Origin of the sequence: Mesorhizobium sp. C120A (assembly GCF_030323105.1) — a bacterium.
In the GTDB taxonomy this organism is placed as follows: Bacteria; Pseudomonadota; Alphaproteobacteria; order Rhizobiales; family Rhizobiaceae; genus Mesorhizobium.
Window position 1 is genome coordinate 1,537,501 of the sequence record NZ_CP100476.1, and the last position, 225,814, is coordinate 1,763,314.

A 225,814-nucleotide genomic window follows, 5' to 3' on the forward strand; every position below is an offset into this window, starting at 1 on the left:
CAGACCAGGGGGTAGCGACTGTTTATCAAAAACACAGGGCTCTGCGAAGTCGCAAGACGACGTATAGGGTCTGACGCCTGCCCGGTGCTGGAAGGTTAAGAGGAGGGGTGCAAGCTCTGAATCGAAGCCCCAGTAAACGGCGGCCGTAACTATAACGGTCCTAAGGTAGCGAAATTCCTTGTCGGGTAAGTTCCGACCTGCACGAATGGCGTAACGACTTCCCCGCTGTCTCCAGCATAGACTCAGTGAAATTGAATTCCCCGTGAAGATGCGGGGTTCCTGCGGTTAGACGGAAAGACCCCGTGCACCTTTACTATAGCTTTACATTGGCATTCGTAGTGGCATGTGTAGGATAGGTGGTAGGCTTTGAAACCTGGGCGCCAGCTCAGGTGGAGCCACCCTTGAAATACCACCCTTATTACTATGGATGTCTAACCGCGGCCCGTTATCCGGGTCCGGGACAATGTATGGTGGGTAGTTTGACTGGGGCGGTCGCCTCCTAAAGAGTAACGGAGGCGCGCGATGGTGGGCTCAGAACGGTCGGAAATCGTTCGCTGAGTGCAATGGCATAAGCCTGCCTGACTGCGAGACTGACAAGTCGAGCAGAGACGAAAGTCGGTCATAGTGATCCGGTGGTCCCGCGTGGAAGGGCCATCGCTCAACGGATAAAAGGTACGCCGGGGATAACAGGCTGATGACCCCCAAGAGTCCATATCGACGGGGTTGTTTGGCACCTCGATGTCGACTCATCGCATCCTGGGGCTGGAGCAGGTCCCAAGGGTATGGCTGTTCGCCATTTAAAGCGGTACGTGAGTTGGGTTCAGAACGTCGTGAGACAGTTCGGTCCCTATCTGCCGTGGGTGTAGGAATATTGAAAGGATCTGTCCCTAGTACGAGAGGACCGGGATGGACGGATCTCTGGTGGACCTGTTGTGGCGCCAGCCGCATAGCAGGGTAGCTATATCCGGACGGGATAACCGCTGAAGGCATCTAAGCGGGAAACCCACCTTAAAACGAGTATTCCCTGAGAACCGTGGAAGACGACCACGTTGATAGGCCGGGTGTGGAAGAGCGGCAACGCTTGAAGCTTACCGGTACTAATAGTTCGATCGGCTTGATCGTTCTCATTCCTTATGCTCATCGTGAAACACGATGATCTGACCAGCGCTCACGCATGAGCGGCCCTTACAGGGCCTATGCTCCGCGAGGGCGCCGGAAAACCGGCGACGCGCAGTCGCGCTTGCGGGCTTACGCCCGAAAGCAAAACACAAACGTCGCCTTGGCACGAAAAAACAGCTTCTCGATATAACGTGCGTTTTGCCGACCTGGTGGTTATGGCGGAGCGGCTGCACCCGATCCCATTCCGAACTCGGCCGTGAAACGCTCCAGCGCTGATGGTACTTCGTCTCAAGACGCGGGAGAGTAGGTCGCTGCCAGGTCTGCAAAACGCACGTTGAACTCTCATCCGCAAACCGGATGAAACTGAAATCTTCTCTCTACGAAAAGGCCCGCCAAGGGATCACGGGCCGCGCAAGCGGCCCTTTCATTTGGTCAGCCATATACCTATCTGTAAGCCATCCTGTTCATAGGCCCAGGCTTACGTCCAGATAAGCAAGCAAACGCTTGCTTCAGATCCGGAGCAGGCAAGAGCTTGCCCTGGAGAGTCCGGAGCAAGCAAGAGCTTGCCCTGGAGAGTCCGGAGCAAGCAAGAGCTTGCCCTGGAGAGTCCGGAGCAAGCAAGAGCTTGCCCTGGAGAGTCCGGAGCAAGCAAGAGCTTGCCCTGGAGGTGACGCGGGGTGGAGCAGCCCGGTAGCTCGTCAGGCTCATAACCTGAAGGTCACAGGTTCAAATCCTGTCCCCGCAACCAACATCAAAAACAGCCCGCTTCACGCGGGCTTTTTGCGTTCGGACCGTGATCGATGGCCGCGACCGGATATTCAACGATCGAGGAGGGCAGCAAGGCTGGCGTGCTCGACTTTATTGACAGGTCCGCGAACCGGGGGGTGATGCCGCCTCGGCGCATTTCGGCGAGAGCTACACGTCGAGCATTGGGAGTTCGCCAGCCCGTCATGGCAAGCGATCTGCACGACAACAGCATGATTCAAGCGGCGGAGAGATCGTCGTACGAAGGCGCGAACCGTTGATTTAAACAACCCGCGCCTTGCCGAAGCTTTTCGTCGCGGGCCGCGTCAGCCAGCTCGCCGCAATGACGCCTGGAAGACCAGCGAGGTCCAGCTGTTGCTCGAGGCGAGATGGCAATAGAGCAGCGCAAGCGCGCCGGATTTCCTGAGATCGAGAAACGCCTCGTCGCTCAATTTGTTGAAGGCCGGCTCGTCGATCACCTGAAAGTCGGTGAGGTTGAGGGTCTCGCCGCCCTCCAGCGTCACCTTGCTCTGCCGCGGCGCGAGCAGGCCGTGCGCGTCGATCTTGTCGATCATGGCGCGAGTCGCATTGAAGTCGGTCTGGAACTGGCTGCAGAAGGCGAGCGCCTGCTTCGAGGCCTCGGCCGGCTTGTTGCCGTCGAAGAAGGGCGCGATCTCGTCGCTGTCCTTGGACGAAGGCATCTGCTCGACGACGCGTTCGCTGGCACGGTCGATGCACAACGTCAGGCGGCCGGTCGTTTTCGATTCATCGGCGAGGATGAAGGGGTAACGGCGGACATAGGCGGGAATGTAATGCGGCTCCGCCCATTTGCCGTCGGCGCCTACGAACAGGTTCTGGTCCTGGCGCAGACCGGTGATGATGACAGGCGCCTTGGCGTCGCCAATGAAAACGATCGGATAGGAGCGCATCGCCGCCGGCATTTCCGATGCGACGACGGGGATGGCGTGCGCGGTGCGGGCAAAGGAGAAATCGGCCCGCGCCGTAAGGCCGAGTGAGCCGTGCCGCAGCGGATTGAGCGCCTCGGGTTTTTTGTAGAACAGCGGCAGCGTGTTGGTCGCGGTGCTTCCGGCCGGGGCCGTGTCTGTTTTCGCGTCAGTCATCCCTAGTGTTCTCCTCTTATACCATTCCGGTTTAGGCCAGTGGCTGCCGGTGCGCAACGCGTTGACGGCTGCTTCACCCTACGTGGCCAAGATAAATCTATCTGTTTGTTTGATCGTGCTCTTTTGTACTTCTGGAGATCGAGCTCTATAGACAGCACGCCATGAAGCCGCGAGATTGGCTGACGGGATAGACATCTCAAGAGAGCCGTCTGAAAGACAGACGAACCAGGGCAGGCGCATGGCATCGCTTTCGGATTTCGAGCAGGGGCAGAGCTTTTCCGTCGAAGCCGGCGGTCAGACGCTCACGATGGAACTGAGCGCGGTGCAGCCCATTGCCAACAGCCCGCGCGACGGCGGTGGCTTCACGCTGCTGTTCAGGGGGCCGCGCGACGCGGCGCTGCCGCAGGCTATCTATCGGTTCAACGGCAAAAGCGGCGCCCATGAGATCTTCATCGTGCCGATCGCTGCCGATGAGGCAGGGCGGCTTTACGAGGCGGTATTCAACTGATTTTTTTCGACCGGATCGGCCACGGGGACGCTCCGGCCATCAGGGCGATTTGGCAGCGCGGCGGCTCGACATATGATCGACTATATCGAGAGTGCGGACGTATTTGACGGAGCGGCGTGTAGCGCACTGTGCGCGGAAATTCGGGCGGCCTTGGGCCGTCCGGCCGGCCTGCTGGGGCGTGCCGACCAGAAGATGGCATGGCCGGAGATCCGCAAGACCGTGCGCGCCGAGGTTTCGCAGGCCACTGAAGAGCGGGTGAGTGCCCTGTTGGCGCAGCAGAAGGCGGCTCTGGAGCGGCATTTCGGGCTGCTGCTCGGCCAGGTCGAGAAACCTCAGTTCCTTCACCATCGGCAAGGCGATTTCTTTGTGCCGCACCAGGATGGCAAGCCGCTCATTCACGACGAGTCGCGGTTCCGAAAGATCTCGGTGGTGATCTTTCTCAACCGCCAATCGGACAACCCTTCGCCAGAAACCTATGCAGGCGGCTCGCTGGTCCTGCATGGGCCTTACAGCGGCCCGGACCTGCGCATTGCCATGCCGGCATTGCCGGGCTCTCTCGTCGCCTTTCGCTCGGAAACGACGCATGAAGTCACCCCGGTCACGTGCAACGAACGTTTCACCATCGTCTCCTGGTATCGCGGCACGTGACGACCGGCACGGCCCTTACGGCGAACGGATCATCAGGTCGTAGACGCCCTTGTCCTCGGCAACGGTGAAGCCGAGGCGCTTGTAGAGCCGCCGCGCTGGATTGTTCTTCTCGACATGGATCGAGACCGACTTGCCGACGGCGGCGGCCTCATCGATGAGATCGGCGAGCAACGCACCGCCAGACCCCTTGCCGCGATGCGCCGGCAGGAAGGCGATATCTATGATGCAATGCTCGCTCGCCGAGCGCTCGATATACAGGCGACCGATATCTTGCCTTGCCTGCTCGATCACCAGCCAGTCGGCGTTGGGATAGTATTTCTGGTAATGCGCGTGCTGCGCTTGAAACTGCATGTCGAGGAACGCCGTTTTCTGCGCGTCGCTCCACGGCGTGACGGCAAGTTCTTCGGCGCGGGTCGAGGCGTAGAGCGCCGACAGGAACGGCAGATCGGTGTCCGCCATCGGGCGGAACGTCAGATCAATCCGCGCCGCGCGCACCCAGCAAAATATAACAGGCCCGTTGTCCACAATCGGAAGCTGGATCATGGAGTGGCGCTTACGGACGCGCCGGATAAACGCCTTGCATGGCAATGATGAACGTCATCGCCAGATAGGGAGGCAGGTTGTTGTGAGGCAACGTACTGCCCGTCATGCTCAGTGCCTGGGGGTCCATCTGGACCAGATTTTGCGAAGTGTTGTTCTGATACAGCGTTCCGCCCCCCGATTTCCCCAGAACAACCGCATCGGTAAGAGTTCCCTGGGCGCCACTCTCGGTGGATATCGCGACAAAATGATTATGTTGCGGCATTTCCGTTTGCAGAAGGGTGATGGACGTTTCGCCACCCGTCTCGCCGAGAAACCGCTCCGACAAGCCATTGCCCTGTCCTTGCCCCATGGGCGCGGAGCCAGCCATATTCGGCAACGCGAAGGTCGACTTGCCGTCGCCGCCGTAAACTGTGCCCAGCAGCGAAAACAGCGCCGTATTCTGCGAGATTGGCAGGAGCTGGCCATCGCAGGTCGCCCACCCCGTCGGGGCGAAATCTCCGGCAAAAATTCGAATTTCGGCGACGAACGGATTGGTCATGGCAAGTCTCTAGCTTTGCTGGGGGAAGATGCCAAATAGCGAGATGATGAAACTGACGGCGAGGAACGGCACCATATTGTCGTGAGGCTGGCTGCCGCCGGCCGGCGAAATGGCTCCGGCGGCCATGTTGCCATCAGGTGCGATACCCACATAGGGCGTCAGCAGGCTCGATGTCGCCAGGACACCGCCGGACGGACCCGGATTCTTGGCGATATTCGACGAACCGGTCCAGGTATGGGAATGGTTCGGCATTTGTTGGGTTGAAACAGTGACGGATTCGACCCCGCCCAGTTCTCCGATGATATAGGTCTGGCTGACCAGCGGGCCCTTGCCAGCATGGACGGGGATGCGGGATGCGAGGTTGGGCAGGGCGAATGTTTCCTCCCCGTCGCCGCCATAGGTCGTACCGATCAGATTGAACAAGGTTTCGTTCTCGGAGATCGGCATCAACTGGCCTTGGCAGAACGCCCAGCCATTCGGAGGGAAATTGCCACCGAACATCCTGATCTCGCCGACAAAAGGTTGGCTCATCGAAGCGTCCTCTTAATTTCGCGACGGGAATATGCCTTGCAGGGCAATGATGAAATTCAAGACGAGATAGGGCGATCTGTTCTCATGCGGCTGGCCGCCACCGACGAAAGTGATGTTTTCCTTCGCCATAGCCACCGCGCTGCCAGGCGGCTGATAGATCGGGCTGGCGTTCGCCCCCAACAGCGCGCCGGATGGATTGTTGACGTTGCCGGCAGTGTTCGATGCGTTGACGAAATGGTTGTGTGTCGGCATTTCGCCGAGCGTGAGCGTGTGAAACTCTTCGCCGCCCTGGCCGCCGACAATTGCACCAATAGGGCCGCCCGTATGAACCGGCGCACGTCCCCTCATATCCGGAAGGGCAAAATTTGTCTTGCCGTTGCCGCCGTACCTGGTGCCAAGAAGTGAGAACAATGGCTGGTTCTGGTTAAGCGGCAACAACTGGCCGTTACAAAATGCCCAGCCGCGCGGTGCATAGTTCCAGGAAATGATCTTGACTTCACCTAAATAAGGCTCACTCATCCCCGTTCCCTCCGTTGGCCGCTTACTGTCTGAATTCTTGTATTATGCCTAAGTAAGACAACAAGTCGATATCAAATTCATAAAATATATTTCCTAGGACGAAATCCAAGGTTGCTGACTACGGTGTCGCGGCAGGCAGCAGTGGCAGCGGCTGGTTGAAGAACGTCCGGGTGTCCGTCAGTGCCGTTGCCCCGCCATTGACGGTTTCGATACCGGCCTCGCTCGCCTGCGGTACGTTGATCGTGCCGTCGGCGCCGCCGAGGCCGTCCGCGAGGAAGCGGATGGCATTGGCGTTGTTGACGTTGGTGATGGTGTTGGCATGAACGTCGGCATTGATGATAGCGCCGGCAAATGTGGCGGTGACCGTGATGCCGCGGCTGTCGGCATTGTCGCGAATGGTGTTGTTGGTGACCGCCGCGTGCACGGTGCCCGGCTGCACGAGCTGCGTGATCGAGACGCTGTCGCCACCGCTTATGCCGTTGACGCCGATGCTCTGGATAATGTTGTTGTCGATCAGCACCTTGGCGACGCCGAGGCTTTCATGCCCAACCCTGATGCCGTTGCCGGTTCGCGATCCCGAGGTTGCTACGCCTTGCGTACCGATGACGTTGTTGGCGATTGTGCCGTCAAGCGTCCGTGCGAGGTCGCCGCTGCTGAACACGTTGATGGCCGTCGAGTCGCTGTTGGTGACGGTGTTGTTCCGGACGGTGAAATTCAGATTGCCGCCCGTGCCGGCGCCGGAATTGCTGCTCTGGGTGAGGTTGATGCCGTTGTTCAGATTGTTGAATAGATTTCCCGTGGTCTCGCCGATGTGAGCGTTGACGGTGCCGTCATTGGCAATGACGAACAGACCGGTTCCAGGGATGACTCCCGGTCCGGGATAGGCGTTGTTGCCGGTGAAGGTTGCGCCGTCGACGGTCAGCGTCATCGTCGGCGCGCCGGCGACACCGGCGCCGTCCGCCTCGAAGATGAAGTCGCTGCCGGCATTGTTCGAGGCGCCGTTGTTCGAGAACGTGCCGCCGCTCACCACCAGGTTCGCCAACGTGCCGCCGGAATTGATGACCTGCACGTTATGGGTGAATGAGTTGGAGACCGTGAGGTTGGTGAACGTGGTGACGTGCGAGGCGTTGCCGGTAAGTTCGTTGAACAGGATTCCGGACTCGGTGTTGGCATCGGCATTGCTGTTCAGGGTCAGACCGTTGAGCACCACGCCGTTGACCCGCAGGCCCTTTATGCCGTTGCCCGCATTGTCGCTGATAATCATGTTGCTCAGGCTGACATCCTGAGTGTCGGTCAGGCTGACGCCATCGCCGGTCGAGTTCTGGATCGTGCCGCCGCTGCCCCCCGTCGCGCCGGTGCCGGTCACCACCAGATTGCCGCTGGTGCCGGTGTTGTTGAGCACGATGCCGTTGGCTGCACCATTGGACGCAATGCTCCTGAACGTCACGTCGCCGGCGCCGATCGTCGTGTTGGCGACATTAAGGGCCGTGCCCGTGCCGGACACGATGGTGTTGCCGGTGCCCTGCACCGTCATCGTGCCGCCGGTGGTGGCTGCCGGACCGGGGCCGGTGGCGCTGAAACCGGCGCCGCTGGTCGTGGCGATGACCAGCCCGCCATTGGTGAAGTTGATCGTCGCGCCGGCATTGTCGCTCAGGCTGACGCCAGCCGCCGTGGTCGAGGTGATCGATTTCGACGCGCCGGAGAAGGTGATGATGCCGGCGACATTGTCGTCCAGCAGGATGCCGATCTGGCCCGCCGCATTATGCGTGATGTTGCCCGACAGGGTGATGTTGCCGGCGGTCAGGGCGCGATCCTGGATGTTGACCGCCTGGCCGGTGCTGCCGCTGGTGATCGCGCCGGCATAGGTGAACGCCGCCGTGCCGCCGCTGTTGGCGGTGCCTAGGCCATCGCCGATACGGATCACGGCGCTTGTTCCGCCCACCAGCGCGCCGGTGCCGAGGTCGATCGCTCCCGAACCGGTGACGGAATCGAGGATGACGGCGCTGGTGCCGCCGGCGCCTTTGTTTGTGGAAGCGAAGGTCACGCCGCCCGCCGCGATAGCAACGCTGTCAAGGTTGACCGCGACGCCGCTGCCGGTCGAAATCGTGTTGCCCGAGCCGATAACGGTCACGGTGCCAGTACCGTTGCTCGTGGCGTTGAAGCCGGTGCCGGAGGTGGTGGTGATGGCTAGGCCGCCGCCGGTGAAGTTGACCGCGGTGTTGGTGTTCGCCGTCAGGTCGACGGCATTGTTGGCTCCGGTGGTCAGTATCTTGCTGGCGCCGGAGAAGTTGATCGTGCCGCCGGTGTTGGCGTTGACGAGGATCCCGTTGGCCACGCCGCCGGTGGCGCTGAGAGTGCCCGACAATGTCGTGGTGCCGGCGGTGCGGGTGGAGATGCTGACGACGTTTCCGGCCGTGGTCTTGGTGACCGAGCCGGCATAGCTGACATTGGCCGAGCCGCCGGTGACCAGGAAGGCCGCGCCGGTCGCGCCGCCGAGCGCACCGGAGCCGAGGCTGACAGTGCCGGCGCCGGTGACATTGGTCAGCGACACGTTGTTGGTGCCGCCGGTCGAATTGGTCGAGGTGAAATTGATGCCGGTGGTGGCGATGCCGTTGAGGTTGACCGCCTGCGCGGAAGTGGAGCTCACCGTGCCGGTCGTCACATTGACCGTGCCGCCATTGATGGCGCTGAATCCGGTGGTGCCGTTTGTGACGATGTCGAGGTTTGCGAAGCTGACGGTCGAGGCCGTGGCGCCGTTGTTGATTGCGACTGCGGTGCCGGTCATCGGCGTCGTGGTGCCGAGATCGACCGTACCGGTGAAGCTCACCGTATTGGCCGCCGTCGCGCCGGAAATGCTGATGCCGCTCGCAGCGCCGTTGGCGATCACCGAGCCGGCGAAGGTGAAGCTGCCGCCAGCGCGGGTCGAGATCGTGGCCGCCGCGCCCGACGTGCTGATGATGGAGCTGGCGCCGTCGAAGCTGATCACCGCGTTGCCGCCGGTCACCGAAAGGCCGCTGCCGCCCGATATATCGACATTGGTACCGGCAATCGTGCCGCCAGCGCCCGACGCGCCGCCGAAGGCGATGCCGGTGCCGGTCGCTGCGGTGGTGATGTTGACGTTGGTCAGCGTCGTCGTGCCGGCGGTGTTGTCGAGTTTGAAAGCAATGCCGGTGGCGCCGGTGCTGGTGACGTTGGTGATGGTGCTGTTGGACGCGTTCAGCCACACATCGCTGGCGTTGCCGGAGAAAGCAACGTTGTTGATCTTCGTGCTGTTCGACGGCGTGATCTCGATACCCTGCGTGGCAAAATTGCGGATAGTCATGTTGCTGATGACGGTATTCGCAGCACCCGCGCCATTGTCCTTGACGCCACGCGCGGCACCCGCCGGGCTGCCATCGAGGATGAAGCCGTCGATGATGTTGCCGCTGGCGCCGAGCGTAATGACATTGTTGCCGGCGCTCGTCGTCAGCGTCGCGGCGCCATTGGGCGTCTGGTCGATGATCGAGATGCTGTTGCTGGCCAGCTGGATGGGGGAGGGCACCGTCAGCGCCAGGTTGATGTTGCCGTTGCCGAAGCCGCGCACCTGCTCGCCGATGGCGAGCGCCAGCGTATCGTTGCCATTGCTGCCTGCCGCGGTGATGACGCCGCCATCGTTGACGAGGACGAGAATGTCCGTCGACACTGCTGCCGCTTCGGCGGTGGTCAGCGTCGCGAGATTGTTCTGGTCGCGGCCGCTGCCGTCGCCGGTCGCGGAAGCGCCGACGAAATAGACCTTGCCGACACCGAAGCCCAAGCCCGGGGTCGACTGGAAGTTCACGTCCTGGAAGTTGTAGGTGCCGGCAACCGGCGCACTGGAGGCGTCGATGCCTACATTGGCGCCGATGGTCGAGAGCTGGTCGGTCGCCGATTCGCCGTCGCCATAGGTGAAAGCGAGGTTGGTGGCGCTGTTGAGGAACACGCCGGTGTTAACCCCGGCTATGCTCGAACTGGCGCCGCCGACCACGGCATCACCGAGGCGCACCGTCTGGCCGCCGATGGCGCCGCGCAGGTCGACGGCGATCGAGGTGCCGGCGGCGGCGGCATTGGTGACATCGAAGTCATTGGCCGTCACCGCCGCATTGATGGTGGCACCGTTGAGGTCGAAGGCCACGCCCGTGGTGCTGTTCAGGCCGATGTCGAGATCGTTGAAGGACAGCGCCGCGCCAAGCGTGCCGGAAACATCGACACCACGCGTGGTCATGCCTTGCAGGTTGACCGTGCCGAGAATGATGGCCCCGCCGCCCGACGAGGCGATATTGGTCAGCGAGATGCCGGTTGCGGCGGCAGTGGCCGAAACACTGTCGAAATTCATGCCCGCAGCGCCAATCGTAACGCCATTGAGGTTCAACGCGGTGCCGCCGGCCGTCGTGGTGATGCTGTTGTCGCTGAGGAGCGCGCCGACGCTGACCGTGCCACCGCCGCTGGCGTTGAAGCCCGTGCCGGAGGTGGTGGTAATCACCAGGCCACCCGTATCGAAGTTGATCGTCGCGCCGGTGTTGGTCGTCAAGTCGACCGCCGTATTGGCGCCAGTGGTCAGCGTCTTCGTGCCACCGCTGAGAGTGATGGTCCCGCCGGAGTTGCCGTGGACATAGATACCATTGTCGAAACCGCCGGTGGCGCTGAGCGCGCCGGACAGTGTGACCGAACCGCCGGTGACGCCGGAGATGTCGACGATCTTGCCGGCGGTGGTCTTGGTGACGGAGCCGCCATAGCTGACGGTCGCAGCGCCGCCATTGACCAGGAATGCGACGCCCGAAGCGCCGCTCAATGCGCCGGATCCGAGGCTGACTGTTCCGGTGACATTGGCCAGGCCAACATTGTTGGTGCCGCCGCCCGACGAGGTCGAGTCGAGCGCAATGCTGGCGGCGACGTTGATGAGGTTGATCGCCTGGCCGCTGGTCGAATTTACCGTCTGGGCTGCAGCGGAAGCGGTGATGCCCATAACGCCACCGGTCCCGACAATGCCGGTGCCGCTGGTGGTATCGATGGTCAGGCCGTTGAGGAAGTTCACCGTGCCGGCGCTTTGCGAGAAGCCGACGCCGCTGCTCGTGTCGATGTTGGCGAGGCCGGCGATGTTGAGGTTGCCGCTGACCCAGTTGATGCCGCCGCCGGTCGTCGCGACGTTGTTCACCGTCACCGTGTTGAAGGTGAACGTGCCGGTGTTGGCGCCGGTGACGTCGATGCCGAAGCTGCCGGTGCCGGTGATGCTGGTTGCGCCGGAGACATTCACCGCCCCGGTGACGCCGTTGAGGATGATGCCGCTGGTGGCGCCGCTCGAGGTGATGCTGTCGAAATTGACGCCGCCGGCGCCAAGTGTGCCTTGCAGCGACAGCGCGGTCTGGCCCGTGGCGTTGATCGTCGTCGAACCGGCATTGGCGACGGTGAGGCCATTCAGTCCCGAAAGGCTGAGGCCGGTGGCCAACGATGTCGTGATGTCGAGGCCGCCATTGAAGTTGACCGCAGCTGCCGCGCTGCCGCCCGAAATCGAAACGCCGTTGCCGCCGGTGATCGTTACCTGGTCGGTGAAGGTCACCGCGCCGCCGGTGCGGTTGGCGATATTGATGCCGCCACCGGTCAGCGTTCCCGGAGTGGCGCTGTTGGGCAGGATGCCGCGCGACACCGAAATGGTGCCGGTGCCGCCGTTGACGTCGAGCAGCGTGCCGGCAACGTTGATGTTGTTGTTGATGATCGACAGATTGCCGTTGAGGCCGGCGACCTGGATGGCCGTCTGACCAGCGGCGACGTTGCTGATCGTCACGCCTTCGATGGTGATGCCGCTGGCATTGCTGAAGCCGACCGCGCTCTGATCGATGAGGAAGGCGGCACCGGTCGCGCTGCTGAAGTCGAAAGCGGTGTGGCGCACGGCGTTGTCGCCGAGCAATTGCATCAGGTTGGCCGTCCCGCTGACCACGGCCTCATCGCCGGTGATGTTGCCGCCGGTGGCGCCGAGATTGCCCTGGACGTTGGCCGGCTGGATCGTGCCGGTCGAAACCACATTGCTGTTGCCGAAGCCGGTGATCGTCTGGCCGGAATCGAGCGTGAAGGCGGTGGCGCCGAGATTGATCGTGCCGACGAAGGCGAAGTTCTGCGTGCCGGTCAGCGCATCGGCGGCGGCGAGCGAAATGGTGTTGACGCCCATGCTGAGATTGCCGGTCGTGCCGGCGGCGATGAAGCCGCCCGACTGCGAGACCAGCGTGATCGAACCGGGCGCGGTGGCGAGGTTGGCGCTGCCGGTGAAGAACACGTCGTCGAAATCGTAGTTGCCGAGCGTCGGATCGAGACCGACCGTGTTGACGGTGAAGCCGCCGGCGGCGGCGATGATGAAGGATTCCAGCCCGTCGGTCGAATCGCCGTCGCCGAAGGTGAAGTTGGCATTGGCGGAGGTCGCCGTGGTCTGGCCGGACGACAATTCGACGCCGATGCCGACATTGTCGATCTTCGAGCCCTGCAGGAAGGTGATGACCTTGTTGCCGGTGGTCGACGACAGGTCGATGCCGCGCGAGGTCAGGTCGCCCAGGCCGGTGATCGTCGTCAGGCCGAAATCGGCCGTCGTCGAGGAGCCGCTGAAGTCGATGCCGGTCTGGTTGGCGCCGACATCGTCGATGGTGGTCGTGCCGAAGCTGACATCGTTGTTGGTGCCGGCGAAGTTGATGCCGGCAGTGCCGCTCGTGGTGCCCAGCGTGACCTGGGTCGTGCCGAAGGTCACCGGGCCGGCATTGCCGACAATGTTGATGCCGACGCCGCCGGCGCCCGTCACGGTCACCGCCCCGAAGGTTGCCGATGCGGTGCTCGCGACACCGGAGACGGACAGGCCGGTGCCCAAGGCATTGGTGATCGATAGCGGGGTGGTAACATTCAACGTTGCGGTGCCGATCAGGCCACCGACCACCGCGCCGCCGCCACCGCTCGCCGACAGGGTCGGGCCGGTGAAGCTGAATGCACCGCCTGCCGGGGGCAATGTCGAGCCGATGGCGAACAGATTTCCGGTGCCGGTCGACGTGACGCTGCCGCTGAACTGGGCCGAGCCGCCGATGGTGCCGTCGATCTTGACCGCCGTGCCTGGTGCTGTTGCCGAGCTGGAGATGTTGGCCGAGACCGTGATCGCGGCGCTGCCGCCAAAAACCACGACGCCGTTGCCGGTGCCGGAACCGGAGATGGTGCCGCCGATGTTGATCGTGCCGGTGTTGTTGGTCAGGCTGACGTCGTCGCCCGAAACCAGCGTCGTCACCAGATTGTTGACATTGACCGTCGCGGCGCTGCCTTGCACCACGAAGCCGGGGCCACCGCCAACAACCGTGTCGATCGTCGTCGTGCCATTGAAGGTAACGGCGTTGGCCACGTTGGTGAGGCGGATGGCATCGCCATTGACGCGATTGATGTCGACAGCGCCGAAGGTGACGCTGCCGCCGCTGGTGTTTTCGATGAGGATGCCGGTCTGCACGGCGCCGCCTGAGCCGTCGACGGTGACGCTGTCGAAAATGACGCCGCCTGCGCCGATGGTCAAACCGCCGGCGCCACCGAGATGGATGCCGTTTTCGACAGGGCCGAGCCCAGATGCGGTCGTGTTGGTGCCGGTGACGGTGAGCGTGCCGCCATTGATGGCGCTGAAGGCAAGGCCGCCATCGGTGGTGAGGTCGAGCCCGCCGGTGAAATTGATCGTGCCGCCGGCATTGCCGGTCAGGTCGATGGCGTTGGCCGTGCCGGTGCTGGCGGTGATTTGGCCGGCGAAGGTGGCCGAGCCGCCGGTCATGCCGCTGATCATGACCGCGCTCGCGGCACTCGTCTGATTGATGGTGCCGTTGTAGGTGAGGTTAGGCGTTGCTCCAAGAATGCTGAGCGCCGTGCCCGTCGTGCCGGCGATCGAACTCGCATTGTCGAAGGTCAGCGTGCCCGTGGAACCGCCCGTGACGCTGACGCCGATACCGGCGCCGGTGATGTCCAAATTGTTGAAGGTGCCGGTGCCGCCGAAGTTGCTGGCCAGCAGGCCGGTGCCGCTGACGCCGCCCATCGTCGTGTTGCTGATGTTGATCGCACCCGTTGCGCCGGTCAGGTCGATGCCGGTTACGGCGCTGCTGATCGTCACCCCGGTGATGGTGGCCGCGTTTACATTCGATCCGTTGATCGCCGAGCCCGAACCCGCATTGCTGACGCTGAGGTCGGCGACGCGGTTGCCGTTGGCGAGATCGATGGTGCTGCCGGCCGAGTTGTTGAGAGTGGCGGCGCCATTGCCGAACGGATCGACCTGGGTGCCCGAAGTAACCACCTCGGCGCCGGTGACGTTGGCCGGCGGCCCGCCGAGAGCGACGGTGTTGCCGTTGGCGAAGGAGACGATCTGCTGGCCGTCGGCAAGCGTGAAGCCGTCGGCATCGGTGTTGATGGTTCCAGCGCCGCTGTTGACAAGGACGAAGATGGTGTTGGCGTCGGTTGTCAGACCGTCGGCGGCGTCGGCGTTGATAAGGTCGCCAACGCTCGCGCCGGAGCCGGTCCCGGTGTTTGCTGCGCCGACGAAGATGACGTTGGCGGTGTTGAACAGCTGCGGGCCGACCAGATGGGTGGCGTTGAAGGCATAGGTGCCGTCGCCCGCCAGCAGGCCGCGCATGTCGAGCGAGGCGGTCGTGCCGGTGATCGTGCCGCCGCTGACGGCGCCGAAGGAGAAGGTCGTGTTGGCGCTGGTGCCTGCCGCGCCATGCGTGCCCATCTGGACGCCGGTGCCCGCGGAGATGACGCCGGTGCCGATCGTCACCGAGCCGCCGGTGGTGCCGGAAAGGTCGATGCCGGTCGAACTGCCGACGCCGGTGATGTCGAGCGAGGTGGCAGTGAAGGTCGACTGGCTGCCCGACAGGTCCAGCCCGGTCTTGCCGGTCGGCAGGCCGGTGATGTCGATGTTGGCGAAGGCGATCGTGCCGTTGGCACCCTGGACGTCGATGCCGCTCTGGGTCGGCTGGCCGATGCTGGCGTCGCCGAACGTTATCGCGCCGGAATTGCCATTGAGGAGGATGCCGTTCCGGCCGGCCTGGTTGATCGTCACCGTGCCGAACGTGGTGGCGCCGGAACTGTTGCTGATCGAGATGCCGTCGCGCGATGGCTGGGTGATGGTGACCGCGCCGCCGAAATCAACCGTGGCGGAGCTGCTTGTGATGAAAATGCCGTCGAAAAGGGTGTTGGAGGTCGTCGTCGTGCCCGTAACGGAGAAATTTCCGCCGACGTTGAACAGGCCGATTCCAGTCTGTCCGCCGGCTTGGCTCACCGTGTCCAGCGTGACATCGAGCCCGATAGGGTTGATAAGCCCGAAAGTCCCGACAGAGACAGCCATGAGGCCGTTGCCCGAAACCGTGCCGCCAGTTATGGTCAGGCTTCCGCCGCCCGTCGACGTGACATCGACGCCTACGCCGCCATTGTCCTTGGCATCGAGCGTCTCGAATCCGTAGGTTCCGCCGCCGATGACGAACAGGCCGTAGCCGGCATTGTTCGAGAGTATCGTCGTGCCGGTGAAATTGTAGCTTCCGTTGCCATTGTCGACCAGCAGGCCGTGGCCGGTGTTGTCGCTTGAGTTCAGATTGTTGCCGGTGACGCTGTTGCTGCTATCGAACAGCACGCCATTCAGGCTGGCGCCTGAAACATTCAGCCCCGACATCGTGATATTGCTGACGCCGCTGCCATGCACGCCATTGCCGTTCGCCACACCGGCGATGTTGAAGTCCAGCAGCGACGTGTTGTTGGCCAGCGTCACGGCGTCACCGGTGCCGGTATCGGTCAGCGTGGCTGCGCCGCCAGGATCCGAGACGACCTGGTCATGCTGGACGTTGTCACCGGTGACGTTGACGGGAATGCCGCCGAGCGAGAAAGTACGCCCGTTGCCGAACGAAGCCAGTGTCTGTCCGGCACTCAGCGAGAAGCCGCCAGAGGCGTCGATGGGCGTCCCGTCATTGACCAGCACGAAGATCGCGGTGCCGTTGGTGATAAGGTCAGCCTGGTTAATCGCAAGCAGACTAGACGTGGAAGAGCCGTCACCCAATGATCCGATGCCGCCGACGAAAATCACATTCTGCTGGTCGAACAGCTGCGGGCCGCTGAAGGTCGTCGAGCCGAAAGCATAGAGCCCGAGCGTCTGGTTGAGCCCCCGCGCGTCGAGGGAGGCGGTGATGCCGGCAATCGAGCCGTCGCCGAAACTGAATTGGGCATTGGCCGAATTGGCCGGCGAGCCGGAAATGCCGAAGCGCACGCCGGTGTCGACATTGGCGATCGCGCCGCCATCGGTGATGACGATCGTTGCCCCGCCCGCGCTCGGGGAAGACAGATCGATGCCGATCGAGCCGGCGGCGCCTGTGCCAGTGATGTTGAGCGACTGCGCGGTGAAATTCGTCTGGCTGCCGGAGAAATCGAGGCCGACGCCGGAGCCGAGGCCAGCAATGACGATGTTGCCGGCAATTATCGATGTGTTGACGCCCGCAAACACCATGCCGTCGGTGCCGGGATCGGTGATGTTGATGTCGCCGAAGCGGATCGCGGCCGGCGAATCCGTGATCGCGATGGCCGGTCCGGTCGTGTTCGAGATCGTCGTCGCGCCGTTGACGGTGAAGCTGCCCGAAAGATTCTCGAGCACGACGCCCGATGCGCCGCCGGTCTGGGTGATCGAATCCAGCACGATATGGGCGGTGATCGGATCGATGAAGACACCGACGCCGTCGTCGCCGAGTGCCTTGTTGCCCGACACCTGGCCACCGGTGATGGTGATCGAGCCGGCGACCCCGGTGCCCTTCACGGTAATGCCGGCATCGTTGTTGTCGAGCGAGTTGAGGGTGGCGAAAGTGTAGGTGCCGTGGCCGGTTATATCCAGGCCGTCGTCGCCATTGCCCTGCAGCAGCGTCGTGCCGGTGAAGTTATAGGTGCCGTCGCCTTCGATGTGCAGTCCGTCGAGGCCGTTGCCGGTCGCGGTGAAGTTCGAGCCATTGACGCCGGTCGATGTACCGGTGAAGTCGGCGCCGTGGCCGCCGGTGCCGGTGACCGTGACGTTGGTCAGCGTGGCGCCGGCGATGTTGTTGCCGAAGATGCCGTCCTTGCCGCCGGTGATGGTGATACCGCTCAGCGTGTTGCCATTGGCGAGCGTCAGGACGTTGTTGGCGGGGTTAGTGCCCTGGATGGTGCCGTTGGAGCCGCCGAAATTGTAGGTGCCGATGCTGCCGTCGGCGAGCCGCGCCTGGACACCGCCGCCACCGCCGATAACGGTCTGTCCGTTGGCGAGCGTCACGCCGGCTGTCGTAATGTTGCCCTTGCCGCCCAGCGCGACGACGACGCCGTTAGCGCCGGCGCCGGCGACTGCATTGTCGAGCGTTGTCGGGTCGCCGATCGTGCCGAGGCCGAGCGCGTCGTTGTCACCATCGGCAAAGAAGAACTGGCCGAATGCCGTGTTGGTGGCGGCATTGATCGCCACCCGCGTCGACGTGCCGGTAACTTTGTCCTGGCTCTCGATGCGAACGCCGATGTCGCCGCGTACGCGCTCGTTGACGCGTTTGCGCAGGCCGGGGCTGACCGGATAGACCGGCTCGGCGCCGTCATCGGCCGAAGACGAGCCCTTGTCGAAAGCGTTGAGCGGCACCGTCAGCCGGATGCTGCCGGCGAACTGGGTGTCATCGCGGTTGTCGTTGCGCACCTCGCCGGTGAAGGTCAGCGACGTGCCTTTGCCGATGACGTCGCCGATCGAATATTCCAGGCCGGCCTTGGCGCCGGTGATGCTGCCGTCGTCGCCGTCGGGATCGCCGAAATGGTAGGCGCCGACATCGAAACGCAGTGAATGGTTCTCGGGCAGGTTGAGCGGCACCTGAACGCCGACCTCGCCCTCGATGCCCCAGGCCGCGTAATCGCGGTGGGCGATGGCCGATATCTGCTCGATCAGCTGATGACCGACCAGCGACAGGCTCGACTCTTGCCCGGCCGTGCTGCGGTCGCCGCTGATCGGCAGATAGACGTTTACGTGCGCATCGTATTTTGAGGTGATGGCCTCGAGGCCGAGCGTCGAGGCGACGAACTGGTGACTGTCGTGGTTCTGGATGTTGAGATAGGCGTAGCCGCCGATCATCAGATCCGGATTCACGATGCGGCGAACGCCGAGGCCGACGTCCTGGCCGAAGCCGTCGTCGAAATCGTATTTCGAGCGCACATCGAGAAAGAGAACGGATTCGAGGTTCTGCTTCAGCGGCAGGAAACCCTCGATCGCCGTGTTGCCGCCATTGTTGTTGGCGCCGATGATGGCGCGGATCTGCGGCTGCCACAGTCCGGTGTCGCCGGCATGGGCGGCTATGCCGGAAAGGGCAAGTGCCAGAGTGGACAACGCAGTCGTCTTCCAGAGATGCCTGGAAAAACCTGACCGGCGATACTTGCTATTCGCCCGGAAGCTTCTTCCGCGCGTCGCCATGTCATTGATCTGCCGAGTTTTCTCGGTCGTCTCCATCCCTTGCGAACCCCGACGAGTACACGCTCCGTCGCTAATACTATCCGAATCCCAGTGTATAGCGAGCATGATTGTTTGCTTTACACGTACAAGATTTCAAAGTTGTTTATTGTGACAATTCAGCAACAGTAATTTAGCCCGAGCTCATGTACCGTATTGGCTTCCCCGCCAGGCTCGGCTGTTGTATCAACGCGCTCGGCGAAACCCTGACACGACGAGGATCGGATGGCTTCATTGCTGAGAACCGTTTGTGGCCGGGCCGCCTGGGTCGGCGCGCTATGGCTGGTCGTGACGGCAGGGTCGGCGCTTGCCGAAGAGCCGAAGTCAACCACATCTGCCGAGACCAAGCCTGCAGAAGGCAATCCGTGGGCGCTAAACTGCGCCAGCGGATCGGCCGGCATCGAGCTTCAATGCCAGGTCTCCCAAAACCTTACCGAGGCCAAGACGGGGCAGCGCGTTCTTACCGTTACGGTTCGCCGCGACAACGGCAATGGCAGCCTCGCCATGCTGCTGGCCTTGCCGCACGGGCTGTTCCTGCCTTCCGGCGCCTCGTACCAGATCGACCAGGGGCAGAAGACGACCATTGCCATCCAGACCAGCGACCAGAACGGCGCCTATGCCGCGACCCCTTTGTCGGCGGACCTCGTCAAGGCGATGAAATCGGGAACCAACCTGAACATCGGCATGGAGTCGGTGACGCGCAAGCCGGTGACCATTCCGGTCTCGCTTGCCGGATTCACTGCCGCGATCGACAAGCTTCAAGCGTTGAAATAGCCGGCCTATCTCGGCAGATGCGTAAGCATCAGCTTACGTTTTGGACTGGCCGGACTCACACGTGCTTGCGGCCGCCTGTCTCGCGGAACCAGCTGTCGGGGTAAGGATACCACCAGTCCTGGATCGCCGGTCTGTGGTCGATGATGACCATCTTGGAGCGTCGGAAGGCGTCGAGTCCCTGGCGTCCCAGCTCGCGGCCAAGGCCTGATGCCTTCCAGCCGCCGAAGGGCAAGGCGTCATTGTCGATCAGCGGGTTGTTGACCCAGACCATGCCGGCCTCGAGCCGCTCGGCCGCCTCATGCGCCTCGGCGAGGTCGGTGGTGAACACCGAGGCGCCGAGGCCGAACGGGCTGTCATTGGCAAGCCGGATCGCCTCGTCGAAATCCTTGACGCGGCAGATGGCGGCGACCGGTCCGAAACACTCTTCGCGCACGATCGCCATATCGGGGGTGACGCCGGTCAGGATCGTTGGCTCGTAGAACCAGCCAGTGTTGTGCGCCGGCGGAATGCGCCCGCCGGCAACGGCTATAGCGCCGTTGCTGACAGCATCATCGACCAGCCGCATCACTTTCGCCCGGGCGGCTTCGCTGACCAGCGGGCCGATCTCGGTCTTGTCCATGCCATTGCCGATGCGCAGCGCCCGCGTCTTCTCGGCGAACAGCTCGACGAAGCGATCGTGAACCGAGTCGACGACAAAGAAGCGTTCGGCCGAGGTGCAGACCTGGCCGGTCAGGTGGAAGGCGGCGGTGACGCTGCCGGCTGCCGCCACGTCGAGCGGCGCGTGCTCGCTGATGATCAGCGGATCGCTGCCGCCGGCTTCGATGACGCAAGGCTTCATGCGCTCGGCGCAGGCGACTGCCACGGCTTTGCCGGCGGCGACCGAGCCGGTGAAGGCGACAGCGTGGGTGCGCTCGGAGGCGATCAGCGCCTGCGCGGTGGCGGCCGTGCCGGGCAGGCAGGAGACCAGCCCTTCGGGCAGCGAGCGGAACACGGTCATGTAATCGAGTGTCGACAGCGTCGTGGCTTCGGCCGGCTTGATGATGCAGCCATTGCCGGCGGCAAGCGAGGCCGCAACGGTCCAGCACATCAGCAGGATCGGGAAGTTGTAAGGCATGATGTGCACGGAGACGCCATACGGCTCGTAGCGCGCATACTGGAACGACCCGGCCTGCGTCGTACCGGCGATCTTGCCGGCGTCGTCGCGCGCCATCTCGGCATAGTAGCGGAAGATCGGCGCGCAATTGGCGATCTCGCCGATCGCTTCGGGATAAGGCTTGCCCATCTCGCGCACCATCAGCTCGGCGCAGCGCGTGAAGTCCGCCGCCTCGATGGCGTTGGCGACCGCATGCAGATGCTTTGCCCGGCTCTTGGCATCGAGCTGCTTCCAGGCGGCTTGTGCCGTGGTTGCGGCGGTGAGCACGGCGTCGATCTCGCCGTCGCTGGCCGCGGCGATCGAGCCGACGGTCTCCAGCGTCGCCGGATCGATCACCGGTTTTGCCGTGCCGGTCATCGGCCGGTAGTCCGGATTGACGAAGAAAGCCGGCCGGTCAGCGGAGAATTGCATGGTCGTCCTTTCAGGTCCGCTCAGCGGATCATGTAGACCTTCTTGATGGTCTCATGGACGGTGCAGACGCCTTTCCAATTCTGAGGAAAGAACGCCGCCGTGTCCGGCTCGATCTGGATGACCTCGCCCGATTCGTGCACATAGGTGCAGCGGCCCTCGAGGAAGTGGCAGAACTCGTCGCGGGTGACATGGCAGTGCCATTTGCCGGGGGTGCAGACCCACAGGCCGCATTCCGAACGGCCCTCCGGCCCCTTGTAGAGCAGCTTGCCCGAGGTGTGGGACACGCCCTCGATCATGGTCGGGATGACGCCCCAGTCGACGAGGTCGGTGATGGCAAGCGGGGATTGCATGATGGGCGTGGTCATGGCGATTTCCTTTAAAAAAGTGCTCAGCGGCACATGAAGGCCTTGGTCAGTGTTTGCGTGATGGTGGAGGTGCCGGCCCAGCCGGCGGGGAAGAACACCAGCATGCCGGCCTCGACCGGGATCTCTTCGCCATTCTCGCGGACATAGGTCCCGCGGCCCGACAGGAAATGGCAGAACTCGTCGGCGGCAAAGGTAACCTTGCGGCTGCCTGGCGTGCACGACCACAGGCCGCATTCGCTTGAGCCGTCCGGGTTCTGCGAGAGGATCCTGCCGAGGCGCGCGGCGAGCCGGCAAGCGTGTTGCTGCCCCCGCCCCAGTCCTCCAGTTTCACGGTCGAGGCCTTTGGCCAGTGCGGTGTCGGCATATTGGGAAGCTCCGTTGCTGTTCAAGCCAGCATGTAGACGTTGCGCATGGTCTCATGCACGGTGCATTCGCCTGTCCAGCCGGCAGGGAACATGACCACGGTCCCGGCTGCGACTTCTACCACCTCCCCGGCATCTGACCGGTACGTCGCGCGGCCGGCGACGAAATGGCACAATTCGTCGCGCGGAATCGAGAGCCGCCAGCGGCCGGGCGTGCACACCCAGATGCCGGATTCCGGCTGGTTGTTGGGCCCCTTGTGCACCAGCCTGCCGGTCGAGTGTGAAGCGCCATCTAACGCATCCGGCTGGGCACCCCAGTCGACGAGATCGGTGCGGGTGGAGGCCTGGTGGAGGTGCGGCGCGGAGGAGGTCATGGGCGCGCTCCACGGTCATGATGCTCAGCCGCGGTGCGTTGCCGCTCTACAAGGCCCCCCTCTGTCCTGCCGGACATCTCCCCTCCAGGGGGGAGATCGGCAGCTTCGATGACGGCGCATTTCTTGTGAGCTCTGCGATTGGGGAAAGCATTGGTGACAGCCGATCTCCCCCCTTGAGGGGGAGATGGCCGGCAGGCCAGAGGGGGGTGCCAGGGCTCGGCATCTTAAACATCGCACTCACAGCAGCGCCTCCAGCAGCCCGGCTGCCTTCTCAGGCCCGTTCTGGGCCTGCATCTGCGCCGAGGTCTTCGCCAGCCTGATCTTCATCTTGGGGTCAGTCAGGCAGGCTTCGATCCTGCTGATCAGCTGGGCGTCGCTCCAGTCGTAGCGCGGCATGCCGAAGCCGTGGCCGGTTTCCTGGACGCGGGTGGCGTTGTCGTGGCCGTCCCAGACATAGGGCATGATGATGGCCGGCTTGCCGAAATAGAGGCACTCTGTGAACGAGTTGTTGCCGCCATGGTGGATTACGGCATCGACCTGCGGGATGACTGAAGGCTGCGGAAACCAGCTCTCGACGATGACGTTGTCCGGCACATCCGTGTACAGGTCCTTGTAGCCGCCGACATTGACCAGCGCGCGGTAACGGGTCTTTCCCAGTGTTGCGATTATGCGCTTCAACAAATCGACATCGCCGGCGCCGAGGCTGCCGAAGGAGACATAGAGCAGCGGCCCGTCATTGTTCTCGGCGAAGGTCGGCACGGCGTATGGCTTTTCCTGCCGCACGCAGCCTTCGAGATACTGGAATTTCGTCGTATCAAGCGGATGGCGGCGTTTAAACTTTGCCGCTTCGGGATAGAGCAGCAGATTGAGATAGGGCGAGGTCTCGAAGAACTGACCGACCGGGTATGGCGCTTCATTGTTTGCGGTGAGGAAGGCGTTGAAGTCGTCGTGGATGGGCTTGATCACCGCATTGAAATGATCGCGATAGCGCTGGTGGCCGACATGGTCGTTCTCGCCGCAACCGGAGAGATGCGGCGGGATGCCCTCATCCTCGATCTCGTTTTCCGAGCAGGAGATGACGCGCACCCAAGGCTTGCCGAACTGTTTGATGGCCGGAAACAGGATGACATTGTCGACGCAAATGACATCAGGCTTGATGGCGGCTAGGACTCGCGGCAAATCCTTCTGCGCCCATTTGGCGCTGTCGACGATCGCGGTCCAGCAATCCTTCACGTAATTGTCGACCTGATCGTAGGGCGATTTGCGGAAGTTCGGGATGTGGCCGTTGATGAAGTCTTCCCAGAATTTCGCCATCTGCTCGGGCGGCATCGGCTCCGACAGGTTCACCGGATGCGCTTCGAAGCCGTAACCCTTGTAGACATCGACAAAGCCGGGGTCGGACAGGAACACTGCCTTATGGCCGCGCGCCTCGACGGCTTGCGCGATGCCGACCGAATTGAGCGCCGGGCCGTAGGCCGCTTCGGGAAAAAACGCGATCGTCTTCTGCGCCATCAAGCTCTCCTATTCCTGAAAAATTCTGACATCGGCGGCGTCCCAGCCGAGTTCGACCTGATCGCCCGACGAGACCGGCCGGCGGTCGGCGGCATCGGCGGTGACGCGCACCAGAAATGGTTTTGGCGACAGAGGCGTGCGGACATGCAGCTGCAGGTCGAGCCCGTGATAGGCCAGCGCCTCAACCGTGCCGGCGATGCGGTTGGCGGTCTCGGCTGACGGGAACAGCCGGATGCGCTCGGGTCGCACCGAAGCGACAGCGGAAGCGCCGGGTGTGAACTTGGCGGGAACCTTGCCGGTGATGCGCGCGCCGTTCGCGGCGATCACGCCATCCGCAGACATCTTGCCCGGTACGAAATTCATCACGCCGATGAAGTCGGCGACGAAACGGTCGGTGGGATGCTCGTAGATCACGTGCGGCGTGTCGCATTGCAGCAGCTGGCCGTCCTTGAGCACCGCCATGCGGTCGGCCATGACGAGTGACTCTTCCTGGTCGTGGGTGACGATGACGAAGGTGATGCCGACTTCGTGCTGCAGGCGCTTCAGCTCCATCTGCATGGCGCCGCGCAGTTTCTTGTCCAGCGCGCCCAGCGGTTCGTCGAGCAGCAGCAACCGAGGCCGTTTGACCAGCGCGCGGGCAAGCGCGACGCGCTGCTTCTGGCCACCCGACAATTGCTCAGGCTTACGGTCGGCGAAGGGGACAAGCTCGGTGGTGGCCAGAATGGCGTCGACGCGGGAACGGATTTCAGCTTTCGGCAAGCGCTCCATCTCCAGCCCGTAGGAGACATTGGCGCGCACGCTCATATGCGGGAACAGCGCGTAGGACTGGAACATCAGATTGACCGGCCGCTTGTTGGGCGGGGTCCGGGCGATGTCTTTGCCATCGAGCAGTATGCGGCCGCCCGTAGGTGTCTCGAAGCCCGCCAGCATGCGCAGCAGCGTGGTCTTGCCGCAGCCGGAGGGTCCAAGCAGCGCGAAGAACTCGTTCTCGCGGATATCGAGCGAGATGCCGTCGACGGCGGTGACCCGGCCGAACGTCTTCGACACGTTATCAATGGCCAGCAGCGTGCGCGGTTCGCTCATTGGCCGATGATCCCACGGTTGAGCCGCTGCGACAGGGTCAGCGCGGTGATGGATACCGCCATGACGATGGTCGCCAGCGCGTTGATCTCCGGCGTGATGCCGAAGCGGATCATGGCGTAGATCTGCATAGGCAGCGTCGTCGAGGCGCGGCCGGCACCGGCGGTGAAGAAGGCGATGATGAACTCGTCGACCGAGAGCGTGAAGGCAAGCAGAGCGCCGGCAATCACTGCCGGCGCGATGACCGGCAATGTCACACGCCGGAAGGTGGTCAGAGCCGAGGCGCCGAGGTCGGCGGAGGCCTCGACGATCGACCAGTCGAAACTCTTTAGCCTTGCGCGCACCACCGAGCAGACGAAGGCGAGGTTGAAGACGACATGGGCGAGGATGATGGTGTGCAGGCCCATGGTGAGGTTGAGCATCGAAAAGAACGAGAGAAGCGCAATCGCCAGCACGATGTCGGGGATGATCATCGGCGCGAAGATCAGGGCTTCGAGGCCTTTGCCATATTGCCGGCGCATCTCGACGCCGATCGCCAGCAGCGTGCCGAGCAATGTGGCGATTGCGGTCGAGACCAGCGCCACGATCAGCGTGTTGAGCGCTGCAGACAGGATGGCGCTGTTCGAAGTTAGCGAAATGTACCATTTCAGCGAGAAGCCCGACCATGCCGTCGGCAATCCGCCTTCGTTGAAGGACAGCGCCACCAGCACGGCGATCGGGATGTAGAGGAAGGCGAAGACGAGGGTGAGGATCGTCCGCATGCCGATCGTACGGGTGAAGGAATGGGTCATCGCCGGCCTCCGACAATTGGAAGGCAAGCGAACGACCAGAGTCCTTCTTCCCGTTCACGGGGAGAAGATGCCGGCGGGCAGACGGGGGGCAGCGTTGAGCGTCGCAAAGGTTGACGCCGCCCCTCATCCGCCCCTTCGGGGCACCTTCTCCCCGTGGACGGGGAGAAGGCAAGAATTGCGCGGCGCTCAGCCATAGGCGTCACCCCTTGCCTCAGCCGCACGCCCCGCGGCGCGGTCGGCGGCGAGTGCCTGCGCCATCAGTACCAGAAGCATGATGGCGATCAGCGCCATCGCCAATGCCGCGCCAAACGGCCAGTCATTGGCGGTCAGGAACTGGTCGTAGACGAGGTTGCCGATCATCTGGAAGCGGCCGCCGCCAAGCAGCGCCGGGGTGACGAAATTGCCAATCGACAGCACGAAGACGAAGACGGCGCCCGCAGTGATGCCGGGCAGGGTCAGCGGCAGGATGACACGTCGGAAGGTGGTGGCGGCCGAAGCGCCGAGATCGCGCGATGCTTCGGCCAGTTCCGGGTTGAGGCGCGACAGCGGCGCGTAGCAGGCGAGGATAACAAAGGGCAGATAGTTGTAGACGAGGCCGGCGATGACCGCGCCTTCGGTATAGAGCATCGAGGGCGGTTCGCCGGTGTAGCCGAACCAGCGCAAGAGCTGGGTGATCAGCCCTTCGCGGTTCAGCAGCACGATCCAGGCATAGGTGCGGATCAGATAGTTGGACCAGAACGGCAGCACGGCGAAGAACAGGAAAATTGGCTGCCACCGGCGCGGTGCGGCGGCAATTGCATAGGCCGCGGCATAGCCGATCACGACTGCGATGAGCGTCGCGGTACCGGCGATACGTGCTGAGTTGAGGAAGATGCCGGCATAGAGCGGGTCGAAGACCAGCCCGAAATTCCCCAGCGTGAAGGTGTAGTCGATGCCGCCATAGACGCCGCGCCGGAAGAAGGCGAGCGCCAGCACCAGGGCGCATGGGATAACCATCAGCGCGGTCAGCCAGACCAGCGCCGGGGCCATCAGCAGAGAGGAACGAAGTCGGGTCTGGGACAATTTCTCGGGTACCGCTCAGGGCCGGCGGCAGAAGTGCTGCCGGCCGTGAAGTCTGCGCCGCTTACTGCGCGGCCTTGATCTCGCTGACGATCTTGGAATAGTCGCGCTGGGCTTCGCCGACGTCACGCAACTGCTCGAACTTGACGAGATCGGCCACCGGCATCGCCATGTTGGGGAATTTGGCCAGGAAGTCGGCCGGCAGGCTTTCCATCGCCGGCTTGTTCGGCACCTTGTAGTCGATGTTCTGCGCCGCCCAGGCGTGGTTCTTGGCGTCGAGCATGAAGTTGATGAACTTGAAGGCGTCGTCCTTGTGCTCGGACGCCTTCATCACCACCATCGTGTCGACCCACAGGTCCGAACCTTCTTTAGGGATGACGTATTTGATCTCCGGCTTGTCGGCGATGCCGTAATTGCACCAGCCGTCCCAGGCCTGCACCATCAGCGCCTCGCCGGAAACCAGCTTGGAATAGAAGGTGGTGTCGTCATAGGCGAGCAGGGTCTTCTTGGCGGAGATCAGGAGGTCCTTGACCTCGGCCATCTTGGCCGGGTCGGTCTCGTTGACCGAATAGCCCTTGTCGAGCTGCCCGGCGGCCAGCAGCCAGCGATCGGTCGCCAGCATGGTGGTCTTGCCCTTCATCTCGTCGGAAGGGGCGAGCAGGTCGCTCCAGCTCGTGGGCGCCGTCTTGACAAGGTCAGAGCGGTAGCAGAGGCCCGTCGTGCCCCAGGTGTAAGGCACGGAGAAAGCGTTGCCGACATCGTGCGGCAGCTTGGTCGCTTCGGGATAGAGGTTGGCGAGGTTGGGGATCTTGGCATGGTCGATCGGCTCGGTCAGGCCAAGCTTGTTTAATACTTCGGCGAAGGGCGAGGAGACGAAGACCACGTCATAGCCCTTGCCGCCGGCGGCAATCAGCTTGCCCATGATCTCTTCATTGGTGGCGTGCACCACCACTTCGCCGGCAACGCCGGTGGCGGTCTTGAAAGCGGCCATGGCGTCGGGTGCCATGTACCCATCCCAGTTCGAAATAACGAGGTCGGCTGCGGCAGCCGGCACCGAGAGCGTCAGGGCGAGACCGAGAGCGATTGAGGATGTATTGAGCGCACGGCGCCGCAGGCTGGTAGCGGTCATGGCAGTCTCCCATTCGGTTTGATCGTCGAAATCATTTGCCGGACCAAGGCCGGCGACGCGCGCGCCTGCCTCGATCCTGTTCCCTCGGTCTTTTCTCGCCGATTGTACCGACAGTACTATTGCAGAAAAAAGTACGTCAATCCATAATCTGTCAACCGACGGAGGAATTTGGCCGATTGTCCCTGTTCCGGCGATCAGCCAGACCAATGCGCCACATTCGCATTCGAGAAAAGTCATGCAAGCCGTAGCCAGACGACCTCGCACCAACCATCTCGATCTGGCGCAACGCATCCTGGATGTGGCGCGGCAGCGTGGCTTCGAGCCTGGCGCCCGCCTGCCCGAACAGCAGATCGCCTCGCTGTGCAATGTCTCGCGCACGCCCGTACGCGCGGCACTCGGCCTGCTCGCGGAACGGGGCGTGGTGCGCTGGGAGGCCGACAGCGGTTATCATCTGACGGTCGACCTCGCCGCCCAGCCCGCCATTGCCGCCGAACTACCCAGTGCGGAGGAAGACGAGCTCGCCGAAGCCATCCTGCGCGACCGCTCGGCGCGACGGTTGGACCAGACGGTGACCATCGCGGGGCTGATGCGACGCTACGACGCTGATCGCAAGACGGTACTAAAAGCACTTAACAAACTGACCGACGAGAATCTTCTGGATCGTGCGCCTGGGCAATCCTGGTTGTTTCGCCGCGCGCCGGACGATCCGGAGGCGCAAGGCGAAAGCTACGAGTTCCGCCTGGTGCTGGAGCCGGCGGCCATCCTGACGCCAGGCTTTCGGCTGGACGGGGCGCGGGCAGCAATGTTGCGGCAAGGCATGGAAGCGCTTGCAGCGCTGCCGGACGAGACATTCGACACGCGCGAGTTCCAGCGGCTGGACATGGATTTTCATGGCATGATCGCCGAGGGCTGCGCCAACCGTTTTGTGTCGGATGCATTGGCCGATCATCTCCGCCTGCGCCGGCTGCCGGGCATCTATTCCGGCGTCAACGTGTTTCGGCTGCGGCAATCGTTGCGCGAACACTCGGGCATACTCGACTATCTTGAAAGCCGGCAGTATGAGGTGGCTGCCGATCTGCTTCGCATCCACCTGCGGCTCTCCCGCAGCCAGCGACCGCAAGCAGCCAGCCGCGGAGCTCCCGCACTGTTCGGCATGATCAGCCGGCCGGATTGAAGAGGAATAATTGACGCGTAAAGCCAGCCCGACCATCGCGCTGTTTCCCGAAGCCAGTTTCGGCGCCGCGTTGAATTGCGTCGGTATCGCACAGGCATTGCGCGCACGGGGCGCTCGCCCCGTCTTCATCTGCCATGCCGGCTTCTCCGGCGTCTTTACCGACTATGGCTTCCAGGAATACCATCTGCCGACGGATGAGCCGCTGAGCGACAGCGACCGCCAGAGCTATTGGCAGGCCTTCGTGCGCCGGCACCTGCCGCATTTCCGGCTGAGCCCGATCGACCAGCTCGAGACCTATGTCGCGCCGACCTGGCAAGCGATCGTCGACACCGCCGTCAACGCCGAGGCGCCGCTGCGCCAATTGCTGGCGCGGCTGAAGCCGGACGCGGTGGTGCTCGACAACGTCATCATGTTCCCGGCGATCGCCGCCGCCGGCTGCCCGTGGGTGCGCGTCGTCTCCTGTGCCGAGACGGAACTGCCGGATGCCGAGGTGCCGCCCTATCTCTCGGGGATGGGTGCCGACGACCCGCAACGTACGGCGTTCGAAGCGCGCTATCTCGCGGCCTCCGCACCCGCGCATGAGCGCTTCAACCGTTTTCGTGCGGATGCCGGCTTGGCGCCGTTGCCCAAGGGCCTGTTCCTCGAGACATCACCCGACCTCAATCTGCTGCTGACGCCAGCGATCGTACGGCGTGAGCGGGCCGAGCCGCTCGACCCCAAACGCTTTGTCTATCTCGAAGGCTGCGTGCGTTCGGAAGGGCCATTCGAGGTGCCGGTGTTTCCGCGCAATGGCGGCCCGCTGGTCTATGTCAGCTTCGGCAGCCTCGGCGCGATGGATGTCGGGCTGATCGAGCGCATGCTCGCCGTCTTCGACAGGCTGCCGGCGCGCTTCATCGTCAATGCCGGCGGCCTGCGCGACGCCTATCGCGCGGTGCCGGACAATGTCTATCTCGACGCCTGGTTTCCGCAGCCTTCGGTGGTGGCGAAGTCGGACCTGTTCATCCACCATGGCGGCAACAACAGCTTTTGCGAGGCGCTGCGCTTCGGCGTGCCGTCGCTGATCATGCCCTATTGCTGGGACGGTCACGACAATGCGCAACGCGCGGGAGAGACGGGCGTGGGCGACCATATCGGCCGCGACGCCTGGACCGAAGGGGGATTGGAGAGAGCCATTCTCGGCCTGCTGGCCGACGATGCGATGCGCGCCCGCCTCAGGGACAATGCTGCCAAGATGGCGCTGACCCCTGGAACGGATGTGGCCGCGCAAGCCATACTCTCTCTCATAGGTACGTGAACCAAAATGCAGGACAAAAATACCAACACCGCTCTCTTCACCGGCAACGATCCCAAGGCCTGGCTCGCCCAGCACGGCATCACGGAGGTCGAGTGCCTGGTGCCCGACATGAATGGCGTGCTGCGCGGCAAGGCGCTGCCGACAGCAAAATTCCTCAAGGCGCTGGAAGACCGCGCACTTTACCTGCCGAGCAGCGCTTTCCTGGTCAGCATCGATGGCCGCTACTCCGGTTCGATCGACGAAGGCTTTGCCTATCAAGACCCGGATATGCGCATGGTGCCTGATATGTCGACGCTGTGCCTGGCGCCGGGCGGTGGCGCTGGCAAAGCCTATGTCTTCGCCGACGCCTTCCACATGGAAGGCAAGCCCTGGATGGCCTCGCCACGACATGTGCTGCGCGCCGTGCTCGATCTCTACCGGAAGCGCGGTTGGCGCGCGGTGGTGGCGCCGGAAGTCGAATTCTATCTGACCGCGCCCAATCCGAATCCCGACCAGCCGCTGACGGCACCGGTTGGCGCCAATGGCCGCGCCGAGGGCTCGCAGCATCCCTATGACATGGTGGCGCTGGAAGAATTCGAGCCGGTGATAAGGCGCGTCTATGATTATGCCGCAGCCGCCGGCCTGCCGGTCGACACGCTGATCCATGAATCGGGCACCGCGCAGCTGGAGATCAATCTGCTGCACGGCGACGCGGTGCCACTCGCCGACCAGGTGCTGCTGTTCAAGCGGCTGACTCGCCAAGCAGCGCAGCAGAGCGGCATGCACGCCACCTTCATGGCCAAGCCGATCGCCGCGCAGGCTGGCAGCTCGATGCATCTGCACATGTCTGTCGTCGATGAAACGACAGGCGCCGCGCTGTTTGCCGACAGAGATGATGCAGACACCGAAATGTTCGGCCATTTCATCGGCGGCCTGCAGAGATATGTGCCCGAGATCATGCCGCTGTTCGCACCCAACGTGAACTCGTTCCGCCGCATCCGGCCGAACCACAGCGCACCGGCCAACATCGAATGGTCGCATGACAACCGCTCTTGCGGCCTGCGCGTGCCGGCAGGTGGCCGCGCCGCCCGGCGGGTAGAGAACCGCTTGCCGGGAGCGGATTGCAATCCCTATCTGGCGATCGCCGGTTCGCTGCTTGCCGGCTATCTCGGCGTCGAGCAGAAGCTGGCGCGCTCGGCTGAGGCCTCGGGCAATGCCTACAAGATCAAAAGCACGCTGCCGAAAACGATGGAGGAGGCGCTTGATCGTTTCATTGCTTGCGAGCCGGTGCGGGCATTGCTCGGCGAGGATTTTTTCCAGACCTATCTGCGCGTCAAGAGCGTCGAACTCGACCTGTTCCAGAGCGTGGTGACGAGCTGGGAACGCGACCATTTGCTGCTGAAGGTGTGATCATGGCCTCCGGCTCAACGGGTTTCAATTCGAGCCTCGATATCGGCAATTCCTATTATGTCGCCACCGCCAATCCGGCGCCGGACCATCCGGCGCTGGTGGGAGATGTCGGCGCCGATCTGGTGGTGGTCGGTGGCGGCTGCACCGGCCTGTCGGCCGCCCTTCATGCCGCCGAGCGCGGCCTGAAGGTGGTGCTGCTCGAAGGCGGCAAGATCGGCTGGGGCGCGTCGGGCCGCAATGGCGGCCAGATGATCCCCGGCCTGCGCAAAGGCGCCAAGGGGCTGGTCAAGCTCTACGGCCCCGAGCGGGCGAAGGCGCTGTTCGACCTCGCCTTCGAGGCGCGGGGCCTGGTGCTCGACATCATCGAGCGCCACGCCATCGACTGCGATCTGCGGCTGACCGGCCATCTCGTCGGTGCCGTTAATGGCTCCGACCTCAGGGATCTCGAAGACGAGGCCAAATGCCTCGAGAGCGTGATGAAGTTCCGCGACGTCGAGATCCTGTCGGCGGCGCAGGCACGCGGCAAGGTGGACACGCCCTATCATGGCGCGATGTATGAGCCGCTCGGCGGCCATATGCATCCGCTGAACTACACGCTTGGCCTTGCCCATGCCGCCGTGGCGGCCGGTGTCGTCATCCACGAAAATTCCGTCGCGGTGAAGCTGGAGCGCGAGCCTTCGATCCGGGTCTCGACGGCGCAGGGGTCGGTAAGGGCCAAACATGTCGTGCTGGCCGGCGACGCGTTGCTGCATGGGCTGGAGCCGCGCGTCAACAGCCGCATCATGCCGGTCGGCAACTACATCGTCGCCACCGAACCGCTGGAGGGCAAACACAATGTCATCCCGGCCAATGTCGCGGTGTCCGACACGCGCTTCGTCGTCAACTACTACCGCATGTCGGCGGACGGTCGGCTGCTGCTCGGCGGCGGCGAGCGCTACACGCCATCGCCGCCGGCCGACATTGCCGGCTTCGTGCGGCCGCATATGGAGGCCACCTTCCCGCAACTGAAGGGCTGCCGCATCGATCATGCCTGGGGCGGCCTGGTGTCGGTGACCACGTCGCGGCTGCCGCATGTCGGGCACTATGGCGAGGTCTATTTCGCGCATGGCTATTCCGGCAAGGGCGTCATCCTGTCAACGCTGTCGGGCAAGCTCTTGGCCGAAGCGATTACGGGCGACGCCTCGCGGCTGGACCTGTTCTCGACGCTGACGCCGATGCCGTTCCCGGGCGGTACGGCGCTGCGGGGCCCGCTCTATGTGCTGGGGATGTTGTGGTACGCGATGCGCGACCGTATCAAGCATTGAGGTTAGTACCGGCGGGTGGATCATCGGAGGATTGCATGCGTGATTTTCAGTTCCCCGGCAGCTCGCCAGTTCGCGCGACAGAAGCGATGGCGGCGACATCGCATCCGCTGGCGACGCTGGCCGCCATCGACATGCTGCGCTCCGGCGGCAATGCCATGGATGCCGCTGTCTGCGCTGCGGCGGTGCAAGGCGTCGTCGAGCCGCAATCGACCGGCATCGGCGGCGACTGTTTTGTGCTCTACAGTCCCAAAGGCGAGGGCGATGTTCTCGCTTTCAACGGCTCGGGGCGTTCGCCCGCTGCGGCAAATGCCGAATGGTATCTGGAGCGGGGGCATAGCGAACTGCCTGCGGCCGGACCGCATGCCGTCACCATACCAGGCGCCATCGATGCATGGTGCCGGCTACTCGAGGACCACGGAAAAAAGGGCATCGACGCCGCGCTGGCGCCAGCCATTCGCTATGCCGAACAAGGCTATGTCGTTTATGATCGCGTCGCCTTCGACTGGGCCGACGAGGTCGCCCTGCTCTCAGCCGATGAACATGCCGCGCGCATCTTCCTGCCGGAGGGCAGGGCGCCGCAGGCGGGCGATCTGCACCGCCAACCGCAACTGGCGGAAACCTTGCGCGTCGTCTCGAGCCAAGGTCGCGCCGGCTTCTATGAAGGCGCGGTCGCCGAGGACCTGGTAGCGCGTCTTCGCGCGCTGGGCGGGCTGCATGCATTGGAGGATTTCGCCGAGACCCAAGGCGACTACGTCAAGTCAGTGAAGACATCCTATCGCGGCCACGACATCCACCAGATGCCGCCGAACAATCAGGGCATGACGGCGCTGATCATGCTCAATGTGCTTTCCGGCTTTGCGCTTAACTCGCTGGAGCCGAACAGCGCCGAGCGGCTGCATCTCGAGATCGAAGCCGGCCGGCTTGCCTATCAGGACCGCGACACTTTCATCGGCGACCAGGATTTCGTTGATGTCCCCGTCGAGAAACTGTTGTCGGCAGCGTATGCGGAGCGGCTGCGCGCCGCCATCGATCCGGCCCTCGCCATGACGCATCTGCCGCGGCTTGAGCTGTCGCGCAGCGACACCGTCTATATCTCCGTGGTCGACCGCGACCGCAATTCGGTCAGCTTCATCAACTCGACCTTCGGTTCCTTCGGCAGCGGCGTCGTCGGTCCCAAGACAGGCGTCGTGCTGCAGAATCGCGGCAGCAGTTTTCGCCTCACGGAAGGCCATCCAAACAGTATCGCGCCGCGAAAGCGACCGATGCACACCATCATGCCTGGCATGGCGACGCGAGGGGGTAAGGTGGTGATGCCGTTCGGGGTGATGGGCGGCGGCTACCAGCCGTTCGGCCATGTCCATCTGCTGACCAACATGATCGATTTCGGGATGGACCCGCAGCAGGCACTGGATGCGCCACGGGTGTTCTACAAGGACAATGCCGTGCTGGCCGAGCGCGGGATTCCGGCTGAGGCGATCGCCGGCCTGCGTCAGCGCGGCCATCAGGTTTCGATCGCCGAGGAGCCGCATGGCGGCGGCCAGTTGGTGCTGATCGATTGGGAAAAGGGCACGCTCACCGGTGCCTCCGATCCGCGCAAGGACGGTTGTGCGCTGGGCTACTGATCTGCGTTGCTGGAATGCGCATTCAGAACCAGATCAGCCAGACAAGCTGCAGGATTACCAGTGCAATGGCGTCCCAGAAGATGAGTTCCCCCATCGAGAACCAGCGCCGCGACAGGTTGAAGCTGTAGAACAGCCGCCAGACAAGTGCCGCGGCGGCCAGCGGCACCAAAGCGAGTAGCGAGCTCACGGCAGCCGCGCTCCCGAAACCGCATCGAACGTGTGCAGCGCTGCCGGCGGAAAGCGTAGATAAAGCGGCTGGCCGGGATCGAAAGCGCGATCGACATTCACTGTCCTGACGATCAGCGCGTTCGCCTCGCTCTTGGCGAAGATCAGCACGTCCGGCTCGACCGGTTCGACGACGTCGACGGCAAACTGGATGGCATCGCTTGCGGAGGCGTCGACCAGTTGGATCTGCTCGGGGCGAATGCCGAGCACGATGGGACCATCAGGCTTTCCCGGAAGCGGGCAAGTGAAACCGCTGGCGTGGAAGACGCCGGCGCGGACGTCACCATCGAACGTGTTCATCGCTGGACGGCCGATGAATTCGGCGATGAAGCGATTGGCCGGGCGCCGGTAGATCTCGCGCGGGTCGTCGTACTGGATCAGCGCGCCTTCGCGCAGCACCGCGACCCTGGTCGCCAGCGTCATCGCCTCTTCCTGGTCGTGGGTGACGAAGACGAAGGTCTTTTTCAGCTCGCGATGCAGCCGCTTCAGCTCGGTGCGCATGTGGAGCCGCAACAAGGCGTCGAGATTGGACAGCGGCTCATCCATCAGACAGAGGCTAGGCTGCCAGACCAGGGCGCGGGCCACAGCGACGCGCTGCGCCTGGCCGCCCGACAATTGCGAAGGGCGGCGGTCGAGGTAACGGGTGATTTCGAGCAGCTCGGCCATGGCGCGGACGCAGCGGTCGAGCACGGCGGCCGGCATTTTTCGGATGCGCAAGGGATAGGCGATGTTCTCGTAGACGCTCTTATGGCTGTAGAGCGCATAGTTCTGGAACACCATGCCCATGCCGCGCAGGCGCGGCGGCAGGTCGGTGACATCGCGACCCTCGACCATGATGCGCCCGGCGGTCGGCCGCTCCAGCCCGGCGAGCAGCCGGCAGGCTGTCGTCTTGCCCGAGCCGGAGGGCCCGAGCAGCACGAGGAATTCACCGGGCTCGAAAGCAAGGTCGAGCGCCTGCAGCGCCACCGTCCCATCGGGGAAAGCCTTGGTGACGCCGTCGAAAACAATTGCCATGCGAGATCCCTTCAACCCTTGACCGCGCCGAAGGTGAGGCCGCGGACGAGCTGTTTCTGGACAAGGAAAGTGAAAAGCACGATCGGCAGCGTCGCCACGATGGCGACCGCCGCGACTTGGCCCCATAGCGTGCCATGCGGCGTCACCAGCCCCGGTATGCCGACGGTCAGCGGCCGCCCGTCGAAGGCGACGAGGATGAAGGCGTAGAGGAACTCGTTCCATGACAGGATGAAGCAGAGCACGGCCGTCGCGCCGATGCCGGGCGCGGCCAGCGGTGCAACGACGAAGAAGAAGGCGCCGAGCCGCGAGCGGCCGTCCATCATCGCGGCCTCGTCGATCTCCCTGGGGATTTCGGCGAAGAAGCCGCGCATCATCCAGACGACGAGCGACAGGTTGAAGGAGGTGTGGGCGATCACAACGGCGTAGATGGTGTCGATCAGGCCCAGCGAGGTGAAGAACAGGAACAGCGGCACGGCGATTGAGATCGGCGGCGCCATGCGCGTGGTCAGGAAGAAGAAGAACAGGTCTTCCTTGCCGGGAAAATCCGAGCGGGCAAAGCCATAGGCCGCTGGCGCGCCGATGACGATGCAAAGTATGGTCGACGACACCGAGATCAGCACCGAATTGATCGCCAGCGGCCAGTATTCCTTGTCGATGAAGACCGCCGGATAGTTGGAGAACGTCGGCGTAAAAGCCCATTTTGGCACCGAGGACAACAGGTCGACGCGGTTCTTGAACGAGGCCAGCACCATCCAGACGTAGGGCGTCAAGGCCACCACGACAGCGACCAGCAGCACGGCCCAGGCAAAACTGCTCCAGGCGCGGTTGGTGGATTGATCGATCATCGCAGCGCCCTCAAAACGACGCCGCCTGCTTGCGGCTCGACCAGTAGACGGCCTTGTAAAAGACGGAGCACAGGATCAGCACGACGAGATAGATCATGAAGGCGACCGCGGCGCCGTAGCCGAGGTCCCAGTTGCGGAAGTTGACGCGGTAGGCGTAGATCGACACCAGTTCGGTCAGCGTTCCCGGACCGCCGCCGGTCATCAGGAAAACCTTGTCGAACTCCTTGAACGCGTCGATGCCGCGCAGCAATAGCACCAGCGCGATGACGGGCCGCAGCAGCGGCAGCATGACATCGCAAAAGATCTGAAACGGTTTTGCGCCATCCATCATCGCCGCCTCGAACGGCGCGCGCGGCAGGCTCATCATCCCGGCGAGCATGATCAGGGTGACGAAAGGCGTCCACTGCCAGACATCGATGGCGACGATGGTCGGAAACACCAGGTCGGGTGCCGAAAGCACCGCCGAATTCTGCGCAAGCAGGCCGACCTTGCGCATGTAGAAGGTGAGCATGCCGAAATCGCCCTGCAACAGCAGCCGCCAGATCAGCCCGACGGCGACCGGCGCGATCATCATCGGGATGAGCAGGAGTGTGGTGAGAAGCCGCTGGCTGGCGACGAAGCGGAAGATCAGGAAGGCCAGCGCAAAGCCGAGCAGGAATTCCAGGCCGACGGCGATGATGACGAATTTCAGCGTCAGCAGGAACGATGCCCAGAAGAATGGGTCGTTGCGCATCAGCTTGCGGAAATTGTCGAAACCGACGAAGGCGCCCGCATGGCTGGCGTCGGCGAAGCTGAGGTCGGTCAGCGCGGTGTAGACCATGTAGTAGAACGGGCCGACCAGGAAGACGACGACGAGCAGCGTCGCCGGCAGCATCAAGAGCGGCCCCACCCCACGGTCGAGAAGCGGCATTCCGCGCGGCGATGGAGTGCGGTTCGTCACGGGCGTTTCCTGCGGACAAGAACGGCTACCCGCTTGTGCGGGTAGCCTCTGCGCGACATCTCAAGGCCTATCGTGCCGGATAGGTCATGGGTGCGCAAGAACCGAGCAGTGTCGAGATGTCGGTGGCGGCGGTGTCGAGGGCGGCCTGCGCCTCCTTTTCGCCGGCGAGGTAGGATGACAGTTCGCGCACTAGTATGTCGGTCATCTCGGCCGATTGCGGCAGCGTCGCCTTCGGCACCGCATGCTCGTTGGCCTCCATCGAGGCCTTGGCGTAGGGCAGTTTCTGCACCTCCGCCGAGGCATAGACATCGGGCCGGCCCGAGGCGCCGCCATTGAGATGCTGCTCGAGCTGGCGGTCATAGCCCATCATCCACTGGACGAAGAGGAAGGCGGCCTGTGGGTTCTTCGAATAGATAGGGATGAGATAGGTCCAGCCTTCGACCTGGCCGATCTTGCCGCCTTCGCCTTGCGGCACGAGATCGAAGCCGACCTTGCCGACGACGGTGGAGGCGGTTGTGTCGACCGACACGGCATAGGTGGCGTCGTTCCACATGATCAGCTCGGCGACCTTGGCTTGCTGCATCAGCGCCATGACATCGTCCCAGAAATAGTTGAGGCTGTCCGGCGGGGAGAATTGCAACAGGCTCTTGTAATATTCGAGCGAGGCGACGGCCTTGGGGCTGTTGACGATGACCGGGCCGCAGGCCGAGCCGCTCTTCACGTCGAGCACGTCGCCGCCGAAGGAATAAAGGAAATTGAGCCACTCATACCACAGTGCCTCATGGCGCTTGCCCTGCAGGGCGGTGCCGTAAAAACCCTGGTCGGGGCGATAGAACCATTCGGCGATATCGCGGTATTGCTTCCAGTCCTTGGCGGGAGCGAGGTCGTAGCCATACTTGGCCTTGAAGCCTGCCTGCTCCTTGGGATCGGCGAGCAGGTCCGAGCGATACCACATGAACATGTTGAGCACTGTGAAGGGGAAGCCGTACTCCTTGCCGTCATACCAGGAGATTTCGTGCCAGGCGGTCTGGTAGAGCTGCTTCTCCGGCTCGAAGCTCGGATCGCGCAAAGCCGGGTCGGCCATCATCTTGGCGATTTCGACCAGATGGTTGTTGGTGGCGAACTTGCCGAGTTCGCGATGCGGCTGGATGATGACGTCGTAGCGGCCGCGGTGCGAGTTGAGATCGAGCTGCACCTTGTTGACGGCTTCCGAGTGCTCGTACATCTCGACTTCGACATGGATGCCGGTCTGTTTTTCAAACTCCGGCGCCATCTTCTTCAGCGCTTCGAGCGGCGGCAGCGCCTCGCCGACCATGCGGATGGTCTGGCCGCTATAGGGTTTCGACGCCTCTTTCAGATCCCACGCGGCCGCTTGTGTCACTTGCCACGTCAGGGGCCACACAAATACGGCTGCGACGAGCAGTCTGGACGCGGTACGTCTCAGCGGCTTGAGCATTCTTCCCTCTCCCTAGACGTCGTGCCTGGCGGGCCGGCGCCCGTTCTGTCATAAAATGTGTGGTACTGCAAATCAAAATGTGGCACCTTGCAACAAATGGTTGGGAGGTGTTAACAGACCGGCAGCAAACCGGCTTTCCCGACCAGGCGAGGGACCTCTCGGATGGACTTCATCTTCATGCTGACGCGCCACGATCGCACGGTCGAGGACTGTCTCGACCTGGTCGATTTGATTGAGCCGGTCGGCCTGAAGCATGTCGGCTTCAAGGATATTGGCGTCGCGCCGGATGTGCTGCGCAAGCTCGCTGTCGCCATTGGCCGGACAGGCGCCACCACTTACATGGAAGTTGTCTCGACGACGGCTGAGGCCTGCCTTAATTCCGCGCGCATCGCCAGGGATCTCGGCATCCAGCGCCTGCTCGGTGGTACCCAGGTCGACGAGATCATGGCGTTGCTGGAGGGGAGCGGCACCGAATACTACCCTTTTCCCGGGCGGCCGGTCGGCCATCCGACCAAGCTCGGCGGTTCGGCCGAGGATGTCGAGGCCGACTGCCGCGCCTTCGCCGAGAAGGGTTGTGCGGGATGCGACATCCTCGCCTATCGCGCCACCGAGGCCGACCCGGCCGAACTGGTGCGCGCAGCCCGGCGCGGGCTTGGTCCGTCGCGGCATCTGATCGTCGCCGGCGCTGTGGCATCAGCCGATCGGATCAAGGCAATCAAGCTGGCCGGTGCCAACGCTTTTACCATTGGCACAGCGGTTTTCGATGGCTCCTATTCGCCGACGAAAGGTTCTATCCTCTCGCAACTGCGGGATGTCCTCGCGGATTGCGAGCGCGTCTAATGCCAGTCATCGGCATCGATCTCGGCACACAAAGCCTGAAGGCGATCGTTGTCGATGACGAATTGCGGCTGCGTGGCGAGGCAGCTGCGCTGTACCAGCCGGCCTTCCCGGCGCCCGGCTGGGCCGAACAGAACCCGGCGCTGTGGCTCGCAGCGCTGAAGCCGGCTATTGCCGGCGCGCTCGACAAGGCTGGGCTTGCGCCGTCCGACATCAAGGGTATTGCCATTGCCGGCCAGCTCGACGGCTGCGTCGCGGTCGATGGCAATGGTGAGGCGCTGGCTCCGTGCATCATCTGGATGGACCGGCGGGCGGCAGGAGAGATCGCCGGCATCGATCCGGACTTCATCCGCGAGCGCACCGGTCTTGTCCTCGATGCCACGCATATGGCGGCGAAAATCCGCTGGGCAGCGCGCAACCTGCCCGAAGCGCGCCGGGTGGCGCTCTGGCATCAACCGGTATCGTTCGTGGTCGCGGCGCTGTGCGGTCGTGCCGTCATCGATCACGCGCTGGCCTCGACAACCATGCTCTATGGACTGAAGGAGCACAACTATGCCGGCGATCTGCTGGCGGCCTTCGACATCGATGCAGATAAATTGCCCGGCATCGACGATGCATCTGAGATCGCCGGCGCCTTGACGCACGCCGGCGCCGAGCTCACCGGTTTGCCTGTGGGCACGCCGCTGGCGGTCGGCACCGGCGATGATTTTTCGGCCGCCATAGGCGCCGGGGTCGTCGTGCCCGGTGTCGTCGCCTGCAATCTCGGCACGGCCGAAGTGGTCGGCGCGGTGTCCGGCACGCTTCGCCTCGACCCCGGCGGCCTGGTCGAGACCCATGGCTTTCTCGGCGACGGCTATTTCATCTCCAACCCCGGATGGCTCTCGGGCGGCGCGGTGACGTGGTTTCTAACAACCTTCGGCGTCGATTCGCCGGCGGCGATGTCCGAACTGGCGGCGACGGTGGTTGCCGGCAGCGACGATTTGCTGTTCTTGCCCGCGTTGTCCGGTGCCATGGCGCCGCGCTGGATCGCCGAAGCGCGTGCCGCTTTCTACGGCCTGACATCCTTCCACGGCAAAGCGGCCTGCGCTCGCGCAGTGCTGGAAGGCTGCGCCTTCGCCATGCGCGACGTTGTCGACCGGCTGGACGAGCTCGGCATAACAACCGGGCGCATCCGGCTCTCAGGCGGTGGCGCGCGCAGCCGGGTGTGGGGGCAAATCCGGGCCGATGTCAGCGGCAGGCCGGTCGAGATCGCGGGTGCGGCCGATGCCTCGCCGATCGGTGCGGCAATCCTTGCCGCCGCAGCCATCGGCCTTACCTCCTCAGTGCGGCAGGCGGCTGAAAGGCTGGCCGGCCACATCGAGACGATCGACCCTGATCCTTCCGCCAAGGCCGCCTACGACAGAAGTTACCGCCGGTATCGCACCTTGTTCGATGCCCTGACCCCGCTTCATGCTGACTGACCGGACTGCATCCTATGTCCAGACAAATGCTCGATCGCCTTATTGCCGGCACGCTGCCTGACCCGGACAGCCAGGGAATGCTGTCGGTGCCGCTGAAGACCATCGTCATAGGGCGCGGTCTCGGCGACGAAGCCGATGCGCTGGTCAAGCCGCTGCCGCTCGGCCGCAGGCTCGCCGTTGTCATGGATCCCGACACAAGGCTGGCTCTCGGCGAGAGAGTGTCCATTGCGCTGCGCGGCTCGATCGATGTCGACAAGATCATCCTGCCGCGCCATCCGCATCCCGACATGGACGCCGTGCGATCGGTGATCGCCCGCACGAAAGACGCCAGCGGTCTGGTCGCGGTCGGATCCGGCTCGATCAATGACATCACCAAATATGCCGCCCATCTGACCCAAAAGCCCTATGCGGTGTTCGGCACCGCGCCGTCGATGAACGGCTACACCTCGGTGTCTGCGGCAATCACAGAGGACGGCCTGAAGAAATCGCTGACGGCGAGCCTGCCGGTCGGTGTCTTCCTCGATCTCGATGTCATGGCGCGAGCGCCGCACCGGCTGATCGCTGCCGGCTTCGGCGATTCAATGGCGCGGCCGACCGCGCAGACCGATTGGCTGATGGCGCATCTTTTGCTCGGCACGCCCTACCGGGAGGCGCCGTTCATGCTTCTGGCGGAGGACGAGGAGGCGCTTATCGCCAAAGCCGGCGAACTCGGGACCGGCGACATTGAGGCGATGGAAGTGCTGGTGCGCACGCTGGTCATGTCGGGCCTTGGCATGACTTTGTGCGGCGGCTCCTATCCGGCCAGTCAGGGCGAACATCTCATCGCCCACTATATCGACATGCGGGGCCAGGGATTGCCCGAAGCGCATCACGGCGAGCACATAGCGGTGACGACGTTGACGATGGCGCGGCTGCAGGAACGCGTGCTGGCGCTGCGGGAATTGCAGCTCGCGCCCTCCGCCGATACGCCAGACCGCTTCATCGAAATCTTCGGCGAAACGCTCGGACGTTCCTGCTGGGCGGCATTCAAGCCCAAGCTGCTGGACCGCGAACGGGCAGACGTCATCAACACCATGCTGGCCAGGCAATGGCGCTCGCATCGTGAAAGGCTGGTGCGGGTGGCACGCCCGGCGCGCGAGATCGCGGCAGCACTGCGCGCCGCCGGCGCGCCGACCACGCCGCAGGAGGTTGCCATACCGGCTGGCTTCTACGACGAGGCGGTCGCCAATGCCCGGCTGATCCGCGACAGGTTCACCATGCTCGACGTCGCGGCTGCCTCGCTCGAAACGGTTGCGGCGGGAGCCTGAGCGGGTGCTGCGTCCGCTTGCCGACTTCACCGCGCTGGACCGGCGCAACATCGCCGTCGTGCTGACCGATATAGACGACACCTTGACCGACAAGGGACGGCTGCCGGCAAAGGCCTATGTGGCGCTGGAGCGGCTGAAGCAGGCCGGCTTCATTGTCGCGCCGGTTACCGGCCGCCCTGCCGGCTGGTGCGACCTGATCGCCCGGCAATGGCCGGTGGACGGCGTGATCGGCGAGAACGGCGCCTTCTATTTCCGCTACGACGACGCCAAAAAGCGGATTGTTCGCCACTACGCCAAGAGCGCTGCCGAACGGCAGGCCGATGCCGCGCGCCTCAAGGAGATCGAGCAAACCGTTCTGCGCGAAGTTCCGGGTGCGGCGGTCGCGGCCGACCAGGCCTATCGCGAGGCCGATCTGGCGATCGATTTTTGCGAGGACGTGGCGCCGCTGCCCAAAACCGAGGTTCTGAAGATCGTCGGCATCTTCCAGCGCTATGGCGCGACGGCGAAAATCTCGTCCATCCACGTCAATGGCTGGTTCGGCAAATACGACAAACTGTCGACAAGCCGGCTATTCTTGCGGGACTGTTTCGGTATAGATATCGACCACGACAAGGACAGCATTGTCTTCGTCGGCGATAGTCCAAACGATGCACCAATGTTCGGCTTCTTCCCCAACAGCGTCGGCGTCGCTAATGTGCTGGACTTCGCCGGCGAGCTTCCTGCGTCTCCCGCCTTCGTCACAAGAGGGCGCGGCGCGGAGGGATTTGCCGAGCTTGGCGACGCGCTGATTGCTGCAAAGGGAATGGAATAGTCATGGACCAAGGCCGACTGACGAAGAAGGAGCGGCACGCGCTTATCCTTTCGGAAGTGCGCCGGTCGGCGTCGATACGCATCTCCAAGCTCGCACGGCGCATCGGCGTCGCCGGCGAGACCATCCGCCGCGATCTCATCGAACTCGGCGATGCCGGGCTGATCAACCGCACCTATGGCGGTGCGACGATCTCGCTGGTGACATCAGAACCGGTGATTTCGGAGCGTGGCCTGACCCTGATCGAGGAGCGCGCCCGAATCGGCCGCGGCGCGGCAAGCCTTGTCGAGAAGGGCCAGATCGTGATGATCGATGGCGGTTCGACCACCTATGAGGTGGCGCGCAACCTTTCGCAGCTGAAGCGCGACCTGACCATCATCACCAATTCCACCGGCGTGGCCTCGGTGGCGGGCGCCAATCCGACCTTTCGGGTGCTGCTCTGCCCCGGGACCTATGATAGCCGGGAAGGCAGCGTGTTGGGCGAAGACACCGTCGAGTTCCTGCGCCGCTACAATGCCGACGTCGCCATTATCGGCGCATCGGGGATAAGCGCCGATGGTCCGAGCGACATGATCTCGGGCGCCGCGGCCGTTAAACGCGCAATGATATCGCGTTCACTGTCGACGGTGCTGGTGGTGACCCACGACAAGTTTGGCCGCAGCAGTCTGGAACGCATCTGCGGGCTCGATGACATTGCCGATATCGTCACCGACAGCGAACCGAAGGCCGACCTGCGCACTGCTGCCGAACAGGCGGGCACGGAGATGCATGTGTTTGCCGCCGACTGATCAGCATTGGCTATCCGGCGGCATCCCGGTTGGTCAGCGCGATGTGGCAGCAGCCGGAGCCGTGGCCCGGCGTCCAAGTGACATTGTCGAAGCGCACGCCCGTTGCCTCGAACAGACCACGGTCGAAAGCGCCGGCGATGCGGCAGAGCGTGGCGAGTTTTTCATCACCGACACCGGCCTCGACCCAGGCGTCCTTCAGCGGACAACGCTTCACCTTGAAGGCGATGTGGTCCGGCCCGCGCTCGACATCGGTCGGATACATCAGGCCGCCATCCGGGCTGACGGCCAAAAATGCCTCGCCGATGGCCGGCGCGTCGTTAGGTCCGAAACGGGCGAAGGCGGCCGCCGCCACCTCCTTGCCGCGCTGCTCGATGGTGCGGATCATGATCGCCTCGGCCTTTTCCGCGCCGAGTTCGCCGGTCAGCTCGTCGAGAAACAGACGGTAGAGATCGGCGCGGTTGCGGAAGGCGGAATCGAGTTCGCGCGAGAGTTTTTCGGCTCTGGCTTCTGGTTCGGTCATGGTACTTGCCTGCTGCTTCTGTCCAATCTTGGCGCCGCCGCAACCAGCGCCTTGCCGATTGCCGATTGCGGCGCGTCGACTACGTTGCGGGCGTCGCCGCTCTCGGCGATCCGCCCGGCGTTGAGAAGAACGACGCGGTGGGCGATGGCCCGTACGACGCCGAGATCATGCGAAATGAAGAGATAGGCGATCCGTTCCCTGGCTTGCAGGTCGAGCAGCAACTCAAGGATCTGTCCGCGGACCGAAACGTCGAGCGCCGACACCGCCTCGTCGAGCACGATCAGCGACGGTTTGGTCGCGATGGCTCGGGCGATGGCGACGCGCTGGCGCTGGCCGCCGGAGATTTCGTGAATGGCGCGCGGGGCGAGATCGGCTGCCAGCCCGACGCGATCCAGCAAGGCAGCAATGCGGGCCGGCCTCTCGGCGCGGGAAGCGATGGCATGGATGCGCAAGGGATCGTCAAGCACGCGAGCCACCGTGGCGCGCGGGTTGAACGCGGCGAGCGGATCCTGGAACACCATTTGCAGGCGCGCGCGCTTGGTGCGCAGGGCCGCACCCTTCAAGAGCAGAAAGTCATCGCCTTCGAACTGGACGGTGCCGGCGTCGGGCTCGATCAACCTAAGCACCAGCCGCGCGATCGTCGACTTGCCGCTGCCGGAGGGCCCGGCCAGCGCCAGCGTCTCGCCGGGTTCGATGGCGAAGGAGACACCGTCGACGGCCGCGATGGCCTTGCCGCCACGACGGTATCGCTTGGTAAGACCGGAGACGGTGAGCAAGTTCATGCCGGCGCCCGTCGTAGCAGCGGATCGGCGTCGAGGCCGAGATGGGCGTCGAGCAGCGTTCGCGTATAGGCATGGCGCGGGGCGTTTATGATTTGCTCCGTCGGGCCGAGTTCGATCAGTTCGGCGTTCCGGAATACAGCGATACGCTCTGCGAGTTCGGCGGCCAGCGCGATGTCGTGGCTGATGAACAGCAGCGTCATGCCGTCCTCCGCCACCAGTTGCCGAATGAGGCTGACGATTTCGGCTTGCACAATGGTGTCCAGCGCGCTGGTCGCCTCATCGGCGATCAGCAGTTTCGGACCGGCTGCAATGGCCGCGGCAATTGCAACGCGCTGCTTCTGGCCGCCGGAGAGCTGGTGCGGGAAAGCACGCATGGCGGTTTGTGGGTCGGGCAGCCGGACACGTTGGAGCAGGGTTTTGGCTTTGGCGTAAGCTTGTGGCCAGTCGAGGCCGAGGTGGGTGCAGGCGACTTCGGCGATCTGTTTGCCGACGGTCATGACGGGGTCGAGGCTGGCGGAGGGGTCCTGGAAGACGAAACCAATGTCGCGGCCGGGAAGGGGGAGCGTACTGGGCTCGGTTAATTTGAGAGGTCGGCGTTCCGTCACACCCCCCTCTGTCCTGCCGGACATCTCCCCCGCAAGGGGGAGATTGCTCTCTCATCTCCGCCTTCGCCAACCACGAACGTTGCAGAAGGGAAGCCGTCGGCAAAGCTGCTGATCTCCCCCCTTGCGGGGGAGATGTCCGGCAGGACAGAGGGGGGTGGGAAGGATCGCGGCGCCTGAAATCGCCACTTGACATGCCCTTCAATCTTGGCTGACCCCGGCAGCAGTCTAGCCACCGCCAGCGCCAGCGTGCTCTTGCCCGAACCGCTTTCGCCAATGATCGCCAGCCGCTCGCCGGCAATAACATCCAGGCTGACCCCCTTCAGCGCCGTTACCTCGCTGCCATCGCTGAAATAGCGCACAGACAGATCGCGTATCTCAGCCAGTGCGGTCACGACAGGCTCCTCCGCACCGCCGTCGTTTCGACCACGCCTTCGCCGGTGAGATAGACGCCAAGCACGGTCAGCACCAAGGCGATGCCCGGAACGATCGACAGAAAGGGCGCGGTGCGCAGCACAGTGCGGCCCTCGGCGATCATGCCGCCCCAGGTGACGCGATTGGGGTCGCCGAGACCGAGGAAGGACAGCGCTGCCTCGGTGAGGATCGCGGCCGCCACGATCACCGAGGACAAGGCCAGCACCGGCGGCAACGCGTTGGGCAACACCTCGCGAAAAGCGATCTCAAGCGGATGCATGCCGATGACGCGAGCGCCGGCGACGTAATCGCGCTCGCGGATCGACAGCACTTCGGCGCGCGCTACACGCGCCGGTCCGGTCCAGGCGCCAAGCGCTATTGCCGTGACGACGACACCGACCGACGGCCCGACGACGCTGACGAAGGCCAACGCCAGGAGAAAACTCGGCACGGTCTGGAAGGCATCGGTGATGCGCATCAGCCCCTCGTCCACAAGGCCGCCGGCAAAGCCGGCCAGCGTGCCGACGATCGCGCCGACGAAGAGTGCCGCCGCCGCCGCCGCCAGGCCGACCGCCAGCGAGGTGCGGGCGCCGTGGAACAGTTCGGCCAGCACGTCACGGCCGAGCCGGTCGGTGCCGAGCGGCAGCGACCAGTCCTGGAACGGCGGCAGCAGTGCTGGTCCGGCAATGGCCTGCGGGTCGCCGGGGAAGAGCAGCGACGCATACAGCGCCATGGCGAACAGAAGCGCCAGGATGATCGCGCCGGCGACCGCTTCCGGCCGGCGCAGGAACCGCGGCAGCGCGCTCACGCGCTGGCCTCGCTGGCACCGACGCGCGGGTCGAGGAAGGCGTAGGCGATGTCGACTGCAAGGTTGATGGCAATGACGAGGACGGCGCTGGTGAGGATGATGCCGAGCAGCAGCGGCGTGTCGCGCGAGGCGACCGCTTCCTGCGCCAGCCGGCCGAGGCCGGGCACGGCAAAGACGCTTTCGATGACGACGCTGCCGCCCAGCATCTGCGCCGATTGCAGGCCGAGCATGGTGACCAGCGGCAAGAGCGCGTTGCGGGCGACATGGGCGAGCACGATGCGGCGGCGCGACAACCCCCTGGCGCGGGCGGCGAGCACAAAATCCTGCCGCCACGCCTCGGCCATGCCGGCGCGCATCATGCGCAGATAGAGGGCGAGATAGATGAAGCCGAGCGCGGAAACCGGCAGGATGAGATGGACGGCGATGTCGGTGGCGCGGTCAAAACCGGTCTTGTCCGAGGCCAGGCTCTCGATGCCGCCGATCGGCAGCCAGCGCAGGTCGACGGCAAAGACGACGATCAGCACCAGGCCAAGCCAGAAACCCGGCACGGCATAAAGCGCCAGCGAGCCGATCGACAGGAAGCGGTCGCGAAAGCTGCCGGGTCTGGCGCCGGCGTAGATGCCGAGCGCCGAGCCCAAACCGAAGGAGAGCGCGGTGGCGGTCACCATCAGGAGCAGTGTCGTCGGCAGGCGTTCCAGGATAACATCGCGAATTGGCCGCGAGAAGGTAACGGACTGGCCGAGGTCGAAATGCAGCAGCGCCCAGAGATAGTTCGCGAGCCGTGTTAGCTCGGACTGGTCGAGGCCCCAGCGATGACGCAGCAATTCGATCATGCCGGCGTCGCCGCCGGTCGAGACGATGTAGGCGTCGACCGCGTCACCGGGGGCAGCTTCCAGGAGGAGGAATGTGCCGATGATGACGATCAGCAGCACGAAGATGCTGCCGACGAGGCGACGGCGGATGAGGGTGAGGGCGCGGGTCATGGGAAAGGCATAGCACTGCGCCAGTCGGGAGAGGTGCGGTGTCTAGGCACCGCCCTCTGTCCTGCCGGACATCTCCCCCGCAAGGGGGAGATTGGATGTCGCCTCTGCCTTCGCCAATCTTCGATGCCGAATGTACGCGACAGCGAAGCTGCTGATCTCCCCCCTTGCGGGGGAGATGTCCGGCAGGACAGAGGGGGGTGTGACGAACGGCCCTACGCCATGCCTTCACACCAATTTCTTTGCGAACTTTCATCCGCGCAAATGTGTCACGATTCCAGATACGTGTCCGCCCAGTTCGAAACCGCCCAGCGCGGGTTGTTGGCGATGTTCCCCACCGTCTCGCGCGCGACGCTGATGAAGCTCCATTCGGCGACGTTGATCAGCGGCAGGTCCGCCGCGACCTGTTTCTGGAATTCCTTGTAGAGGTCGGTGCGCGCTGACGTATCCAGCGTCTCCGAAGCCTTGGCGATCAGCGCGTCGAGCGCGGCGTTCTTGTAGCCGCCCTGGTTGGAGAACGGCACGCCGTCGGGAATGCCGCTCTGCACCAGGATGGTGGTCGAGATCGCCGGGTCGCCGCGGAACACCGGCGGGCCGACGGCGAGGTCGAAGGCGTGGTCGGTGTAGACGGCCTTGATGTGCGCGGCCGAGTCGTTGTTGACGATCACGGCGTCGATGCCGATTGCCGCCAGCGCCTGGCGCAGATAGTCGCCGAACTGCTTGGTCTCGTTGAAATAGGGTGCCGGCAGGAGTTTCAGCGCAAAACGCTTGCCGTCATCGGCGCGCTTGTACCCCGCGTCGTCGAGCAAGGCGTTGGCCTTGGCGACGTCGAATGGATAGATCGGCACGTCGGCAGTGTAGAATTGCGGATCGTTCTTCGGCACCGGGCCGGTGGCGGCAGCGGCATAGCCGAGGAACACCGTCTTGACGACGAAGTCCTTGTCGATGGCATGCGCGATCGCCTGGCGGACCTTCACGTCGGCCAGTTCCTTGCGGCGATGGTTGATCTCGACGACGAGCTGATAGGTCAGCCCCTCATAGCCCTTGGAGATCACCTTCAGGCCCGGCACCTTGGAGATGCGGTCGAGGTCGGCCAGGGGCACGGCGGAGAAGGCGGCGAGCTGGATCTCTTCAGCCTCGAGCGCCGCTGCAGCCGACGTGCGGTCGGGTAGCACCTGGTAGATGATCTCGTCGAGATACGGCTCGTCCTTGGCCCAGTAATCCGCATTCCTGGTCAGCTTGTAGTACTGGCCGGCCTTGTATTCGCCGAACTTGAACGGCCCGGTGCCGATGGGTGCATTGTTGGCCGGGTTGTCCTCGATCTTGCCGACTTCGTAGATATGTTTCGGCACCACGCTCGACAGCGCCGGCAAGGCGTTGCGGATCAGCTGGAACGGCGTCGGCTTGGCGAATTTGAACACGGCGGTTAGATCGTCAGGGGTGTCGACGCCGGCCAGATCCTTGAACACGGTGCGGCCGAGATTTTGCAGCGGCTTCCAGATCTGCAGCGCCGAGAAGGCGACGTCGGCCGAGGTGAACGGCTTGCCGTCATGCCACTTGACGCCGTCGCGCAGTTTGAAGGTCACCGACAGCCCGTCGGCAGCACCTTCCCAGGAGAGCGCAAGGCGCGGTTCCAGTCCGTCCTTGCCTTCGAACGAGGCTTCGGCCAGCGTTTCGACGATCTTGCTGGAGATGAAGAAGACGCCGTTGGAGGCGACGATGGCCGGATTGAGGTTGCGCGGCTCGGAATCGGCGGCAAGCACGAGGCGGCCGCCCTTCTTCGGCGTCTGCGCCCAGCTGAATGTGGGCATGGCGGTGGAGGCCAGCAGTAAAACTGAGCCGCCAAGCAGCGTGCGTCTGGAAATATCCGACATGATTAACCTCCGTCCTCTCCGCGACCAGATGGGCGCACCCCTCGAAGCTGGCGGCACCCGCCAGCATCCTCGCGGCGATTATGGCCCTTGCCAAGGGTTTCGCCAGAGACGGAATTGGCGCATCTTTGCTTGGCTTTGAAATTTTCGTCCGCTGGACCAGTTTAGAGGTGGCCCTTTCATTCTGGTATTCTGGTAGGACCAGATTGCCTTGATGTGCAGCAATGACGACTTGGTGACTGCCTGCTGAAGCTATTTTCCTTGTTTCTGGCTGGACCAGAGTGAGCAAAATGGTGCAGATTTGATCGAAAGCCAAGGGATCGGCCGCTGCACGACGGGCGATCCCACGGAAATCAGGGAGAGAACAATGAACATTGCCCCGGGCAAGAGCGCCGTCAGCAATATCCCGTTCGACCAGGCGAGGGTCGACCGGCTGATGGAAGAGGCCGGCATCGATGTTCTGCTCGCGACGTCCAAGCACAACACGCAGTATCTGCTCGGCGGCTACAAGTTCATCTTCTTTGCCGCCATGGATGCGATCGGCCATAGCCGTTACCTGCCTGTCGTCGTCTATGAAAAGGGTGGGCCCGATCATGCCGCCTATATCGGCAACCGCATGGAAGGCGCCGAGCACCAGAACAACCCGTTCTGGACGCCGACGCTGCATGCCGCCTGCTGGGGCACGCTCGATGCTGCCAATCTTGCGGTCGAGCACGTGACGAAAATCGGCAAGGTAGGCGCCCGCATCGGCATCGAGCCGGCCTTCCTGCCGTCCGATGCTTATGCACTGATCCGCAAGGCGCTGCCGGACGCGAAGCTGATCGACGCGACCGATATGCTGGAGCGCATGCGCGCCATCAAGACGGACGCCGAGCTGGAAAAGCTGCGTATCGCCTCCGAGCTGATCACCGATTCCATGTTGGCGACCATCCGGTGGGCGCATGAAGGCACGACCAAGGCGGAGATCATCGAGCAGCTGCGGTGTGAGGAAACCAATCGCGGCGCGCATTTCGAATATTGCCTGCTGACGTTGGGCGCCAGCCACAACCGTGCGGCGTCACCGCAGGCGTGGAAAAAGGGCGAAGTGCTGTCGATCGATTCCGGCGGCAATTATCACGGCTATATTGGCGATCTCTGCCGCATGGGCATTCTGGGCGAACCGGATGCCGAGCTTGAGGATCTATTGGCCGAGGTCGAGACGGTGCAGCAGGCGGCGTTCTCGAAGGTGAGGGCGGGCACCATCGGCGGCGACATGATTTCGCATGCCGAGGGTGTGCTGAAGGCCTCCAAGGTCGCGCACTACACGGATTTCTTCGCCCACGGCATGGGCCTGATCACGCATGAGGCTCCGTTCCTGATGACCAACCATCCGGTGACCTATGAAGGCACCTATGCCGCCAAGCCGCTGGAGACAAACATGGTGCTGTCGGTGGAGACGACCATGCTTCACCCGACGCGGGGGTTCATCAAGTTGGAGGACACGTTGGCGGTGACGGATGCGGGATATGTGATGTTTGGGGATCGGGCGCGGGGCTGGAATAGAGGTGGGGCTTTATAGAACGAAGGCCGGCGCCGCCCCTCATCCGCCTGCCGGCACCTTCTCCCCGTAGAACGGGAGAAGAAGGCAGCTCGGGCGATTGGCGAAATCGCCGATGAAAGCATCTTTCTCCCTGTCACTATACGGGGAGAAATGTCCGGCAAGACAATGAGGGGCGGCGCTACCCCTGGAGGAAATCATCATTTCCCCGCCGGGATCAACCTGAAATCCGGCAACTCCCGCAGCACCAGTTCGGGTCCAGCCGGCGAATAGACAACGAAGAGCTGCATCGGCCCATCGCCCGTGTTCAGCGTCGAATGGAAACGGCTTTCCGGCACATAGATGGTGCAGCCGGGGCCGACCTTGGCGACGACCGGATTGCCCTCCTCGTCCTCGACCATCTGCTCGCCATTGCCCGAAATAACGAAGATGATCTCTTCCGCGCCGGGATGGTTGTGGCGCGTGTGTCCCTTGCCTGAGGGCAGGTCGACGACACCGCCGGAAAAGCGCTCAGCGCCATTCACTTCAGGCGCCACCGTCAGCGACAGCTTGCCCCAGTCAAAGCCGAAGGCGCTCACGTCCTTCGGGTATACGAATACCTTGCTCTTGTCGGTCATGATCTCATCCCCTTCTTTTCTTATGGTCGTGCAGCATGACGGCCTTGAAATCCGCCGTCTGCCTGGCGATCGCGGCTTCAGCCGGCAGCCGTTCCATCGAACTCGCGCCATAAAAGCCGTGCAGGCCCTTGCAGCGGTCGAGGATGTAGCGGGCATCATCCGGCATCGAGATCGGCCCGCCATGGCAAAGCAGGATGACATCCTTGCGCACCGAGCGCGCCGCGTTGGCGATGACGTCGATCTCGACCACGCAGTCGTCGAGCGACTTGGCCGACGTGGCTCCGATCGAGCCGCCGGTCGTCACCCCCATATGGGCAACGACGATGTCGGCGCCGGCTTTTGTCATGGCGCGCGCCTCGTCGGGGTTGAAGACATAGGGCGTGGTCAGAAGATCGAGCTTGTGCGCCTCGGCGATCATGTCGACCTCCAGCCCGAAGCCCATGCCGGTTTCCTCAAAACTCTGGCGCATGCTGCCATCGAACAGGCCGATGGTCGGGAAATTCTGCACGCCTGAAAAGCCCATCGTCTTCAGCTCGGCAAGCAGCAGCGGCATGATGACGAAGGGATCGGTGCCGTTGACACCGGCCAGCACCGGCGTCTTTTTGACCACCGGCAGCACCTCATAGGCCATTTCCTTGACGATCTCGTTGGCGTTGCCATAGGCGAGCAGGCCCGCAGCCGAGCCGCGCCCGGCCATGCGATAGCGGCCGGAATTGTAGATGATGATGAGGTCGATGCCGCCGGCTTCCTCGGCCTTGGCCGACAGGCCAGTGCCGGCGCCGCCCCCAACGATGGGCACGCCGTCGGCGATCATCGCCTTGAACTTCTTCAATATGTCCTTGCGCGGTATTGCGGGCATTTGTTGGCTCTCACTGTCTGGCGATGTCGAGGAAGGCCGCGGTTGCGGCTTTGGCAAATTCCGGATCGTTGATGTGCAACGGCAGGCGTGTGACCCGGCGTGTGGCGCTCGGCCTGATGGTGCGCTCGATGGCACCGAACAGCACGGCGTCGGCTTCGGGGTCGAAGAAGGCGCCGCCCTCGATATCGAGTGCCGAGACACCTTTTTCGGGGATCAGGAAATGCACAGGGCCCTCGCAGCGAGCGAGCCTGGTGCCGATCCACTCGCCTATACCGCGGCATTCGTCCACCGTGGTGCGCATCAGTGTGACGTTGGGATTGTGCTCGTAGAACAGCCGGCCCCTAAACTTCTCGGGAATGGTCGGCGGCGCCCAGAAATTGACCATGTCCAGCGCGCCGACCGAGCCTACATAGGGCAGCTTGGTGCGGGCGATGGCGCCGAAGCGGTCCTCCGTCGCAGGCAGCACGCCGCCGAGCAGCAGGTCGCAGACTTCCGTCGTGGTGATGTCGATAACACCGGCGAGCAGGCCCGAGTCCGCGAGCTTCTCCATCGAGCGGCCGCCGGTGCCGGTGGCGTGGAAAACCATGCAGTCATAGTTGGCGCGCAACTGATCCGCGATGGCGGTCACGCAAGGCGTGGTAACGCCGAACATGGTGAGCCCGAGTGCCGGCTTGCCGGTGGCAGTCGGCGCCGGCTTTGCGGCCATGCCGGCGATCGCTTGCGCCGCGTTGTGCAGCACGACGCGTGACAGCCGGTTCAGTCCCGCCATATCGGTGACCGATGGCATCATGATGATGTCGGAGACGTCGACATAGGGCGCGGTGTCGCCGGAGGCGAGCGTCGAGACCATGATCTTGGGCAGCCCAAGCGGCAGCGCGCGCATGCCAGCAGTGATGATCGACGTGCCGCCGCCGCCCCCAATGCCGATCACGCCTGATATGTCGTCGCGCGACTGAATGAAACCGGTGAAGGCGGCGCCCATGCCGGCCACTGCCGTGCCGCGATCATCGATGCCGAGCACGCCACTGGCTCCATCCGGATGATGCGCCGCGACCTCGCTGGCCGGGATATCGACCGGCACCGTGGCACCGCGCGTTCCGATGTCGACGCGGGCAACCGAACTGCCGGTGGCGGCAATAGCATCGGCCAGGAAGGCAAGTTCCTCGCCCTTGGTGTCGGCTGTGCCCACCACGTAGATGCGCTTCATCGCGTTTCTCCCGTCACCGGCCGACCGGCGCCGGACCGCCTGTCGCCCTTTGCCGGCCTTTCGGTGGGCAAAGGTCATTGCAATTTTTTGAGACGCGCGTATCGTATTGACATGGATGTCTCACGTCAACAAGCCGCTGGGAGCGACGACGCCAACGAGGCTGCCGAACGCGGCCCACGGGCCCGCACAAAACGGCTGATGCTGAAGACGGCGACGCGGCTGATGCAGGCGGGCGTCACCCCGTCGGTCAGCGAAGTCGCGGAGGCGGCGCAAGTGTCGCGCGCCACCGCCTATCGCTATTTCCCCAGCCAGGCAGCCCTGGTGCAGGCGGTGGTTGACGAGGGGCTTGGGCCGATCCTGACCTGGCAATCGACGTCCACCGATGCCGGGCGGCGCGTTGCCGAATTGTTCGATACCGCCATGCCGCGCATCGAAGCTTTCGAGGCAACTTTCAAGGCAGCGCTGAAACTGTCGCTCGACCAATGGGCGCAGCGGCAGGCGGGCACGCTGGGCGGCGAGCCGCAATTCACGCGCGGACATCGCGTCCAGCTGCTGAAGGATGCCATCGCACCGCTCAAGGGCCGGCTGCCGCCGCGCGAGTTCAAGCGCCTGGCGCAGGCGCTGTCGATGATGTTCGGCGTCGAAGTGCTGATCGTGCTGAAGGATATATGGGGGCTCGATAGCCGCGGCATGCGGTCGGTCGCGCAATGGGCGGCGGGCGCCCTTGTGCGCGCCGCGGTGGCGGAATCAACGGCTGAAATCGATGCGGCCCCGACGGCGGCATTGGCGAAATAGCGCCAATCTGGTTCGACCAGATTTGGATGCCCACTATTGATGTTAACCGGGATGGCAGTGCCGAAACAAGGCTTTCCTATATCAACGAGTAGGAAAATTCAGGGAAAACAGTCGGATACATGAAAAATCCGGTTATACAAGGTCCGGTGGTGATCCAAGAAAGAGCTTGACGGCTATCCAAAATTGGTAATACCAGATCAGGAAAGAAAAGGCGGATCGAGAATGACAGCCGCAGTCCATTTCGGCAGGACGAGGAGAATCATACGGATGGCGCGTGTTCCGTCCGCACGAGGTGGCGCATCGTGACGCAGACGTCGCCTCGCGCCAGTGACGGCAAGGGGATTGCGCTGCGCCTCGATGGGCTCAGCAAGGCCTATGGATCCGTGCGCGCCATCAACGACCTGAGCTTCGCCGTCGACGAAGGCCGCTTCTTCGTACTCTTCGGGCCGAGCTCCGTTGGCAAGACGACGACGCTGCGCACTATCGCCGGCCTCGTCAAGGCCGACTCCGGCACGCTTGAGATCGGCGGCCGCGACATGGCCCATGCGCCGATCGCCGGCCGAGGCATCTCGATGGTCTTCCAGTCTTTCGCGCTTTACCCCCACCTCACGGTCTATGACAATCTCGCCTACCCGCTGCGCGAGGAGAAAGCCGCGCGCGCCGAGATTGACAAGCGGGTGAAAGAGACCGCCGAGATCCTGAAGCTGACACACCGCCTGAAGGCCAAGCCGGCAACCCTGTCCGGCGGAGAGCAGCAGCGCGTCGCGCTCGGCCGCTCCCTGATCCGCCGGCCAAAGATTCTTCTGCTCGATGAGCCGCTCACCAATCTCGACGCCAAGCTTCGGCACGAGACGCGCGCCGAGCTGAAGCGGCTGCACCGCCAGTTCGGCATGACCGTGATCTATGCCACGCCCGACGAGATCGAGGCTCTCTCGATGGGCGAGACGATCGCCGTCATGCGCGATGGGGGCATCGTCCAGATCGGCACGCCAGACGAGCTTTACGAGCAGCCGATCGATACCTATGTCGCCAGCAAGATCGGCTCGCCGCACATGAATCTGTTCACGGCCTCGGTGCGCGCCGACACCAGATCTTTCGACACGCCGCTCGGGACTCTGGTTCCGGCGACGGCGCCAAAGACTGCCGATGCCAACGAGGCCGCGCTGATCGGCATTCGCCCGAGCGACATTCGGCTCGCCGCCAAGGGCGAAGCCGGGGTTGCCTCGAAGGTGCATCTGGTCGAACCGCTCGGCGACATAACGATCGTCTCGGTCGAGGCCGGCGGCGAGATGTTGCGCATGGTGCTGCCGGAAGCGATCGCCGCCAGCATCAGGACCGGCGATTCGGCATCGATCGCCATCGATAACAGGAAAATCCACGTCTTCCGCGCCGCGAGCGGCCAGGCAATGACCTGACTCGAAAGGCGAGAAGCAATCCGGTTAACCAAGGGAGGAAACGCGAATGACGGCGATGACCAAACTGAAAGGGCTAGCGACAGCCGCAAGCTTCGCTGCCACACTACTGGTGGGAGGCGTGACCTATGCCTCTGCCGAAGAAGTGACGTTGACGATGGCGGTGCCGGATTGGCCCCCGACCCGCATTATGAAGAAGTTCTTCGACGAGCAGTACAAGCCGAAGTCTGGCAATACTGTGAAGCTCGATGTGGACTTCATTCCGTGGCCGGATTTCTACACCCGCGTCAACGCCTCGTTGACCTCGGGCGAAAAGAAGTACAACTTCATCGTGTCGGACTCGCAGTGGCTGGGCGCCTTCGTCGAAGGCGGCTACTTCCGCAAGATCAACGATCTCATCGATGCCGACCCGGAACTCAAGGCGACGATGGAGTCGATGCATCCCGCCGTGCTCAACGCCTACTCGACCTATCCCAACAGCACGCCGAACTACTACGGCTTCCCGCAGTTCCCGGACGTGCTGGTCACCTACGGCCGCAAGGACGTGCTCTGCAACAACGACGAGCAGGCCGCCTACAAGGCGAAGTACAATGAGAAGCTGCCCTGCACCGGCGAAGAAATCGACGCCATGGACTGGAACACGTTCGAGCATGTTGGCGAATTCTTCCAGCGCAAGAAGGGCGACAAGCTCGCCGGCCAGGTGCTGGATGACGATTTCTATGGCATCGCCTATCAGGCAGGCAAAGGCTACGACTTCTCGACGAGCTCGGTCCACACGTTCGTCTGGGAGCATGGCGGCGGCATCTGGGATGAAACCAAGGCCCCGACCGGACATGCCGAAGGCGTCGTAAACTCCCCGAAGTCCATCGAGGGCATGGAGCATTTCCTCAAATTGCTGAAGTTCATGCCGCCGGTGGTCAAGACCGGCACCATGGACATCTTCGTCTCGGACCAGTTGTTCCGTGAAGGCAAGGTGGCCATGAACATCGACTGGATCGGTCTCGCCGAAGCCTCGCTCGATCCCAAGACGTCGAAGGTTGCCGACAAGCTGGTGTTCGGATTGGCGCCAGGCCTGCGCGGTGCCGACGGCAAGGTGAATCGTACGTCACAGATCGGCGGACAGCCTTTCGTTCTCACCACCTGGACGACGCCTGAGCAAATCAAGGAAGCGGTTGGCTTCGTGAAGTGGTGGCTCTCGCCTGATATCCAGCACCAGTTCGCCGCCGGCGGCGGCCAGTCCGCGATCAAGTCGGTCTACAGCGATCCGAAGTATGTGACCTATCGTCCGTGGGACCGCGCCTGGGCGAACTCGCTCGACTGGCAGAAGGACATGTGGCACGTGCCGCAGTTCTTCGAACTGCTCACCCAGCAGCAGGACCAGTACGACCTAGCCATCACTGGCAAGCAGGACGCCAAGACCACCTTGGATAACATCGCCAAGTTCCAGGAGGACCTCCTGAAGAACGATGGTCTTATCCAGTAACCTTCCGACATAGCTGCGGGGAGCGGGCAAAAGCCGCTCCCCGTCATTGCCACTTCAGGCGCTCCATATTTCGGACTCCCATGACCGCTGTTTCAAGCACGCTGCTGACACCACGCCTTACCGCGGTTGTTGCCCACAACTGGAAACTCGCCATCGCTGTCGCTGTCGTCGTGTCGGCCATATCAATGGCGGGCTTGCCTGCGGCTGTCTCCTTCTGGGTGGTGGGCGCCGCGGTGGCGTTGGTCGCGGCCGCATTTACCGTCAACGCGTATCGCCGCCACTACTTCGGCGCCTTGCTGGTCGCTCCGGCAATCGCCGTTCTGTTTGTGATGAATATCTTCCCCTGCTGTGGTCGCTGGGCCTTTCGTTCTTCGCCTACCAGGCAAACCAGCAGACGATCCGCTTCGTCGGACTCGGGAACTACATCCGGATCCTTACCAACGATCTCGCTGCTCACGCGACTTGGGGCGCGCTGATCAACACCGCCATGTTCGTCGTGTTCACCGTCTCCGCGCAGATGATCGTCGGCTTTCTGCTGGCCATCCTGTTCGCCAAGCAATTTCCGCTGCGCAAGTATTTGTTGATCCTGGTGCTGACACCGATGATGCTTTCGGTTGTCGCCTCTGGCGTGTTCTTCACCTACTACTATGACCCGACATTCGGGATTCTCAGCTACGTCATCAATTCCATCTCCGGCAACCAGTTCATCCTGATGAGCAACAAAGTCGGTGCCGTGGCGGGAATCGTTTTCGCCGACGCATGGATGTGGTCGCCCTTCGTCATGCTCCTTGTGCTGGCGGGCCTCGTCTCGGTGCCGAAATACCTTTACGAGGCCGCTGCCATCGACCGTATTTCCAGCTGGCGGCAATTCTGGATGATCACCTTCCCCTACATCCGCGGCCTTCTGATGTTGGCCCTTCTCTTCCGCACCATCGAGGCATTCAAGCTGGCGGATCTCGTCATCCTCCTCACCAAGGGCGGCAACGACACGCTGACGATCTCCTATCACTTGATCCGCATCGCCAACGAGCAGAACAAGACGAGTGAGGGCGCGTCGATCTCCTATCTGATGCTGTTCATGGTGATCGTTCTCACCAACCTCTACCTGTACCTCGCAAACCGCCGTACGCAGGGAGCCTAACCCGTGACCGAATCGATATTGGGAAAGCTCGGCTTCCGCAGGGCCAGCGGAGTAGACGAGGCCGGCTGGGGGCGGACGCTCGCCGTGGCCGTCGTCGCCTTTATCTATTTTCTGCCGGTGCTGTTCATCATATTCACCGCCTTCAAACCGCAGGGCGACGCGCTTCTGGTGCCTCCGACGCTGTCGCCCACGTCGCTGTTCGGCTTGATTCCGGATCATTTTGTGTTCAAGCCCACGCTCGAAAATTTTGGGTCCGTCTTTTCTCGCTCGATGACGTCGGGCGGTGCCCCGGAAGCGACAGGATTCGACCGTTATTTCTTCAACTCGATCTTCATCGCCTCGGCTTCGGTGCTGCTGGCGCTGGTCATCGGCACCCTGGCGGCCTTCGGCTTCTCGCGCTATCCGCTGAAAGGCAATGACACCTACCTGTTCATCATCCTGACCACGCGCATGCTGCCGGCGATTGTGGTGATCATTCCGGTGATCCTGATGTTCCGCGTAGTGGGCCTGTCGGGCTCGTATCTCGGCATCATCATGCTCTACACCGCCTTCAACTTGGCCTTCACCATCTGGATGATGAAGAGCTTCTTCGATGAATTGTCGCCAGACGTCGAGGATGCCGCCCGCCTCGACGGATCGTCCGGAATGCGGGTGTTCTTCAAGATTTGCCTGCCCCAGGTCATTGCCGGGCTCGCCGCCACGTTCGTGTTCGGCCTGATCCTCACCTGGAACGAGTTCCTCTTCGCCCTCTTGCTCTCGGGGCCTGACACGAGGACGGTCCCGGTCGCCATGAACCAGGCCGTGTCGTCGGGTGGACGCGGCACCGACTGGACTTTGCTTGCCGCCATCGAAACCCTGTTCCTCGTCCCAGTCTTCCTGGTCACCTTCTTCTTGCAAAACCATCTGTTGCGCGGTGTTACCTTCGGCACGGTGAAGCGCTGAGATGTCAACCATCGAACTCCGCAAAGTCACCAAGCGCTTCGGCTCCTTCACCGCGGTCAAGGACGTTGACCTGTCGGTGGCCGCCGGTGAGGTCGTCTGCCTTCTCGGCCCGTCCGGCTGTGGCAAGACGACGACCTTACGCGTCATCGCCGGGCTGGAAAGCGTCACTGACGGCGAGGTCGTCGTCGCCGGCAAGGTGATGAACAAACTGCCGCCCGAAAAGCGCGACATCGCCATGGTGTTCCAGTTCTACGCGCTCTACCCGTCGGCATCGATCGCCGAGAACATCGCCTTCCCGCTCTATCATGACGGCATTTCCGGGGCTGAGCGGACTGCCCGCGTCAACCGCGTCGCCGCGATCCTTCACTTGGAGCACGTTCTCGACCGGCTGCCGAACCAGATATCCGAGGGCGAAAAGCAGCGCGCCGCCATGGCCCGCGCCATCGTCCGCGACCCCAATTGCTTCCTCTTCGACGAGCCCTTGTCGCGTCTCGATGTCGAACTGCGCCAAACCATGCGTGGCCAGATCAAGGAAGTGCTGCAGGGCCTCTCCAAAGCGACCGTGATCGTGACCCATGACCAGCTCGAAGCGCTCACCATGGCCAACCGCATCGCCATCATGAAGGACGGCCTGATCGAGCAAGTCGGCTCACCGCACGAGGTATTTGCCAAGCCCGCCAATGCTTTCGTGGCGAGCTTCATCGGCACGCCGCAGATGAATCTTCTCGAGGCCGACCTCAAGGCCTTCGCCGATGGCACGGCGGACATGACCGTTGCCGGCATTAGTCTGGCGATCCGCACGGACGCGGCGGTCGCGCGCCTGCAGCCCGGCAAGGTGACGATCGGTGTCCGCCCCCGTGCTTTCACCGTGACCGATACGGGGGACCGTGGCACCATCTCCGCCAGAGCCGAGCTCATCGAGCCCATGGGCGCCGAAACCCTTATTCATGCCCGCACGGCGGCAGGCGCCGACATCCGCGTCGTGGTGACGAGAAGCCAGTGGGTCAAGGTCGGCGAGGCGCTGAATCTACGCCCCGATCCCAGGCAAACCCATGTCTTCGATGGCGCCGGAAAGGCGGTGCGGTCATGAGCGACAGTTCTTCCGGCATGAGCCGCGCCGGCGCGTTCCGCCTCGAGCTCTTCATCATTGGCCTCGGCGTCTTGGCGCTGGTGCTGATCTTTCAACCCTTTTCCATCGGCCTGTACGCGGTCGGCAGCGGTCTCGTGGTGCTTGCCGGGCTCATCAACAACCTGCTGCCGTTGGCCCAGCCGGGCGTCAAGGTGCGCAGTGTGGTGACCGTAGCGCTGGTCGTGGCGCTGGTCTTCTGCATTGCGCTGCTGGTATCGATCACGGCGGCGCATCTCTACGGCGTCTTCTTCCTCAATCCACCGGACCCCAACACTCTCGCCGGCAAGGCGCAGCTCGCCACGCCGCCTTTCTACAAGCAGGCTTTCGTGTGGGAAATCGCCGCCGCGGCGGTGATTCTCGCGCTGATCGTCACCGCTCTCAACAAGACAGCGCGATGATCAGCAGCTGACGCTATCCGGCAGGTCGCGCTCGCGCCCGTCCGCGACGGTCGGTGTGCGTCGCCCTCTCAACTCTCACGCTGTCATCCTCCGGCTTGACCGGAGGACCCGACGCCGAGATCAAGGATCGTGTCGACCGCGCCGCCAAAACACTCAGGATCGAACATCTGCTCGACCGCAAGACCGATCGTCTGTCCGGCGGCGAGATGCAGCGCGTTTCGATCGGCCGCGCCATCGTGCGCAAGCCGCGCGTGTTCCTGATGGACGAACCGCTGTCGGCGCTCGACGCCAAACTGCGCGAGGCGCTGCGCACGGAACTGAAGAACCTGCAGATCCAGCTTGGCGCCACCTTCCTGTTCGTCACCCACGACCAGATCAAGGCGATGTCGATGGGCGACAAGGTGGGCGTGCTCAACCATGGCCGCATCATCCAGACCGGCACGCCGCACGAGATCTATAACAATCCGCGCGATACCTATGTGGCCAGCTTCGTCGGCTCGCCGCCGATGAACCTGATCGATGGCAAGCTGGTCAACGGCCGCGCGGTGATGGCGCCGCTAAATTTCGAACTGCCTTTCTCTGGGGGTGCCAAGGCGGGCGGTGCGACCGACGGTCGCCCGCTCGTCTTCGGTATTCGACCTGAGGATGTGTATCTTGAAAGCGGTGCGCCGGTCGAGGCACGCGTCCACGATGTCGAGAACCATGGCGTGGAAAAGATCCTGACTCTGCGGGTCGGCGACACGACGCTGCGCGCCACGGTGCCGGCCAGAACCGATGTCCAGATCGAGCAGCCGGTGCGCTTTGCCTGGAATCAGGACAAGGTGGTGCTGTTCGACAAGGGCAGCGGCGTGAGCTTGCGGCACGCCAGCTAGTTGCGGTCGAACGACGGCGCCGCCTGACTATTTCTGGAAGTAGGTCTCGTAAGGCGTATCGTTGATCAGCAGGATCACGCACTCCGTCTCTGAGAGGCAGGCGTCGTCGTGCATCTCGTTGGCCTTCTGGGTCCAGTAGGATCCCGGCGGCAATTCGACCTTCGTCGCTTCGCCGCCGTCCATTTGCCAATGCGCCCACAGTCCCTTGATGACCACCGCGCGATAGTCGGCGGTGTGCGCATGAACCGGCGCGCGCCAGTTGCCGGGAACTTTCAGCAAGGTGCCCGCCGGGCCTTTGGCCCGGTCACCCCACAACGGGCCAAGGCGATGCGGCTGGTCTGGCACTTCGGCGACATAGGGGATCTTGTCGGCCGGGAGATAGCTGTCCTCGAGGGCAAAGGCGCGAGCGGGAAAGACGCAAGAAACGGCGAGCGCCAGAAACGCGCTGTCTTCGGCGGCCTGGTGGTCGACAATGCCGGTGTGGCCAGCGCCTTCGCCTATTGTGGCGCTGCGACCTTGCTGGCGGCGATCGTTGTGTTCGCGCGCGGCCCTAAGCGCGTCGAATAGCCGATAGCCATCCTTGGCTGAAGCAGCGGGCCCGAGAACTATCAAGGTTTTCGGGGCGTTGCTTTTGTGGTGAGAGGCCACCGTAGGGTCAGACCGCGCGGCCGTCGAAGTCGAAGACCGGCAGGCCGGTGGGATCGAAATCGGCGACGCAGTTGAGGTTGATGTAGGCGCTGCGTTCGCTGCCCTGACTGACATCCTCGGCAAAGGGATGGATGCCGCAGGTGCGGCAGAAGCGATGCGCCATTGCATGATTGCCGAATGTGTAGGTGCCGAGATCGTCGCCCCACGCCAGCACCGTCAGGCTGTCATGCGGGATGGCGGCCAACAGCGCGCCCTTGCGCGAGCAGATCGAACAATTGCACCGCACGGCGCCGGTCAGCTGCGCCTTGAATTCGAACGCAACCTTGCCGCAGTGGCAGCTGCCTTTGTACAGCATCAGTCCCTTCCTATCGCTGGCAGGTGCAAAGGCACGCTGTCCGGGCTATTCCTTCCGCTGACCTAGCGGCCCATATGCCTTAAAGACGCTCCACCTTGACGGAATCCGACATCGACATGCAATCAATCCGCGATCGTCTCGAGATCATCCTGTCACGTCTTGCCAGTTGCGCGGCAGGCGAGAAGGTGTTCACCAAACTCTATGCCGAGGCGGCGCGCGCAGCGGCCGAGGCCACCGATGCGCGCAAGAAGGCCGGCGTATCGCTCGGGCCGCTTGACGGCACCATCGTGTCGATCAAGGATCTGTTCGATGTCGCCGGCGAGCCGACCACGGCCGGGTCGCTGATGCTGAGGGACACCGCGCCCCGTCGGCACGACGCTGCGGTCGTCAGCCGTCTGCGCCAGGCCGGCGCCGTCATCATCGGCAAGACCAACATGACCGAATTCGCCTTCACCGCTATCGGCGACAACATGCACTACGGCACACCGGGCAATGCCGCCGACACCAGCCGCATTCCAGGCGGTTCGTCGTCGGGCGCCGCCGTGTCCGTTGGCGAGGGGACGAGCGACATTTCCATCGGCTCCGACACCGGCGGTTCGGTGCGCATCCCGGCATCGCTGAACGGCGTCGTCGGTTTCAAGCCGACGGCGCGGCGCGTGCCGCTGACTGGTGCCTATCCCCTTTCCGCGACGCTGGATTCGATCGGGCCGCTGGCGCTGAGTGTTGCTGCGTGTGCCCTGGCTGACGCCGCGATGACGGGCGAGCAGATGCCGCAACTGCACCTGCCGTTAGCGCTTGCCGGGCTTCGTGTCGGCATTCCGCGCGGCCTGCTTTTCGAAGACACGGAAACGGAGATTGCCGCCGCGTTCGATCGCAGCCTTGCCGGGATCGAGCAGGCAGGCGCGTGGCTCACGGACATTTCGATCGACGACCTCATTGCCGATCTGCGCCTGGCCACCAAACGCGGCTCGATCGCGGCCATGGAAGGTTCTGAAATCCATGCCGACTGGCTGGCGACGGGCGCATCGGTGCCGGTCGATCCCCATGTCAGCGGGCTGCTGTCGCGGGCGGCGGCCATACCGACGCCGGTTTATATCAGGGCAATGCGTCGTCGCGCGGCACTGTGCATAGCCATGGACGAGCGGTTGGGTTCGGTCGATGTGCTAGCTCTGCCGACCACGCCGGTGACAGCGCCGACTATCGTTTCGATGGCCGAGGATACGGCTCTGCGTGAACGCACCGAAGGTCTGCTGCTGCGCAATACCCAGGTCGCCAACCAGTTCGACCTCTGCGCGATCTCGCTGCCGATGCCCGGCATGACGCTGCCGGCCGGACTGATGCTGGTGGCGCGCAATGGCCACGACCACCATCTGCTGCGCATCGCGGCTGAAGTCGAGCGGCTGCTCCGATAGGCAGCGAGCCGTAGGTCGGCAGTCAACGTGCCGCGCAGCGCTTGCGCTCGCTTTTCTTGGAGGAGCGTTCGATTTTGTCTTGGAGGAGCGTTCGATTTTGGTAACGACCAGCATCGGCGGATCGTTCGGCTGGCCGCGATGCTGGATCGATCCTCGGACGACGAGTTTTCCAGCATAAAGCTTGTCGGAGAGGTCAGGTGCCGATCTGTCCAGCGGCGGCAATTCCGTAGTGTTGAGCTCCACGCCTTTAACGACATTGCCGGTGGTCAGATCCAGCGCATTGCCTGACGGGCAGGGCGCCATCATGCAGACGATCCCATTGCTGCAATAGACATAATCGCTGCTTTGTGCCGCCGCGAGCGAAGGTAAGGCCACGATCGACGACACTGCGAGAACCAGAGATGCGAAGCGAAAACCGGACATGGTTCACGCGTCCGCCGGGAACCGTCTGCGGTAATGCTCGACCACGTCGGGATTGCGCAGATTGACAGGCAGCCGGTTGGCCAGCACCAGCAAGGTCTCGCCGGCCGCGCCCACGCCCATGCGCATCATCGATTGCTCGGTAATCCCCGCCATATGCGGGGTGACGATAACATTGTCGAAACCGAAATAGGGATGGTTTGCCGGCAGCGGCTGCGTGGCAAAGACGTCGAGTGCGGCGCCGCCGATCCGGTCTTGGCGCAAGGCCTCGATCAGCGCCTCGTCATCGATCACCGGCCCGCGCGAAATGTTGATCAAAAGCGCGTCCGGCTTCATGCGGGCGATGCGTTCGCGGCTGATCAGGCCGCGCGTTTCCGGCGTCAGCGGGCAGCAGAGCACGATGATGTCGCTCTGTTCGATCAGCGCATCGATCGACAGGAAGCCGATCCTGTCGGGTGCCGGCTGCATGCTGCGGGTCGTCGCCACGACGTCGAGGCCAAAGCCGTGCGCGGCGATATGGGCGACTGCCTGACCGATGGCGCCGAAGCCGATGATGCCGATGGTCTTGCCGGCAAGCTCGCTGGCATGGCTGGCGTGGTCGCGGCCGGCATTCCAGCCCTTGGCGCGCAAGTCGCGGTCGACCGAACGGAAGCGCCGAAGCAGGGCAAGGGCCGCGAACATCACATATTCAGCGACCGAACGCGCATTGACCGCCGGCACGTTGGCGACCAGCACGCCGGCCGCGGCCGCGGCCTCCATCGGCACCATGTCGAGCCCGGCGCCGTGGCGGACCGCGGCTCTGAGTTTCGTGGCGTTTTCGAACAGCGACGGCGGCAGCGGTGCGCGAACGATGATGACGTCGGCATGCTTCGCCTCGGCGGTCAGCGTTGCCGCATCGAGCGCTGAGGCGACGACGAGTTCACCGGCGCCCGCCAGCATTGCGGAGGCACGCGGATGCAGCGTGTGCGTCGACAGGATTCTGGGCATGGGGGCTCTCGTGTTTGTCGCAAGCGAAAGCGCTGCGCGCTTTCCCGGGAAAACCGTTTCACACTTTTCCTGGAATTGCTCTAGGCTTTCTCAAATGCCAGGCTTTGCGCTTGCGCCTCGCGGCCCTCGATGATCCCCTTCCAGTAGCTTTCCGCGCCTTGCAGGTGGGCGCTCATCAGCGCCTGGGCGAGATTGCCGTCGCGACGCAGCAGCGCCTCGTAGATCTGGATATGCTCGGCATGCGAGCGCACTGAGCGCTCGGGATCGTTGAAGTAGATCGGCAGCCGCTGCTCGCCCATCAGGTAATAGACGCTGCAGATATTGTGGAAGACGCCGTTCTTGGTCGCCCGCACGATTTCGAGGTGGAATTCGCGGTCTTCCTTGGCGAGGCCTTCGCCGGCGGCGATGCACTCCTCCGAGGCTTTCAGGATCTCCCGCAGGCGTTCGAAATTCTCTTCGGTGGCACGCGAACAGGCAAGTTCGGCGGCCTTGATCTCGTGGATCTTGCGCAGTTCGACGGTCTCGTAGATCTGCACCGGATCGAGCGGCAGGCCCGCGCGGGCGAAAAGAGCCAAGGCTTCTACACTGGCCTGCCTGGTGTCGACATAGATGCCGGATTTGGCGCGGCGCTCGACGATGCGCATGGCCTCCAGAATGGCCAGCGCCTCGCGGATCTGGCCGCGGCTGACACCGAAATGCTCCGCCAGCTCGCGCTCCGAGGGCGTGCGGCCGCTCTCCTTGTCCGAATGGGCGAACAGATAGGCGGCGAGTTCGGCGAGAAGGTTCTTTTCTTTCATCGTCAACCGCGTTGCGCGTGCGCCTCCAGGAACCGCTCCGAAATGGTGAATCCCAGACCCGGCTTTTCAGGGATCGCTATCATACCGTCCCTTGCTTCGACAGTCTCTTCGATAAGATCGTGGATCATGGGGTTGGCGCCGAGCGAATATTCGACGGTAAAACTGGCAGGCGAGGCCGCACAAACATGCAGGCCGGCGAAAAAGCATGGCGCGCCGGCCCACAGATGCGGGGCAAAGCGCAGATTGAAGGCACTGGCGATGGTGCCGATCTTCATCGCCTCGCTGATACCGCCGCAAAAGGCCGGATCCGGCTGGAAGATGTCGGCGGATTTCAGCACCGCGAGATCGCGGAAAGCGTAGCGCGTCGCTTCGCTTTCGCCGGTGGCGATCGGGATCGAGCCCGAGGCGCGCACCTCGGCCATACCAGCCTTGTCGTCGGCGATAACAGGCTCCTCGAACCAGGCGAGGTCGAGATCGCTGGCCAGGCTGATGAAGCGCTTGGCCTCGGCCACCGTATAGGTGCCGTGCGCGTCGACCATCAACTCGACGTCAGGACCGAGCGCCTGCCGTGCGGCGCGGACGCGGGCGGCGGAAATGTGCGGGGCGCCGTCCATGGCGCCGACGCGCATCTTCAGCGCCCTGAAGCCGCCTTTGGCGATGTAGGATTTGAGCTGCTCGCCGATAGCCTCGGCGGCAGCCCAGCCGCCGGAGGCGTAGGCCGGCATGCGGTCGAGCTTGCGGCCGCCGATGAGCCGCCACACCGGCTGTCCCAACGACTTCCCCAGAATATCCCAGAGCGCGATATCGACGGCGCTGATTGCCGCAATGCTCATGCCGCGCCGCGCCAGCTGCGGCATGGCATGGCCGGCGCGCGCGGCACTGTCATGGCGCACGCCGTTGTAGAGCATCTCCCAGATCATGCCGATGTCGGCGGGGTCGCGGCCGATCAGCTGCGGCCCGACCTCGTGATTCAGCATGTAGACCAGCGCACCATAGCTGCCGGCGCTGCCGGCGGCGTTCTTGCCCTCGCCCCAGCCGATCAGCCCGTCGTCAGTCTCAATGCGCAGGATGGCGGCGTCGAACGTCGTCACCTGGCCAAAGTCGCTGCGATGCTGCTTCGCGGCCTCAATCGGCACGCGGACCCACCACGCCTGGACCGTTTTGATGCGCATCCCGATCGGCTACTTGATCAGCGGCAGCAGCGTTTCGGCCGTGATGCGCATCTGGTCGGTGTAGAATTTCTCCGTCAGCACGCTGGAGCCGTGATCCTGGATGAACTTCAGCTGTTCGGGAGAAATGTCGACCGGATTCCGGTCGACCATGTCGGGATAGGGCGCGGCGGGTGTGCGGTCGACGGGCGCGACGAATTCGTTGGTCAGCGCGCCGTCATAGCCGACTTCCTTCAGCGTCTGCACGATCCGTGGCCAATCGATCTGGCCAAGGCCGGCGGCAAAGCGGTTGTTGTCGGCGACGTGGAAGTCGAACAGCCGTTTGCCGACCTGACGGATCGCGTCATGGACGTTAAATTCTTCCATATGGATGTGATAGGCGTCGAGGCAGACGCCGCATTCGGGGCTGACCGCATCGGCCAGGGCCAACGCCTGCGCGCCGCGGTTGAACAGATAGGTCTCGAAGCGGTTGAGCGGCTCGACCGCGATCTTGACGCCGACCTTCTTGGCATGGGTGAAGCATTCGCGGGTGGCGTCGACCACCCACTTCCATTCCTCTTCCTCGGTGCCGTCCGGCACCACTTTGCCGACGGTCGCGGGCACCAGCGTTATGATCTCGCCATCAAGTTCGCTGACCATGGTCAGCACGTCCTTGACGTACTGCACCGAGCGTTCGCGCTGGCCCTGGTCCCTGGCGGCAAGGTTGCGTTCGCCCAGCATCAGCGTCACCGACCCCCAGCAGCGGATGCCGTATTCTTTCAGCAGCGCGCGGGTCTCCTTGGTCTTGTATTGCTCGGGCTCGCCGGAAATCTCGATCGACTCGTAGCCGAATTTCTTGATGCGCTTCAGCGTCACCTCCAACGGTTCCGCGCGCATCCAGTTGTGCGTCGAAAGATGCATGGTCTATCCTTCCCAGAATTCGTCTGTGCCAGTTCGCCTGCGACGCGCCCCACAAGGCGCGTCGCGTGTTTCCTCCCCAAGGCGCTCCAGCGTTTTTGCGCAACTGGTTCGACCAATTGGGCCCTAATGGAGGTCTACAGCAATTTTTGTCGCGCGGCAAGAACCGCCGCCATGCGATATCGACATCTGTGTACCGTATTGATTATGCTGGTATATATCGCCAAAAATGGAATGCCCTGGCAGCTTTGCGCGTGAGTCAAATGGCTTGACCCATTTTCGGTATTTGGTAATACCAGAATGCCGATACGAGAATGCACATCACGAGAGACCAAAGAGGCTGGCCCTGCTTTCATCAGACGCTATGCTTGGTCCTTGGAAAAATGAATTGGGAGGATGCCGATGCCGTCGACAATGAAGGGTCCGGGGCTGTTTCTGGCGCAGTTCGCGGGGGATACCGCGCCGTTCAATTCGCTGGCCTCGATCACCAAATGGGCGGCCGGTCTCGGTTACAAGGGCGTGCAGATCCCGACCTGGGATGCACGCCTGTTCGACCTCAAAAAGGCGGCATCTTCCAAGACCTATTGCGACGAGGTGAAAGGCATCTGCGCGGATGCCGGCGTCGAGATCACCGAACTGTCGACGCATCTTCAAGGGCAGCTGGTGGCGGTGCACCCGGCCTATGATGCCCAGTTCGACGGCTTTGCACCGCCTGCGGTGCACAACAACCCCAAGGCCAGGCAGAAATGGGCGGTCGAACAGATGGAGTTCGGCGCCAAGGCCTCGAAGAATCTTGGCCTGAAAGCCTCGGTGACGTTTTCCGGCGCCCTAGCTTTCCCGTACCTCTATCCCTGGCCACAGCGGCCGGCCGGGCTGATCGAGGAGGCCTTCGCCGAGCTCGGCACACGCTGGAAGCCGATCCTGGACGTCTATGACGAAAACGGCGTCGATGTCGGCTACGAGATCCATCCTGGCGAGGACATCTTCGACGGCGCAACCTTCGAGATGTTCCTAGATGCGGTTGGCGGTCACAAGCGCTGCAACATCAACTACGACCCGTCGCATTTCCTTTTGCAGCAGCTCGACTATCTCGAATTCATCGACATCTATCACGAGCGGATCAAGGCCTTCCATGCCAAGGATGCCGAGTTCAATCCGACGGGGCGGCAAGGCGTCTATTCCGGCTATCAGAGCTGGACCAATCGCGCGGGGCGATTCCGCTCGCTTGGCGACGGGCAGGTCGATTTCGGCGGCATCTTCTCCAAGCTTACCCAGTATGGCTACGATTCCTGGGCGGTGCTGGAGTGGGAGTGTTGCCTCAAGCATCCGGAGGACGGCGCGGCCGAAGGCGCGCCCTTCATCCAGCACCACATTATCCGGGTGACGGAAAAGGCCTTTGATGATTTCGCCGGCGGCACCACCGACAAGAAGATGCTGCGCGCCATGATGGGTATTTGACACAAGCAGGAGAAAGACATGGTCGGCGCATCGAAGTCGGAAGCGGGGGGCGGCCCGATCCGCTATGGTATGGTCGGCGGCGGCCAAGGCGCCTTCATCGGCGCGGTGCACCGGATCGCGGCGCGCATGGACAATGACTTCGTGCTGGTGGCCGGCGCCCTGTCGGCCAATCCCGAGCGCGCCAAGGCTTCCGCCGCCGAACTCGGTCTCGACCCGGCGCGCAGCTACGCCTCCTATGCCGAGATGGCCAAGGCCGAGGCCAAGCGCCCGGACGGCATCGAGGCGGTGGCGATCGTCACCCCCAACAATGTGCACGTGCCGGCGGCCAAGGTCTTCCTCGAGGCGGGCATCCACGTCATCTGCGACAAGCCGCTGGCGACGACTTTGGCCGAGGCCAAGAAGCTCGCGGCCGTGGTTGAAAAGACCGGCAAGGTGTTCGTGCTGACGCACAATTACACTGCCTATCCGATGATCCGGCAGGCGCGCGAGATGGTGGCCAAGGGGCAGCTTGGCGACATCCGCATCGTTCAGTCCGAGTACCCGCAGGACTGGCTGACCGAGGATCTTGCCGCCACCGGCCAGAAGCAGGCGGCGTGGCGCTCCGACCCCAAGCAGGCGGGCGCGGGCGGCGCGCTCGGCGACATCGGCACGCATGCCTACAATCTGGCGCGCTTCGTCTCGGGTCTGGAGCTCGATTCCCTGTCGGCCGATCTCGACGCTTTCGTGCCGGGGCGACTGCTCGACGACAATGTCAATGTCATGCTGCGCTTCAAGCCGGTCGGCAAGGTGCATCCGGCCAAGGGCATGATCTGGGCAAGCCAGGTGGCGCCCGGCCACGAGAACGGGCTGAAGCTGCGCATCTATGGCTCGAAAGGCGGGCTGGAATGGGTTCAGGCCGATCCGAACTATCTCTGGTACACGCCGTTCGGCCAGCCCAAGCAGCTGCTCACCCGCAACGGCGCCGGCGCGCTGCCAGTTGCGGGACGCGTCAGCCGCGTTCCGGCTGGCCATCCGGAAGGCTATCTCGAAGGCTTCGCCAACATCTACCAGGAGGCGGCGCGGGCGATCCGCGCGGCACGCAAGAAGGGCGGCAAGCCGGGCAAGGACGTGGTGTTCCCGACCATCCAGGACGGCGTCGAAGGTATGGCGTTCATCGAGGCCTGCGTGAAGTCATCGAAGAAGAACGGGGCGTGGACGAAACTTTAGGGAGCGCCGGCGCGAAGTCTCTTCTCCCTTCGGGGAGAAGGTGGCCGCGAAGCGGCCGAATGAGGGCGCATGGTGCGAGGTGCGAAAGAAACCAGCGCGCGGTCAAATGGGGAGGGGCTGTCGATGAAAATCGGCATGTGCATGTTTTTGTGGACGACTTCCGTGTCTAAGAAACACGAGCCGTTGCTGCGCGACATCAAGGCGACCGGCTTCGACGGCGTCGAGATACCGATCTTCTCAGGCACGCCAGAGGACTACAAGAAGCTTGGCGATTTGCTCGACCGCATCGGGTTGGAGCGCACGGCTGTTACGGCGATGGGCGACCCGGCGATGAATCTGATTTCGCCGGATGCCGCGACCCGCAAGGCCGGCATCGGCTACATGAAATGGGCGATCGATTGCGCCCAGGCGCTCGGCGCGAGTACGCTGAGCGGGCCGCTGCATTCGACGCTCGGCGCCTTCTCCGGCAGCGGGCCGACCGCTGCCGAGAAGAAGCGCTCGATCGCCTCGCAGCGCGCCATTGGCGATCATGCCGGCAAGCGGAACGTTACCATCGGGTTGGAGGCGCTCAACCGTTTCGAGTGCTATCTGCTGAACACGATGGCCGATCTGTCCGAGCACGTCGATGCCATCGACCGGCCGCACATCAAGGCGATGTACGACACCTTCCACGCCAATATCGAGGAAGCCGACCCGATCGGCGCCTATACGAAGCACCGCAGGAATGTCGTGCACATCCACATTTCGGAGAACGATCGCGGCGTGCCGGGACGCGGGAACATTCCGTGGAAAGAGACTTTCGCGGCCATCCGCAAGAGCGGCTATGACGACTGGCTGACGATCGAGGCGTTTGGCAGGTCGCTGAAGGATCTGGCGGCGGCGACCAAGGTGTGGCGGGATTTTTCCGAGACGCCGGAGGCAGTTTATCGCGAGGGATACAGGCATATCAGGGATGGGTGGAAGCGGGCGGCTTAGCCGCGCCGCCCAAGGAGTGCTGCGTTCCTTCACACCCCCTCTGTCCGGCAGGACAGAGGGGGGTGCTGTCCCTCGCACGTCACCCCTCCTCGGCCTGCATCCTGTTGTAATCATGGATGGTCCGGCTGAGCCGGCGCCTCAGGAAATTCGAGATGTTGTCGAACACAAACACGACGAGCAGGATCAGCAGCACCATGTAGAAGACGTTGGCCCAGTTGGAATTGGTGCGCATGGCTTCCCAGAGTTTCAGGCCGATGCCGCCAGCGCCGACGGCGCCGATGATGGTGGCGCCTCTTGTGTTGGATTCCCACTGGTAGAGCGTCTGGCTGATGAAGACCGGGATCACTTCCGGCATGACCCCATAGCGCTGCACCAGCAGGCCGTTGGCGCCGGTCGACTTGATGCCCTCGCGCGGTTTGTCGTCGATGTTTTCCAGGCTTTCCGAATAGATTTTGCCGAGCGTGCCTATTTCGGTGAAGAAGATCGCGGCGCTGCCGGCGAGCGGTCCCGGGCCGAAGGCGCGGGTGAAGAACAGCGCCCAGATCAGCATGTCGACCGATCGCATGAAATCGAAGAAGCGCTTGAGCACCTGGCCGAACAATCCGCTCGGCGTGATGTTGCGGGCGGCGAAGAAGGCGAGCGGGAAGGCGACGAGGCCGCCGAGCAACGTGCCGAGAAAGGCCATGACGATGGTCTGCAGCAGTTTCGTCCAGACGTCGCCATGCTGCCACTGCGCATTGTTCCAGATGTTGTCGCCGGCGAGCGCGAGGTTCGAGGTGCCAGGCTTAAGTTCCGGTCCGGACCAGATCAGCGAGATCACTTCACTGGCCGATTTGCCGAAGAAGGGCGAGCGCGTGTCGAAGACGAAATTTGCCCAGCCGAGGAAGCGCTTGCGGACCTTGACGCGATCGACGGTGACGCGCACTTCGCCGACAAAGCCCATCCTGGCGACGATCTCGTCGTCATGCGCGGTGATCCAGCCAGGCACCGGACCTGGAATTACCGGCTTACCGCTGGTCAGCGCCACCGGCACCATCTCGCCATTGGCGACGATCGTCGCTTTGGTCTTGTCGAAGGTGACGGACCTGGCCGCGCCATCGATCAGGACGGTGAAGGTGCCATCCGCGTTCTTGACAACCCAGTCGGGATCTGGGTTCTCGCCGAGTGCTGAAAACCGCGGGTATTTCGGCGTGATTTCAGGCTGGTCGAGGCGGAATTCAGGCTGCAGATCGTAGCTGATCCATTGCGTCAGGAAGAGCGGCAGGCGCTCCCAATGCGAGTCGCGCATCACCTGCGGCAGGTCGAAAAACCACAAGGCGTAAACGAGGTAGAGCAGGATGCCGCCGAACAGGAACAGCGGCGCGAAGCGCTTGTAGGCCGGCCGCCGAAAGATTTGCGGATAGCGTTCCTCGATCGACTGGACCTGATCAGTGGTCAAAGCGGTCATTTAAGCGCTCATCAGAAAAGCTTGCTCGCCGACCAGCTTGCGGCGCAGCCAGGCGGAGAACTGGTCGACGATGAAGATCGTCGTGAACAACAGCAGCACCAACGCCACCGTCTTGGCGCCGAAACCGCGCGATATCGAGAGCTTCAGTTCCTCGCCGATACCGCCGCCGCCGACGGCGCCGATAATGGTCGAGGCCCGCACGTTGATCTCGACGCGCAGCAATGTGTAGGACATGAAATTGGGCAGCACCTGCGGCAGGTCGGCGAAGCGCACGCGCTCGAACCAGTTGCCGCCGACCGCTCTCAGGCCCTCTTCGGCGCGCATGTCGATGTTCTCGTTGATTTCATAGAACAGCTTGCCCAGCGCGCCGATCGAATGCAGGCCGATGGCGATGATGGCTGCGATCGGCCCGGTCGAGACAATGGCGGCGAACAGGCCGGCAATGACGATTTCGGGAAAGGCGCGCAGCAATTCCATGAAGCGCTTGACGACGAGCCGCAGCGCCGGATGCGGCGTCAGGTTGCGCGCGGCGATGAACGAAAACGGCACGGCGAAGATGAAACCGATGAAAGTCGAGACCAGCGCCACGTTGAGTGTGGTCAGCATCAGCTCGAAATATTCGGGGATGTAGAAGCCGCCCCAGACATAGACGCGGCCGAGCGGGAAGTTGAACTCCTGGGTGCCGGTGTCATGCGGCGAGGCGATGTCGAACAGCGCCCGCCAGACGTCGTTCCAGTCCTTCGGGATCAGCCAGCTGAGGAAGTCGAATATATGCGGCAGCCGGTCCCAGAAGTGACCGGCATTGGCCTCGTCGGCGAACCACATGCTCGACAGCGTCGCCGCCAGCAGCAGGCCGATGCCGAGGATGGTATAAAGCCGCCGCAACGATATCTGGCGCTGCCAGGCGTTGGCTACCTGCAGGGTCGCGTTGGAGCGGGCTGTTGCTGAGATGGTCATTATCGGGACATGCAAAAAGGGCGGCGTTTTTCACGTCGCCCTTTCTGATTTTGCCGTCAGCCGCCGATGGCTGCCTTACGGGCTTCGACGATGACGTTGTAGAAGTCAGGCTTGACCGGGACGTAACCGGTGAAGTCGCCGCCTTCGACGCCTTCGAAACAGGCCTTGTCCTTCTTCGGCAGGTCGGTGAAGAAGGCGGCAAGCTTGGCGGTCATGTCGTCGCCGAGCGCGGTGCGCACGACCAGCGGGCCGTTCGGGATCAGGCCCGAGCGCCAGACTTCGACGAAGTCGTTGGGGTCGACGGCGCCCTTGGCGGTGACCTTGTGGAAGGTGCCGGAGGTGTAGCCGTTCTTGAAGTCGCCGATGCCGGAGGAATCGTCAACCGCAACGTCGACTTTGCCGTCGCGAACGGCGAGGATGTTGTTTTCATGGCCGCCATTGAACTGGGTCGAGGCGAAGTAGGCGTCGTTCGAGGCGCCGGTGTCCTTCGGGATCTGGGTCAGCGGGATCAGGTAGCCCGAGGTCGAGTCCGGATCGGCGTAGCCGAGCTTCTTGCCCTTGGCCGACTTGATGTCGGTAATGCCCGAAGACTTCAGCGCCAGGCCGATGGAATAATAGCCGGTGGCGCCGTCGGTCTGCTGGGTGGTGAGGATCGGGGTGACCGCCTTCGGGTCCTTGATGTAGACGCTGGCGTAGCCGGAAGCGCCGAGTTCGGCAAAGTCGAGCGTGCCGCCGAGCAGGCCCTGGATGACGCCGTCATAGTCGGCGGCGGGGAACAGCGAGACCTTTTCGAAGCCGAATTCGGTCTTCAGGTGATCGGCCAGGCACTGATAGTTGCGCAGGCGGTCGGTTTCGTTCTCTCCGCCGAGGATGCCGACGCGGAATTCCTTGAGGTCGGCCGCATGCGCGGCGCTGGTTGCCATGGCGAGCGCCGAAACGGCGCCGAATACCATCTTCCTGAACATTGATGTCTCTCCTGTAAGTTCCGGCCCCGCGCCGGCAGCGTTCTTGATTTTTGCAAGTGCCCTTGACGCGGGCGGTCGATCCAATGCGGCTCAGTTTTGGTCCATGATCTTTTCCGAAAACCGGTATCCACTTTTCGGGATCATGGGTCAGTACCCGGGGAATGCGGGCTCGAGCGGGCTGGCGGATGCGGCGATCTTTTGCTTGTAGGCGATGCTGGTCGAGGTGATGGCCTCGGAGATATCGACGCCGTTGCCGTCGGCGCCATAGACCAGGCGCACGGCCTCGCGGTTGAGCGCTTCCGGCGGACCGTCGAAGACGATCTTGCCGGCAGCCATGCCGATGATGCGGTTGCAATAGGTGCGGGCGGTGTCCAGCGTGTGCAGATTGGTGACGACGGTGATGCCTTCGCGCAGGTTGATGTCCTGCAGCGAGTCCATCACCACCTTGGCGTTGAGCGGGTCGAGCGAAGCGATCGGCTCATCGGCGAGCAGCACCTTGGGCTGCTGCATCATGGCGCGGGCAATGGCGACGCGCTGCTGCTGGCCGCCAGACAGCGTGCCGGCTGGCTGCAGTGCGGTGCGGGCGATGTCGAGGCGCTCGAGTGCTGCAATCGCCTCAGCGCATTCGGCGCGGGTAAACATGCCGAGCAGGTTGGAAAAGGTCGAGCGATGATTGAGACGGCCGAGCAGCACATTGGTCAGCACATCGAGGCGCGGCACCAGGTTGAACTGCTGGAAGATCATGGCGCAGTCGCGCTGCCAGCGTCGCAGCGGCGAGCCACGCAGCCGCGAGACCTCGGCACCGTCAAAAAAAATCGATCCCTGGCTGGGGTCGATGAGACGGTTGATCATGCGAAGGAGGGTGGATTTGCCGGCGCCGGAACGACCGATGATGCCGACCATCTGGCCCTGCGGGATCGACAGGTCGATGGCGCTGACGGCGGTGTTCTTGCCAAATCGGCGCGAGACGCCGCGGATTTCGAGCGTGGCAGGGGTCGATAACATCGAAGAGTTCCAGACCTGAATTGATCGTCTGGTTCTCGCCTAGCGCAGCGACATGAACCTGCCATGTCATGACGATGTCAGTTTTGTTACGCTCCACAGCCGTGCGGCAAGTGGGGGTGATCGCACCCGATCAGGCGCCGTATTTCTCGAGGAACGCGTCTGCCTCGAGTACGCGAAAATCGTCGAGCGCGGCGCGCAGCCTGGCGTGGTCCCAGTCCCACCAGGCGAGCGCCTGGTAGCGTTCGGCCGTGCGGCGATCGAAACGCTCGCGGATCGGCTTGGCTGGCACCCCGCCAACGATGGTGTAGGGCGCGACATCCTTCGACACCACAGCGCCGGCGCCTACGGCAGCACCATCGCCGACGGTGACGCCGGGCAGGATGGTCGAGCCGTGGCCGAGCCAGGTGTCGTGGCCGATGGAGACGCGTTTGGCGCGGCGCTGGGCGAAGAATTCTGTTTCGTGCTCGGCGTCGTCCCAATAGTCGGAGGCGCGATAGGTGAAGTGATGCAGCGTCGGCCGCCAGGTCGGGTGGTTTGTGGCGTTGATGCGCACGGCGGCGGCTATGTTGGAGAACTTGCCGATGGTCGCGCACCAGACGACGCAGTCCTGCATGATGTAGGAATAGTCGCCGAGGATGCTTTCGGACACGCGGCTGCGGTCGGCGATCTCTGTCCAGCGCCCCAATGTCGAGTTCTCGACCTGCGCCGTGGCGTGGACCAACGGCGCTTCCGATAGTTTCCTGCTCATGCAGCGATTTTTCCGGCGGCGAAAGAGGTCACGTCGATGATGCGATCGGCGACGGCTTCACGCACATCCGGGTCATGGAAGATGCCGAGCAAGGCGACACCGCCGGCTTTCTTGGCGGCGATCAACGCAACCACAACGTCGCGGTTTTTCGAATCGAGCGAAGCTGTCGGCTCGTCGAGCAGCAAGACCGGATGCTCGGTGATGAAGCCGCGCGCGATATTGACGCGCTGCTGCTCACCGCCCGAGAAAGTCGCCGGCGGCAGCGCCCAGAGCTTTTCCGGCAAATTGAGCTGCCCCAGCAAGGTGCGTGCTTTTTTCCGCGCGCTCTCGCGGTCCTCGCCGCGTTCGACCAGCGGCTCGGCGACCACGTCGAGCGCGGATACGCGCGGCACGGTGCGCAGGAACTGGCTGACATAGCCGATCGTCTGGCGGCGCACGGAAAGCACCGTGCGCGGGCTGGCGATGGCGAGATCGATCAGGCCGCCCTCATGCTGAACGATGATCTGGCCTTCATCGACGGCATAATTGCCATAGAGCATTTTCAGGATCGAGCTTTTGCCGGCGCCGGAAGGCCCGCCGAGCACGGCGCATTCACCGGCCCGGATCGAGAATGAGACGCCGGCGACAACCGGCAATCTGATGCCGTCGCGCAGATGCATGGTGAAGCTTTTGGCGACGCCGGAAACAACGAGGGGCGTCGGCATCAGAAGGTTCTCCAATCGTTGTTCGTCCGCGGGCCAACACCCCCCTCTGCCTTGCCAGGCATCTCCCCCTCAAGGGGGGAGATTGGCTGTCGCGTTCGACTTCGCCATTCTTCTGCATCGTAGAAGGGGCGGGACATAAAAGCTGCTGATCTCCCCCCTTGAGGGGGAGATGGCCGGCAGGCCAGAGGGGGGTGCCTTGGCGCCATCTTCACACCTGTAGAATCGAGGAAACAAGCAATTGCGTGTAAGGCGCGCGGGGATCGTCGAGCACGCGATCCGTCAGGCCGCTTTCGACGACACGGCCGTCTTTCATCACCATAATACGCTGCGACAGAAGCCGGGCGACGGCGAGATCGTGGGTGACGACGATGGCCGCCAGGCCGAGATCGGTGACCAACCCGCGCAGCAAATCGAGCAGGCGCGCCTGCACCGAGACGTCGAGGCCGCCGGTCGGCTCGTCCATGAACACCAGCCTCGGTCCGGTGACGAGGTTGCGGGCGATTTGCAGGCGCTGGCGCATGCCGCCGGAAAAGGCGCGCGGCTCGTCGTCGATGCGGTTCTCGTCGATCTCGACGCGCGACAGCCAGTCGACGGCAGTGGCGCGGATCTTGCCGTAATGGCGGTCACCGACCGCCATTAGCCGCTCGCCGACATTGGCGCCGGCAGACACCGTCATGCGCAAGCCGTCGGCGGGGTTCTGATGAACAAAGCCCCAGTCGGTGCGCATCAGGAAGCGGCACTCGGCCTCGCTCATACGGTAGAGTTCGCGGAACTGGCCGTCGCGCATGCGGTAGCTGGCGGTGCCAGAAGATGGTAGCAGCCGCGTCGACAGGCAGTTGAGCAGCGTCGTCTTGCCGGAGCCGGATTCGCCGACGACGGCCAGAACCTCACCCGGCCACAGGTCGAAGGTGACATTCTCGCAGCCGACGCGCGAGCCGTAGAATTTGGACAGTTCGGAGACGCGCAGCAGTGGGTCGCCGGTCATTCTGCTGGCCTCATCTTTCCTGCGGTAACATGGCTTTCAGCCGCAAGGTGGCCGCGATGTCCTTCGGCGCGCCGCTTCTCGCAATGGTCGGTGTCGGAGCAGACGAACATGTGGTCGCCATGGTCGTCGAGGATGACCTCGTCGAGATAGACATTTTCCGCCGCGCACAGCGCACAGGGCAGGTCGAAGGTCTGGACCTCGAAGGGATGATCCTCGAAGTCGAGGCTGACGACATCGGTGAAGGGCGGCACGGCATAGATGCGCTTTTCGCGCCCGGCTCCGAACAGCTGCAGGGCCGGCGAACGGTGCATTTTGGGGTTGTCGAATTTCGGCGTCGGCGAGGGGTCCATGACATAGCGGCCCTCGACCTTGACCGGATAGGCATAGGTGGTGGCGATGCGGCCGTGTTTGGCAATGTCCTCGTAGAGCTTCACATGCATCAGGCCGTATTCCTCGAGCGCATGCATTTTGCGCGTTTCGGTTTCGCGCGGCTCGAGGAAGCGCAACGGCTCGGGTATCGGCACTTGGTAGACTAGAACTTGGCCGGCGCTCAGCGGGTGTTCCGGGACGCGGTGGCGGGTCTGGATGATGGTGGCGCTGGCGGTATCGGTCGTCACCGCGACGTTGGCTACCTTCTTGAAGAAGGCGCGGATCGAGACGGCATTGGTGGTGTCGTCGGCGCCCTGGTCGATGACTTTCAGCACATCGTCCGGCCCGATAATCGAGGCGGTGACCTGCACGCCGCCAGTGCCCCAGCCATAGGGCATCGGCATTTCGCGCGAAGCGAAGGGAACCTGATAGCCAGGGATGGCGATGCCCTTGAGGATCGCCCGGCGGATCATCCTTTTGGTCTGCTCGTCGAGATAGGCGAAGTTGTAGGTGGCGATGTCGGTCATGGCGATCAAATCCACTCCCTGCTATTGCATTGACGCCCAGAAAACGGAAATGAAGGCGAAGTCGAATGACTCAGACCGGTTGGATCCAGATTGCAATTCTGCTTCTGGCGTTTGTCTGCGTGGTCGGTTTTGTACCTCGGCGCTTGTTTCTGCCTGCTTCCAGAGATGGCGCGCATGTCACAGGCGGAAACGGCAGCTACGTCGGCGGGCATAGCAGCCATTCCCATGACGGCGGCAACGGGGATGGCGGCAACGGGGGTGGCGGCAATGGCGGGGGCGATTAGGCTCATTCGGCCGCCTCCCGCTTCTCTTCCACCTTTGCAGGGTTCTCTCGAGCTTCGTATTCGGCGCGCATGCGGCGCACCAAATCGAGCTCGGCCTGGAAGTCGACATAGTGCGGCAGCTTCAAATGCTCCACGAAGCCGGTCGCCTGAACATTGTCGGAGTGCGAGATGACGAACTCCTCGTCCTGCGCGGCGGCGACGACATCTTCGCCGAGTTCCGGTGCGCGCAGCGCGCGGTCGCACAGCGCCATGGCCATCGCCTTGCGCTCGCTTTGGCCGAAGACCAGTCCGTAGCCGCGGGTGAATTGCGGCGGCGCCTTGGCCGAGCCCTTGAACTGGTTGACCATCTGGCATTCGGTGACGCGGACCTTGCCGAGCAGCACGGCGAAGGGCAGTTCCGGCACGTCGAGTTCCAGCTCGACCTCGCCGATACGCACCTCGCCGACAAAGGGGTGGTTGCGGGCATAGCCGCGCTGGGTGGAATAGCCGAGCGCCAGCAGAAACCCTTCATCGCCGCGCGACAGCGCCTGCAGGCGGATGTCGCGCGCCATCGGAAACTCAAGCGGCTCACGGGTGATGTCGCCGGGGACATGGTCCTGCGGCATGTCGCCATCCGGCTCAATCAGCCCTTCGCGGGCGAGGATCGTCGAAACGCGCGGCATGGCCTGCGTTTCCGTCTCGCGCTGCAGCGGTTCGGCGACATCGGCGCCGGCGGCGAGTTCCGGGTCGAGCAGGCGGTGGGTGTAGTCGAAGGTAGGCCCAAGCAGCTGGCCGCCGGGCAAATCCTTGTAGGTCGCCGACACGCGCCGCTCGACCAGCATGGCGCCGGTGTCGATGGCGTTGGTGTAGCCGAAGCGCGGCAGTGTGGTGCGGTAGGCGCGCACCAGGAAGATCGCCTCGATCATGTCGCCGCGCGCCTGGACTATGGCGAGCGCCGCCAGTTCCCGGTCGTAGAGCGATCCTTCGCTCATCACCCGGTCGACGCCGAGCGCCAGCTGTTCGACGATCTGGTCGAGGCGCAGCGCCGGCACCGAACGGTCGCCGCGACGGCGGTCCGCAAGCAGACTGTGGGCATTGGCGATTGCGACTTCGCCGCCTTTTACCGCGACATACATTTATGCCTCCATCGTCTTGATGCGCGTCGTGCGCGGCAGGCAGGCGATACCGTCGGGCGCCGCCAGGATGATGTCGACGCCGCGCGGAAAGCGCTGGCTGTTCTGCTTCCACTGTTCGACGAAATGGCGCGGCATCTGCGCCGGCGCGATGGTCGCCGTCTTTTCGATGCCTGGGCCTTCGAGCAATAGCGGCGCGCCGGAGGTGAGATCGCTGACCTGCAGGATCAGTGTCGTCGAACGGTCGGGATAATCCTGCGTGCCTTGCGAAAGACCGTCGAGGGCGGCCATCTCGGCCGGCGTGGCGACCAACGCGAAATGCGCATCGGCAGGTGTGTTGGCGAGTGGCGCGCCGGCGTGGAAGCCGAGCCAGGATTTGATCGCTGCCGATGCCTGCAAAGCAGGATCGAGCCAGAGCGGTGTGTCGTTGTCGCAGAGCGAAAGTGCAATGGCGCCGGCGGTTGCGGACAGCGGCGAAGGGGGGCGGGCGAAGGCAGGCAGAGGCCGCTCGCTGCCCGGCCGCGCCATGGCATCCATGACCGCGCGGAAGACCGCCTGGGCGTTGAACACCGGATCGGCGAAGCCGCCGTCGATCCATTGGGCTGCGATCTCCATCAGTCTTCTCCGCGCACCATGGTGAAGAAATCCACTTTCGTTGCCGCCGTCTCGGAGCGGCGCTTTTCGCGCGCCTCGCTTTGGGCGGCGCGCAGCGGTGCGACCAGCGCACTCTCGACCGTCTGCCGATGGGCGGGATCCTGCCAAAGTGCATCGGCGATTGCCGCAAGCTTCGCCTTCTGCCTGTCGCGCCCGAGCATGTAGCTGTGGCCGACCTGTCCGGAAGAGAGCCGGACGGTGGCGCGGGTGACGGTCACTTCACCGACATTGAAGGGCGCGCCGCCGCCGCCGATGCGGCCACGCACGGTGACCAGACCGGTTTCCGGGCCGCGCAAAAGCTCTGCTTCCGAGATCAGGCCGGCCTCATTCCACAGCCGGGCGATGTCATCGCCACTGGCCTGCGCCAACGTCGTCATGACGGCTTTGCGCTCGGCCTGGTCGCGGGCTTCCTGTCCTCGCATGGACAACTCCCTGAATGTATATATTTGTCTAGTGATATAGACAATTATACAAATTATACCTATTATCTAACTTGTGTCCATGACGGGTGGATGACATGGGCGGGAGCGTGGACGAAATGGTGGCTCAAAAGGGCGCGAGCAGCATCGAACGCCGTAGCGGTGTCGCGCTGTGGCGGCAGATTGCGGACCTGATCCTGCATTCGATCGCCGCCGGCGATTTTGCCGAGAATGCCGCGCTGCCGCCGGAAATGGCCTTGGCCGAACGCTACGGCGTCAATCGCCACACGGTGCGCAGCGCCATATCGGCCCTGGTGCAGGACGGCGTGCTGCGGGCCGAGCAGGGACGCGGCACCTTCGTCTTTTCGCGCAAACGGCTGTCCTATCCGATCGGCGCGCGCACTCGGTTTTCGACCGGTCTGCAAGGGCAAACATCGGAACGGCACATCGTGCTGCTAGCTTCTACAGTTGAGTCGGCCAGTCAGCGCGTCGCCGAGGGGCTTGGTCTGGCAAGAGGGGCTGAGGTGATCCGCCTGGAGACGCGCGGCGAAGCCGATGGACGGCCGGTGTCGCGCGCCGCCGCCTGGTACGAGGCGAAGCGTTTCGCCGGCATCAATGCTGCGATGGCCGAAACCGGTTCGGTTACCGCCTCGCTCAAGCGTTTCGGCATTGACGATTATCTCAGGCAATCGACGGTGCTGTCGGCCCGCCATGCCGATGCCGCCGATCTCGCCGACCTCGATCTGCAGCCCGGCGCAATCGTGCTGGTGGCGGTCGCCGTCAACGTCACACCGGACGGCCAGCCGATCCAGTTTGCCGAAACACGGTTTCCGGCGGAGCGGGTCGAGCTGAAACTGTCGGCGCTGTAGCGGGGTCGCGCCTATTTTTCAGCGGCCTGGCGTTTTGAGGACGGAGTGGGAGTCAACCTGCGCGGGTCGTCGTCATTCGGGCCGGGACCACCTGCGATGTTATGCCCCAACCTCGATCACAGCCTTGATCAACCCCGATTTCTCATGCGCCCAGCGGGTGAGATCATCCGGCGTGCCGGCCAGCGTGGTGCGGTGGGTGACGAGTTTTGCCAGCGGCACGGCGCCGTTGCGGATCGAGGCGGCGACGTGGTCGAAATCGACTTTCAGCGCGTTGCGGCTGCCGATCAATGTCATTTCGCGCTTGTGGAATTCCGGGTCGGAAAAGACGATGTCATCCTTGACGACGCTGACCAGCACGAGCGTGCCGCCATGCGCGACATGGGCGAAGGCCGACTGCACCGAGGCGGTGTTGCCGGTGGCGTCGAAGACGACGTCGAACCCTTCGCCGCCGGTTGCCTCGCGCACCAGTTCGGCTGCCGCTTTTTGTGAACCGTCGAGCGTGGCGAAGCCGAGTTCGCCTTTTGCAAAATCCAGCCGCTCCGTGCTCATGTCGAGCAGGCTGACATCGAGCCCGGCGATGCGCGCAAACAGCGCTGCGCCAAGGCCGATCGGCCCGGCGCCGATGACCAGCGTGCGGGCGCCTGGTTCGGCGCGAGCGCGCCGCACGGCATGCGCGCCGATGGCGAGGAATTCCACCGCCGCCGCATCGGCCAGCGACAAGCCGTTTGCCGGATAAAGATTCTGCGCCGGCACCAGGATCTGCTCGGCCATGGCGCCGTCGCGATGGACGCCAAGCACTTCGATCCTGACGCAGCAATTCGGCTTGCCGTGCCGGCAGGCGATGCATTTTCCGCAAGCGAGATAGGGATTGATGATGACGGGCTCGCCCACGGCAAGGTCGACATCTTCGCCGGTCTCGACGACGGTGCCCGACACTTCATGGCCCATGATGCGGGGATAGGCAAGGAACGGGTGCTTGCCTTCGAAGATGTGGTAGTCGGTGCCGCAGATGCCGACATGGCTGACGGCGACCAGCGCCCAGCCGGCAGGCGGCGCTCCTGGCGCCGGCCGGTCTTCCAGGACAAGCTCGCCGGGCGAGCGGCAGACAACAGCTTTCATTCGGCAATTCCAGTGTTTCTCAAAAAAGGCGCCGGTCCGTTGTTAAGCAGGCCGGCGCAGAAGGTCAGGGAGGATTACTTGCCGCGACGGCGCAGCCCGTCGAAATAGACGATGATTATGATCAGCGCGCCGGTGATGATGCGCTGCCAGAACGAGTTGACGTTGAGCAGATTGGCGCCGTTGTTGATGGTGGCCAGGATGAAGGCGCCGAGCAGTGGGCCATGCACCGAGCCGACGGCGCCGAACAGCGAGGTGCCGCCGATCACCGATGAGGCGATCGCCTGCAACTCCCAACCTTCCGCCTGGGTCGGGTTGCCGATGCCGATGCGCGCCGCCAGCAGCACGCCGACGAAGGCCGCGCACAGGCCCGACAGCGTGTAGGCCATATAGATGGTGCGCTGGACATTGACGCCCGAGAGGCGCGAGGCCTCGGCATTGGATCCCACAGAGAAGAGATAGCGGCCCCAGCGGCTGTGGTGCAGGAAGATGTAGGCCGGGATACCGACCAGGATCACCATCCAGAACAGATTGGGGATGCCGACAAAGGAACTGCGCGAGAACGCGGTGAAGCTGTCGCTGTTGATGTTGATCGAATTGCCGTTGGTCATCAACAGGCCGATGCCGCGCAACGAGGTCAGCGTCGCCAGCGTGATGATGAAGGGCGGCAGGCCCATCTTGACGATGCCGAAGCCGTGGAACAGGCCGATGGCAACGCCGACCAGCAGCGTCACCAGAATGGCGACCCAGATCGGGAAGCCGGCATTGATCATCATGGCGACAATGACGGTGGCGAAGCCGACCACGGCGCCGACCGAGAGGTCGATGCCGCCGGTGATGATGACGAAGGTCTGGCCGACCGCCATGATGGCGATCATCGAGCCCTGCCGCAAAAGATTGGCGATGTTGTTGGAGGAGGCGAAGCTCGGCGTCGCCACCGACAGCACGATCCAGAGCAGAACCAGCAACGCCAGAAGCGTCAGCCCGAACAGGACGTTGTAGTTCCGTTTCGGTTTTTCGATCGCGACGGTTTCGATGCTCATGGTTCCTCCCGTTTCTTGTTTTGTCAGCCGATCGCCTGCGTCAGCACGTCTTCGTGGCTAGCGGCGCGAAAGCCATGGCTGGCGACCAGTTTGCCGCGCCGGAACACGTGCAGCGTATCGGCGAGCTCATAAACCTCGGGCAGATAGGACGAGATCAGGATGATGCCGGCGCCCTTGGACAACAGTTCCCCGAACAGGCGGTAGATCTCGGCCTTGGTGCCGACATCGACGCCGACCGTAGGCTCGTCGAAGATGAACAGCTTGGCGCCGTGCGCCAGCCATTTGCCGATGACGATCTTCTGCTGGTTGCCGCCGGACAGGCTGGAGGCCAGGGCGCCGCGCGTCGGCGTTTTGATGCGGAGGCCGGCGATCTGGCGATCGGCCTCGGCCTTTTCCTTAGCACCGGAGATCAGCATGTTGCTGGAGATGCGCTTGTAGATCGGCAGGTTGAGGTTGAGGCCGACCGGCAGGTTCAGGCACAGGCCCTGGTCGCGGCGGCTTTCCGGCGCCAGCGCCATGCCGAGCTTGATCGCGTCGTGCTCGGAATTGATGTGGACCGGCTTGCCTTGCCAAAGGACCTGTCCGGCCGACTTCTTGTGGCGGCCATAGAGCGTGGTGACGAACTCGCTCCGCCCGGCGCCGATCAGGCCATAGAGCCCGACGATCTCGCCGGCGCGCACCGTCATCGAGACGTCTTCGAAACCCTTGCCCGACAGGTTTTTCGCTTCAACGATCACGGCACCGGGGGTGAAATGCTCCTTATGGTAGACTTGCTCGATCGAGCGGTTGATCATCATCTTGACCAGCTCGGCGTCATTGGTCTCGGCAATGTTGCGGGTGCCGACCAGCGTGCCGTCGCGCAGCACCGAGACGCGATCGGCGAGTTCGAACACCTCTTCCATGCGATGGCTGATGTAGATGATGGTGACGCCTTCGCCCTTGAGCCTGCGGATCAGCGTGAACAGCTGGTCGGCTTCCTTGCGGGTGAGATAGGCGGTCGGCTCGTCGAAGATCAGGAATTTGGTGCCGCGCACGGTGGCGCGGGCGGCGGCGATCAGCTGCTGCTGGCCGATGGTGAGGTCACCCAGCATGACATGCGCCGGCAGGTCGAAGCCGAGACCGTCGATGATCTTCTGCGCTTCCTTGACCATGGCGCGCTGCTGCAGGATGCCGAAGCGCGAATTCTCCTCGCCGAGGAACATGTTGGCGGCGACGGTGAGATGGCGACAGAGCACGACCTCCTGATGCACGGCGTTGATGCCCAGCGCCATTGCCTCGTGCGGGGTTGCCAGCGCTGCCGGCTTGCCCTCCCAGATGACATCGCCGGAGGTGCGCGGCATGACGCCGGTCAGAAGCTTGATCAAGGTGGATTTGCCGGCGCCGTTCTCGCCGACGATGGCGTGGATCTCACCTGCCTTGAAGGCAAGGTGAACGGGCTTCAGCGCATGCGTGCCGGGATAGCGCTTTTCCAGCCCGTGCAGTTCGAGGATCGTCCTGCCGGGCGCTAGCGTTGGGGCCGGGTGCAGTTCCTGCGCCATGGGCGTCATGACAATCCTCCCAGATTGGCCTTACGATTGGCACGTCGCGATGCAGTCAAGCCGCATCGTCGAGGTGATTCAAGCCGGTGGATATTCAAGCTTGTATCCGGTGTTTCCGGGGCGCGAGGCCCCGGAAAGGATTTTTGGTCGACGGGCTCAGAGCTTCGGGTTGAGCAGGGCGTCGATCTTGGGGTCTTTCATGTTTGCCTTGGTCACCAGGTTGGCGCCTGTGTCGACATTGGCCTCGACCTTCTCGCCCTTCGAGGCGGCGAGCGCGGTCTTGATGCCGTCATAGCCCATCCGGTACGGATCCTGGACGACGAGCGCGGAAATGACGCCGTCATTGAGGAACTTGATCAGCTTCTCGTCGCTGTCGAAGCCGACCAGCGCCAGCTTGCCGCCAAGGTTGTTCTCGGCGACTGCCTGACCGACGCCCTGCGCCATGATCAGGTTGGACGCGAAGATGCCCTTGAGGTTCGGGTTGGCGGTGATCAGGTCGGTGGCGATGTTGAGACCGGTCGTTGCCTGGCCGTCGGCATATTTGTCGGCGACGAGCTTCAGCCCCGGATATTTCGCGGCCAGCTGCTCGGTGAAGCCCTGCTTGCGCTGCTCCAGCGAACCGGCGCCCGGCGCGTTGGTGATCAGCGCGACGTCGCCCTCGATCTTGCCGCCATTGGCTTCGCCGATGGCTGCTGCAAGACCGTCAGCGGCGACGCGACCGCCCTGCACATTGTCGGTGGTCAGGAACGAGGTGAACGCCTTGGAGTCGGCGCCGGAGTCGATGCCGATGACCTTGACCTTGCTGGCCGCTTCATCGATGGGCTTGCCGAGCGCCTTGAATTCGGTCGGCGCGATGACGATCGCGGCCGGGTTGCCGGCGACGGCATTCTCGAGGATCGAAACCTGGCCGTTGACGTCGGTTTCAGCCTGGGCGCCGAGTTCGGGTACGTTGACGCCGAGATCCTTGCCGGCCTTGCGGGCGCCGGCCAGGACGATCTGCCAGTAGAAGGACGTGGTGTCCTTGACGATGATCGGAATGGTCACGTCCGCCGCCGAAGCCGGCGCCGTCTGCAGCGTGCCGGCAAGCATCGAGGCGGCAGCAAGTGCCATCAGTGAGCGGCGGTTGAGAATGCTGGTCACGAATTTCATTAGGAATCCTCCCTAGATCGCCCGGTGAAGGTTACGGAAGCTCCATTTGGATAGGCGCGGCCCAAACAGAACTTTATCAATAAAAAACAGTTGCCGCTTTTTGATAGTGCATCGGTCCGGCCGACGCAAGCGGTGTTTCATATCGGCCTGCGCATGGCTTGGCGGGGAAACCTCCCTGCCGATCCTCAGTGCCACGTCCAGACGCTCCCGATCCTCCTTGAGCATCATGGAATATTAATTCCACCGTCGAGTCAATATGGAATGTTCATTCCTTCTTGAGAACCGTGATCGTGGCGTTTCGTCAGCCGAGCTCCTGCACGATGGTGTAGGGAGCGTAGCGGGCGAATTCCGCTTGCGGCACCTGGACGTCGAACAGGTCGAGGTTGCGCGTCAGGTTGGCGGGCTTGGCCGTTCCGGTCAGCACGCTGGCCACGACAGGCTCCTGCAGCGGAAACTGCAATGCAGCCGCCGCCAGCGGATATCCGCCCTCATCAGCGATTTTCTCCATCGCCCCAACACGCTCGAGTATGTCCTGCGTCGCCGGCAGATAATCGAAATGCGCGCCGTGCACCGGCCCGGTCGCCAGGATGCCGGAGTTGAAAACGCCGCCGATGATGAGCGAAGTCTGTCGCTCACGACACAGCGGCAGCAACTCGGCTTCAGCCGAGCGGTCGAGCAGCGAATAGCGGCTGGCCAGCAGGATGCAGTCGAGCGGCGCTTCGCGCAGCACGTCGAGGCAGATCTGCACCTCGTTGACGCCGAGCCCATAGGCGGAAATCACGCCGGACGTTTTAAGCTCTTCCAGCGCCTTCAAGCCGCCGTCCATCAGCTGGCGAAAGTGCAGCTTCGTCTTCTCGACGCAATGTGTGTAGGTGCCGATGTCGTGCACAAACAGGATGTCTATCCGGTTCAGCCCGAGCCGGGCATAGGAGAACTCGACCGAGCGCATGATGCCGTCATAGGAGTAGTCGTAGTCGAGCGCGAAGGGCAGCGGGTCGACATAGGAATGATCGGGAACCTGGTCTTCCGGCACCGGGCGGAACAACCGTCCGACCTTGGTCGACAGCACATAGGAATCCCGCGGCTTGTAGCGCAGGAAATCGCCGGTCCGCCGTTCCGACAGGCCGAAGCCATAGAAGGGCGCGGTGTCGAAATAGCGCAGGCCGGCATCCCAGGCTGTCTGCAGCGTCTCCATCGCCGCTTCGCGCGGACAGGCCCGGTAGAGCCCGCCGATCGCCGCCCCGCCGAAGCTTATCTCGGTTACCTCGAGCGCAGTCGTGCCGATGCGGCGTTTGTCCATCCACAGCCTCCCCTTGTGAGCCGTCTTTGCAGCCCGCTTTTTTCGTCGGTGGTTAGAGCGTCGCGCCGAGGTGCCACGGCACGAACTCGTTGTCGCCGTAGCCGAACGCCTCGCTCTTGGTCTTGCGGCCCGATGCCGTCTCGACGATGAGTTCGAAGAGTTCCCGGCCCATGCCGGCGATGGTCTTCTCACCCGAAGCGATGACGCCGCAATTGACGTCCATGTCCTCTTCCATCTGGTGGTACATGGTCGAGTTGGTGGCGACCTTGATCGACGGCGTGGGCCGGCAGCCGAAGCAGGAGCCGCGGCCGGTGGTGAAGACGATGATGTTGGCGCCGCCCGCCACCTGACCGGTCGCCGAGACCGGGTCGTAACCGGGCGTGTCCATGAACACCAAGCCACTGCCGGTGACCTTTTCGGCATAACCGAAGACGCCGTTGAGCGGAGTCTGGCCGCCTTTGGCCACGGCGCCCAGCGACTTTTCCAGGATGGTGGTCAGGCCACCGCGCTTGTTGCCGGGCGAGGGGTTGTTGTCGATCGAGGCGCCGTGCTTGGCGACATGGTCCTCCCACCATTTGACGAAACCGTCGAGCTTCTTGGCGATCTCCGGCGTTGCCGCGCGATAGGCGAGCAGATGTTCGGCGCCATAGATCTCCGTCGTCTCCGACAGGATGCCGATGCCGCCGACGCCGGCCAGGATGTCGACCGCCGCTCCCAGCGCGGGATTGGCGGTGATGCCCGACATGCCGTCGGAACCGCCGCATTGCAGGCCGACGACGATCTCCGAGACCGGGATCGGCTCGCGCTGATACTGGCCGACTTCCTCGGCGATTTCGGCGAGCACGCCCATCGCTTTTTCGACCGATTTGCGCGAACCGCCGGCGTCCTGGATGTTGAAATGGCGTTTTCCCGCCGCCGCACCTTTCTGGCCGTAAAGGGTAAGCTGGTTGACCTCGCAGCCGAGGCCGACCATCAGCGCGCCGCCGAAATTCGGGTGGCGGGTGTAGCCGGCGAGCGTGCGGTGCAGCACCATCATGCCGTCGCCGGTGCCGCTCATGCCGCAGCCCTGGCCATGGACGATCGGGACGAAGCCGTCGATCCCCGGATATTTCGGCAGCAGCACGCGGTTGGCCTCGTCGGCGATGGCGTGGCAGACGGTGGCCGAGCAATTGACGCTGGCGATGATGCCGATGAAGTTGCGGGTGCCGGCACGGCCATCGGCGCGACGATAGCCCATGAATGTCCGGGCGCGGTCAGCTTCGGTGGCGTGCTCGGCCTCGCTCGGCGGCACCACCGGCAGGCGGCCGGATTCAAAAACCAGATTGTGCGAATGGACGTGGTCGCCGGGCGCGATGTCCTGGGTGGCGCGGCCGATGGCCTGGGCATACTTGACCACCGCCTCGCCGGCGGCGATAGGCTTGATCGCCACCTTGTGGCCGGGCTCGATCAAGGCCGTGGCGACGGCGCCGCCGGGCAGAGGGGTGCCGATCTCGATGCGGCCATTGGCGACCGCGACATTGTCGGCGGGGGACAGAAGAATGCTGTTCGAGGCGTTCACGGGCAGTTTCCTGGGTCTGTTCCTGGGGATGCGCGGATTGACACGCGTCTGTTTACATATAATGTCTTTTATCGTGAAAAAACATTTGTGCGTCAATTGTTTTTTCAGGAGGAGACCATGCGTCCGATGGACGCTTGGCTTGTGGGGAGCGGCGTCTGACACGCAGAGCGTTTTGCTTTGCCGGGTGAGCGCCAGGACATATGTGATATCGCGCTTCAAGCCAGCCACAGCAAGCGCCGGCGCGCAACGGGGCAGGGATGTCGAAGAGCAACAACGTCTACAAGGACGCTTACAACAGGGGTCTGCGGCTGCTCGATGAGACGCAGAGCCTGCCGTCGGAGCCGGAGCTGGGCACTTTGCTTGGCGTCAGCCGTACCACCGTGCGCACCATTCTGGCGCGCATGGAAGAGACCGGGCTGATCGCGTGGAACAAACGCAGCAAGACAGTGCTCAGGACGCCGAAGCCGGATGATTTCTTCCCCGAGGAGGAGACAGACACACTGGCCCAGATCATCGAGCGGTCGTTTATGCGCAGGTTGCTGGCCGGCGGCGCCGAGGCCGGCATGCAGATCAACGAGCTCGAACTGGCGCGCGAGATCGGCGTCGGCACCACCAGCGTGCGAGAGTTCCTCATCCGCTTCTCCCGATTCGGCCTGATCGAGAAGCGGCGCAACAGCCACTGGGTGCTGAAAGGATTTACGCGAGCCTTCGCGCTCGAACTCACTGAAATCCGCGAGATGTTCGAGATACGCTCGGCGGCGGCCTTTGCCGCCTTGCCTGGGGACAGTCCGGTCTGGGCGGATCTCGACCGGCTGGAAGACGAGCACCGGCTTCTGGCCAGCGAAATCGCCGTCCGCTTCAACGAATTCTCTGAGCTAGACGAGCGCTTCCACCGGCTGATCCACCGGGCGTCGCACAACCGCTTCATCGTCGATTTCTACGACGTCATCGCCATGATCTTTCACTACCACTACCAGTGGAACAAGGCGCAAGAGCGCGAGCGCAACGAAGTCGCGGTGAGCGAGCATCTCGCCTACATCGCGGCGCTGAAATCGCGCGATCTCGGCAAGGTCGACGCCGCCTGCCGCAAGCATCTGAAGTCGGCACGCCACACGCTGTTGACGTCGATTCCGGAAATCGGCGGCCGCCCGGCTTCCTGAGCGCGACGTCCGAAGGGAGGTTATGCGCACAAGATCTTTGCCTATGCATGTCGTTATCCCAAACCGCAGCGCACTTTTTGGCGACATGGATTGAACGCGCCGCGTTGCCGCAGCGATGATTTGGCGATTTTCCGCCGACATGCCGCGTGCTAGATATCCAAGCGTTGCTGCGTGAAGAGGCAGGTCTTTGGACTTCCGGCGTAAGAGATGGAGCATGACGGCCGCCTTTGTCGCGGCCTGTGTGCTGCTGCTCCAGTCGACGCTCGGCGTGTTTGCCTTCGGCATTGCGCCGGATGCCTCGCAACTCGACGTTTTCGGCAACGTCATCTGTACACATGAGGGGGCGGTCCAGCTTCCCGGCGGCGATCCGCACCAGCAGCATATGCCGGCGTGCTGCATGCTCGGCTGCAGCATGGCCTCCGTCGCCTATGCGCCGCCGGCAGGCGTCGGCCTGGTGCCGGTCAGCCAGTACTTGGAAACAGTCGCTTTTGCCCCGCCGGCAGTCAGGCATCCCGACGTCACGCGCGAGCGCTCTCCGGCCAATCCGCGCGCGCCGCCGCTTGCGGGCTGAAAACCGCCGCTCGCTTTGCGTAACCTGCGCAGGCGATAATCATCCAATGACAAACACGTTCGCAGCCCGACAACGGCGCGACCTTATATTCATGGAGCCTACCCATGTTCCGTTTTCTTCGTGCCGGCGCGTTGCACCGCAGCACCCGTTTATTCAGCACTATCGAGCAGCGTCTCGGCAGCGCCCTGTTCGCCTTTGCACTGTTGTTCGTCGGCTCCCATTCCGTCCTTGCGCATGAATTCAAGGCCGGTGACATCGAGATCAAGCATCCCTGGTCGCGCGCCACGCCGGCCGGCGCCAAGGTTGCCGGCGGCTATTTCACCATCGTCAACAAGGGCAGCGCGCCGGACCGGCTGCTGTCGATTGCCTCCGATATTTCGGGCAAGGCCGAACTGCATGAAATGGGAGTCAAAGACGGCGTCATGACCATGCGCCCGGTCAGTGGCGGCCTGGATATCCCGGCGGGCGGCAAGATCACGCTGGGTCCCGGCGCCTACCACGTGATGTTCATGGATTTGAAGCAGCCGCCTAAAGAAGGCCAGATGTTTGCCGCCACGCTGACTTTCGAGAAGGCCGGAACCGTGACCGTCGAGTTTGCCGTGCAAGCCATAGGCAGCGCGCCACCCCTCGAAGACAACGACTGACCAATCAATTTGCCAACCGATTTTTCGAGAGGGACCATCATGAACAAGTATCTTTTGCCGGCCGCTGCATTTCTTGTCCTGGGGACGAGCGCTGCCTTCGGCCATATCACGCTCGAAACCCAGGAAGCGCCGGTCGGTTCGACCTACAAGGCCGTGCTGCGCGTGCCGCATGGCTGCGAAGGCAAGGCGACGATTGCCGTGCGCGTGCAGATCCCGGAAGGGGTGATCGGGGTGAAGCCGATGCCCAAGCCCGGCTGGACGCTGCAGGTCAAGAAAGGCAAGTACGAGAAATCCTACCAGCTCTATGGCGAGGCGGTGACCTCGGGCGTCAAGGAAGTCGACTGGAGCGGCGGCAGCCTGCCGGATGAATTTTATGACGAGTTCGTCTTCCGCGGCACGTTGGCCGCCGATCTGCCGGCCGGGCAAAAACTCTATTTTCCGGTGGTGCAGGAATGCGATGGCGCCACCACGCGTTGGATAGAGATTCCGGCGGCTGGTCAGGATGAGGATGCGCTGGAAGATCCGGCGCCCGGCCTCAACCTGCTGCCGAAGAAATGATGCATTGGCGGCGCGCTGCTTCGAAGCGGCGCGCCACTGTTTTGGTGGATGGCATGAACGTGGCCTGTTTCCAGCGGATGGAACGGACAGCCGGCAGGTGCTTCGGCCTGCTGGCCGCGATCCTGCTGCTTGCCGTCCTTGCCACGCCAAACCAGGCCTTTGCCCATGCGGCGCTGATCAAGGCCGAGCCTGCCGACGGCGCGGTTCTGGAGCGAGCGCCGACGCAATTTTCGCTGACCTTCAGCGAGCCTGTGTCGCCGCTGGTGCTGACCTTGGTGCGGCCCGACGGTACGCCTGTCGCTTTGACCTCGTTTCGGTTGAGCGACCAAACGGTTGAGATCGACAATCCACAAAAGCTCGGGCCGGGCACCCATGTCTTGAGCTGGCGGGTGATTTCCGCCGATGGCCATCCGGTCGGCGGCTCGGTGCTGTTTTCCGTTGGCGCGCCAAGTGCGGCGCCGGCGGTGGGGGAAGCTGTCGATATAGATTTGCGGTCAGCGATCTGGACCGGCAAGGTTCTTCTCTACATCGGGCTTTTCCTCGGCATTGGCGGCGCCTTCGCGCTGACATGGCTGGCGCAAGGCCAGCGCTCAGGCCAGCGCTTCGTCATTGCCGCCATCCTGTGCGGGCTGGTCGCAGCACCCCTGTCGCTCGGGTTCCAGGGGCTGGACGCGCTGGGCGCGCCACTCGCCCGGCTGGCGCAACCGGTGGTCTGGCGGACGGCGCTTGGCACCAGCTTCGGCTGGACGGTGCTGATTTCGCTGGCGGCGCTCGGGCTTGGCCTGCTGTCGTTGGTCGGATCGCGTGCTGGCGCCAGGCCGTTGGCGCTCGCCGGGCTGGCCGGTGTGGGTGCAGCCCTTGCCGCCAGCGGCCATGCCAGTGCAGCCGAACCGCAATGGCTGACGCGGCCTATGGTGTTCCTGCATGGCGCCGGCATCGCTTTCTGGGCTGGAGCATTGCTGCCGCTCGGCCTGGCGTTGAGCAGCCAATCGGTGGAAGCCGGGGCGTTCCTGCGGCGGTTTTCGCGCGCGATCATGCCCGTGGTGGTAGTGCTTGCCGCCGCCGGTGTGGTGCTCGCCATCATCCAGGTGCAGACACCGGCGGCACTGGTCAACACCGCCTATGGCCGGCTGCTGCTGATCAAGCTGGCGCTGCTGGTGTTTCTGTTCACGCTGGCGGCGGTCAATCGATGGCGGCTCACCGCCTTGGCCGAGGCCGGAGCGACGGAAGTGCGGCGACGGCTTAGCCGCTCGATCTCAGTCGAAATGCTGATCGTGCTCCTGATCTTCGGCGTTGCCGCCGGCTGGCGCTTCACGCCGCCGCCACGGGCCCTGGCAATCGCCGCGGCACAACCGACGTCGGCCCATATCCACACTATGAAGGCGATGGCCGACATCGACATCACGCCCGGCCATACCGGGGAGGTCACCGCCTCCATCGTCATCATGGATGGCGATTTCGGCCCGCTCGACGCCAAGGAAGTGACGCTGGTGCTGTCCAAGCCCGATTCGGGGATCGAGCCGATCAAGCGTCCGGCGACCAAGCCAGGCGACGGCACCTGGCGGGTCGATAATCTCGTCATTCCGATTCCAGGCCGCTGGACGGCGCGGCTCGATATTCTGGTTTCGGATTTCGAAGTGATAAAGATCGAAGCGCCGATCGATATCCGCGCCGAGTGATATTCAGCCCGCCCGCGAAGGACGCTCAGCCGAGTTCCTGGGCTAACCCGATGAGATGCCCTTCCGGCCCGCGGATGTAGCAGAGCCGATACACGTCCTCGTAACGGACGACTTCACCGACCAGCTGCGCGCCACGCTTGCGGAGCCTTTCAAGCGTGTCGTCGATGTCGTCCACGGTAAACATGACGCGCAGGTAGCCCAAGGCATTGACCGGGGCGTTGCGGTGATCGGCAACGACAGGCGGCGTGAGGAAGCGGGAGAGCTCGAGCCGGCTATGACCGTCCGGTGTGCGCATCATGGCAATCTCGACGTGCTGATCGCCGAGCCCGGTGACACGTCCGGCCCACTCGCCTTCGATCGTCGCCCGCCCTTCCAGTTCGAGGCCGAGCTCGCGAAAGAAAGCAACTGTCTCGTCGAGGTCCTCGACGACGATTCCGACATTGTCCATCCGTTTGACTGCCATATGTCCAACCTATCGCCATATGTTCGATCGGCAAGGCGTCGCCTGGTCACCAACTGACCCTTCCTGACTCGGTCTGACACAACGCAGACGCAACACAATTCGGCGAGGCGGTTGACGTGGCGCGAAAGGCCCGTCAATCATCTCGCCGAAAAATGGGCATCCCGAAAAACGCGGCCTCAACAAAATCCGAAAGCAGGGAAGAAACGATGGAAAAAGCCGAAATCGGCCTGATCGGCCTTGGCACAATGGGCTCCAACCTCGCGCTCAACATTGCCGAGCACGGGCACCGCATCGCCGTCTTCAACCGCACCAAGGCGCGCACCGATGCCTTCCTCGAAGGCGCCGGTTCGCTCAGGGACATGGTGGTGCCCTGCTACAGCCTGGAGGAACTGGCAGCTGCGATCAAGCCGCCGCGCCCGGTCATCATCATGGTGCTGGCCGGCAAGCCGGTCGACGAACAGATCGAAGCGCTGCGCGGCGTGTTGTCTGACAACGATATCGTCATCGATGCCGGCAACGCCAATTTCCGCGATACGATGCGGCGCTTTTCGGAACTGTCGGGCTCGGGTCTCACCTTCATCGGCATGGGCGTATCCGGCGGCGAGGAAGGCGCGCGCCACGGGCCGTCGATCATGGTCGGCGGCACCGAAGACTCTTGGAAGCGCGTCGAACGCGTGCTGACCGCGATCTCGGCCAAGTTCAAGGATGAACCGTGCGCTGCCTGGCTCGGCACAGACGGCGCCGGGCATTTCGTGAAAACCATCCACAACGGCATCGAATATGCCGACATGCAGATGATCGCCGAGATCTACGGTATCCTGCGTGACGGTCTCGGCATGGGGCCGAAGGAGATCGGCAAGGTCTTCGAGGACTGGAACAAGGGCCGGCTCGATTCGTATCTGATCGAGATCACCGCCAAGGTGCTGGCCGCCGACGATGCAAAGACCGGCAAGCCGGTGGTCGACATCATCCTCGACCGTGCCGGCCAGAAGGGCACCGGCAAATGGTCTGTCATCGAGGCGCAGCAGCTCGGCATTCCGGCGACGGCCATCGAGGCGGCGGTGGCGGCCCGCGTGCTGTCCTCGATCAAGGATGAGCGGCAGGCGGCCGAAAAAGCCTATGGCAATATCGGCGTCACCAAGATCTCCGGCGACAAGGCGGCACTTCTGAAAGACCTGGAGCTGGCGCTGCTCGCCGGCAAGATCGCCGCCTATGCACAAGGTTTCGCGGTGATGAGCGCCGCCTCGAAGGAGTTCAACTGGAACTTGCCGATGCCGACCATCGCCAAGATCTGGCGTGCCGGCTGTATTATCCGCTCGCAGATGCTCGACACCATGGCGGAAGCCTTCGGCTCGGGCGGCGCGTCCACCAACCTTTTGATGGCGCCGGCTTTCACCACCATGATGCAGGAGGCGCATCCGTCGCTCCGGCGCATCGTCGCAAGAGCGTCGGAGGCCGGTTCGCCCGTGCCGGCGCTGGCGTCGGCGCTTGCCTATTTCGACAGCTACCGCCAGGGCCGCGGCACCTCGAACCTGATCCAGGCGCAGCGCGACTTCTTCGGCGCGCATGGCTTCGAGCGGATCGGCGAGCAGGGCGCTTTCCATGGGCCATGGGGAAGTGGAGCGGCCGGATAGGGTCAGGTGAGGCGGACCTCTCAGGTCGTGCCAGTCAGCCCTGATACGCGACGACGTCGCCCGGCTTGACCACAGTCTGCAAAGAGCCAGGTGCCGCGCCGCCTATCCAGCCCAGCACGGCGCGGGCAAGCTCGGTGCCGGCGAGGCGGAAATCTTCGTTGACGATCAGCAACTCCCGGCGGAACAGATGCAGCAGTTCCGACGATTGCTTGGACACGACATCGACGTCGCGGCCGAGTTTCAGGCCGGCATCCTCGATGCCGGCGACGATGGCCAGCGTTGCTGCGGCGGCGCTGCTGACGAAACCGTCCGGCCTGACGTCGCGGCGCATCAACTGCGCGGTCCGCGTCCTGATCTGATCGATCGACTGGTCGATCGAAACAGCGTTGAACGGCACTTCGCTGGCGTCGACCTCGCTCAGTGCGTCGGCAAAGCCATTGACCGTGTGGTCGTAATAGGTGAGCCCGACCGGCGGCGCTACCAGCGCCAGCCGGTGCCGGCCGACGCTGGCCAGATGGCGCACCGCTTCGGCGGCGAAGGCGTAATTGTCGAAGTCGTGATAGGGGTGGACAAGCCCCATATCGGTGCGGCCATGCGTGGCAAAGGGTATGCCACGCTCCAGCATGTAGCGGGCGCGCGGATCGTTGGGCTGCGTGCGTGAGATGATGACGCCATCGGCCGAGCCGGACTCGACCAGATACTTTACCGGGTCCAGCGGATCCTGCGAGCGCGAGTAGGGCGTGACGATCAGGTGATAGGGTGTGTCGGCAATGACCTCCGAGACGCCGTAGATGATGTCCGAGACAAAGCTCATGATCTCGCGCTCGGTATTGAGCACGAGGCTGATAACATTGGTCTTGCCAGTCCGCAGGCGCACGCCGGCGCGGTTCGGCCGGTAGCCGATCTGCCTGGCGACGAGTTGAACCCGCCGCCTGGTCTCGGCGCCGATCTCGGGTGCATCCTTGAGCGCGCGCGAGACGGTGGTGACGCCGAGCCCGGTCATGAAGGCAAGCGTTTTCAGCGTCGGCCGCTCATGCGCCGACGCCTCGTCGTCCTTCTCCGTCTGGTCCCTGTCCATTCGTCCCGCCCCGTCAGGCGCATAGCAGCCGCCGGACCAGCCGACAATCGCTTCGATGACGATGTGGCACGGTTCTTCGCCGTCAGGCCTCAATATACTGAAACGTTACAGATTTCCAACATCGCAGCGCGTGGGTCTCTCAAGCCATGGTTTTGGCAGGGTTTTGGCGGCCAGAAACGTTGCGCGACAATCAGGTTCGAGACGGTTTTCTTGCGCTGCAGCATGATTTTGCAGCGCAGCACCCGGTTTTGCGCGGAGTTTGCCGGTTTGCACGCAACGAATTTGTTCGCGCCTCGAAAAAACATTCGAGCGCGTTTATCTCAGGGGTTGCACGCACCGCATAATTGCCGTATCGAAAATCTGTAACGTTTCAGATTCTGGGAGGAACCGAAATGCGCTATAGACTTTTGACCGCTGCCCTTGCCGCGACGGCCGCGCTTCAGCTTGCCGACCCGGCGGCCGCCACCGACCTGGAAGTGACCCATTGGTGGACTTCGGGCGGCGAGGCGGCGGCGGTTGCGGAATTCGCCAAGGCCTTCGACGCGACCGGCAATCACTGGGTCGACGGCGCCATTGCCGGATCCGGCGGCACGGCACGGCCGATCATGATCAGCCGCATCACCGGCGGCGATCCGATGGGCGCCACCCAGTTCAATCACGGCCGGCAGGCCGAAGAACTGGTGCAGGCCGGCCTGATGCGCGACCTCACCGATGTCGCCACCAAGGGCAAGTGGACGGAAATCGTGCGGCCGAAGAGCCTGCTCGACAGTTGCACCATAGACGGCAAGATCTACTGCGTGCCGGTCAATATCCACTCCTGGCAGTGGTTGTGGCTGTCGAACGAAGCCTTCGAGAAGGCCGGCGTGCCGCTGCCGAAGGACTGGAATGAATTCGTGGCGGCAGCACCCGCCCTGGAAAAGGCGGGCATCATCCCGCTCGCTGTCGGCGGACAGGCCTGGCAATCTTCCGGCGCCTTCGATGTGCTGCTGGCGGCGGTCGGCGGCACCGATGCATTCCTCAAGGTCTACAAGGACAAGGACGCCAAGTTCGCCGCTGGGCCCGAGATCGCCAAGGTCTTCAAGGCCGCCGACGATGCCCGCAAGATGGCGAAGAACACCAATGTGCAGGACTGGAACCAGGCGACCAATCTGGTCATCACCGGCAAGGCCGGCGGCCAGATCATGGGTGACTGGGCGCAAGGCGAGTTCCAGGTTGCCGGCAAGGTCGCCGGCAAGGACTATGCCTGCCTGCCGGGCCTCGGTCTGAACGAAGTTATCGCCACCGGCGGCGACGCCTTCTATTTCCCGCTGCTCAAGGATGCCGACAAGTCCAAGGCGCAGGAGGTGTTGGCAGAGACGCTGCTCGACCCTAAGACTCAGGTCGCCTTCAATCTCAAGAAGGGCTCGCTGCCGGTGCGCGGTGACGTCGATCTCAATGCGGCGAACGACTGCATGAAGAAGGGTCTGGCCATCCTCGCCAAGGGCGCCGTCATCCCGTGGACGGACCAACTGCTTTCGCAGGATACCCAGAAGCAGAAGGAAGATCTCTTCGCCGAATTCTTCGCCAAGCCGGACCTGACCATCGAAGACGCGCAGAAGCGCTTCGCCGACCTCATCGCTTCGGCAGACTGACGTTGGAGGCAATACACCTCGCTCCCGGCCTTGCGAAAGCAGGGCCGGGATCGCACCGCCCTTACCCAGCCGGCTGACGAGATGAGCAAGAGCGAACGCCCCAACCCGCTGTTCCGCAACATCAATGCGAAGGTCGCCTCGATCCCGATGATCCTCACCGCGTCGGTGGTTTTCGTCGGCGGCACCGTCTGGACGGTGTTCTATTCCTTTACCAATTCGAAGCTGCTGCCACGGCTGAATTTCGCCGGGCTCGATCAGTATTACCGGCTGTGGGCGACGCCGCGCTGGCTGATCTCGATCGAGAACCTTTTGATCTACGGCGCGATCTCGCTCGTGTTCTCACTGGTCATCGGCTTCCTGCTTGCAGCGCTTCTCGACCAGAAGATCCGTTTCGAGGACACGTTCCGCACCATCTTCCTCTATCCGTTCGCGCTTTCCTTCATCGTCACCGGCCTGGTCTGGCAGTGGCTGCTCAATCCGGATTTCGGCATCCAGCATGTGGTGCGGGACCTCGGCTGGACGAGCTTCAACTTCGACCCGCTCTACAATTCCAGCATCGTCATCTACGGCATTTCGATTGCGGCGCTGTGGCAAGGCACCGGGCTCATCATGTGCCTGATGCTGGCCGGCCTGCGCGGCATCGACGAGGACATCTGGAAGGCAGCGCGGGTAGACGGGATCCCGATGTGGAAGACCTATCTGTTCATCGTCATCCCGATGATGCGGCCGGTTTTCATCACCACGCTGGTCATCATCGCGTCGGGCATCGTCAAGGTCTACGACCTCGTTGTCGCCCAGACCAGCGGCGGCCCCGGAATCGCCTCCGAAGTGCCGGCCAAATATGTCTATGACTACATGTTCTTCGCACAGAATCTTGGCCAGGGCTTTGCCGCCTCGACCATGATGCTGCTCTCGGTGGTGATCGTCGTCGTGCCGTGGGCCTACCTTGAATTTGGAGGCAGGAAGCGTGGCTGACCCGGCCGTCCCTTTGCCCGCCAGCGCGGGTGCCGCCGAGCGCGAAGCCTCCGGGCCGCGCGGGCCGAAGCCGCGGCATGTCTTCTCGCGCCGCAATATCTTCCTCTATGGCACGCTGATCGTGGTGGCGGTCTACTATCTGCTGCCGCTCTACGTGATGGTGGTCACCTCGCTTAAGGGCATGCCCGAGATACGGATGGGCAATATCTTCTCGCCGCCGCTCGAAATCACGTTCGAACCGTGGGTGAAGGCGTGGGCGACGGCCTGCACCGGCCTCAATTGCGACGGGCTTTCGCGGGGCTTCTGGAATTCGGTGCGCATCACTGTGCCGTCAGTGCTGCTGTCGATCGCGATCGCCTCGGTGAACGGCTATGCGCTGGCCAACTGGCGCTTCAAGGGCGCCGACACATTCTTCGTCATCCTGATCGTCGGCGCCTTCATCCCTTATCAGGTGATGATCTATCCGATCGTCATCATCCTGCGCGAGATCGGCCTCTACGGCAGCCTCAGCGGCCTGGTGATCGTCCATTCCATATTCGGCATGCCGATCCTCACGCTTTTGTTCCGCAACTATTTTGCCTCGATGCCGGAAGAGCTGTTCAGGGCGGCACGGGTCGACGGCGCCGGCTTCTGGGGCATCTTCCTGCGGATCATGGCGCCGATGTCGCTGCCGATCTTCGTCGTCGCCATCATCCTGCAGGTGACCGGCATCTGGAACGACTTCCTGTTCGGCGTCGTCTACACCCGCCCCGACACCTATCCGATGACGGTGCAGCTCAACAACATCGTCAATTCGGTGCAAGGCGTGAAGGAGTACAACGTCAACATGGCCGCCACCATCCTGACCGGCCTTGTGCCACTCATCGTATACTTCATTTCCGGCAAGCTTTTCGTGCGCGGCATCGCCGCCGGTGCGGTGAAAGGGTGATGGCGATGACGGCAGCCAACGGCACCAGCGTTTCGATCCAGGACCTGTCCCTAAATTTCGGCTCTGTATCGGTGCTGCAGACCCTCAATCTCGAGGTCGCAGAGGGCGAGTTCATCGTGCTGCTCGGTCCCTCGGGCTGCGGCAAGTCGACCTTGCTCAACTGCATCGCCGGGCTGCTCGATATTTCCGAAGGCCGCATCTTCATCAAGGGCAAGAACGTCACCTGGGAGGAGCCCAAGGATCGCGGCATCGGCATGGTGTTCCAGTCCTATGCGCTTTATCCGCAAATGACGGTGGAGAAGAACCTGTCGTTCGGCCTGCGCGTTGCCGGCGTGCCCAGGGATGAGATCGCCAAGCGCATCGCACGCGCCGCCGAGATCCTGCAGATCGAGCCGCTTTTGCAGCGCAAGCCCGCGGCCTTGTCCGGCGGCCAACGCCAGCGCGTGGCGATCGGGCGGGCGCTGGTGCGCGACGTCGATGTCTTCCTGTTCGACGAGCCACTATCCAATCTCGACGCCAAGCTGCGCTCGGAACTGCGCGTCGAAATCAAGCTTCTGCATCGCAAGCTGCAGAACACCATGATCTACGTCACCCACGACCAGATCGAGGCGATGACGCTGGCCGACCGTATCGCGGTCATGCGCGGCGGCGTCATCCAGCAGCTCGACGCGCCGCAGACGATCTACAACCGGCCGGTCAACCGGTTTGTCGCCGGCTTCCTCGGCTCGCCGGCGATGAATTTCCTCGAAGGGGAGCTGGAGGCCAATGCTGCTCCAGTGTTCAGGACCGACGGTGTTTCGGTGCCGCTCGATCGCTATACCTTTGACGGCACGGAGCGCCCGGCCGGCGCTTGCGTGCTGGGCATCCGGCCTGAACATATCGCTTTCGGTGACGCGGCGAAGTCGATGCCGTTTTCCGCCGGCGGTTCGGTCGAGATCGTGGAGCCGATGGGTTCCGACACGCTGGTGTGGACCAAGCTTGCCGGCCGCAACCTCTCCTTCCGCGTCGAGGCGGAACGGACGCTGCGCAGCGGCGATCCGATCCAGTTCGGTTTCGATCCGGCGCGCGCCTCGCTGTTCGACGCTGCGACCGGCAATCGCCTGTGACCCTCTAGAATCATCCGCAAACCATCCTCCCAAGAACGATCCCCCTAAAACGATCTCGCGAAAACGATCCCCCGAAAACATCCCCAAGCCTTAACCACCCAAGAAACGGACAGAGACGATGAACTGGTCATTCCAACTCTACAGCGCCCGCAATTTCCAGCCGTGGGACGGCATCCTGAAAATGCTTGGTAAGCTCGGCTACAACGAAGTCGAAGGTTTCGGCGGCGTCTATGACGACCCCAAGGCGTTCCGCGCCGAACTCGACAAGAACGGGCTTTCGATGCCGACCGGACATTTCTCGATCGATGCGCTGGAGAATGATTTCGACGGCGTACGCAAAACAGCCGACGCACTCGGCATCACGCTCGTCATCTGTCCCTATCTGCTGGCCGAGCAGCGGCCGGCCGACGCTGCCGGCTGGCGCGGCTTTGGCGAGCGTCTGGCCAAGGTCGGCGAGACCGCAAAAAAAGCCGGCTACGGCTTTGCCTGGCACAACCATGATTTCGAGTTCAAGACACTCGCCGACGGCTCGGTGCCGCAGGATCACATCCTGTCGGCTGCGCCCGACATCGGCTGGGAGATGGACGTCGCCTGGGTAATCCGCGGCGGCGTTGATCCGCTGCCGTGGATCGAAAAGCACGGCAAGCGCATCAGCGCCGTCCATGTCAAGGACATGGCCAAGTCAGGCGAAGGCCTTGACGAGGACGGCTGGGCGGATGTCGGCCACGGCACCATCGACTGGGCCGGCCTGATCAAGACACTTCGGGCGAAGAGCGCGGCCAAATATTACGTCATGGAACAGGACAACCCCAACGACATCGAGCGCTTCGCCAGCCGCTCGCTCGCATCCGTCAAGGCTTACTAGGAACAATCATCATGGCAAAGAAACTGGGTATCGGCGTCATCGGCTGCGGCAACATCTCGAAAGCGTATTTCTCGCTGGCGCCTCTGTTTCGCGGCATCGAGATGCGCGCCTGCGCCGACATCAACATGGACGCGGCCAAGGCACGGGCGAAGGAGTTCAAGCTGCGCGCCGAGACCGTCGAAGAACTGCTCAAGGATGACGAGATCGACATCATCGTCAACCTCACCATCCCGGCGGTGCACTACGGGGTGTCGAAGCAGATCCTCGATGCCGGCAAGCACGTCTATTCGGAAAAGCCGTTCGTGCTGTCGGTCAAGGAAGGCCTCGACCTCAAGAGCCGGGCCGAGAAGAAAGGGCTGCGCATCGGTTCGGCTCCGGACACTTTCCTCGGCGGCGCGCACCAGCTGGTGCGCAACCTCATCGACACCGGCGCGCTCGGCAAGATCACCAGCGGCACCTGTCATGTGATGGGCCACGGCATGGAGCACTGGCACCCCAATCCCGATTTCTTCTTCCAGCCGGGCGCCGGGCCGGTGCTCGACATCGGGCCTTACTATATCACCAACCTGATCCAGCTGATCGGGCCGGTGAAGCAGGTGGCGGCCTTCGCGACGACGCCTGCCAAGGAACGCACGATCTCGTCGAAACCGCGCGCGGGCGAAAAAATCCCGGTCAACACGCCGACGACGATCCACGGCCTGCTGGAGTTCGAGAACGGCGCCGTGGTCACGCTCAACACCAGCTGGGACGTCTGGGCGCATGGTCATGCGCCGATGGAACTCTATGGCGAAACGGGCACGGTGTTTGTGCCGGATCCGAATTTCTTCGGTGGCGACGTGCGCATAACCGAGGCGGCAAAACCGGTGAAGAAACTGCCGAAATGGCAGCATCCGTTCGGCGTGCCCAACGAAATGCACGGCCAGGGCATGATGGCCAACTACCGCACAGCAGGCCTTGCCGACATGGCGCTGGCGATCGCCGAGGGCCGGCCGCATCGTTGCTCGATGGAGCTCGCGCTGCATGCCGTCGACGTCATGACCGGCCTGTTGCGGTCGGGCGAGACCGGCAAGTTCGTCGCCATGCAGACCAGCTGCGAGCGGCCAGCTGCACTCGGCGTCAAGGACGCAAAAGGACTGTTGGCGAAGCAGAAATGAGGTAGAAGGGTGTCGGCGCGTTCGCGCCGACACCCTTACAATCCAGGATCTGTACCCATGCGCTGGCAGCCGGCTGAAAACCGCTATGAGAAAATGCTCTACAACAGGTGCGGGCGATCCGGCCTGAAACTGCCGGCGATCTCGCTCGGCCTGTGGCACAATTTCGGCAACGACACGCCACACCAGACCAAGCAGGCGATCGCGCGCAAGGCCTTCGATATCGGCATCACCCATTTCGATCTTGCCAACAATTACGGCCCGCCGCCGGGCTCGGCCGAGATCGCCTTCGGCGAGATATTGCGCACCGACTTCGCCAGTTATCGCGACGAGCTGATCATCTCGACCAAGGCCGGCTATGAGATGTGGGCAGGGCCTTACGGCGAATGGGGCAGCCGCAAATATGTGCTGGCGAGCCTCGACCAGAGCCTGAAGCGGATGGGGCTCGACTATATCGACATCTTCTATTCGCACCGCTTCGATCCGGATACGCCGCTTGAGGAAACGATGGGCGCGCTCGACCATGCGGTGCGTTCTGGCAAGGCGCTCTATGCCGGCATCTCGTCCTACAATTCGCAGCGCACGCGCGAGGCCGCCGACATATTGAAGCAGCTCGGTACGCCCTGCATCATCCATCAGCCGAGCTATTCGATGCTCAACCGCTGGGTCGAAGAGGACGGACTGCTCGATACGCTGGAAGGGCTCGGTGTCGGATCGATCGTGTTCTCGCCGCTGGCGCAAGGCATGCTGACCGACAAATATCTCGGCGGCATCCCCGAGGGTAGCCGCGCCAGCCAAGGCAAGTCGCTGCGGCCCGCCTTCATCAACGAAAAGACCATCGCTAACATCCAGGCGCTGAACGCGATCGCCGGCAAGCGTGGCCAGACGCTGGCGCAGATGGCGCTGGCCTGGGTGCTGCGCAAGGGCCGGGTCACCTCGGCGCTGATCGGCGCCAGCCGGCCCGAACAGGTCGAGGACTGCGTCGGCGCGCTCAAGGTGCTCGAGTTCAGCGATGCCGAGCTCGCCGAAATCGACACTTACGCACGCGAGTCCGACATCAATCTGTGGGCGGCGTCGGCCGAGCGCAAAGGCCCGCCGCGGAAGTAAGCGGAACAGCCGGCACCGGACATGAATCAAAACGGCGGGAAAGATCCCGCCGTTTTGCGTTTATCAAGCTTCGGGCCCGTTCAGGGCTTCTTGGCCGTGCCGAGACCGGCCTTGGGCGCCGCCGCGGCTGCCGGAGCCGGGGTCTTCATCTTGGCTTCGATCCAACCCGTATAGTTGGCCAATCGCGTGTAGATGCCATAGGCATTCTTGTGGCCGCAAGCGGCGGTGCCGTCGGACGGACCTTCGCCCCAGGAGACGACGCCGACCTGGACCGGACCGTTGGCGCCGGTCATGAACAGCGGACCGCCGCTGTCGCCGTTGCAGGCGTCGCGTTCGCCGCTGTCGGTGCCGGCGCAGATCATGTTCTTGGTCAGCGGATCCGACATATCGGCGGCGATCGCATTGGCGGCGGCATCGATGCCCTTTTCCGAATAACGCATCCGATGCGAGAGATCGCCAAGTGCCGCCTTCAAGTCATGCGCATAGATCGACTTGATGCCGCTGTTGCAGGCAGCGCTCGGCTCGAGATCGAGATCGGCCACCATCAGCGCGGTCGGGAAGGTGCCGTCCTGCATCTTGCCCCAGCCGATGACCGTGGTCTTGCCGCTGTCTGGCGTCGGCTCATTGGTGATCTTGATGACCGGCGCATCGGCGGGCTCCGCCAGCCGGAGCAGGCCGAGATCATTGTCCAGCGTCTGTTCGCTGTAGCCCTCGTTGACGATGACCTCGACCACCTTGTAGCGCTTGCCTTCGGTAAGATCGGTGGCGCCGGTCAGCACGGTCACCGTGTCGGGCGAAATCGGCCGGCCCTTGTCGTTGAGGCAGTGCGCCGCCGTCAGCACCCATTGCGGAGCAATCAGGCTGCCGCCGCAGAATTGCGCGTTCGGCTGCGAGGCCGGGCTGGGGTCCAGCCGGGCGCTGGTCAGCAGCGCCACCTGGAACGGATAGGCCCCTTTGTCGGCTTCCTTGCCGCCATAGACGCGGTCGGCCCCGTCGGGATTCTCGGCCTTGGCCTTGTCCCGGGATTCGGCGACGCGCTGCATCGGCGAGACCGCCGCTTCCGGCCTGGCGGCGTCGTCGGCTGCATAGAGCGCGTCGACAGCGGGGAAAGCGGCCGCGATGCCCAGCAGCGATGCAGCGGCAAGCGGCCTGAACCGATGGATAATGTTCACCTTGAAACCCTCCTGAGATGAAAAATGCCGAGCCATGCCGCCATGACGCATAACCAACAGAAGCGGTACCGGTACCTCGATCGCCTTCTGCCAGAACGAACGACATCCGCGCGGTCATAAAACCGAAATACGACTTTTGCTAATCGTGCCCCATCGGGCAGAGCCCACCCAAACCCTATAGCCCCCACGGGCTACGTGGAAGGGATTTGTCATTGCCAATGTTGGATTATTTTAGGCAGTATATCGACGCGGGTGCGTTTGGCGGAGGGCTTTAACGAGGCCGCCCGGACCGATGATCCGATACGGGCGGGTAACCAAACTAATTTTTTAACTCCACCACGATCTCGACAATATTTCTGTATTTTGCTCCACTCCTTGCTGACTTTTGGGAGAGTCTCACCATGACGAAACTGACAAGCACTATCATTGCGTCCGCACTGCTATCCACCGCACTGTGGGCGATGCCTGCCTTCGCCGCCGATCCCGGCTCAGCGAATGCCGGCAATGGCGAAAGCATGCGCGATCTCGGAACGGGCGACTACCAGCCCGGCCGTGCAAAGCCGATCGCGCCGCCGAAACTGACCGAAGATGAAGCCAGCCGGGCAGCGCCGCTGACCGACGAGGGCACGGCGGTCAAATCCTATGGCATCGTCGGACGTTCCGCCGATGGCAAGGACATCAAGATCGATGCAGGCGAGACGCTGAAGGACCTTGTCATCAAGGAATTGAACGCGCCCGCCAACACACCGAACGCCGACAAGACCGGATTGACGGGCGGCGACGAAGCCGGCCGCCAGGTGTTCGGGGCCGACGATCGCGAGCAGATCAAGAACACCAAGACCTACCCGTTCACCGCGATCGGGTATATCGAAGGCAAAGCCAAGAGCGGTTATGGCAGCTGCTCGGGAACCCTGATCGGTCCGCGCACGGTGCTCACCGCCGCGCATTGCCTCTACAGCAATGAAGACAAGGCTTGGCTCGACGACGTCATCTTCGTGCCGTCGCTCAACGGCAACACCGCCGACGATGCACCGTTTGGCGCTTTCAGCTACGAGAGCGTCTATATCCTGCAGGGCTTCATCGACAATTATCAGGGTTACTACGGCTCGGTCATTCCGTGGGACCTCGGCATCATTACGCTGAAGCAGGATGTCGGCACCAATCTCGGCTGGCTGGGTTATGCCAACTATGAGAACCTCGGCGATTTCACCGCAAACATCGTTGGCTATCCCGGCGACAAGCCGATGGGAACGATGTGGAAGGCGACCTGCGAAGTGAAAGCCGAAAACGTCGGCGCGGAGTATTTCCAGTACGACTGCGACACCTATCCGGGGTCGAGCGGCAGCTCGGTCTACGCCTACGACAATGGCGCCAAGCAGCGCGTCGTCACCGGCGTGAACGTGGCCGAAAGCCCCAACGCCAACACTGCGGTGCGCCTGAACGCTGCCAACGTGGCGTGGATCAACAGCCTGTACAAATAAGGCCCGATCTTTCGCCGGCAAACAGCGGCGATAACCAGCACTACCAAACCGGCGGCGGGACGTTCCCGCCGCCGGTTTTTTTGTATCGAAACACCTCTCTTGCACTGTGTTACAGCGGTGCTTACGCTAGGCGATCCAAGGGGTTGGGTAAGATGGCGCGGGCAAGAATGATCTTCGGAGTCAAAGCGATGGCGGCTGCATCCATGCTGGCCGCACTGACATGCTTTTCCGCTATGGCCGATCAAGGCGGTGCCACACCCGATGGCGCCTGGGCCGAGCGGGTGCAAATCCTCTATAAAAGCGAAACACGTTCGGTGCTGCGCAAGAATGTACGGGTCTGGGATTCCCACCCGGAATTGGGTCTTGATTTCACCTGGGAGCCGGCGTCCGGCGTGTCGCCGGACCGCACCGTCGCAGCCGACGGCACCGTCAACGGCAAGGGCAGGCTGGTCTGGCGCGTACGCGGCTCGGCGAGCTACGACCCCAAGACGATCTATTCCAGCTATTTCGGCGAGATCAGGAATGGCCGCCCCGATGGACAAGGCCGGCTGGAGCTGCGTTCAGGCGAGATTCTCGACGGCCGTTGGGTCGCCGGCCAGCTCGACGGCCATGCGATCCATGTCGATGCCGACGGCAATCGCTATGAAGGGCAATTCAGGGCCGGTGTGCCGAATGGCGAGGGCAGGCTGGAGACGAAGACAGGCAAGATATTCGTCGGCTCTTTTGCCGATGGGCTGAAGGACGGCAAGGGCCGCACCCGGTTGCCCGGCGGCACCGTCTACTGGTCGCAATGGGCGATGGGCAAGGAGATCGGCGGTGCGCGCCCCGATGTGCTGGCCGATGCCAGAGTGGGCGGGTTGCTCAAGGCGCAGACCGGCGGCGGTTCCGCCGACAAGGTCGAGATCGGCATTGCCGTCGACCAGCGCATGACGCAGCAGGCCGACATGCAGTACCAGCATCTCGTGCGCGACGAAGACATCGCGATCTATCCGGTGTCGGACCAGTACAATGATGCCTGGAACGGCACCGGAGAGATTCGTACCGGCAATGTCTATGAAGGCATGGACTGGGAGACGGCGCCGGCCTTCGCCGAAGTCGACCTCAAGACCACCGACCGGTCGAGGGTCAAGATCGACAGCCTGGAAATGAAGGTGGCCGCGAGCGAGGCCTACCGCAAGCCGATGCTGTCGATCAGCGAGCATTATGGCTGCGTCGGCTTCCGCCCCGACTTCTCGATCGTCAACAATGGCTGGGGCGACGTGAAAGACATGAAGATGTCGATCCAGTTCACCAGGACCGACGAGGAGGACAACGCGACCGGCGAGCCGAGCCGCACGTTCACGAAGGACATCGGCACTTTCGGCGACGGCGTCGACGTCTCGATCAAGGACGTGCTGACTGAAGCCGGCGTCGACACAACCACGCTCGAGACCGAGCGCTTCACCTGCCCGTCAAGGGACAGCCTGGATGTCTGCCGCGCCCAGGTGGCCAACAAGGTCAAGTTCGGCGACGTTGCCGATTACATCAGCGGCAGCGTCGAGAAAATGAGCGTGACCGGGATTGGCAAGCTCGATTATTCCTGGGCGGACGATCAGGGCGCCGTCTACCAGCAGAGCGAGCCGTTTCGCGTCATCGTCTCGCTGGTCAGCATCGAGGTCCCAGAATCGCTCGCCGAATGCGGCGATGGCGGCGGCGCGTCGCCCGAAGCGCTGCGCTACCAGAACATCGAATTTCCGATCGGCAAGACCGATTACAGCATCCCCATGCCGGTGCGCGGCAACAAGAATCTCAGCGCCTACACGGCACGGCTGAAAATGTGGTCGTCAATGTCGTCGATCCATCGCTTCAGCATCGCCGCCCATTTCGCCGATGGCAGCACACGCGAGAGCAAGCCGGCCACGTTCTTCTATTTCAGGCCGAAGCAGTCGCTGTTCGAAACCAGCACCAAGCCGGCGGTCTGCTATCTGCCGGAAGATCTGCAAGGCTGTTGAGGTCCTGTCACGTCCTTTCGGGAATCGCGTCATTTCGAGCCCATCTCAAAAAAATTGGGCAATGGGATCAGCCGGGCAAAGATCGTGCCCTGGCTGAACACCCTGAGTTCCAGCATCGACCCGGACGATCGTTCGGCTTTCTGGTCGAACAGGAAATTGCCGAGCGAATAGATCTCCGCAACATCGCCGCCGCCGAGCGGCAGGATCGCCTCGCTCGATACATGTGGATGACCGCCGACGATTGCCGTGACACCGCGCAGCCGCATCTGGTCGGCAAGCATCTCCTCGCGCGGCGACGGCTCCGTCTTGTACTCGCGGCCCCAATGGACGAAGGCAATCACCGGCCGCTCGGCATTGTCGTGCAGCAGCCGGTCGAGCAAAGCAGGCGTCAGAAGGTCGGTGTTCCTGGAGCCGTTGGTATCGATGTCGGTCAGCCCGACCAGGTCGAGATCGGCAAGCGCCAGCGTCTCGCCCTGCCCGAAATGGGCGATGCCGGCCGCATCGAGTGCGGCCAGCGTCTCGGCATAGCCTGACGGGCCGAGGTCGTAGGCGTGATTGTTGGCGAGGCTGACAGCGGCGACATGCAATTTCTTGAGCATGTCGATGGCGAGGTCTGCGGGCATGGCCAGCGTCATGTCGTCGATCGCCTCAGGGACGTTGGGCAGGATCACGCCTTCGAGATTGACGATCAGCGGCCGCGAGCGGGTCAGGGCCAGCACGCTTTCGACGATCTTCTCGGCAACACCGTCGCGGACCAGGATCTTCTTCATGGCGCGGCCGAAATTCACGTCGCCCGCGAAATAGTAGAGCTTGTCGTCGGGACGGGCAGGATTGTTGAAGCCGGGGCCGAAGGCGCCGAACAGCGCCACGACATAGCTGGTGGTGCGCTCGACATAGTCGCTTGAATGCGCCTGCGAGTTCTCGTTGGCGACGACCAGCGGCGCAGCACCGAACAGTTCGCGCTGCAGCCTGGTCTGGATATAGAGCGCACCGACCGAATCGGCGTGATCCGGCTGGCGCAGCGCCGCGATGCCGTCGAGCGAACCGGCGGCGAGCATGTTCAGCGTCTGCTGGTCGAAACGCCTGGCTTCGTGCTGCGGCAGATAGTGGGAGAAATCGGTGGATTCGACGATCAGCGTGTCCTTGTCGACGATCGCTTTCAGCGCCTGCGCCAGCCGGTCCCAGTCGGCTCGCTTGGCTTTGACCGACATCGCCACCGGCACGATTTCAGCTTCGGGGAAATAGTGATGCAGGAAAGGCAGCATCGCCTGCACGCCATGCTCCCTGGCGAACAGGCAGGAGTCTTCGACCATGTCGCTGTTCGCTTCCAGAAGGTGCACGGCTTCCGTGTCGGCCTGGACTGGACCGAGCACTGTTTCAAAACCGCGCGGCGTCGTGGCGAAGAGTTTCTGCGTCTCGTGGAAATGGTCCGGCGACAGGATGACGATGCGCTTGTAGCGGAAGCCGGACGCGGCGTGGAAACCGAGTGCGACGAGATCTGCGACGAGCAGGTGGTGGGGGACTGTGATGCCGGTGAGGCGTTGGTTGGAGGGGGCAAGTTTGGCGACGGCGGCGATGGCATCGGTGAAAAGCGTGGGGTCGTCGTAGAAGGAGGAGAAATTTGTGTCCCCCCGCGGGCAGGTGATGGGGGCGGCGGATGCATGAAGCGGAAATAGGAAGGCAACTGCAAAGACCAGCAGAATGATGGTCCGCGCCAAGGCGCCCCCTCTGTCCTGCCGGACATCTCCCCCTCAAGGGGGGAGATTGGCAGCTTGGTCGCCGGCTCTTCGTTTAAAACGCTGACAATTGGCGAAGTCGCTGATGACAGCTGATCTCCCCCTTGAGGGGGAGATGGCCGGCAGGACAGAGGGGGGTGCCTGGGCGCAAACCTCTCACGGCTCAGCCAAAACAATGTTCTCGACGCCGCCGACATAGTAGAACGGCTTCTGCTTGGACGCGGTCAGCCGCAGCACTTCGCGCGAAATATAGTCGGCGAGGCCGAACAGCGTCACGCCGCCGTCGGAGGTCTTGGCCCGGCCGCGCAGGCCTTCGAGGATCGAATAGGTGAAGACGCCATGGCCGAGCTCGGGCAGTTCGGCGGCGGTGTTGTTGGCAGCGGTGGCCGAGAAGACGACGATGCGTGCGTCCTGCGCGTCTTTTTCCAGGCGCGGGTTGAAGGCGTTGGCGGCGTGGCAGGTGTCGAGCAGCATGAAGCGCATGCCCTTGGCCCGCTCAACCGATTTCTGGATGTCGCCCCAGTCGACCAGCGAGGAGCGCTTCCAGCGGTCGGCATCCTGTTTGCGGCCGTCCGTGGGGATGAAATAATAATCTTCGTCGATGTTGATGCCGTGACCGGCGACGAAAATGATGGTGGTGTCGTTCTCGCCGGGTCTGTCGAGAAAGTCGGCGAGCTGGTCGTCGATCGTGTCGGAATCCGGTTCCAGGATGGTGTCGGCGCTGGCGACCTTGAACACGTCCTTGCCGGAATCGGGCGCCTCATCCAGCGCTTCGCGGTTGACCAGAACCAGCGTCTCCATCGCCGAAAACAAGGGCGCGGATTTCTGCGAGATCACCTTGAGGAATTCGGTGGCGTCATCGACGGGATAGCGCAGATCGCAGGCGTGGCCGGCGCATGCATCGGTGAGGAAAGGATATTTGTCGACGCCGATCACGGCGACGTAGAGCTTGCCCTTGTTGGCGGGCTTTTCGGTTTTCCTGCCAAGTGCTGTGACACTGCGCTCGGTCAGATAGCCGAACTCGTTGGTGCCGGTGATGCGAATGGTATTTTCGCCATTCTCGACCGGCACTTCGACGATGGTGCTCTTGCCGCCATCGATTGACCGAGCGGTGACATCGCCGACATTGCGGCTGTTCGACAGGATCGAAAATCCGGCGACATCGGCGCCGGCTTCCTGCGCGCCCGAAATCTCGACGGCGACATAGCCCTCGCGGACGTTGCTCTGGTCGGCGGCAAGCTTGATGCCGAATTCCGGCGGTTTGCGCTCGAGCAGCTTTTCCAGCTGGCGGTCGACGCCGGGGCGCATTTCCTGGACCGCCTGTTCGGCGCTACGCAGGATGATGGCCCGGCGCACCATTTCCGGGCTCCAGAGATATTTCTTCAGCTGGCCGGCGCTGATGAAACGCCCTTCGTGGTCGCGGCCCTGATTGACGTGCCAGCCGATCAACTTGTCGCCATCGGCGGAGGAATAATAGTAGCCCTGCGGCATCCAGGCGATCCATTCGGAGCCGGCGAAGAACATCGACACTATCAGTTTGTGGCTCTTCAAATTCCACAACCGCACGGTCTGGTCGGCGCTGCCGGTGACCAACAGCCCTTCCTTCTCGGCGGCAACCATGGCGTTGATCTCGCCGGTGTGGCCGGTGAATTCACCCGATACATCGGCGGTCGCGGTTTTGTATTCCAACAGCGTGCCGTCGCTGCCGCCGGTGATCAGGCCAAGCCCATTGCCGATCAGCGTGTAAGCCGAATGGACGAAGCCATTGGTGGCGGAATTCTCGATGCTGTGCATCACCTTTCCGCCGCTCGCGATTTCGAGCACGGCATTCTCCAGGCCGTCCTTGCCGCCGGGGGCAGCACGGAGCGACCACTCACCCTCTGCGAGTGCCGCGCGGGCATAGGCGCCCTGTTCCGCAAACGCCACCGGGTCCTCGAAGAACCGCTCGGCCGTCGGTAGCGCCAGCACCTTGTCCAGCGTGCCCTGCAGCTCGGGACAGGACACGCGTTCAGGGCAGGGGTTGGTGTTGCCCCAAGCGATGGAGCTGCTCGCCGCACCGATCCCGATCGCCGTCACCGGTTCGCCGACCCCTTGCAGCAGCGCCTTGCGCTCGCCGGTCATGGGGTTCCAGACCTGGATGGCGTTGCGGGTGCCGCCGGCTGTCGCCACCAGCGAGCCGTCGGCATTGCCGGCGCCAGCAAAGACCGTGCCGTCATGGCCGTTATAGTCGAGCAGTTGCTCGCCGCTGTCGGTATTCCAGACCGCCGAGCGATGCTTGTCGGCGCAGCGATAGCTGCATGACGCAACAAGCCGCGAACCCGTGGCGAAGCTCAGAGCGCCGATCTGGAAATCCTGCTTCGCCATGGCGCGGACGAATTTGCCGGTGCTGGCCTGCCAGAGCTGGACGTCGCCGTCCTTGCTGCCGGTGGCGAACAGGCTGCCATCCAATGACACGGCGAGTGCGGCGACGCCGACATCGCGCAGCGGTTCGGCCTCGGCGGGCAAAGCGATTTCCTCTGACTTGGCGATGTCCCAGAGCCTTATGCCGTTGTCGGTGGTCGTCGCCACCAGCCGGGTTCCCGCAGCGGCGAAAGCGAGCTTTTCGACACGCCAGGAATCGGCATCGAGTTTTTCCGCCAGCGTCCAGCCCGACGCGGATTTGTCGTCCGCCCGCCAGAGGTAGACGAAACCATCGCCACCGCCGGCGGCGAGCGTGTTTCCGTCGGGTGAAAAGGCGACATCATAGATGGCATAGTCGGCGGCCTTGAGCACGGTTTTGATCTTGCCGGTGGCGAAATCGAACAGCCTGATATCGCCATAAGGGGGCTTGTCGCCGATGCCGGCGCCGAAATAACCGCCGGCGGCGATCGTGTTGCCATCCGGCGACACGGCAATCGCAAAGACCTTGCCGTCATTGCCATTGCCAAGATAGCCGCGAATGGTGCGGAGCGTCACCCCGCTCTGCCAGTCCCAGATGCGGATGGTCTTGTCATCGGACGCCGAGACCAGTCCCTCGCCGTCCGGCGTGAAGGCAAGATCGGTGACCCTGGCGCTGTGGCCGCCGGTGTTGAGATCGAGATGGAAATCGAGGTCCTCGGCACCGGCGGTTGACGTTAACGCGAGAAGACCGACCAGGATTAGCCACCGGATAGCACGCAAGGGATGGGAGCTGCCCGGCACCTTGTTGCGCCGCTATTTGGAGTCGGCGGGCGGCGGCGACCCGTGACGCACATAATTCTCGATCGCCTGGGCATAATTGGCGGAACCGGCCTTGCGTTCTTTTTCGATGTAGCCGGCAAAATAGCTCCAGAACGACACCGCATAGTCGCGGAAATAGGCATCGGCGACATCGCGCGAACAGAGCTTGCCCTCGACGCAGATCGAGAGACGATTGAGGAAATAGACGATGCGATCGAAATTGTCGTTGAAGTCGGCGATCGGCATGGTGCCGCCGCCGGCAGTCATCGCCTCGATGCCGATGCGTTGCCGAAACACTTGTTCCTCGGTCGGCGACGGCGTGGCGCTGAGCAGATTGTCGTATTTGGCGTTGAGTGCCGACAGGCGCTCCTTGAGCGCGCGTTGCGCCTGCTGAAAATCCTTGCTTTCCCAGAGCTCGACCAGCGACATCGTCTGCTCGACGCGCTTCTGTTCCTGGTTTGCCAGAAACTGGAAGACCGAGAAGCCCAGGGTGAAGATGATCGCCAGGCGCACGGCGAGACCCGACCAGGCGTAGATCAGCATGCGCCAGTCGCGGTCGGTGAACGGGTTGGCTTCCTTCTTGATCTCGTGACTGCTCGGCCACGGAAAGCCTTCGGTGGTTTCGGGCAAGGTCGCCGGCTTCTTGGCCGGTGCCGGCGCCGATGTGGCCGGCGATTTTTGCGTTGCAGTGCCCCCCGGCTTTTTCACCCGCAGCTGTCCAGTTGGATAATGGCGGTGGGATCGAGCACGATGCCGGGTGTCTCCAGCTTCTTTTTCAGGCAATCGAGCTGCGTGCGCGAAATCATGAACTGCACGTCCGGTTCGGCAGCCGCCTTGCTTGGTGACGGCAAAGGCTCGACCACGCCGCGCGAGGCGCAGCTGGAGAGATCGACGACAACGGCCGTGTTGCCGGTCTTGGCGATCTGGTCGTACTGGTCGAGAAAGCAGGTGGCGAGCTCGGAATTGGTGACGATCTGCTTGGCGCACAGGCCGCAATTCTCGTCCGCCGAGGCGCTGGCAACCAGCAACAGGCTGCCGGCAAGGCCGACCGTCGCTGCACGCCAGGAGAGCACGGGGATAGTCACTGATGTCCTCATCTGTTGCATCCAGCCGCGGCGCATAGAAGTGTCGCGAGCCGGGAATGTTCATATATCACGCCGGCAAGAGCCGGCGAAGCGATGTCAGGTCAGGCGCGGGGCACCGTCTCCATCGGGAAGATCATCACCGCGCCTTTGGGACCGCTCTTGTCGGCAAGCCGCATCACGGAGCGCGTTGCCGGCGCCATGCCGATGTCGGCCAGCATGTCGGAAAAACCAGGCGTTCCCGATGCGGCACGCGTCACGGCGCGCACGCCTTCCTGGGCAAGAAAGCTCAGATCCTCTTTCTCGCTTTGCGGCGGCGCCTCGGTCAGCACGGCAATCATGCGCTCCATGCCGAAGCTGGTGTCGGTGAAGGCGAGCAGCCCTTCCTTCAGGCCCTGATCGGCCTGCTGATTGATCGGGGCCAGCCGCTCGGCGACGATGTGGGTGATCGAATAGTCGCTGCCGATATACAGCACGTTGATGTCGACGAACTCGTCGGACCCGTTCTTGGCCGCAATGTGTACCTGATCGCCCGGCGAAACGCGCGGCACCTTTGACGATTCGATCGGCTCCAGCGCATCGCTGTCCTGGCGCTTGATAAGGAACTGGACGCTGACCTCGTCCGGCCGGTAGTCGGACGCCGCGGCGAGCCGCGACAGGCCGGTGGCGCGGAAGATCGTGGTCAGGGTCTTGGCTGTGTTTTCCGCAAGCTTGTCGCGGCCATCCTGATGGATGACGATGCGCGGCGGCTTGCTGCCGTCCTTCAGGCTGATGTCGCCGGACGCCGGCAGGAACCACAGCGCCGGTTCGTCGCTGGCGTTGGCGGCAGCGCCGTCCATGGATTTTTCGCGCAGCACCGCAAGCCGCAGATCGGCGCTCTTGCCGGGCTCGACCAGCGCGATGTGGAAGCCGGACTTCGGCTTCGCCACCAATTCGTCCAGAACCGAATTGACCAGCTCGGTTTCTTTTTCGAGCCCTGCGGTCGGCGCCGGCTTTGCCACCAGCAGCTTGTAGTCGACTGCGAGTTCGGCAACGCGCGCATAGGCGCCGGCGGGCACCGCCGTCGGCGCAAGCGCCGGCTTGCCGTCGAATTCGACCGGTGCGAGCTGGCTTTCGAGGTTTTTTGCCGATTTCACTTCGAGATAGCCGACGGCGTCGGAGAGCTTCGACAGCGCCGAAGGCAAAATGGCGAGCTTGCTGCCGGGGGTCAGACCCTGCAGCAGCCCGGCGCCGATCGCGACATCGCCGTCCTTGACGGCAATCGGCCATTGCATGACGGCGTCGGTCTTGTCGGTGCCGAACACGCGGGCGTCCAGTTCGCCCTCGAACAGGGGCGTCGGCCTTGTGCGGCCGTCGGCCGAATATTGCTGCAGCACGGCCTGGCCGAGCTGGCGATAGGTGACGTTGGGGTTCTCGGCCAATTTCGACAGGATGGTGAAGGTGAACAGGCCGAAGCGCGGCGCGTCGGGCGTGCCCTTGGGCAGCGGCATTTCCGGCGTCGTCTCGACCGTCTGCGCGGCATAGAAGGCGACCAGCTTGCCCCTGGCGATCGGCTCTGCGCCAGTCGGCGTCAGGTTGAAGGCCGGCTTGCGGCCGCCATTCTCGTCGAAACCGCGCGATGCGCTTGCCGAGATGTCGTCATAGGCCTTCACCGCGGCTGCTCTCGCCGCGTCGTCGCCGCCGACGAGGTCGGCGAACTCGACCTTGCGCTCCAGTTCGTCATCGACTTCCGCGGCGCGCGTCGCGGTGCCGGAATGGCAGCAGTCGAACACCACCCAGACAAAGGCGCCCTCGTCGCGGATGGCGTCGAGTGCGGCGCCGACCTCGTTGTCGACCAGCGCGTTCGGCACGCCCTCTTCGCGGTTGATCCATTTGTCGATATCGGACGGCAGGAAAATCTCGTCGAGGCCGTCGGTCTCGTCACCGGCCTTGGCTTGCGGCTGCTGGGCGCCGTGGCCCGACAGATGCAGATAGACGAAATCGTCGCGTTGCACCTTGCCGGCGAGGTCGGCAAGGGCGGCCTTGATCGCCGCATGCGTCGGCGGGCCGTTGGCGCCTTCGACGTCCTTGGCGAGCAGGATCACATTCTCGGCCGAGAACTTCACCGGATCGGGCGTGTTCTTCAGGAGATAGTCGCGCACCAGGCCGGCATCGTTCTTCGGCCCGATCAGCCAGTTCTTCTGCGGCAGGTTCGGATAGTCGGTGCAGGCAACCAGCAGCGCGTGATAGGTGCGCGAGGCGGCGAGAGCGCGGAACGAAACCGTACCGGCAGCCACAAGCGCCGACGTGCCGACGAGCAGCGTCCGTCGTGTCAGTTTGATCATAATTGCTTCCCCAAGCCCGATCGAATTTGCAAGTGCGGCACCTTTCGTCGCGAATTTTGTCAGTATTTTGAATGTGGTCGGTGCCGTCAATCGGCGGTGGTGGTCATGGTGTCGATGGCGATAACGGAAACAGTGGCAAAAAGCCTGCTTCGTCGCTATCTCAAGGGAATTGAGACCGTCGCATGGCAGAAATGATTTGCGAGCGGCGCTGGGTCAAACAGATAGAACATGATGTCGTCCGAGAACCGCTCCACACTTTTCGGCATCATGCTCTAAACGATCGGAAAACGGGATCATGGCGGCAAGGGATGTGCTGACGAAGAATCAGCTGAGCGTGCTCGAGAAGCTTGAGGCCGCCAGCGGACCGCTCAGCGCCTATACGCTTCTCGACCAGCTGCGCGAGCGCGGTTTCCGCGCGCCGCTACAGGTTTACCGGGCGCTCGACAGCCTGGTGAAGTCAGGCTTCGTGCACCGGTTGGAAAGCCTCAACTCCTTCGTCGCCTGCGCCGAACCGCACGACCATACGCATTCGATGACAGCCTTCGCTATCTGCGACACATGCGGGCAGGTGATGGAGATGTCCGACCATGACGTCGGCCACCGGCTGGACGAATGGGTGCGCTCGACCGGGTTTGCTGCGAAGAAGGCGGTCATCGAGTTTCGGGGGACGTGTGCCAAGTGCCTGGCTGAAGCGGCTTAGCTTGCTTCCTACTTGAGCCGAGGCGGTGCGCTATTCTCGAATTCGTTCAAGAATGTCTCATAGACGACGTACCGCGTAGGCCCAGGTGTTAGCTGCTCCATAAGCAGGGGTTTCACCTCGTCGAGCCAAGATAATTTGCCAAGGCCAGACCCGATTTTTGGCAAGGCGATGGATTCTACCCGGTTTTTGTCGGCCCATTTCACAAGCCCGCGAACTGCTTTCCGTAAATAGGGAAGCGTGGCGTGATACATATCTGGCTGGGTTGCCAGATAAATGAAGCCCGGCTGATTGCCGTCTGGCTCCAATGTCCAGATATGACCCCCAATAAACCTGCCGGTCCGAGCATATTTCTTGAACGCAGCCTGCACATTCGGCCACTTTTTCGAAATCTTCAGCGCAAGTCCGGTGCCAAGGCCCTCTTGATTGCCCTCTGCCACGCCTTGAGCGATATAGCTTTCCTGGGCGGCCAGCAGGTCTCCGGTGACAAAGACAATCATCGCACCTTCAATGCGCCTCGTCCCAGTTGTTCGCTGCGCGGGCATCGACATGCAGCGGCACCGACATCGAGATGGCCGGCATCGGCGCGTTCTCCATCACCCTGCGCACCACGGGGATCGTCGCCTCGACTTCCGCTTCAACCGTCTCGAAGATCAATTCGTCATGCACCTGCAAGAGCATGCGGGCGGACAGGCCGGCCTTTTCCAGCGCCTCGTCCATATGCACCATGGCGCGGCGGATGATATCGGCAGCGGTGCCTTGCAGCCTGGCGTTGATCGAGGCGCGCTCGTTGAAGGCACGGATCGACGGGTTTGACGACCGGATCTCAGGATAGTGGATGCGGCGGCCGAAGATGGTTTCGACGAAGCCATGCTCGCGGGCATAGGCTTTTGTTGCCTCGATATAGTCGCGGATGCCGGGGAAACGCTCGAAGTATTTCTTGATGTAGGCGCCGGCCTCCTCGCGCGGGATCGACAGCTGGTTGGCCAGCCCAAAGGCCGAGATGCCGTAGATGATGCCGAAATTGATTGCCTTGGCGCGGCGGCGCACTTCGGAAGGCATGCCTTCGACCGGCACGTTGAACATTTCCGAGGCGGTGATGGCGTGGATGTCGGCGCCATCGGCGAAGGCCTGCTTCAACTGCGGGATCTCGGCGACGTGGGCAAGCACGCGCAGTTCGATCTGGCTGTAGTCGGCCGAGACTAGTTTCTGGCCCTTGTCGGCGATGAAGGCCGTCCTGATCTTGCGTCCCTCCGCGGTGCGCACCGGGATGTTCTGCAGATTGGGATCGGAGGAGGACAGCCGGCCCGTCGTCGTTGCGGCCAGCGCATACGATGTGTGCACGCGCCTGGTGTCGGGATGGATGAAGCCGGGCAGCGCGTCGGTATAGGTCGATTTCAGCTTGGTCAGCTGGCGCCAGTCGACGATCTTGCGCGGCAGTTCGTGGCCTTCGGCGGCGAGGTCTTCCAGAAGCTGCGCGGAAGTCGACCATTGTCCGGTCTTGGTCTTGGAGCCGCCGGGCAGGCCCATGCGGCCGAACAGGATGTCGCCCAGCTGCTTTGGCGACCCGATGTTGATGCGCTCGCCGACAAGGCCGTAGATCTCCTCCTCCAGCCGTGCGGCGCCTTGCGCCAGCTCGCCGGAGAGCCGCGACAGGATCTGGCGGTCGACCGAGATGCCACGCTGTTCCATCCGGGCCAACACCGGCACCAGCGGCCGCTCCAGCCGCTCATAGACCGAGACGAGGCCCTTGGCGGCAAGCCGCGGCTTCAGCACCTGCCACAGCCGCAGCGTCACGTCGGCATGGCCGGCGGCGTAGGTGATCGCCCGGTCGATGTCGACCTGGTCGAACCCGACCGAGCTTCTGCCGGAACCGGCGAGATCCTTGAGCGGCGTCGTGGCATGGCCGAGCCATTTGTCGGCAAGCGAGGACAAAGTGTGGTGGCCGGTGCCGGCGTCGAGCACATAGGAAATCAACATCGTGTCGTCGAAGGGTGCGATATCGATGCCGTGGCGGCTCATGACGACGATGTCGTATTTGGCGTCCTGGGCGATCTTGAGCACCGATTTGTCTTCCAGCAGCGGCTTCAGCAGCGCCAGCGCCTCGCGGACCGGAATCTGGTTCTCCAGCGTGCCGCCGCCGAGCAGGTCGCCGGCGCCGCTCTTGTGGGCGAGCGGCACATAGGCGGCGCGGCCGGGGCCGATCGCCAGGGAGAAACCGATGAGGTCGGCCAGCATCGGATCGGAAGACGTGGTTTCGGTGTCGAAGGCGACGATCCCGGTCTCCTTGGCTTGGGCCAGCCAGGTCTTGAGCGTCGCCGTGTCGCGGATGGCGACATAGGCGGCGGGATCGATTTTGGCCGCAGCGGCCGTTTCCAGGCGAAGTGCGGCAAGCAGCGAAGGGGCGTCGCCGGCCCTGGCGGTTTCGGTTTTGGCTTCATCCTGTGTTGCCGCAGGCACCGGTGTGCCGGAGCCGACATCGGGGCCGTGCGCGGTGTCGGCGCGCTCGACGGTGACTGCGACAGCCTGCACATCGCCGGCTTCGGTGCTGGTCGCCTCGGCCACACGGCGGGTCAGCGAGGTGAATTCCATGGTTTTGAGAAAGCCGATCAGCTTCGGCCCATCCGGCGCATGCAGCACGAAATCGTCGAGCCCGTCGGTCACCGGCACGTCGTTCTTCAGCGTCACCAGCTGGCGCGATATGCGCGCCTTGTCGGCATTGGCGATGATGGATTCGCGCCTCTTGTCCTGCTTGATCTCGCTGGCCCGGGCGAGCAGCCCGTCAAGGTCGCCGAACTGTTCCAGAAGCTGCGCCGCCGTTTTCGGCCCGATGCCGGGTACGCCCGGCACATTGTCGACGGAGTCGCCGGTCAGCGCCTGCAGGTCTATCATCTTTTCCGGCGGCACGCCCCATTTCTCGATGACTTCGGGGATGCCGATCTGGCGGTCCTTCATCGGGTCGTACATGCCGACCGTGGGTCCGACCAGCTGCATCAGATCCTTGTCAGAGGAGATGATAGTGGTGTCGCCGCCGGCCTCGCACGCCAGCCTGGCATAAGTGGCGATGAGGTCGTCGGCCTCGTAGCCTTCGATCTCGATGCAAGGCAGGTTGAAGGCCACGGTTGCCTGGCGGATCAGACCGAATTGCGGGATCAGGTCTTCGGGCGGTGCGTTGCGGTTGGCCTTGTATTCCGGGTAAAGATCATTGCGGAAGGTTTTCGACGAATAATCGAAAATGACCGCTAAATGCGTCGGCACGATGCCTACATCGGTGTTGCGGGCGTCCTGCATCAGCTTCCACAACATGTTGCAGAAGCCGGAGACCGCGCCGACCGGCAGCCCATCGGATTTGCGGGTCAGCGGCGGCAGCGCATGATAGGCGCGAAAGATGTAGCCGGAGCCGTCGATAAGGAAGAGATGGTCGCCTTTTTTCATGCCGGCAGGGATAGCGCGGCAGGACGGCGCGGTCCATGGCAAAGGCGGGCTTCCAACAGGTGTTGCGGCGACATGCTGACAGAGCCTGCCTGCCGATAGGTCCTGCTGCTGTTTGCCTCGGCGCTCACGGCTATGTTACAAAACTGTAATTTTTGTGCCCTTGAAACGCCACGATCCGAGACACAAATAAAGGTCATCGGCAGTTTTCGCCGAGTCCGGAGCAAGGCCCGTCCCCCGCCTATCCCGGACAATTGCGGCAGCCTATCCCCCCTCTCCGGGCTGCCGCATCGTTTCGAGTAAAAGACCGCCGTGGTTCCCCTCCACCACGGCGGTTCTTTTTTGCCTTCTGACAAGTGTTTACGGTCCGTGGTCCAACGGTCGCGGGCTTTTCGTTTTGATGCGCTGCCTTTACGGTCCCGGCACCGAAAAGAAAGGCCCGCAGTAATGTCCACCATTTCCTCCGTCCTCGACCGTCTCGACAAAAATCTCGACCAGAGCCTGGAGCGCCTGTTCGGCCTGCTCCGCATCAAGTCGATCTCCACCGATTCAGACTATGCCGCCGACTGCCGCAAGGCCGCCGAATGGCTGGTGGCGGACCTCAAGCTGATCGGCTTCGACGCTTCGGTGCGCGACACGCCGGGACACCCGATGGTGGTTGCGCACCATGAAGGCCCCGCCGGTTCGCCGCATGTGCTGTTTTACGGCCATTACGACGTGCAGCCGGTCGATCCGATCGAGCTTTGGGAGAACGACCCGTTTGCGCCGGCGGTCAATGAGATCGAGCCCGGTCACAAGGTAATCACCGGCCGTGGCTCGGCCGACGACAAGGGGCAGCTGATGACCTTCGTCGAGGCCTGCCGCGCCTGGAAGCAGGTGCATGGCAATCTGCCCTGCCGCATCACCATCCTGTTCGAGGGCGAGGAGGAGTCCGGTTCGCCGTCGCTCAAGCCGTTCCTCGAGGCCAATGCCGAGGAACTCAAGGCCGATTTCGCTCTGGTCTGCGACACCGGCATGTGGGACCGCGAAACGCCGTCGATCTGCGTTTCGCTGCGCGGAATGGTCGGCGAGGAGGTCACGGTCAAGGCTGCCGATCGCGACCTGCATTCGGGCCTCTATGGCGGCGCCGCCGCCAACCCGATCCGCATCCTGGCGAAAATCCTCGCCGACATCCATGACGAGAACGGCCACATCACCATTCCCGGCTTCTATGACGGGGTCGAGGAAACGCCGTCGCAGATCCTGAAATCATGGGAAACTCTGGGCGAGACCGCCGAAACCTTCCTCGGACCGATCGGCCTCTCGATCCCGTCGGGCGAAAAAGGCCGCTCGGTGATGGAACTGACCTGGGCGCGGCCGACGGCCGAGTTCAACGGCATCATCGGCGGCTATACCGGCAAGGGGTTCAAGACGGTGATCGCGGCGGAAGCGTCGTCCAAAATCTCCTTCCGCCTCGTCCACAAGCAGGACCCCGAGAAGATCCGCGCCGCTTTCCGGAAATTCGTCAAGGCGCGCATTCCCGGGGACTGTTCGGTCGAATTCCACCCGCATGGCGGCGGGCCGGCAATTCAGCTTTCCTACGACTCGCCATTCCTGGCCAAGGCCAAGACTGCGCTGTCGGATGAATGGCCGAAGCCAGCGGTGACGACGGGCAGCGGCGGCTCGATACCGGTGGTCGGCGACTTCCAGACCTATCTCGGCATGGAATCGCTGCTGGTCGGGTTCGGCCTCGACGACGACCGCATCCACTCGCCCAACGAGAAATACGAGCTGACCTCCTTCCACAAGGGCCAGCGCTCCTGGGCGCGCATTCTCGATGCGCTGACGCGCTGAGGAGGCTGGGAAGTTTTCTTGTTGATTTTTCAGCGGATCGCGGCGAGGACGAGTTACGCCGCGATCCGGAGAAAACCATGCCCGACATCCGCTTCCACAAGAACGATCTGCCCGACCTCGCCCACTACAATGTCGACGCGGTGGCCATCGATACCGAGACGCTGGGGTTGAACCCGCACCGCGACCGGCTGTGCGTGGTGCAGATCTCGCCCGGCGATGGCTCGGCCGACGTGATCCAGATCGCGCCCGGCCAGAAGAAAGCGCCGAACCTCGTCAGCCTGCTCCGCAACCGCGGCATATCGAAACTGTTCCACTACGGCCGTTTCGACCTCGCCGTGCTCTACAACGCCTTCGGCGTCATGCCGGAGCCGGTGTTCTGCACCAAGATCGCCTCGCGGCTGACCCGCACTTATACCGACCGGCACGGCTTGAAGGACATCTGCTTCGAACTGCTTGGCGTCGGCCTGTCGAAGGCGCAGCAATCGTCGGACTGGGCGGCCGAGACCCTGTCGCCCGAACAGATCGAATATGCCGCTTCCGACGTTCTCTATCTGCACCGTCTGCGCGAGGTGCTGGCTGGACGCCTGGCGCGGGACGGGCGCACCAAGGAAGCCGACGCCTGCTTCCGCTTCCTGCCGACGCGTGCCAAGCTCGATTTGATGGGTTGGGACGAAGAGGATATTTTTGCCCACAGCTGATGGCCTTCGGATAACGCTTCCGGCAGCCTTGCAACCAGACACGCGTCGTGGCGTTCTGTCGACTCAATGAGGGGATGACGTGGCAGACCGCAAACCGATAGCGACCGCCCCGACGGATGGATCCAAGGTCACTGTTCTGTGGAAGGACGGCGCCGGCGTCGTCAGCGAATCCGTCGGGCAATATCGCGACGGCGCCTGGTGGGTCTACACCGACAGCGATACCCAGAAAAAGGTCGACCCGACCAGCTGGCGGCCAGTCTCCAGCGACGATGACGACGATCAATGAGCGCCGCTGGCGGGTGCAACTGCTTTCGCATAGCCTGAAGTCGTTGATATCGAGGCCGATTCGGGGCCTTCCGCTCCGTAGCCTCTCTTCCTGGAGGAACGCGTCATGGGCATCGAAAGCCTTCTCATCTTCATCATAATCGGCGCCATTGCCGGCTGGCTCGCCGGCCTCATCGTCTCGGGCTTCGGCTTCGGCCTCATCGGCAACATCATCGTCGGCATTATCGGCGCCCTGATCGCCGGCTGGCTATTTCCAAGGCTCGGCTTCGCTATCGGCGGCGGCATTCTGGCTGCCATCATCAACGCCACGATCGGCGCCGTCATCCTGCTGGTGCTGGTCAAGGTTCTGAAGCGAGCTTGACGCTCTAAGTTTTCATTCAACGCAATTCCTCAGGAGAAAGCCTGTGCTTTCCTGGAATTGCTGCCAAAGGAGCGCGCCGTGAAACAGAACACTCTCTATCTCCTTGTCGGCGCGCTCGTTGTCGTGGTCATCGCGCTCGGTGCATATGTCTATCACGAACAGACCAAGCCCAAGGGCGTCGAACTGAAGATCGACGACAAGGGCATTTCGATCCAGCAGAATTGAAATATTCGGGGTAGCCAGGGCCTCTGCCTTTTGCGGCAGACAGGCCGCGAGGATGCGGCTTTCGGACCCAGTTGGCGGCAGCGGATTTTAGAAATTCTTAAGGAATTTCAGAAGGGTGCATAAACCCTGCTTTAACGCGCCCTTAAACCGCCGCATCTACCCTCCAACCCGAGCGCCATTGACACCGGGAAGACAGCGCAACGCATGGCGAACCGCAGAGACAGTCGCATCGAACCCAGCTTCGAGGGATCGCCAAAGGCGAAATCCGCGGCCGGTTTTTCGGTGAACGAGGAGGATCGGGTCGTGCCGGCCAATCGCAAATCATCTTCGGCGCGCAAAACCTCCAAGGCAAAATCATCGTCACGCGGCAAGCGCGGCAAACCCCGGCGCGGGCTGTTCGGCGTGATGGCGCGGATGTTCTACTGGTGCTTCGTGCTCTGCATCTGGGGCGGCATCGCGGTGGCCGGCATCGTCGTCTATTACGGCGCCAAGATGCCGGCGGCGACCACCTGGTCGATCCCCGACCGTGCGCCCAACATCAAGATCGTCTCGGTCGACGGGCAACTGCTTGCCAACCGCGGCATGAGCGGCGGCGAGGCGGTCGGCCTGCACGAAATGTCGCCCTACATTCCGGAAGCCGTCATCGCCATCGAGGACCGCCGCTTCTATTCGCATTTCGGCATCGACCCGATCGGCCTGTCACGCGCCATGGTGACCAATGTTCTGGGCCGGCGTTTCTCGCAGGGCGGCTCGACGCTGACCCAGCAACTGGCCAAGAACCTGTTCCTGAAGCCCGACCGCACGCTGGAGCGCAAGGTGCAGGAAGTGCTGCTGGCGCTGTGGCTGGAGCACAAGCATACCAAGGACCAGATCCTCGAAATGTACCTCAACCGGGTCTATTTCGGCTCCGGCGCCTATGGCGTCGAGGCGGCCTCGCGCCGCTATTTCGGCAAGAGCGCGCGCGACGTCACTCTGTCGGAGGCGGCCCTTCTCGCCGGCCTCTTGAAGGCGCCGTCGCGACTGTCGCCGGCGCGGGATCCGAAGGCGGCGGAGGAGCGTTCGCAGCTGGTGCTCGCCGCCATGCGCGACGAAGGCAAGATCAGCGCCAAGGAACTGGCCTCGGCGATGAGCGCGCCGGCAACGCGCGCGCCATCCTACTGGACCGGTTCGGAAAACTACGTCGCCGACACCATCATGGAAGAGCTGCCCGATTTGATCGGCGACGTGCGCAGCGACATCGTCGTCGACACCACCGTCGACCTCAACCTGCAGAAGCTCGCCGAAGAGTCGATCCGCCGGCTGATCGACGAGAGCGGCAAGAAGCTCAATGTCAGCCAGGGCGCGCTGGTCTCGATCGACAATTCCGGCGCCGTGCGCGCCATGGTCGGCGGCTACGACTATTCGACCAGCCAGTTCGACCGCGCCTCCGAAGCACGCCGTCAACCGGGCTCGGCCTTCAAGCCGTTCGTCTATATGGCCGCGCTGGAAGCTGGTCGCACGCCCGACAGCGTGCGCAACGACGCACCGATCAAGATCGGCAAGTGGACACCGGACAATTACGGCGGCAAGTATTTCGGCAAGGTGACGTTGGCGACCGCTTTGGCGAAGTCGCTGAATTCCGTCGCGGCACAGCTAACCATGGAGGTCGGCCCCGACGCGGTGGTCGAGGCGGCGCATCGCATGGGCATCCAATCCGATCTGATCGCCAACACCTCGATCGCGCTCGGCACCTCGGAAGTGACGCCGCTGGAGCTGACATCGGCCTATGTGCCGTTCGCCAATGGCGGCTACAAGCCCGACATCCATTTCATCCGCCGCATCACCACGACCGAAGGCAAGGTGCTCTATGACGACAATGGCGGCAGCGCGCCGCGCGTCGTCAAGCCGAACATTGTCGGCATGATGAACTCGATGATGACCGGCACGGTCGAGATCGGCACGGCGAAGAAGGCGGCCTTCGCCTGGCCGTCTGCCGGCAAGACCGGAACCAGCCAGAATTCGCGCGACGCCTGGTTCGTCGGTTACACCGCAAACCTCACCACCGGCGTGTGGTTCGGCAACGATGACGGCACGCCGATGAAGAAGGTCACCGGTGGCGCGCTGCCGGCACAGGCCTGGCACGAGTTCATGGTGGCCGCGCATGAAGGTGTGCCGGTCCGGCCGCTGCCCGGCACCTGGAAGTCGACGCCGCCCGACACCATCGTGCCCGACGATATTCCGTCAGTCGATAACAATCAGGCGGCGCCGTTGCCTGCCGTGGCCGTCAGCCGTTCTGAGCCTGCTGCCGCACCGGCACCTGCTGCTGTACCCGCACAAGCACCGGTCCGCCGTCCGGCCGAAACCGTCGATGCCGACGGTTTCAACATGCCGGGCGACGGCGGCACCACGGCCTCGATCAAGCATCCGGTACCGCCGGGCAGCGTCGGCGGCCCGACCAAGAAGCGGAAAACCTCAATCCTGGATATTCTCGGCGGCGGCTGAGTGGCTCGTCATTCTAGCTTCGAACCAAATGCGAGCTGGCAATCCGTTCCTCATATGAGAGCTGCGGTGACAATTCGGCCTCTCGCCACCTTCGCGGCATTCGGCTACATCTCCGGCCGGAGTGACAGACATGGCTGAGACCGACACCAGAAAAACCATCGTGCTGACCGGAGCCAGCCGCGGCATCGGACATGCCACGGTCAAGCGCTTTTCGCGTGAGGGCTGGCGGGTCATCACCTGTTCGCGCCAGGCTTTTGCCGAGGATTGCCCGTGGCCAGCCGGCCCAGAGGACCACATCAAGGTCGATCTCGCCGACCAGGAGGATGTCGGCATCGCCGTCTCGGAGATCCGTCACCGGCTGGAAGCGCATGGCGGGCAATTGCACGCGCTGGTCAACAATGCCGGCATTTCGCCGAAGCTCAAGGACGGCAACAGCCGCATGGATTCGATCGACACGCCGATGCATGTCTGGCGCGACGTGTTCCAGGTCAATTTCTTCGCGCCGATCATGCTCGCGCGGGGCCTCTTCAAGGAGCTTGCTGCAGCAAAAGGCTCGATCGTCAACGTCACCTCGATCGCCGGCACGCGCGTGCATCCTTTCGCCGGCACCGCCTATGCGACCTCGAAGGCGGCGCTCGGCTCGCTGACGCGCGAGATGGCGCATGATTTCGGCCCGCACGGCATCCGCGTCAATGCGATTGCGCCGGGCGAGATCGACACCGCGATTCTGTCGCCTGGCACCGACAAGATCGTCGAGACGATCCCACTCAGGCGCCTTGGCGCCACCTCGGAAGTCGCCGACATCATCTTCTTCCTGTGCTCGCAGCAGGCGTCCTATGTGACGGGCTCGGAAATCCACATCAATGGCGGCCAGCACGTCTGAGCACTGACAGACTGCTCATTCGGCGATGGTGAGAACAGCCTTGCCGCTGAAGCTGCGCTGTCGCAAGGCGTCCAGAGCCTGGGCGATGTCTGTCCACGGCACGGTCATGGACACACGGGTTTCCAGCCGGCCAGCCGCGACCAGAGCGAGCAGCGAGGCGATGTCCGCGCCAATGGCTGGACCGGATGTGTAGTAGGCGAAAGTCTGAAGCCTCGCTCCCTCATGGCCCGGAACGAACTGTCTGAAGCCAACCGGCGTGAGTTCGCCGCTGCTCGAACCGAACATGACGATGGTGCCGCCGGGGGCGACGCGTTCGATGGCATGGGCGAGGCTTTGGCCGCCGACCGACTCGGTGATCAGAGAGAATGGCCCTTCGGCCAGTTCGATCGACTCGACGACTTCGTGAGCACCAAGACCGCGGAGATCCTCGGCGTGCCGGGCGGCGGCGATTGCAGTCACCGCGGCGCCTTGCTCGCGGGCGATCTGGATCTGGAAACGGCCGACCGCGCCGCTGGCGCCGGTGATCAACACCTGCTGTCCCGCGAGGTCGCCGCCATGGCGCAAGACCCTTAGGGCCGTCGTGCCCGCCACGGGAAGCGTGGCGGCGGAAACGAAGCTGACCTCATCCGGGATGACGGCGAAGCGGTCGGTCGGAACGGCGACCCGTTGCGCCCAGCCGGCCTCGTCGACCAAAGCCACAACCCGGGCGCCGACGGCAGGCCCGGAGCCATCGGCTGCCGCCCGTTCGACAATCCCTGCGATGTCCTGGCCGGGTATCCAGCCTTTTGGGCGTATGGTGAGCAGGCGCAGTTCGCCGCGGTTCAACGAGGTTGCGTGGACGCAGACAAGCGCTTCGTTGGCGAGGGGTTGAGGTTCGTTGGCCTCGGCAAACGTCAGTCCGGTGGGGCTGTCGGGAGAGATGACGAGGGCGCGCATGGGAAGCCTTCCTGCCGGTTTGTGAAATGCCAGCCACGAACCAGAGCCTATCGACATCCCGGATCAAAGAATTTAGCTATCATAGCGAATAGTCGCTAAAAGCCGTCAATCATAAGACAGCCTCTCCGCTACCCCTGGGTCAATTTCGACGTCGATGATGTGATCGCTCCTGCAATTGCGGTTCGCGTCGATGTCACCGAAACCAAAGCGGAAGTGGCGACCCATTGGCACCGCAAGGGCCAACTCGTCTTCGCGCTCGGCGGTGGCGTCACATGCCGCGTCCCGAGCGGCCTGTGGATGGTGCCGCCACATTGCGGGGTGTGGATTCCCGGCGGCATGGAACACAGCAATATCGCGACCGCCAATGCGCGGATTTTCTTCGTCTATATCGAGCCGGGAGCCGCCGATCTGCCGGACCGGTGCTGCACGCTGTCGATCTCGCCACTGCTGCGCGAATTGATCATCGAGCTGGCCGACCGCATGGAGGAAGACGAAGGGAAGGACGCGCTTTTGACTGGGATGCTGCTCTCCGAACTGCCGCGCATGCCGGTCCAGCAGCTGCATTTGCCGATCTCCGCCGAGCCGCGCTTGCGGCGGATCGCCGATGCGTTGGCGCAAGACCCTGCCGACCGCAGCACGCTTGCCGAGTGGGCCACCCGCGTCGCGCTCTCAGAAAGCAGTCTCGCCCGTCTTGTGGTGAAGGAGACCGGACTGAGCTTCGGCCGCTGGCGCCAGCAATTGCACCTGATCGTCGCCATACGGGAGCTGGCCTCCGGTGCGAGTGTCCAGCAGGTTTCGGGCGATCTCGGCTACGCCTCCGTCACCGCCTTCATCACCATGTTCAAGAAAGCGCTCGGCAAGCCGCCGGCAAAGTATCTCGCCAGCGTCGCGCACAATGGCGGCTCCGCCTTCGTGGCGTGATCAACGCGCCTGTGGGCAAGCCTCAGGCCGGGGAGGGCTCAATGGCTTCGGGGCGCGGCATCAGCTTTTGCTCCAGCACTTCTTGCACGATGCCGCGGGCGATTTCGCGTTCACCCATGATGACGGTGTCGGCGCCGAGCCCCATCAGGTGCTCGACCTCGGCATCGGAATGGGCCCGCGCGATGACGTTGATGCCGGGGTTGGCGGCGCGCGCCCTGAGCACGATCTGCCCGGCCTCGAACGCGTTGGGGATGGCAAGGATCAAGCGTTTGGCCCCCTGCGGATTGGCGGCGGCAAACACGCTCGCGCTGGCCGCATTGCCGGAGACGATTTCGACGCCGTCGTCTCTGAGCCTCGCCAGCGTCTTGTCGGCGTCCTCGATGACCAGGAAGGGCAGCGATGCCTGTTTCAGCGCCGCGCCGACCAGGCTGCCGACGCGGCCGTAGCCGACCAGGATGGTGTGGCCCGAAAGCGTTGTGCGTGGCGGCGGGCCGTCCTCTTTGGCAGCAGCGGCCACCGAGGCCACTTGTCCGGGCTGCGTCGCCGGGCCGACCGGCTTGGCCTCTTCCGGTGGTGCTGCCTTGGCGGCGCGCGCGTCCAGCCATGGCTTCATCCAGTCGAGGGCGAGGAACATCAGCGGATTGACCAGGATCGACAGGATGGCGCCTGCCAGGATCAGGTCGCGTCCCTGTTGCGGCAACAGCTTCAGCCCGACGCCGAGCTCCGCCAGGATGAAGGAGAACTCGCCGATCTGCGCGAGGCTGGCCGAGATCATCAAGGCGGTTCCCAGCGGATAGCGGAAGGCGATGACGATAACGAAGGCGGCCAGCGACTTGCCGATGACGATGATGGCCAGCGTCGCCAGGATCGGCCAGCCATTGCTCATCAGGCTGAACGGATCGAACAGCATGCCGACCGAGACGAAGAACAGCACCGAGAAGGCGTCGCGCAGCGGCAGTGATTCCTCCGCCGCGCGGTGGCTGAGCTCGGATTCGCTCATGATCATGCCGGCGAAGAAGGCACCGAGCGCCAGCGAGACGCCGAACAGTTTGGCGGCGCCGAAGGCGACGCCGAGCGCGATCGCCAGCACCGCCAGCCGGAACAGTTCGCGCGAGCCGGTATGGGCGACGTAATGCAGGATCCACGGAATGACGCGGCGGCCAACCACCAGCATGACGATGACGAAGGCGACGACCTTGGCCAGCGTGAGGCCGACGACGCCCCAGATGCCGTAGCTGGCCGGCAGCGACAAAAGGCTCGCATGGTCATCGACCTGCGGCTGGCCGCCGAGCACGCCGGCCAACGCCGGCAAAAGCACCAGCGCCAGCACCATGGCGAGGTCCTCGACGATCAGCCAGCCGACGGCGATGCGGCCGCGCTCGGTCTCGATCAGCCGTCGCTCCTGCAACGCGCGCAACAGCACCACTGTGGACGCGACGGAAAGCGCCAGGCCGAAGACGAGGCCTGCGCCCATCGACCAGCCGAGCATCCATGCGAGGCCGGCGCCGAGCGCGGTGGCAAAGCCGATCTGGACGATGGCGCCGGGTACGGCGATGGCGCGGACGGAGAGAAGGTCCTTCAGCGAGAAATGCAGGCCGACGCCGAACATGAGCAGGATGACGCCGATTTCGGCCAACTCATTGGCAAGACCGGCATCGGCGACGAAACCCGGCGTGTTCGGTCCGACCAGTACGCCGGCGACGAGGTAGCCGACCAGCGGCGGGATGCGAAAACGGTTGGCGAGCGCCCCGAAGATGAATGCCAGCCCCAGACCGGCGACGATGGTGGCGATAAGGGGCGTGTCATGCGGCATTGTCTATGGAGCGCCTTTCGGGAAATGTCGGGTGTGCGCCGCCCGAAGCCGCCGCCTTTTTCAATATGGTGGAGGGGGTGCGGGCGACGCAACCCGCAAGACGTAAATTGGTGGCCAGAGGCACCGAAAACGAAAGGCGCGCGCAGCAAAACCGCTGCGCGCGCCAATACCGAATGATCGATGCGTCACGCCGCCTGCAGCATGGCCTCGATATCGATCAGCGGGCGGTTGGTCAGGGTCTTTGGGATCTCCGCCTGCACCTTGTCGGTGACTTCCTTGTGCAGTTTCTTGCGCATGGTGCCGAGCACCAGCGGTGGCGCGACCAGCACGATGTCGTCGAAGATGCCGTGATGGGCGAGCTTGTAGAGCCGGTCCGCGATCTCTTCGGCAAAGCGTTCCTTGCCTTGCCGGTGCCAGTCGGTTTCCTCAACCGCGCTGCGATGCACGGAGGGGCCGTCATTGTAGCGGCCGGGACTGTCGCTGCCTTGTTCGCGCGTTGCCGGATTGTCCTGTTTCATCTCCTGGAAGAGCTGCAGGTTCGGATAGAGATTGTCGCCCTCGTTCTTCAGGAACAGCGCTTTCTCGCCATCGGCCACCATGACCAGAAGGCCATGTTTCAGGTTGATCTTGCTCATTTGCGCGCTCCTGTTTGAAGGTTCAAATCCAGCCGACGATTGTCTGTTACGGCAGGGGCAGAACGCGTGGCGAAGCGGGAACGTTCCACTTCGTTCGCCGAGATCGCACGCAGCCATATCAAGCCCGATCTATCGTCTATCGGAGCAATGTCCGGAGGTCACGGCTTTAATCTACTAAATTGGTAGAATTTAGAAAAAATAATTTTGCAGCTTGGCCGACTGCCGGATAAAAGAGCCGCGGAACAAAGCCTGCGGCAGCAGCTTGAATCCGCCTGATATGCGGATGTGGAATATTTTTCTCTTGGCCCTTTGGCTTGCGGAAAACCGATTGCCTCCCGTCAGGGGATGCGCGAGTGGGTTCCTTCAGCTTTTTCGCGTCCGCGCCTAAAACTGCCGAATTGTTCCGGAATCTGTTCGTCATGCCGCACACCAATCCCAAGCTCACCGCGTTCCCGGTCTTCATGCGGGTCGAAGGCGAAGCCGTGGCCATCGTCGGCGGCGGAGGCGAAGCGTTGGCCAAGGCGCGGCTACTTGATCAGTCGAGTGCTGTGCTTCGCATCATTGCCGATGTTGCCGACGCCGAATTGCTGAGCTTCATCGCCACGACCGGCGCCATCCGTATCGACGCCCCCTACGACGCCGCGCATCTCGAAGGCGCGGTCCTGGTGTTTGCCGCCAGCGGCGACGAGACGCTCGACCGCCGCGTCGCCCACGATGCGCGCCGCCTTGGCATTCCGGTCAATGCCGTCGACCGGCCGGAGCTATGCGATTTCTTCACCCCGGCGCTGGTCAACCGCGCCCCGGTCGCCATCGCCATCGGCACGGAAGGCGCGGGTCCGGTGCTGGCGCAGATGCTGCGCAGCCGCATCGACCGCATGCTGTCGCCGTCGCTCGGGCCGCTGGCAGCGCTTGCCGCCTCGTTCCGGGGTGCCGCCGAAAAGCTGCTGCCGAAAGGCAACGCCCGCCGCCAGTTCTGGAGCAGTTTTTTCCAGGGTGCACCGGCGCGCGCCGTCGAAGCCGGCGAGCTTTCGCAGGCGCATGACGCCGCCGCCGATCTGTTGCTGTCGAAGGCTCCGGCTTCGGGCCATATCGCGTTGGTTGGCGCCGGGCCAGGTGCTGAGGATCTTCTGACGCTGCGCGCGCATCGGCTTTTGATGGAAGCCGACGTCATCGTCTATGACGCGCTGGTGCCGGAGGCGATCGTCGCCATGGGCCGCCGCGACGCCGAGCGGCTGCCGGTCGGAAAACGCAAGGGATGCCACACCAAGAGCCAGGCCGAGATCAATGCGCTGCTGGTCGATCTCGGCAGGCAGGGCAAGCGCGTCGTGCGGCTGAAGTCGGGCGACCCGCTCGTGTTCGGCCGCGCCGGCGAGGAGATGGCCGCACTGCGCGATGCCGGCATCGCCTATGATGTCGTCCCCGGCGTCACCGCGGCCTTTGCCGCCGCCGCCGACTTCGAGCTGCCGCTGACGCTGCGCGGCGTCTCCTCGTCGATGGTGTTCACCACCGGCCATGATCTGAAGGGCAATTCGCTGCCGGATTGGGCCAAGCTCGCCATTTCCGGCGCCACCGTCGCCGTCTATATGGGCCGCTCGGTCGCCGCCGAAGTCGCCGGACGACTGATCGAGGCCGGCCTGTCGCCGGACACGGCGGTTGCCGTGGTCGAGAATGCCAGCTTGCAGAACCGCCGCCGTTTCCACGGCACACTGGCCGATTTGCCGTCGCTGGAAGAGCGCGCCGATCTGGCCGGTCCGGTGATGACCATCATCGGCGACGCGGTTGCCGGCGCCAACTTTGAACGTTCCGAGCCGCTCGCGGCCCATAACTATGAGGGCGCCGCCAACGCGGCCGACGCAGAGGTCGAGCCATGAAGATACTGACCGCAAACCGCCTCTCCGACGGCATCGCCGTCTGGTACGCCGATGGCGGCTGGGCCGAGACGGTCGACCATGCCGACCTTGCCCATGACCAAGCGGCAGAGGACAGGCTGGAAGCAATCGGCGCCAAGGCCAACGCCAACAATCAGGTTGTCGACGTCAATCTGATCGACGTTGAAGTCATCAATGGCGTCGTCGTGCCGGTACGCTTGCGCGAAAAGATCCGCGCCGCCGGCCCGACCATCCGGGAAGATCTGGGCAAGCAGGCTGCGCGGGCAGCGTAACAAAATACGGGCGGACGCGCCCTGAAAGACGAAACATGTACCGCTACGATGAGTTCGACCACGATTTTGTCCAGGCCCGCGTCGCCGAGTTCAGCGACCAGGTCGAACGCCGGCTGTCCGGCGAGATCACCGAGGATCAGTTCCGGCCGCTGCGGCTGATGAACGGCGTCTACCTGCAGCTGCACGCCTACATGCTGCGCATCGCGGTGCCCTATGGCACGCTGAACAGCGCGCAACTGCGCATGCTCGGCCACATCGCGCGCAAATACGACAAGGGCTACGGCCACTTCACCACGCGCCAGAACATCCAGTTCAACTGGCCGGCGCTGTCCGACATTCCGGCGATCCTGGCCGATCTCGCCAGCGTCGAGATGCATGCCATCCAGACCAGCGGCAATTGCATCCGCAACGTCACCGCCGATCACTTTGCCGGCGCCGCCGCCGACGAGGTCGCTGATCCGCGCCCCTATGCCGAGATCCTGCGGCAATGGTCGTCTGTGCATCCGGAATTCTCGTTCCTGCCGCGCAAGTTCAAGATCGCGGTGACCGGGGCCGAGCGCGACCGCGCCGCCATCCAGACGCATGATATCGGTCTGCATCTGAAGAAGAACGCCGCCGGCGAGCTCGGCTTTGCCGTCTATGTCGGTGGCGGCCAGGGCCGCACGCCGATGGTGGCGCGCAAGATCCGCGACTTCCTGCCGGAAGCCGACCTGCTGTCCTACTGCACGGCGATCCTGCGCGTGTACAACCTCTATGGCCGCCGCGACAACAAGTACAAGGCGCGCATCAAGATCCTCGTCCACGAGACCGGCGTCGAGGAAATCACCCGCCAGGTCGAGGCCGAATGGCAGGAGCTGAAGGACGCCGAGCTGAAGCTGCCGGAAGCCGACATCCGTGCCATCGACGCCTATTTCGCGCCGCCGGCACTGACCGCCCGGCCGGAAGGCGACGCGGCGATCAAGCTGGCGCGGCTCGATTCCAAAAGCTTCTCGGATTGGCTCGACCAGAATGTCGTGACGCATCGCCATCCCGACTATGCCGCGGTGACGATTTCGCTGAAAGGTATCGGCGAAGTGCCGGGCGATGCCACCGACAGCCAGATGGAAGCGGTCGCCGACATCGCCGAGAAATACGCGTTCGACGAACTGCGCGTCAGCCATGAGCAGAACCTGATCCTGCCGCATGTGGCGCGCGCCGATTTGAAAGCGGTCTACGACGCTTTGGTCGACATTGGCCTCGCGACGGCCAATTCCAACCTGATCAGCGACATCATCGCGTGCCCTGGCCTCGATTATTGCGCGCTGGCGACAGCGCGCTCGATCCCGATCGCGCAGGAGATTTCGCTTCGCTTCGCCTCGCTGGAGCGGCAGCGCGAGATCGGCGAATTGAAGCTGAAGATTTCCGGCTGCATCAATGCCTGCGGACATCACCATGTCGGCCATATCGGTATCCTCGGCGTCGAGAAGAAAGGCTCCGAACTCTACCAGGTGACGCTTGGCGGATCGGCCGACGAGAACACCTCGGTTGGCGAAATCATCGGCCGCGGCTTCTCTTCGGAAGAGATCACGGACGCCATCGAGCAGATCGTCGACACCTATCTCGGCCTTCGGCTCGGTCCCAGTGAACGTTTTATCGACGCCTACCGCCGTGTCGGTCCCGCGCCGTTCAAGGAGGCGCTCTATGCTGGCGAAACCAAGGCCGCTTGACCGCATCGTCGACGTCGACGACAGCATCGCCGCCAAAGCGGCGGGCTTCGACGCGCTGTATGGACATCTGAGCCCGCTCGACATCATCGAACGCGCGGCGAGCGAATTGTTTCATGACGAGATCGCCGCCGTGTCGTCCTTCGGCGCGGATTCCGCTGTCCTGCTGCATATGATCGCCAAGGTCGACCGCACGCTGCCGGTCATCTTCCTGGACACCGGCAAGCATTTCGGAGAGACGCTGGGCTATCGCGATGCGCTGGTCGCCGATTTCGGGCTGACCAACATCAGGGTGATCAAGCCCGAAGACGCGGCGCTCGAGCGGGTCGATCCGACCGGCAATCTGCACCAGAGCAATACCGATGCCTGCTGCGACGTGCGCAAGGTCGAGCCGCTGGCGCGCGGCGTCGCCCCCTTCCGCGCCTGGCTGACCGGCCGGAAGCGCTTCCAGGCGGCGACGCGAGCCGCGCTGCCGGTGTTCGAGGCGGTCGGCCCGCGCGTACGCGTCAATCCGCTGGCGCACTGGACGACATCCGACCAGGCTGACTACATGCGCGCGCATGCGCTGCGCGAAAATCCGCTGGTTGCGTACGGCTATCTGTCGATCGGCTGCTTCCCATGCACGCAGCCGGTGCAGCCGGGCGAGGATGCGCGAAGCGGACGCTGGGCCGGTCATGCCAAGACCGAGTGCGGCATCCATCTGTCGGGACTGGAAGTATCGCTGACCGACGCATCCCTTTAAGCTATGGTGATATTCAGGTGAGGCTGGCCTGCAACGGCGGCTTCCGCTCGGAGGCCGCCGGTTTCGTGTGGACCGGCTTTCGCGGACTTTCGATTTTTAGGGCTTTAGGAATTTTCTATGACTGAACAGACCACAGCGGAGACCCGCCTCTGGACCCGGACGGGGTTTCGCGAAGACGAGTGGACACATGCCGAAAGTGCGGATGCACTGGCGGGCAATGGCCGCTTCATCCTGCCGTTGCAGGCATTTCTCGGCCTTGATGCCGAGGTGCGGCGCTCGGCCAAGGAGCGGCTGGGCGTCGCATTGCTGCCGGGCGACCAGCTGGAAAAGATCGTGGATCTGCTCGACCAGCTGTCGCTGGTGGCGCTGGCCTTTCCGGCCTTCAGCGACGGCCGCTCGTTTTCCAAGGGCGAATTGCTGCGCAGCCGCTACGATTTCGAGGGCGCGGTCCGCGCCACGGGCCAGGTGCTCGTCGACCAGCTGCCGCATATGCTGCGCCTCGGCTTCGACGAGTTCGAGATCTCCAACCCGGTTCTGCTGAAGCGCCTCGAAGAAGGCCGCACAGGCGGGCTGGGCCTTTACTATCAGCCGACCGAAGCGTCGGAGCCGAAGGGGCCGAAATACTCCTGGCGGCGCGTTCGCAACAGCTGACGCGACGGTAATTCCGCCTGTCTTTACAAAGACTGTGATCCGGCCTTCTCCTGGCTGTCCGGACGGAAATATCCGCCGGGCGCGAGGGAGGAATCGGCGCTCATCGGCGGCAACACCAATGCACCGTCCATCATGATCGCCGAAAAGGCGCCTGACATGATCAGGGCTGCAAGGTCTGGATGCGCGAGGAGCGCAAGGCTGCCTGAGCCGGTTTTTGGGAGATGCCGCCGCGCCTTCGGTGCGGCGGTTTTTTTCTTTGTCTTACGGAATTCCCAAGCGAAAGCCCGGAAAACCGCCTCACACTTTGCTGGAATTGCTTTTAGGCCAAGGCCCGCGCTTCGCGAAACGAGACCAGCTTGCGGCGGTTCTCGTCCCACAACGCAAGCTTGACGCAGCGCAGGCTGTCGAGGAGCGTGACGCGGCCGATGCCGCGCAGTTCGGGATAGTCGCGCAGCACTTCCTGCAGCCGGTAGCCCGGCACCTTGGCCGAGAGATGGTGCACGTGATGGACGCCGATATTGCCGGTGAACCAGTTCAGCACCGGCGGCAAATCATAATAGGACGAGCCGTGCAGGGCGGCACGCTGGAATTCCCACTCTTCGTCCTTCGCCCATTCCGTCTCCTCGAACTGGTGCTGGACGTAGAACAGCCAGATTCCGGCCGATCCGGCCAGGATCACGATCGGCAAATGGACGATCAGGAAAGCGCCGGGGCCGACCAGCCAGATAAGCAGCGCTGCCGCGACCGCGATGCCGAGATTGGTGGTCATCGACGACACCCAGGGCGTCAGGCCGCCGCGCATCATGCCGACCGGCAGCCTCTGCTCGAAGATGAACAGCCAGATCGGGCCAAGGCCGAACATCACCAGGGGATGGCGGTAGAGACGATAGGCAAGGCGTCCCCGCCAAGACAGCTGCCGGTATTCAGCAACCGTCAACGTCCTGATATCGCCTATGCCGCGCTCGTCAAGATTGCCGGCGCTGGCGTGATGGGTGGCGTGCGCGCGCCGCCAGCAATCGTAAGGGGTCAGCGTCAGCACGCCGAGCGCGCGGCCGATCCAGTCGTCGGCAGTGCGGTTGGCGAAGAAGGAGCCGTGGCCGCAATCGTGCTGGATCATGAAGATCCGCACCAGAAAACCGGCGGCGGGAAGGATCAGGATCAAGCCCCACCAGTGGCCATAGGAATAGGCTGCCGAAGACAGCGCCCACAGCGTAACGAAAGGAATAAGGGTGATGGCGAGTTCAAGAGTGCTGCGTCGCCGGTCGGGCTTCTTGTAGCGCGCCAGGATCTTCAACCAGGCGCGCTTGCTGTTGGCGGCCGTCTCGGGGGAAATCATGTTCATCAGGAAGCATAGGCGGGGCGTCCCGCTGCCGCAAGGAAAAGCTCACGCAAAATTACTGCGCGTAATTGTCGCGCGATAGCATCGCTATTGACGGCGTTGGCCGCCGGCCATGCTGGCTTCTATGCCGTCCAGCCGGTCGAGCAGATCCCGGAAACGGGCGGGAATGTCGGCCTCGGTGCGGAAGGCCGGCAAGGTGCGCAAGAAGCGCGTCGTCGCCTCGGTGCCGAACTGGCGCCTGATGTCGGCGGCGAGCTCTTCGCTTCTGTTGCCAGTATTGCGGTCCATTGTCTCAAATCCTGTGTCGGTTTCAAAACTCCTCCAAGCTTTGAATGGTTCCCCATAGCGGGGTATTGGCAAGCAAAGGCTGCCGTTACGGTAAAGTTTGAATTAATTTTGAACGTCCTTGCGCCCCGCACCAAGTCCGACGGGCAGCCCGCAACATTGCCTGCTGTGGGGCGTCCTCCTGGGCTTGCCCCTTGATTTTTGGCCGCCAAACCTCGATATCGGGCGCAAATCCAAACCATTCGAATGACGGGAAATGGCGATGAGCGACCAGACAAAAGACGAACGCGCGCCCGAGGATATCGAAACGGCCGAGGCCGAGCGCACGCAAGGCGGCATCGACGGCGACTATGAAGCGCTGGTGCGGCTGCTGAAGGAAAACGAGGAGCTGAAGGACCGCGCGCTGCGCGTCGCAGCCGAGATGGAGAATCTGCGCCGCCGCACCGCCCGCGACGTGCATGATGCGCGCGCCTATGCGGTGGCCAATTTCGCCCGCGACATGCTGTCGGTGTCGGACAATCTGCGCCGCGCGCTCGATGCTATCCCCGCCGAGGCGAAAGCGGCCGGAGATGCCGGCTTCAAGGCGCTGATCGACGGCGTCGAGATCACCGAGCGCGCCATGCTGTCGACGCTGGAACGGCATGGGGTGAAGAAGCTCGAACCGGAAGGTGAGAAGTTCGACCCGAATTTCCACCAGGCGATGTTCGAAGTGCCCAATCCCGATGTGCCGGCCAACACCGTCGTCCAGGTCGTGCAGCCGGGCTATTCGATCGGCGAGCGCGTGCTGCGGCCGGCCATGGTCGGGGTCGCCAAGGGCGGCCCCAAGATCGCGGCCACCGAAGCGCCGGTCGAGCCGGGGCCGGTGAACGAGCAGGCCGAGAAGGATGCGTGAGTAGGGTAGGCAGTAGGGAATAGGGAATAGGGAATAGGGAATAGGGAATAGGGAATAGGGAATAGGCAGGCGTATCAATCGCGCGGCTTCGTGTTATTCATACTTTCCCTAATTCCCAATCCCTACTACCTCATGTCCCTGACACCCATCGACCTCCTCGACTATGCCGGCGTCGCCGTCTTTGCCGCGACCGGGGCGTTGGCGGCTTCGCGCAAGCAGCTCGACATTATCGGCTTCCTGTTTCTGGCCAGCGTCACCGGCATTGGCGGCGGCACGCTTCGCGACGTCATCCTCAACCTGCCCGTCTTTTGGGTCGCCAACTCCGGCTATGTGCTGGTTTGCGCGGCGGTTGCGGTGCTGGTCTTCTTCATCGCCCACCGCGTCGAATCCCGCTGGAAATGGCTGCTCTGGCTCGACGCCATCGGATTGGCGGCCTTTTCCGTAATGGGCGCGGCCAAGGGGCTGGCCATCACCGGCTCGCCGGTCGTCTCCGTTGTTATGGGCGTGTTGACCGCCACATTTGGCGGCATCCTGCGCGATCTGCTGGCCGGCGAGCCATCGGTGCTGCTCAGGCCCGAAATCTACGTCACCGCCGCACTCGCGGGCGCCGGCCTCTACACACTTGGCGATCTTGCCGGCCTGCCGCCGCTCGCCTCGGATATTGCCGGCTTCGTCGCGGCTTTCCTGGTGCGCGGCGGCGCGCTGAAATTCGGCTGGACCTTTCCGTCCTACAAGAGCCGCCCGGGACGGCGACCGGAGGATATTCCGTAGGGAGAGGGAATAGGGAATAGGGAATAGGGAATAGGGAATAGTCGGTAGTCAGCAATTCGCGGCAGCCTTCACTACTGCCTACTGCCTACTGCCTACTGCCTCACGCCGCAAAGCGCTGCGCTTCCCCGCCATAATAGTTGACGTAGCGGGCGCCGATTTCCTTGACCGGCATCACCACGAACACATCGACGGTGGAGAACTCACGGTCGATGACGCAGCCGTCGCCGATGCGGGCGCCGACGCGCAGATAGCCCTTGACCAGCGGCGGCATGGCCGCGATCGCCGCCTTGGCGTTGACTGCCTCGATCGGCATCAGATCCATCGAGCAATAGCGGCCGGAGACCGCCCGCACATCCCAGGCGGAGTTGGTCCGGCAGTGATGGGCAAGGTAGGTGAGCGCCTCGGCATGCGCAGCCGGCACCGTGCCAGGGAACGAGGCACAACCGGTCATCACGCCGATCTCATAGTGGTTGATGTAGGCCCAGATGCCTTGCCACAGCGCCTCGATGGTGCGCTTCGAGCGGTATTCCGGCAGCACGCAGGAGCGGCCGAGCTCAAGGAAGCGCTGGCCGGGATGGCGGGCGATCAGCTTGGTCAGTTCGAACTCGCCTTCGGAATAGAAGCCGCCGGCGGTCGCCGCAATCTCTTGCCGCAGCAGGCGGTAAGTGCCGACGATGCGGCGATGCTCGGGGCCGGAGATCGAAGTGTCCAGCACGAGGAGATGGTCGCACAGCGGGTCGAAGCGGTCGGCGTCGCGCCGGTCCTGCGCCTGGAACAGGTCCTTCCTGGCGCCAAGCTCGTCATAAAACACCCGGTAGCGCACTTCCTGCGCGGCGGCGATCTCGGCCTCATTGCGGGCAAGCCGCACTTCGAGATTGCCGATACGGCCCAGCGGTGCGCCTGTTGCGACGGCATCGGCGTTCCGCGCGGCGAGCAAAGCGCCGCCTGCGCTGGGCCGAGTGTCACATTCCGGCATAACTGTATGCACGAGTGATTCTCCTTCGAGCCATCCCTCTTGGCACGGGGATACGGTGTAGGTGCAACAGGATTGTGACAGTACCGTGATACGGCGCGACGGGCAATACTTCGTCGGCTGGCGAAAACCCTCATTCGGCTACCTACGTGACGCGAGGATTGCGCCAGCGTCGCCTTGAAGCGCGTCGCGCTGGGACGATTCACGCGACGCGCTTCAAGTCTTTGTTTTGTGCATGTCGTCTTCTCAAAACCGGGGCCACTTTTGAGCGACATGAATTCAGGCGGCCACCTGGCCCTCGACGGCATGGACCAGCGCGTCGGGATCGAGCGGCTTGGTGACAAAGCCGCTGGCGCCATGGGCGAGCACGGTGTGGCGGGTCTTTTCCTGGCTGTCGGCCGAAAGCACCATGATCGGAACCGGCGGCACAGCCATTTCCTCCTCGTGGCGGCGGATGGCGGCGATCGCGTCCAGCCCGTCCATGACCGGCATGTGCAAATCCATCAGCACCACATCGAAGCGATTTTTCAGCCCGGCTTCGGTCACCGCCTCGACCGCGGCCTTGCCATTGCCGACCACTTTCACGCGATGTCCCGCCTTCAAAAGCGTGGCGCGGGCAAGCATGGCGTTGATGTCGTTGTCTTCGGCGATCAGCACCGACAAACCTTGCTGGCGCCCGCCATGGGCACGAAGCGAGGACGCGCCGGTCTTTTCCGGCTTGGGCGGCGGCAAGGCAGGGGCATGACTGGTCAGCAGCACGCGCAGCAGGGTTTCGCCGCGCACCGGCCTCGCCAAGAAGGTGGCGTAGCCGCTGGTGCGGAATTCGCCAAGCATGCCGCGGTCGGTCGGCGCGATCAGCGTGATCGCCTCGCAATCGGCAAAGCCACTCTGGCGCAGGCGCTTGAGCAGTCTGCCGTCGCCGTCCTCCAGGGCCGCGTCGATCAACAGCACATCGCAATGTTCGGCGAAGGGCGTCGCCTGGGAAGCGGTTGCGGCGACGTCGACGGCGCCGCCATGGGCGCGGATGGTGCGGGCGATGGCGTCCGCCTCGACGGCGTTCTTCGACACGATCACGGCGCGCCGGCCGGCCAGGATGTTCTGCCGGTTCTGCGGTGCTTCGGTTGCTCCTGCGGCCGGGATCTCGAAGACGAATTCCGATCCCTCGCCAAGCCGGCTCGACACCGAAATGGCACCGCCCATGGCGGCGACCAGGCGCCTCGATATGGCCAGACCGAGGCCGGCGCCCCCATGGGTGCGGGTCGAGGTGCCGTCGGACTGTTCGAACTCCTCGAAGATGCGCTCCATATCCTCTTCGCGCAGGCCAGGGCCGGTGTCGGCGACGGTGAAGCAGATGCGGTCGCTGGTCTCGGTGCGGGCCCGTGCAACCGAAACCAGCACGCCGCCGGTGTCGGTGAACTTGATCGCATTGCCGATCAGGTTGAGCAGCACCTGCCTGACTCTTCCCGGATCGGCCATGATCATCTGTGGCACGTCGGGCTCGACATGACAGCCGAGGCCGATGTTCTTGGCGAAGGCTTTCGCCGCCATCAGTTCGATGATGTTGTCGGCAATTTCACGCAACGATGTCGGCTGCGGTTCCGGGTCGAAGCGGCCGGCCTCGATCTTGGAATAGTCGAGCAGGTCTTCGATGAGCGCCAAAAGCGCGCTGGCCGAGGTCGAGACGGCGCCGACATAGGTGCGCTGCTCGGGCGACAGATTGGTGTCGGCCAGTAGCTTGGCCATGCCCATGATGCCGTTCATCGGCGTGCGGATCTCATGGCTGACGGTGGCGAGGAAGCGCGACTTGGCCTGGCTGGCATATTCGGCGCGCTCGCGCGCGGTGATCAACGAGGATTCGGCGCGCTTGCGGGCGGTGATGTCACGGGCAATCGCCCGGTGCGAGACGGCGCCGCTATCCTTGTCGCGCACCGACAGTTCGATCCACGAGAACCAGCGCGGACCGTTCGGCGTGCGGATGGAGACGTCGGTGGAACTCAGGCATTCGTGATCCGAAAAGGCGGCGTCGGGAACGATACCGACATCGATGCCGAGGTCGGCCAGAGTCCTGCCGGCAAGGTCGCGCTGATCGGTTCCGACGAGGCCGGCGAAAACCATGTTGGCATAGACGATGTGGCCGTCGCGGTCGCGGTGGACGACGAGATCGCCGAGCGCATCGATCAGCCCGCGAAAACGCTCCTCGCTCTCCTGCATCTCCCACATGCGGTCGGCCAGCGTCTCGATCTCGGCGCGGCTGCGCGCGGCGGTTTCGTCGAGCAAGGCCGTCGCGCGGTGGACGGTGCGGCGGTTGCGCAGGTGCATGGCGACGCCGGCAACGCCTGTCGCCAGCAGGCCGAGGGTGATGAAGATCGGCGCACCGGTGAGGTGGGAGAGGCCCGGCAGCACGACACTGGCGACCACCGTCAGGAACGGCAGGCCCTCGGACGTGGGGCGCGGCAAATCCGGCGCCAGCGGCGGCGCGGCAACATGCTGCCGCTTGGGCGTCGCCGGGTTCGGCCCGTCGATGCTTTCGGCGCGGCTCTTCTCTTTCCTGGCGGACTCCGCGATCATGCGGAACTCCTTGCCAGATAGAGATTATGGAAAAGCGCGGCGGATCGTTCGAATTTTAGCGGTCATGCATTTTTGCCGCCCGTTCTGGCGGCTTCGGGGCCTCACATATCCACGACCATGCGCCCCCTGATCTTGCCCTCGACGATGTCGTGGGCGGCGGCGATGATGTCGTCGAAGCCGATGGTCGTCGACAGGCCGGCGAGCTTTTGCAGATCGAGATCGCTGCCGATGCGGCGCCAGGCTTCGAGGCGCACGGCCTTGGGCGCCATCACCGAATCGATGCCGAGCAGCGAGACGCCGCGCAGGATGAACGGGGCGACGCTCGACGGCAGATCCATGCCACCCGCCAGGCCGCAGGCGGCGACCGCGCCGCCATAGGCGGTCATCGACAGCACATTGGCCAGCGTGTGGCTGCCGACGGCATCGATGCCGCCGGCCCAGCGCTCCTTGGCCAGCGGCTTGGCCGGCTGGGAGAGTTCCTCGCGCGAAATCACTTCGGCGGCACCGAGGTCGATCAGATAGGAGCTTTCGGCGTTGCGGCCGGTCGAGGCGATGACGTGATAGCCAAGGCTGGACAGGATCGAGACCGCGACCGACCCAACGCCGCCGGCTGCACCCGTCACCACCACCGGGCCGCGATCCGGCAGGATGCCGTGCCGCTCCAGCGCCATGACGCTGAGCATGGCCGTATAGCCGGCGGTGCCGACCGCCATCGCATCGTGCGCGCTGATGCCGTCGGGCAACGGCACCAGCCAGTCGCCGTTGACGCGCGCGCGCCCGGCATAGGCGCCGAAATGCGTCTCGCCGACGCCCCAGCCATTGAGGATGACCTTGTCGCCCTTGCGCCAGTCGGCATGCGATGAGGAGAGGACGGTTCCGGCGAAATCGATGCCCGGCACCAGCGGCCAGCGGCGGATCACTGGCGCTTTCCCAGTGATGGCCAGCCCGTCCTTGTAGTTGACCGTCGTCGCCTCGACCGCGACAGTTACGTCGCCTTCCATCAGATCGGCTTCGCTGAAATCGACGATCTCGACCGATTGCTTCTTTTCGGCGTCGCGCGAAACGAGGATGGCTTTGAAGGTTTCAGGCATCTCTTCTCCTCGGCTTCGCAAAGGCTGGCGGTCGGCATTGGCTGGCTCTGGCCGAACTGTGCGGCGACCGTCCGGCGAGGTCAATTGGTCAAAAGAGTCGGGCCGTCAGGCTTCTGGGCCTTGCGGCTTGGCCTCGCGCCGCCAGCCGATGAACTCGTCGAAGACGACCAGCGCCGCGCCGACCGAAATGAAGGCATCGGCAAGGTTGAAGACGGCGAAGGACCATACCGGCGTGTGGAACAATATATAGTCGATGACGTGGCCGTAGACGGCGCGGTCGATCAGATTGCCGATCGCGCCGCCGATGATCAGGGCAAAGCCGATGCGGGCCAGCACATGGCCGGCGGGCGTGCGCGTCGCCAGATAAAGCACGAAGGCAACGACCACGACCGCGATGACGACCAGGCCGGTGTCGCCGAAGGACGAGAACATCGAGAAGGCGATGCCGGTATTGTAGGTGCGAAACAGCGCCAGGAATGGCACCAGGTCGAGCTTTTCCTGGAAGACGAGGCCGGTCTCGATCAGATGCTTTATCCACTGGTCGAGCGCGATTGCCACCACCACCAGCAGCGCATAGGGAGACCATGATTTCACGATGTGGCGTCCTCGGGGGCAAGTTTCAGCGCGCCGCGCCGGATCTCGAACAGCATGATTCCGGTGGCGACCGCCAAATTGAGCGAATCGGCGCGGCCGGCCTGCGGAATCCGCAGCAGCCGGTCGCAGCTTTCCGCCAGATTGTCGGGCAGGCCCTGCTGCTCATTGCCCATCATCAAGAGCACCGGTCCTCGGGAGAAATCGACCGAGCGGTAGTCGACCGCACCCTTCAGATGGGTGCCGACCACCAGGCCCGAGAAGCTGTTTCGCCAAGCCAGAAATGCTTCCGGCGTCGCCTTGGTCACCGGCACGGCGAAGATCGAGCCCATGGTGGCGCGCACGGTCTCGACAGAAAAAGGATCGGTAGTCTCGCCGACCAGGATGACGCCCTTGGCGCCGACGGCATCGACGGTGCGGATGACGGTGCCGAGATTGCCGGGATCGCGCACCCGGTCGAGCGCCACCCAGACGTCGCCGTCGTGAGCGCGGATGTCTCTTAGCGGCAGCAGTTTTTGCCGGAAGACGCCGACCACCATTTGCGGATTGTCACGGCGGGTGATGGCGACCAGCACTTTTTCGGACACTTCGAGCACGGTGCCGCCGGCGGCAACCGTGCGCGCCGCCACCTTTTCGACCGCCGCATTGCCGCGTCCGGCCTTGGCGAAGACCAGCGTCCTGATCGACCAGCCGAGGTCGAGGGCGTCGATGACCAGCTTCAGCCCTTCGGCCATGAAGGCGTTCTGCTGGTCGCGGAATTTCTTCTGGGCGAGCGCCTTGATGTCCTTGATCAGCGGATTGGCAAGGCTGGTGACTTCCTTGACCTGCCCGGGCGCGCCGGCGTGCCGCTCATTCATTCGGGACTCCCGGGCATTCAGGTCTCCGGGGCATTCAGGCTACCCAGCGCGAAAACAGCGATGTCGACAGCGCCCGCCCGGCGGACTGCTCGCGGATGATCAGTTCGCCTGATTCAACCGTGCCGCCCATGCCGGCAAAAGTGTCGCGCATCAAGGCATGGATGGCGAAGAAGGAGGCGCGGATGGAATAGGCGGTCAGCACCACGGTGAGCGGTTTCGGCGTCAGGATCGCGCGGCAAAGATCGGTCAGGCCGGGCAGGTCCTCGAACAACTGCCAGACCTCGCCCTTGGGGCCGCGGCCATAGGCGGGCGGGTCGAACAGGATGATGTCGTAGCGGCTGCCGCGGCGCTCTTCGCGCTCGGCGAATTTCACTGCATCGTCAACGATCCAGCGGATCGGCTTGCTGCCGAGACCAGCCATTTCCTGGTTTTCGCGCGCCCAGCCGACCGCCTTCTTGGAGGCATCGACATGGGTGACCTCGGCGCCGGCGCGGGCGGCTACGAGAGACGCGAGCCCGGTATAGCCGAACAGGTTCAGCACCTTGACCGGGCGCTTGGCCGCCGCGATCAGGCTGGCCATATGGTCCCAGTGCGAAGCCTGCTCGGGGAAGACGCCGACATGGCGAAACGAGGTGAAGCGGCCGAGATAGTCGATGCCGTCATGCTTCATCGGCCAGGTCTCGCCCAGCGGTACCTTCGGGAACCGCCAGCGGCCGATGCCTTCCTCGTCGGTGTCGCCGGTGAAGATGGCGTCGGCGCGGTCCCAGTCCCTGGCCGGTAAGGCCTTTTGCCAGATCGCCTGTCCCTCGGGCCGCACGATGCGGTAGGGGCCGTATTGTTCGAGCTTTTCGCCGGCGCCGCTGTCGAGCAGTGCATAATCCTGATTGGGCGCCACTTCGAGGATCACCGGCAGGCGCTCAGTGGGCAGGATGCCTTCGCGACGCGCCAGGATACGGGGGGCGGGCTTCGGATCAGACCGGTCGTCCGGTTTTGTTTCGTGGCGTGGCTGTCTGGCTTCGGGTCGGACTGGTACGGTCTCCGGCTGCGGCCGCGCATGTTCGGTCCTGCCCTTTGCGGGCGGACGGTTGTCGCGGCGTTTGTCGCGAAAAGACTTCAAGCAGGAGCGTCTCCGGAGGCGGCAGGCCGCTTTTGGCATAGGGTCACCGGCTGCGCAAACAAAATGGTCCAGCGTCGAATGTCTGAGGTGGTGGACCTCGCTGAGGAAACAGGCAAATCTCGAATCATGTCCCGTTCCGAACGCCTGCTCGACCTGATCCAGATCCTGCGCCGGCATCGCCGGCCGGTGAGCGGTCGCACGCTTGCCGGCGAGATGGACGTTTCGATCCGAACGCTCTACCGCGACATTGCCACGCTGCAGGGGCAAGGCGCGCCGATCGAGGGCGAGGCTGGGCTGGGCTATGTGCTGAAACCCGGCTTCATGCTGCCGCCACTGATGTTCACCGACGAGGAGATCGAGGCCATCGTTCTGGGATCGCGTTGGGTTGCCAGACAACCGGACAAGCGGCTGTCGGCCGCCGCCACCGACGCGCTGGCCAAGATCGCCGCTGTGCTGCCGGATGATCTGCGCGAGGACCTCGATGCGACCGCGCTTTTGGTCGGGCCGCACGGCGATGCTGTCGAAAGCATCGACCTTGGCCTGGTGCGCCAGGCGATCCGCAACGAGAGAAAACTCGGCTTTCTTTACCGCGATGCCGGCGGCGCCGCCTCCGAGCGCTTGATCTGGCCATTCGCGCTCGGCTTTTTCGACAAGGTGCGGGTGGTGGTGGCCTGGTGCGAGACGCGGCAGGATTTCAGACATTTTCGCGCCGACCGGATGTCGGGGCTCAACACCACGTATATCCGCTATCCGCGTCGTCGGCAGGCGCTGCTGAAGGAATGGCGCGCGACGCTGGACGCACCGAAGCGCCAGCCTGGCGCTTAATGCTCCTTTCCACGCGCCCACAAGACGCTGCTGCCAGAATCTGACAGTGGGGTCACCTATGCTCCTCCAATCGAAACCCTGGAGAGCAGACATGAACACCCCCAATTTCGTCATCCTTTATGTCGACAGCCCGGAGCGGAGCGGCGCCTTCTACGGTGCGCTGCTGGGACGCCAGCCGGTGGAGACGTCGCCGACCTTCGTGCTGTTCGTGCTCGACAATGGCTTCAAGCTCGGCCTGTGGTCGCGCCACACGGTGGAGCCGTCGGCCGCGGCCGCGGGCGGCGGTGCGGAGCTCGTCTTCGCGTTGGACCGGCCTGATGCGGTGGACGCCGCCTACACGGACTGGGCAGGACGCGGCTTGACCGTTCTGCAGACGCCGACCGACATGGACTTCGGCCGCACCTTCGTTGCGCTCGATCCCGACAAGCACCGGCTGCGCGTCTACTGGCTGAACGACGGAGAACAGGCCAATGGGGAACAGGCCAATGGAGAACAGAAGTGAGTGCGCACTGGATCGCGGTCGCTTCCGCCGAACATGTCCGGCGCGGCCGCGAGGCCGGCTTCATGCAGGTCAACCACGGCAAGGCGGCACCCTTGCGCCGCATCAAGCCCGGCGACGGCATCATCTACTACTCGCCGACCACAATTCTGCGCGAGAAGGACGGCCTGCAGGCCTTCACGGCAATCGGCACCGTGCGCGAAGGCGAGCCTTACCAGGGCGACATGGGCGGTGGCTTCACGCCGTTCCGCAGGGATGTCGAATGGGCCAAGGCCGAGGAGGCGCCGATCAAGCCGCTGCTCGAGCAGCTCGACTTCACCGCGGGCAAATCGAACTGGGGTTATCAACTGCGCTTTGGCCTGTTCGAAATTACGGCGCATGATTTCGCGCTGATCGCCGAGGCGATGGGCGCTGCCATGAAGGCAGGCTGAAGCATCCAGCCGCCGGATCGGCAAGGCACCGTGACAAGGCTGCTGACACCAAGTTGTCAGCAGCCTTGTGCGACAAGCGATTGTCTTCAGATAGCGTCGCGCTTGCCCCAGGAGAATAAGATGGACTTCGTCTCGATCCGCATCATTACCGATCAGATCAAGCCCTTGGTGGCATTCTACGACACGATCACCGGGCTTACCGCAACCTGGTTCACAGACGATTTCGCCGAACTGGCAACGCCGTCCTGCACACTGGCGATCGGCAGCACCCGCACGCTGGCCCTGTTCGGAACTGATGTGGCGCAGCCGGCCGCCAATCGCTCAGCGATCATCGAGTTTCGCGTCGCCGATGTTGATGCTGAGTACAGCAGGCTGGCGAAAATTATCGGCGATTTCGTACAGACGCCGACGACGATGCCATGGGGTAACCGGTCGCTGCTGCTGCGCGATCCCGATGGCAATCTGGTGAACTTCTTCACCCCGGTCAGCGCGGAAGCGATCAGGAAGTTCGATCGCAGAACCGGCGCAGACGCTACTGCTTGAGCGCGTTGTAGACGGCAATGCCGGCGGCAAGGTCCTCAAGCGCGGCGCCGACCGACTTGAACAGCGTGACCTCAGTGGGGCTCTGCCGGCCCTGTTTTTCCCCGCGCGCCAGCTCATGCAAATCGGCGACGATGGCTTCCGGCTTCAGCACGCCGGAGGCGAGCGGCTGGACGATGTCGCCGGCTTCCTTGGTGGCGCCGGCGCGGGTGTCGACATAGACGCGGGCGCGCGCGATCGCGTCGTCGTCGCTCTCGCGCATGGTCGGCGTGAAGCCGCCGACCAGATCGACATGCGCGCCCGGCTTGAGCAGCGCACCCTTGACCAGCGGCGTCGTCGTGATCGTCGCCGATGAGACGATGTCGGCCTCGGCGAGTTCGGCGTCGAGATCGCTTGCGGCCTCGGCGTTGAAACCGTCCGCGCGCAAATCAGCCGCGACCTTTTCGGCATTGGCGGGCGTGCGGTTCCATATGCGGATGGTCTTGATCGGCCGCACCGCGGAGTGCGCCTTGGCGAGGAACGGCGACAGCGCGCCGGCGCCGACCACCAGAAGCCGCGATGCGTCCTCGCAGGCGAGATAGGAGGCCGCCACCGCCGAGGCGCAAGCGGTGCGCCACTGTGTCAGCCGTTGGCCGTCGATCAGCGCTTCGGGCTCGCCGGTGGCGCCGTTGAGCAGGAGGTAGAGCCCCATTACCGCCGGTTTGCCGATGGCGTTGTTGTCGGGCGATACGGTGACGATCTTGACGCCGATATGACCCCCGACCGACGTGCCGGCCGCATGGAAGTCGGTCCACGCCGGCATCAAAAGCAGCGTGGATGTGGCACCGTCGGGCCGCTCGACCCCGTGATGATGGCGGACGGGTTGCACAGCACCCTCGCGGAAGGCCGCGCGCAATGTCTCGACCAGCCCGGGAAAGGTCAGCGCCTGGTCGACAGCGTCGGCCGAAATGGTCAGCATGCAAAACTCCGCGAAGATAAAAGCGCCGGCTTCAGGCCGTTGGCTTCGGCAGCGCCGGCCCGGCGGCCGGGCCCTGCTGCACGGCGGGTATACGGCTGACCGCCTGACGCAGATTCTCGGCCTCGACCCCGCGCTGGCGCGCCAGCTTGCGGTAGCGGCCCTGCTTGACCCATGTCGCCAGGCTGCCGACGACCATGCCGATGGCGAGCGCCACGAACAGGAAGATGAACAGCGGCAAGGTCAGCGTCAGTTTCGGATTGCCGGGGTTGAACGGGTCGAGCGTGAAGGCGACCAGCTCGCGGTTGGCGACGGCCAGCGCAATCAGGATGACGGCGAGCGGCACGAAGACCACGATAAGTATGAAGCGGTTCAACATAGAAATTCCCTGGAGAAGGCAGGCCTTGATAAGGTCGGCGCGTGGTCCGCGCCTACTTGCCGCCATTCAGCCTTTCACGCAATTCCTTTCCGGTCTTGAAGAACGGCACCCACTTCTCCTCGACCTCGACGGATTCGCCGGTGCGCGGGTTGCGGCCGGTGCGGGCAGGGCGATTCTTCACCGAAAAAGCGCCGAAGCCGCGCAACTCGACCCGATTGCCTTCCGCTAGGGCATCGGTGATCTCGTCGAAGATCGCTCCCACGATGTTTTCGACGTCGCGCAGGAAAAGATGCGGGTTGCGCGTGGCAATGATCTGCACAAGCTCGGATTTGATCATCAGAAAGGTCCCCGTGAAAGCGCTGCGGTCAAATTATCAGGATGATTTTATTTGCTTTTTTACTCGCCCCAACCGGCAGATCAAGGGTGCCAGACGGAAACGAGACCGTCAAGAAACAAGCGATCCGCGCCAATTTCGTGAAGCACGTCGCTGCCGGCCTCCGACAGGCCGAGCGCGCTGCCGACGCTGCGCGCTATTGCTTTCGAGAACAGGAAGCCGCCACGCCGCTCGGTGTCCTTCCATTCCACCACCTTGAGCTTGGCGTCGACACCCTTGGTCGCCAGCCAGTCGATCGCCACGCTCTCGCCGCCGACAGCGTCGATCAGACCGTTGGCAAGGCCCTGGCGGCCGGTGAAGATCGAGCCGTCGGCAAGGGCCAGTGCCTGATCGCGGGTCATTTTGCGGCGCTCGGCGACGATGCCGACGAACCAGTCATAGCTGTCGAGGATGAGCTTGCGGACCATGGCTCGCTCGTCTTCATTGGTCGGCTTGAAGGGCGAGGGCGATGCCTTCAGCGGCGAGGATTTCACTTCCTCGAGCTTGATGCCGACCTTGTCCATCAGACCGCTGACATCGGGATACTGGATGAGCACACCGATCGAGCCGACGATCGACGTCTTGCGGGCAACGATATGGTCGCTGGCACTGGCGATCATGTAGCCGGCCGATGCGGCCAGCGTGCCGACCTCGGCCACCACCGGCTTGTCGGCGGCAAGCTTGCGCACCTCCTCGTAGATCGATTCGCCGCCGACCGTGGTGCCTCCGGGCGAATCGATCGCCAGGATGACGCCCTTGACCTGCGGGGATGTGCGGATGGTTTCCAGCCGCTTGATCAGTTCCTCGTCCTCGGTGATGGTGCCTTCGATCCTGACCTTGGCGATGTGGTCGACGGAAGAACCGCCGAGGTCGCCCCCATAGAACCAGCTTGCAAGCGCAATCACCCCAAGGGCCACGATGGCAATGGCGGCGCCGCGCCAGAAGGTCAGCTTGCGCCGCAAGCGGCGGCGGTCGATCAGGTCGTCGGCTCTCAGTGCCATGGTCTGCCTCACAGTCGGTGGGAAGCGATGCTTTTAAAGCAAGCGTCCGCGCCCGGCTACCTCTTCGTCAAGAGCCTGCGACGAAGCGACCTTCACGACGGAGGCATTTCAGGAAAAAATGACGCGGCGCGTTCGTTTCTGCTATGAAGTGACGAAATTGTGTCGCCTGAGTTCCGTCTGTAAAACAGCGGCCGTCACATTTTTGCGGTTTTCCTCCGCTTGTGCTTGCTTGCGGGGGCCGGCAACCCACCTATAGCAGGTGTTTTGGCGGACAAGGGTTTATTAGAAGTCAGTCATGCTTGCGCGATCGAACGAACCGACCAATGCCGATGCGGCCTTGGCGCCCACGGCGCCAGCGGGCACGCGCGGCGACGCCTTCGACCGCGCCCAGCGCCACTCGCGCCGCGTGCGCGTGCTTAAGTTTGCCGTGCCGGTGCTTGCCGCCGGGATCGCGGTTGCGTTTCCGGTCTATTCCTATCTGGCGGCGCCGATCAACATTTCGATACAGGCAGACGGCACCGCTTTCGCGGATGGCAAGCTGGTGATGGCCAATCCGAAGCTCAACGGCTTCACCAAGGACAAGCTGCCCTATTCGCTGACGGCCTTGCGCGCCATCCAGGATGTCGGCAAGCAGGACATCATCGAACTCGAAGGCATCCATGCCAAATTGCCGCTGACGGCCGACAATGTGGCGACCGTCGACGCCAAGCGCGGGATCTACAACAGAAACGCCAACACGATGGACATGACCAGCGACGTTACCGTCACCACCACCGACGGCGTCGCTGCCATCTTCAAATCGGTCTTCCTCGATATGGGCAAAGGCTCTATGAAGACAGGTGATGCGGTCGATGTCAGCCGTAACGGCTCGCGGATCACCGCGGGTTCAATGTCGGTCGAAGACAATGGCAAGGTCATCGTTTTCGAGAACAAGGTAAGCGTTCACATCGATCCGGCCACTATGAAGGCGGCAGAGGCAAAGAGCGGAGAAACGAATGCGTCCCAGTAATTCGGCACGGCTTGTCGCCGCAGCTTCGGCCTTGCTGTTGCTGGGTATGGCGCCGTCCTGGGCTCAGTCCAGCGCCAGCAGCCAGTCCGGGCTCAAACTGTCGGGCGACCAGCCGATCCAGATCGAGAGCGACAAACTTGAGGTCCGCCAGGCCGACAGCATGGCGCTGTTCAGCGGCAACGTCACCGTCACGCAAGGGCCAACGCTGCTCAAGGCCGGCAGCATGGAGGTCTACTACGTCAAGGACCCCAACGCCGCCAAAGGTGCTGCCGCCGGCGCTTCGGCGATGACCGGTTCGGCCAATATCGACCATCTGGTGGTCAAGAACAAAGTCTACATCAAGTCGAATGACCAGATCGCCACCGGCGACAACGCCACGTTCGACATGAAGACGCAGGTGCTAGTTCTGTCGGGCAAGGAGGTCGTCTTGTCCCAAGGACCCAACGTCCTCAAGGGCTGCAAGCTCACCGTGCAGATGAAAAGCGGCCTTGCTCAGGTCGATGGCTGCGGCGGGCGCGTCATCATGTCGATGACGCCGCCACCGAAATCCGAGGCCCCGAAGCCCGAATGACTGGCGTGTCTTCGCTGCTGACCCGCCTTCCGGGACGGGCGGCCAGTAAACTTGCAGCACCGGCCACAGTCACCGTTGATTCCTCGAAGTTCAAGGGCACCCTGATCGCCAAGGGTCTGACCAAGAGCTACAAGGGCCGCAAGGTGGTCAGCGGTGTCACCATCGGCGTGCGCGCCGGCGAGGCTGTCGGGCTGCTCGGGCCAAACGGCGCCGGCAAGACCACCTGTTTCTACATGGTCACCGGCTTGGTGCCGGTCGATGAGGGCACGATCGAGATCGACGGTTTCGACGTCACCTCGATGCCGATGTACCGCCGCGCCCGCCTCGGCATCGGCTATTTGCCGCAGGAAGCCTCGATCTTCCGCGGCCTGAATGTCGAGCAGAACATCCGCGCCGTGCTCGAAGTGGTTGAGAAGGACCGCAAGGTGCGCGAGCGCAATCTCGACGAACTGCTCGAGGAATTTCACATCAGCCACCTGCGGAAGTCGCCGTCCATGTCGCTGTCGGGTGGCGAGCGGCGGCGTCTTGAGATCGCCCGAGCTTTGGCGACGCGCCCGGCCTACATGCTGCTCGACGAGCCGTTCGCCGGCATCGACCCGATTGCCGTCGCCGACATCCAGCAGCTGGTTCGTCATCTAACGGCGCGCGGCATCGGCGTGCTGATTACCGACCACAATGTGCGCGAAACGCTCGGCCTCATCGACCGCGCCTACATCATCCATGCCGGCCAGGTGCTGACTCATGGCCGTGCCGACGAGGTGGTGGCGAACCCCGATGTGCGCCGGCTCTACCTCGGCGAAGGTTTCACGCTCTGAGCGTGAAATTTGTTTCCTGACGTGATTTTTGCCGCCCCGCCGGGCTTTTTTCTCCGATTTTGCGTGAGATAATGCTTCGGTAGGGGCCTTTTGCCATCGTTCGCCTTGACAAGCAAAAGCCGGGCCAGTTTCTATGGAAGGTCGGAAAAATTCATTTTCCGGCAGCTTCTGATGTGTAGGCTTCCGGGTGCAGAAGGGCGTTTGAAACCGAACCATGGCGTTGGCGGCGAAACTACAGCTACGACAATCCCAGTCGCTGGTGATGACGCCGCAGCTGATGCAGTCGATCAGGCTGTTGCAGCTCACCCATGTCGAGCTCGACCACTTCATCGACGACGAGATCGAGCGCAATCCGCTGCTGGAGCGCGCCGAGCCCCAGGATGACGCCGCAAGCGACCAGGTGCAGAAGGGCGATGCCGCTCCTGAGCCTGCCGCCGATGGCGACTGGTTCGAAAACGAGACGGCGTGGAGCGCCGAAGCGATCTCCGACAAGCTCGACAGCTCGCTGGAAAATCTGTTCCCCGACGATCCCGGCACCAGCGAGCGGCTCGGCCCGGACCTGACGGCGCAGTGGAAGTCGGCCACCGGCAATAGTTCGTCCGGTTCTTCCGAAGGCTTCGACGTCGGCGACATGGCAGCCGCGGCGATCACGCTGCGCCAGCATGTTGGCGAGCAGATCGCGCTTGCCTTTGCCGATCCGGCCGCAAGGCTGATCGCAGCCGAACTGGCCGACGGCCTGGACGAGGCCGGCTACCTGCGCGCCGATCCCGCCGAGATCGCCAAACGGCTCGGCGCCGATCAGGCGATGGTGGCCAATGTGCTGGCAGCCTGCCACACATTCGAGCCGGTCGGCCTGTTTGCGCGCGACCTTGCCGAATGCCTGTCGCTGCAGCTTGCCATGCGCGATCGTCTCGATCCGGCGATGAAGACGCTGATCGGCAACCTAGAACTGTTGGCGCGGCGCGATTTCCAGACGCTGAAGCGGCTTTGCGGGGTCGACGAGGAGGATCTCCTCGACATGCTGGCCGAAATCCGCGCGCTCGACCCGCGCCCGGGCATGGCGTTTTCGGGCGGCGCCAGCGACGCCATCGTCGCCGATGTCGAAGTCCGCGCCGCCAATGACGGCAGCTGGACGGTCGAGCTCAATGCCGAGACGCTGCCGCGCGTGCTTGTCGATCACATCTATTTCGCCCAGGTCTCGCCGCATGCGAAGAATCAGGCGGAGAAGGATTTCCTGGCCGAGTGCCTGCAGAATGCCAACTGGCTGACGCGCAGTCTCGACCAGCGGGCAAAGACGATCCTGAAAGTGGCGTCGGAAATCGTGCGCCAGCAGGACGCTTTTCTCGTCCATGGCGTGCGTCAGCTCAGGCCGCTCAACCTGCGCACGGTGGCCGATGCCATCGGCATGCATGAATCGACCGTCAGCCGGGTGACGGCCAACAAATACATGCTGACGCCGCGTGGCGTGTTCGAGCTGCGTTATTTCTTCACGGCTTCGATCGCGGCGTCGGGCGGCGGTGATGCGCATTCCTCGGAAGCGGTGCGCGACCGCATCAAGCAGCTGATCGACGAGGAAAAGCCCGCCGATGTGCTGTCCGATGACGCAATCGTCGATATGTTGAAGGAAAGCGGCGTCGATATTGCCCGGCGCACGGTGGCCAAGTACCGGGAGGGTATGAATATTCCCTCGTCGGTGCAGCGGCGGCGTGAAAAGCGCGCTCTGGCGAGCGCGGGGCGCTAGGTCTGCTTGCCCGGCAAGGCTTTTGCTATGGCTGGATTCCACAACTTTCCGACCTTAAAGCGCATCGCGCTGAAACGGATTCATACGACGCGCTTTAAGTCTTTGTTTTGATGCATGTCGTTGTCCCAGAACCGCAGCGCACTTCTGGGCGACATGCATTAATTGACAAGCTGCAATGAAGTGTCTAGAAGCCCGCCCGCATGAGACGGGCTCGCGGCCCGCATGCGGATGGTCCGTCACGATGAAGGCCACGGGACGGCCAAGAAGGCGGATTGTGATCAACCGGAAAGTTCGGATCTAAAATCGGCGCGAGTTGACGCCGCAAAGCTTGTGCGCACGGATCACGAGTATAAACTCTGGCCAGTTTGAAGCCTGAGCAAGGAAGGTCAGTTTTCAGATGAAATTGCGCATATCGGGTAAACACATGGATATCGGCGATGCGTTGCGTACGCGCATTACCGATCGTGTCGGCGAGGCGATTGGAAAATATTTCGATCGCGGTTTTTCAGGGCACGTCACGGTCATCAAATCGGGGTCGCGTTACTCGGCCGATTGCATGATCAGGCTGGATTCCGGCGCTTCGCTGCAGGCAACCGGCGATTCCCAGGATCCGACACTTGCCTTCGAGGCGGCCGCGGACCGCCTCGAAACCAGGCTGCGGCGCTACAAACGCCGTCTGAAATCGCACAATTCAGGCACTGGAAATGGTGAAATCACCGACATCGCCTATACGGTGATGGCGCCGCTGACCGATGATGATGAGGACATTCCGGAGGACTACGCCCCGGCCATCGTCGCCGAATCAACCATGACGCTGCAGACCATGTCGGTGGCGTCGGCGGTTATCGAACTCGACACCAAGGACAGCCCGGTTTTCGTATTCCGCAACGCCGGAAACGACCACCTCAACATCGTCTATCGGCGGCCGGACGGAAATATCGGCTGGATCGACCCGTCGACGACCAAAGTCGCACAGGCGTGACGACAACGACAATGGTCGCACAGGTGACGGCAATGGTCGCACAGGGATAATAGCCAGCCGCGCGAGGGGCGAGGACTGGCGACGGCAGGCGAATAAGGGATTTCAAATATGGATCTGAGCGATCTTCTCAACGTTCCGGCGATCTTGCCGGCGTTGAAGGCGAACTCCAAAAAGCAGCTTCTGCAGTTGCTGTCCGAGAGAGCGGCGGCGATTTCCGGCATTCCGGAGCGCGAAGTGTTCGACACCATCCTGCAGCGCGAACGGCTGGGCTCCACCGGCGTCGGCAACGGCATCGCCATTCCGCACGGCAAGCTCGCCGGGGTGAAGCGCATCGCCGGCGTCTTTGCCCGGCTGGAGACGCCGGTCGATTTCGAGGCCTTGGATGACCAGCCGGTTGATCTGGTGTTTTTGCTGCTGGCCCCGGAAGGCGCCGGCGCCGATCACCTCAAGGCACTGTCGCGCATCGCCAGGGTTTTGCGCGACGCCGACACGGTGGCCAAGATCAGAGGCACGCGCGACGCGGTCGCCATCCACGCACTGCTTTCGGACACGCAGGCCTCGCACGCCGCCTGAAGTTCTTCGGATTTAAGTCTTCCAGGGGCCGCCGAAGGCGGCCCTCTCCATTTCAACCGCCAGCAGTCGCCTTAGTGAATGGCGACAGTGGTCAGGTCGTTTTCCATGGCGCCGGCCAAAGCCCGGTCTTTCGCATCCGAAAGCAGGATCGGCTGGCCGTTGGCGGCAAACAGGGCCCACAGGACCATACCAGGCGCTATTTCGCCGAGGTTGGGGAAGCGCCCGAGCAGCTCGTCGCTCGAGACCTTGCGGAGATAAGCGACCGAGCCTTCGCCGAGATGGGCGAATTCGCCGCTGGTCATGGTGATGGTTTCGTCAGTTCTGGTCATTTCAAGCCTCCTTGGCGCGAGGACGCCGCTCAAGGCCATCCCGCATGAGAGCCATCGGTAAAGATCAGTCTTTCACCGATATATTTATTTTCCGTACCAGCCGTTCGGTATCCGGCCGATCGAGATCGATCGACAAAAGGCCGTTCTTCAGTTCCGCTGCGATCACCCGCATGCCGTCGGCCAGCACGAAACAGCGCTGGAACTGGCGCGCGGCGATGCCGCGGTGGAGGAATTCGCGCTCGGTGTCGTCGGTTTGACGGCCGCGCACGACCAACTGGTTTTCCTCCGTGGTGACATCGAGATCGCTTTCGGCGAAACCCGCGACAGCCAGCGTAATGCGCAGCCTTTCGGCCTTGCCGTCAGCACCGCTGAGGCGCTCGATGTTGTAGGGAGGATAACTGTCACCGGATTTCGCCAGTCGTTCCAGGGTCTTTTCCATGGCATCGAAACCAAGGAGAAGCGGGCTGGAGAAGGGCGTCATTCGGCTCATGTTACACTGTCCTCTTTGGAGCGACATAAACTGGAAAAACCCGGATGGCATTTTTCCCGATGGTCTTGATATGGTCCGCGCCGCGGCCAAGTTCAAGCCGCCGAACACCCCCGCCAAAAAGACTCCCCCGCATAAGGAAATGAAATGCCCCAGACCCGCAAGATCATCATCGACACGGATCCCGGCCAGGACGATGCCGTCGCCATATTGCTGGCGCTCGGCAGCGCCGAGCTGGAGATCGTCGGCATCTCTGCTGTTGCCGGCAACGTGCCGCTGAAATTGACCGAAAAGAACGCCAGGAAAATCTGCGAACTGGCCGGCCGGCCCGACATCAAGGTCTATGCAGGCGCCATCCGCCCGTTGGCGCGCGAGCTGGTCACCGCCGAGGAAGTGCATGGCAAGACCGGCCTCAACGGCCCGCAACTGCCCGATCCGAAGATGAAGCTGCAGGGCCAGTATGCGGTCGACTTCATCGTCGAGACGCTGATGAAGGAAGAGGCCGGCACGATCACGCTGTGCGCGCTCGGCCCGCTCACCAATGTCGCGCTGGCGCTGATCCGTGAGCCGAAGATCGCGCCGCGCATCAAGGAAATCGTACTGATGGGCGGCGGTTTCTTCGAAGGCGGCAATGTCACGCCGACCGCAGAATTCAACATCTATGTCGATCCGCAAGCCGCCGACCTGGTGTTCAAATCCGGCATTCCGATCGTCATGATGCCGCTCGACGTCACCCACAAGGCGCTGACCACGGCCAAGCGCACGCAGGCCATCCGCCAGCTCGGCACCCGGGTCGGCACCGCGACGGCCGAGATGCTGGAGTTCTTCGAGCGCTTCGACGAGGAGAAATACGGCACCGATGGCGGCCCGCTGCACGACCCCTGCGTCATCGCGTATCTGTTGAAGCCGGAGCTGTTCAAGGGCCGCAACTGCAACGTCACCGTCGAAACCACCTCCGAACTCACCATGGGCATGACCGTGATCGACTGGTGGGGCGTGACCAAGCGGCCGAAGAACGCCATGGTGATGCGCGACATCGACCATGACGCCTTTTTCGCGCTTCTGGTGGAGCGGTTGGCTCGGCTTTAGCTCTGTCTTTCCTTTCTCCCCATTGTGGGTTCCGAAGGGACGGGGCGAGACAAGTGGCTCGCCCCCGGGCGGTGTCGCCGAAGGCGACGGATGTGGGGTGTTCCAGGGAACGCCCACGTCTCACTCCGCTGGAACACCCCTCATCCGTCTCGGCGCTATCGCGCCGATCCACCTTCTCCCACAGGGGAGAAGGAAGGCGCCGCCGCCGTTCACTTTGCAAATCGATAGAAGACCATTCCATTCTCGCGCGTGACGCGCTCCATGTTTGCCGTCGCGCCGATCAGATGCGGCCGGTCGTCATCGACAAGAATGGACGAACCGCTTTCGAGCGAAACCAGATAAAGGGTGTGGTCGTGGTCCGATTGGGCGCTTTTGACCGTTGCGTGGATTGGCTCGACTGACCGGATGGGGCTTGCATCATTCGTCCATTTGTAGAGCGCCGAAGGAACCATCATCGCGAACATGGCGACGATCAGGACCACGCCGGGCGCGTTCCTTTTCAAATCCCTATAAGTCCATGACATTTGAAAGAATCCCCAGCACAAAGTCATGTGGTGGCGTGGAGACTGACTTTCAATCAGCCTTCACGTACGGGCTCATTCTGCCGTTGGAAACGACCGTCCACGGTTGTTACTTCGCCTTCGAAAAAGCTAGCCACAGGCCGCCGCCGACCAGAAAGCTGCCGCTGATCCTGGACATCAGCTTGATGCGGCTGGCCGAGAGCAGGCGGCCGGCGCGGCTGGCGGCGAGAGCATAGGTGGAATCCGAGACGGCGGCGAAGATCATGGCGGTGAGGCCCATGACGACGATCTGCAGGGTGTAATTGCCCTGCGGGGCGATGAATTGCGGGAAGAAGGCGCCGAAGAACACCAGGGTCTTGGGGTTGCTGAGCGCCACCAGCAGACCCTGCAGGAAGAAGCCGCCACGCGGCTTTCTCGCCGTGCCGTCGGCGTTCAGCGTGCCCTTGGCGCGGAACATCTGCACGCCCATCCAGATCAGATAGGCGGCGCCGATCAGACGCACCCATTCGAACCAGTGGCCCATGCCCGCGATCAGCGTGTTGAGGCCGATGCCGACGATGGCGATCATGATGGCAAGCCCGGCCTGCGTGCCGGCGACATTGGCAAGCCCGGCGCGCGCGCCGTGGCGGATGCTGTTGGCGATGATCAGCGTCACCGTCGGACCGGGCACCAGGATGATGACGATGCAGGCAAGGACATAGGCGGCGTAGAGTTCCAGCGACATGGGGATTTCCTCGAGGATGCGCTTAGGCGGCTGGCTGCAATCAATGCATGGCGCCGGGGCTGGTGCAAGCCGTCGCAGACCGTGCCGCCCCTCGCGTCAGGACGCCCCCGCCTGCCAAGGCAAGGTCGCCTCATAGGCCGCGCCGGCCCTGAGCACGGCGAGGTCGCCGCGCGGGCGTCCGATCAGCTGCATGCCCATGGGACGGCCTTTGTCGTCGAAGCCGACCGGCACATTGAGCGCAGGACAGCCGCCGAGCGTGGCGAAGGCCGAAACCTGCATCCAGCGATGGTAGCTGTCCATCGCCCGCCCGGCGACCTCACTTGGCCAATGCGTGTCGACGTCGAAAGGAAACACCTGCGCAGTCGGCAGCGCGATGAGATCGAAGTGCTCGAACAGCGACAGCAGCGTCCGGTGCCAGGCGGTGCGGATGACCGAGGCCGCGCGGATTTGCGGCGCCGTCAGCCGCATGGCGTTCTCCACCTCCCAGACGGCTTCCGGCTTCAGCAGGGCGCGCTTGTGCGGGTCGTCATAATGGACTTTCAGCGCCGAGCCGCTGCTCGCCTGCCGCAGCGTCACGAAGGCTTGCCACAGTGCCTCGAAATCGAAATCCGGCAGCAAGGGCTCGGTCAGGAAGTATGCCTCCGCGAAGCGGCCGAGTGCGGCCTCGCACAGATCGAGGATGCCAGGCTCTACCGGCAGGTGACCGCCGAGATCACCGAGCCAGCCGACGCGGCCGCCGCTTGCCGGCGTTGCCAGCCCTTCGAGGAACGAGCCGGGTTTCTCCCAAGACAGCGGCGCGTGCGGGTGGTAGCCCGCCTGCACATCGAGCAGCAGCGCCATGTCGCTGATGCTGCGGCCCATCGGCCCGTCGATGCCCATCTGGGCATGAAAGACTTCGAGGTCCGGCCCACCGGGGACAAGGCCCTGCGACGGGCGGAAGCCAAAGACATTGTTCCACGCCGCCGGATTGCGGAGCGAGCCGCCGAAATCGCTGCCGTCGGCGACCGGGACCATGTCGAGCGCAAGGGCGACCGCTGCGCCGCCGCTCGAGCCGCCGGCGGTCAGCGCCGGATCGAACGCGTTCAGCGTCGGTCCGAAAACATTATTGTAGGTGTTGGATCCCAGCCCGAATTCGGGAACATTGGTCTTGCCGATGATGATGGCGCCGGCCTTGCGGATGCGCTCGACGAAGAAATCATCCTCCTGCGGCACGAAATCGGCGAAGATCGGCGAGCCGAAACTGGTCCTCAAGCCTCGCGTCATGGCGAGGTCCTTTATCGCCACCGGCAGGCCAAACAGCGAGCCGGCCGGCCCGCCTTGCGCCAGATCGGCGTCCGCCGCGTCGGCCTCGCGCAGGATGTCGGAGCGCTCGCGCAACGAGACGATGGCGTTGACCAGCGGGTTTGCCGCGTCGATGCGGTCGAGGAATGCGGCGACCAACTCGCGCACGGACAGGCGGCGCAGCCGGATCGCCTCGGCCAGGTCGACAGCGGACATCCGGCAGATGTCGCCGGCGGGGGCACGGCGTGCTTCGTTGCGGGGCGCAGGGCTGTCATCCGGCGTTGTTGCGCAGGGCGGTGTCGACATCCGCCGCCAGCGGGATGGCCGGCTGGGCGCCGGGCTTCAGGCAGGCGAGCGAGCCGGCGGCTGCGGCGCGAGTGAGAGCCTGCTCCAGCGGCAGGTTGGACGCCAGCCCGGCAGCGAGATAACCGCAAAAAGTATCGCCGGCCCCGACCGTGTCGACCGGCGTGATTTTCAGCGCCGGCACGGTCAGGAAATCCTCCGGGGTCGCCGCCAGCACGCCGTCGCCGCCGAGCGTGACGACGATGGTGCGGCCGGTTTTGCCGGCGAAGTCGCGCATGCGCGCCGGGCGGTCGCGGCCTTTCAGCGACAGCGCCTCGCCGTAAAGGTCGAATTCGGTTTCGTTGGCGACGGCGTAGTCGGCCTTGCCGAGCAACGCTGCCGCCTCGCTACGGAACGGCGCGGTGTTGAGCACGGTGACCGCGGCGGCGGCGCGTGCGGCGTCGAGCGCTGCATCGACAGTCTGCAACGGGACCTCGTGCTGCAGCAGGACGACGTCGCCCTTCGCAAGGAAAGCCTTGGCGAGATCGCCGGGCAGCACCGAATCATTGGCGCCCGGCACCACGGCGATGACATTCTCGCCATCGGCGCCGACGAGGATCAGCGCCGTGCCGGTGGAGGCGAAGCTCTGGCCGACGCCGGAGAGATCGACCTTGCCGGCCACGAGCAAAGCGAGGGCTTCGGTTGCGAAATTGTCCTTGCCGACGGCGCCGACCATGCGCACCTTGGCGCCGGCGCGCGCCGCAGCCAGCGCCTGGTTGGCGCCCTTGCCGCCGGGCGCGGTGGTGAAGCCGGAGCCGCGGACCGTCTCGCCCGGCGAAGGCAGGCGGTCGACATTGGCGATAAGGTCGAGGTTGATCGAGCCGACAACGATGATCAAGAAAGCCTCCTGCGGAATGCGCGGGAAGCTAACCTGTAAGCCGGCGGCTTGCCAGAGCGTGCGGATGTTTTGCGCCGGGAGCTCGCAAAAAGAAAAACACCGGCGAAGGGATTTCGCCGGTGTTGTTTGATGCGGGCAGCTTCAGGACGCGGTCTGGCCCGCTTCCCAACCGAGGATGGCGCGTTTGCGGGTCAGGCCCCAGTGGTAGCCGGTGAGTGCGCCGGACTTGCCCAGCGCCCGATGGCAAGGGACGACGAATGACAATGGGTTGGCACCGACCGCCGCCCCCACCGCCCGGCTGGCGTTTGGCGCGCCGATCCTGGAGGCGATCGAGGAATAAGTGCAGGCCTTGCCCATCGGGATCCTGAGCAGCGCGTCCCAGACGCGCAGCTGGAAGTCGGAGCCGATCATCACCACGCGCAGCGGCTGGTCGGCGCGCCACAATGTCGGATCGAAGATGCGCGCCGCATAGGGCTGGGTGGCGCTCATGTCCTCGACATAGGTGGCGTTCGGCCAGCGGCCCGACATGTCGGCGAAAGCCGCCCGCTCGCCGCCCGGATCGTTGAAGGCGAGCCCCGCAAGGCCACGGTCGGTGACCATGATCAGGGCGATGCCGAAGGGCGAGATGTGGTAGCCGTAGCGGATGGTCAGGCCAGCGCCGCGCGTCTTGTAGTCGCCCGGCGACATCGCTTCATGGGTGACGAACAAATCGTGCAGCCGGCCGGGGCCGGACATGCCGAGTTCGAACGATGTTTCGAGGAGCGGCATGCCGGAATCGAGCAGTTTGCGGGCATGGTCGAGGGTGACCGCCTGCAGGAAGGCTTTTGGCGACAGGCCGGCCCAGCGGGTGAACAGTTTTTGCAGGCCCGTGGGTGTCTCGCCGACATCGGCTGCCAGGGCTTCCAGCGAGGGCTGGTCGCGATAGTCGAGGCTGATCTTCTCGATGGCGCGGCGCACGACCTCGTAGTCGCTGCCCTCGGGGGTGATGTCGTGCTGCAGGATCGCTGTCGGTTTCATCTGCGTATTCATGGTCATCTGGGCGTTCATGGCAATATCTCCTTGACCGCGAATATCGGTCTTTCCGCCCCTTGCAACCACCCGAAACTTGCCTTGTTGCCGCCTGTTCCCAGATAAATACTGGATTGCGCCCCGGGAGATGCCAATGGCCGGCGAAAGGGTGAATCTGAGCGGAGCAAGGGAGACCTTGCTGATGACGCTTTATGGCAAGGCACTGGAAAGCCGGCTGCCGCATTCGCTGCTCGGGGATCGCTTCGCCGACGAGGCCGTGCGCAAGATCGACTATGATTTCTCGCGCCTCAAGGTCGACACCAATCTCGGCATCGGCCTGGCGATCCGGGCCAAGACGTATGATGTCCGCGTTCAGGATTTCATCGCCAGAAATCCCGGCGCCATCGTGCTGCATCTCGGCTGCGGGCTCGATACGCGCATTTTCCGTGTCGATCCACCCGAATGCGTGGAGTGGTTCGATGTCGATTTTCCGGATGTCATCGCGCTCCGGCGCAAGCTTTACCCGTCCCGGGACCATTACCACCTCGTCGGCTCTTCGGTAACCGACCCAGACTGGCTGGCAGAAGTGCCGCGCAATCGTCCGGCCGTCGTGGTGATGGAGGGGTTGACGCCTTATCTCCCGGTAGAGGAGGGGCCACGGCTGCTGTCACGCCTTGTCGCGCATCTTGCCGGCGGCGAGCTGATGTTCGACGCCTACAGCCACTTCGGCCTGAAGATGCTGCGCCTCGATCCGACCATCAGGGCGACGGGCGCCGAGGTTCACTGGGCGATCGACGACCCGCAGGTACTGGAGCGTGCCGTTCCGAAGCTGCGCTTTGTCGACGATATCTCGGCCTACAGCGCGGAACGCACAGCGCATATGAGCTGGTCCGCAAAACTGTTCATCGGGCTCTGGAGACACATTCCCGCATTGCGCAAGGTCGGCAGGATTTTACGCTACCGGTTCTGACGCGCCGGCTCTAACGCGTCCTGGCTTTTGTCAGAGCACGTGAAAATGCAGTGGCAAAACTCTCGCGGGAGTCAGGGTCCAGGAATGACCCGATCGGCACATTCTGTCCTTGTGCTTCCACCGTCATCCTGGTGATGCCGATCTCGGCATGGCGCGCGACGGAAAAGCGCGCCCAGAACGGGTTGAAGCGATGCGCTTCCGACTTTCCCGAGGGCGCCGTCTTGCGGATGTCGAGGCTGGTGCGCGACACCGACACTTCCTCGCGGGCACGGGCGGCACGATAGTTGGCGCGGAAGGCGATGTAGACGGCGATGACGTCGAGGCCGAAGAAGCCGAACACCGGCCAAGCGCCGCGCGACAGGAAAAACGCCCCGGTCACCACCCAGCCGAACAGCAGCGCGCCCATCAGCACGGCAAAGCCGGTGCGGCCCAGCGAGCGGTGCGGTGTCAGCAGCGCCTGGAAGAATGGCTCGTCGGCCTGAAACGAGGCGTTTGTGTCGCTCATCCCAGGATATTATAGGAGGGAAATGGCCAGCCCCAAGTCCAAAAATCTTTCCCTATCCAAAAGTGAACTGCCGCCCGGGCGGCGCGACGGCTCGAATGCCAAGCGGCGACCGCGGCCGGCGCGGCTCCGTTCGCTCTACAGCGCCGCCGAGGTGCATGAGATCTTCCGGCGGTTTTCGGTGCAGCGGCCCGAGCCGAAGGGCGAGCTCGAGCACGTCAACGCCTTCACGCTGCTGGTGGCCGTGGTGCTGTCGGCGCAGGCGACCGATGCCGGCGTCAACAAGGCGACGCGGGCGTTGTTCAAGGTCGCCGACACACCTGAAAAGATGCTGGCGCTGGGCGGAGCCAGGGTCGGCGAGTACATCCGCACCATCGGACTCTGGCGCAACAAGGCCAAGAATGTCGTGGCGCTCTCGGAGGCGCTGATACGCGATTACGGCGGCGAGGTGCCCAGCGAGCGCGATGAGTTGGTCAAGCTGCCGGGGGTCGGGCGCAAGACCGCCAATGTCGTGCTCAACATGGCGTTCGGCCAGCACACGATGGCGGTCGACACCCATATTTTCCGCATCGGCAACCGCCTCGGCCTGGCGCCAGGCAAGACGCCGGAGCAGGTCGAGCAAGGGCTGCTGCGGATCATTCCGGACGAGTATATGCGCCACGCGCATCACTGGCTGATCCTGCATGGCCGCTATGTCTGCAAGGCGCGCAAACCCGATTGCCCGGCCTGCGTCATCGCCGATCTCTGCAAGGCCGAAGTGAAGACGACCGATGTGCCGGCGCCGCTGGTGGAAATCGCGGCGCCCGGCGTCCCGACAACTAGCTTTCCTCCACGAACACCTCTTCGCGCTTCTTCTTGACCGACGGCAGGAAGACGACGACGAGCACGGCCAGTGCGACGAGCAGCAGGCCGGCGCTGATCGGCCGCGTCACGAAGGTCGAGGGGTCGCCGCGCGACAGGATCATGGCGCGGCGCAGGTTTTCCTCGAGCAGCGGGCCGAGCACGAAGCCGAGCAGCAGGGGTGCGGGTTCGCAGCGCAGCTTGGTCAGGATGTAGCCGAGCAGGCCGAAGAATGCGACCGCGTAGAGATCGAAGGCGTTGGTGTTGACGCTGTAAACGCCGATCGAGCAGAACGCCATGATGATCGGGAAGAGCACATAATAGGGGATCGTCAGCAGCTTCACCCACAGCCCGATCAGCGGCAGGTTCAGCACGATCAGCATCAGATTGCCGATCCACATCGAGGCGATGATGCCCCAGAACAGCGCCGGCTGCTCGATCGCGACATTGGGGCCGGGCACGATGCCCTGGATGATCATGGCGCCGATCATCAGCGCCATGACCGGATTGGCCGGAATGCCCAGCGTCAGCATCGGAATGAAGGAGGTCTGGGCGCCGGCATTGTTGGCCGATTCCGGGCCGGCGACGCCGGCGATGGCGCCCTTGCCGAACTCCTCCGGGTGTTTCGACACGCGCTTTTCGACCGTGTAGGAGGCAAAGGCCGCAAGCACCGCGCCGCCGCCGGGCAGGATGCCGAGCGCCGAACCGATGATCGTGCCGCGCACGATGGGCGCGGCCATCGCCTTGAAGTCGTCGCGGGTCGGCATCAGGCCGGAGACCTTTTTGATCATCACCGAGCGCTCGTGCTCGTTTTCGAGATTGCGCAGGATCTCGGCAACGCCGAAGACGCCGACCGCCACCGCGACGAAGTTCAGCCCGTCGGCATATTCGCGGATGCCGAGCGTGAAGCGCGGCGTGCCGGTGTAGATGTCGGTGCCGACAATGCCGAGCAGCAGGCCGAGCACGACCATCGCCAGCGCCTTGACGATCGAGCCGTGGGCGAGCGCGATGGACGAGACGAGGCCGACGATCATCAGCGAAAAATATTCGGCCGCGCCGAATTGCAGGGCTATTGCCGTCAGCGGCGGGGCAAAGACGGCGACGAGGAAGGTCGACACCGTGCCGGCGAAGAACGAGCCGATCGCGGCGATCGCCAGAGCCGCCCCGGCGCGACCGTTCCTGGCCATCTGGTAGCCGTCGATGGCGGTCACGGCCGAGGAGGATTCGCCGGGCATGTTGATGAGAATGGCGGTGGTCGAACCGCCATACTGGGCGCCGTAGTAGATGCCGGCCAGCATGATGAGGGACGAGACCGGGTCGCCGATCTGAAAGGTGATCGGCAGCAGCATGGCGATGGTTGCGGTGGCGCCGATGCCGGGCAGGACGCCGATCAGCGTGCCGAGCAGAACGCCGATGAGGCAAAAACCCAGATTGGCCGGCGTGGTGGCCGTCGAAAAGCCGAGTTCGAGGTTCCTGAGGAGGTCCATCTCAGCGCCTCACAATGCCAGCCATTGGGGCAACCAGGGGCCGAAGCGCTGGAATGGCAGCCCGAGCGCGTAGCTGAAGACCAGCACCGAAAACAGCGTCAGGCCGGCCGACAGCAGAAGTGCCGTCAGCGGCTTCATGCGGGCGCTGGCAAAAGAGGCGATCAACGCCGTCAGGAAGATCGACGGGACGAAGCCGAGGCCGCGCACGGTCATGCCGAAAAAGATCGGCGCCGGCAGGATGAACAGCATGCCGCGCCACGCAATGGGGCCGATCGGCTCGCCCTCGACGCGCACCGCCTGGACGAGGATGATGGCGCCGAGCACGATCAGCACGATCGCCAGCACCAGCGGGAAATAGCCCGGTCCCATGCGAAAGGCGGTGCCGATTTCGAGGCCGAGCGATTGTATCGCGAAAAAGGCGCCGAAAAAGATGAACAGCGCGGCGCACAGGCCGTTTGTCCTGTCGATGGCGAAAGGTTTCATGGCGGTCCTCCCCTGACCCTTGCAACGGGCTTGCCGTTGCAAATGTGAAAACGGACGTCGAAGCGAAAACGGGGCGCCGGCAGCGCCCCGTTCAAGCCTCAGTCGGCGTATTGGCCGGCGGCTTCGATGATCGGCTTCCAGCGCGTGATCTCGCCTTCCAGCTTGGCCTTCAGCGCTGCCGGCGTCGCGTCGGACTCGGACGACGGCTTGGTGCCGAGTTCGGCAAAGCGGGCGATGACGTTGGGGTCCTTCAGCGCGACCTGGAGCGATTTCGACAGTCGGCCGGTGATCTCGGCCGGCGTGCCCTTCGGCGCATAGAGGCCGTGCCAGATGCCGACCTGCACCGCGGGCAGGCCGGCTTCGATGGTCGTCGGCACGTCCTTCAGCACGTCGAGGCGCTCCGGCGTGGTGACGGCATAGGCCTTGATCGTGCCGCCCTGGATCTGCTTGGTGGTGTTGGTGGTCTGGTCGCACATAATGTCGACCTGGCCGCCGAGAAGGTCGGTCATGGCCGGGCCGGTGCCCTTGTAGGGCACGGTGACCAGCGGCGTGCCGATGGCGCTCATGAACAGCATGCCGCACAGATGCGAGGCAGCGCCGATGCCGGCATTGGCGACGGTGATGGTGTCCTTGTTGGTCTTGGCGTATTCGACCAGCCCTTTCAGGTCGGCCGGCTCCAGATCCTTGCGGGCGACGATCGCCATCGGCACCTCGGTGACGAGGCCGATATACTCGAAGCCGTTCAGCGTGTCGTAGGCGAGTTTTCTGTAGAGGGTCGCGCTGGTCGCCATGCCGATGTGATGGAGGAGCAGCGTGTAGCCATCCGGGTCGGCGTTGGCGACGCGGCCGGCGCCCAGCGTGCCGCCGGCGCCGCCGACATTTTCGACGATGATCTGCTGGCCGAGATCCTTCGACATGGCTTCGGCGACGAGCCGCGTAACCGTGTCGGTCGGACCGCCGGCCGCAAACGGCACGACGACGGTGATGGTGCGCTCGGGATACGTCTGTGCGCTGGCGGTGAACGAATAAAGCGTGACGGCCGCGGCGGCGGCCAGGGCGGCTACAATTTTCCTCATCGTAATTCTCCTCCCAGGATATCAATCTCCGATCGCTGTGCAGGTCAGGCAGCAGGGTGCAACAAAGGCAAGCTAACAGATTGTCGCCTGACGCAAACTGCAAAATACAGTCGTGCGCAACCATGGCAATCAGGGGGAGTATGCCCGGCGAAGATGGGGTTTCGTGTTGGCGTTGCTTCAATAACCGTAGCCGCGCGCCATCGCCGCCGCGAAGACCGGGATCAGCAGGAAGATGAAGGCCTCGGCGCGCACATAGGTCTTCACCGAGGCGAGTTCCGCCGCCGGCACCTGGAAGCCGGGACTGGCGCTGGCTTGCCGGTTCCAGGAGATGAAGCGGATGGTCGGGATGATCGACAGCAGGCCAACGATGCCGAACGCCGCCATCTTGGCCCAGAACACCCAGTTGTAGACATAGAACTCCCAGCCCTTCAGGCCGTAGACGACGCGGCCGATGCCGACGATGATGATCGACATCGCGAGGATGCCGTAGTGGCGGTCGATGCCGGCAAGCCGCTTCAGCGTGGCGGCGGAGAGGTCGCCGCGGATCAGGACAAATTCGGCGCCAATGATGCCGGCCAGCGAGAACACCAGCAGATGATGGAAAATGGCAAGCACGAGATCGGTGGTGTCCATGGCGTTCTCCTCCCATTGGCGGTATCGAGACCGGCCCTTGCCGGACCGGTTGCGAAAGGTAGCATCGTTCGGCAGAATTCCCAGAGGCGGACCTGGGTTGGACCATCGGCGTCGCCATCCTGACAGCTGGGGTTTTCTGAAATGACCGGACTGAAGCGCGCCCTGAACCCGATGCCGGACGACATCCGCATCGCCCTGACCGAAAAAGGACTGACAGCGGCCTACGAGGCGCGGCCGGACTACCAGAAGAACGATTATCTCGGCTGGGTCGCCCGCGCCAAACGCAGCGACACCAGGCAGAAGCGGCTCGACCAGATGCTGGACGAATTGCGGCGCGGTGGGCTCTACATGAAGATGGTCTGGCACGGCTGAAAGTAAGCCGACGCTGTTCGCTTCGACCGCCTGGTCGCGCCAGGCCGTTCGGAAGCTTCCCTGGCTGAATGATGATCCGGCTTGGCCCTTGTCCGGGCGCGCTGGTTTGCTAAGCGCTGACCGTCAACGGAGGCAGAGTTTCATGGGCAGTCCAAAAACAGCCGGCGTCCCGGTTCTCGAAACGGAACGGACCATCATGCGGGCGCACCGGATCGAAGATTTCGACGACTATGCCGTCATGTGGGCCGACCCCGTCACCACCCGTTTCATCGGCGGCAAGCCGCGGACGCGGGAGGAAAGCTGGATGCGGTTCCTGCGGCATGCCGGCCTGTGGTCGCTGCTCGGCTACGGCTTCTGGGCGGTCGAGGACAAGGCCAGCGGTCGCTTCATCGGCGAGGCCGGATTCCACGATCTGAAGCGCGACATCGAGCCGTCGCTCGAGGGCATTCCGGAAGCCGGCTGGGCGCTGGCGCCCCAAGCACATGGCAAGGGTCTTGCCAGCGAAGTCGTCAGAAGGGCCCTGGCCTGGGGCGACGAAACCTTTGCCGGCGCGAGAACCGTCTGCATCATCGATCCGGAAAACACCGGCTCGTTGAACGTTGCGGCAAAGTGCGGCTACACCAAGGTCCTGGAAACGACCTATCACGACGGGCTGACGATCCTGCTCGAACGGCGGGTGTGAGGCGCTTCATCGACGCAATTTCCACGTTCTGCCAGGGTTGGCTATTCTAATCTAGCTACGCAATTCCTGTGGGAAAACCGCTCACACTTTTCCTGGAATTGCCCTTTGGGGGAGCCGACCATGCGTGCGATCAATGCGATATTTCTGAAGCTTTTCTGGGCGGGGCTGCTGCTCCTGGCGGCCGTGCAACTGGCGGGCGCCGATGCGACGGTACCGACCGCCGACATCGAGGGCGGTGCCGACAATCATCTGGCCAAGCGCTACGAGGGGTCGTTCATCGTCTCCTACGAAAAATTCGCCTATACCGATTTTACAGTGCCGCTGTCGCCGCTGAAGCCGAGCGCCGATCCGGATGCCCGTGACACGATGAACAACCGTGTGTTCGCGCCGGACAAGAAGGCTGAGGTCGAAGGCGCGCTGACCCGCATCGCCTATGTGCTGCCGGCCGAGCGCTCCCCGCTCGAAGTGCTGCGCAACTACAAGGATGTGATCGCGGCCGCCGGCGGCGAAGTCCTGTTCGAATGCAAGAAGGGAAGAGTGCGGCGGCGCCGCCGACCGGTCGTCGAGCGGTGGCGGCGGCGACATGAGCCTGATGATGTATTTCTTCCATGAAAGCGACGTCAAGGACGCGGCCTTTTCCAATGGCGCCTGTGCGGTAACCACCGGTATCAACGACCAGCGCTTCTTCGCTGCCAAGGTGCCGCAGGATGGCGGCGGCGCCTATGTCACTGTTCAGGCCTATTCGCTGATCGACGACCTCTACTGCAAGGAACTCAACGGCCGCACCATCGCCGTCGTTCAGGTGCTGGAGCCCAAGGCGCGCGACAAGAAGATGGTGGTGGTCGAAGCGGCCAAGATGGCGGATTCGCTGTCGGCCACCGGCTCCATCTCGCTCTACGGCATCTTCTTCGACACCGACAAGGCCGACATCAAGCCGGAATCGGAACCGACGCTGAAGGAGATCTCGACGCTTCTGACCAACGAGCCCGGCATGGCGGTGATCGTCGTCGGTCATACCGACAACCAGGGCGCCTTCGACTACAATATCGATCTGTCGTCGCGGCGGGCGCAGTCGGTGAAGGCGGCGCTGGTCTCGAAATACGGCATCGATGGCGGCCGGCTGACCGCCGCCGGCGCCGGCATGATGGCGCCCGTCGCCAGCAATGACGACGAAGCCGGCCGCGCCAAGAACCGCCGCGTGGTGCTGGTCAAGGCGAACTGAGGCCGATCACGGTTTCAGCGCCGGCTAGGCGCGCTGCCTGCTCCAGCATCGAGGCATCCTCGCCAAAGGCGCGGGTGGCGCGAGCGGCGGCCTCCAGCAGGTCCGGTGTCATGCGGCGCAGGAACGCCGTATCGACGCGTGTCGACGGGCCGGCCAGCGTCAAGGCGCCGAGCAGAACGCGGCCCGGTCCGAACACCGGCACCGAGACGCCCGCCGTCTCAGGGTCGCGATCGCCGATCGACAGATAGTGGCAGGCCTTGCGGATGGTCTCGTATGGTTCGCCCGGCTGGCCTGAAAACGCTGCCAGCACGCGGCCGCCCGAGCCGGTGAGCAACGGCAGCAGGTCGCCTTCCCGGATCGTGTAGCGGATAGGATGCTTGGATTCGACGCGGTAGAGACAGGTGCGGGCGTCGCCCGAGCGGACATAGAACGCCACGCTTTCCCAGCTGCGCTCGGCGAGATCGCGCATGATCGGCAGCAGGATGTCGACCGCCACCACGGAGCGCTGGTAGAGCGCGCCGAGCCGGAAGGTGGCGGGTCCGATGCGGTAGCGGCCATCGTCGAGCCGCTCCAGCAACTGCCCGCGCAGCAATGAGTTCGCCAGCCTCAAAATGGTGCTTTTGTAGAGCCCGGTGCGCGCCGCGATCTCGGCCAGGCTGAGCGAGCGGTCGGCGGTCGCGAACGCGTCGAGAATGGCGATCGCGCGGTCGAGCGCGGCAACGCCATCGGCCGGCAACGGCTGGGATCGCGCTTCGGTCATCTCACGAACAGTTTCATTCCAGTTTACCTGCTCGGACAAAGGCCGGCCGAAGCGATTGTGCCGCACATCCATGGTTCTGTCTAGTAGAACAGCGTTCCTGTTGACAGAACGTACCGAAATCGGCATGAATTTTTGCCGAGCGGGTCTGTTTTCAGGCTACGTTTCTGGCAGGCACCGGAGGAGGTGTCGTGATTTGGAGGAATCCCATGCTGAACAGACGCAGATTTTTGATGAGCACCGCGGCCGCAGGCGCTGCCGGATTCGTCGCAACGCATTTGACGCCCGCTTTCGCTCAGGATGCACCGCAGATCCAGATCTTCGTGCCGGCCGCGCCCGGCGGCGGCTGGGACCAGACGGGGCGCACCATCGACCAGGTGCTGCGCAGTGAAAAACTGATCTCCGGCTCGCAGATCACCAATGTCGGCGGCGCCGGCGGCACTGTCGGCCTGCCGCAGTTCATCAGCCAGTGGAAGGGCAAGGGCAATTCGCTGATGGTGGCCGGCATGGTCATGGTCGGCGCCATCATCGCCAACAAATCGGCCAACAACCTTTCCGAAGTGACGCCCATCGCCCGCCTCACCGGCGAGTTCGAGGCGCTGGTGGTGCCGGCGGATTCGCCGTTCAAGACGGCCGGCGATTTCGTCGCCGCGCTCAAAGCGGATCCGACCAAGGTTCCCGTGGCCGGCGGCTCGGCCGGCGGCTCCGACCACATCCTGTTCGGGCTGATCGCCAAGACGGTCGGCGTTCCGGCAACCAACCTCTCCTATGTGCCTTTCGCCGGCGGCGGCGAGGCGCTGTCGGCGCTGCTCGGCAACCAGGTGGCGGCCGGCATTTCCGGCTTCGGCGAGTTCTCCGAGCAGGTCAAGGCGGGCGCGCTTCGGCTGTTGGCGATCTCCGCCGACAAGCGCCAGGACGGCATCGACGCACCGACGATGAAGGAAGCCGGCATTGACGTCGAACTGTTCAACTGGCGCGGCGTCTTCGCACCGCCAGGCGTCTCCGACGCCGACAAGGCGGCGATGGTCACGATGATCGAGACCATGGCCAAGAGCGATGCCTGGGCAGCCGAGTGCAAGAACCGTAACTGGACGCCCATCCTGCTTACCGGCGACGACTATGCGAAATTCCTCGTCGACGACACCGCCCGCATCACCGCGATCCTCAAGGATCTCGGCCTCGCCTGATGTCTTCAGGGGCGGCCACGGCCGCCCCTCCGACATTCGCCTGCGGCATGGACATATCATGCGCTGGGAGTGAAACTGCGGATGCGGCCGGCGGGAGGATGCCGGCCATCTCGGGAGGACATCGATGAGCACCAGCGACCAGCAGCCGGCGCCCCCGCGCCTTGCCATGCCCGAATTGTTGATCGGCATCGGGCTTCTCGCCTGTGCTGCGGCCGTGGCGTGGCAGACCCTGGCGATCCCGGTTTCGCCGCTCTATTCCAAGGTCGGGCCGACCGTCTTTCCCTACATCACCATGACCGGCATGATCGTGCTTTCGCTGCTGCTCATCGTCGCCGCGCTGCGCGGCGGCTGGCAGCCGCAGGAGGAAAAGGAAACGCCGACCGACTGGAAGGCGATGGGCATCGTCGTTGCAGGCCTGGTCGCCAATCTGGTGCTGATCCAGCCGCTCGGCTTCACCGCCGCCTCGGTCATCATGTTCGTGCTCGTCTGTTATGGCTTCGGCAGCAAGCACACGCTGCGCGATGCGCTGACCGGCTTGATCCTGGCGCTTGCCGCCTATTTCGGCTTTGCCAGGGCGCTCGGCGTCAACATTGGCGCCGGCTTCATCGAAAACCAGCTGAACACGGTGATCGACGCGATCATCGCCACTGTAAGGGGCTGACGCCATGGAGACGCTCGGCCATCTCGCCCACGGATTTTCCGTCGCTTTCTCGCCGATGAACCTGTTGTGGTGCCTGGTCGGCACCACGCTCGGCACCGCCATCGGCGTGCTGCCCGGCCTCGGGCCGGCGCTGACCATCGCGCTGCTGCTGCCGATCACCTACCAGGTGGCGCCGGAGGCGTCCTTCATCCTGTTTGCTGGCATCTATTACGGCGCCATGTATGGCGGCTCGACGACCTCGATCCTGCTCAACACGCCGGGCGAAAGCGCCACCATCGTCACCGCGCTGGAAGGCAACAGGATGGCCCGCTCGGGTCGCGGCGGCGCGGCACTGGCGACCTCGGCGATCGGCTCCTTCGTCGCCGGCACCATCGGCACGATGGGCGTCGCCTTCCTGGCGCCGGTGGTGGTGAAGTTCGCGCTGGCCTTTGGTCCGGCCGAATATTTCTCGCTGATGGTGCTCGCCTTCATCACGGTTTCGGCGGTGCTCGGCTCGTCCTCCGTGCGCGGCCTCACCAGCCTGTTCATCGGCTTCGTCATCGGCATGATCGGCGTCGACCTGCAGACGGGACAGCCGCGCTTCACCTTCGGCATGAACGAACTGCTCGATGGCGTCGATGTCATCATTGCCGCGGTCGGCCTGTTTGCCGTCGGCGAGACGCTCTACATGGCCTCGCGCCGCTATGCCGGCAAGGACGAGATCGTGCCGCTCAAGGGATCGCTCTACATGACAGCGGCCGAATGGGGACGATCGTGGAAGCCATGGCTGCGCGGCGCTTTTATCGGCTTCCCGATCGGCGCCATGCCTGCCGGCGGCGCCGAGATCCCGACCTTCCTGTCCTATGCCATCGAAAAGAAGCTGTCGAAGCACAAGGAGGAGTTCGGCACGGTCGGCGCCATCGAGGGCGTTGCCGGACCGGAAGCCGCCAACAATGCGTCTGCCGCCGGCGTGCTGGTGCCGATGCTCACCCTTGGCCTGCCGACCTCGGCGACCGCCGCAATCATGCTGTCGGCCTTCCAGAGCTACGGCATCAATCCGGGACCGCTGCTGTTGACGACCCAGGCCGATCTGGTCTGGGGCCTGATCGCCAGCCTGTTCATCGCCAACGTCATCCTGGTCGTCCTCAACCTGCCGCTGATCGGGCTGTGGGTACGGCTGTTGAAAATCCCGGCGCCGCAGCTCTATGCCGGCATCCTGGTGTTCGCCACCGTCGGCACCTACGGCATCTCGCAATCGCCGATCGACCTCGTCATCCTCTATCTCCTGGGGGCCGCCGGCTTCCTGATGCGGCGCTTCGATTTCCCGACAGCGCCGGTCATCATCGGCATGATCCTGGGGCCGCTCGCCGAAACGCAGTTCCGCCGGGCGATGACGATCTCGAACGGCGACTGGTCGGTGTTCTACACCCACAAGCTGTCGCTGGTGCTGCTGATCCTCGCCTTCATCGGTCTAGCCGGGCCGCATATCTGGGCCTTCATCGAGCACCGGCGCCGTCGCGGACCGGAGCATGTGCCGGGCGATGCCTGAGCAACCTGGAGCATCATGACCGATCTGCTTGCCGGCATCCGCATCCTCGACCTGACCAATGTGCTGGCGGGCCCTTATTGTGCCTATCAGCTGGCGCTGCTCGGCGCCGATGTCATCAAGGTCGAGACGCCGCAAGGCGGCGATCTGGCGCGCCAGCTCGGCGCCTCGCCGGCGCTCAACAAAGCCGGCATGGGCGCGTCGTTCCTGGCGCAGAATGCCGGCAAGCGATCGGTGGTGCTGGATCTCAAAAGCGAAGCCGACCGCGAACGCTTCCTCGATCTCGTCGCCTCGGCCGACGCGCTGGTCGAGAATTTTCGACCGGGCGTGATGGGGCGGCTGGGTCTCGGCTATGAGGTGCTGAAAGCGGTCCGCCCCGGTCTCGTCTATTGCGCCATATCCGGTTTCGGCCAGAGCGGGCCGATGCGCGACAATCCGGCCTACGACCAGATCATCCAGGGGCTGTCCGGTATCATGAGCATCACCGGCACGCCGGAGACAGCACCCTTGCGGGTCGGCTATCCCGTCGCCGACACGCTGGGCGGGCTGGTCGGGGCCTTCGCCATCGCCGCGGCGCTGGTCAAGCAGAAGACCTCGGGCGAGGGCGCGTTTCTCGATGTCTCGATGCTGGAATGCACGCTGTCGGCGCTGGGCTGGCCGGTGTCCAACTATCTGACCGCCGGTGTCGAGCCGCAGCCGATGGGCAATGAGAACATGACGGCTGCGCCCTCCGGCGCGTTTTGCACCGGCGACGGCCTGCTCAACATCGCCGCCAACAAGCAGGAGCAGTTCGTCACGCTTTGCCGGCTGATCGGCCAGCCGGAACTGGCCGACGATCCGCGCTTTGCCGAGCGCGAGACGCGCAAGCAGAACCGCGCCTCCTTGAAAGGGCTGATCGAGACAGCGCTTGCGAGCGCCTCGGCGGCTGCCTGGGAAGAAAAGTTCAACCGCGCCGGCGTTCCGGCGGGCCGGGTGCTGACGATCCCGCAGGTGCTTGGCGAGCGCCAGGTGGTCGAGCGCGACATGACCGCGCGTTTCCAGGGTCTGCCCGGCATGGCGCAGCCGCTGACCGTGGTGCGCGGCGGCTTCATGGTCGATGGCGCGGCACCCTTGCCGGTCCTGCCGCCGCCTGTGCTGGGCGAGCATATGGACGAGGTTTTTTCCACCCTGCCGCCGCGCGCCAGGAGAAGCGCGTGAGCGAGAGAAAAACCGGCCGCGAACGCGGCGAGGAATGGTGGCAGACCGGCATCATCGAGATGAGCCCCGGCATCATCCGGCTGCGCGGCTATGAAATCCAGGAGCTGATCGGCCGCGTCAGCTTTCCGGCCACGATCTGGTTGATGCTGCGCGGCGAATTGCCGAGCGAGGAGCAGGCGGCGCTGCTCGGCATTGCGCTGGGGGCGGCCGTCGACCACGGGCCGCAGGCGCCGTCGATCGCCATTGCCCGCATGGCCATCACCTGCGGCGTCGGCATCAACAGCGCCATGGCGTCCGCCGTCAACGTGCTGGGTGACGTGCATGGCGGCGCCGGCGAACAGGCGCTGTCCTTCTATGGCGACATTGCCGTGGCACTTGACCAGGGTGTTGCGCTGGACCAAGCCGTAGCCGCACGGCTCGACCGTTTCTTCGCCGAGGAGAAAGGCTATGTGCCGGGATTTGGCCATCGCTTCCACCCGGTCGATCCGCGCGCGCCGCGCCTGATCGCAGTGACGCGCGAGTTTGCCGCGCGCGGCGTCGTCAGCGGACGCTTTGCCGACATCGCCGAGGCCGTCGAATCAGAGGTGGCACGGCGCAAGGGGAAGAAAATACCGCTCAACATCGACGGCGCCACCGCCGTCATCTATGGCGAGCTCGGCTTTCCGCCGCCGTTGACGCGCGGCCTGTTCGTGCTCTCGCGCTCGGTCGGCATCCTGGCGCATGCATGGGAACAGTCGCAGCAAAGCGAGCGCAACAAAGGGCCGCTGCCGCGCGAATGGCTGTGGGCCTATACGGGCACGCCGCTGCGGCCATTTCCCGCTGAGGGGGATGAGGGTCCCGCTGAAGGGGACGAGGGCAAGTGAGGTTGGTCAGGCCGGGTCCGGCACTGCCGGCTGAGGCGGCGCCAGGTTGGCCATCAGCGTCGAGAGATCCGGCTCATCGATGAGCAACGCCGCGTCCTGCGGCTTGAGCCATGCCCGCTGGCGGCTCTTGGCCTCCTGCCAGTTGGCCAGTTCCTCGGACACCTCCAACAGATAGACGACGACGTCGACGCGCACGAAATTGTGCTCCAGCCGTTTCCAGTAGGAATAGCTGCCGGCAGGCGCCTTGCGGGTCTTGCCGAGCACGCCGGCTTCTTCGCGCGCCTCGATGGTGGCGGCCTTGCGCCCGCTCTTTCCTTTCATCGGCCAGCCCTTGGGCACGATAAAGCGCTTCGTCGCTCGCGACGTCACCAGCATCACTTCGAAATTGCCTGAAACGTCCAGACGAAAGGGAATGGCGGCGACCTGGCGAATGCGTTCGCCTCGCCTTGCCTTGCGTACCGCCTTTTTCTTCGTCGTCGCCATGTGCTGAAAATCCGGTCGGCGGGCGCACCGCCGCACGCCGCCTGCAAACCCTGATATGCCCGCGAGGCAATGAGCATTTTTAGTAAATAAGTCGACTAAGTAAATCGCAAGCAACCGATATCAACGGCAAACACGCACAATCTGGTTGTTGACGATCTGAATCGGACAGGCTTGCCGGACGACGGGCACTTCGGGGCGCGGCTGCGGCACGATCCGACGGTCCTGCTCGCGATATTGCTGCTGCTGTTGCTGGAACTGCTGCCGCTGCAGGCTGTTGCGCAATTGCTGCAGCTGGTTCTGCTGGATCAGCCGGTTGGCGCTGGGATTGACGGATTGAGCCGCAGCAGATTGCATGATGCCGGCGAGCGTTGCTGCTGCCAGCATTGCCGACATCAGAACTGTCGATAGGCGAAGCGTCGACATCAGTTCATTCCCGTACAGATATAACCTCCTCTCTATATAGGGCGTTCGTCTCGATCTGCCATGGGCCGGTCTGCCATGGGCCGGTCTGCCATTGGCCCGAGGATGCGGCCTGCCGCACTTGACAGAAAAGATCGATTGACCGCTCTATCGGGCGCGGATCTCGGGCTCAATCGCGGCTGACTCGAGGCACAATCGGGAGCATATTGATGAAAAGCAGGCAAGTATATTTCGCGGCGCTACTGGGCAGCATCTGTATTCTTGGCCCGGTGGCAGTCGCGGCGCAAACCAAGACCGACAAGGCGGCGCCTGCCGCCGCAGCGCCCGCCCCTGCTGCCGGCCCGACATTGCCTGGCGGCGCCTCGGCGCTGTCCGAGACACATGGCGACTGGACGGTCAATTGCCAGGTAACCGGCACGGCCAAGGTTTGCAGCCTGTCGCATCAGCAGTTCAACAAGCAGTCCAACCAGCGCCTGCTGGCGATCGAGCTGTCGAGCAAGAGCGGCGACGATGCCGCCGGAACGCTGGCGCTGCCGTTCGGCCTGGCGCTCGCCAAAGGCGTCAGCCTGACCATCGACGACCAGAAGCTGGAAGGCAGCCTGCCGTTCAACACCTGCCAGGCCGTCGGCTGCCTGGTGCCGGTGGCGTTCGATGCCAGCGTCACGCCGCTGCTCAAGGCAGCCACCACGCTCAAGATCGACGCCTTCGCGGCCGACACCGGTCAAGCGGTGAGTTTCACCATCCCGCTCAACGGCTTCGGCGGCGCACTGGCACGGACCGCGGAACTCTCGGCGGACTGAGCGGAAAACGTCCGGTCACTCAACCTCGCGCAGCCGGTACCCAACGCCGGTCTCGGTGGTGATGTAGCGCGGCTGGTCGGGCGACTTTTCGATCTTCTGCCGGAGCTGGCGGACATAGACCCTGAGATACTGCACGTCGGTCGAATCGCCCCACACCTGCTTCAGCAGGAAATGGTGGGTCAGCACCTTGCCGGCATGCTGCACCATAATGCGCAATATGTCGTACTCCTTGGGGGAGAGCTTTATCTCCTTGCCTTCGACCTTGACGATGCGCTTGACCAGGTCGACGCTGAGATCTCCGGTGTGGAACACCGGCTTTTCGCCCTGCTGCTGGAATTTGTGGCGCAGCGCGACGCGGATGCGGGCGACAAGCTCGTTCATGCCGAACGGCTTGGTGATGTAGTCGTCAGCGCCGAGTTCGAGCGCCGCGACGATGCCGGCTTCGTCGGTGCGGCTGGACAGGATGACCACGGGCACGTCGAGGCCGTCGTCGCGCCATTTCCGCAGGAGATCGAGGCCACCCATGCCGGGCAGGCCGAGGTCGAGCAGGATCAGATCCGGCTTTTGTGCATCGACGAGTTCGATCGCAGCCTTGGCGTTGGGCGCTTCGCTGACCGCATAGCCCTGGCTGCCGAGGCCGACGCGCAGCAGTTTGCGGATCGGCGGCTCGTCATCGACGACCAGTATGCTGACATTGGAATTTGTCATGCCGGATCGCCAGATGCTTGCTCGTCCACACCTGATACGTCCGTATCGGACGATTGTACCAACCTCGGCATGCGGATTGTGAAGACTGCGCCCGGGCGATCGCTGCGGTTCGCCGCCATGATCGTGCCGCCCATCGCCTCGATGAAGCCCCGGCAGATCGACAGGCCGAGCCCGGTGCCGGCCTGGACCTGATCGCGCTTGCGCACCCGGTAAAAGCTGTCGAAGACGCGCTCCAGGTCGGCGGGCGGAATGCCCGGTCCCTCATCCATGATCTGCAGCGCGACGGAGCCATTGTCGGCCCAGCCCTGCAGCCGGATTGTCGATCCCTGTGGCGCGTATTTCGCGGCATTGTCGAGCAGATTGAACAGCATTTGTTCGAACAGCACGGGATCAAGCTTCAGCATCGGCAGGTCGGCCGGAATATCAACCTCGGTCTTGTGCCCGGCAGTGATCTTGCGTGCCCGCTGCAAGGCCGAGCCAACGACATCGCCGACATAGTGCAGGGCGAAATTCGGTTCCATGGCGCCCGATTCAATCTTGGTCATGTCGAGCAGATTGGCGATGAAGCGGTTCAGCCGTTCGGACTCGTCGAGCACGGTGGTCAGCAGCTCGGCCCGATCGTTCTCGGGCAGTGCCGGCGCAAATTCCCTGAGCGTGCCGGCCGCGCCCATGATGGCCGCCAGCGGCGTCTTCAGATCATGCGAGATCGACGTCAGCAGTGCCGAGCGCAAGCGGTCGGCCTCGGCCGCCAGCCTGGCGCGGTCGACATCGGCGACCAGCTGGATGCGCTCGATGGCAACCGCCGCCTGGTCGGCCAGCGCGTCGAGCAGGCGCTGTTGCTCGGGCGTCAGCAGCGGGCCTTGCTTGTCATTGTCGAGGCCGACGACGCCGACGGCCGTGCGTGCGGTGCGCAAGGGGAGGTAGAGGCGTTTTGCCCCGGGCAGGGTATCGGCGCCACGGCCGGCAGCCCGGTTGTGTTCCCAAGCCCAGCGTGCAGCCGCGATGTCGGCCTCGGCCAGCGTGTCATCGGGGGGATAACCGGCCTTGACGGTGATCGTGCCTTCTTCCGGCAAAAGCAGCACCACGCGCAGCTTCAGCATCGAGGCGATCTGGAAGGCTGTGGCCCACAAAACGTCGTCGAGCGTGCCGGCGCCGGCGAGCTTCTTTGAAAAGAGGTAGATGTCCTCGGTGGCCCGGGCGCGTGAACGGGCGGCGGCTGCCTGACGCTGCACACGCGCCGTCAGATTGCTGGCGATGACGGCAACGACGAGGAAGACGGCGAAGGCAACGATGCTCTCCGGATCGCGGATCGTCATCGTGTAGCGCGGCTCGAGAAAGAAGAAGTTGAAGGCAATGGCGCTGAGGAAACAGGCGTACAGCGCCGGCCACAGGCCAAAGGTCACTGCCGATGTCAGCACCGCCAGCAGAAGCACGCTGGCAAGGTTGCGAACGTCGAGGAACTGATCGAGGACGGCACTGACGGCAAGCGCGCCGGCGACATAGACGGTCGAGAAAAGATAAGGCCAGATTTGAAATGGTGTCTGCTCGGCCGCCGCCTTGACCCTCGACGTGGCCTCGTTGTCGCGCTCCGTTCCTGAAATGACATGGACGCTGATATCGCCGGCATTGCGGATCAGATCGTAGGTGAGCGAGCCCTCGATCAGTTCGCGCCAGCGCGAGCGGGTCGGCCTGCCGACGACGATATGGGTGAAATTGTTCACTGTGGCGTGGCGGACGATGTCCTGGGCGACGTTCTGGCCCGGAATGGTCGTCACCTCGGCGCCGAGCTGCTCGGCCAGGCGCAAGAGCGTGGCCAGCTGGTCCTTGTCTTCCTCCGACATGCCGGCCGAACGCGGCGTGTCGACATGCAGCGCCGTCCACGGTGCGCGCAGCCGGTCGGCCAGCCGGCGCGCATAGCGGACACGAGACGCTCCGCCCGGACGCGCATCGACGCAGACGAGCACCCTTTCGCCCGCCGCCCAGGGGCCGAGAATGGCGTGCGACTGCATGTGGTTGAGCAACTGCTCGTCGACGCGCTGGGCGGTGCGGCGCAGCGCCAATTCCCGAAGCGCGGTCAGATTGCCCGGCGAGAAATAGTTTTCGACTGCGCGCTGGGCAGTGTTGGGGAAATAGACCTTGCCCTCCTTCAGCCGCTTGATCAGGTCGTCGGGCGTGAGGTCGATGATCTCGATGTCGTCGGCCTGGTCGATGATGGAGTCCGGGACCGTTTCGCGCACCCTGACGCGGGTGATCTGTGCCACGACGTCATTCAGGCTCTCGACATGCTGGATATTGAGCGTGGTGTAGACGTCGATGCCGCGCGCAAGGATTTCCTGGACGTCGAGATAGCGCTTGGGGTGGCGGCTGCCTGGCGCATTGGTGTGGGCGAGTTCGTCGACGAGCACCAGCGCCGGCCGGCGGGCGAGAATGGCATCGATGTCCATCTCGTCCAGCACGCGGTCCTTGTAGTCGACCTTCTGGCGCGGGATCACCTCGTAGCCTTCGACCAGCGCCAGTGTTTCCTTGCGGCCGTGGGTCTCCACGACGCCGACCACTACGTCGACGCCGTCAGCCAGCCTAGCGCGGCCGGCCATCAGCATTTCATAGGTCTTGCCGACGCCGGGGGCAGCGCCGAGAAATATCCGCAGACGGCCGCGCTCTTCCCGTTCCGCATGCTCGAGCAGCGCGTCCGGAGAGGGTCTGGTATCGTTGCTTCTGGCGTCCGGCATCAGGCTCGATCATGAACGGCGCCGAGGATCGTGTCGATCCCCGGCCCCTGGCTTCAGAGATTGTCTCTCACTGCTTGGTATCGTCCAGTGCCAGGTTGAGCGCCAGCACATTGACGACCGGCTCGCCGAGGAAGCCGAGTTCGCGGCCTTCGACATGGCTGTCGACAAGCGCCTTGACCTTGGCTTCGTCGAAGCCCCTGGCCTTGGCCACCCGAGCGACCTGGAAATAGGCGGCGTCCGGGCTGATGGCGGGGTCGAGGCCGCTGCCGGACGTCGTCACCAGATCCATCGGCACCGGCTGGTTCGGGTTCTCCGCCTTCAGCTTTGCAACATCGCCCTTGATGCGGTCGATCAGCTTGGGGTTGGTCGGACCGAGATTGGAGCCGCTGGACGCTGCGGCGTTGTATCCGTCGCCGGCAGCCGAGGGGCGGCCATGGAAATACTTGTCGTCGGCAAAGCCCTGGCCGATCAGTTCGGAGCCGATGACCGTGCCGTTTTTCTCGATCAAGCTGCCATTGGCCTGGTGCGGAAACAGCGCCTGGGCGATGCCGGTCATGCCCAGGGGATAGATCAGGCCGGTCAAAACGGTGAAAAAGACGATCATGATAACAGCGGGTCTTATCTGAGTGAGCATGGACGTATTTCCTTAAGCGAGGCCGAGGCCGGTGACGATCATGTCGATCGCCTTGATGCCGACGAAGGGAACGATGATGCCGCCGAGGCCGTAGACCAGCAGGTTGCGGCTGAGCAGCGCGCCGGCGCCGATGGCGCGGTATTTGACGCCTTTAAGCGACAGCGGGATCAGAGCGATGATGATCAGCGCGTTGAAGATGATGGCCGACAGGATGGCGCTCTGCGGCGTCGCCAGATGCATGATGTTGAGCGCTTGCAGGGGGCCGATTGTATGTCCCGGCGCAACGTAGAAGACGGCAAACATGGCCGGGATGATGGCGAAGTATTTGGCGACGTCGTTGGCGATCGAGAAGGTCGTCAGCGAGCCGCGCGTCATCAGCAGCGCCTTGCCGATCTCGACGATCTCGATCAGCTTGGTCGGGTCACTATCGAGGTCGATCATGTTGCCGGCCTCGCGGGCGGCAACCGTGCCGGTGTTCATGGCGACGCCGACATCGGCCTGCGCCAAGGCCGGCGCGTCGTTGGTGCCGTCACCGCACATGGCGACCAGCTTGCCCTTGGCCTGTTCGTCGCGGATCAGCTTCAGCTTGTCCTCGGGCGTGGCCTGGGCGAGGAAATCGTCGACGCCGGCTTCGGCTGCGATCGCCGCCGCAGTCATCGGATTGTCGCCGGTGATCATCACGGTGCGGATGCCCATTTTGCGCAGTTCGGCAAAGCGCTCGCGGATACCACCCTTGACGATGTCCTTGAGGTGGACGACGCCGAGCAGGCGGCCGTCACGCTCGACGGCCAGCGGCGTGCCGCCCGACTTGGCGATCTCGTCGGCGATCGCCTGGAGATCCTTGACGGTGTCGCTGCCGGGGCGCGTGCCGTGAGTGGCCGATGTCGACTGGCTGACATAGGCGAGAACCGAATCGACGGCGCCCTTGCGCACCGACGAGCCATCGATGTCGACGCCGCTCATCCGGGTCTGCGCGGTGAAGGGCACGAAGCTGGCATGCAAGGTTGCCATGTCACGGGCGCGGATGGCGTATTTCTCCTTGGCCAGCACGACGATCGAGCGTCCCTCAGGCGTCTCGTCGGCGAGCGAGGCGAGCTGCGCGGCATCGGCCAGTTCCTGTTCGGTGACGCCCTTGACCGGGCGGAATTCGGTGGCCTGGCGGTTGCCGAGCGTGATGGTGCCGGTCTTGTCGAGCAAAAGCGTATCGACGTCGCCCGCCGCTTCCACGGCGCGGCCGGACATGGCCAGCACGTTGAAGCGCACCAGGCGGTCCATGCCGGCAATGCCGATGGCCGACAGCAGGGCGCCGATGGTGGTCGGGATCAAGGTGACGAACAGCGCGACCAGCACCGTCACCGGGATATAGCCGCCGGAATAGGAGGCAAAGCTCGGGATCGTGGCGGTGGCCAGCACGAAGATCAGCGTCATGCCGACGAGCAGGATGTTGAGCGCGATCTCGTTGGGCGTCTTCTGGCGCGAGGCACCCTCGACCAGCGAGATCATGCGGTCGAGGAAGGTGTGGCCGGAGGCGGCTGATATGCGCACGCGAATCCAGTCGGACAAAACCTGCGTGCCGCCGGTGACCGCCGAACGGTCGCCGCCGGATTCGCGAATGACGGGTGCGGACTCGCCGGTGATTGCCGCCTCGTTGACCGAGGCCACGCCTTCGATCACTTCACCGTCGGACGGGATGATGTCGCCGGCTTCGACCAGCACGATGTCGCCAACCTTCAGGCTGGTGCCGGGCACCAGCTTGAACCTGGAGCGGTCTTCGCCGGCAAGCAGCTTGGCCTGGGTTTCGGTGCGCGCCTTGCGCAGCGAATCGGCCTGCGCCTTGCCGCGGCCTTCGGCGACGGCCTCGGCGAAGTTGGCGAACAGCACGGTGAACCACAGCCAGATGATGATCTGCAGCGTAAAGCCGAAATCGCCGCCGCCGGTGACGAGATCCTTGACGAACAGGACCGTGGTAAGAAGCGAGACGATGCCGACGACGAACATCACCGGGTTCCTGACCAGCGTGCGGGGGTCGAGTTTCCTGAAGGCGCCGCCGATGGCCGGCCACAGGATGCGGGCATCCATGATGACCGCGGATTTGGACTGGCTCATTTGATGGCTCCAGTATCTGAACTGTTGGCCGGCACCGACCGATCGGATGCCGAAAAGAGGGGCGGCGGACCATAGGCCAGCAGCCAGATCACGATCATGACTGCCGCGAGGCCGAGGAAGGTAGATACGCCGGGGAAGGGAGGGGGCGTTTCCTCCCCCTCATTGCCGGCTCGTGGGCCGGCTCGCGGCCGGGCCTTCATGCGTTTTGGGTAGAACCAGGACATGACAAGCCTCAGAATGTCTGGCCGTTGATGGCAGCCAGGTGCTCGACGATCGGTCCGATCGCCAGTGCCGGGAAGAAGGTCAGGCCGACGACGATCAGGATGACGCCGACGAGCAGGCCGACGAACAGCGGGCCGTCGGTCGGGAAGGTGCCGGCGGAAGCCGGAACCGTCTTCTTCGTCGCTAGCGAGCCGGCAATGGCAAGCGCTGGAATGATGACGAAGAAGCGACCCACCCACATGGAGATGCCGAGCGTGATGTTGTACCAGGGCGTGTTGCCGGAAAGGCCGCCAAAGGCCGAGCCGTTGTTGGCCGCCGCCGAAGTGTAGGCATAAAGAACCTCGGAGAAGCCATGCGGACCGCCATTGGCCATCGAGGCGACGGCGCTTGGCAGCACGACCGCTATTGCCGTGAAGACCAGCATGACCAACGGCAGAGCGAGGATGGCGAGCATTGCCATCTTGACCTCCTTGGCCTCGATCTTCTTGCCGAGATATTCGGGCGTGCGGCCAACCATCAGGCCGGCGACGAACACGGTGATGACGATGAACATGACGATGCCGTAGAAGCCGGCGCCGACGCCGCCGACGATGACTTCGCCGAGCTGCATGTTGAGCATCGGGACCAGGCCGCCAAGTGCTGTGAACGAGTCATGCATGGCGTTCACCGCACCGCAGCTCGCAGCCGTGGTGATGACGGCGAATAGTGCCGAAGCGGCAATGCCGAAGCGGCTCTCCTTGCCTTCCATGTTGGCGCCGTCGACGCCCAACGCATGGACCAGCGGATTGCCCGCGGCTTCCGCCCAGTAGCAGATAACGACGCCAGCGATGAACAGCACACCCATCGTGGCCAGGATCGCCCAGCCCTGGCGCTGGTTGCCGACCATGCGGCCGAAGACGTTGGTGAGTGCAGCACCCAGCGCGAAGATCGTCACCATCTGGATCATGTTGGAGATGGCGTCGGGGTTTTCGAAAGGATGCGCGGCATTGGCGTTGAAGAAGCCGCCGCCATTGGTGCCGAGCATCTTGATGGCGACCTGCGAGGCGACCGGCCCAAGGGCGAGCGTCTGCTTGGCGCCCTCCAGCGTGGTGGCGTCGACATAAGGCCCGAGCGTCTGCGGCATGCCGAGCCAGACATAGACAAGGGTGAGCACGATGCTGAGCGGCAGCAGGATGTAGAGCGTGCAGCGGGTCATATCGACCCAGAAATTGCCGATCGATTTGGCCGAGGCGCGGGCGAAGCCGCGGATCAGCGCCACCGCAATGGCAATGCCGACGGCGGCGGACATGAAGTTCTGAACAGTCAGGCCCGCCATCTGCACGAGGTAGGACAACGTGCTTTCGCCGCCGTAATTCTGCCAGTTGGTGTTGGTGACGAAGCTGACGGCAGTGTTGAAGGCGAGATTGGGTTCGACCGATGCCATCCCGGCCGGATTGTAAGGCAGGACGCCCTGCAGGCGTTGCAGAAAGTACAGCACCAGGAAGCTGGCAAGGCTGAAGAAGATGATTCCTGCCGCGTAGGTCGTCCAGTGCTGCTCCTCGCGCTCGCTGGTTCCCGAAATGCGGTAGAGGCCGCGCTCAACGGGCCGGAGTATGGGCGAGAGAAAGGTGCGATCGCCATTGAAGACGCGGTACATGTAGCCGCCGAGCGGCTTCACCAGCAAAACGACGATCCCGCAATAAACCAGGATCTGTATCCATCCGTTGAGTGTCATGGGTTTCCGTGCCTTGCTTCAGAAGCGTTCTGGGCGAACGAGGGCGTATGTCAGGTAGACGAGCAGGAACAAGGTCACGCCGCCACCGAGGATGTAATCGACAAGCATGGTGCGATCCTTCCGCTTAAAGAGCGTCGCAAGCTTTGATGTAGGCGAGGGAAAGACCGAAGAACAAAACCTCGATCCCGATGACGACGATGTCCATTTGTGTTGGTCCTTGCTTCTGCTTGTATTTGGCGCCAGCGACTGGCGAGCCAGAAATTCCATGAGAACGGCCCGCCGTAACTCTGGGGTCACGGCGTCCGCAGCGTTTTGCTCGAGATGGAATATGGACCCGATCGCCATAAAGGTTCGAGACGGGGCCGGGAGGAAAGATATAAAATTCCTATAAAGATTTCCGGGAGATGGCTCCGTTCCGGGCCGCTAGAAACCGACGCCATGATATCGCGACCCCTCTTGCGGCGGCTCCGTCTTTCGAAACAATGGGAACGCAAAACGAGGGAAAAACAGATGCTCGACATGGCACCATCGAAACAGGCGGCGACATGGCTTTGCGCGCTTGCACGGGCGCTGGAAGCTGATGACGCCGAGGCGGCCGCCAACCTGTTCGTCGAGGATTGCTACTGGCGCGATCTGCTGGCTTTCACCTGGAACATCACCACGATAGAAGGCCGCGATGAGATCCGCGACATGCTGCAAGCGACGCTGGCGGAAACGAAGCCCTCACACTGGACGCTGTCCGGCGAGGCGACCTCGGATGAGGGCACCGTCGAGGCCTGGTTCACGTTCGAAACGGCGGTCGCGCGGGGCGAAGGGATTGTGCGCCTTACGGACGGCCGCTGCCGGACCTTGTTCACGGCGGTGCGTGAGCTCAAGGGGTTCGAGGAACAAAAGGGACCGGCGCGGCCGCTTGGTATCCGTCACAAGGCCGATCCGAAGCGCGAAACCTGGGCGGAGGCGCGGGCGCGCGAGACGCGCGATCTCGGCGCCACCGAGCAGCCCTATTGCCTGGTGATCGGCGGCGGGCAGGGCGGCATCATGCTCGGCGCGCGGCTGAGGCAGGTCGGTGTGCCCACGATCATCATCGAGAAAAATGCGCGCCCCGGCGATTCCTGGCGCAACCGTTATCGCTCGCTCGTGCTGCACGATCCGGTCTGGTACGACCATCTGCCCTACATTCCGTTCCCGGAGAACTGGCCGGTGTTCACGCCCAAGGACAAGATGGGCGACTGGCTGGAGATGTACACCAGGGTGATGGAGCTCAACTACTGGGTCGCCACCAAATGCGTCAGCGCCAGCTATGACGATACCGAGAAGGTGTGGACTGTGGTGGTCGACCGCGTCGACCGGCAGATCACGCTGAAGCCGAAGCACATTGTCTTTGCCACCGGCGCCTATGGCCCGCCACGCCAGATCGCGCTGCCCGGCGCCGAGACCTTCAAGGGCGAACTCCTGCATTCCAGCCAGTATGCAAGCGGCGAGAAATTCCGCGGCAGACGTGTCGCTGTCATCGGCGCGGCAAGCTCGGGGCACGATGTCAGCGTCGACCTCTGGGAGAGCGGCGCAGACGTTACCATGATCCAGCGGTCGCCGACGACAGTGGTGAAATCCGACACGCTGATGGAGGTCGGCTTCGAGATCTTTTCAGAGAATGCGCTGGCGCGCGGCATCACCACTGACAGAGCCGACCTGATCGTCGCGTCGACGCCGTTCGCGCTGGTGCCCAAGGGCCAGCGAGATCTGTACGAAGTTATCAAGGCGCGCGATGCGTCCTTCTACGACCGGCTGCGCGCCGCCGGCTTCGCCATCGATTTCGGCGAGGACGAGACCGGGCTGTTGATGAAGGCCTACCGCACCGGCTCCGGCTACTACATCGATGTCGGCGCCTGCGAACTGATCATCAATGGCGAGATCAAAGTGAAGAGCGGCGTCGGCATCAGTTCATTGACGCCGACCGGCATCCTGTTCGACGACGGCAGCGAACTGGCGGTCGATGCAATCGTCGCCTGCACCGGCTACCAGTCGATGAACGAGACCGTGGCGGCCATCGTCTCGCGCGAGGTCGCCGACAAGGTCGGGCCATGCTGGGGCCTCGGCTCCGGCGTCAAAGGCGATCCCGGTCCTTGGCAAGGCGAGCTGCGCAACATGTGGAAGCCGACAGCGCAGGACGCGCTGTGGTTCCACGGCGGCAATCTGGCGCTGTCGCGGTTTTACTCGAAATATGTGGCGCTTCAGATCAAGGCGCGGATGGAGGGGATCGCGACGCCGGTGTTTGGGGCGGTGAGTAACGCAGGGCGCTAGCGATCTCCCCCCTTGAGGGGGAGATGTCGCCGAAGGCGGCAGAGGGGGGTCGCCGCGCGTGGAGCGCTGACCTCCAGCTGCCGCGCGGAGCTTGCGTCCGGTCGAACCGACCCCCTCTGGCCTGCCGGCCATCTCCCCCTCAAGGAGGGAGATTATCCACGCCCGAAATGCCGTGCCGCGACCTCGACATGCGTATGTGCCGCACGCGGCTCGAAGCGCTCGGTCTCGTTGTGGTCGGGCGCCTCGTTCGGCCACCAGACACCGCCGATAACAATGCCTTCTGAGACCAGCCGCTGATCCGCGATCAGCGCCGCACCGACCGCATCGACGAAGGTAAAGCGCCCGGGGCGCAGTCTCAGCACCGCGACATCGCCGACACCGCCAACTTTCAGCGTCCCAAGCTCCGGCCTGGCGATCGCCTCGGCTGGCCTTTGCGTGGCGGCGCGCAGCACCTCGACCAGCGGCATGCCCAGCGCCATTAGCTTCGACATGCAGACGAGTATGTCGAAGGCCGGACCGTCGACGCAATAGAGATGCACGTCGCTGGAGATGACGTCGGGCGCGAGGCCCTCGGCCAGCATCGCTTTCGCCACGGCGAAGTCGAACGATCCCATGCCGTGGCCGATGTCGAAGATGACGCCGCGTTCGCGGGCCAGCCGCATGTCCGGCCGCACCGCGCCGGAGGCGAAGACCGGCGCGTTGGGGAACGGGCGAAAACAGTGCGTGAGGATGTCACCCTTGCGCAGCCGCGGCAGCACTTCGGAGCGGCCGGGCGGCGGCTCGTCTATATGCGCCATCAGCGGCAGGCCGGCCTGGTCGGCGGCTTCCAGCGCGAGATCGACCGGCGCGATGCCGCTGGCGCCGCCGGCATGCTTACCGGAGCGCACTTTTACGCCAACGACGACATCGGCGTGCTCGCGCACCGCAGCCACCGTCTCGCGTGGCTCGCAGAGCCTGAGATCGCTGCATTCGCCGACCGAGACGCTTTGCGAGAAGCCGAATATGCCGGCAAAGGAGATGTTGACGTAGGCGAGAATACGCACCTTCGAGCGCTCGATGACATGGCGGCGAAAGCCCAGAAAATTGCCGGCGCCGGCGCTGCCGGCATCGATGAAGGTGGTGGTTCCGCTCTTGGCCGCCAGCCGGTCGGCGTCGACGCCCAGCGAGGTGCCGCCCCAATAGACATGGCTGTGCAGGTCGATGAGGCCGGGCGTGACGATGCAATCACGAGCGTCGACTATCTTGGTGGCGTGCTCGGCATCGATCGCCGCCTCGATGGCCACGATGCGTCCGCCCGCAACGGCGACATCGCGCGGCGCGTCCAGGCCCGAGGCCGGATCGATCAGGCGGCCGCCCTTGATCAGGAGATCGAACTGCATCGGCGCCTGCCTCTCTCTTTGTTTCGGGGCATGATCTTTGGACAAAACGGTTTCCGTTTGTCCGAGAAAACCGGTTTCCACTTTTCGGGATCATGCCCCGACTGGTCAAACCGGCCGGTAAGCGACGGCTTCGACCTCGATCTTGATGTCGATCATCAGCCGCGATTCGACCGTGGTGCGGGCCGGCGGATTTTTCGGGAAGTGCTTGGCGTAGACGGCATTGAAGGCGCCGAAGTCGCGCGCGTCCTCGAGCCAGACCGTGGTCTTGACGACATCGTCCATGGTGCAGCCGGCCAGCGCGAGTGCCGCCTTCACATTCTGCAGCACCTGCTCGGTCTGCTCGGTAATGCCGCCCTTGACCACAATGCGGTCGCCGTCGACCGGCACCTGACCTGAGATGTAGACGAAATCCCCGGCGCGCACGGCCGGCGACAGCGGCACGTGGGATGTTCCAAAACACTCTTTGGGCAAGGGAAACTCCTGTTCAGAATGGCGGGCCGCGCCCCGTTTTCGCCGACCGCTCTACGCCTGTCCCGGTGATCCTCATAGGGGGCTTTTTGGAAAGCAACATTTTTCCAAACGCGTGTTGCTTTATCGCAGGCTCGCCAGCATCTTGCGCGTCGCATTTTCCCGACAGGAGATTTCAATGACCTTCGACAAGAACCCGTTTCCAGAGGGCGATGCGGATCGTCACGCGCTCTGGGAAATGCTGGTGCGGCGCGACATCGACGCCTTTATCGGTCAGGACTGGTCGATGGTCGAGGATGATTTCCTCGCCGACAGCTTCTTCGGCATGCATGCGCATTTCCTCAGCGATGCCGACGCCTGGCGTCTGCAATTCCCGAGCCTTGCCGTCTATCGCGACGAATGGCTGCGCCAGGCCAAGGAGACGGCGGCGGCCAGATTCGCCGAGCCGCTGCGCGAGGCGCTGTTTCGCGTCACCAACATGCGCGACATCGACGTCGATGGCGACCGCGCCGTGCTGCACAAGAAGTTCAACGGCTCGGTGGCCAAGGCCGATGGCAGCGTCGACAAGCTGAAATGGCAGACGCTGTATTTTTGCAGGAAGGTGGCGGGCCACTGGAAAATCGGCGGCTTCGTCGGCTACATGCCACATCCCTTGGGGATCTGAGTCTTGCCGCTCATGCTATTGCCGTCCTTCGCGCACGAAGACGTCCGCTTCCCGGGCTGCGGCTGTAAAAGCTCGGCGCGGCGCCAACCGAACTCACTCGAACTCAAGCGAGTTGAACGGCACAGGTTCGTCCCACAGGGCTAGCGGGAGCGGTGGTCGAACACGACCGCCATGGTCTTACCAATTGCCGCCATGACGACGAGTTCGACGAGATCGTCGTCGCTGTCGACACAGGTTGGATCCATGCGGCGGATGGCGTCGAGCGCCGCTCTAGTCGAGACGGTATCGCCGGCGCGGAATCTGGAAAGCGCAGAGGAAACAAGGTTCTGGGTTGTCACGTCGATGACAGGTACGCTCGGCACTACGTTCATGGCTTCCTCCTGCCAAGAACCCTCTCCCGAAGGAAATAATACGCCGAACGACGGCGTGTGCCAGCGGAATCGTGGTCCGACCAGATTGCCGGGAGGGCACGTTTGCGTGTTTGATAGGGTCGAGCCCACAGCGTCCAGGACCGGATATGAAACTGTACTTCAGCCGCAATCCCAATCCGCGCCTTGCGGTAGCAACGGCACGTCATCTGCAGGCCAAGGTCGAGTGTGAGTTCGCGGCACCCATGGCGCCCCGGCAGGCTGAGCGGTTTCGTCAGCTCAATCCCAATCTTACCCTGCCGATATTGGCATGGACGGGCGGCAGCCTGTGGGAAGCCGACGCCATAGCCTGCCTTCTGTCGCGCGAAGCGGGTTCGGATTTCTGGCGCGGCGGCGGCGACCAACCCGACATGATCCGCTGGCTGAGCTGGGGCAAGGAAAATTTCGTGCGGGCCTGCGACACCGTGCATTTCGAGCGCGGAACCAAGCAGCGCTACGGGATTGGGCCCGTCGACCAGACCAAGGTCGAGGAGGGGCTGGCGGAGTTCCGCATCGCGGCAGCGATTCTCGAGGCGGAGCTCGCCAAGCGGCCATGGCTTGTGGGCAAGTCGCTCTCCTATGCCGATTTCCGCATGGCGACGTTTTTGCCGTTCAACGATCCAGCCGGCCTGCCGCTGGCGGACTATCCCTCTGTTCTGGGTTGGTATCGCCGGCTCGAAGCCATCGATGCCTGGCGCGATCCCTTCGACGGGCTGGACGCGCCGCTTCTGCCGCCGGTCAACTCCGCTTGATGTGCTTCCCTTTGGGCAGATGGGCTGATGTGTGGCGCTTTGGCAGCATAGGTGTGGAACAGCGGGCGAGTTGCCATGGCGCGCTCGACGGCTCGCGGCCGGGTTGATAAGCCCTGTCCGCAAGGAGAGTCGTGACATGACCGTAGCCATCGAGATGGGACAGACGACGGCGGGTGCGCCGGCGGCGCTCGACCTTGAGGAGCTGCTGGCGACCCGGCTTCTGGTGCAAGGCAATTCCGGCTCCGGCAAATCGCACCTTTTGCGCCGGCTCCTGGAGCAGAGCGCGCCCTGGGTGCAGCAGACCATCATCGACCCGGAAGGCGATTTCGTCTCGCTGGGCGACCATTACGGCCATCTGGTCATCGATGCCGAGGAGCATACGGAGCGTGGCCTGCAAGCAGCCGGCGAGCGGGCGCGCATCCACCGCGTCTCCACGGTGCTCAATCTCGAAGGGCTCGATGCCGAGAACCAGATGCGGCGCGCCGCTGCCTTTCTCGGCGGGTTGTTCGAGGTTGCCCGCGAGCATTGGTATCCGATGCTGGTGGTGGTCGACGAAGCGCAGCTGTTCGCGCCCGCCGTGGCCGGCGAAGTGTCCGACGAGGCGCGAAAGCTCTCGCTCGGCGCCATGACCAATTTGATGTGCCGCGGCCGCAAGCGCGGCCTTGCCGGCATCATCGCCACGCAGCGGCTGGCAAAGCTCGCCAAGAATGTCGCGGCGGAGGCGTCCAATTTCCTCATGGGCCGTACCTTCCTCGATATCGACATGGCGCGCGCCGCCGACCTTCTGGGCATGGAACGGCGTCAGGCCGAGGCGTTTCGAGACCTGGAGCGCGGGCACTTCATGGCGTTGGGCCCAGCGCTGTCGCGCCGTCCGCTGGGCGTGCGCATCGGCCAGACCGAGACCAGCCCGCGCAACGGTACGCCGCGGCTGATGGCAATGCCGGAAACAGCGCTTGAAGACGCGCGCGCCATCATCCTGGCGGCGCCGCCGCCCGAGACGATGCGCGCGCCGCGCCGGATGGCGTCGCCGGAGCTGCTCGACCAGCTGATGGCGGCCAAATCGGCGGCGATGGAGATCCGCCCGGAACCTGCGGAACCGGCGGTAAGCGCCGAGGATATGGCCGAGCGGCGAGAGCGGGTGGACCGTGTCCTGCGCGCCATCCTGGCGCAGCCCGATGCGGGTTTCCGCGTCATCGGCGTGCTTTATCAGGAGTTCGTCGTCCGCTGCCGCATCGAAGGCCTCGCTTCGGTGGTGCCGGACCTCTCAGAATTCCGTCGCATGCTGACGCGTGCCCGCGCCGGGCTCGGCGCCGACATGGCAGGCGATGACGCCTGGCAGGACGTTTCCGTGCGCGCCTCGCTGCTGCCCGAGGACATGCAGGGCGTGTTCATGATGATCGCCCGCGCCGCCAAGGAGGGCTGGCCGTGCCCGAGCGACGCGGCGATCGCGCGCGCCTACGGCTCGCATTCGCTGCGCCGCGCCCGGCGGCTGCTCACCTATATCGAGGAGCAGGGCCTCATCGTCTGCCAGCTCGACGGCACCGGCCGCCGCACGGTGACGCTGGTCGAGCTCGCCTGGGCGACGGCGCCGGGCGACCCCAATGCCGCGGAGGCGGAACAGGGCAGCCTGGCGCTCTGAAAGGCGAACAGGCAGCTACCTGACTTGCTTGCGCGGTTCTGAACAAGATGTGTTTCGCCGATCGGCGCGCGACGATTTATGATGGGTTTCCGAGAATCGCAGAACGGTTCGGGCGGGAGGGTTGTCCGGTGCGGTTGAAATCTCTGGCTGTCTTTGTCTTTGGCCTCCTCGCCGTCGCCGGCATCGCCTTGACGATGTCTGCCCGGTCTTTTGCCGCGTCCTCCGATATACCGGCCTGGCTGCAGGCCCACGTCGGCAATGACGACGGCGAGATTTCGCAAGTGGTGCTGGAGCGGGCGCGCGCGCTTTACCTGAAAAAGGTCGCGCAAGGCGCGGTCCACAATGGCTGCTATTTCGCCATGGATGCGACGCGCCCCGGCGATCTCGGCAATGGCGTGCTAGGGCGGCGCTACTACGTCATTTGCGAGGCCAAGCAGTCGTTCAGGGCGATCTCGTCGGGCCATGGCGGCGGCCGCAATTTGAAAGGCGTGGTCGATTTCTCCAACGGCAAACGCTGCGCGAAAAACTTCGGCAATGCCCTGGACTCGTCCTTGACGACCGGTGGCGCCTATATGACCGGCGAGGCAAAGACCTCATTCAAGGGTTTTTACCGCATCGGCGCAAAAAAGGACCAGGCGCTGCTGCGCACCTTCATCCAGTTCGACGGTGAGGGGGAGACGGCGAATGCCAGGCAGCGGGTGATCGGTGGCCACGCGGCGCGGCTGTTGCGCGGCATGTGCCTGCGCAAGAACCCGAACAGCTCCTATGCCGACCATGACGGCTTCGTGCCATACGGCAAGCTGGTGGATTATGCCGGCGGCCGCAGCAATGGCTGCACCAGCTGGTCGCCGTCCGACGCCGACCAGATCATTTCGATGGTGAAGGGCAATCCGACGACGCTCTATATCTACCCGGAATCGCGCGACATCACCGCCGTTGGTAAATCGGGCGCCTATTGGAATGCGTCCTGCCTGAAGGAGATCGGCAAGCCGAAATTCTGGCCGCGAAAGAGCCTTGAGCCGATCATCGCGCAATACGCCAAGGACAACCCGCCACCGCCGCCACAACCGTTGCCGATCTGCACCGGGCCGTGAGGGATGAGTCCTCGGCTCGGCATTGTCGGCGGCGCGGACTGGCTGGGCGGCGCCGCCGATCCGATGGGCTCTACTGATTGATCTCGGGTTCGACGAGCTTTGCCAGATTGCGCAGCGACTCCTGCCAGCCGAGATAGCAGGCTTCGGCCGGAATAACGTCCGGAATGCCGGCCTGCGTGATGTCGAGTTCCGTGCCGACCGACACTTTCTTCAGGAGCACGGTCACTTCGATCTGGCCGGGCAAATTGGGGTCGTCGAACCTGTCGGTGTAGCGCAGGCGCTCGCCGGGAACGAGTTCGAGATATTCGCCGCCGAAGGAATGGCTGCCGCCCGTCGTGAAGTTTCGGAACGACATCTTGAAGGCGCCACCGACTTTCGCGTCGAAGCTGTGTACCGTGCAAGTGAAGCCGTTCGGCGGAAGCCATTTCGCCAGCGCGTCGGCTTCTGTGAATGCGCGGTAGACCTTCTCCGGGCTGGTCGTCAGAACGCGGTGCAAACGTACGGTGCTTGGCATCTCTTCGGTATCCTTTGTGGTTTCGTTGTCCGATGCCCCAAGGACGGGTGAACCTCACCCGGTCCGACATAGCCTGTCAAATTTTCTTGAGCCCTTTGCCCGCGGCCATCCGCCCGCGACTTCGACCGCCGCCTCAGGCAGGCGGTCGTGTCGCGTCAAATTGCATGCATCATTGACAGGTTGCCTAACTTTTCGGCGCGGATCTCACAATTTATTAAAATTTTAAGTCTCTCCTACAAAGTTGTATTAGGATCAGCTTAACACCTTCGGCATTATCTATTAAATGATGGGCGACGATCTCCTTGGTGTACTATAGAATGATTCCCTGGAACGACGGATCAATTTAAGAGTTGATCCGAAATGGTCGCTCGAAGGTTGTCGAACGACCAAGGCAGCACGCGCAAGGAGTGTCGGAATGACCACAGTCCTCAACGCCAAAGGCATTCCACTTCCGTATACCGGCGCTTCCACCCATTGGTTCTCGGCGACTGGAGGCGCGCCTTACCGCTACGGCACCTCGGGCAACGATTCCTTCTGGGGCGACACCAACGTCAAGGTCACCATGTATGGCGGCGCGGGCGACGACTATTACCATCTCTATTCGACGATCAACAAAGCGGTCGAGAACTACGGCGCGGGCGTCGACACGATCGATACCTGGATGAGCTACAAGCTGCCCGCGAATTTCGAGAACCTCGTCGTCACCGGCGACGGCCACTATGCCTTCGGCAATGGTCAGGACAACATCATAACGGGCGGCGCTGGCAGCCAGACGCTGGACGGCGGCAAGGGCAATGACGTGCTGATCGGCGGCGCCGGCGCCGACACCTTCATCATCACCAAGGGCAATGGCAGCGACCTTATCTCCGATTTCGGCGCGACCGACACGGTGCGCCTCAACGGCTATGCCTTCACCTCGTTCGAGGCCGTCCACGCCAATATGGTCCAGGTGGGATCGAACGTGCAGCTGAACCTCGGCTCGAGCGAGGTGCTGGTGTTCCACAACACCACGATCGACAAGTTTCAGCCCGGCCAGTTCGAGCTGCCGATCGACAAGACCGGCATGACGCTGTCTTTCAACGACGATTTCAACACGCTGAGCCTGTGGAACGGCCAGAGCGGCATCTGGGATTCCAATTTCTGGTGGGGGGCGCAGAACGGCAGCTCGCAGCCCCAGAACGGCGAGCTGCAATGGTATATCGACGCCAATTATGCGCCGACCAGCTCGGTCCATCCGTTCAGCGTCGCAAGCGGCGTGCTCACCATAACCGCGGCGCATACGCCCGACGACATCAAGCCGCTGATCAACAATTACGAATACACTTCCGGCATACTGACGACGCACGACACCTTCTCGCAGACCTATGGCTATTTCGAAATGCGGGCCGATCTCCCGGAAAACGCCGGCGCGTGGCCGGCCTTCTGGCTTCTGCCCGAAGACGGTTCATGGCCACCGGAACTCGACGTGATCGAAATGTATGGGCAGAACCCGAATGCGCTTCTCATGACCGCGCACACAAATGAGACGGGAACCCACACCACGGTCGGGTCGACGGTGAATGTCTCCAACACCGACGGCTATCACACCTATGGCCTGTTGTGGACGCCGGACAAGCTGGTCTGGACCTATGATGGCGTCCAGGTCGCGGAAGCGGCGACGCCGTCCGATATGAACAAGCCCATGTATATGCTGGTCGACCTTGCGGTCGGCGGTCAAGCCGGCGCGCCGCCCGACCATCTGGCGACGCCCGCGCAAATGAAGATCGACTATATCCACGCCTATACGCTGAACGATTTGCAGCAGAGCCATCTGAGCACGACAGCCGAGCACGCCGTCTAGATGTCACGGGACCGCGCGCCACTCAGGGATGCGGCCATCGGCCTGCGCCCGGTTTTCCTGCGCGGCATCGCCGATATCGGCATCTTTTCGTTGCTGATCAACATCCTTCTCCTGGTGATCCCGCTCTATTTGCTGCAGGTCTATGACCGGGTGTTGCCGTCCTCCAGCGTCGAGACTCTGCTTTATCTCTCCGTCATGGCGGTGGTCGCGCTCGCCTTCCTCGGCCTGCTGGACGCGGTCCGCGCCATCTACGCGCAGCGTGTTGCGGCCACCGTCGACCAGAAACTGGGCGCGCGGACGTTCGCCGCCTCGCTTGGCGCCAGACATGCCGGCAGCGGGCTGTCGCCGCTGAACGACCTTGCCACTGCTTGCGCCTTCATCAGGTCGCGCGGCGTGGCGGTGTTGTTCGACCTGCCGTTTGCGCCCGTCTTCCTGGCCTTGCTCTATTTCATCCATCCCGTCCTGTTCTGGCTGACGCTCGCCGGCGCCGTGCTGCTGTTTCTCTTGGTCGTGGCCAACCAGCTTGCCATCGGCAGGAACGATGCCATGTCGGCGGAACGCTCGGCGGTGGCCAGCCAGGCGGAACAGGCCTTCGCCCGCAACACCGACACGCTGCGCGCCATGGGCATGGTGCAAAATGCCGCCGCGGTCTGGGGACAACACGTTGCTGAGGCGCTGACCCTGCATGACCGTTCCGGAAGCGCCAATGCGATCTTCAGCGCGACGTCGCGGGCGCTGCGCATGATGCTGCAACTGGCGATCCTCGGCGCCGGCGCGTGGCTGGTGCTACAAGGGCAGATGACCGCCGGCATGATCTTCGCTTCGTCGCTGGTGTCGTCGCGCGCGCTGCAGCCGCTCGACCAGCTGATCGGATCCTGGCGGCAGATCGTCGACGCCAAGCGATGCTGGAAGCGGCTGGACACCGCCCTTGCGGCGCAACCAGCGCAGGGGCGCAAGCTCGCACTGCCCGATCCATTGGGCGCGATTTCGGTGCAGGATCTGTTCTTCATCGCGCCGACTGCGGCTTTCGGCACGGAGCCCATCCTCAAGCGGTTGAATTTTGCCATCGGCGCCGGCGAAGCGGTGGCGATCGTCGGCCCGAGCGGGGCCGGCAAATCGACGCTGGCGAAATTGCTTGTGGGCGCGCTGCAGCCGACCGGCGGCGCGGTCAGGGTCGACGGCGCCGACCTGAGGAGCTGGGACGAAACCCAGCTTGGCAGGCATATCGGCTATCTCGCGCAGGAGGTGGAGCTTTTCCCGGGATCGATCGCGCAAAATGTCGCCCGCTTCGAACCCGACGCCGATGACGCCGCGATCGTCGAAGCGGCCAGGCGCGCCGAGGCGCATGAGCTGATTCTCACGCTGCGCGACGGCTATCAGACCATGATAGGCCCGTCGCATACCGTGCTGTCGGGCGGCGAGCGCCAGCGGATAGGGCTGGCGCGCGCCTTCTACGGCAAGCCACGCATGCTGGTGCTGGACGAGCCCAACGCCCATCTCGACGGCAGTGGGGAGGCGGCGCTCGAAGGGATGCTTTCGGCCGCGCGAAGTGTAAGCGTCACGACAGTCGTCATCACGCATCGCCCTTCGATCGCCGCGGCCTGCGACCGCGTCATGGTCCTGCGCAACGGCATGGTCGAAGCTTTCGGCCCTGCGAGCGAGGTGCTGAGGCAACCGGCGGCCGGCAAGGCCGGGAGCGCGGTGGTGACAGGCTCGTTCGTGCCGACCGTGCGCCCGCACAGCGTCCGCTTCGGGTCATAGACGATGATGCAGCAGAGCCTCGCCTTCGAAGGTCGACCGCGCACCGACTTCCGCCGCATGGCCGTCGTCGGCTACGTGGCCATAGCGCTCTTCGTCGGCTGCTTCGGCTATTGGGCGGCGAACGCGCCGCTCTCCGGCGCGGTGATCACCTCCGGCACGATCTCGGCGACGGGCGGCAACATCCTCATCCAGCACCCCGAGGGCGGTATCATCGAGCAGTTGCTGGTGCATGAAGGCGACCGCGTGCAACAAGGCGAACCGCTGGTCCTGCTCGACCGCAGGGCGGCCGAGACCGACCTCAACCGGCTGACCAGACAGACGATCGCGCTCAGGGCAAGTGCCGCGCGACTTGAGGCCGAGCGCGACGGATCGGACAGGCTGGCGCCGATCGCCGAAGCAGCACCCGCGCCGTTCCAGCGCGATTTCGACAATCTGGTGCACGAACAGCAGAAGGAGTTCGAGGCCAGGCTCGCCCGGTTCCGCTCCGAGCAGTCGATCCTGGCGCAGCGCGTCGCCATGCATCGTGAGTCGGCGCTGGGACTGGAGGCGCAGAAACTCGCCATCCAGCAACAGGCCGAGATCGTGAAGAAGGAACTCGGCATCAAGACCGGCCTGCTCGACAAGGGTCTCACCAACCGCAGCGAATATTCGCAGCTTCTGCGCAGCGAGGCCGATCTGGTCGGCCAGGCCGGCGCGCTGGAGGCGGATATCGCAGCGACCAAGACGCAGATCGTCGAAGCCCAGGCGCAGATCGAGCGGGCGACGACGCAACGCGTAGAGGACGCGCTGACCAAGCTCGACGAGGTCCGCACCAGCCTGGCCGACATCGGCGAACAGATCACCGCAGCCGAGGCGGTGCTGGGGCGCACGACGATCAAGGCGCCGGCAGCCGGCATCGTGGTATCGTCGACCTACAACTCCAAAGGCAGCGTGATTGCGCCGGGGCAGAAGATCATGGAGATCCTGCCGACCGCGTCGGGCCTCATCGTCGACGCGAAGCTGCGGCCGAAGGACGTGGATCTGGTTCGCGTCGGCCAGCCGGCGAAGCTCAGGCTGTCCGCCCTGAACGCGCGCCTCACCCCTGAGGTCCCGGCTACGGTGACGCAAATTTCCGCCGACCGGCTGATCGATGAAACCACGCATGAGGCGTATTTCCGCGCCAGGCTGAAGATCAACGACACGCTGCCGCAGGGCGTGAAAGCCGAGCAGCTTTACCCGGGAACGCCGGTCGAGGCGTTTATCAGTACCGGCGACCGAACCTTCCTCGAATATCTGGCGCGGCCGATGCTGGACTCGTTCGCGCGGGCGTTCACGGAGCGATAGGCGCCAACTCGTCCTCCCAGTTGACGCCGCCGTAGAACACCCTGAGAATCACCACCTGGTCGCCTTCTACGGTGAAGGCCACAGTCAGGCGGCGCTCGAAGCCAACGATGCGAAGCCCCGGCCGCACATCATCCCTTACGGTTCCGCGTTCCGAGGCATAGTCGAGACCCAGGCAAAATCGCTCGATCCGCTCGATGTAGCGAAGGGCGGTGAGGTTGCCGGATGCGTGAGCGACCGTATCGTATATCCATAACAGGTCCGTCTGGGCTTTCCGGCAAAAGGACAACATGCCGGCGCTTCACACGTTCCCCTTGAGGCGAGCTGCGTGATGTGCGCGGATGCTGTCAAAAGACTTGTCGGCCGGGATGGCCTGGGAGGGGTCTGCCTTCCACCTATCATAGGTCGGCGCGACCTCCTCACGCAGCCAGCGCTCCACAGCGGCGTCGCGTTCCTGCAATGCGCGAAGACCGGCGCGGATCACTTCACTGCTGGTCGCGTATGTGCCGGACCGAACGAGCTGGTCGATGAAAGCAGCCTGCTCGGCCGGCAGGCTGAAGGTGCGTTTTTCGGTGGCGGACATGGATCCCTCCTATCAGGTTGGTATGATATTATCATACCAACGGCGAGATCGCACGCCCCAATATAGGCTTAGGGACCGCTCCCCTTGGCGTCGGCAAAGACACCGGACATTCGGTTCGGATGCCTGAGATGGGTCGGCGTGATGCCGGTCTGCTGGCGGAAGACACGGCTGAAATGGCCGGCATTGGGAAAACCGCAGCGGTAGGCGATGTCGCCGATTGCCAAGTCGCTCCCCTCCAGCAGCGACTTGGCCTGATGTACGCGCAGCGCAAGATAGGCGGCCATCGGGCCGATGCCGAGCTCGGCGCCGAACAGCCGCTCAAGCTGGCGCCGGGATAAATGCAACCGGCCCGCGATCTCGGCGACCGACAGCGTCTCCTGGAGATTGCTTTCCATCAGAAGCAGCGCCCGTTTCACCGCTCGGCTCGACGCGGCCGGAAAGAGATCGCCGACGGGCTGCACATCCAGGCTCGAGCGGATGCGGTCGAGCACGAGGGTCTTGGCGGCTTTTTCCGCAGCCTTGCGGCCGATGAACTGCGACACGAAATGGCCGGCAAGGTCCGCCGCACCCGTGCCTCCGGCGCAGGTCGAGCGGCCCCTATCGACGGAAAACAGGCTGTCGGCATGGGCGTTCACATCAGGGAATTGGCTGCGGAAATCCTTGATGTGAAACCAGCTGACGGCAGCACTGTAGCCATCGAGCAGACCGTAGCGCGCGAGCACGAAGCTGCCGGTGCAGAGTGCCGTCAGCGGCACGCCCTTTTCGGCCGCCCGCAACAGGAAGGCCTCCTTTTCGGAGCTGAGGCTGCGGTTGGTGTCGAGCAGGCCGACCACGACGACATTGTCGAACTCCTGCGGATTGCCGATCGCCTTGGTCGGCAGCAACTCGACACCGCAACTCGCCCGGATCGGCAGGCCACGCTCGCCGACGATCTCCCAGTCGAACTCGATCCGGCGGCTGCGGTCGCCTTCATCGCCGGCCAGCCGCAGCGTGTCGATGAACAGCGACAGCGGCGACAGCGTGAAGTCGCGAACCAAGAGAAACGCAAACCGCCTGGCCATTGTTGCTCCGAAACCGTTCCTTCGGGTGGATGGAAGCAATTATCGCGAAAGATGTCGCACAGGCGAGCACGCGGCGCTTTTCAGGAGAAGCCACCGGATGTCGGCGATGAGATTGACGACTTTCTGATGCGCCGTCACTGTATCGCCTTTGGCTTCAACAGGCCGAGACCGCTCGCATCCATAACAATTTGCCGCTATATTGGGTTCATGACAAAAGCACAGACCAAACAGGAGCTGACCGGCAAGTGGGTGGTGCGCGATTCCCGCAGCGGCCGCTACGTTGAAGTGCGCGGTGCTGATTCGATGAAGTCGTCGCAGTTGCCCCTGAAAAAGGGTGTGGACCTTACGAAGCCGATTGCTAATCAAGCCCTCAAAGGCGGCTCTCACCAGGTGCGCAAACCCAGGGATAGTTGATCCTTGCCAGGGGCGCTTCTCGACACGCATACGTTTTATTGGCTGGTAACGGCCGCAGGCACGCTTTCGGAAGAAGCTCTCATCGCAATCGCCGAGAGCCAAACTGCGGGCAAGCTTTATGTTTCCCCAATCACTGCGTGGGAATTGGCGATCGCGTCCCATAAGCCGACGCACAAGAACCCGCCCTATCTCGGCATAGGAACGCCGTCGAAATGGTTTTCCGAGGCAGTTGCAGCAACGGGATCTAAGATCATCCCGATCAAGCAACGTATCGCTTGCGAGGCAGCGACCGTGGTGACCGATACGGGGCATAAGGATCCCGGCGACTGCTACCTGATCGCGACGGCGCGAGTAAGAAAAATTCCGATCATCACCCGCGACACAATCATGCAGGGGCTTGCCTCGCCGGACTATCTACAGGTCATTGTATGTTGAGTTTGCAGCCACAGCACTAAGCGGAGCCCCAACCATGACCCTGACCAATCGCGATATCATCGAGCTGACGGCATGGCGCCGCAAGCTGCACCAGCGGCCTGAAATCTCCAACGAGGAAGAACAGACCGCCAAGGAAGTCGTGAGCTTCCTCGCCGATACAGGGCCGGACAAGGTGCTGACCGGCCTCGGCGGTCATGGCGTGGCGGCGATCTATGACAGCGGCAAGGCAGGGCCTACGGTGCTGTTCCGCTCGGAGATCGATGCGCTGCCGATCGAGGAGCTTTCGGGCGTCGAGCATGCCTCGCAGATGCCGGGAAAATCGCATATGTGCGGCCATGACGGCCACACCGCGATCCTGGCCGCACTTGGCCGCCAGCTCGGGCGCGAAAGGCCGGCCCGCGGCCGCGTCGTCTTGATGTTCCAGCCGGCGGAGGAGACCGGCAATGGTGCGGCCGGCGTCGTCGCCGATCCACGCTTTGGCGAGATCGCGCCGGACTTCGCCTTCTCGCTGCACAATCTGCCGGGCGTGCCGTTCGGCGAAGTGCGGCTCAAGCCCGGCGTCGTCAACTGCGCCTCGCGCGGCATCCGCATCGTGCTGGACGGCAAGACCGCGCATTCCTCCATGCCCGAAACCGGCGTGTCGCCGATGCCGGCGATCAGCCAGCTGATGCCGGCGCTTCCGGCACTCGGGAGCGGCACTTTCGCCGATGACGATTTCAGCATGGTGACCGTCACCCATGCGACCATGGGCGAGGCCGTGTTCGGCATCGCGCCCGGACATGCGGAAGTGTGGGCGACGCTGCGCACAAGGCGTGACGAGCGCATGGCGGAGCTGGTAGCAGCTGCTGAAGCGCTGGCCGCCAGGATAGCGGCCGAGCACCGCCTGTCCGTGCGCTGCAACTATCACGAAATCTTCGTCGCCAGCGTCAATGCGCCGGACGCGGTGAAACATCTCAACCGCGCGCTCGACGAGGAAGGTGTCGCGCGCAGCGAAGAGGCCCTGCCGATGCGCGCTTCGGAAGATTTCGGCATTTTCGGCCACAAGGCGAGCTCAGCCATGTTCTTTCTCGGCGCCGGCGAGCGCCATCCTTCGCTGCACAATCCCGATTATGATTTTCCCGACGATCTGATCCCGATCGGTTCGAAAATCTTCATGCGCACGGCGCGCAACCTGCTGGGGTGAGCGGCCCTGCAAAATCCGCATCCTGAAGCTGCCTTTTTCCCGCTGAAATCGTCTTGTAGTCGCGTCCTACATTAGGAGGGGCTTGCGGATGAGAATTGCAATGGTCGTCGCGTTGACCGCGACGGTGGCAGGGTGCGTATCGTCTCCAGTCCAGTATGGAGCCTCGCTCTCGACCCAAGACCCGAAATGGGCGACGCCGGAATGCCAGCAGGCCCGCACGGATGCCTTGAACTACGACCGGCGCGAGAAGGAGCATCCGGGATGGGCCGCCGGCGTCGTGCTGGGGCCCTACAGCATGGGTCTCGTGGCGGCGATCAAGGAGCATGAGCAGCAGCAGCGAAGGCTGTTGGCGCGCCAGATGCATCTGCAGTGCTCGAGCCTGCCGCTGCCGAAGGATTTGGACTTCGATCCGCAAATCTACGCACCAAAGCCGGGGAAATATCCGTAGGGCTGGGATTGGTTTGCACAGGGACCATAGCGGAGGCTTGCGCCCTACGAATACCCCCACCCTCAATCCCTCCCAACAAGGGGGAGGGAGACTAGGTTGGCGCTGATTTCCGCAAAACCGTCTAAGTCGACTTAAAAAAGGGCTGGGCGTGCGGCAGCGTTCCCTCCGCCTTGTGAGGGTCCGAAGGACGGGCGAAACCCTGGCTCGCCCCGGCAAGTTAGAGTGGGGGTCCTCTTCGTAAAAGCTCATATGCGATAGCCCTTGCCCCGAGGCATTGGCATTGCCAGCTCTGTATGAAGCGCTCCTCCGCTCTCCCCACCAGCTTTGCGCCTTGACCCACCGAGGGCTCTCCCTGGAACCAAATCCAAGCCTAAACTGTTCAAGTTGGCTACGACGCCGACGAGCCCTGCCGGCTGGGCAAGCGGCGCACTTGAGGAGCTCCCACCATGACCATCTCGTCCAGCTTTCGTTCGCTTGCGGTTGCGGCCATCACAACTGTGTCCGTCAGCGCTGCCAGCGCCGCGCATGCCGATAGCGGCACGATCCGCTTTGCCGTCTACAAGGCGGCCTTCTTCGTCGGCGGTTCCGGCGGCGAGGGGACGCTGACCTTCCACGGCCGCTCCTATCCCATCACGATCGGCGGCGTTTCGGGCGGCTTCGCCTTCGGGGTTTCCAAGACCTATTTCCGGGGCACCGTGCGCCATATCCGCAGGGTGCGGGATGCGACCGGCGTTTATGGCGCGGCCGGCGGTGGCGGCGCGCTCGGCAAAGGCGCGCAGGTGATCGTCATGACCAACGACAAGGGCGCCCAGCTCGAGCTTACGGGCCGGCAGGTGGGGCTGCAGGTGAATGCGGATCTCAGCGGGATGGCGATTTCGTTGAAGTAAGGGGCGCTCCCTCGCGTTCTCGGTGGGGTAAGCTCGTCTGGGGCGATGATAATCGCCTATGGCTGCGCCAGCCCCCTCATCCGGCCGCTTCGCGGCCACCTTCTCCCCGCTGGGGAGAAGAGGCTGGCGTTGACGCTGGCGCCCTCCTCTCCCCTCGGGGAGAGGTCGGATTGCCCCGAATTGCCCTTCGCAATTCGGTTGGCAATCCGGGTGAGGGGGAACTTGCTCCCGTGCGCTTGGCCTGAACCTTGGATGGGAAAGCTTCGCCCAATGCAGCGTCGGGCGCCAGCCCCCTACCGCTCCTCCACAATCCGCAAATACGCCGCCGTCACGAACAGCACGATCAGCCCGAACAAGATCCGCCGTGCCCCCTCCGGCATCTGCAGGATGGTCAGCAGTGTTGTCAGCACGGTCAGGATCAGGGCGCCGATGATGGTGCCAGTGTAGCCGCCGCGGCCGCCGAAGATGGAGGTGCCGCCGATGACGGCGGCGGCGACCGAGGGCAGCACCAGCGGTTCGGCGAGCGACAGCGACGGCGCCTTGATCAAGCCGATATAGAGCAGGCCGGTGATGCCGGCGAGCACGCTGGAGGTGACGTAGAGCGCGGTGATGACCTGCCAGTATTGCACGCCCGACAGGCGGGTCGCGCGCTCATTGTCGCCGACGGCGTAGAGCAGGCGGCCGAAGCCGGTGCGGGCGAGCGTGAAGACGATGAGGGCGGCGAGCGGCACGAACAAAAGCAGCGCGTTGGGGAAGCCCCATGTCACGCCGGTGCCGAGCCAAGCCAGGAAGTCGGGGATTTTTGCGCCCGACGCGATCACCGTGCGCTGGTAGACCTGCAGGCAGCCGGTGCCGATCAGGCTGGTGCCCAGCGTCATGATCAGCGGGTGGACGCGGAAGACGCCGACGCCGATGCCATTGACGAGGCCGATCAGCACCGCCGGCATCATCGCCAGGAGGAACGCCACCGCCGGGTCCTGGTTGACCACTTGCGTGGCCATGATGAAGGCGCTCATCGTCGCCACCGTGCCGACCGACAGGTCGATGCCGCCGGTCAGCATGGTCATGGTCTGGCATCCCGCGAGGATCGCCAGCGGGATGGCGAATTTGATGGTGTTGGCGATCCAGCGCTCGTTGACGATGCCGGGGCGCAGGACCTGCAGGATTATAACCAGGATGGCGAGCAGGACGATCAGCGGGATGAGCGGGCGATCGGCCATGAAGCGCTTTATGCGGCGGCCGAAGGGGACCGGGGTGATGGCGGTGGTGCTCATGGGGCGGCTCTTGCTCGCGATGAGGTTTGCAAGGTGCGGCAAGTTGGCGAGGACAGTGCTCTACGGCGCCCCCCTCTGGCCTGCCGGCCATCTCCCCCACTTGTGGGGAGATTGGCAGCTTCAGCGCCTCGCTCATTCTTGCAAGGTTGGAGATTGGCGAAGGTCGTCGCGACATCCAATCTCCCCCCTTGTGGGGGAGATGTCCGGCAGGACAGAGGGGGGCGCGAAGGAACGCCGACGTCTCTCTGCGACAGCCCTCCCATCATTGCCGCCCCCGCATCGTGATAAACGCGCCGAACATCACCACCGCCACCATGATCAGCCCCTCGATGATGGCGGTGACATTCGGGTCGATGGCAAGCAGCGTCAAATCCGTGCGCACCAGGCGCAACACGAAGACGGCGACGATCGGGCCGAGCAGGCCGCCCTTGCCGCCGCCGAGCGCGACGCCGCCCAGCACCACGGCGGCGACGCTGGCGAGCAGATAGGGGCCGGGGATGGGGGCGCCGATGCCGGTGCTCATGGTCAGCGCCAGGCCGCCAAAGGCGGCGAACAGGCCGGACAGCGCATAGGCGATGATGCGAGTGCGCTTGACCGGCACGCCGGAGCGGAACGCCGCCAGTTCGCTGGAGCCGATGGCGTAGATGGAGAGGCCGAGGCGCGAGCGCCTCAGCGGTATCCAGATGACGCAGAGGCACACGATCAGCACCAGCAGCGCCTTCGGGACCCAGGCATCGACGGCGTCGGGCAGGCCGGGGATCGGTACCGTGCCGGAGATCAGCGCCTTCAGCCATTCGGCGATGCCGCCACCCGGCGCGTCGAGCACCAGCAGGGCGGCGCCCTGCAGCACGAACAGCATGGCGAGGGTGACGACAATGTCGGGCACGCGGGTGACGACGATGAGCAGGCCGTTGAGCGCGCCGAGCACGAAACCCATGGCGAGCACGAAGGGCACCACGAATAGCGCGTATTCCTCGCTCGCGCCATTCATCATCGACGCCGCGGTGACGCTGGTCAGCGCCATCATGGCGGCGACCGACAGATCGATGCCGCCGGCGATGACGACCACCGTCTGCGCGGCGACTGCGAAGGCATAGGGCAGAACGGCTCGGGCGAGCGAGCCGAAATCATTGCTGCCATAGGCCGGCTGGATGATCCGGGTGGCGATGAACAGGACGATGAGCAGGGCGAACAGGCCGACGACCCAGCCTTGGCGGCGCAGGAAATGGCTCATGGCGCGGCCTCCGGCGAAGCCGAAGTGTTCGCGGTCGGATCAGCCAATATGCCGATATCGGCCTTGGCGCCGCGCGGCAGGCCGTAGGCGGCGCGCATCAGCGCCGGCTCGTCGGCCTCCTCGACCGGAAAAATGTCGACGAGGCGGCCGCCGAAGATGACGATGACGCGGTCGCAGACGCGCTGCACCTCTTCGAGTTCCGAGGTGTAGAACAGCACCGACTTACCGTTGCCGGCGAGTTCGCGCAGCAGCTTGTAGATCTCCTGCTTGGTGCCGACATCGATGCCGCGCGTCGGGTCGAAGCACAGGATGGTGCGGGCATCCGCCGCGATCCAGCGGGCGATGGTCACCTTCTGCTGGTTGCCGCCGGACAGGCGCTGCACTTCGCCTTGTGCACGGGTGTCGATCTGCAGCCGCTCGATGGCGCTGAGCACGGTCGCGCGCTCGCGGCGCATGTTGATCGGCCCCCAGTTGCGCAGCGCGGCACTGAAGGGCAGGGCGATGTTTTCACGCACCGAGCGCTGCATGGCGAGCGCCTCGGAGCGGTCGCCCGGCACATAGGCTAGGCCGGCGCGGATGGCGTCGATCGGGTGGGCGAATTTCACCGGCTGGCCATCGACTTCGATCGTGCCGCCGGAAGGCCGGATCGAGCCGGCAAGGGCGGCGAACAACTCGTCCTGGCCCTGGCCTTCGAGCGCGACGACGCCGGCGACTTCGCCGTCGGCAAGATCGAAGGAGACGTCACTGAGCTTGGCACCGACGCGGAGATTGCGCACGGAGATGCGCGGCCGGGCAGCTGCGGGCGCGGCCTTCTCGGCGGCACTGCGGGCAGCGACATGGGTTTTCACGACGCGGGTGCCGAGCATCAGCTCGACGATCTTTTCTTCCACGCCCGGCACGATGTCGACGACGCCGACGGTCTCGCCGTCCCGCAGCACGGTGGCGCGGTCGCACAGCGCCGAGATTTCGACGAAGCGGTGCGAGATGAAGATCACGGCGCGGCCGGCATCGCCCTGGCGGCGCACCACTTCCAGCACCTTTTCGGCAAGGTTGGCGGGCAGGGCCGCCGTCATCTCGTCAAGCAGCAGCACGTCGGGCTCGACGGCGAGCGCCCGCGCCAGGTCGAGCACGCGCAGCACGGCGAGCGGGATGTCGCGCGCGGTGTCGCGCAGATCGAGGTCGGTGATGCCGAGCTCGCGCACCCAGGCGCGGAACGGCTCGACCGGCGTGCCGGTGAGCCTGAGATTGGAGAGAACGTCGAGATCGGGGATTAGCGACGGCTCCTGGTAGACCGGCAGCAGCCCGGCGCGGCGCGCGGCGGCGGGCGAGCGAATGTCGCGCGCCTCGCCACGGATCAGGATGCGGCCGGAGTTCGCCGGAATGGCGCCGGTCAGGATCTTCACCAGCGTCGACTTGCCGGCGCCGTTGGCGCCCATCAGCGCGTGGACCTCGCCCGGCAGCACGGAGAGCGACGCGTTGCGAAGCGCTGCAACCGCGCCGTAGTTCTTGGCGACGCCGGTGGCGTCGAGGAGGGGGCTGGTGGTCAACTGGTTTGTTGTCAAAATTGATGGTTCCAGAAAATAATGTCGGCGCTCTACGGCGCCCCCCTCTGTCCTGCCGGACATCTCCCCCACAGGTGGGGAGATTGGCAGTTCCGGCGCCGCCCCTCGTCTTGCGACGTAGAAAATTAGCGAAAGCCGAGATGACAGCCAATCTCCCCACCTGTGGGGGAGATGTCCGGCAGGACAGAGGGGGCGCCGTAGAGCGCTAGTCTGTGTGACGAGGACGGTCGTTCGTCGTCCTCGCCAGTTCATTCAAACCAGGCTTACTCCCCCGGCCCCTTGCAGGCCACGATCTGGTCCTTCGTGTAGGTCGTCCACTCCGGGATCGAGATCGAGACCGGCCATTCCGGGCTGAGCGACGGATCGGCGGCTGCCTTCAGCTTGGCCTTGCCTTCGTCGGTGGCGTTGTCCCAAAGCTGCGGGTCGACCAGCACGGTCTGCTGCGCCGGCTTCTTGCCGTCGAGGATCTGCAGCGCCAGCGTCACGCCCGCGCCGCCGATCGAGCCGGGGTTGGTGACGGCTGCACCGACGAGACCTTTCACCGAGCTCAGCTGGCCGACGAAGCCGGCATTGTCGGCGCCGACCACCGGCACCAGCGGCGCCTGCGATTCGACCAGCGCGTCGACGATGACGTTGTCGATGCCCGACGTCCACACGCCGTTGAACGGCGTGCCGGTGGCCAGGAACGACAGCATCTGCTGCTTGGCCTGATCCTGCTGCCAGCCGGTGAAGACTTCCTGCGCCACCTTCACGCCGGGGTTTTCGGCCAGCGCCTTCTTGAAGCCTTTGTCGCGATCGCTGTCGGCCGAGGCGCCGGCGGCGCCGCGCATGTAGAACACTTCGCCCTTGCCGCCCATCTGCTGGAACAGCCATTTGGCGCCGAGATAGGCATACTGTTCCTGGTTGTTGGAGATGATGTAGGCCGACGGTTCGGTCACCGCCTGGTCGACGGCAACGACGACGATGCCGGCCTTGGTGGCTTCTTCCAGGCCCGCCTTGATGCCGGCGGGATCAGCGGGGTTGACGACGATGGCGTCGACCTTGGCGCTGATCAGATTGCGGATGTCTTCGAGCTGGCCGGCGGCATCGGTGTTGCGGTGGGCGATGTTGAGCTTCGTCACTTCGCCCGAAGCCAGCGCCTGCGCCTTCATGGCGCAGACCATTTCCTCGCGCCAGCCATTGCCCTGCACGGTGTTGGAAATGCCGATCGTATATTTGGCTTCGGCCGACGACACGCCCATCGATGCCAGCAAGGCAGCGCCCGCAAGCAACGGGACCATGGTCAGTATTTTCTTCATGTCAGTACTCCTCCACATTGTTGTTTTTCGTCTCAGGGCCAGACCCTTCGGCAGGATCGGACCAAGTCATTACCTCGTCATTTGACGAAGGGACGCAGCACGTCGCGGGCGAGCAGGAAGCCCCGCTTCACCGCATCGTCGTTGCCTTCGAACCGCCTGTCCTCATGTTCGATGATGACCGAGCCGTCATAGCCGGCGCGGTAGAGGCCGGAGAAGAAGCCGCTCCAGTCGACATCGCCCAATCCCGGCATGCGCGGCACCTGCCAGCCTATCCCGGCGGAAAGGATTCCGCGCTCATACAAACCATCATGATCGATCATCAAATCCTTGGCGTGGACATGCAGCATGTAGGGGCCGAACTCCCGGATGAAACGGCCCTGGTCGATCATTTGCCAGACCAGATGCGAGGGGTCGAAATTCATGCCGACCTCGCCGCCCCAGGCCTCGAGGATGCGCCGCCAGATGTAGGGCGAATAGGCGATGTTGTGCCCGCCCGGCCACTCGTCATAACTGAAGATCATCGGGCAGTTCTCGAAGGTGAGTTTTACCCCGTGATCGCGCGCATAGGCGACGGTCTCGGGCCAGACTTTCAGCGCGTCCTGCCAGTTGACGTCGACGGTCTTCGAGGCATCGCCACCGCAGAAGGTGTTGACCACCGGCACGCCCATATTGGCGGCCAGCACGATGACCTTCTTCAGATGGCCGATGACGGCCTCGCGATGGGCAGGGTCCGGATGCAGTGGGTTGGGATAGTAGCCGAGGCCGGAGACCGTCAGCTTCTTCTCCGTCAGCGAAGCGACGATCTCCTTGGCCTGCCCGGGCGAGGTGGAGGCGGCGTCGATATGGCTGGTGCCGGCATAGCGCCGCGTCGCGCCGGAGGTCTTCGGCCAGCAGGCGATTTCCAGCGCCTCGAAGCCGGCCGAGTGCGCCCAGCCGGCGACCTCGCCAAGCGGCGTCTCCGCAAACGGTGCTGTAAGCACTCCTAGTTTCATTCTGCCTCCCTAGACCCGACGACTATAATGCCGATTGTTTGGATCGCTTCAACCTCGCGACCTCATCTTGTTCGAGACTGTGCCGGACAGCCGCCATCGGATCGTCCGACAGCAGGTCGCCCAGCGCCGATGTGACGGCCGCGCGGAACGTCCCGTCAGCGGCAAGGCCGGGGTCGAATATCCCGTCGATGGCAAGGATGGCGGACACCAGCGCGCTGGCATCGTGACCGGTCGCGTCGGCGATTGCGGCGACCTTGCCGGCATAGGGGTCCGACACCGGCCAGCGTCTGCCGAAACGTCCCGAGGCCTGGATCAGATAGGCCATCCAGCCGGCGACCGGCACCGACAGCAGCCCGATGCTTTGGCCCTGGCTCAGCCGGTCGCGGATCGGGTTGAGCAGGCGCTGGACGATCTTCTGTGAACCGTCGGTGGCGACCTGGTGGTTGCGGTGGCGGATCGCGGTGTTCTTCAGCCGGGCAAGGCTCTGCTCGACATAGGCAAGCGGCAGGATGCCGGGCACCGGCATCAGCGTCGGCACAGTCTCCTCGACCAGCATGCGCCTGATGAAGTCCGACAGCAGCGGGTCGGCCATGGCATCCGACGTGTGCTCGAGCCCGGCCAGCACGCCGAGCGTGGCGAGCGTCGTCTGGGCGCCGTTCAGCACCCGCATCTTGAGATGCTCGAACGGCGTGACATCGTCGACGAAAGTGGCTCCGACCAGATCCCAGCGCGGCATGCGGCCGGCGAATTTTTCCTCGATCACCCACTGCCGGAACGGCTCACCGACAGCGACGGCGGCATCGTGGTAGCCGAACCATTGTTCGACACTATCGAGGTCATCCTGCGTCACCGCCGGCGCGATGCGGTCGACCATTGACGAAGGGAAGGCGGCATTGGCTGCGATCCACGCGGCCAAGCCATTGCCGCGCTGCCAGGCGAAGGTCTGCACGACATTGGCCAGGATAACGCCATTGGCCGGAATGTTGTCGCAGGACAGCAGTGTCAGCGGCCGCCCATGTGTGGCCCTGCGCTGCTCCAGCGCCCGCACCAGCAGGCCGGGCACGCTGCGCGGCGTCTCGGGGTTGGCGAGGTCGTGTGCGATGTCGGGATGGCCGAGGTCGAGTTCGCCGCTGGACGGGACGTGGCAATAGCCTTTTTCGGTCACCGTCATCGTCACCAACTCGATATCGGGCGAGACCAGCACGCCTAGCGCCGGTGCCGCACTCTCCTGGCTGTCGACCACCCGGACGATGCTGCCGATGACACGTGCCTCGATATGGCTGTTCTCGCGGATCAGCCTTGTGTACAGCCCGCCCTGCCGTCCCAGCGTGTCGGCAAGGCTGGGCGGACGGATGTTGATGCCGACGATGCCCCAGCGGTCGAAGCGCAGCGAGATGAGATCGTCGGTGTATTCGGCCTGGTGGCAGCGGTGGAAGGCGCCGACGCCGAGATGCGCCATGCCGGGCGCCAGGAGCGTACGGTCATAGGACGGTGTCTGCACCGATGCCGGCAAGCGGTCGAGCAGCGCCGGCCCAAGCGTTTCGGTGGAAGCGCTCACCGGTTCGCCCCGATCACCGCCTGCTCCTGGTCGATGACCGCGCCGGTCATCGGGCCGGCGGCGTCGGACAGCAGGAAGACGGCGAGGCTGGCGATGTCGTCCGGCGTCAGCAACCGGCCGAAAGGCTGCGCGGCGTTGGCCTTCTCGAGCCAGCCAGGGCCGTTGCCCAAAGTCTCCGCCTGCATGATGCGTTCGGCCGGCGTGTCCGTCCAACCGACATTGATGCCGTTGACGCGGATGCGGTCGAAACGGTGGGCGTTGGCGGCGTTCTTGGTCAGCGTCGCCAGCGCGCCCTTGGTGGCGGAATAGACGGCAAGCTCCGGCGAGCCGCAATGGGCGTTGATCGACAGAATGTTGAGAATGGCGCCACCTTGGCCGCGCTGCTTCATGTCGGCAATCGCCGCCTGCATCAGGAAGAACGGCGCGCGCGCATTGACGGCAAACAGTGACGCCCAGTCGTCGAGGCTGGCGTCGAGGAAAGAGGCGCGATCGGTCAGGCCGGCGGCGTTGACCAGCGCATCGATGCGGCCGAAGCGCTCGATGCAGGCCTGCGCCAGAAGGGTGGGGGCGTCAGGATCGGCAAGGTCGGCGGCGACGAAGATGGTCGGCGTGCCCAATTGCGAAAGCTCGGCCGCCACGGCCTCGCCACGCGCCCTCTCGCGCCCGGTGACCAGCAGCCCGGCGGCACCGGAACGCGCCAGCGTCTCGGCAATGGCGCGGCCAATGCCTTGCGTCGACCCGGTGACCAGAGCCACCTTGCCGTCAAGCCGGATCTCCATTCCTCCTCCCGGGAATAAAGTTTCTATTTTGAGAAATATGGAACGGCAATTCTGGATAGTCAATTGTGCCAGCGGCGGCTCATTCGCCGCGCCGCGCCGCCACCCCATGGACCAGCGCCATGCCGACAGCGAGTGACGCCGCCAGCGAGCGGAAGCCGGCAAAGTCGGATTCCACCACTTCCAGCCAAGCGTCCGAGAGCCGAACCAGCGGGCTGAAAGTGCTGTCGGTGACGGTGACGATGCGGGCCTTGCGCTCATGCGCCACCGCGACGAGATCGGGCGTGATCGAATTGTAGGGGCTGAAGGAGACCGCAAGCACGGCGTCCCGTGCGCCGATGCAGCCGATCTGGTCGAGTGCGGAGGAGCCGACATTGTCGACCAGCACGTTGCGCACGCCCTGCTGCGACAGTGTCAGCGACAGATAGGCGGTGACCGGAAAGGCGCGCTTGGAGCCGATGACATAGATCAGCTCGGCGGCCGCCAGCAGCGTTACCATCTTGTCGAAACTCGCGACGTCGAAGCCGGCTTCGATGCGGCCAAGCGAGGCCTGCGATGCGCCGACCATGCCGTGCAGGAAATGCAGATTGGGCTCCGTCTCGGTGCGCGGTTCGCCGCGCCCTTCCGGCCATGAGCCCTTGATGTGCTCCTTGAACAGGCCCTGGAAATCGGAAAAGCCGGAATAGCCGAAGATCTGGGCAAAGCGCACCAGCGTCGAGGGCTGCACGCCGGCCTGTGCCGCAACCTGCGCGATGGTGCCGAGCGCGACGTCGCTCGGATGCTGCCACAGGAAGATTGCCACCTGGCGCAGCCGCTTGGGGAAATGCACCGTGCCCGACGACAGCACCGCGCGTAGCTCCTCATAGGTCTGCGGCTGGATGTAGCCAAGCGCGGCCAGCGAGCGTCCGCGCTTGCGCGTCGCCGCCTCGTCGGTGCTGGACCGTCCGGATGCCTTGCTTGCCCCACTCATGATTTCAGGCTAGCGCGATACGATCGTTTTACAATATGAAAATTGGAAATCGTATTCGAAAGCGGTGTGCCGGGAGGAGCTTGAAAATGGTCTACGCAACATCGGACGGATCAGCCGGCAAGCGGCTGCGGGTCGGCATGGTCGGCGGCGGCCGCAATGCCTTTATCGGCGCCGTGCATCGGCTGGCCATGCGCCTCGACGACCAGATCGTGCTGGTCGCCGGCGCGCTGTCGTCGGACCCGGAAAACGCCGCCGCGTCGGCCGCCGAGATCGGCATCGCGCCGGAGCGCAGCTATGCCGACTACCGCGCCATGGCCAGGGCGGAAGCTGAGCGGCCGGACGGCATCGAGGCGGTGGTCATCGTCACGCCCAACCATCTGCACGCGCCGATCGCCACGGCCTTTCTCGAGGCCGGCATCGACGTGATCTGCGACAAGCCGCTGTCGACCACGCTGGCCGATGCAGAGGCACTGGTGGCGCTGGCGAAGGCGAAAAAGCGCCGCTTCGTCGTCACGCTCAACAACACCGGCTACGCCATGGTCCGCCAGGCGCGCGAGATGGTGGCGGCGGGCGCGCTTGGCCGCATCGTTTCCGTGCATGGCGCCTACATCCAGGACTGGCTGACCAAGCCGATCGATGCCGAGGGCCAGAAGCAGGCGGAATGGCGCACCGATCCGGCGCGCGCCGGCCAGTCGGCGGTGTTGGCCGACATCGGCGTGCATGCCTTCAATTTGGCGAGCTTCATCTCCGGATGCGAGGCCGAGGCGGTGTCGGCCGATCTGTTCACCGCCGTCCCCGGACGCCGGCTCGACGACAATGCGCATGTGCTGGTGCGCTGGACGGGCGGCGCGCGCGGCACGATCCTGGCCAGCCAGACCTCGCCCGGCCACTACAATGATCTCTCGGTGCGCATCTATGGCGACAAAGCCGGGCTCGAATGGTCGGGCGGCCGGCCGGAAGAACTGCGCTTCTCCATCTACGGCGAGGAGACCCGCACGCTGGTGCGCGGCGGCCATGGCTCGACCACTGAGAGCCAGCGCGTGTCGCGCATGCCGGCGGCGCATCCGGAGGGATATATCGAGGCCTTCGCCAATTTCTACCGCGACGCCGCCGATATCGTTCGCGCGCACCGTTCGGGCGGGACGGTTGATCCGGCGCGCGCTGCACAGGTGCCCGATGTCATCGATGGCGCGCGCGGGGTGAAGTTTGTCGCGGCGGCGGTGAAGTCGAATGCTGCGGGCGGGGCTTGGACGGCGGCAAGGTTCGGGTGAGGCGAGCTATCCCTTGATCGCCGAGCCGACGATGGAATCGACGAAGAAGCGCTGCAGGAAGACGAACAGGATGAGCGGCGGCAGCACGGCGAGCGTGGCGCCGGCCATCACCAGGCCGGTGTTGACCGCACCTCTGTTGTAGCTGAGCAAGCGGCTCAAGCTGATGACAATCGGATAGGCGTCGGCATTGCCCTGCAGCACGGTCAGCGGCCACAGATAGCTGTTCCAGTGATAGACGAAGGCGAAGAGGGCTAGAGCCGCGATTGCGGGGGCGACGCTGGGAGCGACGATCTTGTAGAGGATCAAGAACTCCGAGGCGCCGTCCATGCGCGCGGCGTCGATGAGCTCGTCGGGAACGCCGGAGATGAACTGGCGCATCAGGAAGATGCCGAAAGCGTTGGCGAGGTTTGGCACGATGATGCCGGCGAGGCTGGCGTTGAGGCCGATCGAGCCGACGAGGCGGTAGAGCGGGATCAGTGTCACGATCGGCGGCAGGAACATGGTGGCGATCAGCACAGAGAACAGCAGCGATTTGGCGGGGAAGTGGTATTTGGCGAAGGCGTAGCCGGCCATCATGCTGGTCAGCAGGATGCCGGCGGTGGTGATCGAGGCGATGACCAGAGAATTCCACATCGAGCGGCCGACATTGACCACGCCCGACACCTTCTCATAGGCGTCGAGGCTCGGCGTAAGGGGGATCCACACCGGCGGCACCTGCATGCTCTCGGCCGGCGTCTTGAGGCTCGACAGCACCATCCACACCAGCGGGAAGGCCGAGGCGACGGCGACCAGCAGCATCAGCGTCGCCAGCAGCGCCTTGCGGCCGGACAGGCGTCTGCGCGACAGCCGGCTCGACGATTCCGCACTCATTCGTCGTTCTTCCGGTTGGCGAAGGCAAACAGCGCGCAGACGACGACGATCAGCGAAAGCATCAGCATGACCGCCATGGCCGAACCCAGTCCGCCCTGTGCGCGCTCGATGCCGACGCGGCGGATGTGGTAGGTCAGGACGTTGGTCGAGCCGGCCGGCCCGCCCTGTGTGATCAGCGCCACCGGCTCGAACACCTGCACGGCGTTGATAATGGCGATGACGGCGCTGAACAGAAGCGTGCGCCGCATCAGCGGCAGCGTGATGAAGCGGAACTGCTCGAAGCGGTTGGCGCCGTCGAGCTTCGCCGCCTCGTAGAGGCTGCCTTGGATTTGCGTCAGCCCGGCGATGGCCAGCACGGTGAAATAACCGACCTGCTGCCAGACATTGAGGAAGACGATCGAGACCAGCGCCGAGCGCGGCGACGACAGGAAGGGCTGTGGTCCCATGCCGATCAGGCCGAGCATCTGGTTGAGCGGCCCTTCGCTCGGCGAATAAAGCTTCGACCAGACCAGCGCCACCGCGATCATCGGCACCATGTAGGGGGCAAACAGCACCGTGCGCAGCGCCGTGCCGCCGGGCACATCCTGCTGGTAGACCATCAGGCCGAAGGCCACCGACAGAGGCAGGATGAGGACGACGGAGAGCGCGGTGTAGACGGCTGTGTTCGTGAGCGCGGCCTTGAAGTCGCGGCCGATCGAGGTGGCCCCGAAAATCTCGCGGAAATTGTCGAGGCCGACGAAGCTGGCGCTGGAAAACGGCGTCTGCGTCGACCAGTCCTGGAACGACAGCCAGACGGTGAGCAGCATCGGCAACAGGATGAAGATGCCGATCAGCGTCACGGCGGGCGCCAGCATGATGCCCGCCGAGGCACGGTACCTCTGAATCATTATTTGGCGGCGCGCTCCAGGATCGAAATGGCGTCGGCCTGCGCCGTCGCCTGCGCATCCTTGGCCGAGACCTGGCCATACTGCAACGCCTCGAGCGTCTGCTGCAGCGATTCCGAGAATTCCTGGCCGCCGGGCACGACAGGGAACGGCTTGGCATCGGTGAGCACGCTGACATAGCCGGAGAGGAATTCCGAGCCGAGCTTGTCTTTGTGCGCCTCGATGTCGGAGAGGCGTGAGGGCAGGATGCCCATCGACAACAGGATATCCGACATCGCGGAAGCGCCGTTCTTGCCGGACTTTGGATTGTTCAGCCAGGCGAGGAAGTCCCACGCCGCCTTCTGCTCGGCGGCACCTGCATTGGCGTTGACCACGGTCATCCAGGAGTAGGAGATCGAATGCGGCTTGTCGCCGCTCGGGCCGACGGGAATCGGCGCCGTTGCAATGTCGGCGAATCTGTCGCCCATGCCGGCCTTCAGTGCGCTCTCCCACCAATTGGCCATGATGATCATGCCGGTCTTGCCGGAGACGAAATTGTCGAGGAAGGGGCCGGTGGTGTTGGCGTCGGCTGTCGCCATCGAAGGCACGCTGGCGCCGGACTTGATCAGGTCTTCATAGAGCTGGAAAGTCTCCTCGGCCTGCGGGCTGTCGAGCACCGGCTTGCCGTCCTTGACCAGGTCGCCGCCATTGGAGACCAGCAGCGAGGCGAAGGGGTGGACGACACCGGCGGCCCATGAATTGATCATGCCGAAGCCTTGCTGTCCTGCATCCTTGTTGGTCAGCTTCTTGGCCGCATCCTTGAACTCGTCCCAGGTCTTGGGTGGCGCCGCGATGCCGGCCTGCTTGAACAGCGCCTTGTTGTAGTTCAGCGCATAGACGTCGATTTCGTTGGGGATGCCGTAGAGCGTGCCGCCTACCGAGGCGGCGCTGGTGATGCCCGCCGGCCAGGCGGCCTTGACCTCGCTGGCCACCGCATCGGGAGCGGGCGCGACCAGCTTGTCGCGCGCCAGTTCCGGCAACCAGAGATCGTAAATGCCGCCGATCGTCGGGCCGTCCGCGCCGCCGCCTTGCGAGCGCAGCGTGGTCAGGAGGTCGCCGAAGGGGACGGCGCGCACGGTGACGCTGACATCCGGATTGGTCTTGGCATAATCCTTGGCCGCCGCTTCCAGCAGCGCGACCGTCTCCGGCGACCAGTGGGTGAGATAGGAGATGTTGACCGATTGCGCCCAGCCGGTGGTGGG

General features: G+C 63.6%; 213 protein-coding genes, 1 tRNA gene, 2 rRNA genes and 2 pseudogenes (2 of these 218 running past the window's edge). 99 read left to right on the plus strand and 119 right to left on the minus strand.

Annotated features, from left to right (window positions below):
* The 3 genes from NL532_RS07590 to NL532_RS07600 all read left to right on the plus strand — a co-directional run.
* Nucleotides 1-1,122, plus strand: a 23S ribosomal RNA gene (locus NL532_RS07590) (it extends 1,679 nt beyond the left edge of the window).
* 202 nt (nucleotides 1,123-1,324) lie between these two features.
* Nucleotides 1,325-1,439 (plus strand): 5S ribosomal RNA (gene rrf / locus NL532_RS07595).
* Between the two features lie 351 nt (nucleotides 1,440-1,790).
* Nucleotides 1,791-1,867, plus strand: a tRNA-Met gene (locus NL532_RS07600).
* 322 nt (nucleotides 1,868-2,189) lie between these two features.
* Here the strand turns inward: NL532_RS07600 and NL532_RS07605 are convergent.
* Nucleotides 2,190-2,984, minus strand: coding sequence for a SapC family protein (locus tag NL532_RS07605; protein ID WP_023830133.1), 795 nt, complete (start codon nucleotides 2,982-2,984; stop codon nucleotides 2,190-2,192).
* A gap of 238 nt (nucleotides 2,985-3,222) precedes the next feature.
* Here NL532_RS07605 and NL532_RS07610 point away from each other — a divergent pair, with 238 nt between their 5' ends.
* Nucleotides 3,223-3,492, plus strand: a complete 270-nt coding sequence (locus NL532_RS07610; RefSeq protein ID WP_023672960.1) for a DUF6916 family protein — start codon at nucleotides 3,223-3,225, stop codon at nucleotides 3,490-3,492.
* A gap of 72 nt (nucleotides 3,493-3,564) precedes the next feature.
* A complete protein-coding gene (locus NL532_RS07615; protein WP_023830132.1) occupies nucleotides 3,565-4,140 on the plus strand; it encodes a 2OG-Fe(II) oxygenase in 576 nt (191 codons plus the stop codon).
* Nucleotides 4,141-4,155: 15 nt separating this feature from the next.
* Here the strand turns inward: NL532_RS07615 and NL532_RS07620 are convergent, their stop codons facing one another.
* The 5 genes from NL532_RS07620 to NL532_RS07640 all read right to left on the minus strand — a co-directional run bounded on the left by NL532_RS07620 (nucleotide 4,156) and on the right by NL532_RS07640 (nucleotide 18,638).
* Nucleotides 4,156-4,683, minus strand: a complete 528-nt coding sequence (locus NL532_RS07620) for a GNAT family N-acetyltransferase (protein ID WP_031203583.1) — start codon at nucleotides 4,681-4,683, stop codon at nucleotides 4,156-4,158.
* 10 nt (nucleotides 4,684-4,693) lie between these two features.
* Nucleotides 4,694-5,221, minus strand: coding sequence for a phage tail protein (locus NL532_RS07625; protein ID WP_023672957.1), 528 nt, complete (start codon nucleotides 5,219-5,221; stop codon nucleotides 4,694-4,696).
* Nucleotides 5,222-5,230: 9 nt separating this feature from the next.
* The gene (locus NL532_RS07630; RefSeq protein ID WP_023672956.1) at nucleotides 5,231-5,752 is read right to left on the minus strand and encodes a phage tail protein; all 522 of its coding nucleotides are present in this window, start codon (nucleotides 5,750-5,752) and stop codon (nucleotides 5,231-5,233) included.
* 12 nt (nucleotides 5,753-5,764) lie between these two features.
* Nucleotides 5,765-6,271 carry a phage tail protein gene (locus tag NL532_RS07635; RefSeq protein WP_023830131.1) on the minus strand — a complete coding sequence of 169 codons (507 nt, stop codon included), beginning with the start codon at nucleotides 6,269-6,271 and terminating at the stop codon, nucleotides 5,765-5,767.
* Nucleotides 6,272-6,389: 118 nt separating this feature from the next.
* The gene (locus tag NL532_RS07640; RefSeq protein ID WP_286488021.1) at nucleotides 6,390-18,638 is read right to left on the minus strand and encodes an inverse autotransporter beta domain-containing protein; all 12,249 of its coding nucleotides are present in this window, start codon (nucleotides 18,636-18,638) and stop codon (nucleotides 6,390-6,392) included.
* A gap of 345 nt (nucleotides 18,639-18,983) precedes the next feature.
* On the opposite strand from NL532_RS07640, the gene NL532_RS07645 reads away from it, so the two are divergent.
* Nucleotides 18,984-19,532, plus strand: coding sequence for an invasion associated locus B family protein (locus NL532_RS07645; protein ID WP_023754204.1), 549 nt, complete (start codon nucleotides 18,984-18,986; stop codon nucleotides 19,530-19,532).
* Between the two features lie 55 nt (nucleotides 19,533-19,587).
* Here the strand turns inward: NL532_RS07645 and NL532_RS07650 are convergent, their stop codons facing one another.
* From NL532_RS07650 to NL532_RS07690, 9 genes are all read right to left on the minus strand, one after another.
* Entirely contained in the window at nucleotides 19,588-21,096 is a 1,509-nt protein-coding gene (locus NL532_RS07650; RefSeq protein WP_023754205.1) for an aldehyde dehydrogenase family protein, read from the minus strand.
* Between the two features lie 20 nt (nucleotides 21,097-21,116).
* The gene (locus NL532_RS07655; protein ID WP_023672951.1) at nucleotides 21,117-21,461 is read right to left on the minus strand and encodes a cupin domain-containing protein; all 345 of its coding nucleotides are present in this window, start codon (nucleotides 21,459-21,461) and stop codon (nucleotides 21,117-21,119) included.
* 23 nt (nucleotides 21,462-21,484) lie between these two features.
* Nucleotides 21,485-21,850 carry a cupin domain-containing protein gene (locus NL532_RS07660; RefSeq protein ID WP_245263512.1) on the minus strand — a complete coding sequence of 122 codons (366 nt, stop codon included), beginning with the start codon at nucleotides 21,848-21,850 and terminating at the stop codon, nucleotides 21,485-21,487.
* Nucleotides 21,847-22,197, minus strand: coding sequence for a cupin domain-containing protein (locus tag NL532_RS07665; RefSeq protein ID WP_023754206.1), 351 nt, complete (start codon nucleotides 22,195-22,197; stop codon nucleotides 21,847-21,849). Before NL532_RS07665 ends, NL532_RS07660 begins: the two co-directional genes overlap by 4 nt.
* 237 nt (nucleotides 22,198-22,434) lie before the next feature.
* Complete coding sequence (locus tag NL532_RS07670) at nucleotides 22,435-23,709, minus strand: glycosyltransferase (protein ID WP_023830129.1); 1,275 nt, start codon at nucleotides 23,707-23,709, stop codon at nucleotides 22,435-22,437.
* A 9-nt stretch (nucleotides 23,710-23,718) separates the two neighbouring features.
* Complete coding sequence (locus NL532_RS07675) at nucleotides 23,719-24,792, minus strand: ABC transporter ATP-binding protein (RefSeq protein WP_023830128.1); 1,074 nt, start codon at nucleotides 24,790-24,792, stop codon at nucleotides 23,719-23,721.
* Complete coding sequence (locus NL532_RS07680) at nucleotides 24,789-25,580, minus strand: ABC transporter permease (RefSeq protein WP_023830127.1); 792 nt, start codon at nucleotides 25,578-25,580, stop codon at nucleotides 24,789-24,791. Before NL532_RS07680 ends, NL532_RS07675 begins: the two co-directional genes overlap by 4 nt.
* 186 nt (nucleotides 25,581-25,766) lie before the next feature.
* Nucleotides 25,767-26,609 (minus strand): ABC transporter permease, encoded by an 843-nt coding sequence (locus tag NL532_RS07685; protein ID WP_023830126.1) that lies wholly within the window; start codon nucleotides 26,607-26,609, stop codon nucleotides 25,767-25,769.
* Nucleotides 26,610-26,703: 94 nt separating this feature from the next.
* Nucleotides 26,704-27,768, minus strand: coding sequence for a polyamine ABC transporter substrate-binding protein (locus NL532_RS07690; protein WP_023685711.1), 1,065 nt, complete (start codon nucleotides 27,766-27,768; stop codon nucleotides 26,704-26,706).
* Nucleotides 27,769-28,003: 235 nt separating this feature from the next.
* On the opposite strand from NL532_RS07690, the gene NL532_RS07695 reads away from it, so the two are divergent.
* The 5 genes from NL532_RS07695 to ggt are packed head-to-tail and all read left to right on the plus strand — an operon-like array spanning nucleotide 28,004 to nucleotide 34,551.
* Nucleotides 28,004-28,942, plus strand: coding sequence for a GntR family transcriptional regulator (locus NL532_RS07695; protein WP_023685712.1), 939 nt, complete (start codon nucleotides 28,004-28,006; stop codon nucleotides 28,940-28,942).
* 10 nt (nucleotides 28,943-28,952) lie between these two features.
* Entirely contained in the window at nucleotides 28,953-30,236 is a 1,284-nt protein-coding gene (locus NL532_RS07700; protein ID WP_023830125.1) for a glycosyltransferase, read from the plus strand.
* Nucleotides 30,237-30,242: 6 nt separating this feature from the next.
* Nucleotides 30,243-31,625 carry a glutamine synthetase family protein gene (locus NL532_RS07705; RefSeq protein ID WP_023830124.1) on the plus strand — a complete coding sequence of 461 codons (1,383 nt, stop codon included), beginning with the start codon at nucleotides 30,243-30,245 and terminating at the stop codon, nucleotides 31,623-31,625.
* A 2-nt stretch (nucleotides 31,626-31,627) separates the two neighbouring features.
* Nucleotides 31,628-32,929: an NAD(P)/FAD-dependent oxidoreductase gene (locus NL532_RS07710; protein ID WP_031203580.1), complete on the plus strand. Its 1,302-nt coding sequence runs from the start codon at nucleotides 31,628-31,630 to the stop codon at nucleotides 32,927-32,929.
* A gap of 35 nt (nucleotides 32,930-32,964) precedes the next feature.
* Complete coding sequence (ggt, locus tag NL532_RS07715) at nucleotides 32,965-34,551, plus strand: gamma-glutamyltransferase (RefSeq protein ID WP_023830122.1); 1,587 nt, start codon at nucleotides 32,965-32,967, stop codon at nucleotides 34,549-34,551.
* Nucleotides 34,552-34,573: 22 nt separating this feature from the next.
* Here the strand turns inward: ggt and NL532_RS07720 are convergent, their stop codons facing one another.
* From NL532_RS07720 to NL532_RS07740, 5 genes are all read right to left on the minus strand, one after another.
* On the minus strand, nucleotides 34,574-34,738 hold the full coding sequence (locus tag NL532_RS07720; RefSeq protein WP_023728593.1) for a hypothetical protein: 165 nt from the start codon (nucleotides 34,736-34,738) through the stop codon (nucleotides 34,574-34,576).
* Nucleotides 34,735-35,790: an ABC transporter ATP-binding protein gene (locus tag NL532_RS07725; RefSeq protein ID WP_023830120.1), complete on the minus strand. Its 1,056-nt coding sequence runs from the start codon at nucleotides 35,788-35,790 to the stop codon at nucleotides 34,735-34,737. The genes NL532_RS07720 and NL532_RS07725 overlap by 4 nt, the downstream gene beginning before the upstream one ends.
* A gap of 11 nt (nucleotides 35,791-35,801) precedes the next feature.
* Nucleotides 35,802-36,635 carry a carbohydrate ABC transporter permease gene (locus NL532_RS07730; RefSeq protein WP_023751730.1) on the minus strand — a complete coding sequence of 278 codons (834 nt, stop codon included), beginning with the start codon at nucleotides 36,633-36,635 and terminating at the stop codon, nucleotides 35,802-35,804.
* 10 nt (nucleotides 36,636-36,645) lie between these two features.
* Nucleotides 36,646-37,575 (minus strand): carbohydrate ABC transporter permease, encoded by a 930-nt coding sequence (locus NL532_RS07735; RefSeq protein WP_155923888.1) that lies wholly within the window; start codon nucleotides 37,573-37,575, stop codon nucleotides 36,646-36,648.
* A 67-nt stretch (nucleotides 37,576-37,642) separates the two neighbouring features.
* Nucleotides 37,643-39,031, minus strand: a complete 1,389-nt coding sequence (locus NL532_RS07740; protein WP_031203576.1) for an ABC transporter substrate-binding protein — start codon at nucleotides 39,029-39,031, stop codon at nucleotides 37,643-37,645.
* A 162-nt stretch (nucleotides 39,032-39,193) separates the two neighbouring features.
* Here NL532_RS07740 and NL532_RS07745 point away from each other — a divergent pair, with 162 nt between their 5' ends.
* Genes NL532_RS07745 through NL532_RS07765 form a run of 5 tightly spaced genes read left to right on the plus strand, consistent with a single transcriptional unit; the run spans nucleotide 39,194 to nucleotide 44,231 of the window.
* Entirely contained in the window at nucleotides 39,194-39,871 is a 678-nt protein-coding gene (locus tag NL532_RS07745; protein WP_023712278.1) for a beta/alpha barrel domain-containing protein, read from the plus strand.
* Nucleotides 39,871-41,328: a xylulokinase gene (locus NL532_RS07750; RefSeq protein WP_023830119.1), complete on the plus strand. Its 1,458-nt coding sequence runs from the start codon at nucleotides 39,871-39,873 to the stop codon at nucleotides 41,326-41,328. Before NL532_RS07745 ends, NL532_RS07750 begins: the two co-directional genes overlap by 1 nt.
* Nucleotides 41,329-41,342: 14 nt before the next feature.
* A complete protein-coding gene (locus NL532_RS07755; RefSeq protein WP_081731100.1) occupies nucleotides 41,343-42,635 on the plus strand; it encodes an iron-containing alcohol dehydrogenase in 1,293 nt (430 codons plus the stop codon).
* Between the two features lie 7 nt (nucleotides 42,636-42,642).
* Nucleotides 42,643-43,446 (plus strand): HAD-IIB family hydrolase, encoded by an 804-nt coding sequence (locus tag NL532_RS07760; RefSeq protein WP_023830118.1) that lies wholly within the window; start codon nucleotides 42,643-42,645, stop codon nucleotides 43,444-43,446.
* Between the two features lie 2 nt (nucleotides 43,447-43,448).
* On the plus strand, nucleotides 43,449-44,231 hold the full coding sequence (locus NL532_RS07765) for a DeoR/GlpR family DNA-binding transcription regulator (RefSeq protein WP_023712282.1): 783 nt from the start codon (nucleotides 43,449-43,451) through the stop codon (nucleotides 44,229-44,231).
* A 10-nt stretch (nucleotides 44,232-44,241) separates the two neighbouring features.
* On the opposite strand, the gene NL532_RS07770 is transcribed toward NL532_RS07765, so the two are convergent.
* The 7 genes and pseudogenes from NL532_RS07770 to NL532_RS07800 form a co-directional block, all read right to left on the minus strand.
* Nucleotides 44,242-44,751 (minus strand): L-2-amino-thiazoline-4-carboxylic acid hydrolase, encoded by a 510-nt coding sequence (locus NL532_RS07770; protein WP_023712283.1) that lies wholly within the window; start codon nucleotides 44,749-44,751, stop codon nucleotides 44,242-44,244.
* Entirely contained in the window at nucleotides 44,748-45,533 is a 786-nt protein-coding gene (locus tag NL532_RS07775; protein WP_023712284.1) for an ATP-binding cassette domain-containing protein, read from the minus strand. The genes NL532_RS07770 and NL532_RS07775 overlap by 4 nt, the downstream gene beginning before the upstream one ends.
* Nucleotides 45,530-46,162, minus strand: coding sequence for an ATP-binding cassette domain-containing protein (locus NL532_RS07780; protein ID WP_286488031.1), 633 nt, complete (start codon nucleotides 46,160-46,162; stop codon nucleotides 45,530-45,532). The genes NL532_RS07775 and NL532_RS07780 overlap by 4 nt, the downstream gene beginning before the upstream one ends.
* A gap of 158 nt (nucleotides 46,163-46,320) precedes the next feature.
* A pseudogene (locus tag NL532_RS07785) lies at nucleotides 46,321-46,521 on the minus strand (ATP-binding cassette domain-containing protein); the annotation flags it as partial.
* 5 nt (nucleotides 46,522-46,526) lie between these two features.
* The gene (locus NL532_RS07790; RefSeq protein ID WP_286488033.1) at nucleotides 46,527-47,357 is read right to left on the minus strand and encodes an ABC transporter permease; all 831 of its coding nucleotides are present in this window, start codon (nucleotides 47,355-47,357) and stop codon (nucleotides 46,527-46,529) included.
* Nucleotides 47,354-48,340: an ABC transporter permease gene (locus NL532_RS07795; RefSeq protein WP_023828295.1), complete on the minus strand. Its 987-nt coding sequence runs from the start codon at nucleotides 48,338-48,340 to the stop codon at nucleotides 47,354-47,356. The genes NL532_RS07790 and NL532_RS07795 overlap by 4 nt, the downstream gene beginning before the upstream one ends.
* 266 nt (nucleotides 48,341-48,606) lie before the next feature.
* Nucleotides 48,607-50,211: an ABC transporter substrate-binding protein gene (locus NL532_RS07800; protein ID WP_023828296.1), complete on the minus strand. Its 1,605-nt coding sequence runs from the start codon at nucleotides 50,209-50,211 to the stop codon at nucleotides 48,607-48,609.
* A 364-nt stretch (nucleotides 50,212-50,575) separates the two neighbouring features.
* Between NL532_RS07800 and NL532_RS07805 the strand changes: the two genes are divergently transcribed.
* Nucleotides 50,576-51,766 (plus strand): M24 family metallopeptidase, encoded by a 1,191-nt coding sequence (locus tag NL532_RS07805; protein WP_023828297.1) that lies wholly within the window; start codon nucleotides 50,576-50,578, stop codon nucleotides 51,764-51,766.
* Nucleotides 51,767-51,945: 179 nt separating this feature from the next.
* Here NL532_RS07805 and NL532_RS07810 read toward each other — a convergent pair whose 3' ends face one another.
* Genes NL532_RS07810 through NL532_RS07820 form a run of 3 tightly spaced genes read right to left on the minus strand, consistent with a single transcriptional unit; the run spans nucleotide 51,946 to nucleotide 54,428 of the window.
* Nucleotides 51,946-52,362, minus strand: a complete 417-nt coding sequence (locus NL532_RS07810; RefSeq protein ID WP_023669853.1) for a cupin domain-containing protein — start codon at nucleotides 52,360-52,362, stop codon at nucleotides 51,946-51,948.
* Nucleotides 52,363-52,366: 4 nt separating this feature from the next.
* Nucleotides 52,367-53,221 carry a phosphoenolpyruvate hydrolase family protein gene (locus NL532_RS07815; protein WP_286488036.1) on the minus strand — a complete coding sequence of 285 codons (855 nt, stop codon included), beginning with the start codon at nucleotides 53,219-53,221 and terminating at the stop codon, nucleotides 52,367-52,369.
* Nucleotides 53,222-53,231: 10 nt separating this feature from the next.
* Nucleotides 53,232-54,428 carry a Tm-1-like ATP-binding domain-containing protein gene (locus tag NL532_RS07820; protein WP_023828300.1) on the minus strand — a complete coding sequence of 399 codons (1,197 nt, stop codon included), beginning with the start codon at nucleotides 54,426-54,428 and terminating at the stop codon, nucleotides 53,232-53,234.
* 111 nt (nucleotides 54,429-54,539) lie between these two features.
* On the opposite strand from NL532_RS07820, the gene NL532_RS07825 reads away from it, so the two are divergent.
* The 8 genes from NL532_RS07825 to NL532_RS07860 all read left to right on the plus strand — a co-directional run bounded on the left by NL532_RS07825 (nucleotide 54,540) and on the right by NL532_RS07860 (nucleotide 62,600).
* The gene (locus tag NL532_RS07825) at nucleotides 54,540-55,223 is read left to right on the plus strand and encodes a TetR/AcrR family transcriptional regulator (protein WP_023828301.1); all 684 of its coding nucleotides are present in this window, start codon (nucleotides 54,540-54,542) and stop codon (nucleotides 55,221-55,223) included.
* Between the two features lie 302 nt (nucleotides 55,224-55,525).
* Nucleotides 55,526-56,638: an ABC transporter ATP-binding protein gene (locus NL532_RS07830; RefSeq protein WP_027048959.1), complete on the plus strand. Its 1,113-nt coding sequence runs from the start codon at nucleotides 55,526-55,528 to the stop codon at nucleotides 56,636-56,638.
* Nucleotides 56,639-56,684: 46 nt separating this feature from the next.
* Nucleotides 56,685-58,118, plus strand: a complete 1,434-nt coding sequence (locus tag NL532_RS07835; protein ID WP_023728574.1) for an ABC transporter substrate-binding protein — start codon at nucleotides 56,685-56,687, stop codon at nucleotides 58,116-58,118.
* A 46-nt stretch (nucleotides 58,119-58,164) separates the two neighbouring features.
* Nucleotides 58,165-59,259: a carbohydrate ABC transporter permease gene (locus NL532_RS07840; protein WP_286488040.1), complete on the plus strand. Its 1,095-nt coding sequence runs from the start codon at nucleotides 58,165-58,167 to the stop codon at nucleotides 59,257-59,259.
* Between the two features lie 3 nt (nucleotides 59,260-59,262).
* The gene (locus tag NL532_RS07845; protein WP_023728572.1) at nucleotides 59,263-60,201 is read left to right on the plus strand and encodes a carbohydrate ABC transporter permease; all 939 of its coding nucleotides are present in this window, start codon (nucleotides 59,263-59,265) and stop codon (nucleotides 60,199-60,201) included.
* A gap of 1 nt (nucleotide 60,202) precedes the next feature.
* The gene (locus NL532_RS07850) at nucleotides 60,203-61,291 is read left to right on the plus strand and encodes an ABC transporter ATP-binding protein (protein WP_023733630.1); all 1,089 of its coding nucleotides are present in this window, start codon (nucleotides 60,203-60,205) and stop codon (nucleotides 61,289-61,291) included.
* Nucleotides 61,288-61,728 (plus strand): hypothetical protein, encoded by a 441-nt coding sequence (locus NL532_RS07855; protein WP_023728570.1) that lies wholly within the window; start codon nucleotides 61,288-61,290, stop codon nucleotides 61,726-61,728. The genes NL532_RS07850 and NL532_RS07855 overlap by 4 nt, the downstream gene beginning before the upstream one ends.
* An 80-nt stretch (nucleotides 61,729-61,808) precedes the next feature.
* Nucleotides 61,809-62,600, plus strand: a complete 792-nt coding sequence (locus tag NL532_RS07860) for an ABC transporter ATP-binding protein (RefSeq protein ID WP_348524262.1) — start codon at nucleotides 61,809-61,811, stop codon at nucleotides 62,598-62,600.
* Nucleotides 62,601-62,627: 27 nt separating this feature from the next.
* On the opposite strand, the gene NL532_RS07865 is transcribed toward NL532_RS07860, so the two are convergent.
* Complete coding sequence (locus tag NL532_RS07865) at nucleotides 62,628-63,038, minus strand: DUF4437 domain-containing protein (protein ID WP_027048960.1); 411 nt, start codon at nucleotides 63,036-63,038, stop codon at nucleotides 62,628-62,630.
* A gap of 217 nt (nucleotides 63,039-63,255) precedes the next feature.
* A complete protein-coding gene (locus tag NL532_RS07870; RefSeq protein ID WP_023669842.1) occupies nucleotides 63,256-63,603 on the minus strand; it encodes a GFA family protein in 348 nt (115 codons plus the stop codon).
* 116 nt (nucleotides 63,604-63,719) lie between these two features.
* Here NL532_RS07870 and NL532_RS07875 point away from each other — a divergent pair, with 116 nt between their 5' ends.
* Nucleotides 63,720-65,015 carry an amidase gene (locus tag NL532_RS07875; protein ID WP_023737510.1) on the plus strand — a complete coding sequence of 432 codons (1,296 nt, stop codon included), beginning with the start codon at nucleotides 63,720-63,722 and terminating at the stop codon, nucleotides 65,013-65,015.
* Nucleotides 65,016-65,441: 426 nt separating this feature from the next.
* On the opposite strand, the gene NL532_RS07880 is transcribed toward NL532_RS07875, so the two are convergent.
* From NL532_RS07880 to NL532_RS07895, 4 genes are all read right to left on the minus strand, one after another.
* Nucleotides 65,442-66,422: an NAD(P)-dependent oxidoreductase gene (locus NL532_RS07880; protein ID WP_023686626.1), complete on the minus strand. Its 981-nt coding sequence runs from the start codon at nucleotides 66,420-66,422 to the stop codon at nucleotides 65,442-65,444.
* Nucleotides 66,423-66,502: 80 nt separating this feature from the next.
* Nucleotides 66,503-67,219 (minus strand): FadR/GntR family transcriptional regulator, encoded by a 717-nt coding sequence (locus NL532_RS07885; protein WP_023683008.1) that lies wholly within the window; start codon nucleotides 67,217-67,219, stop codon nucleotides 66,503-66,505.
* A gap of 2 nt (nucleotides 67,220-67,221) precedes the next feature.
* On the minus strand, nucleotides 67,222-68,391 hold the full coding sequence (locus NL532_RS07890) for a mandelate racemase/muconate lactonizing enzyme family protein (RefSeq protein ID WP_023700157.1): 1,170 nt from the start codon (nucleotides 68,389-68,391) through the stop codon (nucleotides 67,222-67,224).
* A 9-nt stretch (nucleotides 68,392-68,400) separates the two neighbouring features.
* Nucleotides 68,401-69,288, minus strand: coding sequence for a sugar phosphate isomerase/epimerase family protein (locus tag NL532_RS07895; protein WP_023669836.1), 888 nt, complete (start codon nucleotides 69,286-69,288; stop codon nucleotides 68,401-68,403).
* A 399-nt stretch (nucleotides 69,289-69,687) separates the two neighbouring features.
* On the opposite strand from NL532_RS07895, the gene NL532_RS07900 reads away from it, so the two are divergent.
* The 3 genes from NL532_RS07900 (at nucleotide 69,688) to NL532_RS07910 (ending at nucleotide 72,924) form a co-directional block, all read left to right on the plus strand.
* A complete protein-coding gene (locus NL532_RS07900; protein WP_023726430.1) occupies nucleotides 69,688-70,743 on the plus strand; it encodes a sugar phosphate isomerase/epimerase family protein in 1,056 nt (351 codons plus the stop codon).
* Nucleotides 70,744-70,761: 18 nt separating this feature from the next.
* Entirely contained in the window at nucleotides 70,762-71,949 is a 1,188-nt protein-coding gene (locus tag NL532_RS07905) for a Gfo/Idh/MocA family protein (protein ID WP_023828303.1), read from the plus strand.
* A gap of 123 nt (nucleotides 71,950-72,072) precedes the next feature.
* Nucleotides 72,073-72,924 carry a sugar phosphate isomerase/epimerase family protein gene (locus NL532_RS07910; protein ID WP_023737513.1) on the plus strand — a complete coding sequence of 284 codons (852 nt, stop codon included), beginning with the start codon at nucleotides 72,073-72,075 and terminating at the stop codon, nucleotides 72,922-72,924.
* 79 nt (nucleotides 72,925-73,003) lie between these two features.
* Here NL532_RS07910 and phnE (NL532_RS07915) read toward each other — a convergent pair whose 3' ends face one another.
* From phnE (NL532_RS07915) to NL532_RS07950, 8 genes are all read right to left on the minus strand, one after another.
* Nucleotides 73,004-74,371, minus strand: coding sequence for a phosphonate ABC transporter, permease protein PhnE (gene phnE, locus NL532_RS07915; protein WP_023828304.1), 1,368 nt, complete (start codon nucleotides 74,369-74,371; stop codon nucleotides 73,004-73,006).
* On the minus strand, nucleotides 74,372-75,328 hold the full coding sequence (gene phnE / locus NL532_RS07920) for a phosphonate ABC transporter, permease protein PhnE (protein ID WP_023669831.1): 957 nt from the start codon (nucleotides 75,326-75,328) through the stop codon (nucleotides 74,372-74,374).
* A 56-nt stretch (nucleotides 75,329-75,384) separates the two neighbouring features.
* Complete coding sequence (gene phnD / locus NL532_RS07925; protein ID WP_023669830.1) at nucleotides 75,385-76,293, minus strand: phosphonate ABC transporter substrate-binding protein; 909 nt, start codon at nucleotides 76,291-76,293, stop codon at nucleotides 75,385-75,387.
* 147 nt (nucleotides 76,294-76,440) lie between these two features.
* Nucleotides 76,441-77,298, minus strand: a complete 858-nt coding sequence (gene phnC / locus NL532_RS07930) for a phosphonate ABC transporter ATP-binding protein (protein WP_023669829.1) — start codon at nucleotides 77,296-77,298, stop codon at nucleotides 76,441-76,443.
* Nucleotides 77,299-77,428: 130 nt separating this feature from the next.
* Complete coding sequence (locus tag NL532_RS07935) at nucleotides 77,429-78,046, minus strand: DapH/DapD/GlmU-related protein (RefSeq protein ID WP_023669828.1); 618 nt, start codon at nucleotides 78,044-78,046, stop codon at nucleotides 77,429-77,431.
* On the minus strand, nucleotides 78,043-78,750 hold the full coding sequence (phnL, locus tag NL532_RS07940; RefSeq protein WP_023828305.1) for a phosphonate C-P lyase system protein PhnL: 708 nt from the start codon (nucleotides 78,748-78,750) through the stop codon (nucleotides 78,043-78,045). Before phnL ends, NL532_RS07935 begins: the two co-directional genes overlap by 4 nt.
* A gap of 208 nt (nucleotides 78,751-78,958) precedes the next feature.
* Complete coding sequence (phnK, locus tag NL532_RS07945) at nucleotides 78,959-79,735, minus strand: phosphonate C-P lyase system protein PhnK (protein WP_023828306.1); 777 nt, start codon at nucleotides 79,733-79,735, stop codon at nucleotides 78,959-78,961.
* Nucleotides 79,732-80,631 (minus strand): alpha-D-ribose 1-methylphosphonate 5-phosphate C-P-lyase PhnJ, encoded by a 900-nt coding sequence (locus NL532_RS07950; protein WP_023726432.1) that lies wholly within the window; start codon nucleotides 80,629-80,631, stop codon nucleotides 79,732-79,734. Before NL532_RS07950 ends, phnK begins: the two co-directional genes overlap by 4 nt.
* 65 nt (nucleotides 80,632-80,696) lie before the next feature.
* Here NL532_RS07950 and NL532_RS07955 point away from each other — a divergent pair, with 65 nt between their 5' ends.
* Complete coding sequence (locus NL532_RS07955; RefSeq protein ID WP_023699000.1) at nucleotides 80,697-80,915, plus strand: hypothetical protein; 219 nt, start codon at nucleotides 80,697-80,699, stop codon at nucleotides 80,913-80,915.
* 2 nt (nucleotides 80,916-80,917) lie between these two features.
* On the opposite strand, the gene NL532_RS07960 is transcribed toward NL532_RS07955, so the two are convergent.
* Genes NL532_RS07960 through phnG form a run of 3 tightly spaced genes read right to left on the minus strand, consistent with a single transcriptional unit; the run spans nucleotide 80,918 to nucleotide 83,103 of the window.
* Complete coding sequence (locus NL532_RS07960) at nucleotides 80,918-82,030, minus strand: carbon-phosphorus lyase complex subunit (protein WP_023828307.1); 1,113 nt, start codon at nucleotides 82,028-82,030, stop codon at nucleotides 80,918-80,920.
* Complete coding sequence (phnH, locus tag NL532_RS07965) at nucleotides 82,031-82,642, minus strand: phosphonate C-P lyase system protein PhnH (RefSeq protein ID WP_023828308.1); 612 nt, start codon at nucleotides 82,640-82,642, stop codon at nucleotides 82,031-82,033. It lies immediately after the preceding gene.
* Nucleotides 82,642-83,103 (minus strand): phosphonate C-P lyase system protein PhnG, encoded by a 462-nt coding sequence (gene phnG, locus NL532_RS07970; protein ID WP_023669821.1) that lies wholly within the window; start codon nucleotides 83,101-83,103, stop codon nucleotides 82,642-82,644. Before phnG ends, phnH begins: the two co-directional genes overlap by 1 nt.
* Before the next feature lie 95 nt (nucleotides 83,104-83,198).
* On the opposite strand from phnG, the gene phnF reads away from it, so the two are divergent.
* The gene (gene phnF / locus NL532_RS07975) at nucleotides 83,199-83,969 is read left to right on the plus strand and encodes a phosphonate metabolism transcriptional regulator PhnF (protein WP_245261350.1); all 771 of its coding nucleotides are present in this window, start codon (nucleotides 83,199-83,201) and stop codon (nucleotides 83,967-83,969) included.
* 99 nt (nucleotides 83,970-84,068) lie between these two features.
* Here phnF and NL532_RS07980 read toward each other — a convergent pair whose 3' ends face one another.
* The 6 genes from NL532_RS07980 to NL532_RS08005 form a co-directional block, all read right to left on the minus strand.
* On the minus strand, nucleotides 84,069-85,088 hold the full coding sequence (locus NL532_RS07980) for a zinc-binding alcohol dehydrogenase family protein (RefSeq protein ID WP_023828309.1): 1,020 nt from the start codon (nucleotides 85,086-85,088) through the stop codon (nucleotides 84,069-84,071).
* 74 nt (nucleotides 85,089-85,162) lie between these two features.
* Nucleotides 85,163-86,128, minus strand: coding sequence for an ABC transporter permease (locus tag NL532_RS07985; protein ID WP_023683015.1), 966 nt, complete (start codon nucleotides 86,126-86,128; stop codon nucleotides 85,163-85,165).
* 23 nt (nucleotides 86,129-86,151) lie between these two features.
* Nucleotides 86,152-87,675, minus strand: coding sequence for a sugar ABC transporter ATP-binding protein (locus NL532_RS07990; protein ID WP_023828310.1), 1,524 nt, complete (start codon nucleotides 87,673-87,675; stop codon nucleotides 86,152-86,154).
* Between the two features lie 147 nt (nucleotides 87,676-87,822).
* Entirely contained in the window at nucleotides 87,823-88,815 is a 993-nt protein-coding gene (locus NL532_RS07995; RefSeq protein WP_023686618.1) for an ABC transporter substrate-binding protein, read from the minus strand.
* Nucleotides 88,816-89,116: 301 nt separating this feature from the next.
* Entirely contained in the window at nucleotides 89,117-90,115 is a 999-nt protein-coding gene (locus NL532_RS08000) for an aldo/keto reductase (RefSeq protein ID WP_023828311.1), read from the minus strand.
* A 52-nt stretch (nucleotides 90,116-90,167) separates the two neighbouring features.
* Nucleotides 90,168-91,673: a UxaA family hydrolase gene (locus NL532_RS08005; RefSeq protein WP_023683018.1), complete on the minus strand. Its 1,506-nt coding sequence runs from the start codon at nucleotides 91,671-91,673 to the stop codon at nucleotides 90,168-90,170.
* A 257-nt stretch (nucleotides 91,674-91,930) separates the two neighbouring features.
* Here NL532_RS08005 and NL532_RS08010 point away from each other — a divergent pair, with 257 nt between their 5' ends.
* The 5 genes from NL532_RS08010 (at nucleotide 91,931) to NL532_RS08030 (ending at nucleotide 96,285) form a co-directional block, all read left to right on the plus strand.
* Nucleotides 91,931-92,833 (plus strand): GntR family transcriptional regulator, encoded by a 903-nt coding sequence (locus NL532_RS08010; protein WP_023683019.1) that lies wholly within the window; start codon nucleotides 91,931-91,933, stop codon nucleotides 92,831-92,833.
* Between the two features lie 214 nt (nucleotides 92,834-93,047).
* Nucleotides 93,048-93,404: a DUF2946 family protein gene (locus tag NL532_RS08015; RefSeq protein ID WP_023828312.1), complete on the plus strand. Its 357-nt coding sequence runs from the start codon at nucleotides 93,048-93,050 to the stop codon at nucleotides 93,402-93,404.
* Nucleotides 93,405-93,508: 104 nt separating this feature from the next.
* The gene (locus tag NL532_RS08020) at nucleotides 93,509-94,048 is read left to right on the plus strand and encodes a copper chaperone PCu(A)C (RefSeq protein WP_023698175.1); all 540 of its coding nucleotides are present in this window, start codon (nucleotides 93,509-93,511) and stop codon (nucleotides 94,046-94,048) included.
* A 39-nt stretch (nucleotides 94,049-94,087) separates the two neighbouring features.
* Nucleotides 94,088-94,606 carry a YcnI family copper-binding membrane protein gene (locus NL532_RS08025; protein WP_023683022.1) on the plus strand — a complete coding sequence of 173 codons (519 nt, stop codon included), beginning with the start codon at nucleotides 94,088-94,090 and terminating at the stop codon, nucleotides 94,604-94,606.
* Nucleotides 94,607-94,659: 53 nt separating this feature from the next.
* The gene (locus NL532_RS08030) at nucleotides 94,660-96,285 is read left to right on the plus strand and encodes a copper resistance CopC/CopD family protein (protein WP_023828313.1); all 1,626 of its coding nucleotides are present in this window, start codon (nucleotides 94,660-94,662) and stop codon (nucleotides 96,283-96,285) included.
* Between the two features lie 25 nt (nucleotides 96,286-96,310).
* Here the strand turns inward: NL532_RS08030 and NL532_RS08035 are convergent, their stop codons facing one another.
* On the minus strand, nucleotides 96,311-96,748 hold the full coding sequence (locus tag NL532_RS08035) for a VOC family protein (RefSeq protein ID WP_023733615.1): 438 nt from the start codon (nucleotides 96,746-96,748) through the stop codon (nucleotides 96,311-96,313).
* A 206-nt stretch (nucleotides 96,749-96,954) separates the two neighbouring features.
* Between NL532_RS08035 and gnd the strand changes: the two genes are divergently transcribed.
* Nucleotides 96,955-98,382, plus strand: coding sequence for an NADP-dependent phosphogluconate dehydrogenase (gnd, locus tag NL532_RS08040; protein ID WP_023828314.1), 1,428 nt, complete (start codon nucleotides 96,955-96,957; stop codon nucleotides 98,380-98,382).
* A gap of 34 nt (nucleotides 98,383-98,416) precedes the next feature.
* On the opposite strand, the gene NL532_RS08045 is transcribed toward gnd, so the two are convergent.
* Nucleotides 98,417-99,460: a LacI family transcriptional regulator gene (locus tag NL532_RS08045; RefSeq protein WP_023828315.1), complete on the minus strand. Its 1,044-nt coding sequence runs from the start codon at nucleotides 99,458-99,460 to the stop codon at nucleotides 98,417-98,419.
* Nucleotides 99,461-99,852: 392 nt separating this feature from the next.
* On the opposite strand from NL532_RS08045, the gene NL532_RS08050 reads away from it, so the two are divergent.
* From NL532_RS08050 to mgrA, 7 genes are all read left to right on the plus strand, one after another.
* On the plus strand, nucleotides 99,853-101,091 hold the full coding sequence (locus NL532_RS08050) for an ABC transporter substrate-binding protein (protein ID WP_023804596.1): 1,239 nt from the start codon (nucleotides 99,853-99,855) through the stop codon (nucleotides 101,089-101,091).
* A gap of 81 nt (nucleotides 101,092-101,172) precedes the next feature.
* Nucleotides 101,173-102,066, plus strand: coding sequence for a carbohydrate ABC transporter permease (locus NL532_RS08055; protein ID WP_023683029.1), 894 nt, complete (start codon nucleotides 101,173-101,175; stop codon nucleotides 102,064-102,066).
* Nucleotides 102,059-102,994 carry a carbohydrate ABC transporter permease gene (locus NL532_RS08060; RefSeq protein ID WP_023669802.1) on the plus strand — a complete coding sequence of 312 codons (936 nt, stop codon included), beginning with the start codon at nucleotides 102,059-102,061 and terminating at the stop codon, nucleotides 102,992-102,994. Before NL532_RS08055 ends, NL532_RS08060 begins: the two co-directional genes overlap by 8 nt.
* A gap of 5 nt (nucleotides 102,995-102,999) precedes the next feature.
* Nucleotides 103,000-104,100 (plus strand): ABC transporter ATP-binding protein, encoded by a 1,101-nt coding sequence (locus NL532_RS08065; protein ID WP_023704231.1) that lies wholly within the window; start codon nucleotides 103,000-103,002, stop codon nucleotides 104,098-104,100.
* A gap of 118 nt (nucleotides 104,101-104,218) precedes the next feature.
* Entirely contained in the window at nucleotides 104,219-104,965 is a 747-nt protein-coding gene (locus NL532_RS08070) for a sugar phosphate isomerase/epimerase family protein (protein ID WP_023828316.1), read from the plus strand.
* Between the two features lie 11 nt (nucleotides 104,966-104,976).
* Entirely contained in the window at nucleotides 104,977-106,119 is a 1,143-nt protein-coding gene (locus NL532_RS08075; RefSeq protein WP_023700131.1) for a Gfo/Idh/MocA family protein, read from the plus strand.
* A 57-nt stretch (nucleotides 106,120-106,176) separates the two neighbouring features.
* On the plus strand, nucleotides 106,177-107,223 hold the full coding sequence (gene mgrA / locus NL532_RS08080; protein WP_023828317.1) for an L-glyceraldehyde 3-phosphate reductase: 1,047 nt from the start codon (nucleotides 106,177-106,179) through the stop codon (nucleotides 107,221-107,223).
* An 80-nt stretch (nucleotides 107,224-107,303) separates the two neighbouring features.
* Here the strand turns inward: mgrA and NL532_RS08085 are convergent, their stop codons facing one another.
* Nucleotides 107,304-108,395, minus strand: a complete 1,092-nt coding sequence (locus NL532_RS08085) for a S1 family serine peptidase (RefSeq protein ID WP_023683034.1) — start codon at nucleotides 108,393-108,395, stop codon at nucleotides 107,304-107,306.
* A 401-nt stretch (nucleotides 108,396-108,796) separates the two neighbouring features.
* Here NL532_RS08085 and NL532_RS08090 point away from each other — a divergent pair, with 401 nt between their 5' ends.
* Nucleotides 108,797-109,876: a trypsin-like serine peptidase gene (locus NL532_RS08090; protein ID WP_023828318.1), complete on the plus strand. Its 1,080-nt coding sequence runs from the start codon at nucleotides 108,797-108,799 to the stop codon at nucleotides 109,874-109,876.
* Between the two features lie 188 nt (nucleotides 109,877-110,064).
* Nucleotides 110,065-111,867 carry an MORN repeat-containing protein gene (locus tag NL532_RS08095; protein ID WP_245270172.1) on the plus strand — a complete coding sequence of 601 codons (1,803 nt, stop codon included), beginning with the start codon at nucleotides 110,065-110,067 and terminating at the stop codon, nucleotides 111,865-111,867.
* A gap of 29 nt (nucleotides 111,868-111,896) precedes the next feature.
* Here NL532_RS08095 and amrB read toward each other — a convergent pair whose 3' ends face one another.
* From amrB to NL532_RS08120, 5 genes are all read right to left on the minus strand, one after another.
* On the minus strand, nucleotides 111,897-113,585 hold the full coding sequence (gene amrB, locus NL532_RS08100) for an AmmeMemoRadiSam system protein B (RefSeq protein WP_286488045.1): 1,689 nt from the start codon (nucleotides 113,583-113,585) through the stop codon (nucleotides 111,897-111,899).
* 174 nt (nucleotides 113,586-113,759) lie between these two features.
* Nucleotides 113,760-116,783, minus strand: a complete 3,024-nt coding sequence (locus tag NL532_RS08105) for a caspase family protein (protein ID WP_031202703.1) — start codon at nucleotides 116,781-116,783, stop codon at nucleotides 113,760-113,762.
* A 12-nt stretch (nucleotides 116,784-116,795) separates the two neighbouring features.
* Nucleotides 116,796-117,509 (minus strand): DUF4760 domain-containing protein, encoded by a 714-nt coding sequence (locus NL532_RS08110; RefSeq protein WP_023828322.1) that lies wholly within the window; start codon nucleotides 117,507-117,509, stop codon nucleotides 116,796-116,798.
* Nucleotides 117,506-117,898 carry a hypothetical protein gene (locus tag NL532_RS08115; RefSeq protein WP_027049727.1) on the minus strand — a complete coding sequence of 131 codons (393 nt, stop codon included), beginning with the start codon at nucleotides 117,896-117,898 and terminating at the stop codon, nucleotides 117,506-117,508. Before NL532_RS08115 ends, NL532_RS08110 begins: the two co-directional genes overlap by 4 nt.
* Before the next feature lie 89 nt (nucleotides 117,899-117,987).
* The gene (locus NL532_RS08120) at nucleotides 117,988-120,207 is read right to left on the minus strand and encodes a caspase family protein (protein ID WP_023828323.1); all 2,220 of its coding nucleotides are present in this window, start codon (nucleotides 120,205-120,207) and stop codon (nucleotides 117,988-117,990) included.
* A 295-nt stretch (nucleotides 120,208-120,502) separates the two neighbouring features.
* Here NL532_RS08120 and NL532_RS08125 point away from each other — a divergent pair, with 295 nt between their 5' ends.
* Complete coding sequence (locus NL532_RS08125) at nucleotides 120,503-120,907, plus strand: Fur family transcriptional regulator (protein ID WP_023686595.1); 405 nt, start codon at nucleotides 120,503-120,505, stop codon at nucleotides 120,905-120,907.
* An 8-nt stretch (nucleotides 120,908-120,915) separates the two neighbouring features.
* On the opposite strand, the gene NL532_RS08130 is transcribed toward NL532_RS08125, so the two are convergent.
* The gene (locus tag NL532_RS08130; protein ID WP_023691986.1) at nucleotides 120,916-121,404 is read right to left on the minus strand and encodes a macro domain-containing protein; all 489 of its coding nucleotides are present in this window, start codon (nucleotides 121,402-121,404) and stop codon (nucleotides 120,916-120,918) included.
* A gap of 7 nt (nucleotides 121,405-121,411) precedes the next feature.
* A complete protein-coding gene (polA, locus tag NL532_RS08135) occupies nucleotides 121,412-124,339 on the minus strand; it encodes a DNA polymerase I (protein WP_023828324.1) in 2,928 nt (975 codons plus the stop codon).
* A gap of 444 nt (nucleotides 124,340-124,783) precedes the next feature.
* Here polA and NL532_RS08140 point away from each other — a divergent pair, with 444 nt between their 5' ends.
* The 7 genes from NL532_RS08140 (at nucleotide 124,784) to NL532_RS08170 (ending at nucleotide 131,102) form a co-directional block, all read left to right on the plus strand.
* Entirely contained in the window at nucleotides 124,784-126,169 is a 1,386-nt protein-coding gene (locus NL532_RS08140; protein ID WP_023828325.1) for a M20/M25/M40 family metallo-hydrolase, read from the plus strand.
* A 77-nt stretch (nucleotides 126,170-126,246) separates the two neighbouring features.
* Nucleotides 126,247-126,867, plus strand: a complete 621-nt coding sequence (locus NL532_RS08145) for a ribonuclease D (RefSeq protein ID WP_031202705.1) — start codon at nucleotides 126,247-126,249, stop codon at nucleotides 126,865-126,867.
* Between the two features lie 79 nt (nucleotides 126,868-126,946).
* Complete coding sequence (locus NL532_RS08150) at nucleotides 126,947-127,153, plus strand: hypothetical protein (RefSeq protein WP_023683046.1); 207 nt, start codon at nucleotides 126,947-126,949, stop codon at nucleotides 127,151-127,153.
* A 105-nt stretch (nucleotides 127,154-127,258) separates the two neighbouring features.
* The gene (locus tag NL532_RS08155; RefSeq protein ID WP_023704219.1) at nucleotides 127,259-127,513 is read left to right on the plus strand and encodes a GlsB/YeaQ/YmgE family stress response membrane protein; all 255 of its coding nucleotides are present in this window, start codon (nucleotides 127,259-127,261) and stop codon (nucleotides 127,511-127,513) included.
* A gap of 78 nt (nucleotides 127,514-127,591) precedes the next feature.
* A complete protein-coding gene (locus NL532_RS08160) occupies nucleotides 127,592-127,738 on the plus strand; it encodes a hypothetical protein (RefSeq protein WP_023686592.1) in 147 nt (48 codons plus the stop codon).
* Nucleotides 127,739-127,942: 204 nt separating this feature from the next.
* Entirely contained in the window at nucleotides 127,943-130,219 is a 2,277-nt protein-coding gene (locus tag NL532_RS08165; RefSeq protein WP_023828326.1) for a transglycosylase domain-containing protein, read from the plus strand.
* 130 nt (nucleotides 130,220-130,349) lie between these two features.
* Entirely contained in the window at nucleotides 130,350-131,102 is a 753-nt protein-coding gene (locus NL532_RS08170) for an SDR family NAD(P)-dependent oxidoreductase (protein WP_023669777.1), read from the plus strand.
* Nucleotides 131,103-131,117: 15 nt separating this feature from the next.
* Here NL532_RS08170 and NL532_RS08175 read toward each other — a convergent pair whose 3' ends face one another.
* Nucleotides 131,118-132,038, minus strand: a complete 921-nt coding sequence (locus tag NL532_RS08175) for a zinc-binding dehydrogenase (RefSeq protein WP_023669776.1) — start codon at nucleotides 132,036-132,038, stop codon at nucleotides 131,118-131,120.
* 111 nt (nucleotides 132,039-132,149) lie between these two features.
* On the opposite strand from NL532_RS08175, the gene NL532_RS08180 reads away from it, so the two are divergent.
* Nucleotides 132,150-132,959 (plus strand): AraC family transcriptional regulator, encoded by an 810-nt coding sequence (locus NL532_RS08180; protein WP_023828327.1) that lies wholly within the window; start codon nucleotides 132,150-132,152, stop codon nucleotides 132,957-132,959.
* Between the two features lie 22 nt (nucleotides 132,960-132,981).
* Here the strand turns inward: NL532_RS08180 and NL532_RS08185 are convergent, their stop codons facing one another.
* The 3 genes from NL532_RS08185 to NL532_RS08195 form a co-directional block, all read right to left on the minus strand.
* Nucleotides 132,982-134,772, minus strand: coding sequence for a cation:proton antiporter domain-containing protein (locus tag NL532_RS08185; RefSeq protein WP_023828328.1), 1,791 nt, complete (start codon nucleotides 134,770-134,772; stop codon nucleotides 132,982-132,984).
* A 185-nt stretch (nucleotides 134,773-134,957) separates the two neighbouring features.
* A complete protein-coding gene (locus tag NL532_RS08190) occupies nucleotides 134,958-135,407 on the minus strand; it encodes a baeRF12 domain-containing protein (protein WP_023669773.1) in 450 nt (149 codons plus the stop codon).
* 166 nt (nucleotides 135,408-135,573) lie between these two features.
* On the minus strand, nucleotides 135,574-135,828 hold the full coding sequence (locus NL532_RS08195) for a hypothetical protein (protein ID WP_155923744.1): 255 nt from the start codon (nucleotides 135,826-135,828) through the stop codon (nucleotides 135,574-135,576).
* On the opposite strand from NL532_RS08195, the gene cysG reads away from it, so the two are divergent.
* The 5 genes from cysG to NL532_RS08220 all read left to right on the plus strand — a co-directional run bounded on the left by cysG (nucleotide 135,827) and on the right by NL532_RS08220 (nucleotide 140,664).
* Nucleotides 135,827-137,278, plus strand: a complete 1,452-nt coding sequence (gene cysG / locus NL532_RS08200; protein WP_023704213.1) for a siroheme synthase CysG — start codon at nucleotides 135,827-135,829, stop codon at nucleotides 137,276-137,278. The two genes, NL532_RS08195 and cysG, sit on opposite strands and share 2 nt — an antisense overlap.
* Complete coding sequence (locus NL532_RS08205) at nucleotides 137,275-137,568, plus strand: DUF2849 domain-containing protein (protein WP_023669771.1); 294 nt, start codon at nucleotides 137,275-137,277, stop codon at nucleotides 137,566-137,568. Before cysG ends, NL532_RS08205 begins: the two co-directional genes overlap by 4 nt.
* 35 nt (nucleotides 137,569-137,603) lie before the next feature.
* The gene (locus NL532_RS08210) at nucleotides 137,604-139,274 is read left to right on the plus strand and encodes a nitrite/sulfite reductase (protein WP_023683051.1); all 1,671 of its coding nucleotides are present in this window, start codon (nucleotides 137,604-137,606) and stop codon (nucleotides 139,272-139,274) included.
* Nucleotides 139,249-140,013, plus strand: coding sequence for a phosphoadenylyl-sulfate reductase (locus tag NL532_RS08215; protein ID WP_023669769.1), 765 nt, complete (start codon nucleotides 139,249-139,251; stop codon nucleotides 140,011-140,013). The genes NL532_RS08210 and NL532_RS08215 overlap by 26 nt, the downstream gene beginning before the upstream one ends.
* A gap of 117 nt (nucleotides 140,014-140,130) precedes the next feature.
* Nucleotides 140,131-140,664, plus strand: a complete 534-nt coding sequence (locus NL532_RS08220) for a DUF934 domain-containing protein (protein ID WP_023669768.1) — start codon at nucleotides 140,131-140,133, stop codon at nucleotides 140,662-140,664.
* Nucleotides 140,665-140,983: 319 nt separating this feature from the next.
* Here NL532_RS08220 and NL532_RS08225 read toward each other — a convergent pair whose 3' ends face one another.
* Nucleotides 140,984-142,006 (minus strand): fatty acid desaturase, encoded by a 1,023-nt coding sequence (locus tag NL532_RS08225; protein WP_023700112.1) that lies wholly within the window; start codon nucleotides 142,004-142,006, stop codon nucleotides 140,984-140,986.
* Nucleotides 142,007-142,090: 84 nt separating this feature from the next.
* Entirely contained in the window at nucleotides 142,091-142,291 is a 201-nt protein-coding gene (locus NL532_RS08230) for a hypothetical protein (protein ID WP_023669766.1), read from the minus strand.
* A 259-nt stretch (nucleotides 142,292-142,550) separates the two neighbouring features.
* On the opposite strand from NL532_RS08230, the gene grpE reads away from it, so the two are divergent.
* Together grpE and NL532_RS08240 are read left to right on the plus strand one after the other, a co-directional pair.
* Nucleotides 142,551-143,180, plus strand: a complete 630-nt coding sequence (gene grpE, locus NL532_RS08235) for a nucleotide exchange factor GrpE (RefSeq protein ID WP_023691975.1) — start codon at nucleotides 142,551-142,553, stop codon at nucleotides 143,178-143,180.
* Between the two features lie 138 nt (nucleotides 143,181-143,318).
* Nucleotides 143,319-143,951: a trimeric intracellular cation channel family protein gene (locus NL532_RS08240; RefSeq protein WP_023683056.1), complete on the plus strand. Its 633-nt coding sequence runs from the start codon at nucleotides 143,319-143,321 to the stop codon at nucleotides 143,949-143,951.
* Between the two features lie 100 nt (nucleotides 143,952-144,051).
* Here NL532_RS08240 and olsB read toward each other — a convergent pair whose 3' ends face one another.
* The 6 genes from olsB to NL532_RS08270 all read right to left on the minus strand — a co-directional run bounded on the left by olsB (nucleotide 144,052) and on the right by NL532_RS08270 (nucleotide 151,148).
* Complete coding sequence (gene olsB, locus NL532_RS08245) at nucleotides 144,052-144,927, minus strand: l-ornithine N(alpha)-acyltransferase (RefSeq protein ID WP_023683057.1); 876 nt, start codon at nucleotides 144,925-144,927, stop codon at nucleotides 144,052-144,054.
* A 276-nt stretch (nucleotides 144,928-145,203) separates the two neighbouring features.
* Nucleotides 145,204-147,492 carry a response regulator gene (locus tag NL532_RS08250; RefSeq protein ID WP_023828330.1) on the minus strand — a complete coding sequence of 763 codons (2,289 nt, stop codon included), beginning with the start codon at nucleotides 147,490-147,492 and terminating at the stop codon, nucleotides 145,204-145,206.
* Nucleotides 147,493-147,593: 101 nt separating this feature from the next.
* On the minus strand, nucleotides 147,594-148,583 hold the full coding sequence (acuI, locus tag NL532_RS08255) for an acrylyl-CoA reductase (NADPH) (protein ID WP_023669761.1): 990 nt from the start codon (nucleotides 148,581-148,583) through the stop codon (nucleotides 147,594-147,596).
* 105 nt (nucleotides 148,584-148,688) lie between these two features.
* Nucleotides 148,689-149,177: a signal peptidase II gene (lspA, locus tag NL532_RS08260; protein WP_023817163.1), complete on the minus strand. Its 489-nt coding sequence runs from the start codon at nucleotides 149,175-149,177 to the stop codon at nucleotides 148,689-148,691.
* Nucleotides 149,174-150,031, minus strand: coding sequence for a TrmH family RNA methyltransferase (locus NL532_RS08265; protein WP_023683061.1), 858 nt, complete (start codon nucleotides 150,029-150,031; stop codon nucleotides 149,174-149,176). The genes lspA and NL532_RS08265 overlap by 4 nt, the downstream gene beginning before the upstream one ends.
* A gap of 34 nt (nucleotides 150,032-150,065) precedes the next feature.
* Nucleotides 150,066-151,148 carry an RsmD family RNA methyltransferase gene (locus tag NL532_RS08270; protein WP_023683062.1) on the minus strand — a complete coding sequence of 361 codons (1,083 nt, stop codon included), beginning with the start codon at nucleotides 151,146-151,148 and terminating at the stop codon, nucleotides 150,066-150,068.
* Nucleotides 151,149-151,274: 126 nt separating this feature from the next.
* Between NL532_RS08270 and NL532_RS08275 the strand changes: the two genes are divergently transcribed.
* From NL532_RS08275 to NL532_RS08290, 4 genes are all read left to right on the plus strand, one after another.
* On the plus strand, nucleotides 151,275-151,973 hold the full coding sequence (locus NL532_RS08275; RefSeq protein ID WP_023683063.1) for a helix-turn-helix transcriptional regulator: 699 nt from the start codon (nucleotides 151,275-151,277) through the stop codon (nucleotides 151,971-151,973).
* 91 nt (nucleotides 151,974-152,064) lie between these two features.
* Nucleotides 152,065-152,475 carry a VOC family protein gene (locus NL532_RS08280; RefSeq protein ID WP_023683064.1) on the plus strand — a complete coding sequence of 137 codons (411 nt, stop codon included), beginning with the start codon at nucleotides 152,065-152,067 and terminating at the stop codon, nucleotides 152,473-152,475.
* Entirely contained in the window at nucleotides 152,472-152,903 is a 432-nt protein-coding gene (locus NL532_RS08285) for an EVE domain-containing protein (RefSeq protein WP_023714121.1), read from the plus strand. Before NL532_RS08280 ends, NL532_RS08285 begins: the two co-directional genes overlap by 4 nt.
* A 120-nt stretch (nucleotides 152,904-153,023) precedes the next feature.
* A complete protein-coding gene (locus NL532_RS08290) occupies nucleotides 153,024-153,446 on the plus strand; it encodes a VOC family protein (protein WP_023714120.1) in 423 nt (140 codons plus the stop codon).
* On the opposite strand, the gene lhpI is transcribed toward NL532_RS08290, so the two are convergent.
* From lhpI to sppA, 4 genes are all read right to left on the minus strand, one after another.
* Nucleotides 153,436-154,401, minus strand: coding sequence for a bifunctional Delta(1)-pyrroline-2-carboxylate/Delta(1)-piperideine-2-carboxylate reductase (gene lhpI, locus NL532_RS08295; RefSeq protein ID WP_023714119.1), 966 nt, complete (start codon nucleotides 154,399-154,401; stop codon nucleotides 153,436-153,438). The genes NL532_RS08290 and lhpI overlap by 11 nt on opposite strands.
* Before the next feature lie 31 nt (nucleotides 154,402-154,432).
* Nucleotides 154,433-154,777 carry a lipopolysaccharide assembly protein LapA domain-containing protein gene (locus NL532_RS08300; RefSeq protein WP_023714118.1) on the minus strand — a complete coding sequence of 115 codons (345 nt, stop codon included), beginning with the start codon at nucleotides 154,775-154,777 and terminating at the stop codon, nucleotides 154,433-154,435.
* Nucleotides 154,778-154,829: 52 nt separating this feature from the next.
* A complete protein-coding gene (locus NL532_RS08305) occupies nucleotides 154,830-155,114 on the minus strand; it encodes an integration host factor subunit beta (RefSeq protein ID WP_006200394.1) in 285 nt (94 codons plus the stop codon).
* 80 nt (nucleotides 155,115-155,194) lie between these two features.
* Nucleotides 155,195-156,151 carry a signal peptide peptidase SppA gene (sppA, locus tag NL532_RS08310; protein ID WP_023686570.1) on the minus strand — a complete coding sequence of 319 codons (957 nt, stop codon included), beginning with the start codon at nucleotides 156,149-156,151 and terminating at the stop codon, nucleotides 155,195-155,197.
* A gap of 295 nt (nucleotides 156,152-156,446) precedes the next feature.
* Between sppA and lptC the strand changes: the two genes are divergently transcribed.
* The 6 genes from lptC (at nucleotide 156,447) to ptsN (ending at nucleotide 161,842) form a co-directional block, all read left to right on the plus strand.
* Entirely contained in the window at nucleotides 156,447-157,160 is a 714-nt protein-coding gene (lptC, locus tag NL532_RS08315; protein ID WP_023669748.1) for an LPS export ABC transporter periplasmic protein LptC, read from the plus strand.
* A complete protein-coding gene (locus tag NL532_RS08320; RefSeq protein ID WP_023683069.1) occupies nucleotides 157,147-157,731 on the plus strand; it encodes an LptA/OstA family protein in 585 nt (194 codons plus the stop codon). Before lptC ends, NL532_RS08320 begins: the two co-directional genes overlap by 14 nt.
* A complete protein-coding gene (lptB, locus tag NL532_RS08325; RefSeq protein ID WP_023669746.1) occupies nucleotides 157,728-158,546 on the plus strand; it encodes an LPS export ABC transporter ATP-binding protein in 819 nt (272 codons plus the stop codon). Before NL532_RS08320 ends, lptB begins: the two co-directional genes overlap by 4 nt.
* A gap of 214 nt (nucleotides 158,547-158,760) precedes the next feature.
* Nucleotides 158,761-160,287, plus strand: coding sequence for an RNA polymerase factor sigma-54 (gene rpoN / locus NL532_RS08330; protein ID WP_023683070.1), 1,527 nt, complete (start codon nucleotides 158,761-158,763; stop codon nucleotides 160,285-160,287).
* A 397-nt stretch (nucleotides 160,288-160,684) separates the two neighbouring features.
* The gene (gene hpf / locus NL532_RS08335; RefSeq protein ID WP_023683071.1) at nucleotides 160,685-161,269 is read left to right on the plus strand and encodes a ribosome hibernation-promoting factor, HPF/YfiA family; all 585 of its coding nucleotides are present in this window, start codon (nucleotides 160,685-160,687) and stop codon (nucleotides 161,267-161,269) included.
* 108 nt (nucleotides 161,270-161,377) lie between these two features.
* A complete protein-coding gene (gene ptsN, locus NL532_RS08340; protein ID WP_023669743.1) occupies nucleotides 161,378-161,842 on the plus strand; it encodes a PTS IIA-like nitrogen regulatory protein PtsN in 465 nt (154 codons plus the stop codon).
* Between the two features lie 71 nt (nucleotides 161,843-161,913).
* On the opposite strand, the gene NL532_RS08345 is transcribed toward ptsN, so the two are convergent.
* Nucleotides 161,914-162,171, minus strand: coding sequence for a BQ00720 family protein (locus tag NL532_RS08345; protein ID WP_023683072.1), 258 nt, complete (start codon nucleotides 162,169-162,171; stop codon nucleotides 161,914-161,916).
* Between the two features lie 64 nt (nucleotides 162,172-162,235).
* Nucleotides 162,236-162,661, minus strand: a complete 426-nt coding sequence (locus tag NL532_RS08350) for an Hsp20 family protein (protein WP_023669741.1) — start codon at nucleotides 162,659-162,661, stop codon at nucleotides 162,236-162,238.
* A 144-nt stretch (nucleotides 162,662-162,805) separates the two neighbouring features.
* On the opposite strand from NL532_RS08350, the gene NL532_RS08355 reads away from it, so the two are divergent.
* Nucleotides 162,806-163,747 (plus strand): nucleoside hydrolase, encoded by a 942-nt coding sequence (locus NL532_RS08355; RefSeq protein WP_023698210.1) that lies wholly within the window; start codon nucleotides 162,806-162,808, stop codon nucleotides 163,745-163,747.
* A 209-nt stretch (nucleotides 163,748-163,956) separates the two neighbouring features.
* Here NL532_RS08355 and NL532_RS08360 read toward each other — a convergent pair whose 3' ends face one another.
* The 5 genes and pseudogenes from NL532_RS08360 to NL532_RS08380 all read right to left on the minus strand — a co-directional run bounded on the left by NL532_RS08360 (nucleotide 163,957) and on the right by NL532_RS08380 (nucleotide 168,500).
* A complete protein-coding gene (locus tag NL532_RS08360) occupies nucleotides 163,957-164,229 on the minus strand; it encodes a hypothetical protein (protein WP_245261353.1) in 273 nt (90 codons plus the stop codon).
* A gap of 148 nt (nucleotides 164,230-164,377) precedes the next feature.
* Nucleotides 164,378-164,992 carry a LysE family translocator gene (locus NL532_RS08365; RefSeq protein WP_023728526.1) on the minus strand — a complete coding sequence of 205 codons (615 nt, stop codon included), beginning with the start codon at nucleotides 164,990-164,992 and terminating at the stop codon, nucleotides 164,378-164,380.
* Between the two features lie 96 nt (nucleotides 164,993-165,088).
* Nucleotides 165,089-166,548: pseudogene (locus tag NL532_RS08370) on the minus strand (amidase).
* On the minus strand, nucleotides 166,545-167,453 hold the full coding sequence (locus tag NL532_RS08375) for a ribokinase (protein ID WP_023828332.1): 909 nt from the start codon (nucleotides 167,451-167,453) through the stop codon (nucleotides 166,545-166,547). Before NL532_RS08375 ends, NL532_RS08370 begins: the two are co-directional and overlap by 4 nt.
* A 141-nt stretch (nucleotides 167,454-167,594) precedes the next feature.
* On the minus strand, nucleotides 167,595-168,500 hold the full coding sequence (locus NL532_RS08380; RefSeq protein ID WP_023669734.1) for a methylated-DNA--[protein]-cysteine S-methyltransferase: 906 nt from the start codon (nucleotides 168,498-168,500) through the stop codon (nucleotides 167,595-167,597).
* A 115-nt stretch (nucleotides 168,501-168,615) separates the two neighbouring features.
* Here NL532_RS08380 and NL532_RS08385 point away from each other — a divergent pair, with 115 nt between their 5' ends.
* On the plus strand, nucleotides 168,616-169,431 hold the full coding sequence (locus tag NL532_RS08385) for a class I SAM-dependent methyltransferase (protein ID WP_023828333.1): 816 nt from the start codon (nucleotides 168,616-168,618) through the stop codon (nucleotides 169,429-169,431).
* Nucleotides 169,432-169,441: 10 nt separating this feature from the next.
* Here NL532_RS08385 and NL532_RS08390 read toward each other — a convergent pair whose 3' ends face one another.
* Complete coding sequence (locus tag NL532_RS08390) at nucleotides 169,442-169,936, minus strand: DUF2244 domain-containing protein (protein WP_023669732.1); 495 nt, start codon at nucleotides 169,934-169,936, stop codon at nucleotides 169,442-169,444.
* A gap of 22 nt (nucleotides 169,937-169,958) precedes the next feature.
* Between NL532_RS08390 and nth the strand changes: the two genes are divergently transcribed.
* Entirely contained in the window at nucleotides 169,959-170,792 is an 834-nt protein-coding gene (gene nth, locus NL532_RS08395; protein ID WP_023828334.1) for an endonuclease III, read from the plus strand.
* On the opposite strand, the gene NL532_RS08400 is transcribed toward nth, so the two are convergent.
* The 4 genes from NL532_RS08400 to NL532_RS08415 all read right to left on the minus strand — a co-directional run bounded on the left by NL532_RS08400 (nucleotide 170,752) and on the right by NL532_RS08415 (nucleotide 174,452).
* On the minus strand, nucleotides 170,752-172,260 hold the full coding sequence (locus NL532_RS08400) for a tripartite tricarboxylate transporter permease (RefSeq protein ID WP_023683079.1): 1,509 nt from the start codon (nucleotides 172,258-172,260) through the stop codon (nucleotides 170,752-170,754). The genes nth and NL532_RS08400 overlap by 41 nt on opposite strands.
* Before the next feature lie 9 nt (nucleotides 172,261-172,269).
* Entirely contained in the window at nucleotides 172,270-172,743 is a 474-nt protein-coding gene (locus tag NL532_RS08405; protein WP_023686558.1) for a tripartite tricarboxylate transporter TctB family protein, read from the minus strand.
* 98 nt (nucleotides 172,744-172,841) lie between these two features.
* Nucleotides 172,842-173,819 carry a tripartite tricarboxylate transporter substrate-binding protein gene (locus NL532_RS08410; protein ID WP_023699120.1) on the minus strand — a complete coding sequence of 326 codons (978 nt, stop codon included), beginning with the start codon at nucleotides 173,817-173,819 and terminating at the stop codon, nucleotides 172,842-172,844.
* Between the two features lie 177 nt (nucleotides 173,820-173,996).
* Nucleotides 173,997-174,452: a DUF2214 family protein gene (locus tag NL532_RS08415; protein WP_023700090.1), complete on the minus strand. Its 456-nt coding sequence runs from the start codon at nucleotides 174,450-174,452 to the stop codon at nucleotides 173,997-173,999.
* Nucleotides 174,453-174,593: 141 nt separating this feature from the next.
* On the opposite strand from NL532_RS08415, the gene NL532_RS08420 reads away from it, so the two are divergent.
* The 4 genes from NL532_RS08420 (at nucleotide 174,594) to NL532_RS08435 (ending at nucleotide 176,728) form a co-directional block, all read left to right on the plus strand.
* Complete coding sequence (locus NL532_RS08420) at nucleotides 174,594-174,824, plus strand: YdeI/OmpD-associated family protein (RefSeq protein ID WP_023683083.1); 231 nt, start codon at nucleotides 174,594-174,596, stop codon at nucleotides 174,822-174,824.
* A 142-nt stretch (nucleotides 174,825-174,966) separates the two neighbouring features.
* Nucleotides 174,967-175,506 carry a GNAT family N-acetyltransferase gene (locus tag NL532_RS08425; RefSeq protein ID WP_023686555.1) on the plus strand — a complete coding sequence of 180 codons (540 nt, stop codon included), beginning with the start codon at nucleotides 174,967-174,969 and terminating at the stop codon, nucleotides 175,504-175,506.
* Nucleotides 175,507-175,626: 120 nt separating this feature from the next.
* The gene (locus tag NL532_RS08430) at nucleotides 175,627-176,118 is read left to right on the plus strand and encodes a DUF4892 domain-containing protein (protein ID WP_245270173.1); all 492 of its coding nucleotides are present in this window, start codon (nucleotides 175,627-175,629) and stop codon (nucleotides 176,116-176,118) included.
* Nucleotides 176,090-176,728, plus strand: a complete 639-nt coding sequence (locus NL532_RS08435) for an OmpA family protein (RefSeq protein ID WP_245270174.1) — start codon at nucleotides 176,090-176,092, stop codon at nucleotides 176,726-176,728. Before NL532_RS08430 ends, NL532_RS08435 begins: the two co-directional genes overlap by 29 nt.
* Here the strand turns inward: NL532_RS08435 and NL532_RS08440 are convergent.
* On the minus strand, nucleotides 176,715-177,488 hold the full coding sequence (locus tag NL532_RS08440; protein ID WP_023683085.1) for an IclR family transcriptional regulator: 774 nt from the start codon (nucleotides 177,486-177,488) through the stop codon (nucleotides 176,715-176,717). The two genes, NL532_RS08435 and NL532_RS08440, sit on opposite strands and share 14 nt — an antisense overlap.
* A 206-nt stretch (nucleotides 177,489-177,694) precedes the next feature.
* On the opposite strand from NL532_RS08440, the gene NL532_RS08445 reads away from it, so the two are divergent.
* The 5 genes from NL532_RS08445 to NL532_RS08465 all read left to right on the plus strand — a co-directional run bounded on the left by NL532_RS08445 (nucleotide 177,695) and on the right by NL532_RS08465 (nucleotide 182,918).
* Nucleotides 177,695-178,672: a Bug family tripartite tricarboxylate transporter substrate binding protein gene (locus NL532_RS08445; RefSeq protein ID WP_023691946.1), complete on the plus strand. Its 978-nt coding sequence runs from the start codon at nucleotides 177,695-177,697 to the stop codon at nucleotides 178,670-178,672.
* 124 nt (nucleotides 178,673-178,796) lie between these two features.
* Nucleotides 178,797-179,333 carry a tripartite tricarboxylate transporter TctB family protein gene (locus NL532_RS08450; RefSeq protein ID WP_023700086.1) on the plus strand — a complete coding sequence of 179 codons (537 nt, stop codon included), beginning with the start codon at nucleotides 178,797-178,799 and terminating at the stop codon, nucleotides 179,331-179,333.
* A gap of 4 nt (nucleotides 179,334-179,337) precedes the next feature.
* Complete coding sequence (locus NL532_RS08455) at nucleotides 179,338-180,861, plus strand: tripartite tricarboxylate transporter permease (protein ID WP_023686551.1); 1,524 nt, start codon at nucleotides 179,338-179,340, stop codon at nucleotides 180,859-180,861.
* Nucleotides 180,862-180,876: 15 nt separating this feature from the next.
* Nucleotides 180,877-182,055 carry a CaiB/BaiF CoA transferase family protein gene (locus tag NL532_RS08460; protein WP_031202716.1) on the plus strand — a complete coding sequence of 393 codons (1,179 nt, stop codon included), beginning with the start codon at nucleotides 180,877-180,879 and terminating at the stop codon, nucleotides 182,053-182,055.
* Nucleotides 182,052-182,918, plus strand: a complete 867-nt coding sequence (locus NL532_RS08465; protein ID WP_031196006.1) for a citryl-CoA lyase — start codon at nucleotides 182,052-182,054, stop codon at nucleotides 182,916-182,918. The genes NL532_RS08460 and NL532_RS08465 overlap by 4 nt, the downstream gene beginning before the upstream one ends.
* A gap of 6 nt (nucleotides 182,919-182,924) precedes the next feature.
* On the opposite strand, the gene NL532_RS08470 is transcribed toward NL532_RS08465, so the two are convergent.
* On the minus strand, nucleotides 182,925-183,401 hold the full coding sequence (locus tag NL532_RS08470) for an NUDIX hydrolase (RefSeq protein WP_023669717.1): 477 nt from the start codon (nucleotides 183,399-183,401) through the stop codon (nucleotides 182,925-182,927).
* A 120-nt stretch (nucleotides 183,402-183,521) separates the two neighbouring features.
* Nucleotides 183,522-183,794, minus strand: a complete 273-nt coding sequence (locus NL532_RS08475; protein ID WP_023669716.1) for a hypothetical protein — start codon at nucleotides 183,792-183,794, stop codon at nucleotides 183,522-183,524.
* Nucleotides 183,795-184,030: 236 nt separating this feature from the next.
* Between NL532_RS08475 and NL532_RS08480 the strand changes: the two genes are divergently transcribed.
* Nucleotides 184,031-184,621: an invasion associated locus B family protein gene (locus tag NL532_RS08480; protein WP_023691943.1), complete on the plus strand. Its 591-nt coding sequence runs from the start codon at nucleotides 184,031-184,033 to the stop codon at nucleotides 184,619-184,621.
* Nucleotides 184,622-184,636: 15 nt separating this feature from the next.
* Here NL532_RS08480 and NL532_RS08485 read toward each other — a convergent pair whose 3' ends face one another.
* The 7 genes from NL532_RS08485 to NL532_RS08515 all read right to left on the minus strand — a co-directional run bounded on the left by NL532_RS08485 (nucleotide 184,637) and on the right by NL532_RS08515 (nucleotide 192,842).
* Nucleotides 184,637-185,329 carry a response regulator transcription factor gene (locus NL532_RS08485; protein WP_023691942.1) on the minus strand — a complete coding sequence of 231 codons (693 nt, stop codon included), beginning with the start codon at nucleotides 185,327-185,329 and terminating at the stop codon, nucleotides 184,637-184,639.
* On the minus strand, nucleotides 185,326-188,058 hold the full coding sequence (locus tag NL532_RS08490) for a DUF4118 domain-containing protein (protein ID WP_286488057.1): 2,733 nt from the start codon (nucleotides 188,056-188,058) through the stop codon (nucleotides 185,326-185,328). Before NL532_RS08490 ends, NL532_RS08485 begins: the two co-directional genes overlap by 4 nt.
* Nucleotides 188,059-188,125: 67 nt before the next feature.
* Nucleotides 188,126-188,692: a potassium-transporting ATPase subunit KdpC gene (kdpC, locus tag NL532_RS08495; RefSeq protein ID WP_023744101.1), complete on the minus strand. Its 567-nt coding sequence runs from the start codon at nucleotides 188,690-188,692 to the stop codon at nucleotides 188,126-188,128.
* 12 nt (nucleotides 188,693-188,704) lie between these two features.
* Nucleotides 188,705-190,798, minus strand: coding sequence for a potassium-transporting ATPase subunit KdpB (gene kdpB / locus NL532_RS08500; protein ID WP_023828336.1), 2,094 nt, complete (start codon nucleotides 190,796-190,798; stop codon nucleotides 188,705-188,707).
* The gene (locus NL532_RS08505; protein WP_023828337.1) at nucleotides 190,795-191,022 is read right to left on the minus strand and encodes a hypothetical protein; all 228 of its coding nucleotides are present in this window, start codon (nucleotides 191,020-191,022) and stop codon (nucleotides 190,795-190,797) included. The genes kdpB and NL532_RS08505 overlap by 4 nt, the downstream gene beginning before the upstream one ends.
* 8 nt (nucleotides 191,023-191,030) lie before the next feature.
* The gene (gene kdpA / locus NL532_RS08510) at nucleotides 191,031-192,734 is read right to left on the minus strand and encodes a potassium-transporting ATPase subunit KdpA (protein ID WP_023828338.1); all 1,704 of its coding nucleotides are present in this window, start codon (nucleotides 192,732-192,734) and stop codon (nucleotides 191,031-191,033) included.
* An 18-nt stretch (nucleotides 192,735-192,752) separates the two neighbouring features.
* Nucleotides 192,753-192,842, minus strand: a complete 90-nt coding sequence (locus tag NL532_RS08515) for a K(+)-transporting ATPase subunit F (RefSeq protein WP_023669708.1) — start codon at nucleotides 192,840-192,842, stop codon at nucleotides 192,753-192,755.
* A 402-nt stretch (nucleotides 192,843-193,244) separates the two neighbouring features.
* Between NL532_RS08515 and NL532_RS08520 the strand changes: the two genes are divergently transcribed.
* Nucleotides 193,245-195,035: a flavin-containing monooxygenase gene (locus NL532_RS08520; protein ID WP_023828339.1), complete on the plus strand. Its 1,791-nt coding sequence runs from the start codon at nucleotides 193,245-193,247 to the stop codon at nucleotides 195,033-195,035.
* 152 nt (nucleotides 195,036-195,187) lie between these two features.
* Here the strand turns inward: NL532_RS08520 and NL532_RS08525 are convergent, their stop codons facing one another.
* Nucleotides 195,188-196,414 (minus strand): amidohydrolase/deacetylase family metallohydrolase, encoded by a 1,227-nt coding sequence (locus tag NL532_RS08525; protein ID WP_023744103.1) that lies wholly within the window; start codon nucleotides 196,412-196,414, stop codon nucleotides 195,188-195,190.
* Between the two features lie 105 nt (nucleotides 196,415-196,519).
* Nucleotides 196,520-196,885, minus strand: coding sequence for a RidA family protein (locus tag NL532_RS08530; RefSeq protein ID WP_023683098.1), 366 nt, complete (start codon nucleotides 196,883-196,885; stop codon nucleotides 196,520-196,522).
* Between the two features lie 175 nt (nucleotides 196,886-197,060).
* Here NL532_RS08530 and NL532_RS08535 point away from each other — a divergent pair, with 175 nt between their 5' ends.
* Nucleotides 197,061-197,546, plus strand: a complete 486-nt coding sequence (locus NL532_RS08535) for a hypothetical protein (protein WP_023669704.1) — start codon at nucleotides 197,061-197,063, stop codon at nucleotides 197,544-197,546.
* A gap of 140 nt (nucleotides 197,547-197,686) precedes the next feature.
* Here NL532_RS08535 and NL532_RS08540 read toward each other — a convergent pair whose 3' ends face one another.
* On the minus strand, nucleotides 197,687-197,917 hold the full coding sequence (locus NL532_RS08540; RefSeq protein ID WP_023669703.1) for a hypothetical protein: 231 nt from the start codon (nucleotides 197,915-197,917) through the stop codon (nucleotides 197,687-197,689).
* 146 nt (nucleotides 197,918-198,063) lie between these two features.
* On the opposite strand from NL532_RS08540, the gene NL532_RS08545 reads away from it, so the two are divergent.
* The 3 genes from NL532_RS08545 to NL532_RS08555 all read left to right on the plus strand — a co-directional run bounded on the left by NL532_RS08545 (nucleotide 198,064) and on the right by NL532_RS08555 (nucleotide 201,438).
* Nucleotides 198,064-198,705, plus strand: a complete 642-nt coding sequence (locus tag NL532_RS08545) for a glutathione S-transferase family protein (protein WP_023707577.1) — start codon at nucleotides 198,064-198,066, stop codon at nucleotides 198,703-198,705.
* A 136-nt stretch (nucleotides 198,706-198,841) separates the two neighbouring features.
* Nucleotides 198,842-200,344 (plus strand): helicase HerA domain-containing protein, encoded by a 1,503-nt coding sequence (locus NL532_RS08550; RefSeq protein WP_023691930.1) that lies wholly within the window; start codon nucleotides 198,842-198,844, stop codon nucleotides 200,342-200,344.
* A 128-nt stretch (nucleotides 200,345-200,472) separates the two neighbouring features.
* Nucleotides 200,473-201,438 (plus strand): hypothetical protein, encoded by a 966-nt coding sequence (locus NL532_RS08555; protein ID WP_023726477.1) that lies wholly within the window; start codon nucleotides 200,473-200,475, stop codon nucleotides 201,436-201,438.
* 70 nt (nucleotides 201,439-201,508) lie between these two features.
* On the opposite strand, the gene NL532_RS08560 is transcribed toward NL532_RS08555, so the two are convergent.
* Nucleotides 201,509-201,952: an SRPBCC family protein gene (locus NL532_RS08560; RefSeq protein WP_023683102.1), complete on the minus strand. Its 444-nt coding sequence runs from the start codon at nucleotides 201,950-201,952 to the stop codon at nucleotides 201,509-201,511.
* Between the two features lie 415 nt (nucleotides 201,953-202,367).
* On the opposite strand from NL532_RS08560, the gene eglC reads away from it, so the two are divergent.
* The 3 genes from eglC to NL532_RS08575 are packed head-to-tail and all read left to right on the plus strand — an operon-like array spanning nucleotide 202,368 to nucleotide 206,876.
* The gene (eglC, locus tag NL532_RS08565; RefSeq protein WP_023733571.1) at nucleotides 202,368-203,792 is read left to right on the plus strand and encodes an endo-1,3-1,4-beta-glycanase EglC; all 1,425 of its coding nucleotides are present in this window, start codon (nucleotides 202,368-202,370) and stop codon (nucleotides 203,790-203,792) included.
* Nucleotides 203,793-205,553, plus strand: coding sequence for a type I secretion system permease/ATPase (locus NL532_RS08570; protein WP_023733570.1), 1,761 nt, complete (start codon nucleotides 203,793-203,795; stop codon nucleotides 205,551-205,553).
* A 3-nt stretch (nucleotides 205,554-205,556) separates the two neighbouring features.
* Nucleotides 205,557-206,876 (plus strand): HlyD family type I secretion periplasmic adaptor subunit, encoded by a 1,320-nt coding sequence (locus tag NL532_RS08575; RefSeq protein ID WP_023828341.1) that lies wholly within the window; start codon nucleotides 205,557-205,559, stop codon nucleotides 206,874-206,876.
* Here NL532_RS08575 and NL532_RS08580 read toward each other — a convergent pair.
* From NL532_RS08580 to NL532_RS08590, 3 genes are all read right to left on the minus strand, one after another.
* Complete coding sequence (locus NL532_RS08580) at nucleotides 206,863-207,165, minus strand: type II toxin-antitoxin system RelE/ParE family toxin (protein WP_031196911.1); 303 nt, start codon at nucleotides 207,163-207,165, stop codon at nucleotides 206,863-206,865. The genes NL532_RS08575 and NL532_RS08580 overlap by 14 nt on opposite strands.
* 9 nt (nucleotides 207,166-207,174) lie before the next feature.
* Nucleotides 207,175-207,456 carry a type II toxin-antitoxin system ParD family antitoxin gene (locus NL532_RS08585; protein WP_023669694.1) on the minus strand — a complete coding sequence of 94 codons (282 nt, stop codon included), beginning with the start codon at nucleotides 207,454-207,456 and terminating at the stop codon, nucleotides 207,175-207,177.
* A gap of 68 nt (nucleotides 207,457-207,524) precedes the next feature.
* Complete coding sequence (locus NL532_RS08590; RefSeq protein WP_023683107.1) at nucleotides 207,525-208,517, minus strand: GlxA family transcriptional regulator; 993 nt, start codon at nucleotides 208,515-208,517, stop codon at nucleotides 207,525-207,527.
* Nucleotides 208,518-208,568: 51 nt separating this feature from the next.
* Here NL532_RS08590 and NL532_RS08595 point away from each other — a divergent pair, with 51 nt between their 5' ends.
* The 5 genes from NL532_RS08595 (at nucleotide 208,569) to NL532_RS08615 (ending at nucleotide 211,884) form a co-directional block, all read left to right on the plus strand.
* Nucleotides 208,569-208,931: a hypothetical protein gene (locus NL532_RS08595; protein ID WP_023828342.1), complete on the plus strand. Its 363-nt coding sequence runs from the start codon at nucleotides 208,569-208,571 to the stop codon at nucleotides 208,929-208,931.
* Nucleotides 208,932-208,934: 3 nt separating this feature from the next.
* On the plus strand, nucleotides 208,935-209,366 hold the full coding sequence (locus NL532_RS08600; RefSeq protein ID WP_023828343.1) for a type II toxin-antitoxin system VapC family toxin: 432 nt from the start codon (nucleotides 208,935-208,937) through the stop codon (nucleotides 209,364-209,366).
* A gap of 34 nt (nucleotides 209,367-209,400) precedes the next feature.
* Nucleotides 209,401-210,549 carry an amidohydrolase gene (locus NL532_RS08605; protein ID WP_023828344.1) on the plus strand — a complete coding sequence of 383 codons (1,149 nt, stop codon included), beginning with the start codon at nucleotides 209,401-209,403 and terminating at the stop codon, nucleotides 210,547-210,549.
* Between the two features lie 88 nt (nucleotides 210,550-210,637).
* Entirely contained in the window at nucleotides 210,638-210,997 is a 360-nt protein-coding gene (locus NL532_RS08610; protein ID WP_023826351.1) for a protein kinase family protein, read from the plus strand.
* A gap of 446 nt (nucleotides 210,998-211,443) precedes the next feature.
* Complete coding sequence (locus NL532_RS08615; protein WP_023686526.1) at nucleotides 211,444-211,884, plus strand: lipid-binding SYLF domain-containing protein; 441 nt, start codon at nucleotides 211,444-211,446, stop codon at nucleotides 211,882-211,884.
* 293 nt (nucleotides 211,885-212,177) lie between these two features.
* Here NL532_RS08615 and NL532_RS08620 read toward each other — a convergent pair whose 3' ends face one another.
* The 8 genes from NL532_RS08620 to NL532_RS08655 form a co-directional block, all read right to left on the minus strand.
* Nucleotides 212,178-213,158, minus strand: a complete 981-nt coding sequence (locus tag NL532_RS08620) for an ABC transporter permease (protein WP_023733566.1) — start codon at nucleotides 213,156-213,158, stop codon at nucleotides 212,178-212,180.
* Between the two features lie 262 nt (nucleotides 213,159-213,420).
* Nucleotides 213,421-214,392: an ABC transporter permease gene (locus NL532_RS08625; protein WP_023733565.1), complete on the minus strand. Its 972-nt coding sequence runs from the start codon at nucleotides 214,390-214,392 to the stop codon at nucleotides 213,421-213,423.
* Entirely contained in the window at nucleotides 214,389-215,939 is a 1,551-nt protein-coding gene (locus NL532_RS08630; protein ID WP_023828345.1) for a sugar ABC transporter ATP-binding protein, read from the minus strand. Before NL532_RS08630 ends, NL532_RS08625 begins: the two co-directional genes overlap by 4 nt.
* 278 nt (nucleotides 215,940-216,217) lie before the next feature.
* Entirely contained in the window at nucleotides 216,218-217,252 is a 1,035-nt protein-coding gene (locus NL532_RS08635; protein ID WP_023683115.1) for an ABC transporter substrate-binding protein, read from the minus strand.
* 77 nt (nucleotides 217,253-217,329) lie between these two features.
* The gene (locus NL532_RS08640) at nucleotides 217,330-218,244 is read right to left on the minus strand and encodes a sugar phosphate isomerase/epimerase family protein (RefSeq protein ID WP_286488063.1); all 915 of its coding nucleotides are present in this window, start codon (nucleotides 218,242-218,244) and stop codon (nucleotides 217,330-217,332) included.
* A 22-nt stretch (nucleotides 218,245-218,266) separates the two neighbouring features.
* The gene (locus NL532_RS08645) at nucleotides 218,267-219,802 is read right to left on the minus strand and encodes a mannitol dehydrogenase family protein (RefSeq protein ID WP_023828347.1); all 1,536 of its coding nucleotides are present in this window, start codon (nucleotides 219,800-219,802) and stop codon (nucleotides 218,267-218,269) included.
* The gene (locus tag NL532_RS08650) at nucleotides 219,799-220,581 is read right to left on the minus strand and encodes an SDR family oxidoreductase (protein ID WP_023828348.1); all 783 of its coding nucleotides are present in this window, start codon (nucleotides 220,579-220,581) and stop codon (nucleotides 219,799-219,801) included. Before NL532_RS08650 ends, NL532_RS08645 begins: the two co-directional genes overlap by 4 nt.
* A gap of 79 nt (nucleotides 220,582-220,660) precedes the next feature.
* The gene (locus NL532_RS08655; protein WP_023710855.1) at nucleotides 220,661-221,548 is read right to left on the minus strand and encodes a MurR/RpiR family transcriptional regulator; all 888 of its coding nucleotides are present in this window, start codon (nucleotides 221,546-221,548) and stop codon (nucleotides 220,661-220,663) included.
* Nucleotides 221,549-221,634: 86 nt separating this feature from the next.
* Between NL532_RS08655 and NL532_RS08660 the strand changes: the two genes are divergently transcribed.
* Complete coding sequence (locus NL532_RS08660) at nucleotides 221,635-222,819, plus strand: Gfo/Idh/MocA family protein (RefSeq protein WP_023828349.1); 1,185 nt, start codon at nucleotides 221,635-221,637, stop codon at nucleotides 222,817-222,819.
* Between the two features lie 6 nt (nucleotides 222,820-222,825).
* On the opposite strand, the gene NL532_RS08665 is transcribed toward NL532_RS08660, so the two are convergent.
* The 3 genes in view from NL532_RS08665 to NL532_RS08675 are tightly spaced (each overlapping or abutting the next) and all read right to left on the minus strand, a layout consistent with a single transcriptional unit that may run on beyond the window.
* Nucleotides 222,826-223,689 carry a carbohydrate ABC transporter permease gene (locus NL532_RS08665; RefSeq protein ID WP_023825526.1) on the minus strand — a complete coding sequence of 288 codons (864 nt, stop codon included), beginning with the start codon at nucleotides 223,687-223,689 and terminating at the stop codon, nucleotides 222,826-222,828.
* Nucleotides 223,686-224,576 (minus strand): carbohydrate ABC transporter permease, encoded by an 891-nt coding sequence (locus NL532_RS08670; RefSeq protein ID WP_023828350.1) that lies wholly within the window; start codon nucleotides 224,574-224,576, stop codon nucleotides 223,686-223,688. Before NL532_RS08670 ends, NL532_RS08665 begins: the two co-directional genes overlap by 4 nt.
* Nucleotides 224,576-225,814, minus strand: partial view of an ABC transporter substrate-binding protein gene (locus NL532_RS08675; protein ID WP_023825524.1) — the 3' portion only. Its footprint extends 54 nt past the window's final position; the window shows 1,239 of its 1,293 coding nt (coding positions 55-1,293); its start codon lies beyond the right edge, outside the window; it ends in the stop codon at nucleotides 224,576-224,578. Before NL532_RS08675 ends, NL532_RS08670 begins: the two co-directional genes overlap by 1 nt.

Bases quoted from the DNA above. Each gene is read 5' to 3' on its own strand.
- NL532_RS07605 (WP_023830133.1), bottom strand. From the start codon at position 2,984: ATGACTGACGCGAAAACAGACACGGCCCCGGCCGGAAGCACCGCGACC.
- NL532_RS07610 (WP_023672960.1), top strand. From the start codon at position 3,223: ATGGCATCGCTTTCGGATTTCGAGCAGGGGCAGAGCTTTTCCGTCGAA.
- NL532_RS07615 (WP_023830132.1), top strand. From the start codon at position 3,565: ATGATCGACTATATCGAGAGTGCGGACGTATTTGACGGAGCGGCGTGT.
- NL532_RS07620 (WP_031203583.1), bottom strand. From the start codon at position 4,683: ATGATCCAGCTTCCGATTGTGGACAACGGGCCTGTTATATTTTGCTGG.
- NL532_RS07625 (WP_023672957.1), bottom strand. From the start codon at position 5,221: ATGACCAATCCGTTCGTCGCCGAAATTCGAATTTTTGCCGGAGATTTC.
- NL532_RS07630 (WP_023672956.1), bottom strand. From the start codon at position 5,752: ATGAGCCAACCTTTTGTCGGCGAGATCAGGATGTTCGGTGGCAATTTC.
- NL532_RS07635 (WP_023830131.1), bottom strand. From the start codon at position 6,271: ATGAGTGAGCCTTATTTAGGTGAAGTCAAGATCATTTCCTGGAACTAT.
- NL532_RS07645 (WP_023754204.1), top strand. From the start codon at position 18,984: ATGGCTTCATTGCTGAGAACCGTTTGTGGCCGGGCCGCCTGGGTCGGC.
- NL532_RS07650 (WP_023754205.1), bottom strand. From the start codon at position 21,096: ATGCAATTCTCCGCTGACCGGCCGGCTTTCTTCGTCAATCCGGACTAC.
- NL532_RS07655 (WP_023672951.1), bottom strand. From the start codon at position 21,461: ATGACCACGCCCATCATGCAATCCCCGCTTGCCATCACCGACCTCGTC.
- NL532_RS07665 (WP_023754206.1), bottom strand. From the start codon at position 22,197: ATGACCTCCTCCGCGCCGCACCTCCACCAGGCCTCCACCCGCACCGAT.
- NL532_RS07670 (WP_023830129.1), bottom strand. From the start codon at position 23,709: ATGGCGCAGAAGACGATCGCGTTTTTTCCCGAAGCGGCCTACGGCCCG.
- NL532_RS07675 (WP_023830128.1), bottom strand. From the start codon at position 24,792: ATGAGCGAACCGCGCACGCTGCTGGCCATTGATAACGTGTCGAAGACG.
- NL532_RS07680 (WP_023830127.1), bottom strand. From the start codon at position 25,580: ATGACCCATTCCTTCACCCGTACGATCGGCATGCGGACGATCCTCACC.
- NL532_RS07685 (WP_023830126.1), bottom strand. From the start codon at position 26,609: ATGGCCCCGGCGCTGGTCTGGCTGACCGCGCTGATGGTTATCCCATGC.
- NL532_RS07690 (WP_023685711.1), bottom strand. From the start codon at position 27,768: ATGACCGCTACCAGCCTGCGGCGCCGTGCGCTCAATACATCCTCAATC.
- NL532_RS07695 (WP_023685712.1), top strand. From the start codon at position 28,004: ATGCAAGCCGTAGCCAGACGACCTCGCACCAACCATCTCGATCTGGCG.
- NL532_RS07705 (WP_023830124.1), top strand. From the start codon at position 30,243: ATGCAGGACAAAAATACCAACACCGCTCTCTTCACCGGCAACGATCCC.
- NL532_RS07710 (WP_031203580.1), top strand. From the start codon at position 31,628: ATGGCCTCCGGCTCAACGGGTTTCAATTCGAGCCTCGATATCGGCAAT.
- ggt (WP_023830122.1), top strand. From the start codon at position 32,965: ATGCGTGATTTTCAGTTCCCCGGCAGCTCGCCAGTTCGCGCGACAGAA.
- NL532_RS07725 (WP_023830120.1), bottom strand. From the start codon at position 35,790: ATGGCAATTGTTTTCGACGGCGTCACCAAGGCTTTCCCCGATGGGACG.
- NL532_RS07730 (WP_023751730.1), bottom strand. From the start codon at position 36,635: ATGATCGATCAATCCACCAACCGCGCCTGGAGCAGTTTTGCCTGGGCC.
- NL532_RS07740 (WP_031203576.1), bottom strand. From the start codon at position 39,031: ATGCTCAAGCCGCTGAGACGTACCGCGTCCAGACTGCTCGTCGCAGCC.
- NL532_RS07745 (WP_023712278.1), top strand. From the start codon at position 39,194: ATGGACTTCATCTTCATGCTGACGCGCCACGATCGCACGGTCGAGGAC.
- NL532_RS07750 (WP_023830119.1), top strand. From the start codon at position 39,871: ATGCCAGTCATCGGCATCGATCTCGGCACACAAAGCCTGAAGGCGATC.
- NL532_RS07755 (WP_081731100.1), top strand. From the start codon at position 41,343: ATGTCCAGACAAATGCTCGATCGCCTTATTGCCGGCACGCTGCCTGAC.
- NL532_RS07765 (WP_023712282.1), top strand. From the start codon at position 43,449: ATGGACCAAGGCCGACTGACGAAGAAGGAGCGGCACGCGCTTATCCTT.
- NL532_RS07770 (WP_023712283.1), bottom strand. From the start codon at position 44,751: ATGACCGAACCAGAAGCCAGAGCCGAAAAACTCTCGCGCGAACTCGAT.
- NL532_RS07775 (WP_023712284.1), bottom strand. From the start codon at position 45,533: ATGAACTTGCTCACCGTCTCCGGTCTTACCAAGCGATACCGTCGTGGC.
- NL532_RS07780 (WP_286488031.1), bottom strand. From the start codon at position 46,162: ATGTCCGGCAGGACAGAGGGGGGTGTGACGGAACGCCGACCTCTCAAA.
- NL532_RS07795 (WP_023828295.1), bottom strand. From the start codon at position 48,340: ATGACCCGCGCCCTCACCCTCATCCGCCGTCGCCTCGTCGGCAGCATC.
- NL532_RS07800 (WP_023828296.1), bottom strand. From the start codon at position 50,211: ATGTCGGATATTTCCAGACGCACGCTGCTTGGCGGCTCAGTTTTACTG.
- NL532_RS07805 (WP_023828297.1), top strand. From the start codon at position 50,576: ATGAACATTGCCCCGGGCAAGAGCGCCGTCAGCAATATCCCGTTCGAC.
- NL532_RS07810 (WP_023669853.1), bottom strand. From the start codon at position 52,362: ATGACCGACAAGAGCAAGGTATTCGTATACCCGAAGGACGTGAGCGCC.
- NL532_RS07815 (WP_286488036.1), bottom strand. From the start codon at position 53,221: ATGCCCGCAATACCGCGCAAGGACATATTGAAGAAGTTCAAGGCGATG.
- NL532_RS07820 (WP_023828300.1), bottom strand. From the start codon at position 54,428: ATGAAGCGCATCTACGTGGTGGGCACAGCCGACACCAAGGGCGAGGAA.
- NL532_RS07825 (WP_023828301.1), top strand. From the start codon at position 54,540: ATGGATGTCTCACGTCAACAAGCCGCTGGGAGCGACGACGCCAACGAG.
- NL532_RS07835 (WP_023728574.1), top strand. From the start codon at position 56,685: ATGACGGCGATGACCAAACTGAAAGGGCTAGCGACAGCCGCAAGCTTC.
- NL532_RS07850 (WP_023733630.1), top strand. From the start codon at position 60,203: ATGTCAACCATCGAACTCCGCAAAGTCACCAAGCGCTTCGGCTCCTTC.
- NL532_RS07855 (WP_023728570.1), top strand. From the start codon at position 61,288: ATGAGCGACAGTTCTTCCGGCATGAGCCGCGCCGGCGCGTTCCGCCTC.
- NL532_RS07870 (WP_023669842.1), bottom strand. From the start codon at position 63,603: ATGCTGTACAAAGGCAGCTGCCACTGCGGCAAGGTTGCGTTCGAATTC.
- NL532_RS07875 (WP_023737510.1), top strand. From the start codon at position 63,720: ATGCAATCAATCCGCGATCGTCTCGAGATCATCCTGTCACGTCTTGCC.
- NL532_RS07880 (WP_023686626.1), bottom strand. From the start codon at position 66,422: ATGCCCAGAATCCTGTCGACGCACACGCTGCATCCGCGTGCCTCCGCA.
- NL532_RS07885 (WP_023683008.1), bottom strand. From the start codon at position 67,219: ATGAAAGAAAAGAACCTTCTCGCCGAACTCGCCGCCTATCTGTTCGCC.
- NL532_RS07890 (WP_023700157.1), bottom strand. From the start codon at position 68,391: ATGCGCATCAAAACGGTCCAGGCGTGGTGGGTCCGCGTGCCGATTGAG.
- NL532_RS07895 (WP_023669836.1), bottom strand. From the start codon at position 69,288: ATGCATCTTTCGACGCACAACTGGATGCGCGCGGAACCGTTGGAGGTG.
- NL532_RS07900 (WP_023726430.1), top strand. From the start codon at position 69,688: ATGCCGTCGACAATGAAGGGTCCGGGGCTGTTTCTGGCGCAGTTCGCG.
- NL532_RS07905 (WP_023828303.1), top strand. From the start codon at position 70,762: ATGGTCGGCGCATCGAAGTCGGAAGCGGGGGGCGGCCCGATCCGCTAT.
- NL532_RS07910 (WP_023737513.1), top strand. From the start codon at position 72,073: ATGAAAATCGGCATGTGCATGTTTTTGTGGACGACTTCCGTGTCTAAG.
- phnE (WP_023828304.1), bottom strand. From the start codon at position 74,371: ATGACCGCTTTGACCACTGATCAGGTCCAGTCGATCGAGGAACGCTAT.
- phnE (WP_023669831.1), bottom strand. From the start codon at position 75,328: ATGACCATCTCAGCAACAGCCCGCTCCAACGCGACCCTGCAGGTAGCC.
- phnD (WP_023669830.1), bottom strand. From the start codon at position 76,293: ATGTTCAGGAAGATGGTATTCGGCGCCGTTTCGGCGCTCGCCATGGCA.
- phnC (WP_023669829.1), bottom strand. From the start codon at position 77,298: ATGTTATCGACCCCTGCCACGCTCGAAATCCGCGGCGTCTCGCGCCGA.
- NL532_RS07935 (WP_023669828.1), bottom strand. From the start codon at position 78,046: ATGAGCAGGAAACTATCGGAAGCGCCGTTGGTCCACGCCACGGCGCAG.
- phnL (WP_023828305.1), bottom strand. From the start codon at position 78,750: ATGCCGACGCCCCTCGTTGTTTCCGGCGTCGCCAAAAGCTTCACCATG.
- phnK (WP_023828306.1), bottom strand. From the start codon at position 79,735: ATGACCGGCGACCCACTGCTGCGCGTCTCCGAACTGTCCAAATTCTAC.
- NL532_RS07950 (WP_023726432.1), bottom strand. From the start codon at position 80,631: ATGACCGACATCGCCACCTACAACTTCGCCTATCTCGACGAGCAGACC.
- NL532_RS07955 (WP_023699000.1), top strand. From the start codon at position 80,697: ATGACTCAGACCGGTTGGATCCAGATTGCAATTCTGCTTCTGGCGTTT.
- NL532_RS07960 (WP_023828307.1), bottom strand. From the start codon at position 82,030: ATGTATGTCGCGGTAAAAGGCGGCGAAGTCGCAATCGCCAATGCCCAC.
- phnH (WP_023828308.1), bottom strand. From the start codon at position 82,642: ATGGAGATCGCAGCCCAATGGATCGACGGCGGCTTCGCCGATCCGGTG.
- phnG (WP_023669821.1), bottom strand. From the start codon at position 83,103: ATGCGAGGACAGGAAGCCCGCGACCAGGCCGAGCGCAAAGCCGTCATG.
- phnF (WP_245261350.1), top strand. From the start codon at position 83,199: ATGGGCGGGAGCGTGGACGAAATGGTGGCTCAAAAGGGCGCGAGCAGC.
- NL532_RS07980 (WP_023828309.1), bottom strand. From the start codon at position 85,088: ATGAAAGCTGTTGTCTGCCGCTCGCCCGGCGAGCTTGTCCTGGAAGAC.
- NL532_RS07985 (WP_023683015.1), bottom strand. From the start codon at position 86,128: ATGAGCATCGAAACCGTCGCGATCGAAAAACCGAAACGGAACTACAAC.
- NL532_RS07990 (WP_023828310.1), bottom strand. From the start codon at position 87,675: ATGACGCCCATGGCGCAGGAACTGCACCCGGCCCCAACGCTAGCGCCC.
- NL532_RS07995 (WP_023686618.1), bottom strand. From the start codon at position 88,815: ATGAAATTCGTGACCAGCATTCTCAACCGCCGCTCACTGATGGCACTT.
- NL532_RS08000 (WP_023828311.1), bottom strand. From the start codon at position 90,115: ATGGACAAACGCCGCATCGGCACGACTGCGCTCGAGGTAACCGAGATA.
- NL532_RS08010 (WP_023683019.1), top strand. From the start codon at position 91,931: ATGTCGAAGAGCAACAACGTCTACAAGGACGCTTACAACAGGGGTCTG.
- NL532_RS08015 (WP_023828312.1), top strand. From the start codon at position 93,048: ATGACGGCCGCCTTTGTCGCGGCCTGTGTGCTGCTGCTCCAGTCGACG.
- NL532_RS08020 (WP_023698175.1), top strand. From the start codon at position 93,509: ATGTTCCGTTTTCTTCGTGCCGGCGCGTTGCACCGCAGCACCCGTTTA.
- NL532_RS08025 (WP_023683022.1), top strand. From the start codon at position 94,088: ATGAACAAGTATCTTTTGCCGGCCGCTGCATTTCTTGTCCTGGGGACG.
- NL532_RS08030 (WP_023828313.1), top strand. From the start codon at position 94,660: ATGAACGTGGCCTGTTTCCAGCGGATGGAACGGACAGCCGGCAGGTGC.
- NL532_RS08035 (WP_023733615.1), bottom strand. From the start codon at position 96,748: ATGGCAGTCAAACGGATGGACAATGTCGGAATCGTCGTCGAGGACCTC.
- gnd (WP_023828314.1), top strand. From the start codon at position 96,955: ATGGAAAAAGCCGAAATCGGCCTGATCGGCCTTGGCACAATGGGCTCC.
- NL532_RS08045 (WP_023828315.1), bottom strand. From the start codon at position 99,460: ATGGACAGGGACCAGACGGAGAAGGACGACGAGGCGTCGGCGCATGAG.
- NL532_RS08050 (WP_023804596.1), top strand. From the start codon at position 99,853: ATGCGCTATAGACTTTTGACCGCTGCCCTTGCCGCGACGGCCGCGCTT.
- NL532_RS08055 (WP_023683029.1), top strand. From the start codon at position 101,173: ATGAGCAAGAGCGAACGCCCCAACCCGCTGTTCCGCAACATCAATGCG.
- NL532_RS08065 (WP_023704231.1), top strand. From the start codon at position 103,000: ATGACGGCAGCCAACGGCACCAGCGTTTCGATCCAGGACCTGTCCCTA.
- NL532_RS08070 (WP_023828316.1), top strand. From the start codon at position 104,219: ATGAACTGGTCATTCCAACTCTACAGCGCCCGCAATTTCCAGCCGTGG.
- NL532_RS08075 (WP_023700131.1), top strand. From the start codon at position 104,977: ATGGCAAAGAAACTGGGTATCGGCGTCATCGGCTGCGGCAACATCTCG.
- mgrA (WP_023828317.1), top strand. From the start codon at position 106,177: ATGCGCTGGCAGCCGGCTGAAAACCGCTATGAGAAAATGCTCTACAAC.
- NL532_RS08090 (WP_023828318.1), top strand. From the start codon at position 108,797: ATGACGAAACTGACAAGCACTATCATTGCGTCCGCACTGCTATCCACC.
- NL532_RS08095 (WP_245270172.1), top strand. From the start codon at position 110,065: ATGGCGGCTGCATCCATGCTGGCCGCACTGACATGCTTTTCCGCTATG.
- NL532_RS08115 (WP_027049727.1), bottom strand. From the start codon at position 117,898: ATGAGGACATCAGTGACTATCCCCGTGCTCTCCTGGCGTGCAGCGACG.
- NL532_RS08120 (WP_023828323.1), bottom strand. From the start codon at position 120,207: ATGATCAAACTGACACGACGGACGCTGCTCGTCGGCACGTCGGCGCTT.
- NL532_RS08125 (WP_023686595.1), top strand. From the start codon at position 120,503: ATGGCGGCAAGGGATGTGCTGACGAAGAATCAGCTGAGCGTGCTCGAG.
- NL532_RS08130 (WP_023691986.1), bottom strand. From the start codon at position 121,404: ATGATTGTCTTTGTCACCGGAGACCTGCTGGCCGCCCAGGAAAGCTAT.
- polA (WP_023828324.1), bottom strand. From the start codon at position 124,339: ATGAAAAAAGGCGACCATCTCTTCCTTATCGACGGCTCCGGCTACATC.
- NL532_RS08140 (WP_023828325.1), top strand. From the start codon at position 124,784: ATGTCCACCATTTCCTCCGTCCTCGACCGTCTCGACAAAAATCTCGAC.
- NL532_RS08145 (WP_031202705.1), top strand. From the start codon at position 126,247: ATGCCCGACATCCGCTTCCACAAGAACGATCTGCCCGACCTCGCCCAC.
- NL532_RS08155 (WP_023704219.1), top strand. From the start codon at position 127,259: ATGGGCATCGAAAGCCTTCTCATCTTCATCATAATCGGCGCCATTGCC.
- NL532_RS08165 (WP_023828326.1), top strand. From the start codon at position 127,943: ATGGCGAACCGCAGAGACAGTCGCATCGAACCCAGCTTCGAGGGATCG.
- NL532_RS08170 (WP_023669777.1), top strand. From the start codon at position 130,350: ATGGCTGAGACCGACACCAGAAAAACCATCGTGCTGACCGGAGCCAGC.
- NL532_RS08175 (WP_023669776.1), bottom strand. From the start codon at position 132,038: ATGCGCGCCCTCGTCATCTCTCCCGACAGCCCCACCGGACTGACGTTT.
- NL532_RS08185 (WP_023828328.1), bottom strand. From the start codon at position 134,772: ATGCCGCATGACACGCCCCTTATCGCCACCATCGTCGCCGGTCTGGGG.
- NL532_RS08190 (WP_023669773.1), bottom strand. From the start codon at position 135,407: ATGAGCAAGATCAACCTGAAACATGGCCTTCTGGTCATGGTGGCCGAT.
- cysG (WP_023704213.1), top strand. From the start codon at position 135,827: ATGCCGCACACCAATCCCAAGCTCACCGCGTTCCCGGTCTTCATGCGG.
- NL532_RS08195 (WP_155923744.1), bottom strand. From the start codon at position 135,828: ATGACGAACAGATTCCGGAACAATTCGGCAGTTTTAGGCGCGGACGCG.
- NL532_RS08205 (WP_023669771.1), top strand. From the start codon at position 137,275: ATGAAGATACTGACCGCAAACCGCCTCTCCGACGGCATCGCCGTCTGG.
- NL532_RS08210 (WP_023683051.1), top strand. From the start codon at position 137,604: ATGTACCGCTACGATGAGTTCGACCACGATTTTGTCCAGGCCCGCGTC.
- NL532_RS08215 (WP_023669769.1), top strand. From the start codon at position 139,249: ATGCTGGCGAAACCAAGGCCGCTTGACCGCATCGTCGACGTCGACGAC.
- NL532_RS08220 (WP_023669768.1), top strand. From the start codon at position 140,131: ATGACTGAACAGACCACAGCGGAGACCCGCCTCTGGACCCGGACGGGG.
- NL532_RS08225 (WP_023700112.1), bottom strand. From the start codon at position 142,006: ATGAACATGATTTCCCCCGAGACGGCCGCCAACAGCAAGCGCGCCTGG.
- NL532_RS08230 (WP_023669766.1), bottom strand. From the start codon at position 142,291: ATGGACCGCAATACTGGCAACAGAAGCGAAGAGCTCGCCGCCGACATC.
- grpE (WP_023691975.1), top strand. From the start codon at position 142,551: ATGAGCGACCAGACAAAAGACGAACGCGCGCCCGAGGATATCGAAACG.
- olsB (WP_023683057.1), bottom strand. From the start codon at position 144,927: ATGCCGGAATGTGACACTCGGCCCAGCGCAGGCGGCGCTTTGCTCGCC.
- NL532_RS08250 (WP_023828330.1), bottom strand. From the start codon at position 147,492: ATGATCGCGGAGTCCGCCAGGAAAGAGAAGAGCCGCGCCGAAAGCATC.
- acuI (WP_023669761.1), bottom strand. From the start codon at position 148,583: ATGCCTGAAACCTTCAAAGCCATCCTCGTTTCGCGCGACGCCGAAAAG.
- NL532_RS08265 (WP_023683061.1), bottom strand. From the start codon at position 150,031: ATGAATGAGCGGCACGCCGGCGCGCCCGGGCAGGTCAAGGAAGTCACC.
- NL532_RS08275 (WP_023683063.1), top strand. From the start codon at position 151,275: ATGTCCCGTTCCGAACGCCTGCTCGACCTGATCCAGATCCTGCGCCGG.
- NL532_RS08280 (WP_023683064.1), top strand. From the start codon at position 152,065: ATGAACACCCCCAATTTCGTCATCCTTTATGTCGACAGCCCGGAGCGG.
- NL532_RS08290 (WP_023714120.1), top strand. From the start codon at position 153,024: ATGGACTTCGTCTCGATCCGCATCATTACCGATCAGATCAAGCCCTTG.
- lhpI (WP_023714119.1), bottom strand. From the start codon at position 154,401: ATGCTGACCATTTCGGCCGACGCTGTCGACCAGGCGCTGACCTTTCCC.
- NL532_RS08300 (WP_023714118.1), bottom strand. From the start codon at position 154,777: ATGTTGAACCGCTTCATACTTATCGTGGTCTTCGTGCCGCTCGCCGTC.
- NL532_RS08305 (WP_006200394.1), bottom strand. From the start codon at position 155,114: ATGATCAAATCCGAGCTTGTGCAGATCATTGCCACGCGCAACCCGCAT.
- sppA (WP_023686570.1), bottom strand. From the start codon at position 156,151: ATGGCACTGAGAGCCGACGACCTGATCGACCGCCGCCGCTTGCGGCGC.
- lptC (WP_023669748.1), top strand. From the start codon at position 156,447: ATGCTTGCGCGATCGAACGAACCGACCAATGCCGATGCGGCCTTGGCG.
- NL532_RS08320 (WP_023683069.1), top strand. From the start codon at position 157,147: ATGCGTCCCAGTAATTCGGCACGGCTTGTCGCCGCAGCTTCGGCCTTG.
- lptB (WP_023669746.1), top strand. From the start codon at position 157,728: ATGACTGGCGTGTCTTCGCTGCTGACCCGCCTTCCGGGACGGGCGGCC.
- rpoN (WP_023683070.1), top strand. From the start codon at position 158,761: ATGGCGTTGGCGGCGAAACTACAGCTACGACAATCCCAGTCGCTGGTG.
- hpf (WP_023683071.1), top strand. From the start codon at position 160,685: ATGAAATTGCGCATATCGGGTAAACACATGGATATCGGCGATGCGTTG.
- ptsN (WP_023669743.1), top strand. From the start codon at position 161,378: ATGGATCTGAGCGATCTTCTCAACGTTCCGGCGATCTTGCCGGCGTTG.
- NL532_RS08345 (WP_023683072.1), bottom strand. From the start codon at position 162,171: ATGACCAGAACTGACGAAACCATCACCATGACCAGCGGCGAATTCGCC.
- NL532_RS08350 (WP_023669741.1), bottom strand. From the start codon at position 162,661: ATGAGCCGAATGACGCCCTTCTCCAGCCCGCTTCTCCTTGGTTTCGAT.
- NL532_RS08355 (WP_023698210.1), top strand. From the start codon at position 162,806: ATGCCCCAGACCCGCAAGATCATCATCGACACGGATCCCGGCCAGGAC.
- NL532_RS08365 (WP_023728526.1), bottom strand. From the start codon at position 164,992: ATGTCGCTGGAACTCTACGCCGCCTATGTCCTTGCCTGCATCGTCATC.
- NL532_RS08380 (WP_023669734.1), bottom strand. From the start codon at position 168,500: ATGAACGCCCAGATGACCATGAATACGCAGATGAAACCGACAGCGATC.
- NL532_RS08385 (WP_023828333.1), top strand. From the start codon at position 168,616: ATGGCCGGCGAAAGGGTGAATCTGAGCGGAGCAAGGGAGACCTTGCTG.
- NL532_RS08390 (WP_023669732.1), bottom strand. From the start codon at position 169,936: ATGAGCGACACAAACGCCTCGTTTCAGGCCGACGAGCCATTCTTCCAG.
- nth (WP_023828334.1), top strand. From the start codon at position 169,959: ATGGCCAGCCCCAAGTCCAAAAATCTTTCCCTATCCAAAAGTGAACTG.
- NL532_RS08400 (WP_023683079.1), bottom strand. From the start codon at position 172,260: ATGGACCTCCTCAGGAACCTCGAACTCGGCTTTTCGACGGCCACCACG.
- NL532_RS08405 (WP_023686558.1), bottom strand. From the start codon at position 172,743: ATGAAACCTTTCGCCATCGACAGGACAAACGGCCTGTGCGCCGCGCTG.
- NL532_RS08410 (WP_023699120.1), bottom strand. From the start codon at position 173,819: ATGAGGAAAATTGTAGCCGCCCTGGCCGCCGCCGCGGCCGTCACGCTT.
- NL532_RS08415 (WP_023700090.1), bottom strand. From the start codon at position 174,452: ATGGACACCACCGATCTCGTGCTTGCCATTTTCCATCATCTGCTGGTG.
- NL532_RS08420 (WP_023683083.1), top strand. From the start codon at position 174,594: ATGACCGGACTGAAGCGCGCCCTGAACCCGATGCCGGACGACATCCGC.
- NL532_RS08425 (WP_023686555.1), top strand. From the start codon at position 174,967: ATGGGCAGTCCAAAAACAGCCGGCGTCCCGGTTCTCGAAACGGAACGG.
- NL532_RS08430 (WP_245270173.1), top strand. From the start codon at position 175,627: ATGCGTGCGATCAATGCGATATTTCTGAAGCTTTTCTGGGCGGGGCTG.
- NL532_RS08435 (WP_245270174.1), top strand. From the start codon at position 176,090: ATGAGCCTGATGATGTATTTCTTCCATGAAAGCGACGTCAAGGACGCG.
- NL532_RS08440 (WP_023683085.1), bottom strand. From the start codon at position 177,488: ATGACCGAAGCGCGATCCCAGCCGTTGCCGGCCGATGGCGTTGCCGCG.
- NL532_RS08445 (WP_023691946.1), top strand. From the start codon at position 177,695: ATGCTGAACAGACGCAGATTTTTGATGAGCACCGCGGCCGCAGGCGCT.
- NL532_RS08450 (WP_023700086.1), top strand. From the start codon at position 178,797: ATGAGCACCAGCGACCAGCAGCCGGCGCCCCCGCGCCTTGCCATGCCC.
- NL532_RS08455 (WP_023686551.1), top strand. From the start codon at position 179,338: ATGGAGACGCTCGGCCATCTCGCCCACGGATTTTCCGTCGCTTTCTCG.
- NL532_RS08460 (WP_031202716.1), top strand. From the start codon at position 180,877: ATGACCGATCTGCTTGCCGGCATCCGCATCCTCGACCTGACCAATGTG.
- NL532_RS08470 (WP_023669717.1), bottom strand. From the start codon at position 183,401: ATGGCGACGACGAAGAAAAAGGCGGTACGCAAGGCAAGGCGAGGCGAA.
- NL532_RS08475 (WP_023669716.1), bottom strand. From the start codon at position 183,794: ATGTCGGCAATGCTGGCAGCAGCAACGCTCGCCGGCATCATGCAATCT.
- NL532_RS08480 (WP_023691943.1), top strand. From the start codon at position 184,031: ATGAAAAGCAGGCAAGTATATTTCGCGGCGCTACTGGGCAGCATCTGT.
- NL532_RS08485 (WP_023691942.1), bottom strand. From the start codon at position 185,329: ATGACAAATTCCAATGTCAGCATACTGGTCGTCGATGACGAGCCGCCG.
- NL532_RS08490 (WP_286488057.1), bottom strand. From the start codon at position 188,058: ATGCCGGACGCCAGAAGCAACGATACCAGACCCTCTCCGGACGCGCTG.
- kdpC (WP_023744101.1), bottom strand. From the start codon at position 188,692: ATGCTCACTCAGATAAGACCCGCTGTTATCATGATCGTCTTTTTCACC.
- kdpB (WP_023828336.1), bottom strand. From the start codon at position 190,798: ATGAGCCAGTCCAAATCCGCGGTCATCATGGATGCCCGCATCCTGTGG.
- NL532_RS08505 (WP_023828337.1), bottom strand. From the start codon at position 191,022: ATGTCCTGGTTCTACCCAAAACGCATGAAGGCCCGGCCGCGAGCCGGC.
- kdpA (WP_023828338.1), bottom strand. From the start codon at position 192,734: ATGACACTCAACGGATGGATACAGATCCTGGTTTATTGCGGGATCGTC.
- NL532_RS08515 (WP_023669708.1), bottom strand. From the start codon at position 192,842: ATGCTTGTCGATTACATCCTCGGTGGCGGCGTGACCTTGTTCCTGCTC.
- NL532_RS08520 (WP_023828339.1), top strand. From the start codon at position 193,245: ATGCTCGACATGGCACCATCGAAACAGGCGGCGACATGGCTTTGCGCG.
- NL532_RS08525 (WP_023744103.1), bottom strand. From the start codon at position 196,414: ATGCAGTTCGATCTCCTGATCAAGGGCGGCCGCCTGATCGATCCGGCC.
- NL532_RS08535 (WP_023669704.1), top strand. From the start codon at position 197,061: ATGACCTTCGACAAGAACCCGTTTCCAGAGGGCGATGCGGATCGTCAC.
- NL532_RS08540 (WP_023669703.1), bottom strand. From the start codon at position 197,917: ATGAACGTAGTGCCGAGCGTACCTGTCATCGACGTGACAACCCAGAAC.
- NL532_RS08545 (WP_023707577.1), top strand. From the start codon at position 198,064: ATGAAACTGTACTTCAGCCGCAATCCCAATCCGCGCCTTGCGGTAGCA.
- NL532_RS08550 (WP_023691930.1), top strand. From the start codon at position 198,842: ATGACCGTAGCCATCGAGATGGGACAGACGACGGCGGGTGCGCCGGCG.
- NL532_RS08560 (WP_023683102.1), bottom strand. From the start codon at position 201,952: ATGCCAAGCACCGTACGTTTGCACCGCGTTCTGACGACCAGCCCGGAG.
- eglC (WP_023733571.1), top strand. From the start codon at position 202,368: ATGACCACAGTCCTCAACGCCAAAGGCATTCCACTTCCGTATACCGGC.
- NL532_RS08570 (WP_023733570.1), top strand. From the start codon at position 203,793: ATGTCACGGGACCGCGCGCCACTCAGGGATGCGGCCATCGGCCTGCGC.
- NL532_RS08575 (WP_023828341.1), top strand. From the start codon at position 205,557: ATGATGCAGCAGAGCCTCGCCTTCGAAGGTCGACCGCGCACCGACTTC.
- NL532_RS08580 (WP_031196911.1), bottom strand. From the start codon at position 207,165: ATGTTGTCCTTTTGCCGGAAAGCCCAGACGGACCTGTTATGGATATAC.
- NL532_RS08585 (WP_023669694.1), bottom strand. From the start codon at position 207,456: ATGTCCGCCACCGAAAAACGCACCTTCAGCCTGCCGGCCGAGCAGGCT.
- NL532_RS08590 (WP_023683107.1), bottom strand. From the start codon at position 208,517: ATGGCCAGGCGGTTTGCGTTTCTCTTGGTTCGCGACTTCACGCTGTCG.
- NL532_RS08595 (WP_023828342.1), top strand. From the start codon at position 208,569: ATGTCGCACAGGCGAGCACGCGGCGCTTTTCAGGAGAAGCCACCGGAT.
- NL532_RS08605 (WP_023828344.1), top strand. From the start codon at position 209,401: ATGACCCTGACCAATCGCGATATCATCGAGCTGACGGCATGGCGCCGC.
- NL532_RS08610 (WP_023826351.1), top strand. From the start codon at position 210,638: ATGAGAATTGCAATGGTCGTCGCGTTGACCGCGACGGTGGCAGGGTGC.
- NL532_RS08615 (WP_023686526.1), top strand. From the start codon at position 211,444: ATGACCATCTCGTCCAGCTTTCGTTCGCTTGCGGTTGCGGCCATCACA.
- NL532_RS08620 (WP_023733566.1), bottom strand. From the start codon at position 213,158: ATGAGCACCACCGCCATCACCCCGGTCCCCTTCGGCCGCCGCATAAAG.
- NL532_RS08625 (WP_023733565.1), bottom strand. From the start codon at position 214,392: ATGAGCCATTTCCTGCGCCGCCAAGGCTGGGTCGTCGGCCTGTTCGCC.
- NL532_RS08635 (WP_023683115.1), bottom strand. From the start codon at position 217,252: ATGAAGAAAATACTGACCATGGTCCCGTTGCTTGCGGGCGCTGCCTTG.
- NL532_RS08640 (WP_286488063.1), bottom strand. From the start codon at position 218,244: ATGAAACTAGGAGTGCTTACAGCACCGTTTGCGGAGACGCCGCTTGGC.
- NL532_RS08650 (WP_023828348.1), bottom strand. From the start codon at position 220,581: ATGGAGATCCGGCTTGACGGCAAGGTGGCTCTGGTCACCGGGTCGACG.
- NL532_RS08655 (WP_023710855.1), bottom strand. From the start codon at position 221,548: ATGAGTGGGGCAAGCAAGGCATCCGGACGGTCCAGCACCGACGAGGCG.
- NL532_RS08660 (WP_023828349.1), top strand. From the start codon at position 221,635: ATGGTCTACGCAACATCGGACGGATCAGCCGGCAAGCGGCTGCGGGTC.
- NL532_RS08665 (WP_023825526.1), bottom strand. From the start codon at position 223,689: ATGAGTGCGGAATCGTCGAGCCGGCTGTCGCGCAGACGCCTGTCCGGC.
- NL532_RS08670 (WP_023828350.1), bottom strand. From the start codon at position 224,576: ATGATTCAGAGGTACCGTGCCTCGGCGGGCATCATGCTGGCGCCCGCC.